Here is a 230,686-nt window from a genome sequence, read left to right on the forward strand (position 1 = left end):
GTAACCGTTACATTTCCAGTATTTTTAACTACCAAATTGTAGTTGATGATGTCTCCTATTTTATTGTGTACTCCAACAACTGCTGTTTTGGTTAAACTCAATGAAGGGGTTTGTTTTATCGGAGTAATGGTTGGATCGTCTCCAACAGTAGTAGTTCCCGATTTATCCTCTACGATATTACCTGCAGGACTACTGGCTTTTACCAATGCACTGTTAGTCACATTTCCTGCATCAGCATCCGCTTGGGTAATGATGTAATTAGCGACATGCTTAATCTCATTGTTAGGCAAAATACTACCTGGAATATTGATTACCGAATTACTGATTAGTGGATCAGTAATATTGATGTTGTTCAAGGTAACATCACCTGTATTTTTGATGGTGAATGTATATTCAATTTTATCGCCCACATTAAAGGCCCCAGGAACTGCCGTACCTGTATTCGTTACTGTTTTAACCAAATTTATTGCAGGGCTTTCATTTACGGATACCGCTATTTCAGGAACTATTGGTTCAGTAGGATCAATCGGATCAATGATCGAAGCTACGTTTTTGATCGAAGTCGTTCCTACAGGAAGATTACCAGAGACAGTCGCTTTAAAGCTCAATGCCAGGGTACCATTCGCTGGAACACTTAAACCTGCCCAGTCTATTTTATTACCGGTTAAAGTTCCACCATTGCTAATCGTATTGATACTTGTCAATGTGGCCGGCACACCATCACTGGCAGTAACACCAGTCTTAAGGGTACCATAGCTATTGGTTAAAGTAATATTGTAAGTCAAAACATCTCCGGGTTTCACCGTAGCAGGGTTACCTACGATCGTTTTAACTGCAGTGATCTTACCTTCGGTTGGTTTCTCAACTTCCGGGGTAACAGGTACTGCAGGATCAATAGGATCTACAATACTCGCTGTATTCTTGATACTTGTCGTTCCAACCGGAAGGTTAGCTATAACGGTCGCGTTAAAGCTTAAAGTTAAACTTCCGTTTGCAGGAACAGTTAAACCTGTCCAGTCGATTTTATTGCCAACCAGTGTTCCAGCATTGCTAATTGCAGTAATTCCTGTTAATGTATTTGGTACATCATCGCTGGCAGTCAATCCTGTCTTAGCCGTACCAAAACTGTTGGTCAGGGTAATGTTGTAAGTCAAAACATCACCAGGCTTCACCGTAGCAGGGTTACCTACGATCGTTTTAACTGCAGTGATCTTACCTTCGGTTGGTTTCTCTACTTCTGGTGTAACAGGTATTGCAGGATCAATAGGATCTACAATACTCGCTGTATTCTTGATACTTGTCGTTCCAACCGGAAGGTTGGCTATAACGGTCGCGTTAAAGCTTAAAGTTAAACTTCCGTTTGCAGGAACAGTTAAACCTGTCCAGTCGATTTTACTGCCAACCAGTGTTCCAGCATTGCTGATCGCAGAAATACTTGTCAATGTATTTGGTACATCATCGCTGGCTGTCAGTCCTGTCTTGGCCGTACCAAAACTGTTGGTCAATACGATGTTGTAGGTCAGCACATCGCCAGATTTTACCGTGGCGGGGTCACCGACAATAGATTTAACTGCTGTGATCTTCCCTTCAGTTGGTTTCTCAACTACTGGGGTAGCCGGTGTAGTCGGATCGATTGGATCAATCACCGATGCGGTGTTTTTGATCGAAATAGTACCTACTGGCAAGTTTGCAACTACCGTTGCTTTGAAACTTAATGTTAAAGTGCCATTCGCCGGAACGGTTAAGTTGGTCCAGTTGATCGTGTTGCCCGTGGCAACACCACCGTTATCAATCGCAGAAATAGCTGTCAACGTTGAAGGAACTGCGTCACTAGCAGTAACCCCTGTTTTTGGAAGAGCATCCGTATTTGTCAAGATAATATTATATATCAAAACGTCACCAGGTTTTACTGTAGCCGGATCACCTACAATAGATTTAACAGCGGTAATTTTATTAATGAGCGTAACAACGTTGTTGTATTTTATATTATTGCAGCTTTCAGTAGCCGTTCCATTTTTGCATTCCAAATGAGGGTCGGTAGGAAGCACATTTGGATCTGGATTGGTTGCATCTGGATCGTTAACGTCATTTGGCCTCATAATAGTGGCTTCAGCAATTATTTTTCCAGAAGGTACCCCAACGGCTTTGGTCACAATTGTATAGGTACCTTTACATCCGTTTGTCAGATTTAATTCAGCGTTATAATGTAATTTATCAGCAGAAATAGTTCCATTGATTTCTGTACCGCAAGCAGATACATAAACAGCAGAAACAATTTCCATTCCCGCGGGAACATTAAAAGAAAAAGGAGCATTGTCTACATCACTATAAGCGGCGGAACCATCACTATTTTGAACCTCTACAGTATAAATGATGTTTCCATTAGCCCCTACTGTCGACACATTTGGAGTGATACTATTTACCTTTAAATCTGCAATCTTAGTGGAGATCACAGTACTTAACGTTTCTTCTGCACCCAAAACAAATGTCCAAGTATCCATAGATCTGTTGTCACCAAATGTTCCCGAAGCCGGACTTGAGTTATTACCCCATTTGTGCCCATTGGCATTACTTGAAGTTCCGGCAGGGACAGCGGATTGGCTGGCATTGATTGGATTTGAAGGTGAATTATTAGCCCCGGAAGTAAGAGTGATATCAGTATCATCCCAATAGACGACATCTGATTCTACAGCATCAAGTCCTGCATTCAATAATTCTAATTTGATCCCATTCGGATTTATTTCCATATCAAAATATGGAAAATGAACTTCAGCCCCCTGCAGCCTGACTGTTAACTTAGCTGGTGAATTTCCAGATGGAAGCGGATTACCTAAGCCATCCTTTCCATCCCAATTGACTGAATTGGATCCAGCACTTGCAAACCCGGTAATGGTTCTGGTTGGGAAATTGGCAGGTGCAACAGCACTGATCTCAATGATATAACGACCTGAAACATTGGCACTAAATTTTATATTGCCACCTTTATTACTTACCTGCCCTTCGGTTCCCTCTACGCCAAATAATTTTAAATCAGAAACCTTGGGAACCAGCCGCGCATTTTTAAGCCAGGTTGTACCAGTACCTCCAGCAACTGCTCCAGATGCACTTTGCGGTAAATCACTGGCTGGAAGCGTATAAAACATTTTATGGGTTACGCTCGTGGTATTATCTGCTGTCCGGGGGTCCTTAATCTGCGATGAAATACCTGTTGATGTATTTAAACTTTTATATACCGGCTCTCCCGCCCCATTAACGAAGCCGTTACTATTTACAAAAAACTCAAAACTGATACCATTGTTTCCATTGTTATCTACCTTATAAATATATCCATCTTTGGTCAGCACATACATTTTCCCATAATAGGTTCTTGTTGCACTAAAATCATTATAGATATCAAGATTAAGTACGTTAGAATAAACACGACCGCTTATCAACGCATTGTTAGAACCATATATAGACACATCCCATGCTGCAATAACGACATCGCTGCTCGTAGGTGCTTTCCAATCGACGCTTGCTAAAACACCACTAGTTTCCCTTCCGTTAGTATTTGTACCAGCTTCTCCCGCTGGTGGAACAAAATCGACACTGTAAATCCCATCTCCTCCAACAGGAACAGCATATAAAATGGGATCATAATAATCTCCTCCGATTACCCCGGGTAATCTCGGACCTGCAACTTCATTAACCCGTTTACTGATCAGGCCCGTTGGTCCCGAATAACTGGTGGTTGTCCCGTCAGGTTTTGTTAGCTTGATCCTTGCACTGCCAAGTCCCATTACACTACTTGCTATAGTAATGGTCTCTCCTGCTTTTGCATAAACATGATGTGTATTTAAACTGGCAAACGGATAAGAAGCAGAAGCAGACGTACTTGATCTCAGTTTAGCTCTTCCGCCATTTCCTCCTGGGTACAAATCTTTCGACCCATCTGCATAACTATACTGCCCAAAGAACAAAAAGCAGATCAATAATGATGCGAAATAATAAAATTTAGTAAAATGTTTCATGCGATAATTTTTCTCCTTAAATGATGTTATGGTCTTAGCAGACCTTTCGGTTGATTATATCAATGTGTCTACGACTTTTTCATATAATAGTTTGTAGATGCCATCAGTGTCCACAGGCTACGATTTTTCAACAACCGGTAATCAGGCAGTTGATTTTTATGCTCCTAAATTTGTCTTAAATAAGATGTCATAGATTCGGATAGGAATTGATGGCACACGCGAGATCGAAATAAAAAATCTGTAGCACATCCAGACATTCCAGATGTGATTTTCAGATGTCCTTCTCCTATTGTGTTCGGTTCATCAAATCATAAAGTGTGACCTTACAGGATAATAGAGCGCAAACAGTAGCCCCTGAGTAATAGGCTTTGCTTCATAATCTAGTTCAATTGGTGTTTTTCATAAATCATGTCGGGCGTTAATACTTTTTAATTTCATAGATTGATTGATTCAATTTTAAGTAAAAAAAGTACTCCATTTTAACAACTGAAATGGATAATGGTCAATACAGCAACATCATGCTATAAGATTTAATCAAATAGCAATAATTTGTTATTTAAGCTGAGGGGGCAACTGGATGAACCAGCTCTATTTAAAATAAGATGAAGAGGTCTGAGTAATTCAAAAAATCTTGCGATTGAATACAGTGTTGATAGAAGGATCAGAATACATCTCTTTCATCAAACAGCTTCGTAACGTCCTTAAGTTCTACTTAAATTCATCATGCATTTGTTTGACAAAAAAATGTTATTATTTAGTTTACACATAGCATTAATTAGCTATAATTTATACCTATACCAGTAATTAAGAGATACCAGGAATAAATCTAATCGCATACTTTTGCTACATTAGTTTAATTTATGGAGAAAACCAATACCATTGCCATTGTCTTTGATGACCACCTTTTATTTGCCGATTCTTTTTCGGCATTCATAGAGCGGTTGGAACTTTTCAGCGCTGTTTACACACTCTCTGACAAAAGAGAATTAACACAATTTCTTATAAAGCATTCAAAGATACGTATCTATCTGTTTCTGGATTATTACTTGAAAAATGAAAATAGCCTTACGCTCATCAACGAAGTCAAACGCTTGAACCGACAGCATATTATCATTGTAATGAGCTCAACCAAGAGCCCTACTGTAGTAACAAATATTCTGGATTATAAGCCCCAGGGCTTTATCTCCAAATCGTCTGGTTTTGATACCGTACTCGAATGTCTGACTACAATAGCCCATGGCAATCAATATATCTGCCCGGTAATCAGTGAAATTGTTAAAAGTACACATAACATTAGTAAAATGGCATTTACGGCCAGGGAATTGGAAATCTTACAGTATTTTGCACAAGGATTATCCATTGCTCATACCGCAGAAAAAGCACATCTTAGCAAACACACGATCGTTGCGCATCGCCGGAAGATGATGTCAAAGGTAAACGTAAATTCCATTACGGAGTTATTGTTATATGCACGTGAACAGGAATTAATCTAAACATAGTCCGAAAAATTCATACAATAAACCCGATGAAAAACAAATTTTGCATGTTTTCAAGCAATCTATCTCTCCTTTTCTTATTTTTTCTGCTAATCAGCAAAACTACTGCCGGACAATCAACAGTCCAGGCAAAAAAGGAATTTGAAAAGCTAGCCAAAGCTTACAATGCAGACCGCATTTCTGCGGACAAATACCTGGACAGCGCCTATTCGTTAACACAAGAATTTGTGAATGAAGGAATCGAATTTAAAACGCAGGAATTGGCTGGTCTTCTTAGTTTGTATAAAGATATTGCCTGGGGGAAAAAGGAGTATGGACGTCCACGTGTAAAGTACTATATGGCATTGGCGGATAATGCAGAAATATTCGGACAAACTGGTGCGGCTATGTATTATAACGAGAAACTATCGGAGGAATTAGCAAAAAACGGCAAAATACGTCCCTTGCTAGGAGACGTTTTTAAAGTCAAGGCTTTCAATGAGCAAAGTTTATACAATAAAGTGATCTCCACTTATAGGGATAAAAAAGAATACATCCAGCGCTTGCCGGAACAGTTGCGGAATAAAAAAACCGAAAATGTTAATGGAATGTTTGCTATAGACATCTTAGCTGTAGCCATCGAAGCCTATATAAAGACCAAAGATACTGCGGCTGTTTATCGAACAGCCCTGCTGGCCGATCAAATTGGCAACATACTCAAAGGCAAATACCCAATAAACAGGCAACACATGCTTTACAATGACTTTTATGCCCTGATCAGACGCCACGACATTGCGCTGTTGGAGAATAACCAAGTCAAAGTGGGGATGCTACTGGATAGCATACAAACACTAAAAACCACGTATAAAGACCAGCCGATGTCTTATATAGAAGTCCCCCTTTTCCAAATGAAGGTGGATCACTTCCTCATTTTAAAAAATCTGGATAGCGCCCGCTTTTATATCAAACAATTGGAATCGCTTCCCAATTTTTTTAAAAGCCAGCAACCCATACTTGATGAATACAAAGCCCAACTACAGGCTGTACAGGGTGATTTTCAGGGAGGCTATACATCGCTAACCAGTGCGCTGGCACACGAGCGAAAAGCGAAAGCGGTACTGATGGCAGAGATGGATACTTTACTATACGCCTATACAGAAGCTGAAAACACGAAGATTGAACTCCGGAAGTCAGAAAAAGTCAAACAGCAACGAACCAATTGGCTGGTACTCATTTCAATTGCGTCATCTATTTTCATACTGGCCATCTACCTGATTATGGTATATCGAAGCAGAAAATCAAGAGCGCAGGTAGAAGCACTCAACAATGTGTCCAATATGCAGATCATTGCCATGGAGGAAGCAAAGCACCAGGCAGTAAGAGAAGAACAACAGCGGCTTGGACAAGACCTTCATGATGGTCTTTCATCATCCATTGCCGCCATTAAGTATCAATTGGAGGTACTATGGATGGATACCAATGATATCGCCCTAAAAAACAAACTGAATACGCTCCGAATGGAAACAGAGAGTGCCTACAAAGCGGCCCGAAACAAAAGCCATGAATGGTTCAGTACTGCTGATGAACAACAAGAACTGTCCTTTGAAAAGCAAATTAAACTACTTACTGACAGCTCCCTGCCTGATAACCGCTACAACAAAACTATTCACATCGACAATAGCTCATTGATAGGGGTTGGTATGGATATACGAATTGCATTGCTCCGGATCATCCAGGAGGCGATTACCAATATTATCAAACATGCCAGGGCCAAAAGTGTAGAAATTTTGATTTATGAAGAAGAAGACATCCTCCTGTTGACTGTTAACGATGATGGAATAGGCTTAAATGAAAAGAAATCCAGCGATGGGAAATCAACTATGGGCTTGCAATCCATTCACCGCCGGGTTCAATCCTTAAACGGTGAAACCAAAATACATTCAGACACTAAAGGAACCGAAATAACGATATCCATTCCATTGGTGTTATCTTAATGCCGGCTAAAGTCTGTTTAATTGGGGCCAACCATCCATTAAGCTAAACGATGATCATTTGTTTGAAATTTATATGATCAAGGATAGGTATCTATGAAATGGAAGAATGTATTGATGTTTTAAATCCATATTAATTCTTTTCGATTCCGTTTTCGATAAGTATACCACTCAAGAATCTGTTTGATTTTATTTACAATGAAAATGACGATGTACAGCACAAACGCACCTACACCTATAATGAGCGGTGCGCCAACAACAACAACAACAACAACAGACAGGAATGCATAAATTCTCCAATCGCTTTCCCCCTTTGTCAATAACCTTAAATTTGCTAACAACACCAATGCTAAATTCCAGCCCAGTAATACCAACAGGTTATGTCGACTCATCACTCAAATATTTATCTTCGGTTTTCACAATTAAACATATCCATAAATGTACAATCCATTGGATAAATTCCGGCAGTTTATTGAAGCGTGGTTTTATTGATAAATGCATGATCGGTTAAAGTCTTCAAAAACAGAATGATCTTTTTCTGCTCTGCAGCCGTTAAAGGAATCCCGGTCTGACCATGCTGCTGCATTAAAGGATCAAGTCCCGGGGCTTTCTTTACACCAGAAGCATAAAACGACAACACCTCTTCCAGCGTATTAAACCGGCCGTCATGAAGGTAAGGACCGCTCACTTCCACATTTCTTAATCCCGGCACTTTAAATTTCTTTACCGGATCATTGGCTGCTGCTGTTCCTATATTCCTAAGTGATTCGTCACTAAACAAATCTGTAGCGTGGCAGGAAGCACATTTTTCTTTAAATAAAAGAAGTCCTTCCTTTTCATCCTGACTAAAAGTATCCTTCTGCTTTACCACCAGCTGATCATAACGGGAGTTCGCAGAAACCAAAGAAAGCAGGTATTGCTCAATTGCTCCGGTCAGGTCTTTCGCCTTAATCGTATCTATGCCAAAAATCGTTTTAAAATGCTGCCTGTAGATCGGGTTCTGGTTTAACTTTTTAACGACGTTATCCATCGTCTCTCCCATCTCTGCAGGGCTCGTAAAGGCATTGATCGCAGTATTCTGCAGCTTTGTTTCCCTGCCATCCCTGAAATAGGAATGTTTCCATTGCAGGTTCATCAGTGCAGGGGTATTTCTCGTGCCTGATATTTTAGGATCTATCCCTTCATTGATCTTAATACCCGCACTGGAATAGGCGTCCGTCTGGTTATGACAGGAAGCACAAGCCAGCTTTCCATTCTTGGACAAGGACACATCATCGAATAGCTTTTGCCCGAGGGTGATCCCTTCCACTGTTAAGGCAGGGTCTTGCTGAAAAGGAACAGGAAAGTTAACAGGTCTCCTCACCGCAACCACCGTTTTTATCGTAGAAAGGCCAAAAGCAAGACCTAAAAGAACCGTAGAGAACGCAATAATCGCAACAACAAAAAGTTTATTTTTCTTCATTTAAAATTAATTATGCCTTGATAAAAATATCATAGGCAAACCTCAGGATGGTCCCGAAAACAACGATCAGGAAAAAGATCCTGATAAATTTATTGCCTTTCAGCAAGGCCAGTTTAGTACCGAGAAAAGATCCTCCGACATTACAGACGGCCATAGGAATCGCAAACTCATACAGGATATGTCCGGTACTTCCAAAATAACATATCGCTGCAATGTTCGTGGCCATATTGATCAGCTTTGCACTCGCACTGGCATGCAGAAAATCATAGCCCAGCAGGGCGATAAAAGCAAGGATAAAAAATGTGCCTGTTCCAGGGCCAATCAGCCCGTCGTAAAAACCGATCACAAAGCCAAAGAAAAGGCCGATGGCCATTTGCTGGAAAATACTGTGGTCTTTATCCTGATGAACGCCAAAACTCTTATTGAAATAAGTATAGACCGCCACAGCGATGAGGATGAAAAACACCACCGGCTTAACCAGCGTATTGTCGATCAGCGTAATGCTATGCGCACCAAGAATGGCCCCGACAAAAGCCAGCATGGCCACATAAATCAGCAATTTCCAGTTTAGCGTTACATTTTGAGCATATTTCCAGGCGGCAAATGCAGTTCCGGAAAGCGAAGGGATTTTGGTGGTTCCGAAAAGGGTAGCCACAGAATACTGTGGCAAAACGATCATGATGGCCGGAGTCTGAAGCAAGCCTCCCCCACCAACAATGGCATCAATAAATCCGGCAAAAAAAGAGACTATACAGAGTATAATCAGATCTGACATCATAGCATTTTTTAATTGCCGCAAAAATAGCGTTTTTTAAAGTGCAAGATGGGCGAAGCAGAGGTTATTTTTTGTGGGTAGGGTGTAAAATTAATGCCCCCAAAGTTCCTTCATCAGGTAATCAATCCGTTCCTGTGGTTCATACATTAATATCTGTTCCTTCATCAGTTCGATAAACGCTGTTTCCGCTTTCAGGTCAACGAGTTGGATAAACATAGGAATGGTATTTTCATCAAGGGTGCGGCTCAATGCCCTAAGAATTGTTTTCCTTGTTATGGTATCTATTTTACGGTGGTAGCAGTCCATCAGCAAAGACTGCGCCTTGATCTTGATTGCTGTTGCGTCTGTCTTTCCAAATTGATCAGACAACACCATCAGCATTTTTTTTGGCTGCTTCTTTTCCAACAGGGAGAAAATGTATTTAAACTTCTCTTCGTTTTCGAAAAACCGGGTCCAGATCAACGTGGCATACAAAATATCTTTATCAGCATGTTCAAATAATTCATACATAGCCTTCTGCACTCCGGAATCTTCGTGATAGCGATTGTAGGCACAGCCCAAAGTCTGAATCATAGAAATCACTACTTTAGGGTTTGGATCTTTTAATGCAGGAATCAAGATCTCAAAGGTTTTTGGATAGGAAAAGAAAAATCCACGAAATATATTGCCTGAGTTACGGGCAAATTTACTAAAGTAAGCAGCCGTCTTCTGCCTGAGTTCCAGATCGGGACTAAACAGATTTTCCAGGTGTTCTTTTTCCTTTTCAAAAGCCTGAAGCTCCTGCTCCATTATATGATCCGTTTTATTGATGCGCTGATCTTCTTCCATATGATGATATAAAAAAAGAGGACCCACACCACTGAGTCCTCTCTAACCTAAACCAAATTTACTAAAAACTATTTTGCTGCTGCTGTAAAGTTTAACACGATATAAGCAGTTGAATTACCATATTCTACCGGTGATTTGATCACCAATGATGTTTTTGTTGAAGAAGAAAGCACCAATCTGTAACCTTCAGTTACGTTTTTAGCTTTATCACCTTCATATAATTTCTTGAACTGGAAAGTTTGATCCGGAACGCTTGCCGACCAGTAAATAGTCTGTGTTTTTGCTGCACATGATGCTCCGCCTGGTAAACTGTAACTTCCGTTACCACTATTTGTTAATCTCCAGGTACTTCCCACAAAGCAGCTAGGTGAAGCTTCACCAAACAATGATTTTACAGATGCCTGAGGAATGCCTTCATAAGTAATGTCGTTTAGCACCCAGTTACCTGTTACATCGCCACGCTTAACAACAGTTTGGGCAGCGCCACCACCTTTTGGTGAACAACTTTGCAAAACCATTAATGAACTGCATAAAATGGCTGCTATCAGGAATATTCTTTTCATATCAATTTGTTTTTCTTCTCTAATACATAAATCTTGCCAAAACTTCCACAGAATAATTTTTACCTTGCGCTTTGTTGTACCACGCCAGTTAATTTACGATTTATCCTCCTGAAAATGAAACCAGAAACCTTAGCAATCCATTCCGGAAATTTGTACGAGAGCAGCACAAAAGACGTGACGCCGCCTATTAATTTGTCCACAACTTTTTTCAGAGATGAAGACGGTGGCTATTCCGGCGGACATATGTACAGCCGTGTAAGCAATCCTAACCGCTCTGCACTGGAGCAAGTGCTGACAGATCTGGAGAAAGGCGCGGATGCCTGTGCTTTTTCTTCGGGAAATACTGCCGGAATGTCTCTTTTTCAAGCCTTAAAACCGGGAAGCCATATCATTGCTCCTGACGACATGTACTGGGGCTTTAAAAAACAACTGCAATCTATTTTCGCGGATACCCTAACCATAGACTTTATTGACCTGACCGATATTGCAAACATCTCCGCTTATATCAGGGAAAACACGGTGATGATCTGGGTAGAGACCCCATCCAACCCTTTACTGAAAATCACAGACCTCCCCGCCATTGCTGCCATTACTAAAAAACACAACCTGATCCTGGCCTGCGACAGCACCTTTGCTTCACCTTGCCTGCAAAATCCGATTGCATTGGGTGCAGACATTGTAATGCACTCTTCTACCAAATACATTGGTGGCCATAGTGACGTACTGGGTGGCGCACTGATCACCGCAGAGAAAACACCTTTTTGGGAAAAGATCAGAAATATCCAGCAGATCGGCGGAGCAGTACCTTCTCCATTCGATTGCTTTTTACTCCTGAGGAGCATCAAAACCCTTCCCTACCGGATGCGTGGGCATTGCGAAAACGGAATGGCCCTGGCTTTGTATTTAGAACAGCACCCAAAAATTGAAGGGGTATTTTATCCCGGACTGCCAGGCCATCCTCAATATGAAATTGCCAGACAGCAAATGAGCGGTTTCGGCGGCATGTTGTCTATCCTGGTACGTGGTGGTGCCGATGAAGCCAGAAAGGTAGTCAACAAAGTAAAGCTCTTTGCACAGGCAACGAGCCTGGGCGGCGTAGAGAGTCTGATTGAACACCGTGCATCGGTGGAAGGTCCGGATACGAAAACGCCACAGAATTTAATTCGGGTCTCTGTCGGACTGGAACACATCGATGATCTTATTGCAGATTTCGATCAGGCTTTGGCTTAAAAAGCCAGGATATCAACAAAAATTAAATCTTAAAACAAGAATTTATATCACTTATTATCAGTTAATTACAAAATAACCAGAATATAATTTTGGTTATTTTGTCACTTAGCTTTACATTTGAATTATTCTTAGCGAAAGCTATTCAAGTCATTACCTCTTAAACTAGGTTTTGATTTATAAAGAAGTGGCGAGAGACAGGCTCTTTGACCCACTGGCAACCCTCCCAAAATGGAGAAGGTGCCAATTCCTGACCGGCTGGCATGGTGCCATCTGGAGAGATAAATTAAGACAATGAGAACAGTTAAAATTACATCAGATTCTTTTAATTATTGTTGCCCGCAGCATACCATTTGTATGTGCTGTTGCATACGATAATCAATAAAATCTTCCTTTTGTATTCTTGATCCATCCGGAAGGCCTCCATTGAGGTACGCTAAACAGCTATATCCCCTTATGCAGTAATACCGCATAGGCAGACACCCTAAATCCTTATTTACCAAACGCTTAAAAGAACAATATATGTCAGCCAATCATAAATTCGAAACCCTTCAAATCCACGCAGGTCAGGAAATTGACCCAACAACAGGTTCAAGAGCCGTTCCACTTTACCAGACCACTTCTTACGGATTCAAGAACTCAGAACATGGGGCCAACCTTTTTGCCTTAAAAGAATTCGGAAATATCTATACCAGGATCATGAATCCTACAACAGATGTTTTTGAGAAACGTGTAGCCGCTTTGGAAGGCGGTGTTGCTGCCCTGGCAGTGAGCTCCGGACAAGCAGCACAATTCATTGCATTAAATAACATTCTGGAAGCCGGAGATAATTTCGTGTCTTCTTCCCATTTATATGGTGGTTCTTACAACCAGTTCAAAGTAGCCTTCAAACGCTTAGGCATTGAAGTTAAATTTGCCAATGGCGATGATGCTTCAGATTTTGAGGCTAAGATCGATGCCAACACCAAAGCACTTTATTTAGAAAGCATAGGAAATCCTTCGTTCAGCATTGCTGATTTTGAAAAGATCTCTTCCATTGCAGGTAAACACAACCTTCCGCTTATCGTAGACAATACTTTCGGCGCTGCCGGATACCTGTTCCGTCCATTGGAACATGGTGCACATGTGGTGGTTCAATCGGCCACCAAGTGGATCGGCGGACATGGAACGAGCATCGGCGGGGTCATCGTTGATGGCGGAAATTACAACTGGGGCAATGGTAAGTTCAAACAATTTACCGAGCCTTCCGAAGGATACAACGGATTGGTATTTAATGATGTCTTTGGCATCGGCGGCCCGTTCGGAAACATCCAGTTCATCATCCGTGCCCGTGTGGAAGGCCTCAGGGATTTCGGCCCTGCCATCTCTCCTTTCAACTCCTTCCTGTTGATCCAGGGACTGGAAACCCTCTCCCTTCGTGTGCAACGCCATGTTGACAATGCACTTGCTTTAGCCAAATGGCTGGAAAACCATGAAGCGGTGAAGAGTGTAAACTACCCTGGCCTGGAAAGCAGTCCATACCATGCAAATGCGAAGAAATACCTGCAGAACGGATTTGGTGCAGTCCTTTCCTTTGAACTTCATGGGGAGAAAAGCCAGGCCACGGCATTGGTAGACAACCTAAAACTGGTGAGCCACCTGGCGAATGTTGGAGATGCAAAAACGCTGATCATTCAGCCGGCAGCTACCACACATCAGCAACTGAGCGAAAGCGAGCAGGCTGCTGCAGGAGTTACACCAAACCTGTTGCGTGTTTCCGTAGGAATCGAACATATTGACGACATCAAAGCTGATTTTGAACAGGCATTTGCTGCAATCAACCTAAACTAAACAATGAGTACAATATCCACATATACCCATAACAAGACTTTCAAGCTGGAAAATGGCAAGAAATTGCGCAAAATAGAGCTTGCTTATCAGACCTATGGAAAACTGAATGCAAAAAAAGACAATGTAATCTGGGCCTGTCATGCTTTGACAGCAAACTCAGATGTGCTGGACTGGTGGAAAGGCCTTTTCGGCAATAACGACCTGTTTAATCCGGAAGAGCATTTTATCATTTGCGCCAATGTATTGGGCTCCCATTATGGCAGTACCAATCCATTAAGCGAGAATCCGGTAACGGGATTACCTTATTACCTGTCTTTCCCGGAATTTACCATCCGTGACCTCGTTTCTGCACACCGTTTACTGGCAGAACACCTGGGCATTAAAGACATCAAAGTCTTAATCGGTGGTTCACTCGGCGGACAGCAGGCACTGGAATGGGCCATTACCGATGGTTCAGCCATAGAAAACCTGATCCTGGTGGCTACCAATGCCGTTCATTCCCCATGGGGAATTGCTTTCAATGAAAGTCAGCGTCTGGCCATCAGTACCGACAGAAGTTTCTATGCACAGAAGCCCGATGGCGGCCTGAAAGGCCTGAAAACAGCCAGAAGCATCGCTTTATTGTCTTATCGCAGCTACGATGCTTATACCGATACCCAGCTGGAAAGCGTAAACGACAAGACAGGTGCTTTCCGCGCTTCTTCTTACCAGAACTACCAGGGAGAAAAACTATGTAAGCGTTTCAATGCTTACAGTTATTGGTACCTGAGCAAAGCGATGGACAGCCATAATGTTGGAAGAGGCAGAAAAAGTGTAGCAGAAGCCTTGTCTGCGGTAAAACCAAATACTTTGGTGATTGGGGTGGAGAACGATGTATTGTTCCCGATCACGGAACAGGAATTCCTGGCCAAACACATTCCGGATGCCGTCTTTCATTCCATCAAATCGGCTTATGGCCATGATGGTTTCCTGATCGAGACAGATATCCTGACGAATGTCATCGGCAACTTCCTGAAAGAAAGTGTCAACAAGAAAATAATTAAATTACATAAAACAGCATAGTACTTAGATGAGCAAGAAACTTAAAATTGGTTTATTTGGATTTGGAGTTGTAGGTCAGGGATTACACGACATCATTCGTGGTCAGGACCTCAACCTGGAGATCATTAAAATCGCCATCAAAAACCCGGATAAGAAACGCAGCTTAGATGCCCACCTTTTCACCACCAATCACGACGAGATTTTAAATAACGAAGAGATCAATACGATTGTCGAGCTGATCGATGATGCAGATGCGGCCTTCAACATCACCAAACGTGCCCTGATCAGTGGCAAGAACGTGGTTTCAGCGAATAAAAAAATGATCGCCAACCACCTGGCAGAACTGGTAGAATTACAGGAAAAACATGGCGCTTCCTTATTGTATGAAGGTGCAGTATGCGGAAGTATTCCCATCATCAGAAACCTGGAAGAATATTACGACAATGAATTGCTGCATGGCATCAGTGGAATCTTTAACGGTTCCTCCAACTATATCCTTTCGAAAATCTTCAATGAAAACCTGGAATATGGTGTTGCTTTAAAGCAGGCACAGGACCTTGGTTTTGCAGAGACTGATCCGATCCTGGACGTGGGTGGTTATGACCCTAAATTCAAACTGGCGATTGCTACAGCACATGCTTATGGTTTGTTCATTAATCCGGATAAAATCCTGAATGTAGGCATTCAGAACCTGAGCGAAAACGACATCAGGTATGCGAGAGAGAAAAACTTCAAAATCAAACTTGTTCCTACAGCGCGTAAAATCAGTACGAAACAAGTGGTTACGTATGTATTGCCGAAATTTGTTAAATCAGACGATTTCCTTTACAACGTAGAGAATGAATACAATGGGGTAACTGTTCAGGCTGCCTTTGCCGATAAGCAATTCTTTTTTGGAAAAGGTGCAGGTGGTCACCCTACAGGTGCCGCAGTGCTTTCAGACATCGCAGCATTGAGATACGATTACCGTTATGAGTATAAAAAATACCACCAGCAGAATGGATTGATCCACACAGATAATGTAAATATCGAAGTTTACCTGCGTTATGTACATGAATATACCGTAGAAAAACTCCAGGTAGAAAATATTGTAGAGCGCTTTAGCCGTCAGGATTACAAATATGTAATCGGAAGTGTAAGCTTAAAAACTTTATTGGCCAACCGTAATTTACTGGAGCAAAAAGATGTGTTTATCGCCCATACCGGAAGATATACCTACACGGAACAACAGATCCAGACGGTGACAGAAGAAGAAGTACTTTTTAATTAATAATAATTCGTTTTGATCGTAAAAAGGCCCCGGATTCCGGGGCCTTTTGCGTATGCTGTATTTTCTTTTAAAAGATTAAATCTCTCTGTTGATGTCCCAGCTTTCCAGATAATCTGCCACCCTGCGGACAAATGATCCACCTAAGGCACCATCTACCACCCTGTGGTCATAAGAAAGGGAAAGGAACATCATGTGACGGATGGCAATGACATCCCCATATTCAGTCTCCAGTACTGCAGGTTTTTTCTTAATCGCACCTACGGCAAGAATTGCGACCTGAGGCTGGTTAATGATCGGCGTTCCCATTACATTTCCAAAAGAACCTACATTGGTCAGGGTAAATGTTCCGCCCTGAGTTTCGTCTGGTTTAAGCTTTGAATTACGGGCGCGGATGGCCAGGTCGTTCACCGATTTCGTTAAACCTACCAGGTTCAGCTGATCTGCATTTTTGATCACCGGAACAATCAGGTTTCCGCTTGGTAAAGCTGCTGCCATACCGATATTGATATCTCTTTTCTTGATGATCTGCGTTCCGTTCACAGAAACATTGATCATTGGGAAATCTTTAATTGCTTTAGTTACCGCTTCGATAAAGATCGGTGTGAAGGTGATCTTTTCATTTTCACGTTTCTCAAAGTTGCGTTTCACTTTTTCGCGCCACATCACCATATTGGTTACATCGGCTTCCACGAAAGAAGTTACGTGCGGAGAATTGTGCTTGCTCATCACCATATGATCGGCAATCAGCTTGCGCATCCTGTCCATCTCAATGATTTCATCCCCACCATTCACACTTACTACCGGTTGTACCGGTTTAGAAGGCGCGGGTTGATTGTTGACTACAGGAACGGCTGTTTGAGCTGCTACTGCTGCTTTGGGAGCAGCACCACCTGTTTTCTGTTGAATATAATTTAAGAGGTCATCTTTTGTTAAACGTCCTTCTGCTCCTGTACCTGTAATGCCATCCAATTCGCTCTGCTCAATATTTTCCTGAGCAGCGATATTTTTCACCAATGGTGAGTAAAAACGATCTGAATTACTTTGCTTAACCGGCTGTGCGGCTGCATCGTTCGAAGGCAATTGTTCTGTACCCGGAATCTCTTCGGTTACAGTCTCCGCTTCCGGCTGAGCTGCTGCTGTTTCAGCAGGTGCTGCAGCGGCATTGGCATCGGTTTCGATAATTGCAATTACTGCACCTACCTGAACCACTTCATCTTCCTTGAATAACTGTTTGATTAACTTACCGGCGATTGGTGATGGAACTTCAGAATCTACCTTATCAGTAGCGATTTCCAAAATTGTATCGTCCAATTCTATCATATCTCCTGGTTGTTTCGCCCATTTGATAATGGTTGCTTCCGCAACGCTCTCCCCCATTTTAGGTAACAATAATTCGTATTGAGCCATTTTTTATTTTATGATTGGTATCAGGTACAAAAGTAAAGTATTTCGGACACTTAATCCTCATGTTGCTGGAGTTCGTTCAAAATCATTGACAAGGCAGCACTGGCAGAACGTTCGATATTCTGTATTCTTTTGTTGCCAAAACTAAATACCTTCGACACCACTCCTTTGGCATGAGCTACTGCTATCCAGACAGTTCCGACAGGTTTATCGGGTAAACCCCCATCAGGTCCGGCAATGCCGCTAACGGCTACCGCATAGTCTGTTTTAAAATATTTTATTGCACCTAAAGCCATCTCTTTGACCGTTTCTTCACTCACAGCACCATATTTGGCCAGCGTTTCCTGCTGAACACCAAGAATGGACATTTTAAGTTCATAAGAATAGGTCACCGCTCCTCCTTCATAAACAGAAGAACATCCCGGATGCTGGGTAATCAGGTGTGCAATGTATCCTCCTGTACAACTCTCCGCAGTGGAAAGCGTCAGTTTTCGCGCTTCCATAAAGTTCAGAATGGCCTTTTCCAAAGCAATATCTTCTTCTGCAACCACGTATTTCTTTATTTTGGCTACGATTTGCTGTGCATAGATTTCTACTTCCTCTTTGAGGACTTCCTCGTCTGTTCCGGAAGTACTTAGCCTTAAGCGGACCTGCCCCAGCCTCGGCAGATAGGCCAGCTTAATGTGTGCAGGTAAGGCATCTTCGATTTCTTCTATTTCTACTGCCAGAAAGGATTCCCCGATATTTGAAGTGAGGATTGTTTTGTGGTAAATGACCGGAAGCTGAAAAGCTTTTTTTATTCTCGGAATGATCTCATCATCCATTAAATACATCATCTCAAAAGGGACACCCGGCATGGAGACAAAGATCTTTCCATGCTCCTCAAACCACATACATGGCGCGGTTCCGTTTTTATTTTTGATGACCGTACAGCCATCAGGAACATCGGCCTGCTTTCTGTTGAGCTCGATCATCGGCCGGTTAAAGCGTTCAAAGATTTCGGTCACATGCTGCAGGGTTTCTTCATCTCTTCTGAAACCCATATTGAAATATTTTGCCAGGGTTACTTTGGTAATGTCGTCCTTTGTAGGCCCTAATCCTCCTGTAATTAAAATGACGTCGGCCCTTTTTTCGGCCTGCTCCAAAGCTTCAATGATATGGCCCGCATCGTCGGAGACCGAGGTGATCTGTTTCACCTTCATTCCAATCAGGTTTAATTGTTTGGCCATCCATGCAGAATTGGTATCTACAATCTGACCAATCAGGATTTCGTCGCCTATGGTTATAATTTCCGCCAGCATATCATTGGGTTTAGTATCTCGTATAGTAGTTCTTTCTCTTGCTCAGTTTCAGGTCCTGCAGCACTGAAGCTTTCACCTTGATGTCTACAGAATAACTCTGATAGGTACCGAAGGGAACCCAGCTGAAACTCATGTCCCAGCAATGCAGGTCACGGTAAATTCCAAATGTGGTCATGGTAAAGTTTTGTGCCTTAAAGTCCCAGCCGGAATTAAAGGTGACTTTCCATTTAGGGGTAATGTTGGCATCCCCGTTAAAAGACAAACTATTGGTATAGCGGCCTTGCTGTCCGGCATCATTGGCATTATAGTTAAAGGAATACCTGAAGGCAAAGTTCCATGGAATTTTAAAATCGACAAAAGCATTTGGATCCCTGCTTACCAGCGCCATCGCCTCTGCCTGCTCCGGGGTCATTCCTTTCTGAATATTTTGTTCGCGCTGATCCTGTTGGTTGATGTTTTTTCTTTTCAGGGCCTCAGGGTTCAGACTATAATCAAATGATAGGTTAAAAGCTGTCATGCGGGGTAAGCGCCATTTTGCCCAGGTGTATCTGTCCTGCACAATTTTGATGGACTGACCGTTAACAGTAGTATCCGTAGTCTGGTACGGATTAAAGGTTGCGCCATAATTCACCTGGAATTTCGGGGTAAAAGGAGTACTTCCTGTAACACCAATCGGGCTTAGTTTAAACCTCGGCGCAAGAAAATTGTAACTCGTACTGATGCTTAAGTTATTAATAATCGGAACTTTCTTTTCTCCTTTTCCAGTGGTATCATTCGGCACCAAAACCTTCGCTTCTACCGTATTTTGCAGCGTAAAAGACAAACTTGCGGATCTGCCTTTAGAAGGCCCGCCATATAACATTCCCTCTTGCCTGGCGTAGGTAAGCGGGCGTACCGGATTTCCATTCGCGTCCTTATCGAAACTGCCATCCGCTCTTCTTGATTCCGGTACAATACTACCGTCTGCATATCTGGCTATTAAATAATTTCCCAGTTTTGGATCTGAAAAGTCAGGTGCATAGTTAAATCCAATATTTGGCGACATGACATGTCGAATCGCTTTCAGATTTCCCAATTTCGTAAACTGCGCGGTGGAGTAGATCTTGGTACCGATTGATCCACCAAGGTTATAGGTTCCATAACGGTTGAATCCTGGAACGGTATCAATCCTGCTCAGATCTGTGGTACCACCAGTAGGCCTCATGAACGTCTTTTTGATCGACTGGAAATGCCAGGTTTCCCTATAGGTTACACTTGTTCCAAAATTGAAATACTTTAATATATTAAAATTCATCTGAATCGGAATGTTGTGCTGTACCCCGTTTCTGAATTTATTCAGGGTCTGGCGCTTAAACAACAAACTATCAGCGGAAGTCACCGCATTGCTGCTGAGCATGCTATATCCAACGGAAATCTTTTCGTACCATCTTGGATCTCCAACCCTGCTTTGAGAGGCAAAAGGAAATATTTGCCTTGACATCGTTAAATTGATATCCGGCAAGGTCAGGTCGACCGTTTTTCTGGAGACATCCTGATTCACCCTTCCAGCAAGAGAGAGGTTAAACAAATCTCCAAAAAGTTGTTTAGAATAATTCACGGAGGAACCCAAAATGCTTTGAGAAAGTGCAATCGGATCGTAGGTATTTCCGGCCGCGGTCAAGCTGTTGTAACTACTGGTCCGGATATTTACCGAGGCACTTAGCGTACTCCCGGGATTCGCGTTTGCATTCTGACTGTGGGACCAGTTGATCGCAAATGGCTTTTGCCTTCCGAAATTCCTGGTACCTTCAGATCCCGTGACAATACTGGAATAACTTAAAGAGATATTTCCATTGTATTTATACCTTTTCGTATAGGTGGAAGTCAGGTTTAAATCATAAGAACCACCTGTATAAATTGATCCGATCAGTTTGGCATCAAAATAATCACTAAAGCCCATGTAATATCCACCGTCTCTTAAAAAGAAACCCCTGGTATAATCTTCACCGGGGCTGGGCAAAATGATCCCGGACGACTTCTTATTTGGCTTTGGAAAAAAGGCAAAGGGCAATCCGATGGGTAAAGGAATATCTTCTATTTTTAAGTAAACAGGTCCGGTAATGATTTGATTTTCGGTAACAATCCCTTTGGTAATGTGAATCCCGAAATGGGGATGCGGTAAATTACAGGTACTATAGGTCTGTCCTTTACTGTGAATTTCATCATCCGGTTGTTTCTTGGCAAGTCCGCCGGAGAAAAAACCGCCCTCCTGTTCGGTAAACACGCCGTAAATCTTTCCGGCAGCAGTCTCGGTATTGTAACGCAATGAATCCGCCAGGGAGCTCCCCTGTCCGGGCATTTTAAAAATCGGGCGGCCTACATATTTACCTTTGGCGTCATGTTTTCCGCTGGCAAAAATCTGATGGCTTTTGGTATTGTAAGTAATGTAATCGGCATCCAGCTCCAATCCCTGATATACCACCCTTGCGCGACCATATAAATAAATGATGCCTTCCTTCTTATCAACTTTTGTGGAATCTTTGGCAGAGTATTCAATCTTATCACTGGATTTTGAAGTATCTGCAGGATTACTTTTTATTCCAGGCTTAATTCCGGGTTTGACACCACTTCTTTTAGTGGTATCTACCTGAGGGATGACCTGTTGTGTCGAGGAAAAACCAGAAGATGCAAGTGCCGGAATACTAACAATTGTTAATAAAACAAGCCGTTTTAAAAAAATGATGTCGCTTAAAAGTTTCAAATTCGTGTGTGAATGTTATTTTTGCATTAATGTTTAATCCAAAACGTTCAAAATTAATGAAAAATATGCCATTGCTCAGACCAAATGCAATTTTGATCGTATTTATTTCTTTGATATTAGCTACGACCACTAGTTATCAAGCATTTACGCAGGAATATAAAATAAAAACCATCGTATTAGACGCTGGTCACGGCGGAAAAGACGGCTCTACCAGAGGGGCTTATTCCACGGAAAAAGATGTTGCCCTGAAAACGGCTTTACGGCTTGGAGCAGCGATTGAAGCCAATATGAAAGACGTTAAAGTGATCTATACCAGGTCTACTGATGTTTTTGTGCCGCTTTACGAACGCATTGCCATTGCAAACAACGCAAAAGCAGACCTTTTTATCTCCATCCACTGTAACGATATGCCGATGATCCGCTCTACGAGTGTGACGGGCTATAGAAAAGGACGTAATGGAAAAAGAATTCCCATTACCGAAAGTTCCTATCGGAAAAGCACTTCGACCCGTGGCGTGGAAACCTTTGTTTCCGGGATGGGAAGAATCAATGAACAGGACGAAGTAATCAAACGAGAGAATGCCGCCATTTTCCTGGAGGATAACTATAAAGAAAATTATGAAGGTTTTGACCCCAATAATGCGGAAAACTATATTATACTATCTTTGATGAAAAATACGTTCAGAACACAAAGTTTAAAATTAGCAAAACTTGTTCAGGACGAATATGTTAATGTAGGAAGGGTAAACCGTGGGGTGCAGGAGAAAAGTCTTGCCGTATTGGCCAGAGCAGGAATGCCGGCCATCTTAACAGAGATCGGATTTATCAGTAACCCTGATGAAGAAGATTATATGAACTCTGAAGCCGGACAAATAGAAATTACCAATTGCCTGTTGAAAGCGATACAAAGCTATCAGCATAAGATAGAAGGATAATAGTTAGATACCGATAAAATAAAAAAGAGTTAAGCCTGATGAGATTGAAAAGAAGTATATTCTTGTTTACCATTTTATTGTTTATAAGTTCAGAATTTGCTTTTTCGCAAGGATATAAGGTTAAAACGATCGTGATCGATGCCGGTCACGGAGGAGGTAAACCTGGTGCCGCAGGCAGTTACTCTGTAGAAAAGAATGTCGCCCTGCAGGTGGCCCTTCGCCTTGGAAAGAAGTTTGAAGAAGAAATGCCGGAAGTCCGCATACTGTATACCAGGAAAACCGATGTAGATGTAGACTTCTATAAAAGGGCTGAAATTGCCAATGATGCCAAAGCAGATATTTTCATTTCTATCCACTGCAACTCTATGCCCGACAGAAGAGTGGTAGACGGATATACCAAAGGAAAAGGTGGTAAAAAGATCCCCAGATATGCCTATGTAAAGAATTCTTCCACCAGTGGAACGGAGACTTTCGTTGCGGGTACACACCGTCTGAACGAGCAGGATGTAGCCATCAGGGAGAATGCCGATATTAAACTCGAAAAAAACTACAAACAAAACTACGACGGTTACGATCCTAACGATCCCGAAACATTTATTATACTATCTTTGTTTAAAAATACATTCAGGGATAAAAGCCTGAAATTGGCCAGATTGATTCAGGACAACTACACCAACGAGAACAAACGCGTAAACAGAGGAGTAAAAGAGCAGGGGATTTTAATTTTACAAAGGGTTGGAATGCCTGCTGTGTTAACGGAAATCGGATTTATATCGAATCCGGCAGAGGAGAATTACATGAATTCTGCAAGCGGACAATCGGAAATTGTACATGCTATTTTTGACGCCGTAAAGAAATATAAAAAACAAACAGAAGTAAATTAAGTAAACATACATACGTGAAAATAGCAAACGAAACCAAAGTAGGCATACTAGCAGCCTTTTCCATAGCCATGTTGATCATTGGCTACAACTTTTTAAAAGGCAATGCCATTTTTTCCAGCGAAACCGTATTGTATGCCAGGTATTCGCATGTAGACGGACTGGGTGTATCCAAACCCGTTTTGATCAATGGTTATCAGATTGGCCGGGTAGATAAACTGACGCTTCAGTCTGACGGAACGATCATCGCGACCTTAAAAATCAAAGGGAAGTATGAAATCCCTAAAAACAGTGTTGCAAAACTGGAAAGCGTTGACCTTTTAGGGGGTAAAGCCATTGTAATGGCGCTGGGAACCGGAAATGTATACGCAAAAGACGGAGATACTTTAAATGCCAATGTAGCTAAAGGCCTGCTGGAAACCGTTCAGCCGGTACAAAAGAAAGCAGAGCTGATCATTGCGAAAATGGACTCTATCTTAACGAGTGTAAACTCTATCCTGAACCCTAATTTCCAGAAGAATGTAGACAAAAGTTTCAACAGCATTGCTTCTACCCTTGCTTCACTGGAAGCCACTTCGAAAAAAGTGGATAACCTGGTAGGTTCTGAAGGAACCCGCATCTCTTCTATTCTTGCGAATGTGGAGGCCATCTCTGCGAACCTGAAGAACAACAACGAAAAGATCAATGGTATTCTGAACAACATCGGCAGCATTACCGATCAGGTGGCTGCAGCAAACTTCAAACAAACGATAGACAATGCCAATAAATCAATGGCAGATTTACAAGCCATTGTGGGTAAGATCAATGAAGGAAAAGGTACTTTAGGCCTGTTGATCAACGATACAAAAATGTATGACAACCTGAACAGTGCTTCTCAGAACCTGGACAAGCTGATCATCGACTTAAAAGAAAATCCTAAACGTTACGTTCACTTCTCTGTGTTCGGTGGCGGTTCGAAAAAAGACAAATAGACCCTTTCAAGGTCATAAAAAAAGCGATCCTGAAATCTCAGGGCCGCTTTTTTTATGGATTACATTAGCTTTTTTATCGGTTACATCAGTCTATTGATTTGCTTTCGCCCATTTTCTAAGGTCAGTAATTGCATCCAGCAATACTCCTGCCTCACCGCGAAAATCACCGGAACCTTTAGGCTCGCCGGTCCTGACTTCGTACCATTCATAGAAACCTTTATACTTAAGCACCCTTTCCAGCATAGGGTCTAATTCCGTATAAGCCTCCTGTATGAAATTATACTTGCAGAGCCCCTGAATAAAACGACCGCCAAACCAGGTCCAGTCTCCCCCATTCTGGTAGACATAAGGCGCCATGTTCGGAAATTCTTTCAATGGATATGGTGGGAAAACCGTCATCCCTATCGTTGCATGTTTCTCCTTTGAAGCTGCATTTACCAGTTGTTTATTGATGACCGCTATCTCCGCAGGGGTATTGAGCCCCGCTAAAATAGCACAGGCGCTCCCTCCTGAATACAGCAGTTCTTCCTCTTTAAAATCTTTACTGAAAGGGCTGCCGTTTAAATAAATATGCGGAAGGTATTTCCCTTTCGAGGGCATCCATAAATGCAGGCGGATATTCTTTTTCAGGGAAGCTGCGATTTTACGCCAGTCCTGTCCCGTTTTAAGTCCTTTGGGCTGAATGGCAAGAAAGTCATTGATCGCCATATAGAACATGGCATTGTCGTAGACATCAATTGCCCATTTCGTGTTCTTATTCAGCAAGACACCATTGCTGCCTGCTTCCGGCTGCACATCTCCCCAATCCATGGTGGTCGCCCCGGTGATCAATCCATATTTAGCCGACCAGCGTTCTTTCATCAGGAAGTTCATCGCCATTTCTATCCGCTCATTTACCGTCTTCCCGGCGATCTTTTCGGCAAGGATGCTGTGGTCGCCCGTGATGTCTACATATTTACGGATGGCCTGGATCAGGGAAGTTTCCTGATCGGTTTCTACCGTATTTTTATGTGCCGCAAAATCGGGCGCCAGATCAGAATAGATAAAGCGCTCCGGATCGTAACTTTTATCCGCCTTTTTCTGCGGGATATAACCATCTACAATGTTCCCGTCCTTGTCCTGGAACTTAAAAAAATACAACAGGATATCCCTGACTTTTTCTTTAGGGTGGATCCTCAGCGATCCGATGATAAAAGTATTGAGGTCACGGATCCAGATTTCACCATAAGAGGTTCCTGCAGCAAAACCGCTAAGCAAACGCAGGGAACGGTTCTCTATGGTATCCAATCTGCTGTCGGCCAGTATTTTCGCCGCCAGTGCTTTGTTTTTTACCGTCTGGGCAGACAAAGCCCCCGACAGGAGCAGTGCTAAAAGAAAGGAATAAAGTTTTATTGGTTTCATATTGTTGTGTGTTGGTTTAGATTTCTTTCCATAAATGCGGTTTCTTCTCATGGATCTGAAGAACCAGTTCCGCAAACAAAGTATTTGCCCATGCGAACCATTTTCTGGTATAATTTGAAGGATCATCTTTATGAAAACTTTCGTGGATAAAGCCGGTTCCTGCATGTGTATCGATCAGCATTTTTACCGCTGCTTTGATTTCCGAATCCTTGCTGCTTGTCAGCGCACGTGTAATGATGCTCAATGGCCAGATCATATCGATCCCTGAATGCGGGCTCCCAATACTTTCTGCACGTGTGGATTTAAAGAAAAAAGGATTGGCATCAGAAAGAATCAGCGCTCTTGTTCGCTGATATACCGGATCATTTGCCTGCACCGCATCCAGGTATGGAAGGGATAATAAACTTGGCGTTCCCGCATCATCCATGATGTTGAAACTTCCAAAGCCATTCACTTCATAAGCATAGACCTCCCCAAAATCAGGATGTTTTACAATTCCATATTTTTGCAGGGCCAGGGCTACTTCATCTGCCAGGGCCAGGCAGTCATTCCCCAATGTGCTATCGTTGTATACCTTAAAAAGGATTTCCGCAGCTTGCCTTAAGCTGACCACCGCAAAGAAGTTTGCCGGAATCAGAAAGGGAAATATCGTTGCATCATCGCTGGCCCGGAAACTGGAGCAGATCAGGCCTACCGGTTTCACCGGATATCCATATCCGCTTAGCGGCACCCCATCTGTGGCCCAGGAAGTTTTCCTTTGAAAAGAGTACGGACCTTTTCCGGTTTTCTTTTGCTGCTCCCTGAAAGTCCGGAGCGTGAGCCGAACCGATTCTTTCCAATCCTTGCCGAAACATTGCACATCAGCAGTAGTTTTCCAATATTTATAGGCCAGTCTGACTGGAAAACAAAGTGAATCAATTTCCCATTTCCGTTCGTGAATTCCGGGCTGCATGGCGGTAATGTCATCCTTCCATTCGCTGATCTTGGTTTCGTCCTTGTAAAAAGCATTGGCATAAGGATCTTTTAGAATACACCTCACCTGCCTGTTGATGACTCCTGCAAGAAGCTGCCTGAGTTTGGGGTCCTTTGCTGCCAGGGGGACATAGGGCCAGACCTGTTCGGTGCTGTCTCTCAGCCACATTGCATCAATATCACCCGTAATCACATAAGTATCCGGAACTCCGTCTTTCATTTCATGGTAGACCGTTGTGTCCAGGGTATTGGGAAAACAATTTTCAAACATCCAGGCCAGTTCCTTATTGGGCAGGGCCTTTTTCATGTTTTTAATCGTTGCTTCTACTGCTTCACTGGTAAAATGTCTGTCAGACAATGCCGGACGCCTGCTGATGAAGTCCGGTTTCCCGATGGTAAATGCATCCAAAGATGGCAACAGCATCCCTGCACCAAGGATACTGCCTGTTTTGATAAAATCTCTTCTTGTGTTCATACGGTTATAGAATGGCTGCTGGTTATCTACAAATATAACGCATATGTCCATATGTATATACATGAAGCCGAAGTATTTTTTATTGCATAGGAAAATCCCTCAATTTGTCAGGCAAAAAGGGCCGGGAATAAAAGAATATTCAGGTTTGGAGCACAGGGATTAACCTGAGCCGGCTCAGATCTGGAAGGTACTTCCTTCCTGAGCCAGCTGAGTATTTTCAAAAGCCGACATGGCTTCCTCCAATAGCTGCTGTAAGGTCTTGTATCTGGAAGAAAAGTGTCCGATGAGCAATTTCCTTGCTCCGGTCGTTATCGCCGTCTCAGCGGCCTGTAAAGCGGTCGTATGGTGTGTTTGATTGGCCCGTTCCAGCATTTCATGTAAGAAGGTTGCTTCATGGTACAGGGTGTTACAATCTTTGATCTCTTCGAAATAGCTGCCATCACAAAGGGTATCCGAACAATAAGCATACTTTCTGGGCTCATCTGAGTCGGTGGTATAGTCCTTGTTCAGGAGTATTGTTCCGTCTGGTAAGGTCAGGTCTACCCCTCTTTTCAGTAAAGGGTAATATTCCAGCGGGATGTTTTCTTCTTCGAGCTTTTCCACGATCACTTTGCGCAACCGTTTCTTTTCTGTGAAGACGAAGCCCGTACAGGGAATCCTGTGATTCAGCACAATCGTAGATACGCTCAGGTCTGAATTTTCAAAGATCAGCCGGGGTTCATCCGCAGTGATGGCTACAAATTCCAAAGGGTACCGGAGGATGGTTTCAGAATGTTTAAACTGAAGGTCCAGAATCTCCATCAAAGCTGCAGGACCAAAGATTTTAATCGGTTTTATTCTTCCATTCAAATGCATGGTAGAAAGCAAACCGATCAATCCGAAATAATGATCTCCGTGAAGGTGGCTGATGAATACAAAATCTATTTTACTTGCTTTAAAACCATACTTGATCAATTGCTGCTGGGTTCCTTCCCCGCAGTCGATCAGGTAAAATTTCTCATTACAGTTTAGAAGCTGGGCACTTGGATTTCTATTGTATACGGGTGTGGCAGAACTGCTGCCTAAAATGGTAACCTCAAACTTCATTAACCTTTATCTACGCTCCCCAACAATTCTTTCTCAATTTCTTCCATAAAAATCAGGTCTTCTGCTTCGTTCAGTTTCGACACGATGGTCAGCGACTGATCCAGGTTAGACATTTCCAGTATTTTAGCAACAACGCCATTTATTCCGGTAAGGATAAACAAGCCATTTGCTTTTTTACATAGACGGTCTCCTACCAGTAAACTGCTCAGGTCCTGAGAATCATTGCATTCTTTTACGGCTGATAAATCCAGAACGATGTTATGGTAACCTTCTGCGTTCAATAAAATGAACTCAGATTTTAACTTAGGGGTATTGTCATTGGTGAACTTAGATTCTCTAAGCTTAAGAACAACATACTTTTCGTGCTTGTCAACTGAAAATTTCATGATATTGATTTATTTATTTGTGTTGCTAAAGTAATTAATTTTATCTGTTTTAGTAAGGATTGACTGAATAATTCCTTCAGAAAGGATGCAATCCGGTTTGGCGGGTTGATATAACGGTCGTCATCCGATGGTTAGGAATGACGACCGCTGATTTTAAAAACAGGTTTTAGTTTGCTAAAAGCCCGTTTAAAGAATTGACTACATTTTCTTCAATTCGCTGCAGCACATCTGCGCTTTCGTTTTTAACGAAGGTATCGCCGGTGATCTGCTCATAAAGCTCAATATAACGCTCTGAGATAGAGTTTACAATTTCCGGAGTCATCACCGGGATGCTTTGTCCGTCTTTACCCTGGAAACCGTTTTCGATTAACCATTTACGGACAAACTCTTTTGACAATTGTTTCTGAGGCTCATCTGCTGCCTGTCTGTCTGCATATCCTTCCGCATAAAAATAACGGGAAGAGTCCGGGGTATGGATTTCATCGATCAGGAAGATCTCTGCACCTACTTTTCCGAATTCATATTTGGTATCTACCAGGATCAGTCCACGTTCTGCGGCCATTTGTGCACCACGCTCATAAAGGGCATAGGTATAGGCTTCCAGCTGTGTATAATCTTCAAGGGATACGATTCCCTGGGCTAAAATATCTGCTCTGGAGATGTCTTCATCATGACCTACCGCCGCTTTTGTAGTTGGGGTGATGATGGGCTGAGGCAGTTTATCATTTTCTTTCAATCCTTCCGGCAAAGCCACTCCGCAAACGCTGCGTCTGCCTGCACTGTATTCTCTCCAGGCATGTCCTGCAAGATAACCTCTCACCACCATTTCCACCTTAAAAGGCTCACAGATCCTTCCAACAGTCACCATTTCATCCGGAACAGCGATTACCCAGTTAGGGACAATATCTTTCGTTGCACTCAGGAATTTTGCGCCGATCTGGTTCAGCACCTGTCCTTTAAAAGGAATCGCTTCCGGCAACACCACATCAAATGCAGAGATCCTGTCGGTTACGACCATGGCCATAAACTCGTTATTGATCGTGTATACGTCACGCACTTTTCCCTTGTAAAAATTGGTTTGCTTTGGAAAGCTAAAATTTGTTTCTTTAATTGCTGTCATGGTATTTGCCAAAGAGCTGTTGTTATTTGTTCTTAAATTATTGGATATCGCCGTAGGCTTTTAAAATTCTTTTTACCAGTTTGTGCCGCACTACATCTTCCCCCGTCAGGTAAATAATTTCAATACCGGGAATATCATCTAAGATCCGCAGGGCATTGTGCAGTCCGGACATTTGTTTCTTAGGCAAATCGATCTGGGTAATGTCGCCCGTTACAATAAACTTGGCAGATGGTCCCATCCGGGTGAGGAACATTTTCAGCTGAAGGTCAGTTGAGTTCTGGGCCTCATCGAGGATCACAAAACAGTTATCCAGGGTTCTTCCACGCATGAAAGCCAGCGGGGCGATCTCTATGGTTCTGTTTTCCAGATAAAGTTTCAGTTTCTCTGCCGGGATCATATCATCCAGTGCATCGTATAACGGACGAAGGTATGGATCTACTTTTTCCTTCAGGTCGCCCGGCAAAAAGCCCAGGCTCTCCCCTGCTTCTACCGCAGGTCTGGTTAAAATGATCCTTTTAATTTCTTTATTTTTCAGTGCTCTTACGGCAAGTGCCACTGCAGTATAGGTTTTTCCTGTTCCGGCAGGGCCGATGGCAAAAAGTACATCATTTTTCACGATGCTGTCTACCATACGTCTCTGGTTGGCTGTTCTGGCTTTCACCATTAAACCATTTGTCCCGAATACGATCACCTCACCACCGCCACCCGCAGAAGCCACAGCAGGCTTTTCGGCCGTGCCATTTTCTGAGGCAGGTGTTGCTTTTTTTGAAACGAGGATAGATTCTACATCACTGGCCGTTAATGTGCTATACTGCTCCAGCTGATTCAGCAACAGCGTATATTTCTGCTCAAAAACTTTAAGCTCTTTCTCATCACCCAATACTTTCACTTCATTGCCCCTGGCCACAACTTTAAGCTTCGGAAAAGCATTCTTAATGATCTCGTAATGCTCATTGTTTGCTCCCCAAAACTGTACCGGATCTACCGATTCTAATGTTAATTTAAGTTCGTTCAAAATATTGTTTTTTAGATAGAGGTGTATATTTTGATATAAAAATTGAATATTTGTACGCGATTTGCCGCTTACGCAAGATTAAGAATAAATATTCAATTTTTAATGGCCATTATTACATTAACGACAGATTTAGGTTCAAAAGATTTTTACCAGGCTGCCCTCAAAGGCAGTATCCTGAGTATCTTACCTACGGCCAATATTGTTGATGTGACACATGAAGTTCCATCTTTCAATATTTCTTATGCGGCATTCGTTTTAAAGAACGTGTATCCTTATTTTCCTAAAGGTACTGTGCACCTGATCGGTATCGATTCTGTGTTCAGTGAAAACACGAGATATATTGCCCTGAAATACAAAGACCATTACTTCGTGGGTGCAGACAACGGCATCTTCTCTTTGCTATTTGAAGAGATGCCCGATGAGATCGTGGAGCTGAACATCATGCAGGACCTGAAGTACCTTCATTTTCCTTTGGTGGATATCTTTGTGAAAGCGGCCATCCACCTTGCCAAAGGCGGCAGGCTGAGGGACATCGGAATGCCGACCGACAGTGTAGAGGAGCGCATGCTGCTAAACCCTGTGATTGAGCGTGATATCATCCGTGGAAGTGTGATTTACATCGACACTTTTTCCAACGTCATCACCAATATCACCAAAGAATTGTTCACGAAGATTCAGCGGAACCGGGACTTCACTTTGTACTTCAGAAAGAGTGAAACGATTACCCAGCTGAGCTGGCATTACAATGAGGTTCCTGAAGGAGAGAAACTCTGTCTTTTTGGCATCAGTAACCACCTGGAAATTGCCATCAACAAGGGAAAAGCCAGCGGTTTACTCGGTTTACACCTGAGCGATATTGTCAGGGTTGAATTTCATCCTTAAAAAATAATTTCATGCTGATCCGTCTGGTAAAAATGCATTTCTCCCCTGCTTTTGTGGCAGAGTTTAAAGAAACCTTCAAAACTGTACAACCCAAAATCGCCGCATTTAAAGGCTGCAGCGCCGTTCAATTGTTGCAGGACACTCTAGACCCCAATGTGTTCTTTACCATCAGCCACTGGGCAGATGAACAGCATCTGGAGGATTACCGCCGGTCGCTCCTCTTCCGGGAAACCTGGGCCCTGGTCAAACCCAACTTCCAGTCTAAAGCTGAGGCATGGAGTTTGCTGAGTCCTTAGAAACACATAGAATGATCAAAAATTTATTGCTTCTCCTGCTACTTGGATTTGGTTTCCGGGCAGCTGCTTTTCAAAGTGACACCAGTGCCTATCAGATTCAGCGTTTAAAGATCAACGGATTGCTCGCAGAGCGCAGCCAGCGTTTTGGGTTATATGACCAGAGTTTAGATGCAAGGACCGGAATTTTCGGCTTTCAGACCAAAGGAGACATTAAGAACTCCAATGAAATCCTGCGTCAGATTGTGCTCAACGACAACAACATCTTCAAGGAGCTTAAAATACTGATGGATTATAAAGATCAGGAGGTGAAAGACGTGATTAGCACCGCCAATACCACCAACAGCAGAATTCAGGCTTACATGCTCTCCATCAAGAAATTACAGGACCAGAATCAGTTCCTTAAAAAGGAAGCACAGCGGGCAGAAAAAGGCAAAACCTTTTATGTTTATGCGATTATATTTTTGGCATTGGCACTTGGCGGAACGGTCTTTGTACTGCTTAAGAAAATGAAGAAGATTTAAGATGAGAACATGGCTTTTCAAAATGCTGGCGAAGGTCAATAAAATGGTCCTTCCCAGCCTGTATAAAAAGGACCCAATGAAGCTCAGTACGCTCCAGAAAGCGATACTCGGTTACCGGTATTGGGTCCTGACCAATTCGCTCCGCTAGTTAAAATAGCTCGTCAGCAGTCCGACCAGGAATTTCGGCTCTACCCAGGTCGATTTCGGAGGCATTACCCCATCTGCTTCTGCAACCGCGATCACCTGTGCGACAGAAGTAGGAAATAAGGTAAAAGCAATGGCGAACAGCCCGTTATCTACTTTATTTTGCAAGGCAAGGACATCTGTTCTTCCCCCCTCAAAAGTGATCCTGGCATCTGTTCTCGGATCTTTAATTCCCAACAGCGGCTCCAGAATAAAATTCTGTAAGATACTGACATCCAACACCGACACCGGATCATTGGCATCATAGATGGAAGGCTTAGGACTTAAAACATACCATTGGCCCTGAAAATACATTCCGATTTTATGCAACGCTCCGGGTTTCACCGGCAGTTCCGATGTTTCGACTTCAAAACAACCGTTCAGCGCCTCCATAAATTGCTCCGCAGTCCATGTTCCCAGATCCCGCACCAGTCTGTTAAATTCCAGTACCTTCACCTCAGTTGTATTCATATAGACTGTCGTGAAGTAGTTGTAGAGTTCTGAGCCATTGTGCTTATCTCCATTCAAAACCTGCTTCTGCAGGCCCATTTTAGCCATAGAGGCTGCTCTGTGGTGACCATCTGCGATGTATACCGAAGGTATGGCCTGAAATGCGGCCACCATTTTCTCCAGATCTTCACTTTCGCTGATTGCCCATATGCGATGCCGGCTCTGGTCTGCAAAAGTAAAATCAAGGTCAGGATTTAGCGCGGTATATTTTGCGGTCAGTTCGTCAATCAGCTGATTAGGATGATAGGTAATCAGGACAGGGTTGGCGTCCAGTCCGGTTTGCTGTAAATAATCAGCCAGCAGTTTTTCCCTGCGTTCAACAGTAGATTCGTGTTTTTTAATCCTTCCTTCCAGGTAATCATGAATGTGTGTCAATGTCCAGATTCCCGTCTGACATAAGCCATCGTGTTCCACCTGGTACACATAAATTGCCGGTTGAGTTTCTTTTACCAGGTATTGATGCTCCAGAAAGCCTTCGAAATTTTCCGCAATCTTCTTAAAGATCAGCTCCTGTCTGGTTCCCCTGAGGTATGGATTGTCCAGTTCCGGATTAATAAGGTGCAGGAAACTGCAGTTATTTTCGGACGCAATTAAGCGGGCTTCACCCGTTCCATAGTTTTCCAACGGACGGGTTACCACCTTTGACTGGAGGTGTACTGCAGGTTTTAATCCGCAGAAAGGCTTTATATTTGGCATAGGATGGATTGGGAAATGAGGCACCCTTTTCGTTCGGGTGCCTCATTAAAAGCTATTTATTAAAATGCTCAATAATTAATGTAGCAAGTTCAACACCGATACGCTCCTGCGCTTCGTTTGTTGCCGCACCGATATGCGGTGTTAAAGAGATCTTTGCATGTTGTAAGATCGCAGTGGAAGGTGTAGGTTCGTTATCGAACACATCTAAACCTGCAAAAGCAACTTTACCACTATCTAAAGCAGCGATCAATGCCGCTTCGTCTATCGTTCCACCTCTTGAACAGTTCACCACACCCACACCGGCTTTCATTTTTTCAAATTCTTCGGCACCTAAGATTGGCTTGTCTGCAAATGGGGTATGTAAGCTGATGAAATCGCTATTGCTGATCACCTCTTCCAGGGAAACTGTTTTCACCGGAATGTCTACTTTAATACCACCCTGAAGGTTTAGCGTCAGGTTTCCTTCAAAAGGGAAAAGATCATAAGCCAGGACATTCATTCCCAGGCCTAAAGCTACTGTAGCTGTTTCTCTTCCGATTCTGCCGAAACCGATGATACCGATCGTTTTACCTCTCAGTTCCACCCCTTTGGCATATGCTTTTTTCAACGCGTTGAATTTAGTATCTCCTTCAACAGGCATTTTTCTGTTGGCATCCTGTAAGAAACGAACACCGGTGAATAAATGTGCAAATACCAGTTCTGCTACAGAAAGTGAAGAAGCTGCCGGCGTATTGATTACTGCCAGGCCTTTGCCTCTTGCATAGTCTACATCAATATTGTCCATTCCTACCCCGCCTCTACCGATCAGTTTCAGGTTTGGACATTGATCGATCAGTTCCTGGCGTACTTTTGTTGCGCTACGTACCGTAATCGCATCGTAATTCTGTAAAGCATCAGCTAATTTATCCTGGGCAACAGTTTCTGTATCTACAACAAAACCTGCCTGCTCTAACATGGATTTACCGATGGGATCTATTCCATCGTTTGCAAGTATCTTAATCATCAATTTATATTTTATTGGTGTTTTTCAGCAAAAATCTGCATTAATTCAATTAAAGTATGTACGCTGGTAATAGGCAGCGCGTTGTACATCGAAGCTCTGAAACCGCCCACACTTCTGTGGCCTTTAATGCCTTCGATGCCATTTTCTTCGGCGAACTTCAGGAAAGGTTTTTCCAGTTCCGGGTTTTCCATCACGAAGCAGATGTTCATTCTTGAACGGTCTTCTACTGCACAGGTACCTTTGAACAATGGATTTCTATCAATCTCCGTATATAAAGCTTTCGCTTTGGCAATGTTTTCTTTTTCAATTTCCGCTACGCCACCTTTAGATTTCAACCATCTCAGGTTCAGCATCGCTACATAAATAGAGAATACCGGCGGGGTATTGTACATAGAACCACCTTCGATATGCACTTTATAATCCAGCATAGAAGGGATTTTTCTACCTGTTTTACCTAAGATCTCGTCTTTCACGATCACTACAGTTAAACCGGCAGGGCCGATATTTTTCTGTGCACCGGCATAGATCAGGTCGTACTGAGCTACATCAATTACACGGCTCATGATGTCTGAGGACATGTCACAAACTACAGGAACTTTTGTTTCAGGCAGGCTGAACATCTCTGTTCCATAAATGGTGTTGTTCGAGGTGCAGTGGAAATAAGCACTATCTTCAGGGATACTATAGTCTTTAGGAATAAAGGTATAGTTCGATGATTTTGAGGAACCTACAATGTTTGCAGTTCCAAAAGTAGCGACTTCTTTAATCGCTTTGTTTGCCCATACTCCTGTCTCCAGGTAACTGGCTGTTTGGCCTTCAGGCAACAGGTTCATAGGAACCATTGCAAATTGCAAACTCGCACCACCTTGTAAAAAGAGAACGGAATAACCGGCAGGAACATTTAACAATTCTTTAACCAACTTCCCGGCCTCTTCAACTACACCTTCAAATTCAGGTGTGCGGTGAGAGATCTCCAGAATAGACAAGCCGTCTTTAAAATCAAGTACTGCTTGTGATGCTTGCTTGAAAACTTCCTGTGGTAGGATACAGGGTCCAGCGCCGAAATTATGTCTCATTTTTATGTTATTTTTATTAGTTGTAAATGTAATATTTTCTATGGTTTATTATTTCGAATTTTTAAACTTAATGATCATTTTCAGGTTGATCCGTCTGCCCGTTAAATAATTAGGTATGGCATACTGAACGTTATTCAGGTCTTTCAGCCAGAGGTAGGAAACGGTATTGTCTATATTCAAAAGATTAAACACTTCTGCATAAACTGCGCATGAACTGAAATATTTATCCAGAAATCCGGCTTTCCTTAAAGCAGCATCATCCAGAAAATCTTTTGAGAAACCAATGTCAATTCTTTTATAAGCAGGGATATGAAAATTGTCCGTATAGCGGTCTGATGAAGGTGCGCCTATGGGCAATTTTGATCCGTAAAGCAGGTTGAGGTGAACTTTATAGGTCGGACTGTTGAGCAGGCGGTCCTGAAAATAGGCAGAGAAATTCACCAGCTGATCAGTTGGACGTTTCAGGAAGCCCCGGGAATCATTTTCGATCTGCTGTCTTGCCTGCATCAGGGACAGCCTGAAATGAGAAACCAGGTCTTTCACGAACTCTCCGCCGATGCTGAAATCTGCCCCATAGGTATACCCTTTTGCCATTTCTTCTGCCAGGTATTTGATCCGCACATTGTCCATCATATAAGGAATCAGCCTGTCCTGGTATTTAAAATAAGCTTCAGTACTAAATTTCAGTCTTGTTCCCAGTCCATCGAAAGCATAGTCCATTCCTGCAGAAGTATTGTAAGACCTCTGGGCTTTTTGATTCAGGTTCAGCTGTCCCTGAAAATCCCTGATGCTCCGGTAATCCGGTGCCTGCTGGTAAATGCCTGCACTCCACCTGAAAATCTTGTTGTTGCCCTTTGGGCGATAAGCCAGCAGTAAGCGCGGACTCAGCAGCAGCTGAGTACTCAGACTGTTGTAATTGGCCCTCAGCCCCAGCTGAAGGTCCGTATGTGGAGAAAGGCTGTAACTGTCCTGCACGTAAGCGCTGTAATACTGAATTTCCAGCTTATTTTTAACGTCAATTGCCGGTCCTCCGTAAAAACGGTTTACACCGGCAGAGTCGATCAGGCTGTACTCGTTGAGTTCATCCCGATAGCTTTTATATTCGAAGCGCAATCCCCAGGAAAAAGTATGGTTGTTAAAAGTTTGATCTCCTTTTAGTTCAGAGCTCAGGCTTTGGGAACGCAGTTTATTGTCGGCAAAGGTAAAGTAGCCTCCGCTGCCTTTATCGGTGGCAGATCCCTCCGTCCCTGGTTTCACAAGACCGGTGTTCAGTTCCCTCAAAAAATACGCGCCCTGGATGTTTATGTTTTCTCTTTCCAGGCTATTGAAATAGCTGTTGATCCATTTGATTACCAGGTTGGGCTTTGGTGTATAGAGGGCGGTCACTGCTCCTCCCAATGTCCGGTAGTCGTCTACCTCCTCACCATTATATCCCACATTCAGGCGGACCGTTCTGCTCAGGGTACCGAACTCCGTTTGGCGGCTTTCGGGAATGAGTTTAAAGGTTCCGCTGTTTAAATTTCCCAGAAAATTAAGGCTGAACTTTGGAGAGAGTTCCTGTTGAAAAATCAGTTGTGCATCGGTGAAATTCGGGCGGTAACTTCCTTTATTGTCCTGAGTTCCCAGGATTCCCGTATTGTTTTTATAGCGCAATCCAGCGAGCAGGAAGCTGCGTTGCCTCAGCAGTTTAGTACTCAGGGAAGCACCGTTCAGCCCTGCCGTTAATACCGTCTGACTGCTATCAGGCCTTCCGTACTTCACATCCAGCACAGAAGAAAGCTTATCCCCATACCTTGCTTCAAAGCCTCCTGCAGAAAAGCGCGCACTGCTCAGCAGATCAGCATTGATGAAGCTCAGTCCCTCCTGCTGTCCGTTTCTGATGAGGATGGGCCGGTTGATTTCTATATCGTTTATATAAACCAGGTTTTCGTCGAAATTCCCTCCTCTGACACTATACTGAGCACTCAGTTCATTGTTTGCAGAAACGCCCGGTAAAGTTTTAAGGATGGCTTCAAAATTCCCCGAGGGGGATGGCATGGCCGGGATTCCGGCAATATTTATGGTGGTACTATTGCTGAGTTGATTTTGTTTATTCGTAATCGTGACCTGTTCCAGTTCATTCCTACTTTCGCTCAGTGTGACCTGCTGAACCAGTCGCCCTGCCTTATCATGGGTGATGGGGATCAGCACGGGTTTATAACCCAACAGGAAATACTTCAGTACAAAGGAAGTACTCGCTGCATATATGGTATAATTTCCTTTTTCATCTGTTAAAGACGATTGATCCTGCCCCAGGATGCGAACCGTTACATCCGGCAAAGGTTGTCGCAGTTCATTCGTCACCGTTCCCGTCACCTTTATTAAAGGTTGCGCCTTCAGCCCTGTAAAACCCAGGAGAAGGATAGAGAGCAACAGGAGGCGTTTCAGCATTTAAACTTTCAGGATGCCTGCATTGAGATTTTTTAATTCTGAAATCATTTCTTTTGGAGATGCTGCTGCGAAAATGGCATTTCCGGCGACAAAAGCGCTGGCTCCTGCCTGGATTAAGTCAGCGATGTTATGGATGCCTACGCCCCCGTCTACTTCGATGATCAGGTCCGGATTTAAGGTAGCCGCCATTGCTTTCAGCTCTCTGAGTTTGTTCAGGGTATTGGGGATAAATTGTTGTCCGCCAAAGCCCGGATTTACAGACATCACCAGGACCAGGTCCAGGTCTGCTAGGATGTCTTTTAACAAGGCTACCGGCGTATGTGGGTTCAGGGCTACCCCAGCTTTGCAACCTGCCGCATGAATCGCCTGCACAGTTCGGTGAAGGTGTGTACAGGCTTCATAATGAACGGTAATTACCGTTGCCCCTGCTGCTGCAAAACGTTCGATGTACTGATCAGGATTTATGATCATCAGGTGTACATCAAGCGGTTTGGTGGCATGTTTCTTTACTGCTTCCATCACTGGAAAACCAAAAGAGATATTGGGCACAAAAACACCATCCATCACATCTACATGGAACCAGTCTGCTTCACTGGAATTGACCATTTCAATGTCACGTTGAAGGTTCGCAAAATCAGCGGCAAGTAAAGATGGAGCAATGAGGTGTTTCATGATAAACAGGTTTTAATGTTAACGAAGTAAATATAAAAAATAAAGCTGTTTATGGCATACAACAGCTCAAGCAATTTATCAGATCAAAGTATAAAAATAAGAATTCCCGGCATGGCCGATGGGAAGAACAAATAATAATTTTAGTTTTACCGGCAGCAAATACATTCATTATGATCTTAAGAAAGGCAAAACAAGCGGAGTTATCCATCATTTGGGAAATCATACAATACGCCATCGAGCAAAGAAGAAAGGATGGCAGTGATCAGTGGCAGGATGGCTATCCGAACGAGCACAGCATACAGGACGATTTAAACAATGGAAATGCTTACGTCCTGACTGAAGACGAGGTGGTACTCGCCTATGCGGCCATTATTTTTGATAAAGAACCTGCCTACGAAGGTATCGAGGGAGCCTGGCTCAGCAATACCGATTATGCGGTTGTACATCGTGTTGCGGCATCAGAACTTGCGAAAGGAAAAAGCATTGCCACAAAGCTCTTTCAAATGATTGAAGGGGTATGTCTTGAACGCGGTGTGCACAGCATCAAAGTAGATACGAATTTCGACAATATCCCCATGCTGAAAATCCTGGAGAAGCTGGGCTATAGTTATTGCGGGGAAGTCTATTTCAGAGGAGGGGCACGAAAAGCCTTTGAGAAGGTATTTTAACCATTATAGAAATTATTCTTATTCCTATAGAAAGCATTCCTGTTCCGGTATCCTGCTCCAGGGTAGGTTAAAAACCGGGTTCGGGTTAAACAAAAAACCCCGCGAATTGCGGGGTTTTAATGTTTGTATTATGCAGGTTTGTTTTCTGCGGCTGCTTCCGGTTTTGGCGGACGAGGCAATAAAGCTTTTCTTGAAAGTTTCATTTTTCCTTGTTTGTCAATATCCAAAAGTTTCACCTGAATCCTGTCACCTTCTTTGAACACACCGTCCATCGTTTCTAAACGGGTCCAGTCGATCTCAGAGATGTGTAATAATCCGTCTTTTCCTGGCATGATCTCTACGAATGCGCCAAATGGCATGATAGATTTCACTTTACCATCATAAGTAGCACCTATGTCTGGTTTAGCAGCAATCGCATTGATGCGACCAACAGCAGCATCAATAGCTGCTTTATTATCAGCAAAGATTTCAACGATACCTTTGTTACCTACTTCTTCGATAGAGATAGATGCGCCGGTTTCGCGTTGCATTTCCTGGATAATTTTACCGCCTGGGCCAATTACAGCACCAATAAATTCTTTGTCAATGCTTAGAGAAACGATACGTGGCGCGTGATCTTTGTAATCTTCACGTGGTGCAGAAATCGTTTTCTTCATTTCGTTTAAGATGTGTAAACGAGCTTCTTTAGCCTGATTTAGTGCGTTAGTTAACACTTCCCATTTCAAACCATTGATTTTTAAATCCATCTGACAAGCAACGATACCTTTTTCAGTACCGGTTACTTTAAAGTCCATATCACCTAAATGATCTTCATCACCTAAGATATCTGAAAGGATCGCATATTTACCGGTTTTCTCATCAGTGATTAATCCCATTGCAATTCCGGATACCGGTGCTTTGATTTTAATACCTGCATCCATTAATGCTAATGTACCAGCACAAACAGTTGCCATTGACGAAGAACCGTTAGATTCCAGGATATCAGAAACGATACGGATGGTATATGGATTTTCTTCCAGTCCAGGTAATACTTTCTTCAATGAACGCATGGCTAAGTTACCATGACCGATTTCACGACGACCAGCACCTCTGTTCGGACGAACCTCACCAGTAGAGAAACCAGGGAAGTTATAGTGTAATAAGAATTTGTTGTATCCATTGATGAAAGCACCATCAATCATTTGCTCATCGTCTTTAGAACCTAAAGTAACGGTAGTTAATGATTGGGTTTCACCACGTGTGAATACTGCTGATCCGTGAGCAGAAGGCAGGTAACCTACTTCACTCCAGATCGGACGTACTGTACGCACATCACGGCCATCTAAACGAATTCCTTCGTCTAATACCAGGTTACGGATGGCATCATATTGTACATCATGGAAATATTTTTTAGCTAAGAAACCGGTTACATCATCAATATCTTCGCCTAAAGTAGCGATGAAATCCATTAAGATGGCACCGAAAGCATCACCACGCTCACCTTTGCTCGTGTTGCTTTTAGCAATTGCATATACTTTATCATAAGTAGCTGCATACACTTGTTCTTTTAATTCAGGATTGCTGTCTTCATGAGAATAAGTACGCTTAACAGTCTTACCTACCAATTCAGCCAATTCTTTTTGCGCCTGAACCTGAACAACGATCGCTTTGTGTGCAAATTCAATTGCTTCCACCATATCCGCTTCAGAGATCTCATCAGCTTCACCTTCCACCATCACGATGTCGTTTTCAGTACCTGCAACCAGGAATTCCATTGTTGCACGCTCAAGATCACTTACATAAGGGTTGATCACGAAGTTACCATCGATTTTAGCTACACGTACTTCAGAGATTGGTCCGTTGAAAGGGATATCTGAAACTGCGATCGCAGCCGACGCCGCTAAACCTGCTAAACAGTCTGGCATTATATTTTTGTCAGAAGAGATCAAAGTGATCATCACCTGAGTGTCTGAGTGATAATCTTCAGGGAACATCGGGCGTAAAGCACGGTCAACCAGACGTGAAATTAAAACTTCATAATCTGATAATCTTGCCTCACGACGTAAGAATCCTCCGGGAATACGGCCTGCGGCAGCATATTTCTCCTGATAATCTACAGATAGTGGTAAAAAGTCAACTCCAGCTTTTGCACCTACAGTAGATACTACAGTAGCCAATAACATGGTATCGCCCATTCTAACAACTACAGAACCATCAGCTTGTTTCGCCAATTTCCCTGTTTCAATTTCGATTGTTCTTCCATCGCCCAAGTCGAACGATTTTTTTATTACATTCATTTAAAGAGTGTTGTGGTGTGTTTTCCTCTTTCTACACACCTGATTTATATATATTTATTTTATTTTTCAAAGTAAAAAAGCCATCCTTTAGAATGGCTTTTCTTGATATTTTAACGCTTATTTGCTATCTCTCGAACCTAAAGGTTTGATGATATCTCTTAGCCCTAAAGCTTTGATGATAGCACGGTAACGACCAATATCTTTTTTGTACAGATAGGCCAAAATACCGCGGCGTTTACCTACTAATTTCTGTAGAGACAACTGAGTAGAGAAATCTTTACGATTTTTCTTTAAATGCTCTGTTAAGTGCGCAATACGGTATGTAAATAACGCTACCTGACCTTCTGCAGAACCCGTGTTAGTTTCTACTTCGCCGTGTGTTTTAAAAATGTCGGCTTTCTTTTCTTTACTTAAATACATTTCTTGAATGATACTAAAGTGTGTATGGATTAATTAATTGGGTGCAAAGATAGTTTAAGTTTTAATGATTCGCAAGTTGTGAGCCCACAATTGTCATCTGCTTTTAATTTACGATGCGGGAGCAAATATAAGTAAAATCTAAACCCTATTTTTGCCCTCAGAACGAAGAAAACATGGAAAAGAACGAATACAGCATATTTGAAAGCGAATTAAAAGTACGTCCGGATGACATAGACATGTTTCAACACGTGCACAACAGCAAATATTTCGATTATGTACTTGCCGCCAGGTATGACCAGATGGAACAATTCTATAAAATGCCCATGGAATCTTTCCTTGAAAGTGGTTTTGGCTGGGTGGTCCGCACTGCCCATGTAGACTTTAAGCGCCCGCTCATCCTTGGAGATGTGATTGCCGTCCGCACCGGAATCCTGACCATTAATGAAAAAGGATGCCGGGTACAATTTGAAATTGAAAATAAGCGTACAAAAAAAATCGCATCCGATGGCTGGTTCGACTATGTGATGATCGATACCAATACCGGAAAAGGCTGCAAAGTGAATGAAGAAATGATTCAGGCTTACAGCATTTAACCCTTCCTCTTAACAGCAACAGATCAGCCTTATCCCTGAGATAGCTTTACACAAAAACGGGAACAAAAAATATTTTCTTTTTTTAAGATTTCATCATAAAAAAACTATATTTGGTACTTAACTAAACCGCAATACGATGATTGTATCTGCAGTCCGTTTAAGGTTCTAAGACCGAGGACTCCCCTCCTTCCACCAATTAAAAGGTTCAGCATTCATGCTGACAACGGTTTATTGTATCCATTTTCCCCTATTTATGTCAAATCAGCAAACGGCTTCAACAGGCAAGCTATCTCAAATTTTAAATCTTTTAAAACAGGCCCTTAAGGGTGAAGACCTTGACTTCACTCAAGGCAGTATCCGAAGGGCAGTGCTCCTTCTCGCCATTCCGATGATGCTGGAAATGGCAATGGAATCGGTATTCGCACTGGTGGACCTTTATTTCGTAGGCCACCTTCACAATAGCAGTCATGCGATACAAACAGTAGGATTAACGGAATCCGTACTAACCATCATTTACTCTCTGGCTATAGGAATGAGTATGGCCGCAACGGCAGTCGTAGCCCGCAGGATTGGGGAGAAAAACCCCGAAGCCGCAGCAAAAGCAGGTGTCCAGGCAATCATCGTCGCAGTAGCCGTTAATGTTGTCATCAGTATTCTAGGTGTCATCTATGCTTCAGACATCCTGCTGCTCATGGGAGCCTCGGCAGAAACAGCCGCACAGGGCACTCCATTCGCCAGAATTATGATGGGCGGAAGTGTGATCATCGTACTCCTTTTCCTGATCAACGGTATTTTTAGAGGTGCAGGAAATGCAGCCATCGCCATGAAGAGCTTATGGATTGCCAATATTGCCAATATCATCTTATGCCCGATCCTCATCAATGGCTTTGGCCCGGTTCCGGCATTTGGATTAACCGGTGCCGCAATCGCGACCACCATCGGCAGGGGCATCGGTGTTTGCTATCAGGTATATCACCTGGTAAGTGGAAAAAGTTTATTAAAGCTTCACCTGTCCTATTTCAAACCTCATTTTGAGCAAATAAAAGCCTTGTTAAAAATTGCCACCCCTGGAATCTTTCAATTTATCATCGCTTCCTGCAGCTGGATCTTTCTGGCGCAACTGGTAGCGACCACGGGAGGAGATCATGGTTCTGCAGGTTATCAGACGGCATTAAGGCTGATGATGTTCTTTATGCTCCCGGCATGGGGAATGAGTAATGCTGCCGCGACTTTGGTGGGACAAAATCTGGGCGCAAAAAGCCTGGATCGTGCAGAGCAGTCGGTCATGAAAACCGCTAAATATATTGTAATCTATATGATTGCAGTAATGGCGTTTACATTTATTGGCGGATATTATTTTATCTCCTTCTTTACCAACGATAAGCTGGTTCAGGAAGTGGCGCTTCATGCGTTGCAGATCATGAGTCTTGGTTATATCTTTTACGGAATAGGCATGGTATTGATCAGCACTTTTAATGGTGCCGGTGATACCTGGACACCAACATGGGTAAACTTCTTCGGATTCTGGCTGTTCCAGATCCCGTTGGCCTTCCTGCTGGCAAAACATTTTGAGATGGGACCAACAGGTGTATTCATCGCTATTCCTGTCGCAGAAACAGGGATCGCAATTGCGGGGTATGTGCTGTTTAAAAAAGGCAGGTGGAAGACGATTAAGGTGTAACCTATTTCTGGTCCTTAATTAAGGTCTGGAAAAAAGAAGCATTACCACTCAAAGGCTGGAATCTTTTGCGCTGAAAAAGCGCAAAATTTCCTAGGCCTTTTCCTGGAACGCATCTTTTTTTGAGAAATTAAGTTCCGGACAATAATGCGTAAACCGTTCCTGGGAGCGGAAAACCGGCGATAGTTTAAGGCGAAATACGAATCGGGAGCACATATTGGTGTGGTTCTGATCTGACTATAAATCTATTTGGTTGTTCTATAGGGTATAATACATACTTTTGGTTGAACAAATCAAAAACAACAATGAGTATGAAGAAAACCTTTACTAAAACTATTTTATCATTTGCCTTTCTGGCGCTCGTTCTTTCAGGGAATGTAAGTTATGGTCAGCAGAACAATGATTCAGAAACCGGGAAACACCTGGTGAAATGGAACGTTGCTGCCCTGGCACTTAAAAATTATTCTTTTCAATACGAGCAGGCAATCGGTAGAAAAACATCTTTAGCTCTTGGACTTAGGTTTATGCCTAAATCATCAATGCCATTCAGCAAGTTGCTTAAAAATGCAATTGATGACGACCAGACCTGGGAAAGTATTAAAGATTTTAAAACAGGAAACTTTTCCATCACTCCTGAGTTCAGGTATTATTTTGGAGAAAGTGTTTTTCAGGGATTTTATGTTGCTCCTTTTGTAAGGTATGCAAGGTATAATGCAGATCTTCCATTTAACTATGAGTACCAACAAAATGGAACCAATATTAAAGGTAAAATGGACTTTAGCGGAGGTGTAGACACTTTCACAGGAGGTGTGTTGATTGGAGCACAATGGAGCTTAAGCAAGTCCATCTCGCTTGACTTATGGCTAATCGGACCAAATTATGGCTTTGCTTCCGGAAATATCGCTGGTAAGAAAGCGTTAAACTCAATGGAACAAGACGAATTGAGAAAGGCACTTAACGACGACCTCGGTGACCTTCCTCTGGTAAAAACCAAGTATACGGTTGACGGTAATGGTGCCAAAGTGGATTTCGATGGCCCATGGGCAGGTTTAAGATCTGGTTTGAGTATCGGATACCGATTCTAATTTCAATAGCTGTTAAAAAAGAAAGCGTGTTGTTAGTTACAACACGCTTTCTTTTTTTTAAGCCCAGGTTAGGCCATAGCGATCATAAACCTGCTAAAACAGGTTTAATTCTTCTCGGAGATCCTGTTTCTCTTTATCGGAAATCCTGATCTTCTTTATCAGAAACGTTGCTCATCTTTCTCCAAAAACCTGTAACTCTTTATCATAAATCCTGCTTAAATAACTAAACATCATACAATTAAACGCGTTTTCAGGTGTCCTTTAATTATTGCAGGATGATTAAAAAACTGAAATCCTCTTTGAAGACATTCGAATATTTGCCCTTCAGCAAAGATTCGGGGATGAAAAGAGCGATTACAGTTTTTACACCACAGTACTTATCCTATGGTCTCTTTTACCAGTTTCGTATAAAAATCATTGAGTTTCATTCCCGCCGCAGCTACCTGCTGAGGAATAAAACTTGTGGCGGTTTGTCCAGGAATTGTATTGATTTCAATAAAGTAAAAATCACCCTCATCTTCCGTCAGGATAAAATCAATACGCACCACGCCACTACAGTTCAGTTTAAGGTAAACCTTTTCTGCGATCTGGGCTACTCTTGATTTTGTTTCGGCTTTTATTGGTGCTGGTGTCGTTTCCGTAGCTACCCCTGGTGTATATTTCGCTTCAAAGTCAAAAAACTCTTTTGCGGTTTCTACTTCAGTGACCGGCAATACCATTATTTTTCCATCCAGTCTGACTACCCCTACTGTAAACTCCCGGCCGGAAATAAACTCTTCGATCAGCAACTGATCATCTTCCTTGAAAGCTTTGTCTATTGCCTTTTGCAGATCGGCACCATGGGTAACTTTACTCATTCCAATGCTGCTTCCTCCATTATTGGGTTTCACAAAGTATGGGAGTTTGAGGTCTTTCTTAATCTGCTCTATGCTATAACCTGTATTTTTAAAAACCTGTACCGATTTGGCGACGTTCAGGTTTTCAATCCCTGTCACAATCGATTTTGTATAACCTTTATTCATAGTAACGGCCGAAGTGAGCGCATTACAAGTCGTATATGGAAGGCCGATCATGTCAAAATAGCCCTGCAATTTTCCATCTTCACCCGGGGAGCCATGGATTGCAATAAATACGCCGTCAAATGTAACTTTTCTACCTTTAATGTTCAGGGAGAAGTCGTTACGGTCAACTTCAATTTTCAGGGAGTCTGCAGGTTCATAAAACCAACCTTGCTGGGTTAGCATAATTTTATAAACATCAAACTTGTCGGCATCCAGATTTTGGGCGATAGTGGCTGCACTTTTAACCGATACGACCCACTCACCTGTGGTACCACCGGTTAGTAATGCTAATGTTTTCTTCATTTTTAAGCGTGTTAAAACCTATTAAAAGTAATAAGTTAAATGTATGCACAAATATAAATTAGTTGGTGCAGATGTTATTTTAATTCCAATAAAATATTTTTTTAGTCTAAATTTGGGCGAAATACAATAAGAACGAAAAAAACACCTATGAGCAAATTCATATCTTACCTAAAGACGAAATCCTTTAGAAACAACTTTATTGCCGCGATTGTAACTGTAGTGGTGATTGTACTGGCTGCTTTCTTTAGTTTAAGATATTACACCAAACATGGCGAGGGATTAAATGTGCCTACATTAAAGGGGCTTGCATTTACACAGGCGGTAAGTAAGCTGGAGTCTCTTGGGCTTCGTTATGAGGTAGACTCTGTTTTTGTGATGGATTCGCCTCCGGGAATTGTGATTGATCAGGATCCCGAGGCCAACACTTTTGTGAAAGGCAACAGAACGATTTACCTGACGGTAAATGTAGCCCTGGCACCTAATGTTAAATTTCCGGATATCGAGTTTAAACCTTTGAGAGAAGCACAGGCGCTGATTGAGAATTACGGGCTTAAACTTGGGGATACCACTTATAGATCTGATGTGAGCAGGGATGTAGTTCTTCAGGCATTATTTGGGGGACAGCCGCTTAAAGCTGGTGAATCTTTACCTAAAGGTTCCAGAATTGATTTTGTGCTGGGTGATGGAAAAGGAAACGAAGAAGTTGACATTCCTTCTTTAATCGGGCTGACTAAAGATGAGGCTGTTTTTGCTTTAAAAAATGGAGCAATGCTGACTTTAGGTACAATAACTTATGAGGGAGAGATCATAGACAGCGCAAATGCCGTTATTATCAGACAAGATCCTTTCCTGACAGACTCTGTTTCGAAAGTTAAAATAGGCACACCGGTAAATATTACCTTATCCAACAAAAAATAATTTACGATCATTTTATGACAAACGAGAAAAGCTTTAAAACAAAAACTAAGGTAATATTAGGGGCATTACTGGTCCTGGTGGTTATTGGAGGTTATTACGGATTACAGTTCTATAAGGTTTACTTTGCACCTAATACAACAGGAAAAGAGAAATTTCTTTATGTAAGAACAGGACATACACTGGATGATTTATTTGAAGAAATTCGCCGCAAAGACATCCTGACGGATATCGGAACGTTTAGTCAGGCTGCAGCAAAGATGGACCTGAAAGGCGCTTTGAAACCGGGACGTTATAAGATTGCCAAAGGAATGACGAACCGCGGTTTGATCAATATGCTGAAGGCAGGAAATCAGGAGCCGGTAAAGCTGAAGTTCCAGAACATCAGAAAGAAAGAGAATTTTGCCGGATACCTGGCTAAAAACCTGGAGTCTGACTCACTTACTTTTATCAATTTGCTGGATTCTGCAGCATTGATTGAAAAATATGGCTTCAATAAAGACAATAGCTATACGATGTTTATTCCGAACACTTACGAGTTGTACTGGAATACCTCCCCTTCTGAGTTCTTTGAGAAAATGCAAAAAGAATATGAGAAGTTCTGGAATGATTCGCGCAAGGCGAAAGCAGCGGCTTTAAATTTAAGCCCTATCCAGGTCTCTATCCTTGCTTCCATTGTAGATGCGGAGGCTTTGTATGATAAAGAAATGCCTATTATTGCAGGCTTATACCTGAACCGCTTAAAAAAGGGAATCCTGCTTCAGGCAGATCCGACAGTCATCTATGCAAATGATGATTTTACGGTAAAAAGAGTAACCAATGCCCTTTTACAGGTTCAGTCCAGATACAATACCTACAAATATGCAGGATTGCCTCCGGGACCAATCATGATGCCTAGTATCAACGCAATTGATGCGGTATTGAACAAAGACAATAACAACTACATTTATATGTGTGCGAAAGAGGATTTTTCTGGTTATCATAATTTTGCAGTTACCGTTCAGGAACATGAGATCAATGCGAAAAAATACAGAGAAGCTTTAAACAAACGCAACATTTACAAATAAGGATGTATACACATAGCACTAAGGTTAGGGTACGCTACGGAGAAACGGACCAGATGGGATACGTATATTATGGCAATTATGCAGAGTATTATGAGGTGGCGCGGGTAGAAATGCTGCGAAGCCTCGGAATGGATTATGCCAGTATGGAAAGCAGCGGAGTGATGATGCCTGTTTTAGAGCTGAATTGTAAATACATCAAACCGGCATTATATGATCAGGAGATTACCATCAAAACGACAATTCATGACCTTCCGGGTGTCCGCATACATTTTGTATATGAATTGTTCAATGAAGCGGAAGAACTGATCAACATCGGAAAAACAACGCTGGTATTCGTAGATATGGCGAAAAATAAACCTTGCTCTCCTCCTGAAAATTTCATGGAAAAGTTAAAGGGATTTTTTAATTAAATTTGATAGATGGAGTGGGTACATAGGCAATTATTAAAAGTCAGGATTTATGCTTTGTTTATCGCCTGGACCAAAGTATGTGTACTTCCTGGTTTCAGCCCGCTCCCGCTTTATACTGTTGCTTCGTTTTTTTTCAAAGAAATTGGGAAGGATTCTTTAGTCAATAAAGCTTCTTCCCTTGCTTATAACTTCATGCTGGCGTTATTTCCTGCCATCATCTTTCTCTTTACCTTAATTCCATTTATTCCAAGGCGTATAGGCTTCCAGAAGCAACTGATGGACTTCATCGTACTTATCCTGCCAGCTGATGCTTACAGGGCCTTTGAGACGACCTTAAATGAGATCGTGAACAAGCCTAACCGCGGATTGTTATCCTTTGGTTTCTTTCTGTCCTTATTCTTCGCTACAAATGGCGTACATAGCCTCATGATGGCTTTTAATAAGTCGTCCCTGATCATAGAGACCAGGACCTGGGTAAAACAACGCCTGATTGCGATATTGTTGACTATAGCCATTGCCCTATCCGTAATCATCTGTATCGTGGCCATGACGATTGGAGAGGTGGCACTAAATTATATCGACGGTGAGCTGAACATCAAAGGGAACTTTATTGCCTACGTGATCCAGCTGACCCGCTGGTCGCTCCTGGGCATCCTCTACTTTGTAACGATTTCCATTTTATACAAATACGGACCGGCACATGCGAAGAAATGGAAATTCTTTAGTGCAGGCTCCTGTCTGGCTACCATTCTCGCATTTTTGACGATCTGGGGTTTCTCTTTTTACATCAACAATTTCAGTTCCTACAATAAAGTATATGGTTCCATCAGCACTTTAATTGTCCTGATGATCTGGCTTTATCTGAATTCTTTGATCTTATTGGTCGGATTTGAGCTCAATGCGAGTGTAGATTTGTCGAAAAGAAGTGTAAAAATCATCAGGCCGAACTTCAATATGTTCAAAAAAACGCCTTCTGACACGGATAATTCAGAAAGATAAAAAATTTTTCTAACTCATCTTTAAGGGCTTATCAAGTTTTCGTTAATTTATCTGATTCATAATTTGCAGAATCAAGCGGTATTTGTACTTTTGTCGCGGAGAGTTGGCAGAGTGGTCGATTGCGGCAGTCTTGAAAACTGTTGACTTGTCAAAGGGTCCGCGGGTTCGAATCCCCCACTCTCCGCCAACATGGTATCAAAACCAACAAAAAGCCTGCAAATCATACGATAGCAGGCTTTTTCGTTTTTATCAGGTATCAAAATTCTCATTAATTCATATAAGATTGGTGAGTGATTCGGTGAGTAAATCTTGAAAAGGAAATGACTCACCAGAAATCAAATATCAAACTGATATTGAACAGGTTACAAGACTAAACATCTTGATTCTCAATTACTGCAAGGCTAAATTTGTTTACTTTTTAATGTTTAACATTATGAAAACCAATTTCAGCTTGCTCTTCTACATGAAGAAGCCAAAGAATTATCAAAAAGGCGTTGCCCCTATCTATTTACGCATTACTGTGAATGGTAACCGATCAGAAGTGACCACCGGACGTAGTTGTGACCCCTCCAGATGGAATGCTCGTGTAGGCAGGGCAAATGGTAACAAAGAAGAAATCAAGACGCTAAACACCTTCTTAGACCATTTACAGATCAAAGTTTATGAAGCCCACGGTCTTTTAATGGAAGCCGATGAAATGATTACTGCCGAAACGCTGCGTAATAAATTCCAGGGCAAAATGGAAAAGTGTATGACTTTGATTGAAGTCTTTAAAGATCATAACCTGAAAATGGAATCATTGATTGGAAGTGAATTTAAGAAAGGAACGGCGGAGCGTTACCGCACTTCATTAAAACACACAATAGATTTCTTAACCTGGAAATACGACCTCATAGATATTGAAATCAAAAAAGTAGACTATACTTTCATTTCTGAGTATGATTATTACCTCCGTTCTGTCCGTAAATGCGCAAACAACTCTGCTGTAAAGTACCTGAAGAACTTTGGCAAGATTATCCGAATTTGCCTTTCCAATGGCTGGTTAAAAATTGATCCGTTCTTAAACTACAAACCTAAAGTCAAAAAAGTAGATCGGGTTTACCTCAATACTGAAGAGATTTTGTTGATGACCAATAAAAAGATGGCAACTGAAAGGCTTACCCATGTAAGAGATATCTTTTTGTTTTGCTGTTATACTGGACTATCATATATAGATGTTAAAAATCTAAGGGGGATAGACATTGTAAATGGCATAGATGGCGAGAAGTGGATTTCCATAAAAAGAGAGAAAACCAACACCCCTGCACGCATCCCTTTACTGCCAATGGCCTCCACCCTATTGAATCGATATCAGGAAAACCGGATCTGCTTAAATACCGGAATGTTGTTTCCTGTTTTAAGCAATCAGAAGATGAACAGTTATCTAAAGGAAATAGCTGACTTCTGCGGTATAGACAAACCCATAACCTTTCATATTGCTCGGCATACATTTGCAACAACCGTTACTCTATTGAATGGGATTCCCATAGAAAGTGTTTCAAAAATGCTCGGACATACAAATATCCAGACTACTCAGCACTATTCAAAAATCCTGGATATTAAGGTTGGTGCTGATATGGCGCTGCTGAAAAAGAAATATGCAGCGATTTAATCTGTTAGGCTACACAATATTTAAGGCTTCTTAACGTCTTTATATATGAGAGCGTTAATTTATAAAGCGGGAATGGTCGGAGATCATTTCCGCTTTGTTATTTTACCTGCATAGATTGTAGGTTTCTATTTTAAGAATGGATGATATTTCAATTGTTCATCATAATCATTCTGGTTGAGAAATGGCCAAATATCAAAATTACCAAGGTTTTGAAATTCCAAGAATGCTTTTTCTTGTTGTTTCCTTATGTCTCGGTAGTACTGACCAAGAGAAAGAATAGTCAAGAGAACTTCCCCCAATGAAAATTTGAATAAGGGACTGTTAGTGTCAAAATATGGCCATTCATATTCTTTATCACCCCGAAGGAACAATATACAACGAGCGATTACTTTCAAGCTCTGTTCTGGTAATTTGTCCGCCCCTCTTAATCTATGATTTCTCGTATCATCGTATAATCCCCAGCAGAGTTCAAGCATAGGTTGAATTATTTTATCGTCAAATTTGGCGTCTTTCGATTTATAGTATTGCTCCGGCAGCCAGCCATTCGTAACGTCATCCATAAGATTATCTTCAAAATCATCATTTGAAATAAGCCCAACGGAGAGATGTCGTAAATGAAGGGCGAGCTTTCTTCTTCTTTCTATGTCAACCATAATAGATTAATTATACAAATGGCTAAGCTAAGGACTGATCAGTAAAAAATCTTTCATGGAGCACCTCAGAATCTCAGCGATCTTGTTTAAATGATTCAGATATAATTTATCAAGTGTTTTATTTAATGCCTTTAACACGTTTATAAAGCCATGAAGCCAAACGCTTGAATGGCTTCTCCATTGTTTCTTGATATTGAAATACAACTTTATTTCTAACAACCATTTTGTATTTGCCAATAGGTTTGTGATCACACTCATCTTCTAACCCCATTTCATAGAGCCGCTTCAAGATTACCTCATCTTTTCCCCCATATCTGATTCCTGAAATACAGGAAACTGACAGGGCATTTATGGCTCTGTCAAGTTCTTCCGGTGTTTGGGGTTGCTTCTTAAAATAGCAATGTCCATACTCAAGCTTTGAATGCTCAATTAAGTCAGGAGCTTCTGCCTCTGGAGCTCCGCATGCAGTACAAACTTGATTCTCAACGTAAAAGTCTCCATCGGAGTTCTCTGGATATTTGTTCAACTGCCCTAAACTACAATTATTCATTACCGAGATCTTCATAATCCTCATTAAAAAACTCACTTAAGGTCACACCGAAGCAATTTAAAATATTGATCAATGTGCCAATAGTTATATTGGCGCTTCCAGCCTCATACTTACCATACTGAGAACGATTCAGGTTATTTTCATAAGAAAACGTATCTGGACTTGTGTAACCTTTGGATTTCCGAAGGCTTTTAAGTCTTAAACCTATTTTCTTTAGCTCTTTTTCACTTGTTAAAAGATTCTTGTTTGCCATGAAATAAAGTAAAGAAAATACTCCATTTTAATACACTCCATAAAAAGAGTATTTTTATTTGGAGTATACAAGCTATATCCTTATCTTAGAGTATTAAATAATTATATATGCGATAATAAACAGTTATTAAGACATTAAGGGTCTTGCGGTTGCATTTCTGAAGCCGTAACGCAAGACAGCAGAATACCAAGCCTATTTACTAATATGCTATATTTGCATATTCCTAAAATAGGTGCGGGACTGCTGTACACTCGTGTTACGTAAGGCTTCAGAAACTTTTATGCAACCACGAGATGCAGTTCCGCACCTATTTCTGCATCTCCAGGGCTCAATTAATTTTAAAAATTATGAGCAACAAAAGAAACCTTCGGTACAATCAGCTTACGCATAAGCAGATCTTAAACCCTCACACCTTCATTGCGGACTTTTGCAGATATGAAATTGATATAGAAGCCTTCCGCACACAAATCCACGACCTGATTCGCTCAGCGTGCAGCACCCTACAACACGGTAAAAGCGAAGAGTATTTTTATAATTACAGATGTTTACTTAAACTTTTAGAAGCCGGACACATCTTCTTTTGTAAAGGTACAAAATTCTCGCTTCATTGTGCTTCTTCCAATGCCTCACCTTGTGCAAAAGACCTCACCCGCTATTACAACGTATTAATAAGTACCCATTTTAAAAGTCTTTCTCAGGAAGAGATTAAAAACACCCATTGCTTTTTTAAAGATTTTTTCAGTTTTCTAAGCCTGAACGAATGGCGGTTAATGTTGAGCCGGATTGTTGAATATGCCTATCGTCAGACGACCATTGATGAAGTTATTGAGGATGGAAGTGCGATGGTGCTTGTAAAAGAATATCTGGAAAAGCTGATAGAGGTTATCTACCTGATTGACATTACGCAAACTGTACTCTATGTAAGCAATACCACCACCGTAAACTAAAGTCATATACACCCTTAAAACTAACGTTATGAACGAACAGATTAGCAAATACAGGATCAATGAATATTTGTACAACCTAAACGTATGGCAATACCGCAAAGCAATACAACTTCTTCCAAAACTATTGGGTGTTTCCTTAAACACATTTCACAATTATAGGAAAATTCTGGTCGATGATGTTCAGGACATTCCCTACGAGAAAGTAGTCATCATGGAACAATTGTTTGACTTTGAGCCGGGAACACTGGCAAGCCAAAATCCGGAAGCCCGTAGTTTAAAAGAACTCCTCCATTGAGTGTTAAGCTTCTTACCGCCTGTTAGAGCAGAGGCTTTTTCCGTAAACACCAGAGCAAAATCCAATTGGGCAATGAGCGCAAGGGATTTTGCAGGCCGAAAATGCGCGTGGGGCAAAACTGCCCTTGTAAAATCCACCACCATTACCGACTAAGCCCTTAGCCTTGGCCCTGATTTCGACCTTTCCGTTTTTTTCTTCTTCTTTTTTCTGCTTCCTCCACCGGGTTTATGTCTAATCCGGGACTGTACACTGGCTCCATCAGAATCTCAAAGAAATCGGAAGCAGTCTTACCTATGCTTTGAAACATATCGGCTGTAGAATGGAAAAGACCTGCTGCCACCTCTTTTGCAAAATCATTCGCGATGGATTTGGAGTGATAATTTCGTTCTGCACCAAATTCCAATGCACACAACTGCTCTTTTTGTTTTAGATCTCCATTCTTATGGATATTGGCATAAGCCATGGTATCTTTTAGTTGTCTGTCGAAATGAAACAATTGATCAAAAACAGTTTCACCGGATTGCTTAAAAGCTACCCGGTGAAATTGTCCTAGTTTTTTGGAATGGCCTTCGTTCTTTCCTTTAGAATTGTTCATAGGACTCAGTTTAATCTTATTGGTCGCATCCTTACGGCTTACTATAATCTGGATGTGCATCTGCTCACCTTCTTTACGTTCTCCACGCTTTTTAACGCCCTCTAAGACTTCTTTATCTTTATAACCATAGTAACGGTAATTTTCTACCTTACCAAACCACATGAGGTCTTTAGCGCTGTCAATTCCCGTACGTTTAAAATTCCTCGCATATTCATCCATTACTTTTTCCGCGTACCGTTTCAATTGATCCTTAACTCCTGCTGCTCCAAACCGCTCTTTCAGAAAGTTTAATTCCTTTTGACTCGGGCTGATATTGATCAGGAAGAATTTAGCATCAGTTTTACAAAGCTTTGCAATATTACCATCAATAGCCCTTCTGACTTCAAAAGGCTCGATATGCTGGCTATTGTGATTAAACCAATACTCAGGTTCTTGTTTATTGTACAACCTGTTTTCCTTTTCCAGATAACTGGTAAGCTCACTACTGCTCCCTTTATTATTTGAGGTTTCACTATCGGTAATATTGATATACATATCACAGCTTAGCAACTTGTTTCCGGGTATTATCAATCAGCACCTCTTTATCTTTGCCGGAAGTCATCAACCCAAAAGATTCCCTTAGTCTGATATAAGTATCCAGGATACTTAGAAACTTTACTTTTAGCTTTTCCTTCTCATCCACTTTATCACTAATCCCTTTTATAAATTCCTGAATTCTGGTAAGGCTTAATACTTGCTGGTTCTGGTTCTTTAACGCGTCATTATTGTATTGCAATACCTGACTGTTGAAACAGCCCATTATTGTCTTTTGAGATTCTACCATTCTGACCACATCCCGTTTAATGGGAATGAGTAATTCTGCTTCCTGGGTTTTAATAAAACCGATGTACTCTTTCTGGCCTTTTAATATGGTGCTTTTCAAAAGCTCATCGTTCAGGTCCTTGGGATCTTTCTTACTTCGATAGAAATAATCAACCATCTGGGTAAAAATCAAACGCTTAGACCTGCCTAGTTTCAAGGCAACCTTTTCAAACTTGATGGCATCTGATACCGAATATTTTACTGTTCTTAAACTCTCCTGCATATCAGTATATCTTTATAGCTATATGATTGTATAGTTGTATAATCAATTATTTAGCCCCCTCTAAGGGGATCGCTTTTCTTTTACTAATGTGCTTTCAGCACACTAAAGAACCCCTGGAGGGTTCTTGAAACACCGTTTGCAAGGTATACGGCAAGCAAGTAGGGCCACTGCCCAACTTCCGCTTGCTCCTTTTCCCAAAAAAGGAAAAGGACATAACCTGCAAGAAGCTTACCCTTCATGATCCACATCAAGATCATTTAACAAAGTGATCTGACTGGCCAAAGTTGGATGATAAGATGGCTGGTAATCTATGTACCCGTTACTAACCAGGTCTTTCATGCATTTGTGGTAGGTAGCAAAAGAATGAATCACTGAGTGCTTCATTAGCTCTCTTCTTGAAACACGGAAAGGATTTTGGCATAAACCTTTAGTATAGCACATGAGTATGGCCGAATAAAGGCTGAAATGTGATTGATGGAAACGATTGTTTTTACTGGCCAGCTTTAAAAAGCATGTGAGTTGTTTTCCTGTATCCATCATGAGTTCCCAATTTCGCCCAACAACTGAACAATATCACTGTAGGCATAATAGAATATACCACCTACCTTTTCATACCGTAGTATTCCCTTAATGCGCAAGTTTTGAAGTGTGCCGGATGAAATCTTTAGCAGATCTCTGACTTCGGAACTGCGAAGCCATTGTTTGGGTTGCACATCCTCTGATTTGATGGCTTGTTTAATTTCCTGAATAAGTTCGGTCTTGAACTTTAACAGTTCTTCCCTTGTTAGAATCTCGATTTGCATATTACCTCCGTATTAAGTTTACGAAGCAAATGTGGGTCATAAAGCCCCCGAAACCATGACCATAGGTTTAACGTGGTCATATGCAAACCCTGAACCGGTTGTTATTTTTTCGTTCCTTTTACAGGTACTATTTCAAAAAGCTTAAGTTCTGATTGAATGGAAGTTCCTTTTACAGGCTCATCACCTTTTCTGCTCACGTAATAATTACGCAATGTTTCAACAGGTATATCATTACCTCCATGAGCGAAATATTTACTGAGCATTCTGGGATAAGCAACCTGATGATCGTATTTTAAAAGATTTCCACCACCGGGCACCTCCAACTTCTCCATTTGTTGGAATAAATCAATCACTGTGGTTAGATAACCTTCTTTAATCCAAATCTTTTGAGAGACTTCATATACCTTAATTTTATTCCATCGAGCTTGAAGTTCTTCAATCTCCTTCTTTTGCTTCTGAATGATCTCTTCTTTTTCAGCAATAACAAGGTGTGCAGGCCTTACATTCCATTCGTCAATACTACTTAGGTAACTCTGAAATTGTTGTAATTTTTCGATCCTAAATAAATATCGGTTGTGATAAGTAGAGAAAGGGTCTTTCTTTTTCAAGTTGTCAATTCTATTCTCAACAAATTCCCATACTTTAAAAAAGAACGTCTCTTCATTACAAACATTGTTTTCTAATGTGTGCGCAAGATGACACATATAAAAACTCTCAAACTTATCTTCCCCGAGCTCGTATATTTTATTTAAAAAATGATTGTCTTCATATTTTTGCCAAGGACCGATTAGATTGCCAACATCATATGGATGTGGTGAAAAATCAAAAACCTTTCGTGGTTTAAAATAACTCTTTCTCATAGATAATAAGATTAATTCATAGACTATAATCTCCTGAAATGCTAACTTTATACGTTATCTCTTCCGCATTTAGTTTTTCAAATATTTAAACTGCCTTCAACTCCAATTAAAAATGGTAAGGTTAAACCATTTTTCTCGAAGATTCATTAGAACTGCTTTCCAAAGCTTCATTTATCTTTCTACTTTAAAATTACTGCAGGTGCTTTACAGGTATGGTATTGTCAATACTTCCAAATATTGAATTCTTTTCAAATAAAAGGTTCTTTCCTCATTTCTTAAGTGGCAATAACCTGTTAAGTAAAGCAGATTACTTTTATCGATAGGATTCTCCTGAAAATACGAACGACTAATTGTTCGTATTGATATTTCATCATTTTTATTCTTGTATTTTATCCTTAGATATAGTTTTTCTAAGTGAGCCACTTTAATTTTGGCAATTAAATCTTCTATAATTCTCTCAATTCCAAGGTAAGACATATCAGCTTTAGGAGAGACAAACTTAATTATGTCATCAATTTTCTTATAAACAGAGTCGTTTAAAATATTTACGTCAATATTTTTCCTCTTAACAACATCATACGACCTCAAAAAATAAAAACCACTCCTAAAAGATATGAGTTTAGGCTGCAGGATAAGTGTCTCGTCTTCTTCTCCTTTCCACAAAATATGGCTCTTATCAGAAATAAATGAATTAATTTCTTTTAAAATGCTTTCAGATAAGGGCTCTAATAATTCCAAAACCTCTATCGGAAATTCAATTTCAGAAATCTTATCGTTATGATTATTGTAATAAAAACATTTAACTTTCTTGTTGCAGTGCCAATAATCCTTGGTAAATGATTTTTTTGAAGTATTCTTTGGTATAAAATCTTTAATAGATATTACATGAAAAACTGGGGGTAAATATGTCAGAAGTGCAGATTGCGTATTTTTGGAGTCAGCATTTGAAAAAGAGCCCTCTTCAACAGAAAAGGTGGATTTTCTTTTTTTTAATTCAAACGTGGTTGATTTCAGTAAAACCATATCCCCTTCATCAATAGTAACCTTTCCATTGCCAAGTGTTTCTTCATTTTTTATAGCTTTTAGATGGACATCTTTGAAGCTACCTTCTTGAAGTGTATTTGATCCGCTTGAAAACCATATACATTTAAATATAAAATGATCAACTGTAGAGTTATTGTTGTTTTTTATTCGATAGATTTCTTTAATCATCATAATTGGTGGTAATGAATTATGATCACCAGTGATAATAATTGAAGTTAGATTTTCAACATAGGCATGTGATTTAAGAGTAACTAAATCACCAATTTTAAGAGCATCATAAGTCATTCCTAAAATTATATATTATAAAGCAAAAAAACATATATTTGTTTAAAGTCTTGCAACTGAAGGATCGATCATTTAGTATGGGTCTTAAAATTTATTAGATTAACTATTATATGAAAAAGAATAATAGGGGAAAGATTGCATCGGTTAAGACACTTTGGACAAATCGCTACTCTATAAGCTCTTCCTACTGCTGTTATAACAGTTAGGATGCTTAGAATTAGCAAAGTACCATGATGAATTACCATGTACTCAGTAAAGATATCGAAGAAAGTTGATAAATGCTTCATAATTGTAAGTATTAATTGAACGGTGAAACCGAATCCTTTATTGGACTAGCTAGCGTGACTCATGTATTTGGGTAATGACCTTTTTTTAAGTATGTTCGAGTTTATCCGTTACGCTGTAGGTATGCAAGACTTTATTTTTACACCAAAAGATGATACATGGCTTAAAAACCGGGGCTATCTTCACCTTACAAAAAAATGGAATACCCAAATAAAACGTAGAGAAATCTATAGTAAAGTCCAGGATTCATCCTTTGTTCAAAAGCATGCTTTTTTTCCTTTGTTACATGCTATAATCAAGGAAAGAAAATACAAAAAGCATCCACAAACGCAAGAGCGCGGTCATGTACACAAGTTAACAGATGAATTCTCGGTTAAACATAAGCAAACCGCAAAAAATAGGCCATTACATTATGCAACGCATATTGATGCATTGATTTTTAGCTTTTACGCTGCATGGCTAATTGACCTTTATGAGAAAAAGCTAAAAGAGAATTGGGAATTATCCCAGTCTATAATTGCTTATAGGAGAATCCCTCAGTCTGAAAAAATACTCAAGGGCAAGAGTACCATTCACTTCGCTAATGAGGCATTTAAAGAAATAAAGAAAAGATCGGTAAATGGATGTGCAGTACTAATGTTCGACATCGAAAGCTTTTTTAGCAGTCTTGATCATACAAGACTAAAAGGCGCATGGGCTAAGTTATTAAACCGACCTATGCCCAGTGGCGAGATCTGGAAAACACTGCCTGCCGATCACTACAATGTGTTTAAAGCATGTACACAATTTAATTATATCCTGAAAGATGACCTACGTTTAAAACGAATTAAACATGGTAGACGAGCGGGATTTGATGAAGAGAAATTAGCTTCTATTAGAAAACAATATGGAATTGAGGCTTTTTTTGCTAATCCTGCACAACTAAGAGCAGCAATAAACACAAAAAGAATCCGAGTCTTTTCCAAACAGTTCGTTGACAAGGATACTGGAAAGCAGGTAGGTATTCCACAGGGTTTACCAATCAGTGCTATATTAGCCAATCTGTACCTGCTAGATTTTGATTTATCTATAATTACAACCTTAGTTAATGAACGTAATTGTTATTACCGCCGTTACTCTGATGATATCCTAATCATATGTAAACCTGAGGAAAAGGAAGAAATAAATAAAATCGTACAGGAGAAAATCTCCCAAGTTAATCTTAAAATAAGCAAGCATAAAACTGAGACATTTGAGTTTCAACAAAGCAAATCTTTAAAAGGAAAACCACTCACCTATTTAGGTTTTGAATACAATGGTTTAGAGATTTTTGTAAAATCTGCAAATTTGGCAAGGTTTTACCGAAGAATGATTTATGCAGTCAAACGAAAAGCTGAAAGAGCTGTAAAAATTTCTGTGGCTTCAGGAACTAAACCAATTATCTTTAAGTCTAGGTTGGTAAAACTATATAAAAGGGTTGATTTAGATTCGGAAAGAGACAAGCCTTTTAAAATAAAGCGACTTGTGAAAGAAGATAATGGGAATTATGTGTACAGGCGACCAGAAGCTGAACCGAAGAACGCCGAACGTAATAAAATGGAGGATAACAAAACTAAAAAATCAAACTACATTTCTTACATGAGGCGGGCTACCAATACAATAGATTCTGAAAAAATCTTCGGTCAAATAAAAAAACGGAAGGTAATATTTCATGAGGCAATGTCCAAACATGTTAAACGTCTGGTAAATAAGTATAAAAACATTTAACCGAAGTATTCCCTAGAAAACTACTATGAGAGAAACGCAAAATTCAAAAAATTATTAATCTTCCATTCTTAAAGTTCTTTTTTATAATCATCGAAAGATATTTCAGATAACACTAGTAGTTTTTCTAAAGTCTCTTTTTGTGTCCCCTCCGGAGTAGCAGTATGCTGTACAAAATGTAGCCGAAATAGCTCATCAAAGCTCATGTGTCCAGCCATCAAATTTGAACTTGTCTGATTTTGGGCGAACATCATTCTATTTTGTTCAAGATAATTGAGATAATCAATCAGCATTTGTTCCATAAAAATCATATCCCTTTGGCCCAAGGCCATATCAAGCAAGACAGAAAGGTTCATCACAGTTACGGGCATGATCTCATAACGCAGATCGTGTACAGGAACTATCTTTTCAAATTGTTCATTCAAATATTCATTTACACCCGGCATACCAAACATAAAATCATGATGTAATATAATAGGATATATCCTGACATTCTCCTCTCCTTCACGAAGAAATGATGCTTGATCAAAATGAAACCCACCACCAATAATGACGTTAATCTGATCTCTTAGCTGGGTAATTCCCTTTTTCTTTTTCTTTGCAGTCAGTACAAATTTTTCATCAATATACTTCTTAAGCTCTGCTACTTCAGGGTAATTGGTTAGCTGCTCATTAAAAATATATGCTTTATACTCAAATAAGAAGATCATTTTACCAATTCGGATGTAACCATCAGGTACGTCTTTACTGTTGTCATCAAAATGAAGCACATTAGCATTTTCATTGACGACCATCGTGAGCAAAGGTTCCAACAAGCTACGCTCCAGTGCTCCTGAAACATCAATACAGTATTGGTTAAATGACAATCTTTGCTTTAAACTTGTCTTGTGATAAAGTTCAAAGAATGGCCCAAAATATTTTTTCCGCAGATAAAAATCAGGATCAATGACCATATACCCTCTTTCCGGTTGAAGATACAATGGAAATTCCTTTATGGAACGCATAGAAAAACTCGTGATACCGTTAACTTTATTTATGGTCTGTGCAATAAGATGCTCCTGTTTGATCCCAACATTTGGCAATAGATAAGTTAATTTTCTTAGCATAGCATCCGGATCATCATTCTGGATTACCTTATTAACTTGATTAAAACTTGTCAGCAGCTGGCTTATACTCACAAATCCATTCTTATTCAGATATGCTTTTAATTCCTGATAATATTCGAGTTTCGCATGTTTTAAAAAGCAAAACAGCTTATAAGTTTCAAAAATGATATGAGGGCGTTCACTAAATTCAAACTGCGGTAAAATAGGTTTCCAGATCAATTCATATTTTGAACTCTGGAATCCATCTTCATGTTTCTGAAATTTGATATTTTCGTTGTCTTTTTCATTTACAATTTGGACCATTAAAAGATAAGCTCTAAAAAAATCGAACTCCATAGCTTTCCCAGAGAGAGAGTCTATTGTACGGAAATGATTCAATTCCCGAAGTATCATTTCCAACAAATAACGTCTGCCAAAAATCAAACCACTAAAATTCTCATTTTTTGTGGCTTTAAAAACAGCAAATGCTTTTTCTATACGATGAAAATCAGACATATCAAATGTTTTAGCAAGAGATTTATAAATCCTATCTTGCAATTTGAATTTATCTTCTGGAGAATTGAGTTCGTTGATCAGTGCAATACAAACAGTTATAATAGTATCTGACGGTATTTCTTGTACAGCCACTTCATAGCTATTTAAATCATCAAATAAATCGGCGTAATTGGGTACAGTATGATTTTGCATATTTTATCCTCTTATAACTTTGTTCATTCTTTTCCTGAATTCTTCAAATGCTCTATCTTATCATGCAACAACTCAATCCGAGATGGCAAAACAAACAGATATTCAATAAGATAATCAAGCAAATCGATCATCAACGTTGTCACTTCCTGATCCGGCTCTCTCTCCAAATCAAAATGTGCCCCTAAATTGCCACCTTTTCTTATTGCATCTGCAATAGTCATAATCGGTTTATTGAAATCTACTTTATCTGGTAAAGCCCTGAGTCTATTAGCCAGATTTTCATTTGGCTTGCTATCTGGGACTAGCGTATGAGCAATCCCCTCAAGAACTTTCCGACATAACGTAGCCGTAGCAGACCACTCTCCTGTATTATATACATTAATAGCTGAAGTATAAGCTCTTTTTAAAGACTCAGGTAAACTATCATTTTGATTCATTCCTTTAATTGGTATTCTAGCAGTTGCCCCAGGAATACTAAAAAGTTGTCCATTTTCTAATTTTTTAGGCTCATCCATATCCCCAAAATAGACAAATCGCACTTTCCCTTTACAGCCAGGACATGATGAAACAGTATAATTTGAAACAGTATTAAAGTTAACCTTCCATGTAAAAGGAAAATGAACATTCCTTTTACAAAATGGACACACTATATTAACTGCTGCAGGAAGCATGTGTAAGCTATCTTGGGTTGTTCCCACATAATTTGTTCTTTCAATTGGTTCCATATAAAGCGTTGATCTAAATTATAAAGATATGCTTTTTGATTTACTCATCCCCCCAAGCTTACTTACTGAAAATGCGATTAAAAGAGATTTGAGTTTTTTTGTTATAAATTAAAGCCTCACTGAAGTTACTATGTACCTTGAGATCTTGAGCTATTAGAATTGATGATATTTAACCATCATCACTAGGAGCTTTACAAGCCGTCGGAGAAATGTGATTAATTATTTTTGTTCCTCAGCTAGATTGTATTCATCTTAGTGCAACTTTATATAAACCGCATCTCAATATGTTATTGACTACTATTTTTGCTGGTCTTGCCAGCTTTTTACCTGAGGCACTTGCCGGATATTTTCTTGGTAAGGGGATGGACAAATTCCTTAATTCAGATACATATTTAAAAGATGAATTGCAGGATGTTATACAGGAGACGATCACTGAATATGCGGAGGCAGACGCACGTAATTATGGCCGGAAGCTTCCATTTTACCATTCTGTAGGTATTCTGGAAGGTCTGCTTAAATTTCGAGTGATGTCTCCCGGCGATTATGATATTAGCTTATTATTACTGGCAATGGAAAATGAACCTGATATTGTACTTCCAACAGCAGTTGAACTGGATACCTTTTATTCCCTTTTTATGAATAAAATCGCTCAGTCCGAATCTTTGCGTAAACTGGAGATCAAAGAAGGATATAGTCAGGAGGTATATAATGTTTCCCAGATGATCAGGGAACTCACGGCGCGTATTGATAACCTTGCTCAATTATATACCGGTGATCTGGAAGTGCAATGGAAGGATCGTGTAGATACCTATGTAAAAACGTTGCAGGACTTTAAACCTGCCACCGCCTTAAAGTTATTAGAGAGCCTGGAGAATAGTTTACAAACCAGTTCTAAACGACCGGAACCGCCATTCATGGCATTTCTGGAGTTTCAGAAAGGACAATGCTTGGGATTTCTGGGACGTACGAATGATATGCACAAAGCAAAACTTAAAGCTTATGGAATGCAGCCCAGTAATATTCTGTATGCGCAGTCCGCTGCTATTTGCCTGTATAGGATGAAAGATACGGCTGAACTTAACAAAGTTATCGCAGAGATTTTTGCACTGGAGGCTTATAATCCGGTAGGTTGGGCTATTAAAACCCTTACTGTTGCAGCTCAGGACTTCAACCGTAGTTTCGAAGCCGTTCCTATATTTGTGCGAAATGACATTACTTTTCGTCGTGTCTTATATAATGAAGCTGATCAGGAACTAGAAGCGACCCTTGAGGACGATAACTTATTGCCTAGCTGTTTGAACTATCAGGAAAAGGAACTGACTATTGATGGATATAATGAGGCGATCTTCTGGATCAATGCTGCACTTAAGGAGATTTTCCGTGTGTATTTTGTCAATTACTATGAAAATAATCAGGTACACCGGGCAGAAATGACTAAGCTAAACGTTATGTTATCACGGCTTCTTGAAAAGGTCTCAGGATCAGAGCTCGCTGGTAACTTTGAGCGTATGGAGTTCTTGCTCATTTTTACACAGTTTAGCTTATCTGGAGATCAGCAGAAGGCAGAAGAGTTAGAAGCTTTCTATCAGCGTATGTCGGATAAACAGGAGATTTTTGCTATTCAGACTGCAAACGCATTGCAACTTAGTAGTTTGGAGGAACGTGCAATAAATGTGCTGGAAAGCAAGCCTGAATTGAGTCCGGAGGCACTGTTGTTATTGCTTTTCACCTATCAAAAGAAAGACGACATGTCTGGCTACTGTGGAGCATCTAAGCGATTTGCTAAATCAATACAGGTTTTTGAGAACAAATATTTAATACTGTATCTCAATTTGATAGTCGAACTCAGTCTACATGGACAGATTGGAAATTTCGTAAAAGAGGACTTTCTAGCAGATAAAACGTTTGGTAATGCGGAAGATGAAAAAATGGTAAATGCGGTGGTTGCACTAATTTTTGGTGATAGAGATCTAAAAGCAAATACCTACCTGGAGCACGTAGCTTTAACATCTGATGATGCTGTATTGGTCGATCTTTTAGGTTCGGTGTTTTTTGCGGCTGAGGTTTATGAATCAGCGCTGAATATCCTGGCAAGAAATCTTGAAGGAAAATCAGCTGGAAGAACCTTGTATCAATACATTCATGCCCATAGTAAAACAGGTAAAGATTATAAGGAACTGTTGTCATTGCTGGAAAACTGGCGGCTCAATTTACCATTTAGCTCTCAATTTTGCAGGCTTGAGGCACAACTAAGACAGGAACTAGTAGAATGGAAGACAGTCGCGGAAATTGGTAGATATTATCTGGAGAATATACCTGAGGATTCTGCAATGCTTGCTTCCTATGTGCACGCCCTGCACTTGCTTAATAATGCGGAATCCATTTTGGAAATTTCTAGGGTACCTGAGCGTGCAAAGCTGGTGGAGTTCCGCAGGCCGGAAGAGTTGATTTCAGTTTGTCAGATCTTATTTCTGCATGGAATGCAGCAGGAGGCGTTTGAATTACTATACCCGCAGGCGCTGTATCCTAACGCCATAAAAGTTCGGGGGGCATATACGAATCTGGTTCTACAACGAAATGATGTTCTGCCTTTTTTTATAGAGTATGATGTGGTGGAGCGGGGCCATTTTGTCAAATATGTCCGGGAGGGAATTACCCATTATACTGAGCTTGATGATCAAGCACTTTCACATCCCGTATATAAATTGTTCCTGGGAAAAGCAAAGGACGAGGCTATAACGGTACCCAGAAAATTAGTGAACATTATAGATACTTTTACTATCAAACGGATCATGAACAAATATCTAGCTTTGTTTGATGAAATTCTCAATCAATCTAAGGAAGACCCCCATGCGGGTCTTCCATTTACGACCTTAGACTTTAATGAATTTGGGCCTGATGGCTTCATTGGCATGATGCAGTCCATGTTCGGTGAGCGGAACCAGATTACTAAACAGACAAGTGATGCTCAGTTTAATGCCTATTATGATGGGAGTTTATCCTTATCCGAATTGGTGTCCATTCAATATGATCAAAACTATGTCCTCGGTTATTACAGCTTGGTCCGGTACCATAAGGGTATCAGTACAGTAAAACAACATGCGTTTAATCAGCATACTTTAAGTGAAGATAACCGAATTGTTATCGATTACAGCAGCTTGTTGATGCTTTACCAGATCTCCTTATTTCATCAGTACGATTTCAAACAGAAGTTTATCTTGTCCAGATATATTGCTGAGCGGATCAAGTTTGAGTTGAGTACGATCCAATATAAAGCAGATCGTTTCGGGGCAGCAGGGCCAGATTTAGGGCGTACTGCAATCAATGATAATTCTTTTGATTTTTTGAAAGACCAGGAAACTTACTTACAGGGACTTATTGCCTGGATCGATCAGCATTGCGAGGTGGAGTTATCGGATAACACTATTGAATTTATTAAGAAAGCCGGAGTAACGGTTGGAGAAAATGAAGTCTTGGATGCAGCGATGAGTACGTTCTTATTGGTTACTGATAATGATAACAGGGTTTTAGTTACTGATGATAGTTTTTCGATTCGCATGAGCCTCTTACCACTTAACCGTTTGGTTAGTATGGAACATTATCTGAAATCGATGCATACTTTAAAAACGACAGTATTGGATGAACTGGTCAGGAACAGGTACATCCGGTATTCACCTACTGCTGGACAGCTTGATGTAGAATATGTAAAAAAAATAGCCGGGCAGTACTCCCATTATTCCCTGATAATTGAAGGTCTTTCTCTAGTGAACTCCCGGATTAATTTAGATACGGCTATCAAGCATATGAAAGATATCGCATTGAAGCCAGTGTTGACCAATGAGCAGGTTGTAGCTGCACTTTCTGTAGTTTTTGTCAACATATTAAAAGAATGCACATCTACCGTTGTCGAGTTGGTCGGTCAGAAGACTTATCTGGATTTTGCTTTATTAGGTGGAAGACAAGATGATGTTGCCTTAGCTTTTGAAGACGCACGTCAGATCATTTTTGGGATTCATAACTACGAGTCCTAAAAAACAGGTATTAGTGTAATATACATCTAGTTTAAAGGTGCGGACGATTTTGATATTGCATAGGCTACAAGATTTAACACGCTAATTATCAAATACATATTCACTGCACCAGTTCAATTTCCCTTTCGTTGGCTGTTCCACAGCAAAACCTGATAGTTCTGTTTTGACCTTGGATTTCATATCAATGGGAACATAATAGAATCTATAAATATATCCTGGCAAGCGCATATTAGTCCGGATACCAGAGAAAGCTGAAGAGTTGGTAAAAATTCAGTATAAAACGGACACAAAATCTTAATTCGGATGGCAAGATTTCCAGTGCTCGGATACATGCTGGTGCAGGCGGCGCAGTAAGAAGCCCAAACCTGCATGTATTAAAAATTAGCATAAGGTACCCAACTCATCAGTTATTTTTCTTTAGTGCAATTGTCAATGTATATTTATGCTCCACCAATGAATGATATTTAAGTTCAACACCAATACTCCCAAGTACCCATTTTCTGGTAAACAGTTCATCTGTATATTCAGTGGTATTGTGATAGTCCAAGGTAAGTTTACCTTCCTGATCTGCACCAAAAAGATCTATTGCCCGTTTAATAAGCTGTGTCTTTTCGCTAAGGCTTGGTTCTGCAAGTGAATTAACAATGGGTCGGAACAAGACAAATTCAGTTCTTTCAGGATAATTGATCTGGAGTACTGCATCAAAAAAATCAAGATAAACACAATTCGCAACTAACCTGAAAATACAGACATCATTGAGTGTTTCAGCAGGCCCCCTTTCTCCAAATTCGATATCATACTTCAACTTATCGAAAAAAGAATCCAAATCATCTGCAGATTCACCATAGATTTCCGAATAATGCTGATTGAATTCAGCTACCGACATCACCTTGGTTTTCTTATCAAATAACTTAAACATTGCTCTTGATTTCTCGAGGGTTGAATTGTCATCAGTAATGAAATAATCACAGTAGGAACCAAAGTAAGCATGAAAACTATCATTCTGAACATTTCCGAAAGTATTCTTTTTCGTGATCTTATCCTTACTGATTCCCAATACATCAAGCATATTATATGCTAGGACAAAGAAATCATAATCCGGGATTTTACTTTTATCTGAATGATACATCGTATCACGGATATATTCTAAATAAGTTTTTTGGAATGGCGTATTCTTGAATGCTTCATTGAAGTCTTCATTAATTGTAATCTTTCCATTGTTTAAGCCCTGATCCACCATCGCTCTTAGTTCCTTATAAAGACCACCGTTGAGATGAAGATTTTGAGAGAAAGCCGTTGCAGCCTTCATCTGATCCAATAACGTTGCTTCCGGTTTATCCTTAGGAAGAAAGGCGGACAACATTTTCATTTGATCTTCAGGAATATTACCAGGAGGCCCATGGTCTGCATCTAAAGAGATAGCAGGTATACTACGGTACAAATACTGTTCGCCAGCAATTTCAGGATCTTCAGAAGGCGTAAAGAAATTCAACAGCTCCTCAAACTCATTTGGATTATCGCCATCAAAAACCATTCTAGGGCTGGCAAGATAAAATGAAGTTTTTTTTATTATTGGGTCATAAGCAATGTAGTTATCTCCTACATAACATTCCATAAATTCAAAATCGAGGTATTTCATATCTGATAAATCTTTTCTTTTATCCCTGATATGAGCTATCGAGAAATAAAAGCTAAGCCTGTTTTTGTGCTCATCAATCAATTTCAACAATACCTGATATTTTAACTGTTCAGCCTTTCTAAGGTTGCTGAATACATTGGTATCAAAATAAATTCTAGGCATAGGTACTTCGTTTACTCCTTTTTAGCCAATTGTTCGTCTTCATCATCCAAACTACCCCATAGATTAACTCCCGGGTGATCCTCTTCAAATTTTTTAAAAAACTCTTCTGATTCCTTTTCTTTACTGGCAATAATATCAAATATTTCCTGATCAGGGTTAATAACCCTATCCAGGTAATCAAATAAATCAGCTAAACCTTTGTTGCTTTTATCATGGTGTATAACCAAAATACTATTAGGGCATTGATTTCTCGCGAGGTTGGATAAAACAAACCACAGATCATCACTGTACGTATTTAAACTAGATTGGAGATGATCCTTTTCCATAGTGAAAACAAAATTCCTGATCAAATCCATATTGTACTTAAAAAGGTCACTACCCGGCTTACTGTTGATTATCAAATAAGGTTCACATGTGGAAATATTCTCAATATCATCTGACAATTTGATCGCCTCAATATCTACATCTTCCCTGATACGGTACAATTGTGCAGTAGTAATAATTATTGGAATGTAATAGAATGAAGTCGTTTTAAAACAAGCATATTTTTGTCTACCGGACTGGCTTTCTATGGCTTCAACAATTTTCCCTGCCATTGCATAGGACAGCTGATTAATTGCCTGAGTAATCGTTTTTGGATTTGGTCCATCCGTGGTTAATTCAATTCCCTTGCTACAAAGTGGCCCAAAACTAACCGGGAACTTAATCTCTGGCTCACAATCTTCCATGAAATGATTGATGAGATGCATAAATGAAGTTTCCTCAATAAAATCCGGGGAATTATAACTATCAGGAAGAAAAATCCATTTGGTACTTTCGTGTCTGTACTTACACTCGATCATTAAATCCATATAATGATTACCGTTGATGTAAGTACTATCAATATCATAAGAAAACTCCGTATCTACGTTATTTTCATTGCTCCTGAGATAAGTATATTCCATTTTGCTAATGCAATGCTTGGAATCCAAAAATTTGCTAACTTCAAACTCAAGCGGAAGACCACTTTTCAACAGATGGTCTTTCCAGGAAGTTTTTTTTGATTTGTCCATACTAACAAATAATGGGGTAAATTTTTAATGATTTAATTAATTTACAAGTTAAAACAAGCCCTATAATTCCAAATTAGTATAGTCACACACGTAATACCTTTCATCATAAATAGCTTCCATTGTTGCGCGATAAACGAACAAATCCTCATTTTCAAAATACTCCTTGACATTCATATCTTTTAAAAAGACTTTTGGTCGCCAGTACACAAGAAATTCTTTAGCCCTATTTTTTAACACCGCTAACCCAGCGGATTCTGATATTTCACTGATATGCTCCTTATTTTTCTTAAAAACTTCAAATTCATCTAGAGAATGGCGCAAATCCACTACTGCCAAGTTCTCGTTAATCTTAAAACTGAAAGCATGAACTAAATTCTTTTCCAATGGCATTTTATCCTGAAGAAACTCTGTCAATATTTTTCTAAAAAATCCTTTGAGACTTAAAAAGGCATCCAACAATCCATGATTTCTTAAATCCTCCAATTGATTTTTATGCTTTTTACAAACCTCCCTAAAGCTATAGTCATCCAATTTCCTAGACAAGCTGATTATTAAACCTCTTTCGGTATTGAACTCTCGTTTTATTTCCTCTAAAACGTCATTAGCTCTTATAGGATCGGATTCTTCCACCACAGCTGTTAGCATATCATACGCTTTAGAGATCTCCAAAAGTGATTCTCTCGCAGCTTCTTTGGTGTTATAAAAGGCTTCAGGGATCGATCCATACCAATTAGGAATGGGTTCTTTAAAATCTGGCATAATATGATCAGGATCTACATTGGCCCCTGGCAAGGACCAAGAGATAAATTTCCGGTTTTTTGCAAAATCTGCAAGTTGTAAATAGTGCTCTATCCTATCTAGGATTAGCTTTTTTACGATGACTCTATATTTTGCTAAACCAATTATTTTGTTTCCTGGTAAGTGATACTTATCTATGCCATCTTTACGCTTCAATTCAAAATCACGGCAAACATCCTGGGCTGTTAAAAAATACATCTCCTCCTGTTCTTCGTTACCTGAATGAAGCAACACAAAAAATTCAGTTCGTGGTTTGCCGTCATCGTCTATGACATATTCTTTATGAATTTTTTGAGTCGTAGCAGGAGAATCAAAAAATTTCACCTGTACCACACCAAGTCTAGGCGCTTTATCATCTAAAAAATTTGAGTTTGTTAACCTTCGTTGAATCAGAAAATCAGCTCCATTAATATCTATCGATCGCTCTAAAATCCAAAACCTATTCATTAGAAAGGCTCTTGCTCTGGCTTCGGCCAGGTTGCCATTTTGCATAGCCTTCATCCAGCTTGGTATTTGTTCTATCTTATTATTCATAAGTATTAAATTGAATTTAAGGCCGCTGCAACCTACTAAATAGCTCATTTTTACCGATATCAATTAGATTCGGCATCAAATATACATGCCAACAATGCAAATTCTTCTGAATGGTGACCCGAATGGATTTCCTCAACACATTTTTCTATATCGATCTGAACACCAGGAGTGAATTCAACCCATTTTTTAGATGGTTCCCAAGTGATTTCCGACCACAGTGGTCTGCCCGCACCATTCATCTTCATCGCTTCACCTTGGTAGGTTTCAGTAGTAATGTTCACGCCATTCTTTTGAAATACCCGTAAAGTGATATCGTCTACGTTCGTAGCGGTCATTATGGCAGCAATAATATTGTTATCTGCAGTCTTACGATATAGCTTGTACCTCTTTTGCATTTTATTCATGATTATACCTTTAAAAGGTTTTAAAATTAGCTAACAGTACCATCGGCGTCAGTTTTACGCCCCCTCTCTAACGTTTCAAAGGCTTTATGAAACATCTTAAAAATTTCGAACAGCACATTGCCATAAAATGGAAAATATTCGAAATACTTTTTTCGGACAATAAATATTTTCTCTCCCATTTTGTATACAATATCTTCGGATTGTATCCCTTGGATAACCGCAAGCAATTTCTGGATAGATTCAGGTAGTTCTTCTTTTTCAGAAGTCATCTCTTCCAGACCAATCCGAACCTTTTCCAGTCCTTGTAATGCTAGCTCTCCCTGCATTACAAAAATCTCACGTTCAGCTAAAAGTGTTCTTCTTTTTGACTCAAATGCAATCAGCTTATCTAAGTCCTTTCGTTGCTGCTGTAATGCCTTGACTTTTTCTTCTGTACTCTTTGCCTGCTCAATTAATTCATCAATTTTAGGTACTTTAGAAAGTTGTTCAATTAGTTCTCCTCTTTTTTGGATGGAAAATAATAACAATTGAAATGCAAATGGTGCCACTATTGTCGTAGTAACTCCAAACCAAATTGTAAAACCAATATGATCGGTGGTGTAATAACCAGCATAGACGATTACTCCAAATAGTAAAAGGCTAAGTAAAAAACAAAAAGAACGTGATAATTTCATTGACAGAGAATGTTATTTAGATTTAAGAACAACCTAAATATATTATAATTATTTCACCTAAAAAGATTTCAGTCATTCTGTTCATAGAATATCTAAAATTTTGAACAAGGATTAACAATAAACGCACGATTAACAGTAAGGTGTTTTGGGAGGCCCCAGGTTCTAATGAAATACATTTAATTTTATTTCATGAACATTCCACCGTTAACACTCCATAAATATATCAAATGGTCAGACAAACCGAGAAATAGAATAAAAGACATCCTCTTCCAAAACCGGTTTTGCTTTGATGACTCCATTACTTTTAACGATCCCTTTGACAGTAAAATTCTCACTATTTTTGAGGAGAAATACAGTACTTCGGAACATGTTCACCTAAATTTCCTTAGAATAGACACCCTTCTTAGCAAAATAAACTATACCGAAGATGAAATGAGGCGGAAAGCGAAAGAGTATCATCTGAATCCAGTGAGAAGCATTTATGATACACGTAAAATGACACAATCCATTCATGAAAGTATCTTTTCTAGGCCCAATCCATTAAAATTTAAGATGGATATTATACCCATCACAAAAATTTAACCAAGCCAGAAACACAAATTCTTCTAACCCATATCGTATTAAATATTACACCACCATCAAATCACTTTTACTGCTTTATTTCAGGTAAATCAAATTCCATAAATTCAATAACCGACCATTTGAGCTTATGTTCGAAATCCATTAAAGACTTACATGGAAGATTATTTAAAAGGTCCATGTCAATTCCAGAATTGCTCGCTACAGTATAAAAATGCCCCATTCTCCTCTCCCGATCCAAATGGAAAACCTGATGCTCTGTCTCGCCCTTTAAGAGTGCCTTATAATCCTCCAAACGCGAATACCTAAGTTCCTTTTCTTCCACCAGTTCTTGTAATCTCCTTAAAGTCGTCTCAGCTAGCTCCTTCTGCTCGCAGAAATCCTCAATCTGATATTTAAGGATTAGACACAAAACCTGCGCTTCAGAAAGTGAAATATTGGCGCAATCACTGTAAAGCTCTTCCAAAGCCCCGGACTTATCAATCAGTTCAGCTATGACTTCTGGGCTAGTAATTTTTGGACTACGGCGTATATTAGAATCCCAATTGTTAAAAAATTGTTTAATATAGGCTGTTTTATATACCCATTCTATATAATCCATAATCACATTGGCCATCGCTGGCACATTGGAAGACCTTGCAGCATAATTCAAAACTATTTTCGATCTAGCCGCATACTTTTCCTGTAACACCGCCCAATGCTGGTATAATTCTGATTGAAGATGTCCACAGTTATACCAGTGCAGGATACTAAGATTTTCTATAAAGTCTTTAGTCAAAAGCCCCATCTCAATGTGTAATATTTTTGAATATGCAGTTACCTTTCCTCCCAGGTTGTCCGGCTCAACAGACACGATATCATTGACGGTTTGATACAGGGTTTGAATTTTATCTGCATATGTACCTTCGCCGTGATAAAATTGTTGAACTGCCTTCTCTATTTCAAGAAAAGAACCCAATTTCTCCCTAGCAAACAGCTCTTTATTCTTTTGGTCGTAAGTTTCCCTATCCATCATTCCTAGCAGATAAGTCGCCTGAAGTAGGATATGGGTTAGGATCGCACGCTGGTCAGGCTGAAATGCAGCGGCTTTACGATCTGCCTTTTTTAAATAATCAAGTGCTTTAAGTAACTCTCCTTTTTGGAAATAAGCCATGCCGCAAACATAATTGAACATCGCCGGTGCTTCTTTTCCACCGAGATAGGTACGTTGTTCTATGTCAATGACCTGCTGAAAAGCATAATCGTTTAATAGCCTAAAACCACACCGCTCAATAAAAGATAAATTTTGCTCGACACTGTACACTTCATTGTCTTCATCGATCATTATGCCTGCACCTCCCGGAGCTTTACCACCTTTGACATTTCTATGGGTATTTAAACGGCGAATCAGCAATCCGCTATCCAGCGTATTTTTATAAATTTCATCGGCCGCCTCCAAATCTAGCCTTTTGCAAAAATTGTAGCTATATTTTGAGGGCAGCGCTGAGGTTTTGTATTTATTGATGAGGGATTTAAAGATTTCATTGGCCAGTGCAAAGTAGAAATGATCGTTACTGTGATCATACAGCACATAATAAGCAGGCATACCGTAGTTCAGTAAATAATTGATATTGCTGACTTCAATGCCATAGGATAATAAAGCATTTTTTTTGAGTTTAGTTGTAGCGGTTGCCTTGAGCTGAACAATGAAACGGAAATTAGTATACCGGCCTTTTTCCTTAATTTCAACAACCAGATCAACCCCTTTGTCGCGTTGTACTTCCTGTCTGACCTCGAATAACGCTGTATCCAGTAAAAGCACAAATTTGTTCCTAGAAATGGTTTCCAGATCTTCATTGGGATTAGATTTGGGTAAAACTGAGCGGTAATCCATAAGTTGTTGATTTGGTATCATCCAAACTTAAAAAAATTAATGGAGAATCTATTCACTGATGGTTTTGCTGGGCAAAACCATCTCAGGGCATAATCGAAGGGTTTATAAAAGTAAACCGGAAATTGTCAAGCGACAAGGCCCTGTTTTAAATTAACGCGCTCCCCCCTTTAAAAACCAGGGCGGTACCCCTGAAAAGACCTGCATAGCTAAACATCGTCAAGCACCTTACCTCACCCAGAATGTTACCATCCCATAGAAACAAATCGCCACCTTTAATCCTTATTTTAACAGAAATAACGTTTTAAAGAACAAGTCAATCTATTTAGAATTTCCATCCTTCGAAGATTATCCGGTTTATGTTCCAATAATCCAGAAGAAATTGAGAATGCCACAACTATTCTCAAATAGCTGAATTTTCTTAATCCCTGTCAAGAAACAATAAAGCTGAAATTGTCAGACAGCAAGCCAAGTTTTTAATTAACATACTCAAAAGCTTTTTATGGAAATAATTAAGAGTTTATCAAATTCAATTTCTTTAGTATCTTGTTTCCAATGCATAAAGACAAACTAGATCAATTGGGAGAAGAATTTAAAGCCCGTAACTATCCATACTTCATCAAGGAAGCAGGCCAGTCCATTAATGTATATGAAAAAGCGGACCAAAAAGAAATAACCATCAGTTCTATAAATAAATTTATGGTGATCCCAACCCAAGGAATGCTCAGCAATCCATTTCTGGTAGCATGCCAGTCAGAAGATGGGATTATTACAGTTACCTGGCCAAACGGGGTGATCTGTCAGACTGACGATTACCATGATGTACTGAATATCTTCTTCAATGACAAAATCTATCTGCACCATATATATGAAGACTCAGAATTTCCTTTTTTTTTCCTTAAGGTAGGTATGCTCTTCAGCCCGGAACTGTACAACACGATTAGAGAAGACCCTAAACTAAACATCTACGATTATACCCTTACCCAACTTAAAAACGACCTGCACAAGCAAAAAATTGGTCTGGCCTCTTCAAGAGCACATGATTATGCGGTAAGGGCAGCGTTTTTAAGAGAGTACCCGCAATCCGATCCAGAAGCAAGGGATAAAATTCTAAAAACATCTGCCCTGGAACTTGAATTTGAAGCCATAAGAAAAGAAAAATACAACTGGTCACCCAGCAGAATATCAGGATTCTATCTAGTATCAGATACCTTCGAGGGACAAACCAGTCTAAAGAATATGTTTTACAAACCGGGGATAAGGGAATCACTAATTGTTAAACTGAAAACAATCGGACTGATGTCGATGATCAAAGTAGACTACAGATGGGTAGAAGCTTATACCGAAACCAATGACCCGGACTACATCATCAACTATTGGGAAAGCAAACCTTTTGTATCAGGCAGTGAGACCTGGGAATATCTTTATGAAGGTGCATTAGAACCGATAGATCCAGAACAAATAGCATACTTTAAAATCCGACCTACCAAGATCTTTTAATCACGACTGTGGAGAATTCGAAACTGCGACCCATTATCTATCCATTAAATCCTTCCAATGAATATCTTAAAAATCAATCTTAAGTATTATGTACCCTCCCTGGTTGAACTGGTGGACAACAAAGATTTTCCAGGGAATAAAATAGGCCGAATGTTTACAAAGAAGCTAAATTAGCGGGTAGACTCAACGGATGGGAAACACTTATTAGTTGAAGATTCAATTTACGACATCATTATTCAAGTCAAAAAAGACAATATCCATATTAATGCTGAAAAGGCAGAAAATGCCCCTATTGCGATAGAGAAATTTTCAACCGGTAAGCTTAGCCGTAAATTGACTCTTTTAAACACCAATCAACTCAGCAAAACAAGATCCAATGCTCTAATAGGAAATGAAAGATAAAAAGCCTTACGAAAGCTTCCTAAATGCTGTTATTGTCTGATAAATAAGAAAGCTTGTAACAACCCGGGATAAATCTAATCAGAAAATTTCTGAAAACGCCAAGCGCTTCGATACAAAATAGTTTATCAATAGTGTTCATCGTCGCATTTATAGGATTTTTTAGGATTTTGTTTTTTAAGTCCATGCCTTGTTCTTCAATTACCATTGGATAGACCTATTCATGAAACGGACTATCCTTTAGCAGCAATTTTAATTGGCCTATCTAACCTTCATTTTCTTATTATAAAGAAGGGTTGTACTCGGAATCAAACAAAATTTTAGCATGTTTAAAATTTATATGTAAATTAGTACCTTAGCATTTGCAGCTACAAAAAGAAACAAGATCGGTGAGTGATTCGGTGAGTCATCAATCACAAACCTCTTCGAAACCATATTAAAGCGGGATTTTAACCGTGGGTACAATTCCCCCACTCTCCGCCAAGGTATCAAAACCTACAAAAAGCCTGGAATCGTAAGATTTCAGGCTTTTTTGTTTTAAATCATTCTATAGTAATAATTAAACATGGTTCTTCCATTAATTATTTTCCAATCCTTGATCTGTGTTTTAACCCTACTTTTTATATAGGTTCGTACCAATTTCATCCAGATTATGGCAACTAAAGATCAAATTACTATTTATCAAACTAAAGACGGGAATACTTCTATTGAAGTTAAACTGGAAAATGATAGTATTTGGCTAAGCCAACAGCAACTTGATGAACTTTTCAAAACAGACAGAACCTCATTAGCTAAACACATAAGAAATATATAAAAAGCTGGAGAATTAGATGAGATATCAGAATGATCAATTAAAATCCTTGAAGAATACTGTAGGATTATTAAGTAATATATTAGAAAACAGGCCACTAAACTCCGACAAAGCCACCGGATTATTGAGAGTCGTAACGGATTACTCCTATGCGCCTGATATTCTTGACAGATATGACCATCAGTAATTAGTTATTGAAGGAACAACAGCTCTAGAACTATTTGTTATAAACTATAACGAAGCAAAACAAGCAATACATGACCTCAAAGATAAGTTCGGAGGCAGTTCGTTATCTGGAAATGAAAAAGATGAATCATTCAAAAGCTCAATTTCCACAATATATCAAACATTTGCTGGTATAGACTTATACCCTAGTGTTGAAGAAAAAGTAAAATTCAGTAGTCAATCCAGCCAATACCCTGTTTTTACTTTTTTCTGTGAACATAGAGTTCAAACAATTTTTCCCGGTAAGCATTTCCGATCATCAGCTGCCGGTCACCGATTTGCACATCATGGTGATCTATACTGGAGACTTTGGAAAAATTGACCACGTACGCCCGGCTTATTCGCACGAAAAATTCCGGCGGCAACATTTCGCATACCGCCTTAATGTTCATTCCGACAGTCAAAGTATGCCCACTCAGGTGCAGGATCGAATAGTCTTTCATGCTTTCGATATACCATATATCCGCATAATTTACCCGGTGGTACCTACGCTGGGACCGTAGAAACACATAATCCTGATCAGCCTTACTCACGTGATCATAGCTTGTTTTCTGGGCATGGACCAGATCGGAATGGTCTTTTGCTTTCTGGACAGCCTGCATAAAACGCGACTCATGAATGGGCTTCACCAAATAGTCTAATGCGTTCACCTGATAACTGTCTATGGCATACTCGGTATAGGCCGTGGTAAACACTATCATTATTTCAGGGGAAACTTTCTTTGCAAACTCGATCCCATTGCAGGCCGACATCTGGATGTCTAAAAAAATCAACTCGACGGTATTGATCGCCAGAAACTCTAATGCAGAAACCGGATTGCCAAAACACCCCAACAGGGTTAAGGAAGTATCCCGGGCGACCATCAGCTTCAGCTTTTCCCGGGCCAGGGGCTCATCATCTACAACTATGCAATTCATACAAAAACAAATTTACGGTATACCTGTTATTTTCGGTGCTGATTTCCAAGCTATGCTGACCAGGATAAAGGATAGACAATCGTCTGGTAATGTTCTTCAAGCCTGTCCCACCCGGCTCACTCGGGCTGACTTTGGAAATGGGATTGCTGCAACTGAAGAATAAGCTGCCGTTTTCTGCTGAAAACCGGATGTTTATATCCGGGTTCAACTGGTAATCGTTGTGCTTAACGGCATTTTCCACAAAAGGCAAAAGTAACAGCGGGTGTATCATCATTTGGCTATAACTGCCATTTTTTTCGATATGGGTTAGCAAATGATCGTGCCTTATTTTTTCCAGGTAAAGATAATCCGTTAGAAAATCTATTTCCTTACTTAACATGATCTTGTGTTCGGTATTCAGGTACAACTGGTAGCGCAGTAAATTGGAAAATTTGTGCACCATGGTCGAAGCTTTGTCCTGATCGAGGTAAATCAGCACGTCAAGGTTATTCAGCGTATTGAAAAAGAAGTGCGGTGTCAATTGTTTTTTCAGGTTTTCCAGTTCCAGCTGCAGGTTCATGTTGTCCACCATGGCTTGCCGGTAAGTGATCTGTACCCATTGCTGGAAAAGTTTGATGGCAGCGGCGGCCAGTAGCAAGACCAGCATAATGGTAAAAAAAGTGATCACATCAGCCCTTGTATCGGGCTGAAAGACCACGTCCGGATTTTGCAGATCCCGAAGCAGCCATTCACTTAGCCTGACCAGTAAATACATGGCCGAGATCAAACTTAAAGCACCTGCGCAAAAGATCAGGTAGCGCCTGAGGAACAGCTGGGGTACCAGCACATATAAAGTTATATAGGGCAGTATCAATAGGTACATTACCGCAGCGATATGGATAAAGGGCTTCCACTGCTCCTGGTAATCATTGGTCTGTACGGCAAGCGCGATCAGCAGCACAGGTAATAGGTGTCTGAGCCACCTGTAAGCGGGGCTACATAAAATTTTCACAAACTGGTTTTCCTGCAGCCATTCTTCAGGACCCGGGCTTTTTTTAAGAGAAAGCATAGCAATTATTTTATGCGTTAAAAATACAACTTTAACCAATCAGCAATCCAGGCGAACCCGCTTAAACCAGCTTTTTCCCCTACCAATAGCGGCAAACCATCTACTAATATATTTTTCAGGCCTAAAGTGTTCATTTTTCACCCTTGCTACAGCGCAGGCTCCCTTTCAGCTACGGCTTGGCCTGATTGCTATAAAATTTAAAATGGGTGATTGGTATCTGCGTTGTTTTGCACAAAAACAATAACACATATGAAAAGAAATCTTTTGAAATTACTTGTGCTGGCCAGTCTGTTCTGCGCCTGCAAAAAAGAAAAAAAACCAGCTGAGCCGGCAAAACCTCTGCCGTTGCAAACCCAGGCGACCGAACAGCAGCTGGAGTGGTTGACTACGGCCACCAATATGAAAGGGGTATCGGTGGCTGTTGTGGATGAAACATCCATACGCTGGCAAAAATCCGCTGGATACGCTGATGTGGAGCGTGGTATTAAATTGACGGACAACCATATGTTCAGTCTGGCCTCTTTGGCCAAGCCGGTCATCGGGGCAATTGTCATTAAATTAGTTAAAGAAGGTAAACTGAATCTGGATAAAGACGTCAACAGTTATTTGCCCTTTAAAATCAAAAATCCCCATCTGCCTGATGATGTGATTACCTTGCGCCGATTGCTCAGTCATTCTTCCGGCATCACGGATACGGTGTATAACGATATTCTTCCTGAAATTGCTGCTGAGGAAATTGATTCCAAAATACCGGTGGCCACATTTTTAAAGGAAATGCTGACCGTAGAAGGCCGTTTTTACCAGGAATACACCTTTGATCGGGAGAAAATTAAATACCATTACTCCAATACCGGTGCGGCATTAGCAGCCTATATTGTGGAAAGGGTAACTGGAAAAGAATTTGACCAATACACCACTGAGACCTTGCTAAATCCGCTTGGCTTGAACAAAATGTGCTGGCACCTGCGGGATTTAAAACTATCGGATATGAGTAAAAACTACGATTCCTTAGGGGCAAAAGGGCCAATATTTACTACACCGGATTACTGTGCCGGGGGATTACTCAGTGATACCAGGGATCTGGCTACTTTATGTCAGCTTTTTCTCAACAACGGTGTGCACCAGGGTAAAAAAATATGGCCTGATGGTGTGGTCAGTGACATGACTAAAATTACCTATCCTAAGGAAATTCCTGACAGAGGCTTTTTTATCGACAAAACATCTTTAAATGGGGCAACGGTTTATGGAAATAACGGTACAAGAGCCGGATATACAGCTTTTATGTACTGGAGTGTGGAATTAAAAAGAGGTGTGGTGATCATCATCAACACCCAAGAAAATCAGCAATCGAAACCTGGTATCAAAAAGTTAATGGAGCTGGCATTTAAAATCTAAAACCATAATGTTTTATCATCGCTTAATTGGGTGATGAAACATCTCGAATCCGGCAGGGATCATTACTTCTCCCTGCTGAATTCCGGAAACCTGCCTGGGATTTTCCAACACTGAAAGATTACAAAATCTGATACCTGGTAGAGAACTCCTAAAATCCTCTCAGGAATCTAAACTCATGCGCCTCCTTTGTACCTTGTACAACTCATCGACGGCTTTAAACGTATAGGCTCATGCCATGGCCGATCGGTCAGGCTGGATTCAAACAGGTCACTGAAGCAGATTACATCAATACCAAACCCGGCAGCTACTGTTATTACCAGCCCGAAAGATAAACCCGCAAGCATCCCAAATGATATTTAAAAAATTAAAAATTATATTCATAGACCTGCGTTAGGATACTTGACGGTTTCAGGAAGGGAGTTATATTTGTAACCATGGTTTTCGAAAATGACTCGAAAGAGTTTCTCAGCCTTACTGAACTTGATACTGAAAATCAGGATAGTATTTTTTGTGCTCAGAAAATGGTTAAGACCTTTATCTGGAATACAGCAGACAATTTAGCAATAACCATTGATAACGTTCCTTACCAACTTTCAAAAAATGAGGTTATCTTTTTAACCGAATTTCACAAAATAGATCATGTAAGACTCCATAGCGCCCGCATGATTCGGTTCAATAAATCTTTTTTTTGTATGATTGATCAGGATAGTCAAGTGGGGAGCAAAGGATTGTTGTTTTATAGCGCAACACACGTTCCAAGGTTGGTTTTAAATGCGAGTGATGCCGAGGATTTTGAGACTTCATGGAAAATTTTCTCTAAAGAAATGCTTAACGAAAATCTCCTGAAGAAAGAAATGTTGGAAACCATGCTTAAGAGAATGCTAATTCTCTCTGTCAGAATTTTAAAGAAATCCGGCGATTTACAAAACCTCGAGAAAAAACAACTGGATATCATCAGGGAATTTAATTATCTGGTCGACTCCTACTTCCTCAAACATCATGACGTTGCTTTTTATGCCTCAAAATTAAATAAGTCACCAAAAACACTGGCCAACTTATTTTCTACTGTACTAAAACGTACTCCGCGTGAAATTATTCATGATAGGATTATGATTCATGCCAGAAGGCAGATTAATTATAGCAACTTCTCAATCAAAGAAATTGCCCATCAATTGGGCTATAACGATATTCAGACATTTAGTCGTTTTTTTCGCAATCGGGAAGGCATATCTCCTGTTCAATATCGTGATAAATTCGCATTGCAACAGAAGTAAGACTTCTTAAATGTCTATAGTGTTTCCATTTATCCGGCGCAGGAAGAATTGCTAACTCTTAAGGAAGATCTGTCTATCAATCGTGCCTTTTTTACCTGCACATTTGTCTCGTCAATAAAAAACGAGAAAAAATTATGGGTAATAAAGAAAAAGTCAGGGTGCGGAGGCTGGGTTGGGCCGGCGTGGAAATTGAGTGTGCAGGTGAAACGCTTTTGATAGATTATGTTCAGGATATTTCGCAGTTACCGATGATACGTAATCCTGATGAGCAATTTCCAGCATCTTCAAAAACAGGCGCAACCTCAGTCGCATTATTAACACATTTACACAATGACCACGCAGACCCTGTGGCATTAAATGTTGCGCTTAGCAAAGATGCGCCAGTTTTCAGGCCGATTATGGCCAAGGGCAACGATGCGGATTTGGCACTGACAAAGTATGCGGAGACCGAATTCAAAAAGTACAAACTCAGGACTGAAATAGTCGGTGAGTGGGAAGAAAGAAAAGTCGGGCCGTTTAGAATTTTTTCGGTACCCGCTGTTGATGGATTCGGAGATCCCCAGCTTAGCTGGGTTGTAGAGTGCGGGGGATTTAAAATCATTCATGCCGGAGACACCTTAAATCATGGTTTATGGTGGAGGATTTTTCACAGGTTTGGCCCCTTGAATGTCGCATTCTTGCCAATAAACGCTCCAATTGTAGATTTTCCACCTCTTCGGCCGATGAGTTCCATAGAGGCTGTAATGACTCCGGAGCAGGCTGCTGTAGCTGCAAACATCCTTAAAGCTGGCTTTGTGGTTCCAATACATTATGATGCCATGCATAAACCACCTATCTATATCGAGACTGCAAATCCAATAGAGCGATTGACTACCAGTTTAAGAGATCTAAACCTGGGCATTATGGTTAAGGAACCTGGTGATTGGTTTGAATTATGGTAATAACTAATAAAATGCCAAGAGAAAAATTTCCTTTTTTATTGCTGTTAGCCTTTACAATGGTTGCTTTTTCGGCGATCATCACAGAACTTCTACCTGCAGGTGTACTGCCTGATATGGCGAATGATCTACAAGTTCGTGAATCAAGCATCGGAAGATTGGTTTCATATTATGCGTTAGGTACAGTATTAACAGCTTTTCCCGCCACCGCATTAACAAGTGGCTTCTCACGTAAGCCTTTATTGATAACTGTTATTTTTGGCTTTTTTTTATCAAATGCCATTACGGCTCTTTCACAAAATTACTTGCTTACTGTGGTAATGCGGGTACTGGCAGGGGGCTTTAGCGGCGTCCTATGGCCGCTTATGACTGGTTATGCGGCGAGATTGGTAAATGAAAAGAATATGGGGAAAGCCATATCAATGGTAATGGCCGGTAGCACCATTGCGCTTTCCGTTGGATTGCCTATAGGAGCTTTTCTAGGTCAGGTCATCGGATGGCGAGGTGCTTTTGCGGGCTTGTCTGCATTGATATTTATGCTCATTGTGTGGATAGCATGGAAAATTCCTGACTTTAAGGCTGATGAAAAGAAAATAAACATACCAGTTAAAATATTCAGGATGCCAGGTGTGCCTTTGGTTATGACCACAACATTTACAGCCTCACTTGCGGTGTATGTAGCCTACACCTATCTTTCACCAATCATGGTCACCAATGGAATTAAAGATAATGCAGGTCTTGCTTTGGGGTTATTCGGCATGGGGGCGGTGCCAGGAATTCTCATTACTGCAAGGTTTATTGATACCCATATGAGATCAATGTTATTATCATCCATACTTCTCGGAGCGAGCGTACTATTCATCATTTCTTTGGCGGGTCATTTTTATTTTGTCTTCTATACATGTATCGTATTCTGGGGCATTTCCTTCGGTGGCCTACCCTCGCTATTGCAAACCGCAACTATCAATGCTACTAATGGGCTTCCTGAAATAGGAAGTTCCATAACTGTCACTGTTTATAATATAGGGGTTTTTTCCGGAGCATTTATCGGCGGGTTGGTTTTGGATTATAAAGGTCCCGATGCAATATCATGGACCAGTTTTCTATTGATGGTTATCGTGATTTTGCTAGTGGTTACAGGGCGCAGATTTGCTTTCCCAAGCCGCTAAATGAGAATTTGGAATTTGATGAAAACGATCTTATAGAAGAGAGATATCCCACTATAAACGATCTATAGATGAAAGAAGAAAATCGAAAAATTTAATGAAAAACAAAATAGCTAATTGATCAGCACTTTTAAAATAATCAAAAAATGAAAACAAAAAATTTAACCATTATATTGGTACATGGGGCTTGGTCGGATGGTTCTAATTGGAGACACATTATTCCGTTGTTGCACAAAGAAGGATATAAAGTCAGGAGTGTCCAAAATCCCTTAACTTCTTTAGAGGACGATATCCAAAAAACAAACGATTTAATTGATGCGCAGGATGGCAAGGTTTTGTTGGTAGGTCATTCGTATGGGGGAGCAGTAATTTCTGGCGCCGGAAATAATGACAAGGTAGCAGGTATGGTTTACGTTGCAGCATTTGCACCTGACAAAGGAGAGAGTTTAGGGAGTATATCCGCAGAAAAGATAGAGCAGCCGTCTGGAAGAACAAGTATCTATCCTGATAGCAAAGGCTTTTTGTGGATTAAATATGATGAACACCACAAAAGTTTTTGTCATGATTTAAATGAAGATGATGTCTTAGTGGCGTCCTTGGCACAAAAACCAATACATAGTAAATGTTTTGCTGGAATCATGGGCGACCCTGCCTGGAAGAATAAACCAACCTGGTATCAGGTGTCTTCAAACGATCAGATGATTTTGCCGGAAACACAGAGAGAAATGGCAGAAAGAATGAAACCTAAAAAAATAATCTATTTAGAAGCCAGCCACTTTTCATTAGCGTCCAAACCTAAAGAGGTAGCTCAGCTGATTCTTGAAGCTGCAAAATCATCCGAATAAATTGATCCTGGGACTATTTCAATAAGTGTGTAAACTTAAAAATCGGGAGATCAAATTAAAATCAAGAGTCTCACTCTTTTATCAAATAATCAACCGAATTTTCTAATTTACACCGTTGCAGTTTTTAGGAAAAGGCCATGATTTCACCGATGAAAACTATCAATTTCTGATTGAATTTATGGCAATGATTTATCTAACCGGACGAGAATTAATCAGGAAGAGCAGCTTGGCCTTAATCGGTATTTCGTTACCTTTCATCATAAAAATAAATCATTCATAGAGATGTCAACCCCCACCAATATGATCAAACCATTTTCAGTTAATGTTCCGCAACAAATTCTGGATGATCTGAAATTAAGGTTAAATCTAACCAGATGGCCAGATCAGATCACAGGATCCGATTGGAATTATGGTACTGATCTTTCTTACTTGAAAGAATTGACAAAGTACTGGCAGAAAACATTTGACTGGCGAAAAGTTGAAACTGAAATCAATTCCTATCCCAATTTCATGGCTGATATTGATGGGAACCAGATTCATTTTATGCATATCAAAGGAAAGGGTAAGCGATCAGTACCATTGATAATTACCCATGGATGGCCAGGCTCATTTCTGGAAATGATGAAACTTATCCCCCTATTGACTGAAGACCCATACTTTTCTTTTGACCTGGTTATCCCGTCTGTTCCGGGATTTGGCTTTTCTGGTAAAATTATTCATCCCGGTTGCAACAGCGAATTTGTTGCCGACATTTGGCATCAGTTAATGATGGAACTTGGGTATCAACGTTATGGAGCACAAGGTGGTGATATAGGTTCGGGAATCAGCACATGGTTGTCTTTAAAATATCCATCTAATATTATTGGTTTGCACCTCAACTATATCTCTGGCTCTTATAAGCCCTATATGGCGGATGGTGAACAGCTTTCTGAAGAAGTATTGGCTTTTCATAAAGCCGGAGCGGAATGGTCTGCCAGGGAAGGTGCATATGCTTATATGCATGCTACGAAACCATTGACAGCTGCATATGGGCTAAATGATTCTCCTGTTGGATTATGTGCATGGATCGTTGAAAAATTCAAGGGCTGGAGTGATAATAACGGAAATATTGAAAATAGTTTTACCAAAGATGAGCTGCTTGCCAATATCACCTTATACTGGATAACACAAACCATACATTCCTCTATGCGGATTTATAACGAAAACAGTAAAAAACCATTGGTATTTAAAAAGAATGAGTATATAACAGTGCCCGTTGGCTTTGCTAAATTTCCAAAAGAATTGCCCACTCCACCCCGGTCATATATTGAAAGCGGTTTTAATATCCAACATTGGACAACAATGCCTGCTGGCGGGCACTTTGCTGCAGTAGAACAGCCAGAATTACTTTCAAAAGATATTACAAATTTCTTCTCAAGATTGGGTTAACCAACATAATAATAAGCGATATTACCAAACAAACAACAATAACAAAGAAATAGTTGTTAACCTCAATACAACTCGATATAAGTATCATCAATAGCTCTTTCGGTTTGGTACCTGATATTCTTTGCCACCAATATTTCTTCCTTCAAATCCTGATCAATTTTATATAAATTGTTGTCCGAACAGAGGTAGTAGTAAAATCCGTTATAATATTTAATCTGCCCGATCGTTTCCCGGTCTGCAAAATGCTTCTGCTTTAAAACCTCACCATTATCCTGGTCAATAACCAGCAAATAATGTGGGGTATTTGCAACAATGACATCATCCATCACCTCCATAGACTGTAAAAGATTATTCTTTCCTTTTTTATCTATCTGGTGGGGCAAAACAATTCGCCAGTTCAACTCACCACCCCTTTTCTTTAATGAAATCATTGCGGTATCACCATAGATTATATCCTTTTCACTAAAATTGAGTTTAGTCTGCTGAAACATCGCGATCTCAGGTTTATGCTTCCAACTCAAATTCAAGTTGGCATCTAAGCAATATACCCCACCATGCTCATCAACCACGTAAAGCAGGTTATCTTTTACAATAGGAGCCAAAAAAGCTGGTGTTTCTAAATCAAAAGTTGCGATCCGCTTACCATCGGTCAGATTTAATGTTCTGATTGAAGAACTGGCATTTATGACTACCTTATTATTGAACATCACCGGAGAACAATAAACAGGCTGATGAATCTGATGTGTCCATTTCACTTTTCGTGTTTTCTGGTCTACCGACTTAAATTCACCCTGGCTACTTCCAAAAATAAAATTACGGCCCTGTATAATTGGGTACTGAGCAAATAACAAATGAGATACACCACTAAAATTATAACCATATTCGGCCTGGTTGGGCGAGACTTCGTCTGTAAAGACCCAATTGATTTTTCCGGTCTGCTTATCAATTTCTACGATACGCTTATCGGAATATGCTCTTAAAATAGTTTGATCCTGTTGTGTAAAATAAGTCAGCTCATCATTATTTCTTTGATCTAATATTTGCCATTGCAATTTACCGGTAGCAAGATTGACATTGTACAGATCGCCATTATTGGTAGCAATTAAAAGATTAGTTTTAATTGGTTCTTGCTTTCTGGTACAGGCAGACAAACCAATACCTAACAGGAAAAATCCGGCATAAAGAAATGACCTCATTTTATCTTTTATTTAGCTTGTAATCGAAAGGAATGGTTTGACTAATGTCGGTAACATACCATGTATCAGGATCACTTTCGAACTTCACAAAATCATATGCTGGTAACAGTGGTTCCTGAATGTTCATCAGATTATCATTCTTACTGTTAAATGCGGTAACCATCATGGTAACCCTTGCGATTTCCTGACCGTTTTTCTCGCTATTTTGTAAAGGCGCATTAAAAGCCTTTCCACCTTTTAGCGTAGCATCATTTTGCTTCAATAAATTAATGGCCTCTTCGCCAAACCTTTGAACGATTGCCTGTTTAATTTCAAGATCGTTTGGTTTGTCAGCAGCAACACTCATTTTAGAAAAATCGGTTTTCCTGATGGCTGCCAACTCTTCCTTTACCCCATCAGGAATATAATCTCCATTTTTTATAGAATTGACCCACATTAAAGTATCCAGCGGAAATTCTGGTGCCCCTGAAGCCACCTCAGTTGTCGTACCTTCGGTCGCAATACTGGCATCCATTGCGGGCTGCTCTTCCTTATTCGTATTACCCGCTATAATTTGCCAAAGTTCTTTTACATGATATGGGATATGCTGAAAACCCAGGTAATAACCCAAGCCTAAAAACAGGGCTACAATTACACCAAAGCTGATTACTGTTTTTTTATATCGTTTAAAGAATGGTGCATTTTTCATTTGATCCGGTTTATTGTTTAGGTTCTCCATTGGTGGTACTGGCATTTTTTTTATTTAAGGTTTTATATAATTACGCTAAAATAGAGATTGCTTTACATTAAAAAACCGAACTTTATTATTCGTTGTATCTGCGTCGTTATTTGTTCCTATTGAATTATTATTCGGGAATAAAACAAATGGGTTAACACATTAAACATTCTGTTTTGAATATCACTGGGCCATACCTTCAATATTGTTTTCCTTGATACAAAGTTGAATAAAGAGGAGTATCAAAAATTAGTCTAAAATGTAAAATGCTTAGTCTAAATTGTATAAATCAATTTGATTGACCGCTATTGGCCATTTCACACAAACCATCGACCTGATAGCAGCTATTTTTTATTCATTTTTATTTTCTTGTGTTTATAAAATAATTCAGCACATCTTTTAGAATAACCAAAATAGGTTTCTTCTTCAAAGTCTTCTAAATTTATTAAACCAAACTTCATTTTAGTTCTTATAGTTGGTATCTTAATTACCTTATCTTTATCCGTATCAAAATAATTCCAATTTCCAATGTAATCTGCAGTTAAAAGATTGACACCAGACTCACCACTTCCGTCGCTAACAGCATTCCCAAACTCGTATTTACTCATCCCAATCAATTGTATTTTCTTTGTTTTAGGATTGTATCTAAATTGATTTTTATAACCAGCGCGCATCCAGTCGTTAAAAAATTCAAAACCATTTTTTGTTTCAACAACACCCGACATTACATTCAAAATCCCGATAGGTTTGCTTGATATTGGATGGTAATTTTTTGAGGATAATTTACAAACGATTGTATGTTTCGCAGAGTCAACATATACCGTATCTGTTATCCCATCATGATCAACATCTTTTAATAATTTGTTTTGTCCAAAAACAACTAACTGAGTGAATAGAAAAATTAATGTTGCTGCTGATTTTTTCATGGATTTTTCTGTTTATCTCCAATTATTGATTCGTTTTTATTCAGGGCTATTTCGCATTTAAATTTGCCTTGAAATACCTGAATTGTAAATTCTCTTCAGTACCGGTCCGTGTTCCATTATACAATTCAAGCGCTATAGTATTTTCGTCAACCCAGGTCAGATTATTAACTGACCAGTCTTTGGTATAATAATTAAGAGCAGGTGTGATTCCTTTTAATCCGGTTCCGGTTGAAACATGGAATAAAAAAATTTCTGCCCTGTGTTCATAATAGTTTCCATAGTCAGGGCCATCATATGACGAACAAACCACCAGTTGATTACAGGATGGGGAAAGTAACATCTTTAATATTCCTGAATCGTAGGTTGAAGGCATTAACATTTTTCTATTTGTACTCCGTTCTGCCAGGTAAGTTTGACAAATTTCTTTACAATCGTGAATCACATACAGATCTGAACCACTGATAAATTGTCCGGAATCCAAAACGCAGCTTGTTTTATATTTCCCTATGTAGGATTGAAACTCATTCTTCGATATTTCAGTAAAATTTAGTTCCAGGTTATTGTATAAAGAGTCATTAGACCGTATCCGCGTATCATTAACTACTTTCCTTTCTATTTTATCATTCCTACTGTTTTTCTTCAATGTATCATAAATAACGGTTGCAGCGATTACTTTTGGGCTATCATTTATCAAATATCCTGCGATAAAAAAAACGAGCCCAATTTGCAATTTCGAAGCCTTCATGTTTTTAATTTTCTTTGACAAACTGATGCCCGTTAAATTTTAAATAGAAAATACTCGGTTCGCTATTGTAGCCTTCAGCTATTAATGCTGTTAATTTTATATTGGCCATTTTATCTTTTGAATAATCTCCCTGACCTTCTACTGCATATTTTAGAGGAGGTGGAACCGAAGGATGTCCCAGCAAACCAGTTAAAACCTGTGTTTTAGTGTCAAATTCAAATTCTCTGTTACATAAATTCAGGTAAGGCCGGTTGACAAAGACTGGATTATTTACGATTAAATAATCACCCTTAATCTCAATAACATATGCTATGCCTTGATAACAATTACCATCACCTGCCTCTACTCCAATTAACAAGTATAAATTACGTGATTGGCTTTTGAGTTGATGGATTTCGAAAAAATCGCAATTAATCTTTGAAGACAAATTGTAAGCAAAGGTTTTGCCGTATTCATTCTTCCATTGAACAACAGGATGTGTAATGAACCTGCGCGTTCCGCCGCAATCATAACCAAAGTTGTAAATTTTAATGGCTGTTTTATCCTTGCCCTCCGCAGATAACTTTAAACCGAGACTTTGATAATAAACAGACGAATAATTATTGCCAGCCATTAACTTCACCGCCTTATTTGCCGTTACCTTGCAAAGGCTATCAATATTGTAATCAGGGTTTTCCGCGTAAACAAAACTTCGGGCGAAGCCGGTGTTCTTTTTTATCTGTGCGGCCAATTTTTTCTGATCATTATTCTTCTGGCCAACACCAATTATCGATAAAGAAAGTAGAAGTGTCAATAAAAAAACTGTTTTCATATTTATTATCTTAATGCTGGCAGATCATCTATTGTCATATATTCCATGGGATTTCCTGTTCTTTCTACAAAGCTTACCACAATTATTTTAGTTCCCCAACAGGTTAACATACTTAAAAATAAGCTAATTATTTAGCAGTTTATCCGACAATTATTATTCGCCCAAAAGCAGCATATATTTGATGATTCCTGACCATCATTCGTAGTGAAATGGAATTATTCCATTATCATGATTAGAATTCTGAACTGCAAATGAAATTGCAATCCTGCTCTAAATTCAGATCAATCAAACAACCTTCATTTATATTTAAATAGTATGTTCTTTTATACCACGACATAAGCACAAAATATTTAAAAAGCCGTTCCCAGTATTTAGGGTCCAATTCAAAAATCAGCTCTGATTCACCAGAAAAAAAACCTAATTTATTTGCTCCTTTTTTTGATGAGAAAAATATGTTCTTCTCTTCTCCTTCATTCTGAATAAAGTCCAAACTCAATAAATCTACAGTACAAGTCTGTGAAACATCAGCGAGGTCAACAAGTGATTCAGCAAACTTTCTAAAGTCGTTTTCATTTCCCAGGAGGCATAGATTTGCTCCCTCAAAGCTGAAAATCATTTCATGAGTAAAATCTACCTTCATATCAAATCATTAATTTCAAATAATATTTACAACACTTCTTGCAAAATGATGAAGTCATAAAAGATGATTCATTAAGTTCAAATATATTCTCAGATAAATATTAATACCGAATATATGCATTAAATAAGTTGAAAGAATTTTAACTAATCTTTTTTCATTAAAGATATCCGGCTACTTCTAAGACTATATTTTATAACTCAGATTTTTCGAATTCCAGGCAAACGGCTTTATACAAAAAGATGAACAAGATGAATAACTGATACTTCTACTGTGCAAGAATGGTTAATTTCAGCCTATACACTAAAACAAGCCGCTTTTTTCGTTGATAGTTATCACTATATAGTTAGAAATTAAAGCACTCCCATTATACTATAAATATATTTTTAAATTATCTTCAAACATTCAATCCCTAAACATAAAATCTAATGCAAACAAAAACAATTAACTTCTCTCCTTTTTTATTAGGTACTTTACTGATGCTTGCTGTATTAGCCAGCTGTAAGAAAGACAATGTCAAACCATCGGAGCCGGAACCACCCGCACTTACTATGAACCATTTGTACCAAAGCGCCATACGCGATGCAATGGTTGCTGATGATTCAGAAGTAATTGATACCTTATGGGCATTAACTCCTGAAAACAAGTCCCTGCAATGGAAAACAATCAAAGGTAAGCCATATGTTTTGATGGCTAGTTTTATGCGTTTTCCATCCAGCTATCCCGTTGGGGATTCAATTACCACTTCATGGGGCGAATCCTGGCTATTCATCCCACAGCAAATGAAAGCACGCATCGGTTCTTCTTTTTCTGCAACAAGCGATACCACAATGCGTATCTGCCAGTTGTTGGGCTTACCTCCTGCTAATGAACGAAGCAATACGCACATCGCCGAGATTTGGGTAAACCCGGAACGCTTGTATAGACCAGCAGGTAGCCGGGTGATCAACACTAAAACAGCCACTGCGGCATTAAGTAACAATAGTCCTGAAAATTTCACCTCCTGGTTTAACAATTACATTGTTTTCGCTTACTACCGGACATTGGCAGCTACTACAGACTACCATTATCCCTGGACACGTTTGGGCTATACCTATGACTGGGCCCCTAAAGCAAAGGAAGTTGGACTGAGTGAATACGTTTTTCAACCCAATTCAGGCGCCTGGGTAGAGAAGGTATCAAAAGTGGGTAACTATTTTAAAAAATAGTCCGATAATTAAAAGTGAGACAGGTTTATCTATCTTTAAACAAAATCCTACGACAAGGCTTATGAAAAACGAGAGAGACCTGAAACTCGCTGTACTGATAGACGCAGACAATGTGCCCTATGCCAATGTAAAAGAGATGTTTGAAGAAATTGCCAAATATGGTACGCCTACCTTCAAAAGAATCTATGCAGACTGGACCAAACCAACGGTTTCCGGATGGAAAAAAGTATTGCTGGAAAATGCCATCACTCCCATTCAGCAGTACAGCTATTCCAGCGGCAAAAATGCGAGCGACAGTGCGCTCATTATCGATGCGATGGACATCCTCTATACAGGAAAAGTGGACGGCTTCTGTATTGTCTCCAGCGACAGTGATTTTACGAGACTGGCTACCAGACTTCGGGAAGCAGGAATGAAAGTCATTGGGATTGGAGAAAAGAAAACCCTTACGCCTTTTATTACCGCTTGTGATAAATTCATCTACATTGAGATCCTGAAACCCAAACGGCAACCTTCTGAAGAGAATAATACCTCCCAAACTGCCACCAGTACCAAAACTCCGGAAACACAGCCGTTGAACAAAGTTGATACCGGAATCATCAGGCTCTTTACCGATAGCATTACCGACCTCGCAGATGAAGACGGATGGGCATACCTTGGAGACCTTGGCAGTTTGATGATGAAGAAAAAACCAGATTTTGATTCCAGGAATTATGGGTTCTCTAAATTGCTGCCTTTAATAAAAAGCACCAACCGCTTTGAAGTCGATGAGAGAGAAAGTGGTAAAGCTAATGTTAAACACATCTATATCAGAAAAATCACGCAAACGGCACCTGTCGCTCCCATACAAAAACCAGTGAACAAAAGAAAACCGGCAAAACGCCAGAACAACAAGCAGATTCCCCCTCCTTAAGGACTATGATAAAACCGATTGAGAACTCCGGACATGATATTGGGACAATAACTGCAAGGGCTGGCGTTTATTAAAGAAATCTAGATATCTTGACATATAGAAACATCTAAAAAAGTGTTTTTATTTCTATGCAACACAATATATTGAGCAACTGAGCGTCTATACATATGAGAGCGTTAATTTAGATAAAGCGGGAATGGTCGGAGATCATTTCCGCTTTTTTTGTGTTGCCCTTCCTGCTATGCCCTCCAGCCCCTCCCCGTAGCAACTGTCCTTCTCTAAAGCAAGTTTTTTTTGTTTCTTTGTGCTATGTTTAAACAAGTATTTTTCGGATTACTAATCCTGCTTTCGGTTAGTGTAAAGGCTCAGGAGCGCCCCGCAGCTTATGCTGTTGATGAAAATTCTAACCTCTGGAACAAAAGAATAAATGATACGGCCCGCGTTTTTGCCGATATCGCCTACATACGTGATTATCCTGGTTTAAAAGGGTTGGTATTGGACTCCTTGACTGCCGGATCCAAAGTGATCATTAAAAGCGAAGCCTATAACAATACATTGATCAAGGATTTTCATGCACCATGGCATAAAGTAACCTATATGGCCGGGAAACAACAACGTTCAGGATTTATTTGGTTAGGACTGCTTGCTCTTGGAAGCAATAATGATAAAGAAGGAAAATTATGGATGTACGGCTTCAACAAATACCTTAACCGCTCAAATGATGAGGAACACCTCTCCCTATGTGAAATCAAGATTCTTGACCCTTCACTCCATATTGTTGGCCGGACCTCTATCCTGGTTACCAGAGGAGAACAAACTTTCACCGAAGGAAAAATACTGAACAACATGGGACTGGCGGGTTTACAAGCGATCTACAGGATTGGTTTCTTTGGTGAAGCCTGTGCGGTCTCTACCGATCATCATTATATTGGATGGACAGGAATGGAGTTCATCAACTTACCTGGCAAGAGCAATGTCAGCGATGCCGGTGTTTCCTACCACGATGAAAAATTATTGTTCCCTTCCGAACATCGTCTTGGCGCCTCGTTAATTATCAAAGACATCACCGATGGAGAGGTTATAGATCCTGACCAGAAAGAACTAAAATATAAGGAAAGCAAAAATCGTGTGAAATATATCTGGAACGGTAAAATTGCCAGCGAAATCGTAGAGATGAACGCCCAATAATGGCAACCAAAGGCTCATTGAAGCCTGAAACCCTATGAATTTCAGGCTTCAAAACCTTAACCTTCTAAAATTTCTTCGAGGGGAGCAACGACATTCCCAATTGTCGATTTTATACTGTACCATAATTTACCAAATGTACTTCTGACTTTCCCACCTCCTTCTGTTTCTGTCATTTCAACTACAGTCATTTCCTGGATATTCAATTCGCTTAATTTAAAATTTCCCATGATACTTCCTGTTAAATGTTTCCTACTCTGTTAAAGGCTTTTCAGATACTGCCTGAGATTTACCAACCTCTTTATTAAAGATAATGATAACTGCAGTATCATCCTTATTCATCTTATTCATTATCAATACCTTGTGATTAAATTCATTTTATGACCTGCAGCAAAGCTGCTTTTTAATCGTTTAACAATTTACTTTTACTGAACGGAATTCCTTTTCTGATCAGATAGGCGTGATAAAAACTCGGGATATCACTTTGCCACTTAGGAAGCAGGAGTATGATTAAGATAACGTCAAATTGAGAAATCAGCCCCCAGTAAACTGCAAGTTTTAAAGGTATTCCTCCATGACCAAAACCAATTAAAGCCGTAAGACAAACCAGCAATGTGAGGCCCCATATCTTGGATAAAAAAGCATGCGTACAGGTTTCTTTTCCGAACTTAATGAAACTTGTCAGATAACAAAGTCCTTCCATTAGGAAAAGCACAACGATGTATATTTTATGCTCAGCTATAATTTCCGGATGAAGCAGGTAAGCACTCAAACCTATCGAAAGCCAAAAAACCAAATCCACCTGACTGTCCAGTCTTCTCAGCTTTACGGAGGAGATGTTCATCTTCCTGGCTATAATTCCATCAAAAATATCAGATAGGATTCCAAGTACCATTAAGAACACGATTAACAGGTTAACGCGTTCACCAAAAAACCAGGCTAAAGCAATAATTACAGGAGAGATCAGAAACCTAAAAAGTATCAATTGCTGAGGTATGGTCATAGGCTAAGTGCTACTGTTTTACGAAGTATGAAAATTCAGTTCCGGATGCCGGAGCGCTCCTATCATTAAATATATAAAAAACAACCGGTCAACTCTGGATTACTGAGACATTAAATCATATTTTTTAGCTTATCTTTGAATGATTTCTAAAGTATTTATCCGCGTACCCACTTAATAAAAGGCTCCATGAACACACTTCGCATCATTGCCACTTCAGCCCTGTTATCCTGCCTGATCTATTCCTGTTCCAGTTCCAGAAATACATCCGGTGAGGAGAAAAAGAAACGTACAAAAATAACGACCCTTAATCCCGGCCTTAAAAACCCCAGCAACTCTGTAATTAATGCGAGTGGTGATGGACTGTCGCAGGGAATCAGTCAGAGCAGAGGAGCCGGGTCTAAAGAAAATGCCACCAATATTGCTTTTAATGCAATTGAAAGGGCCAATGCAATAGCGAAGGCTAAGCTTCAAAACCTGGAAAGCATGTCGGACAAAGACCTGATCAGCACGATTGCAACGATACAGCAGGTAGAGATTACGGTGAGTAACAATACCCGTCAAGTCACAGCGAACGACAAAATTAAAGAATATGCGCTCCTCGTTTTCAACGACCATACGGAAATAAAAAAGGAATTAGACAAGCTTTCCACTCAGAAAAATGTAGCGCTGGCCCCTCAGGCTTCTCTAAAGGGTGCTCCTAAAACAGATCTGGCTTTTGTTAAAATGATGATAGAAAGCAATCGGAACCTCATCGAACTTGTTACCGCAGCCAGTAATGCTAAAGATGCTGACCTGAGGGCATTTAGTCTAAAGCAATTACCGGTTTTGAAAAAACACCTGGAAGCTGCACAGGACCTGACCAAAGAAGTAAAATCAAATTAAGGCTGACCACTTTAGAAACCATAATTAAGAAATTATCCGCAAAAACTCATTGAATTGCGATCAAAAAGCTGCCTGCTTAACTGCTGTCAGCTTTTTGAATGCATCAGGTCTAAAGCAGATTCGTATCCCAGGCCGACCAAATAATTTAATCCATTTTGCCTGTCGGTTTTAGTGATTCCGTTCCAGCCATTTTTTATTCCCTGCAAAATTAATTTCCTTATCAATCCCGGTTGATTGATATTGATGATATCTGTTGAACCGGTCTTTTTGTTTTCCAGAGCGACACCTGATTTTAAAACCTGTCCCATATAATAATGGTCGGAGGTTAAAAAATCTATGGTTAAAGGGCTTTGTTTATACCCTTCTAAAAACACTTTGAGCCTAAGTGTATTTGTTTCGCTTTCCGGGTGGTATTGATCTGTAACGGTATACAGGTATTTCGAATTGTCAATAATGATTTTTCTCAGCTTGTTTTTCATTCCACCATATTATTTTAAACCATGCTTTTCCAACCCGCAAAATCAATGACCCCTGGTTGCTGCATTTTTACTGAGGGATGCGTTCCGTCAGGACATCATTCCCTGCGAGGTCATAATAAATACAGGTCATTTCATTCAGGTTAACGACCCACTTCTCCACTCCTGTTGCTGCGCAATCTTTGCAAAATTCAAAGTAATCTGTTTCTCCATGCTGATGAATTTTCAGGCAATGTTCAAACCGTTCTTTATCGCAAAGGTCAGCTATGGTTAGCTCCTCATACATTGGTGTTGAGCTCGTTCTATACCCTTCAGTTCCGAAATATTCCGTGCAGCTATCCTTCACCCGGGTTTCAAAGGCTGTAACCCCTAATATTTTAATTTCCTGAATATATTCAGGAAAGTCTGCACCGGATTTCACCTTGCTATGCGCCTGTTTAATCTGTTCAACGGTAAACATATTTCATCTGATTTATATGCATACCGCTAAAATAAAGAATCAAACGGGCTTCGCAAAGCTATAAAAACTTCAAAAAAGGATCAGCGTTACGTTTACACCATTTCTTTAAATAATTGCGCAGGACATTCCCTTGCTTTTTACCTGAGGCTTCCACAGCCAGGTTGTTCATTTCACCCGGGTCTTTTTTCAGGTCAAATAACTGCTCTTTTATTTCCCCTTTACTATAAACAATATATTTAAAATCACCGGTAATGACAGCTCTTCCACTGATGCCCAGCAGAACCTCATTGTCGGCGAAATCAGTCTCGATCACCAAAGTATCACGCAGTTGTTTTAGCGGATCAGTTATTTTCAGGCTGAGGTCGATCCCCTTTAAATAAGCAGGTTTTTTGACACCGGTAAATCCACAAATTGTGGGAATCAGGTCGATGCCATTGCAGACCAGCATGCTGTCAGTTCGTCCTTCCCAGGCTCCCATCTTCGCAATAATGAAAGGTACTTTGGAGGCTTCCTCGTACAAAACCTGTTTTTGATTCCAGCGGTGTGCAGCATAACCATCGCCATGATCGGCAGTAAAAATAATAATGGTATTCTTTTCTGCGTCATATTTTTTTAGCGAAGCCAGCACCATGCCAATGTAATTGTCCACCTTCTCCACCAAACGGTTATATGCCCAGCGGTATTGCCTCCATTGATTTCCCGTCCAGTTTACCGTTGGATAGGTGCGAAAGCTGACTTTCTGTTGCTCCCGAAGCACCTCCGGCTCATGCGGAGAAATACTCCAGTTGGCTGGTAATTCAGGACATTCAGCTGCCGGTGGTGCATCCTCCAGCACATCCATCTTTAAGGCATCACCACGTGCCCATTCACAGATGTCGTGAGGATTTAAAAAAGAAGCAACCAGCAAAAAGGGCTGAGTGCTGTTTTCTTTGATAAAACGTGCACAATAAGCTGGTGTCCCTGCATCGTTATAATCTAAGAAATTGGTGTTTTCAATGTAATCAAAACCATGCTGACTGACCTTGGCTACGGGCACAGGTAAATGCCATTTACCTACATATCCGGTTTTATAGCCGCCATTTTGAAATATCCTGCCCATCATCAGCAGACTGTCTGGCCATAATCCGTCCTTTTCAGGTGTATTTCCCGTGAAGCCGGTTTCAAAGGGCATTTTACCACTAAAGATCGCTGTTCGTGATGGCGTACACAGGGGCTGTGCACAATAAGCCCTGGTAAATTTCAGTCCATTTTTTGCCAGCTTGTCCATGGCTGGCGTATGCAGGTCTTTATTGCCTGCATTGCTCATCGCATCCGCCGTTTGCTGATCGGTCATAATGATCAGGATGTTCGGACGGGATGCTGTTTGTGCATGCAGTCTTTGACTTAAAACGAGGAGCAGCAACAAATAGAGAATACGGTAGTTCATGATATTGGTTATTTATTTGAAACAAAATCCGGCGCATCGGGAAGTCTTTACCCTGCAGACAAAGCGCAGTTACTGCAGGCCTGGTTTAATCAAACGAATTTAAAATTCCCCAGGCATAAGGTGCTTCGAAATTGTTCCAAAAACTTCTGATTTTGATGAATCTTCATCACTTCAGGTTTTCAATCTTTTCCAGGTATTCACTTGGCATCACGCCGAAGTAGTTCTTGAATGCGGTAGAAAAATAGGAAGGCGTATTAAAGCCACAGGTATAGGCAATTTGGGCGATGGTATACCTTTTGGACAACAGCAGTTCTACCGCTTTTTTAAACCGGATGCGTTTCATGAAATCATTAACGGATTCTCCCGTAATCGCCTTTAGTTTCAGGTAAAGGTTAGACCTGCTCATACCGATCTCTTTACTGAATTTATCAACCGAAAATTCAGAATCAGAAAGATGAAGTTCGACGATGGAAATGGCTTCTTTCAGAAATTCCTCATCAAGCGTATTGAAGGCAATATTTTCAGGTACGATTTCCTTACTTGCAGAATAGTATTCTTTCAGCCTTTTGCGCGAACGCAGAAGGTTGCTGATTTTTGCCGCCAACAAATTGGTGGAAAAAGGTTTGGTCAGGTAATCATCTGCGCCCATCTCCAGGCCTTTGATCTGCTGATTGGTTTCTGTCTTTGCCGTTAAAAGAATCAAAGGAATGTGGGAAGTATTGATGTTCTGCTTGATGCGTTTACACAAATGCAAACCATCCAGTTCAGGCATCATCACATCACTGATGATCAAATCGAATTGCTGATTTTCCAGCATCGCCAAAGCCATCTTACCATCGTAAGCAAGGGAGACCTGATAAGTCTCGCTAAAAAAGTCCTCCAGATAGGCTAAGATCTCTTTATTGTCGTCCACAATCAACAACCTGATGTCCTTATTTTTTTCCTGCTGATCGCTCAGCAGCAGCTCTTCTGTTTTCCAGTCTGAACGGTCATCTCCTGCACCTTCATCCTCCGGTACAATCGAAAGTTCATACACCCGGCTTTCCGCAAGGAGGTCATCCTTATAAACTTCTTCAGACATGGGGATCCTGATTGTAAAAACGCTTCCTTTTCCGGGCTCGCTTTCTGCGGTGATGCTCCCGTGGTGTAAAGCCACCAAACTTCTGGTGAAGGCCAGACCAACACCAGAGCCCAGGTTCATTTCCCGGCCGTTCACCTGATAGAAACGATCAAAGACCTTTGACAGATCCTGCTCGGCAATCCCCACACCTGTATCCGAAATCCGGATCAGCAGCATCCCCTCTTTTGTCTCCAGCTCTATGCTGATCTGATGGCCTGAACCCGTGTATTTAAATGCATTGGACAAGAGGTTAAACAAGATCTTTTCCATTGCATCTTTATCAAAGTAAAAAGACAATTTTGCCTCCGTCGACCGGTACGTGTAGCGGATATTGTTTCGCTCTGAAAGCGGTTGAAAAGACTCGTAAATCTCATTGATAAAACTTACCATATCGCCCTTGGCCACTTTAAGTTGCCGGGTTCCCATTTCTGTTTTCCTGAACTCAAATAACTGGTCTACTAAATTATAGAGCCTTTTAGCATTGATCAGCATTAGTTCCAGCTTTTTAGCTGAGGACCTGTCCCCGCCTGGTTTTTTAATCAGTTCCTCCAAAGGCGCTAAAATTAAGGTTAAGGGGGTCCTGAGTTCATGAGAAACATTGGTAAAAAAGTCCATCTTTACCTGATTGATGTACCTGACCTTTTCTTTGTCCAGCCGCTCCAGCTTTAACTGGTTCAGGGCTTTTATTCTTTCTGCGATGATCCGGTAACCGATCCAGGCAGATACACTAATGATCACCAGCATTGCCAGGTAAAACCAGGTCGTTTTATACCATGGTGGCAAAATGGAGATTTCCAGGTTCCTCGTCCGGCTCGTTTCGCCATTAGGCCCTACCGCCTTTACCGACAAAAAGTATTTGCCATGGGGCAGATTGCTATAGCTTATTTTCAGTTCATCGGTTTCCTGCCAGCCGGTATCAATGCCTTCCAGCTTATAATAGTAATGGGTACGGTTGGCGGAGATATAATTGAAAGCGTTGAAAAAAATACTGAACTGTTTATCATCCGGTCCCAGCTCCAGCTCATTCGTCTGGTCGATATGGTTGCTCAGGATATTTGTTCCATCCGCTGTACTCACCGTTTTATTAAAAACCTCCAGGGCGGTAAAGCTGAGTTTCAATGGCAGTTGTTTTTGCTTGACTGCAGAAGGATAGAAATAAGAAATCCCTTTGATACCGCCAAAGAGCAACATGCCATCCTTAGCCTTACAAAAAGAGTACTCATTGAACTGATTGTTCTGTAAGCCATCGCTTTCATCAAAAGCCTGTATTGCAAAGCTGTCGGGATTGAATTTGAGCAGGCCGCTGTTTGTGGAAATCCATAAATTACCTTCATCATCCGGCTGGATGCCATAAATGGTCCCGTTCAGAAATTCCCTTTTATTTTTGAAGCTGATAAAAGTACCTTTCGTTTCATCGAATAAACTCAGGCCGTCCCTGGTCCCCATCCAGATCCTCTTCTTTTTGTCTTCCGTAATACAATTGACGATGTCTTCGCTCAATGTACCATCTCCGATATTTCCGAAGAGCAGGTTATCGGGATAAAACTGCGAAACCCCATTGGTGGTTCCGATCCAGATTCTATGCTGACTATCTTCAAACAAGCAGGTGATGTCATCAGAAATCAACCGCTTTCCGGCATTATCTGAAGTCACATGTATAAATTTCTGTGAAGAGGATATAAACTGGTCCAAACCGGAACGTGTACCTATCCAGATTCGACCTTTATGGTCTTTCAAAATACTGTAAACCAGATCACCACTGATGCTGTTCGGATCATTTACATCCGGCAGATAGCGTTTGATCTTACCCGTTGAAGGATTGAGCACGTTTAGTCCGCCTTTATGTGTGCCTACCAGTACATTTCCCGCATCATCAAAATCAATGGCCTTAATGTTATTGGAACTTAAGCCATTTGGACTATTTTCATTCGAAACATAATAACTGATGGTATTTTTCGAAGGATTCCAGTAGTTCAGTCCCTTATTGTTTGTTCCAATCCAGAAATTGCCGGACTGATCTTGTTTGATCGCACTGATCACTTCATCATTGAGCGAAGGTTTACCTGTATTCTGACTGAGCAGGTTAAACTTGATGTCGTCTTTATGGTAATAGCTCAGTCCGCCATAGTAGGTCCCTAACCACATCCCGTTTTGTTTGTCCCGGTAAATCCACCGAACCGAATTCTGGCCTATGGTGAAAGGCTGTGAAAGCTGGTGATAGTAATTATCGAAGGCAGCTGTGGATGGGTTTAAGATCGAAAGCCCTCTGAACGTTCCCAGCCAGATGTTCCCTTCCACATCTTTAACGATAGACCTGATGTTATTGTCGGCGATGCTGTTTGTTCCGGCAGTATGTGTAAAAGACCGGCTTTGTCGGGTTTTAACATTATAACGCAACAAACCATTGCCTTCTGTAGCGATCCAAAAATCAGTATTGTCGATAAAAACATCACTTACATAAGGTTTATCTACACCAAGAGCTATTTTATTTAATGCGGTTCTGTTCTGATTGATTTCAAAAAGACCAACATCGGTACCCAACAGCAGGTTACGTTTCCAGGTTCCTATGTAAGAAATCTTTTTGATTCCATGAGCCAAGGTATTCATGTTGACCGGGACAAATTGTTTGGCAGATGGCTTCAGGCAAAAAATATCTCCCGCGATTGAGACGACCCAAATGTGATGCGAAGCATCTTCTGTCATGGAACAGATGTACCACTCGCCAATGCTGTGTGGCAATTTGTAATTGATAAAGCTGTCGGTCTTAGCGTCGTACCTGCTGATTCCCTGATTCCCCCCGACCCATAAACTGCCACTTTGATCGATAAAAAGACAACGGATATAATACGATTGCAGGCTCGCTGCATCTTCTTTGACAGGCCGGTAAGTCTTAAAACTCTTGCCATCATAACGGTTCAGGCCATCTTGTGTGCCTACCCAGACAAAGCCCAGGGTATCCTGTCTGATCGCAAAAACAGTACTTTGAGACAATCCCTTATCCACAGAAATATTCCGGAATTGTTTACTTCCCTGCTGCGCAAAACCCCTTTGGCAGAGCGCCAACAGAAAAACAACAACTATACCGGAAATTACCTGCAGTAGTCCTTTATTCCCGCCCCCGAAATTCATACATCTTCCTTTAATCCAATACATTTATGATCCCCACAAGATAGCGATTTAAGCTCTTTTAATAATTAGGATTTTGAACGAGGTTTTTATTCAGATCTATTTCTCTCAAGGGAATCGGATACAATTCGTTCTTACCATCTTTGAACATTGTTCCGGCGATATAGGGATAATTATTCCGGTAGCTCTTCAGTGCAGCTTCTGTGGCACGAAGGCTTTCTCCTAAAATATTCCATCGCATCAGGTCGTATTTCCGTAGTCCCTCAAAGCAAAGCTCCCAGGCGCGTTCGTTCTTCAATGCGTTAAAAAAGCTTGTTTTGCTCAATCCTGCCGGCAGATCAACTGCCGGGTCGGCAACATTCAGGACTTTGCCAAAGCCTCTCCTCCTGACCATGTTTATGGCATTGTAAGCTTCCGCATTTGGTCCTTCATTCATTTCGTTTTCTGCTTCTGCCCGCATCAGCAGGACATCTGCATAACGCAAAACCACATAATTGATATCCGTATTGTTCAGGTCTTTTGGTGGCAATACCTGATATTCCCTGCGCCATTTTCCCGGTGCATAATTGTTGTCTTGTGTGGCCGGATATTCGATGACCTGTCCTGTTGCATTAATCTGATAAGTAGCAACCGATACCTCTCTCCTTAAATCCCCCGCAGCAAATGAATTTCTAAACAGCGGCGTGGTTTTTACATAGGAATTCGTGCGTCCGTAATTTGTACCTGCGGCTACTGCCGGTGCATTCCATTGTCCGATCAGGCCAGAGCCAGGTGTTACACCGCTCAGGTTATAAAATGCCACCTCAAACATGCTTTCATTCGGGTCTATCTTCAGCTGGCTCTGGTTTCTAAAAAACTGTTCAAAGCTTGGGTTTAATGCATATACACCGCTTTCCATGATTTCCTTTGTCTCCTTTAGCGCAATGGCATAGAAGTCCTTATAATTTGAAGGGCGTTCCATTTGCCCTTTTTGTCTTAATGAAAACCCTCCGGCAAATAAGGCGACCCTTGCCAGCATGCCTTTTGCCGCCATTTTGCTGATGCGTTCATCAGTTGTTTTTCCATCTGGCAGCAGGCTGATCGCCCCGGTCATGTCTTTGATCACCTGGGCATAAACCTCATCGATGGAAACCTTAGGCAGGCGAAGGTCGTCCCCCGAGCGCGTTGGTGTCAATTTCAAAGGCAGCCCGCCAAACAACCTCGCCAATTCGGCATAATAAAACCCGCGCAAAAATTTTGCTTCGCCAAGATAGCGGTCCAGGGTTTTACGTTGGGCAGCGTTGCCATAAGCGCTCATTTGAGGTATCTTATCGATCACAAGATTGGCCCGGTTAATTCCTTCATAATAGGTTTGCCAGCTTCCCTGTGTGTATATCGATTCTGATGAAATGACATAATGTGCTACCCCACGAAAGTCTGAGGTCACGAGGTCCCTGACCTGCGCAATGTCGTTGTCGTTTTCATAGAGGATAGAGGAATAAAAGCCCAGTGTATTGAGGTTACACATGCTTTGATAAATCCCTAAGGTGGCCAAATCAGCTTCTTCAACGGTATTGAAGAATTTCTCTGCATCAAAAACAGATTTGGGATCCTCCGTAAGTCCTTTTTTGCAGGCGGTAAAATTAGCCATAACGGCGGTCAGCAGTATTAACCTGATGGTATTGTTGATATAGAATTTAAGTGTTGTTCTCATGATCGGAAATGTTTTTATAATGAAATATTCAAACCAGCCACAAAGTATCTGCTGCGGGGATAGCCGCCGAAGTCTACTCCCGGTGTCAGGCCTCCGGCACTGCTTGTGCTCACTTCCGGATCATAACCGGAATACCCATGGAATACATGCAGGTTATAAGCTGTTAAATAGACCCTCAAATTGCTCAGTTTAGCTTTGGAGATCCAGCTTTTTGGCAGGTTGTAACCTAAGCTCACATTGTTGATCCGCAAAAATGATCCATCCTCTACTACCTGGTCAAAGAAACGTGGTGTTGTTCCATAACCATCGTATCTTGGAATCGTTTTCCCTCCGTTTAAGACAGATAAGGCTGTTGGTGTATTGATTTTATTTCCATTGCCATCAATGGTGGTCCACCTGTCCCTGAAGTAATTCAGGGTGTTGGTATAAGCACTGACATTCGTTGCCATCTGAAGTTTATTGGCATTGTACACGTCATTGCCGATGGCCCAATTGATGAAAATACTGAGGTCAAATCCTTTATAAGAAAAAGTATTGTTAAAGCCACCTGTAAACTTCGGGATGCCATTTCCGATCACTGTTCTGTCGGCTGGATTAATCAGTCCGTCTCCATTCAGATCCTGGAGCTTCAGAAAACCCGGTTGTGCCGCATAGTTTACATCAACAGGCAATCCTGGTTTCAGGGTATAATTGTTTGTTGTCGGGTTATAGTTAAAATCACTCACCTGGTATACCCCATCAGATTTGTAGCCATACATCAGGCCAATTGCACTGCCTACTTCCAGCAAATAATCGCTTTGAGCGGACCAGCTGTTGCTAAATCTTCTGTTCTCATCCGTACTTAAAGACAAGACCTTATTTTTATTCCATGCCATGTTCAGCGTACTGTTCCAGATGAAGGCATCAGTTTTGACATTAACCGTGTTCAAACTAAGTTCTATACCTCTGTTGGAAGTAGAACCAATATTGATGACCTGTGAAGCAAAGCCGCTGATATAGGGAACCTGGGCGGACAACAATAAATCTTTTGTACGGTTGTCGTACGCTTCAACCGTAAGACTCAGGCGTTGTTTAAAAAAGCCCAGATCCAGTCCTATATTCAGGGATTTGGTCGTCTCCCATTTTAGATTATTGTTCTCAATATTGTTTGGATAAATCGTCGTGCTGTTGTTGTTGTTTAAAGGATAACTGCCATTGGCCAGCTGACTCAGCATCAGATAATTGGCGATCCGGTTATTTCCGGAAGTACCATAACTTAAACGCAGTTTCGCGTCGGAAAGGAACTTGACATTTTTCAAGAAATGTTCGTTAATGGCCCTCCAGGCGAATGCTGCAGAAGGAAAATACCCCCATTTATTATTGTCGCCGAACTTAGAAGATCCATCCGCCCGTAATGTGGCAGTAAAGATATACCTGTCTTTATAAGTATAATTTGCACGGCTAAAAAAGGAAAACAAATCTTCTGCTTCGGCAGAAGAGGTTGGAATTCCCGGTGTTGTGCCTAAGCCGATATTGTCCAGGCCGAGGTTAACCGTTGGGAATTTACTGTTGCTGGCCGAAAAACTTTCTAAAGTAGCATATTGCTGTTCCTGTCCGAGTAAAAACGAGACTTTATGGGTTTTGTTAAACTCATTGTCGTACGTGATCGTGTTGTTGTAATTAAATCCGTTGTTATCGGTCTGCGTTAAGGATCCAAAAGGCCCTCCGCTCCGCTTCGACACAATGGAACGGGCATCGTTAAACAGCTTTGCTTTTGTTCCCGAGATCTTCGCAGAGACCAAACCACGGTAAGTGAAGTGATTTGCAAAGTTATATTCCAAAGATGTATTCAGGTTCAGCGTCCGGTTTAAAGAAGACCTGAGCTGGGACTCTGCGTTGATCAGCGGATTTTGTAAAGGAATGGTATTCACATCTATTGTAGGGTCATTGTCCAGGTCTAAAAATTCCTGATCTGTAGAATTCCTGTTGCTGATGGGCCGGTACTGAAAAATATTGATCAGGGGATTGAAGCGGTCTCCTCCTTCTCGGGTTCCGAATCCGGTGATATTCTGGTCGCTGTAATTGACGATGGCATTCAGCTTCATCTTTTTACTGATGTTATGCGACAGGCTGAATTTTGCGATATTCTTTACCGAACCTCCCGGCCGGACAAGGCCCTGATCGTCACTTCTGGAGAAGAACAAATTAAAACGTGTTTCGCTCTGTCCGCCTGCAATACTCACTTTATGATATTGCGTATTTGCCCAGTCGCCAAACATTACCTCCTGCCAGTTGATTCCCGTTCTGTTTGCATAAGTGGATTGTAAATCTGAATAATTACCAAAATCGCGCTGTAAATCGGCATACTTCAAAGGGTCCGCCCCAAGTTTTTCGTAGAGTAAGACTGTAAAATCCTGTGGGTTCAGCACGGGGATGAATTTATTCGCTTTTTTTGCCCCGTAATACATATCATAACCGATGCTCAGTTTACCTGGTTTTAACTGTTTAGTCGTTACCAGAATTACGCCGTTAGATCCCCGGGCACCATAAATTGAAGTTGCTGATGCATCCTTTAACACATCGATACTTTCAATATCGGTGGGGTCCAAAAAGTTAAGTCCGTCTGTCTGAGGTACTCCATCTATGACATAAAGCGGTTCGTTGCTTTGGGTGATCGAGCCCCCGCCCCTTAAGGTAATTGAAGGGGTTCCGCCCGGTGTTCCGTCATCAGCTGCGACGCGCAAACCGGAAACACGGCCAACCAATGCGGAAGCCACATTCTGAACCGGAGTCTTCGCCAGCTCCTCTCCTTTCACAGAAGAAACGGCGCCGGTTAAGTCTTTACGCTGCACCTTACCGTAACCAATCACCACCACTTCGTTCAGGTCATTGGCATCATCTAAAAGCTTTACATCAACAGTTGTCCGGCCTTTTACCAGTTGTTCAATCGTTTTAGAACCCAGGTAAGAGAACACCAGTGTGGCATTTGATTTTACTTTAATCTGATAACTGCCCTTCTCATTGGCAACAATGCCATTTTTAGTTCCTTTTTCGAAAACGGTTGCCCCTGGAATGGGTTTATTCTCTCCATCCCTGATCAGCCCTTTTACGGTAATCATATCCTGTGCATAAACCAATGTGCAGATGGATATCAATAAAATTAACAGTACTGTTTTTTTCATGTTGTGTTAAATTTCGTGTCTTAGATGAGCTTGTATCCGGTTTTAATGAACAGGTCATTCGCCGCTTTCCTGGCTGATGCGGTCAGTAGAAATTCGTCGAAGGATTCAGCAGCAGGCGCTACAGTAACTTCTACATTTCCGTTGATGCCAACCAGTGAGATTCCGGCCTGTACCGTTTTGTTTTCATTATTGGCTACCGTACTGTCTTTATCATATATCGCGGCCATTGTGCCTAGTGTAGAATCATTAAAATTGTCTTTCAGCAAATCGCCGTTATCGCTTCTTCGCTGCCCAGGCCATGGCCTTAACTGCTTCAGGTTAACGAGCTGTAATTTATTCACCATCAGGCGGATCTGCGCAGCGTGACGGGCTTCTACAGAATGAATTCTCAGGGCCGCAGACAGTACCGCATTGTTTTCTGTTAATGAAATCAACTGTCCTTTGTAAGCCCTGACGCCAAGGTCCTCAAGCAGCATGGCGGTTCTTAAAAAAGTGGAATAACTGGTATTTACGTTGGTCGCCACTTTTGTATAATCGAAAGCCTCATAAGGCATTGCAGCGCGAACAGTTCCATTTAAGGATTGAATCGTCTGAATCAACAAATTGATATGTGCCTGCTCATGATCGCGAAGCGTAGTAATGACCGGTTTATCCCCCGCAGGTATGAGTGCAGGCGTCAGCGTAAGTGCATTGTTATAGAAATGAAACTCCATATATTCCAGGGCCAGGGCGAAATTCAGGGCCTCCAGCACTACGGTGTTATTGCCCGTTTGCCCATAGGCTTTCTGAAACAGCGTACCCAAAGCCAAAGGCACTGCGGCCACTGAAATTTTCTTACCAAGGTTAAAGAAATCCTTCATTACCCTACGGCGTGGGCTCAGTCGCTCATAGAGCTCCTGATCAACATTTTCAATGTGCTGAAGTATATTTAAGATATTCATGGTTTCAGGTTTACAGGTTAATGACGTTTAGCTTTGTTTTTACATACTTTGCAATCTGTGCCAGGACTTTATCCGGCGATAAGGTGACATCGAGCCCCTTTGCTGCATCTGCACCTAAGGCCGCCAGATCGGCTAAATCGGCAAAAGTATTGACCCCCAGCTGCTCACGCGTCCAGGCCGCATGACGGGCCTCAACAGAAGCCATCTGACTCAAAATAATCAGGGTATAGCTTTCCTTACCCTTTTCTATTGCGCCGTTGTAGGCTGCCAGTACCAGGTCTTCCAAAGTCTTTGCGGCCCCCAGCAGGTTTGTTGCATTGCTAAAATCTATAGAAGAGAAATCAAAGTCCAGGCTGGCGACAGCTGCGGGACCCAAAAATGTTTTAAAAAACTCGCGATGTGCAATTTCATGCAGTTTGATATCATTAAGAAAAACAGACTGAGTAGTGCTGAAACCAGCTGCTAAGTTTTCTGTTGCTTTGGTATAAAATGCAGCTTCCAATTGCTCCAGTACATAAATGTAGTTTAGTAAACCGGTATCGCTTTTAAAATCGATGGTATTGTCTGTATTTACATAGGGACTGGATGGTTCAGGGATTGCTTCCTTACAGCTTAACGCGGTAGCTGCGAGCATAGAGATCCCTGCAAATTGAAAAAATGCTCTCCGCTGTATTTTGCCCTTTAAAAGAATTTCTCTTTGAGCTTCCGTTTCAGAATGACCTCTTGTCATAGGTATTGGTTTTATTATAAGTTCAGGTTATTTGGTCGCTTTCAAAATCACACGAATGTGCGGGTCTTGAAATTAGGGATGAGATCAAATGGATTAAATCAGAAAAGGCAAATTGCTGTTCATAGTTTATAGGTTCAGGATTATTTGGTTGGTTGATAAGAACGAATTTAAAAATCACCAGGGAATCGGAGTTTTAAATTCGTCCTAAATGCTGTTAAATTTGATGAAAGGTCCATTATCCCCCGCAAAGGTCTTCTGAAATCGGCTTCTGACAAAGAAATTTCATCAATTTCAAAATATTTACGGAAAAATTCGAAAGCCTGTTTTCCCGTTCTCTCCTACCTTCACTTCGCTAACCAAATCAACACCATTCCCAAAAACTGAATTATGAATAAAACTTTCGGCATATTTATGGCCGCCTCTTTCATCAGCCTGACTTCTTTTTCGAAGCCCGTACAGGATGATGATTCCTTACAATGGTTTAAAAAAACCACCAGTGTGATTGCTCATCAATTAAATAAAGCCGCCGCCACCTATACCCCTGGCCAGAATCCCCGTTCTGTTAATCCCGATGGTAAAGTAAGGTTCGCAGCTTATAAAGACTGGACTACGGGATTTTTCCCAGGTGCACTCTGGTACGGATATGAACTTACCGGAGACAAAAAACTCGCTGAGCGCGCTAAAAGTTTTACCCTGGCACTGGATTCGGTCCGTTACCTGAAAAACACCCATGATTTGGGTTTTATGCTGTATTGTTCCTATGGAAATGCTTACCGCATCACCGGCGACAAAGCCTATCTGCCTGCATTGGCAGATGGGGCGCAACACCTTTACGCCCGGTTTAGCCCTAAAGTAGGCGTGATCCGTTCCTGGGATTTCGGCCCATGGCACTATCCGGTTATTATTGACAACATGATGAACCTGGAATATTTGTATTGGGCGGCAAAAGAATTTGACAAACCTGCCTATATTTATGCCGCGAGTACACATGCCAATACCACGCTAAAAAACCACTATAGAAAAGATCACAGCTCCTATCATGTCGTGGATTACGACCCTGCAACGGGAAAAGTATTGCGCAAGGCGACCCACCAGGGTGTTACCGACGAATCTGCATGGGCACGCGGGCAAGCCTGGGGCCTCTATGGTTATACCATGTGTTATGCCAATACGAAAAACGCAAACTTTATTGCTCAGGCAGAACGGATTGCCTCCTTCATTATGAACCATCCCCGTATGCCAAAAGATAAAATTCCGGTTTGGGATTTTGATGTGCACAATGCCCTTGATGTAGAGGAACGCGCGCCCAGAGATGCATCGGCAGCTGCCGTTATCGCATCGGCCTTGCTGGAACTGAGTACGCAAGTGAAGGATGGCAGGAAATATCTCAGCTATGCAGAAGAAATCCTCAAATCATTATCTTCTGATGCCTATCTGGCCAAACCAGATGAGAACAGCTTTTTCATTCTGAAACATAGTGTAGGTGCTTTCCTTTACAATTCCGAAATTGACACCCCTTTGGATTATGCAGATTACTATTATCTTGAAGCCCTGAAACGTTATGCCGCCATCAAAAAAACAAACCTTCCTAAAATTTAGAAAATGGCCAACCTCATCCACCTTAAAAGAATTGTTCTGCTCAGCATTTTAATCCTGTGTACCCACAGGATTTATGCACAGGAAGCAGTAATTACACAAAGGAGCTTTGAGCACATCAACCTTAGCTTCCCGGGACTGGAAAAAACAAATCAGCTTTTTCTGGCAGGTAAATATGATGATGCAGCGGCTGAACTTTTGAAATATTACCGGAACCGCAACATCAGACATCCGGACTTTAACATCGGTGACCGGGCGAAATATGCAGGAAAAAAATTGTCCAAAGACATTCTTGAAATGGCAGACAATGCACTGCTCCATAAGCTCAAACCACATAAAGCCTATCCGTATTTTGACTATGGCACCGCGATCAACTGGCAATACGCACCGGTTCCTGATGCCTTGATACGCACCTTTTTACACCGCACCAACTGGTGGCAGCAAATGGGTTTGGCCTATTGGAGTACCGGAGACGAGAAATATGCGAAAGAATGGGTTTTTCAGGTCCGTGACTGGATCAAAAGCAATCAGCCGGGTGCTTATCCGGACGACAAAGAATTTGCCTGGAAAGCCTTTGTGGTGTCCTTCAGGCTGAACAACTGGTCGGGCTATTTCAATATGTTTCTCCAGTCGCCCAATTTTACACCTACCTTTTTAATGGAGTTCCTCAATTCCTATCAGCAGCAGGCAACCTATGTGAAAGCTAACTATACCGATATTGGGAACCACCTCCTGTTCGAAGCCCTGCATATGATGTATGCAGGAGCTACCTTTCCTGAATTAAAAGCCTCAGGTGAGTGGAGAAAAAGCGGCATTGAGGTCTTAAATAAGGAAATCACAAAACAAGTATATCCGGATGGGATGCAGTATGAACTGTCTACCTCCTACCATATCGGTACCATCAATATATTCCGGAATGCACTTGAAATAGCGCAACTAGCTAACCTTGAATCGGAGTTCCCTGCAAGCTACCGGGAGCTGATCGGGAAAATGGTACTCGCGGTCACGAACTTCTCATTTCCTGATTATACTTTTCCATTGTACGGCAATTCTTTCCTGACCAACAAAAATACGATGCTCAAAAACTACAGCAACTGGTCGAAAACCTTTCCTCAAAATAAGGTGATCGAATATTTTGCAAATGATGCGAAAAAAGGAACCATTCCTCCTTATTTGTCAAAATCACTGCCCGATGCAGGATTCTATACTTTCAGGAACGGATGGGACCAGAATGCGACAGTCATGGTGTTAAAGGCAAGTCCGCCTGCCTTTTTCCATGCCCATCCTGACAATGGCACTTTTGAACTTTGGGTTAAAGGCCGCAATTTCAGCCCCGATGCCGGAAGTTATGTTTACAATGATGATGCAAAAACAAACAACAAAAAAGACTGGTACAGGTCAACGAAAGCGCATCAAACCCTGACCATGGACAACAAAAATATGCTGATCACGAAAGCGGTGCCTGAAAAATGGGAAACCGGCAAAGACCTGGATCTGCTGTCCTATAGCAATCCGAGTTATGAAAACTTAAGACATCAGCGTAGTGTATTGTTTATTGATAAAAGCTATTTCGTGATTATAGACAGGGCAATAGGAACAGCTACCGGAAATCCGGCCATCCATTATGCTTTAAAAGAAGATAGCAAGCCTGTTTTTGACTATAAACAAAACAGGATAAATACCAGGTATCCTGATGGCAACAACCTTTTAATTCAATTGCTGGATCAGGATCCTGTTCTTTTGAAAGAGGAACAGAGCTTTGTATCCTATCAGTATCAGCAGGAAATAGCCAGACCCGCTTTTGTTTTTGAAAAGTCTAAACCAGATGGCAATACCCAAAGTTTCATCAGCATTCTATATCCATATCATGGCAATGCCCGGCCGGACATCCGGATGAAAGAAAACAGCGGTCATGATCCCGCCCATGGCAAAATCAATATGACGATCACCATTGATGGAAAAACCAAACTTATTCAACAGGATTTAAACCCATAACCACCATGCAACTGAAAAAAATGATCGTCCTGTATGCCTTGCTGAGCACGAGCCTGTTTAGCAGGGCTCAGGATGCCCCGATCAATAAACAAAGTTTTGACCAGATCAACCTTACTTATCCGGGACTGGAAAAAACAAACGCCTTATTTTTGGCAGGTAAATACGATGAAGCCGCCGTACAATTACTGTCTTATTATCGCGGACGCAAAAACATCAGACACCCTGAGTTCAATCTGTCTGACGAAAGCCGCTTTAAAGGCAAGTCTATCGGTACAAGCAATTTGGAAAAGGCCAATAATGCGCTTGAGCACAAGTTTCAGCCCCATAAAGGTTATGGCTTTTTTGATTATGGGAAAGACATCAACTGGCAATTCTGGCCTGTAAAAGACAACGAAGTACGCTGGCAATTACACCGGGTATACTGGTGGCAACCGATGGGCCTGGCCTACCGCAGCAGTGGCGATGAAAAATACGCCAAAGAATGGGTAGCTCAGTTTCGCGACTGGGCATTAAAAAATCCACTGGGTTTATCAGACGACAACGACCGGTATGCATGGCGACCTTTGGAAGTATCAGAACGCGTTCAAAGTCTGCCGGGGACTTTCAACCTGTTCCTCAAGGCTTCAGATTTCAGTCCGGCTTTTTTACTTGAGTTTCTAAAGAGTTACCATCAACAAGCCAATTATATTCCTTTGCATTATTCGGAGCTGGGCAATCACCTTTTATTCGAGGCACAGCGGCTGCTGTTTGCAGGCTCATTCTTTCCTGAATTTAAAGATGCGGCCTCCTGGAGGAAAAGTGGGATCAGCGTTTTGAATACAGAGATCAAAAAACAGGTATACGCTGATGGGATGCAGTTTGAGTTGTCGCCGACCTATCATGTAGCCGCCATAGACATTTTCTTAAAAGCCTATAATGCTGCGAAAATGGCTGGTGTGGAAAATGAGTTTCCCGAAAGCTATAGCAAAACTGTTGAAAATATGATCATTGCGATAGCCAATCTCTCTTTCCCGGATTACAACAATCCCATGTTTGGTGATTCCTGGCTGGTGGAAAAGAGTGGAAGGGTCAGGCAATTTCAAAGCTGGGCCAAAGCCTTTCCTCAGAACAATACCATCAAATATTTTGCTTCTGAGGGCAAAGAAGGAGCAGCACCAGCCTACTTGTCACATGCTTTATCCGTTGGAGGTTTTTATACTTTCAGAAACGGATGGAACGTGCAATCTACAGTGATGATCCTGAAGGCCAGCCCTCCGGGAGAATTTCATGCGCAACCGGATAACGGCACTTTTGAACTTTGGGTAAAAGGTCGCAATTTTAGTCCGGATGGCGGGGTTTATGTTTATAGCGGCGATGCAGAGATCAACAAACTCAGAGAAGAATACCGTCAAACGAAAGTGCACCAAACTTTAACGCTTGATAATAAGAATATGGTGATCACCAAAGCCCGGCAAAACAAATGGGAAACCGGAAAAAACCTCGACATACTGACCTATACTAATCCCAGTTATCCGGAGCTCGATCATCAGCGCAGTGTGCTTTTTATCAACCAAAAATACTTTTTGATCATCGATAAAGCATTCGGCAAGGCAACCGGAAATCTCGGGGTACACTTCCAGCTCAAAGAAGACAGTAAACCGGTTTTTGACAAAACGAAAAACAGGGTACACACCAGTTATACTGACGGAAATAACCTGTTGATACAATCACTAAATACCGATAAGGTAAGTCTGAATGAGGAAGCAGGTAAAGTCTCTTATGCCTACCGAAAGGAAGTGGCCAGACCCGCATTTGTATTTGAAAAACCTAAAAATGATGGCAACGCCCAAAGATTTATCACCCTCCTGTGTCCTTATGAGGGCGATACCGTACCTGAGGTCAGTATTTCGTTCCTTACAGGCAATGATTTTGAGAAAGGCGAGCTCCGGATCAGCCTGAGCATCGATGGAAAAGCACAAACCATAAAAACAAAATTATGAGCCTGGCTGAATGTATGGCCGTTGCAATACCGCCATACCTAACAGGTTACTGTGAAAACGACCTTACTAAGGGATAAAATGATTTTATTCAAAAGCCTGAAATCTTACGATTTCAGGCTTTTTCCGGTTTAATTAATTATTTATTTAGACGGGTTCGCTCCATCCAGCCGCGCAATCACTTCATTTAAAAGGGCAGCATGCTGATATAAATCATCGAGCGACTGGAGTTCATATTTGGTCTCTTTTTTATGCTCATCGAGTACCGCCAGGTATTTTTTATTGTTCAGGTATAACCGGCAAATGGTCTTCCGGTTATTGTCGTCCAGCAGAATCGCGAAATAGGAAAGTGCATCTCTGTAAGTAATTCTTTTGGAATCTATATTTTCCCTGAGCATCGATTTGACGATAAAAAAACCTTCAATTTCCTCTTCTGTAGTTACAATTCCCGACTCCGGTTCAGCGAGAATGGTTTCTTCGATTTTAATGGCTTCTGAGGTGTCTTTTTCCTTTTCCTGATTTAGCGCAGATTTCAGGCGTTCATTAATTGCATCGCTAATGAGCTGGTTAAAAGAGCGTTTAATAATCGGTGCAAATTGTTCTTTCACCTTGGCGGTAATCACCTTAGGATAGACCTGTTTGGTAAAGAAGCTGATAAAACCGTCGGAGGGCTCAGCTATTTCTTTGTGAAGCAGGCTTTTCAACTCGTTCAGGTACTTTAATTCACTTGCCGTATTCGTAATGTTATCGACATCAAAATAGGATTTGTGGAATTTCTTTAACTCTGCAATTTCGGCATCTTTGATTTCTGTTAACCTGAATTCAAAGAATGGCGTACCGTCCATCTTATTCTTTTCAACGAGGTCGGTGTAAAAACGATAGGCCAGCCCGTTGGTCAACAAGCCGAACTTAGCTTTTGTGGTATGAAAATACCTGAACAACTGAGAATTGTGCGGGTCTAAATTCTCCTGATGGTGTTTACATTCGATTAATATCGTGGGCTCGGCATCTTTCATAATCGCATAATCCACCTTCTCCCCTTTTTTAATCCCCAAATCAGCAATGTATTCGGGGTTCACCTCAAAGGGATTGAAAACATCATATCCCATGATCTGAATAAATGGCATCACCAGGGCATTTTTTGTCGCTTCTTCCGTTTGTATTTGAGGTAACATCTTCTCGACACGAGATGCCAACTGTGCAATCTGATCTTTGAAATCCATTTGAATTTTTATTTAATAATTTGAAATGCTTTAATCTTCAAAGCCACACAAGGTCTTGCCCCTGCTTTTAGCGATCTCAAGCGTTGTTTTTAAAACCTTGTGCTGGCAGTTATTCAGTCCTTTGCAATCTGCAGTGTAATGGTATCTTTTACCTGTACGGCTATCACAGATGTATACTGTATTCACGTCTGTACAAACGACGTTATTCAGGAAAATAAATCCGAGTAGTAAAACGATCTTCATATACAGTTAAGAATTAGTCATTCAACTGCTCAAAAGTAGATCACAACAGTAGGCTTTCCTTACGGGAAACCGTAAAGCACCAGATTGCTTTTCCGGAATTTAATGGGGTATTTCAGGGGTTTAGGACCGGATCAGACATTGTAAACTTATGGCAGTAAAGAGGAGATTGTTCAGTTATATCAGGACCAGGCAACATTGTATGTTTTTTGGATAGGCTTCGATGTTGCTGAGGGGTTGGCGACGGGTTGCCGTAGGGTTGGTAACGGTTGGTAAGGCCATTTACCTCAGCAACCCTACGGCAACCCCTCAGCAACCCCTGTCAAGGGGCGAAGGCTATACAAAGCCACTCAAACGAACGGACAAACCTTCTGCGATAAGTTTACAAAGAGAATGAAGACTGTATTTCAGTACTCATTTAAGGGTTCACTTTCATGCACTTAATCACATTTCCGCCATCCTGAATTGAAACGGCATTTACCGTTCCATCATCATTTTTTGTGAAGAATATTTTTACGTCTAAATCCATAAGGAAAAATTTATCCTCCGCTTCCGGGAGTAAATTTAGAACAGGAATTCCGGCCATTTTTAAAACCAGGCCCCGGTCTTTCAAAGTAACGGTTACCGGCTCTCCGTCTTCCCGCTTGTAATTCCCTGCATAGGTTTTTAAAACACTGTCAGTTAATGAAATCACCGGAAGCACCTCAGTTAACTTAGTACTTTTATAAGCTTTATGTATAATTTCCGGACCTTCGGCTAAAGCGGCCCTGACGATATTGTTGCACATCATCAACCCGTTGTCGGCATTCGTTAAAACGATAATTCCCCGTTTGGATTTTGGAAGCAAGACCATAATTGCGGCTACCCCCTGATCATTTCCTGCGTGTAGAAGTGCATACTCGTGGTTAGGTAAACCGTTAACAACACGCCATCCCAAACCCTGCTGAAGATTGGGGCTAATTACGGCCTGTGTTTTTATGATTTCTTTGTTAAGACCTGCTGAAAGATGTCCGCCTTTTAAAACCTCTATTGCAAATTTGGAAAGGTCTTCTATCGTGGTCGTTACACCTGCAGCAGCACTGGCCCGAATCGAATAATCAGTCTTTGTAATCTGTTTTCCTTCGGTATCATACATTCTGCTATGCCTGGCAAAATCCGTTTTGCCGTCCCATTCATGATGCGTATCTGACAGGTGTAAGGGTTTGAAAAGTACGGAATCCGCAAGTTGAGGTAATGATTTATGGAACTTCTGCTCTATAGCCGATTTAAGGTATTCCATTCCTTCCCCTGAGTAGTTGAATTTTGTACCTGGTTCAAAGTTAAACCTTAATTTACCAGTTGAATTCATCCATCTCCAATTGTCAAAACCAGACTGCTGACTCAACACATGCCGGGTCGTTATCTTTTTCGAATAAGGGTCTGAGGCAACTGCGGTATCAACAAAATAATGGGCAAGCGGTTCATCCAAATCCCATTTCCCCTCTTGTACCAATTTAAGTACCATCGTAGAAAACACGACTTTGCTAATTGATGCAACTTCAAAAATCATATTTTTTGGCGCCGGTTTCCCATCACTTAAATTCCCATATACCTTCGCTTTTACCAGCTTATTATTTTCTATAATACCAATCGCAACGTTCGGAATATTTAAGTCCTTTTGCCATTGAACGATCCTGGCATCTAGTGTATTCGGGCTGGATTGTTCCTGTTTATGCGGACCAGAATTTAACCGCTGACAAAAACCGTCAGTAAGGTTTAAGGTAATAAAGAAAAATAGAATATAGCCGGTTAATAACTTCATGATTGATATAAGCTGTAAGAATTCCGCGAATAAGCAAAAACATAACAGTACAATTATTATGATGAGCATAAACCTAGCAATTTATCTTAAAATCCGGCAGTTATTACGGCGCTAAAATGAGCGCTGTTTAAAATTTCACGATAATTACCTTAAAAATTTCAATTCCAGAGCGCTTGAAATTAAGGCCAATACAATATTGGCCTTAATTCTTCCCGGATTAGAATTTAATCACCACTTTACCAATGGTTGTATTGTTTTCCAGCTGCTGGTGCGCTTTCTTAAAGTTCTCAGCAGAGAGTCCCGAAAGCGTTGTTTTCAAGGTGTTTTTTAATACCCCATCATCCAGCAGACGGGCCACTTCATTCAGAATATGGTGTTGCTCAATCATATCCTCAGTCTGGAAAATAGACCGGGTATACATTAGCTCCCAGGAGAAACTCACGCTTTTGCTTTTTAGTTTATCCAATGCCACAGGAGTTGCGGAACCAGTAATGGAAGCAATATGTCCCTGAGGTTTGATGAGCTCAGTAATGATGTCCCAGTACTGATTGAGATCCACAAAATCGAGGATAAAATCTACAGACTGAAATCCCGCTTCATGCATTTCATTCACCAGATCTTTATGATTGAATACATAGTCTGCTCCCTGTTCCCTGCACCATTCTTCTGTTTCCGGCCGGCTCGCAGTGGCAATGACCACCAGGCCAGCTACCTTTTTTGCCATCTGAATGGCGATAGAACCGACACCGCCGGCACCGCCGATGATCAATATGGTTTTACCCTTGTCTTTTTCATTAATCCGGATGCGGTCAAACAGGATCTCCCAGGCCGTTAAGGCTGTTAATGGCATTGCAGCAGCCTCCTCAATGCTGAGTTTTTTAGGTTTCTTACCTACAATGCGCTCATCAACGAGCTGGTATTCTGCATTACTTCCAGCCCTGTTGAGGTCTCCTGCATAGTAAACCTCATCTCCTGCTTTAAACAGGCTAACCTCATCTCCTACTGCTTCTACTATCCCCACAGCATCCCAACCGATCACCTTTGGTACATCCAATACCTGACCTTTTGCGCTGTTCTGCCGGATCTTAAAATCTACCGGGTTTACAGAAACTGCGGCAACTTTCACCAGCAGGTCCCTTCCTTTCGGGGCTGGTCTTTCCGTTTCAAATTCTATAAAGCTGTCTGCATCACTTATAGGTAATGATGTCTTAAATCCTATTGCTTTCATATATCTATTTTTCTAAGGTGTTCTGAATTATTTCATTTTAAATTTATAAATATAATAGGGCGCTTTGCCACTATCTGCTTTTCCGGTAAAGGCGCTGGTGGTTTCCAGCTGATTGGTAGAGATATACATCCAGCCAGCAGGTGCCAGGTACACATTATCGGACCATAACAATTTCTCTTTATTTTGTATCAAATGACTTAACTTCCCGTTGAGGTCCAGCTTCGTAATAGCGTGCTCCTGAAGGTTGGTGAAGTAGTGATTGCCCAGCGCATCGGTAACCGCACCATCGCTAAAGGGCTTTTCTCCTGCTTTAGTAATTGCATTCCCAATGGTCTTGTCGTCTTTTCCCGACCTAAAGAGCCCGGCCGGCACCTGATACCAGGAGCTTCCATTCATTGCACCAAAGAATAAAGTCTCTCTATCGGCAGAAAGGGTCATAGGATCTATCGCGACGCGGGCAGGTTTACCTCCAAAATGAACCACACTTCCGTTGATCAGCATATCCTTATCTTCTGCCTGTAAAGCCGGATGACCGCTAAATCTTTTCGCCGCTTTGGTTTTCAGGTTTAACGAAATGATCCCCGGATTTGCAATATCGGCAAGGTAGGCCCAGCCATTCTTTTCATCAATAGCAACTTCCTGCGCAAAAGTACCTTTAGGCGCCACGAATGCCGGCAATTCAATTTTCTCCGCCACCTTATTTTTATCAATATCAAAAGCCCATAACCTTGTCTTACCCAGCTCAAGGCCCATATCAATTACCCACAGCTTGTTGTTCTTATCAAAAATCAACCCGAGCATCGCATCAAATTTTGCGTCTGTAGCTTTACCATTGTTCTTCTGATAGGAAGCATTTGGATAAGGTACCGCTTTACCCTTTATGATTTCTACCAGCTGCAGCTGCCGGCTTCCGAGGGGATGAATTGTTGCAAAGACCCTTCCTTCGGCAGATACGGCCACATCACCCGGACGGATGTCTAATGCCGCGACCTCTTCCAGTTCCGGTTGTTCTTTTGCCACATCAGCGAAATAGCTTGCGGTACCATTGATCCAGTCCATCCTCGGAGGGGCAAAAAAATCAATATCCAGTGTTCCGTCTTCCAGACACTCAAACTGGTGCGGGATATTTCCCGGAATGATCAGGACCTCTCCGGCTTTTACGATATAGTCCTTCCCCTGCATGCTGACCTTTACGCTTCCTTTTGTGATGTATGAAGTTTGCTCATTGGGATGTTGGTGTAAGGGAACCCTGGCACCTTTATCCATTTTAAACAACGCCAGCATCCCTTGTTCGCCATATACATATTTACGTTGTAGTTTGTCTGCCATCTGCTCCCATCCCTTTTCATCGAATTTCAGGTGTTGGACCTGTTTCAGGTCTTGTGCGCTTGCAGTATTCATGGTCAGGATCATTGCGATAGCAACAAAACCTGCTAATTTTAGTTTTATCATTTTTATAAGTTTTTGTAATTTGAAGGATGTATTTTCCCTGGTCCTGATTAATAAGAGCTTTTTACCTGCTCTGGTGTAGACCAGGGCCTGTTAAACAGGTCATTGTCAGGAGGCAAAATAACCTGATAGCCGGGTTTTTCATCTATGCTGACTTTAATCTTCGCCCCAGAGAATTCCCCTGAAACAAGATGCCCGCCATAGGACTTATCGTCGGAAATGAAGTGGAAATGGAAAGGAGACAAATCAATTCCCGAAGCATAAGAGGGATGATAAAAGCCGACGACAGTACCGGCAATATTTTGTCTTTTATAAAGCGGCCTGGATTTCATCAGCTCCGCCAGACCGGTGGTATCCTTTTCCGCTAATTTATTGGCACCACCAACGTTCAGTTCCTTAAAAACGGTTTCTATCCGTATCAGGTAAGGTTTGTTTCTGGAAGGGAGCCTGCGCATGATTTCCTGCTGAAGCATTTCTATATTTTTAACGTTATTCAGTTCGAAAACCTGATCAGCTTTAAAAAAAGCTACTGAAGCAAATGGAACTTTCCGCTGGTCTTCAGCCTTGCTTACCAGACCATCAGGCGCTACACGGTAAAAAACACCGTCAAGCGCAACCATTTCTCCATCGAGCTGGTTATAGGTTCCCAAGCCAAAATTACCCTGAGCGGCAAGCGCATCAATCCGAAGTGCCCCGGTATAAACGCCATTTCGCATGGCATCCATTACAGAGTAGTGAAAAATGGGCCTATCCTCAACAACCTGACCATTAACAAGCTGACCAACAGATAGCATTAAAACGCTACAGAAAAATGGAAATGTGAATTTACGTGTCATAGGTTTATTTATTATACTGAGCTTCAGCGTTATCAACAGGCGTGTTTGGGTCGTTCATCACCATTTTAGCGATCTCATCTTTACGCATAAATACGACTCCGGATTTCTCTTTGGCATATTTAATAAAGTCTTCCATTGCTTTGACTACAGCTGGCGTTCCACCAATGCGGTCGTGAAAACTAATGCTCATCATTCGTCTTTTTACAGCTCCTTCTGCATACAGCTGATCAAACTCCATTTTCAATTGAGAAAGAAACATTTCCGGAGTCCAGTGATTGCCTGCAATGTTCACAATGTCATTGTTGCGAAGGGTATAAGGCATCACTACGAAATTCTTACCATTCACCTTGGTAAGAAAAGGTTCGTCCCTGCTGAGGTCATCGATGTGATATAAAAAGCCTAGTTCCTGCAGCACTTTCAAAGTGTTGGGACTACGGCGCAACCAATTGGCATTGTACCCTACTGCTTTTTGCCCGGTAATGGCTGCTACAGCATCTACCCCCTGTTTTACAAATTGTAATTCATCCGCATAATTTTTGTTCCACTGGTTGTCCCAGGACATGCCATGTGCAGCCACCTCATGTCCTCCGGAAGCAATTGCTTTTGCCACTTCAGGATACCTGACTGCTGCTGCCCCGACCATATGTGAAGTCACCTTGATGTCGTACTTTTTCCAAAGATCGAGCATGCGGTAGATGCCTTCGGTGGCACCATAGCGATACCAGCTTTCGGCAGCCAGGTCAGGATTTCCTTTAGGTAATGGATTCCCTGAAAAAGGACTTTCAGCGCCTTCAGGCTGACCACCGGTTTCAAATTGCATAGACACAGATATCACCAGCTGCGCTCCGTTCGGCCAATGGGATTTGATCGTTTCAGGATTTGCAGCGCTTTCATTTTTTTTGGGGAACACGGTCCAGGAGGCCATGATCATGACACCTGTAATCAGGGCTACGAATGTTGTTAATGTTCTTTTCATTTCTTGTCAGTTTTTTTAAATACAATAAATCGGTCTGATCAATGCGCCAATGGTTGTTTCATTTGACAGATGATTATTTCGTACAAAGATATTTTGACAAGCAGGAACAAAATGGTAAAAATTCATTGTATTTTTGTAACAATTAATCAATGAATATGAAACGTTTCAATGGCTATCATTCTTTAAATGTCTTTCGGTTAACACTTGACGAATGGACATTTCCAACGCACAACCATAACTTTTATGAATTCATATCTATAGAAAAAGGTAATGGGAACCATGTTTTAAACGATAAGTCTTACGCCTATACTGCAGGGGATGTTTTCTTGCTGAGGCCTGAAGATGCGCATTATTTTGAGATCGCTGAAAACACCCATTTCATCTTCGTGAAATTTACGGAGCAACTTTTTATAGAGAAACTGGAAGGCGGAAAAACAGCCAAATGGATGGAAGTCATCAAGACTTTATTACAAAATCCGGCATCGGTAAACGGAAGTCTGGTTACTGATCTGCAGGATAAAAAACACCTTTCACACCTATTACAAATTCTGCTGATCGAGTTCGAAAAGACCTGTGCCTATAGCAGGGAAGTTGTCCTCGAACTTTTTGGAGCGATCATGATGATGGTTGCGAGAAGCCATTCTACCGCTCAATATGGACATCAATGCCCAAGTAATACTGAGCTCGACAAGCTAAATCAAATCCTCAGTTACATCAGGCTGCACACCATGGATGCAGAGAAGATGCGCATCGAGAATATTGCAGAAAAGTTTGCCATGTCGCCCAATTACATCAGTATCTATATCAAAAAACACAGCAATGCTTCGATACAGCAGCACATTGTCCAGACCAAACTGAAAGCAGCCGAACAATTGCTCAAGAATGGCCGTCATAACATTAATGAAATTGCGTCCAGATTAGGTTTTACGGATGCAAGTCATTTCAATAAAACCTATAAAAAACACATGGGAATGAGCCCTAAGTTTGCGCGACAAGTGCTTTGATGCGCAACGGTCCCCATTGTTTTTTATAGGTATAATGTTTTAATATGGGTTTGGCATTAGAAGCTAACCCATGGAAAACCGCCATTCACGGTACCTGGAAATTTTGGTAAATCATTGCCCGGAACTCCCTCGAAAACGGGTTGAACTGTTGGATTTGAAGGATAGGTCTTCCCATTAAATTTCATCAGGTGGTTCTTTCCGCCACTGCTCAGGATCAGGTCTTTCCAGCCATTTGTTTTGGTTCCGGCAACAAGTACGGGAAAATCTGTAACTGTAAATTTAGTGATTTGCTGACCTTCATGATCGAGCAACAGAAAAGTACAGCCACCCGAACCACAGAAATATGGTCCGGTTAGTCCCACAAAAATTTCTTTATTACCATCCTCATTCAGGTCATATTCAAAAAGAATAAACTTCCTGCTGGCTTCCGAAACGACATTTTTGGATAAATCGTCACTTAGCATTGTCGTCAGTTTGAGTTTTACAAGTTTAACAGTGTTTTCGTTATAGCTGTTAACTCCCGAAGAATCTTTTGCTGCGGTTGTCGTAGCCAGCGAATCCTTTGTTTCTACGGCTGTGTTATCTTTTGTTGCAGACTGACAGCTAAAAAGGAACATACTGGCGACAGAAAAAGCGATTAAAGGAAACTGTTTCATATAGATAAATTTATTTTTAATGTTAAAAGTGGAAAGAGCTGAAGGTGAGTAGCGGCCCCCTGATGATTTGCATCCATTTTCAGCACTTCAGCAAATGCATTTTTGGCTTCCTCAAAACTTCCAAGACCAAGATACCCCAAACCAATCAGATAACTGCAATGGATGTAATTTTTTAGGTCAAGGTCCTGATCAAACACCAGTAAATCCGGAAGAGAAACCGCAAAGTAATCGATCCTGATTTCATCATTCAGGTGTTGTTTACCGAACTGAATAAAACGTTCGAAGATTTCCTTTGCCTTACCGGCCTCATTGAGCTTTAACCAGGCCAGGCCCTGATAGAAAATCTGATCCGGCTGGGGATCATTATAAAATATGGCCTGTACGGGTTCAGTCGGGCCTTTCGTAGCCATCAAAAACGTCTCTTTTGCCTGAACGCCCAAATTCATCTGTTCATAAATGCAGCCTTGCAGGTAATGAATGTCGTTTTCCTGTGCGCCGTACAGCTTGCCTTCGCCAAGGTTATGCGGATATTGTTCCGTAGCCGAAAGCAGCTCCAGTGCAGCTTGATATTCGCCATCAATCAACGCCTTTTTAGCCAGGCTGGTGTGGCAAAGCAGGTATTGTCCTACCACCTTTCCTTCTCCCCCTTCCCAGGGATGAAACTGCCTTCCTGAAAGAAGCGTTTTTGCTTCTTGAAAACGGCTCAACTGATTACATAAAGTGACTTTTTCCAGGTATAGGTCATCACGGTAATCCACCAGCTCCGGATACTTTTCAAACATTTCCAGGCGGCGTTCCGGCTGATATCCCAGCTTTTTATACAGCTGATCGAGTTCCATAAATACCCTGGCATCCTTTACATCCAGGCTGAAAGCCTTTTCCAATTCCACCAGTGCCCGGTCTGAATCCTTTAGCTGATTCTGATAAGCCAGTGAAAGGTTACGGTGTGCTGTTGGAAAAGCAGGATCTGAGGCAACAGATTTTTCCCAGCAGGCTATTGCTTCAGGGAATTGCTGCCTGCCAAACCAAAAGTTCCCCAGATAATAATGGGCTTTGGCATCATTGGGATTCAATGCAATGGCTGATAACAATACCTGTACATCTTCAATCCGGTGCGGAAAACAGAAATCAGGGATCGCCTGCTGTCCTTCTCCGAGATATCCCTTTGCGCGCTCCTGATCACCCTGTTGCAGGCAACACCAGGCCATATAGTAATACACCATCGGATATACTGCTCCTTGCTCCTCCCTGATGTAAACAGTCAGCAGGGCAATCGCCTCCTCAAATAATCCGGCATGGCTATAGTCCAGTGCACATTCTATATAGTTGTGTACATCCTGCCTCATCTGCTGTACAAAATGGGCTGCAGAACGCTCCGAAGCACTTAGCGCTCCTGCTTCCAGCTGTATGACAGACCTTTCATACAGACATCCGAAATTGAAAGGATCAATCGACAAAGATGCTTCAATAAAAGACAGCGCCTCTTCCGGCCTGTTCATTTTATGGAGGATGGCTGTTTTAAGGTGACGTACCGAATGGGCCTGTCCATTACGTGACAGCGATTTATCCAGCAGGTATAAGGCATCTTCAAAATCTCCTTTTTCTGAGGCGATCCTTGCCAGTGCAAAAAATCCGGCATCCTGCCATGCGGCATTCCAGGTAGATTTATAAATCGCTTCATAAGCCTCATCAGATTTCCCCTGCATCTTTAAAGACCAGCCCAGGTTATAATAAGGCTCCCCATCGTAAGGATTTGGGTTCCTGAGTGTCAAAGTCTTTATCGCCCTGCGGAAAAAGGGCTCGGCTTTGGCAAATTGTCCGCGTCTCATGTACCATAAACCCATTGCATTATTGCAGCGGACATCAGACGGCTCCCGCTTTATGGCTTCCAGATAATAATCTGTCGCCACATAAGTGGCATGGCGATATTGCTCAATATGTAAGCCATTCAGGTATAACTCTTCTATAGAAACGATGTCTGCAGGATCTTTTGCCGCTGTTGCCGCCGGGGGGATTGCTTTGGGAACCGTCTCTTCCTGCTCATAACTGATCAGGAGCTTATGGTCTGCACTTTCCACGCGCACACTGATACTCTCCTGCCTTACGGTTGTATTTAGCGAAATGCTTTTCTCGAATATTGAAGAAGGAGAAAGGTCAAAAACACTGGTATCAGCAAGCACTTCATTTAGAAATAACTTAATTACTGCAGAAGGATATGCCGATGTTGCATAGACTTTTATATCTACAGTGTTTTGATTGATTTCCACGTTCAGCATCGCCTCTTTACTGGCATTTTTAACGGCTCCGACTTTTGCATAAGGCATGAAATACTGTTCAAATGTCTTTTCCTCATTTGGCTGTAACCAGGAGAAATCAGGTTGATTGTCCGTAAATACGCCCGTCATCAGTTCTATGTACGGCCCGTCCTCATCGGTCAGATTTCTATCCCAGGATTGTCCGAAATCACTATTTCCCCAGGTCCATTGTTTCTTTCCCGGTGCAATATGGTGATTCGCTACATGCAGCATTCCTGCTTCGGTATCATGTTCATAGCCACCAATAAAATTATAGTCAGAGCGGATCGCCATGTAAGAAGTAGGGACCGGAATGTTTTTGTAACAGGAGATATCCGTTCCAGGCGCATAATCCTTTTTATAATAAGTCCCTGTGGCGATCGGGAAATCAGAAACATCTCTTTTGCCATGGTCAAAAACCGCATATACATCCGGTGGGAAAACAGACTGATAATGGTCGTTCACCTTTACCGCTGGATTTGCCCACCACAGGAAGGTTTGCGGAAAAGGGGTACGGTTATATATTTTGCCTTTTACCTCCAGATATGCCTTATCGGGATACAAGGTGAAACCAGCCATTCCCTTCGTCCGGGTCATCAGCTCCAGTTCATTTACCCAGATCGTTTTGCTGCCATCAGCATGTTCCTCTATCGTAAAATCTACCCCATCAAAAGTACTTGGGCGATGGTGTTGCGGCCAGTTAAACTCAATACCTCCGGAAATCCATGGTCCGGTTAAGCCAACCAAAGCGGGTTTGATCACCTGGTTATAATAGATAAAATCACGGTTTCGAACTTTATCAAAAGCCCTTTGGATCCTGCCGCCCAGTTCAGGAAGCACCATGATTTTCAGAAATTCATTTTCTATATATACGGCTGTATATTCCTTATCGGTCTTTTCGTCGGAGATCTTTTCGATTACAGGATTTGGATACACCGCTCCTGTACTCCCCTGATAAACCCGCTTATCCAGAAAAATCGGATTCTTCTCGGCTTTACCTGTTTCGTAAGTGGGAATGATGACTTTCTCCATCCATGCTTTTACTTCCATAATATTGCTTCTTGATAGGTACGTTATTGATTAATGAGGTGTAAACACCGATTCCAGTTCTTCCAGTGTCTTTCCTTTGGTCTCCCTGACCTTTGCCCTGATAAAAAGAAAACCCAGCATACAGAGCCCTGAATAGAGGTAAAAGGTATTGTGCATTCCAATCCATTTTGCCAGTACCGGAAAGGTAAAAGTGAGGATAAAATAGGCTGCCCATAAGCACAATACTGCAATGGACGAGGCCGCTCCCCTCACATGATTTGGAAAGATCTCCGAAATCAACACCCAGGTTACCGGACCCAGGGAAATGGCATAAGTTCCGATTGCCGCCAGCAGAAACAGGCCTACCAAAGCAGAATGAACGGCAAGCAACTGCGCGATCACCACATATAATATGGCCAGTGCAGCAGCTCCAAACAACATCAGCGGCCGCCTCCCGATCTTGTCCACCAGAAACATGGCAAGTATGGTAAAAAACAAGTTTACGCCTCCTATGAACACCGTTTGCAGCAACTGGTCGTCTTTTGACGCGCCAATACTCGCAAAAATATTAGATGGGTAATTGAAGACGACATTGATGCCGCAGAACTGTTGAAAAACAGCCAGAACAATCCCAATCATTACTGCCGGAAACACCGCTTTTTCAAATACCGCTTTATAACTGATCTTTTGATTTCCCGTCAAAGAAAGCTTAATCAGTTCCATCGAACTATTTGAAAAATCTTCTCCGCCGATTTTCTTTAAAACATCCAGCCCTTTTTGTTCCTTTCCCGCCTTGAGCAACCATCTCGGGCTTTCCGGCAACCAGATGACGCCCATAATAAATAAGGCAGAGGGAACTGCGCCCAGGCCAAACATCCACCTCCAGGCATCAGGGCCGCTATTTCTGAGGGAATAATTGATCAGATTGGTGATCAGGATTCCAAGTACAATGGTCAGCTGATTGATGCTCACCATTCTTCCGCGGTATTGGGCAGGAGATACTTCTGCGATATACATCGGCGACAACAGGGAGGCCATGCCCACTCCTATTCCAGCCACAAAACGTGCAGTAATGAAAACACCAAGACCAGAAGCAAAAGCCATGGCCAGTGAAGAAATGCCAAAAATAAGGGCTGCAAGAAATAATCCCGGCCTGCGGCCATATTTATCGGCCACCCGGCCTGCAGTTAAGCAGCCGATGATCGCACCCAGGGCCAATGAGCCGGTCGCAAAACCTTCCCAGTATTCGTTCAGACCAAACTGATCACGTAAAAAGGGCAATGCTCCCGAAATAACGGCGAAGTCAAATCCAAAGAGATATCCTCCCAATGCAGAGATGAAAGAGATGGATAACAGGTACGAAGTTTTAAAATGTGGCATTTGTTGGTTTAGGTTAGCGATATCAAATTTGAACTTATATTAATTATTTACTTTCCACAAATACCAGTTCATCGATCATGGCATTGCTTCCTGCAAGAGATTCGATACGAACCTTCACTTTTCCATCATTGGTATCTTCCCTCATGACGAACAGCTTTACCCATTTCCCTTCTTTGTCCAGCTTACCGGTAGTGAATTCCCGGCCTTCAATCCAGATTTTAGCATCCCGGCCTTCATTGTTCCAATCGGCGAAATGAATAAACAATTCCCCGATTACCCCTTGAGGAGGATTGATCTCCAGGTCCATTTTCTTACCATACCAGGCCGCTTTATTATCCCAGGTCCAGATGCCTTCTGTTCCACGCAGTTCATATTTGGTATTACGCTTTAATAACGCCGTAATTTCCGTTGCTTTGGCATACAACAACGCGTCTGCAAAAGCTGCCGGAACAGGGATCTTGCTTTCAGCCTGTTTGATCAGCGGAAAGCTCTTTTTCAGCACTGCGGGATCTACTTCTGTATCTGGATTAAAATCATTTGTTTGGACATAATTCAACAGGCTATACCTGAATTGCTTTGCTACCGGATTTTTAGCCGCCTGAACATCATACCCACAAATCAGCAGTTTTCCTTTTCCAACTTTACATTCCAGCAAGGCGCCCAGCTTTTCATTAAGATGAAAATCACTGATCGGCTGTGCCATAGGCATGATGCCTTCCGGCCATCCGGCCAGCTTAAAGGAGCGGCCTCCTCTACTGATAGATTCCCATTGCCAATCGGTCCAGGAGTCTGTAGGAAAGTCGCGGTATACCGGATGTTTATCGTTGATATAAGCGCCTAATGTGGTGTTTTCCTGACCAGGGAAAAACACATTAGACCAAAATAAAGGGTTAAAAAATACGGGTCTGAAGCTGTCTGTATTGCCCAGCTTTGCAGCATAGAGCACTACTGTTTTTCCATTTTGCAGTGCACCCATTGTTTTTTCATCTAGCACATCAGTTTCTATCACCTGAGCAGAAGAAACTTCGGCAGCATGTTCAGGATAGATCCACAAATCCCATTCATTGCGGTAGCTTGTTCCGGGCAAACTCAGTAACAACCTGGCTTTAGTCGCCTTCTCCACCTTCTCTAAAGCTACATTTATCGTTCCGATTTGCTTTACTTCTCCTCTTTTAACAGCCGCAGATTCGAATATTCCGGTTCCCAGGACCCTGTTGTTTTCCGTTCTGATTTCCCATTTCAGGTTGTTGGTCAGGTCGGCGCTGCCATAATTTGCCAGTTCCAGGGAAGCGTTAAATGTTTCTTTACTTTCCCAAACGAACTTTTTAATCCTCGCCAGGGGAACCACTGCATTGTTATATTGCTTAAAATACTCCGGGGAAGTGGTCCCTTTATCATCATAAAAGACATCCAGCCAACCCACCAGGGCTTCTCCCTGCCCCTGATAATCCTGCATGCTCAACATTTGAAAACCTGCACAGGAAGGTGTACGGTAAAAATTCTCAATTAAACTCTTGTATAAAACCCTTTGCAGGGCGCCACTGGACTTATGAAAAACTTCGTCCTGCTTTTCTAAACCGTTGGCAACAGCCGAGGCCTTACAAACCTCCAGGTTCCGTGCCTTGAGCACTCCGGTATATTTATCAATTTCAGACCATAAAGGATATATTGGAAACTGACCTACTTCATGGGCAAGGATAGGAATATTACTTTTCGAATAATTCTTCTCCAGATCGTAATCTGAGCCTGCGCCCTTCAATCCGTAAGTACCGCCCACATTTGGAATATTATGCGTCGCAGAAAAATCATCTACCGGCATAATTTTTCTCGCCGTGGAAACCGCATACAGCCTTCTGTTGTCTGTTGCTTTCAGCTTTTTGATCCATTCCTGCATCACATCGAAATCAGAATTCCCCAACTCGTTACCAATACAAAGCATGGTAAAAGAAGGATGGTTTCCATAGGCATCCAGCATACGCTGCATTTCGTCCTGCACGAACTTGTCTGCTGAAGGATTTTTACCCAGCCCTTTCGGCAATCCCTGGGTCAGCATATCCGGACGGTCTTTAGGCGGATCTGTCATCCACCAGTCGATCCAGATCGTTTCTGCCTGAATATAAATCCCCAGTTTGTCTGCCGCTTCAAAAGCAGCCTCCGGAGGACACCAGGAATGAAAGCGAACATGGTTGAGGCCATAGGATTTATAGATTTTAAAGATTCTTTCCCATTCATTTACATCACAGGAAGGGTATCCTGTAAGTGGAAAATGAACACAGTCCAGGTTTCCACGCATAAATACCGGGGAATTATTGATCAGGACTTTGGAGGCAGAATGGCTGATGCTGCGAAAGCCAAAGTCGACTTCTGTTTTGTTTTTATTTTGTAGTTCGGTGATTATACGGTAGCGGTTGGGTGAAAACTCATCCCAGAGCTTGAGTGGAAAATTTAGCTGTAAAAGATGCGTTTGGCTTTCTGTAGCAGACAAGGTGAGTGTTTTGCTTAACACCTTTTTGTTCGTCTGCAAATCCAGAATGGTATACAGCACCTTCATCGCTGCAGGATTTTCAATCTTAAGTTTCAATTCCAGCGTTTTCTTCGCCACATCAGGAAAAACCTGCAGGTCTGTTAACTTTGTAGCCGCCTTTGCCCGCAACTCGATCTTCCCCGCCACACCGTTCCAAATACTTTGGGTATATTCTGTATATACATGTCCTTTGTCGCCAATATTATAGATCATTCCGTTGTCAATCCGTAATACTAAAGTATGTTTACCTGGCTTTAATTTACCAAGTGAGTGCAGGTGCGGCACCGCTAGTGCATCCCTGCTGGTTAAAGGCTTCCCATCAACCCATACTTTCGATTCCCACATCACCCTTTCCAGAAACAATTCTACCTCTTTTCCCTTCCAGCTTGCAGGGATATTGATTTCTTTGCTATACCATGCCTTTCCAACATACTTGTAGGCTCTTGATAAAATACCATAGTCGGCCCCTTCGGTTTTGGTTCCCTTTTTACCCTCATCGGTAGAGCCGGGAAGCGCGATATTATCTTTAAGCTGATGCTGATACCAGCGCTCTTTTTCTCCGTTTCCAGCAGGATCGAGCTGAAAATTCCAGGAACCGGCAAGTGAAAGATGTTCCTGCGCCAAGGCTAACTGCCCCAGCAATATGAAAAGAAAAAAGGTGCTGAAAAATCTCATAAATTGTACTTTTAAACTAAAATTAAAACAGATCAATTGATCAAGTACAAACTTAAATGAACTGGAGTGATTAGGAATGGATATTACCTTGGTAATGATGGACTATTTTATGAATCAGCTTATTCTATAATGAGTTGTTTTTCCAGGAAAGACCGGAAGGTTTCCAATGATTGTTCATGGATATCCTCACAGCTGTCTAACAGAAAAACATAGAAGATCTTACCTGGAAATCTATTCTGGCTTTGATTGGCACGGGCATAGGTCATTTGCCCGGTTGCTTTTACCGGTACAACTAAAGGTTGTTCGAGTAATAAACCAGGATCTTCCGGACTGTCTCTCTCGATTCCAACAGTGTAAAGGTGACCGCCACCAAGATGCGGATACAGATTTTTGTCTTTGATTTCGTAAGCGATCATTTGATCGTATTTGTTGGAAAAACTGATTTTTTGCCTCGTAGGATATTTGCCAACCAACTTTTCTACGTAGCCACTGAGCTGCTCGCCCTCTCCTGCAACTTTCCCCATCAGCAACATGGTATAACCAATGTCTTTCCCGTTTTTATTCTTTACCGTTGGGGGTGTGATCACAAATACGCCCTGCCGGTTTTTATAATCAGGGATATCAACTCTCCAGGTACTGTCCAGCAACAATTTAACTCCTAATGGCCGTGAAATGAAACTTACCATATCTCCTTTCAATGCCTTCCAGATTTCTACGTTTTTATACTGCTGATCTGGTAGAACAGTTGTAAAATGTGCGAGTGTTTGCGGACCAAATTCAGCTTCAAATGCTCCCGGTTTGCCGAAAGCAAGCTTTGCCTTTTTCATGGCAAATACCGTTGTGGATGGCATACCTGCTATGGTGGAAATATACGCATAATCATTCCAAAACCCGCCCGCATGAACACCCAATAGCATTTTTTGAGCCAAAGCAAACTGATCAATTGCCTTTGGAATCAGGTTAGAAAGCCCAAAATGGTAACCTAAAAACCAATATCCCCTAACATCCCCAGGGCTGCTTTTAATGGCCAGCTCATAGTTTTTTACTGCCAGTTGAAATGACTCAGACACATCCATATTATACAGGTAATGTGAGATATCACCCAGCAATAACTGCAGTTCTGTATTTTGTTCTGGTATCGCAGAAAATGAGGCATAGGCTTCTTTGAGCCCTGCGATGAGGTTTGTTTTTGGCTGATCATGAGTCCAGTTCTGTGCCCAGCGATCGTAATACCTTTTATGATCTTTAATAAAATTGAAATGCCTGACTTGTGCGGCCTCCGTACTTATTTTATCTATATTGATATGGTCAATATTTGCAAGGCATTGCCCGCAAATGAAAGCGCAGATAAAAAGCGTGATACAAAATTTAACCATGAACGTATAATTTAACCCGCCACGAAGGCATAATTTCCGGTACTTTTCTGTTTTGCATAGTAAGTTAACTGCACAATTTCTGCTTGCTGACCGGGAGCTATAGGCGCGGTAAAAAGAGAGTTATTACTTTCAAGATCGAATTGCAGCGGAACCTGGAGCGCCTCCTCATTTGTCAGAGTAAGTACAGCCCATACCTCAAAATCCTCATGAGGCCAAAAAGACTTAGGTGTTCCCTGCGTAATTTTGCATCCGCACATCATTTCTACAAAGACAGCTAATAATCCAGATTGTGGATCTGGTAAGAGCAGCAGACCAGGTACAGTCAGGGTGAACTCATACAAATCCTGCAAAGGACTAAGCACGATACTCTGGGAAATGGTTAATGTTTGCCCGTCCGGCCTGGGGATAATGGCGGTTAAGTTCGCCGTTTCTTCTCCACTGATCAGGATTGCAGCACTTCCATAAATGGTATTTGCATCTGTCGTTAAATAGTTAACAATCGGTGTGTCGCTGTCATTCATTTGCAGGATAGGCATACAGCTGCTACTTCCTGGCGTAAAGGAAGCGCCAATATTGCCATCGTCCGTATTGCTCCCCAGTTGGTAAGGCAGCTGAACAACTCCTTCCGAATAGCTAAGTGTGATGTCAATATTATCCGTCTGGTAGGCATGAGGTCCGAGAAACTTCCCTCCCAATGCCTGCAGGTAAACATTAATTGTTACTTGGGTACTCATATTTATGCAGGTTTTAATTGTTTTAGTTTAAGATCTTTTCCAAAGCTTCGCTGGCAACACCATCTAGTTCAGCAGCAGAATTGGAAAGCAAAACGATCGCAGTTTTCTTTTTTAACGAAAATAACATTTAAGGTTCATATTTACTAAATAATTATATTTGTTATTAATCACATCATCTTTTGGTGTGTAATTTTGGGCCAGTTTAAACCACGATGCAAGAATTAAAAGAAATTATCGCCCAGTACAGGCTAACAAAAGATGAATGTGCTTTGGAAAACTTCAGGTTTGTTCATAATGGTAAAACCGGTTATTATGAAATTTTTGATTTGAACTACTGGAAGAGAAAAGACCTGATTTTAGCTTTGTATGAAAATTACAGTCCGGTGGATAAGCCTTTAATCAAATGGCTGTTAAGCGAAGAATTAAAAGCCGCTGAAATAAACACACCAGTTTATACCGTAGACCTTTGCGCGTTTATGTTATACAAGCATATGGAAGCAGAAGACATCTATGCGCTTTATGAGGCCAAATTTGGCGCCGGAACAGATCTCCAGGTGTATGTAGACATTGAGCTTTTATTTGGGTCTGACAGGAATGAAACCAAAACCTATCTTAAAAACAAACAGAAAGACAAGCGGAAAAATAAAAAAATCTTAAAGGCGATTGAATATTATGAGCAAAATCCAGATGCTAAATTTAAATCAAGAGCAGCCTATATTGAGCATTTTGAAACCAAAAAAATAAAGGGGATTATCGCCGACCTGGAAGAATTAACAGAAAACAATTGAATGCAGGAAAACAATTGGAATAATAAGGTGTAAATCAAATTAGTTCGTAGCTTTGGAAAGAAAAAAACATCAATATGGCAGTATTACATAGAAAAGAAGAGAAAATTGAAGTTGTGCTAAGTAAGCTTCCAAAAGACTATACAGACAAACAATTCGTTGACACCTTTATTCAGCTCTATTCTCTGGACTGGGGAAAGATAAAAGCCAATTACATTAAGCAATCTCAGGATAAAGAACCAGGAGCAATCATTACGATGCCAAAACCTGAACTTTACTTAAAAAGTATTTTAGAAACCTACCTTGAAAATTTAAAAGAAAGCAAAGGCGGTAAATAATAAAAATTCCGGTACAATTGAGGTTGTACCGGAATAAAATTCTCAGATCTAAGCCTGTTAAAGTGCATCGCTGATCTTATGATAGCAGATGTAGGATACGGCTAAAATTGCCATCACAATTAACGGAAAGAAGCCATTAAAGCCGAAGCCATCTACTGCAAAATGACTTACACTGGCAGCAATAAAGTCAAAGCCAAATCCCGCATAAGCCCACTCCTTTATACGTTTAGGTGTTTTTGGGATGATCAGGGCCAATGAGCCCAGCACTTTAAAGACCACGAGCATCACTCCGAAATACTCAGGATACCCAAGGTGTCTGATTCCTTCTTTCGCAAGTTCTGTTTGAGAAGTTAATGCAGGCATCACTCCTTCGAACAGAAAAATCAGGGTAGTTGTAATCCAATAAATTATTTTATTCTTTTTCATTTTGATTGGTTTGTTTAAGGTTCATTTACCGTTTCAAAATTAGGTTCGAATTCCGGCTTTGGACTAGTGTAAAAACGACATATTCAGGGGGCAAATCAGACAACAAGGTGCTGATGCGTCTATTTGCTTGTTTTGAGGCCATTTAGATAGGCCAGTTTCACAGAAACTGCATCTGAGAATTCAGAAAACATTAAATTAATCGGCTTCCCTCCTTCTAACTCTTTATAAAGCTTCAGAATTGCGCTCTTTCCACCGGTATCAGCAAGATAATTAAGGAAAAACGCTTGTGCTTCTTCTTTTTTTCCAAGACAAAGCATGAAAGCCAGCGGACTCAGGTGTTTATTCGCATAAGGGTTGAACTTCGTTCCGTTAGCCGCTAAAAATGGTATGGCTTTTTGTGTGTTTTCAAACAAGTCAAAAATAGGCAACGCATACGTTTTTATCGTCTCAATGACTTCTGCAACTGCTGTTTCCTGGATATTTCCGGAAACATTCCATGATTTCCATTCCTGAAAATGAGTAATATATCCCAACTGTTCTCCATAAATCATTGCATTCTCATATTCGCCATTGTTTTGTTCCATCAGCCATTTCTTTAATCGCTTTGACGAAATAAGAAGATGTGGTAACAACTTCACGAAACCGGGACTGTTTAAGGAGCTGGACTGGAAATAGATTTCAAAAGTGATGTCTTTATCAGCTGATTTCTTTTTTAAACTCTGGCATTGCTGACTAGCCTTAAATCCAAAATCAGCGAGTTCCTCACTGATCTTACTACATGCAGCTAAAAAAATTTCTCTTGAATTCATGGGGGATTACTTTGCCTTCAAAACTAAACATTTTGGCCTGACCGCCAAAGCAATTCCCAGATCATAAAAGCGGAGAATTGTCAAAAAATCAGACCTGCTATTTGATTATTAAAAACTATAACTACATTTACGTAATTGATTACGTAATTAAGTATACAGATGAACATTTATAATACCGTTGGGAAGATGGCGATTGGAAGTCGCCTCCGCAGATTAAGCGAATTGATGATGGATCAGGCAGGTGAAATTTACGCACTATACGGGATAGAGCTGCAGGCAAAATGGTTTCCTGTTGTTTATGCACTTTCGGGCGGAGCTGAAAAGTCCATCACACAAATCGCACAGGAGATCGGTCACTCCCATCCCTCCGTAAGCACCATTGTCAAAGAAATGGTGAAACAAAAGATAGCAAAAGAAAGTCCGGGTAAAGACGACGCACGTAAAAACTTCGTGAAACTTACGGCCAAAGGACTCGCAATTAAAGAAAGTGCCAAAATCCAGTTTGAGGATGTAAATTCTGCGGTTGAAAATATGCTTGGAGAAAGCCAGTACAACCTCTGGAAGGCCATTGAAGAATGGGAGTTTTTACTCGGTCAGAAGAGCATGTTAAAGAGAGTGGAAGAAGAAAAGAAATTAAGAGAAAGCAAGGCCGTAGAGATCGTACCTTACAATGAGAGTTATCAGCAGGCGTTTAAAAAGCTGAATCAGGATTGGATCACCACCTATTTCAAAATGGAAGAGGCCGATTTTAAGTCGCTGGACCATCCTAAAGAGTATATCCTGGATAAAGGAGGCTTTATCTTCATTGCCCTGTACCAGGGAAACCCTATAGGCACCTGCTCGTTGATCAAAATGGACAACAATACCTTTGAACTGGCCAAGATGGCGGTATCAGATGAGGCAAAAGGAAAAGGAATTGGCTTTATGTTAGGCAATGCCTTAATTCAGAAAGCAAAAGAAGAAGGAGCCAATAGATTATACCTGGAAAGTAATACCATTTTGAAACCGGCAATCAACCTTTATCACAAGCTTGGCTTTAAAAAAATCACAGGAATTCCTTCTCCGTATGAACGATGTAACATCCAAATGGAGCTCAGCTTTTAAAATCAACCTGGAAAATCACTAAAAAGAAGATCATCGCAAAAGAAAAACAGGTTATTTTTTGCCCTTAAAGGCTAAAAAAAGGCGGTTTTACAAAAAATTTGAAAATATTTCAATCTTTATTTGGAAAACCAATTAGGATTTGTACTTTTGCGCCGGAGAGTTGGCAGAGTGGTCGATTGCGGCAGTCTTGAAAACTGTTGACTTGTCAAAGGGTCCGCGGGTTCGAATCCCCCACTCTCCGCCAAGGTATCAAAACCTACAAAAAGCCTGGAATCGTAAGATTTCAGGCTTTTTTGTTTCAATACCAAAGCCACAATTGTCATCAATTTCGATATAGCTGACAAATGATAAAGTAATTATTTGTAGTTGCTTTTAAAGACACCTACAAAATAGAGATTATCCAATTAATGATAAACATATTAGTAATCTATCTTGACTTCTAATAATCAAAATGCTAATTTTACATTCTAAACACCCATTGAGATGTCGGTATTGATATTTGATCAATTGACTGATCCGCGCGAGATAAGTAACAATCCATATCAATTATTTTGTCCTTATTGCAAAAGTAATCTTGAGGCTTTCGAGGTTGTAGGAGATATGTGGCAAATTAGTAATGATGAAATATTGGAAATTCACAAAAAAACCTCTGATAGCTATAAAGAGTTACATAACCTGGAAGACTGCTACCTTAATCTTGATCTAGACTCAAAAGAATTTGAAATTTATGTTAATTATTGCCCTACCTGCGGATGGTGGAGACTAGTAAAAGACATTTGCATTTGTGCAAAAACATGGCAGATTTGGGACATCTTTTTCGGTTATTGTAGTGTTCTTAAAAATCTCAATTTAAAAGATATTGATTTACCTTTAAAAGAAGTTTCAAGTTACCTTGTGGCGAAATATGAGGATAGATTCAAGATCAACCCCAAAGTATTTGAAGATGTAGTTGCAAATGTTTTCAAATCTGTGGGACAAGATGTTCTTGTAACGGGCTATACGCACGACAGCGGAATAGATGTTATACTTGGAGATTCTAATGAAGACTTTATTGGGATACAAGTAAAACGCTATCGAAACAAAATAAAAGTAGAACAAATTCGATCTTTTGCGGGCGCATTGATACTAGCAGGTTATAAAAAAGGAATATTTGTAACTACCTCAGATTTTCAACCGGGTGCTGTTAAAGCAGCTGATCAATATTCCAATATAGCACTCCCGATTGAACTATTAAATGCAGAGAAGTTTTATGATGCCTTAAAATTTAAGCAGCGTGAAAATTTTGATATTGATTTGATTAAAGAACTCATTAGTCAAGATAATTCCGGAAGATTGTTTTATTATGGATGTGAATGTCATAGAAACAGTCTGTAATTATCGTTGCTTGCAAGCCCCCACTTAGATTCATATTTACAATCTGTTATCATAGTTAAGGTTCAAATTTTTACATTTTTTAATAAAACAGAACAATGCAGGGACACAAGTATTCTTAGAAGGATTAGTCCAGCTCGAATGCAACTGTCGAAACAATTGAGTTCTTAAGCAGTCATTAAATAAACCTTTGCCAGCTTTAATTAAGTCAATTACATTAATCCATTACCCTCATCAAACAATTCATGCAACTTTCTTTGCAATATTTTTTTATCTGGCAATTGGGTTTTATATTCAGCGACCATCGTAGGAGAAAGACTTCGGCTTAACGCGTATTCGACTACCTCACTATCTTTATCCTTGCATAGTAAAATGCCTATACTTGGCTTTTCATTTTGTTTTTTCACATCTCTATCAAGTGCTTCCAGATAAAAATTTAACTGGCCTAAATGCTCAGGCTTAAACTTATCCGCTTTTAACTCAAATGCAACCAGACATTGTAATCCTCTATGGAAAAATAATAAATCAATATAAAAATCGCTACTTCCAACCATCACTTTATATTCTTCGTCTATAAAGATAAAATCCTTCCCTAACTCGAGAATAAAAATTTTCATCTGCTGAATCAACCCCCTCTGTAAATCACTTTCATTATGCGGTTCTGGCAAATGTAAAAACTCAAAAACATAACTATCCTTAAAACTGCTAGCCAAATCAACATTAATTTCTCTCACCGCTGGTGAGAGATTTGCTTTACCTATCATCACTCTTTCGTAAAAACTAGTGCTTACTTGCCTTTCTAATTCGCGTTTACCATACCTCTCCTGAATACATAGTTTTAGATAGAATTCTTTTTCTTCTTCAGTTTTAGCTCGGGAAAATATGATAAGATTATTTGTCCAACTAATTTCTCTCACCAGTGGTGAGAGTTTTGGAGATGCCTTATAAACATCATAAAACTGTCTCATTCGCCAAAGATTCTTATTTGAAAAACCTTTTAGATCTGGCTCGCTGCGCTGCAAGTATTCAGCCAGTTGATCCACAACTGACTGGCCCCAATCAGAGTCCTCAATCTTTTTACTAATATACTTTCCAATTTTCCAATAAAGATCAATTAATTCAGTATTAACAGATTTCAATGCATTAAATCGAGACTCCTTGATGAGATCAATCACTTGAGCAAATTGTTTTTCCAACATATTAAGTTTATTAGCAACAAATGGTATTGACCAAAAATACATATAATGCAGCTAAAATCCTGAATATCACATTAAGCATAACAGGACAACAGTCAACGGTTCACAGGATTACCAGGACGTGCCGATATAAAGGACAAATATGTTAGTAAATATCAATTTAAAACATAGATTTTAATAAAAAACACTTAAATTTAAGTATAGCATTTGCAGCTACAAAAGAAACAAGATCGGTGAGTGATTCGGTGAGTCAATAATCACAAACCTCTTCGACACCATATTAAAGCGGGATTTTAACCGTGGGTACAGTTCCCCCACTCTCCGCTAAATGGTGATCAAAGCCATATAAAAAGCCTGCAAATCATACGATAGCAGGCTTTTTGCATTTTAGAGGTACCCAAAACATGCCCCGTTTCCCATCCTGTAGCTGAGCGATTCGGTGAGTAGTTTTGGAAATTGAAATGACTCACCGAATTTCGTATATCTATTTGATATACAACCATCCAAACGATAAGGTATACTAAACATCGCGCATCATGTTTTCAATATCAGACACACTCATAGCTTTTGCATGCAGCGATACGATTACTTTTTCAACCCCGTCAATCATGTTATGTTGTTTGGGAACAATAATTGGGTTGAAAGAACCATCTCGATCCCTGGGGACCTGAATAGCCATGTCACCTTGATCACTGTGAACTTTTTTCTTCGTGTGATTTACCGAGATCATCCAAGTAGTGAATGTTATACACATTTAATTGCTGTTATTATACGCTTCAACAAGGAAGCGCTACGACGGGATCAATTATTTTATTTTCCTAAAAAAGACTCAAGTTCTGCTACAATTCGTTTAGATTGTGTATGATGTAGATAATGAGAACCAGGCAATAAGATTAGTTTTCCCTTATCCACGCTGTTGGCTTGCGCTTGATGCAGTTCTGTCCAGCCTTTGACAGCTGAGTTTTCGTCTGCAAATAATAAAACCGGTAAATCCTTCGGGAAAGATAATTTTTGAGCATCTTTAAAACTATTACTTAATGAAGTTGCTTCTCTGTGCAAAGTATTGTTTCCGGTTACTTTCATCGTAATCATGTGTTCTTGTTCAAAACGGTGTACTTCTGATTCTTCTTTAGGTTTTTCATTTCCAAAAAATTTTAAAAATGCACGCATTACACCTACTTTGGCTAAAAAATCCATAGGTGCCGAATTATAACCCGGCCAAGGTTGTGTTGGCACACTGGTATCAATACCTACAAATGCGATTGCTTTACCTGGATAATTGTTAATGTATGCTAAGCTGTAAAGTCCAGCAATGGAATGCCCCATTAATATAAAACGATTAAGATTTAATTGTTTCACAACTTCATGGATTTCTTCCGACATATTATTCAAACTGCGTTCACGATTTGTTTCACTACTCAATCCATAACCAAAAGGTTCAATCGTGATCACTGTATACTTTTTGTCTAATTCTCTGATTAATGGTTCAAAATCTAATCTTGGGCTTGCCGTTCCAAATCCGGTGAGTAACACAACCGTGTCCGGATCATGGCCATCTATTGTAATATTCATTGTACCGTCAAAAATTTTTATTTTTTGACCATAATCTTCAATTTTATCAGCTTCGATGCTTGAATTGACTTGATGAATCAGGAATGTCGTGATGAGTAGGATAGCGATTATGGCTACAGTTCCTATGATTGTTTTTAAAAATATTTTTGATATTCTCATTATGAGCGAAGGACGGTTTTTATCCATTTTTTTAATTTCGGTATTATTTTGCAAGATTACAGCTTCAATATTTAATCACTTGGGCATTTCGGAATGTTGATGCCAGTGTTTTCGGTCAACCTATGCCAATTATAAGATCATACAAATTTATAAAAAATACTGCGATTACTCCTGCTCTTAGTTCTTGCGCTTTCATTGCTACCACTTAATAAAAATTTCTGTAAATTTGTATTAAGTTAATACTGTGCTTACGACAGATCTCGGCGATAGAATTCTCTGCACGTAGCGCTTGCATCACGATCAAAATTTCTATTCTGCAGTGAAGATTCTTCGGGTACTGCGACGTACATTCTTGATAAAATTTTCGGGGATTGTTTTTTTTGGTCTTCCCATAATGATTAAAGTTATTTTTTTTTAGGAAAACACTTTATTAGTTTTTAATGGATTATGTCCAAAAGACAAACTTTCTGGGCATAAAATTTCTGCGACCTATCATGTTGGAGAAGATTTTTGTTTTAAAATATTTACACCTAAATTTATTATACAGCATTTGCAGCTATAAAAGATACTAAGATCGGTGAGTGATTCGGTGAGTCACCAATCTCTACCCCTAGATACAATACTTTAAAGCGGGATTTTAACCGTGGGTACAGTTCCCCCACTCTCCGCTAAATGGTGATCAAAGCCATACAAAAAGCCTGGAATCATAAGATTTCAGGCTTTTTTGTTTTCATCGAATATTAAAATTTCCATAAAACCAGTAAGTGATTCGGGGGCTACGCTGAAGGCTTTGCACAAAAAAATCCGGTGCAGGTTTGGTTGTATTTGCAGATTATATTTGGGCCTCTACAATTGAAATTTTGTTAAAATTAGATTAACTTGGTATTATAATTTTTAACAAAGTCATGTCTCAAATTAAGCCCTCAATACTGCTTTTTCTTTATTTGGCATCATTATGTGGTTGTAATTATACCCGGGACGACAAACAAAAAACTATCCAATAAACTGTCCAGCAACCAAAAATGATCAAGAAATTAAGTACCGAAGAGTTAATAGAGAAATTACAGGAAACTGGTTATTTCGATTACACACCAGCTCATCAATTAAATCTACTGAAGGATTCCATAAGGATAAATCTGGATAAGGAGGGCTTTCTGACAACGTTTAACCAAAACCCACCCTATCAGTCTTTTGATATGAGGTTTTACAATATTGGAGATGGAGAAGAATTATACGAAGAAAACGGCGTGATTTCATTGATCAATGAAATGCAGCCACTTTTAAAGAAGATAGGACTTCAATTAAATTACGCTGATGACAGTTATGTTGGAAATACCCATACTATTGTTGTTAACGGTCGTCAATATCTTATGGCGCAGGGAAGTCCGCTCATGTGGGGAGAAACGATTGTTCAGTTTGCTGAAATGATCAATGCCGAATTGGAACTCCATAAATCCAAAGAAAAGGTTTATATCCTCGACAAGGGAAGTTACTACCTGGTTTTTCTAACTGAGGAGCAATATGAACTCATAAATAACACAGTACAGCCTAATCAGCGGATTTTAAGAATTAACGACTGGGTTGCAAAAATACTCGAGGAGCTGAAGGGGCTTTTTTAGGATCATATTTAATTTCCTGCACATTTTCATACCTGGCTTTATAACGGATTATTTGCCCTGGACATCCCGGCGCTGTTACCGGTACTTCTCATTTCAAAGGCGTTTATATTCGTCCTCAAGATTGTTTTCGCATGCTTTGCTTCACTTTTTCCCTGTGCTGTTCACCCCAGGCACTTAATTCAGCGATCACGCTTTTTAACGTTCCGCTATACTCAGTCGCCTCATAAAAAATACTAACAGGAGTAGTCGGATATACCTTACGTGTAATAAAGTCATTCAATTCCAAATCTTTCAGTTCTTTAGCCAATACCTTGGAGGATATGCCGGTGACTTCATGCTGAATCTCGTTAAAACGTTTTGATGATTGTACCAGGCAAAGGATCACAGCCAGCTTCCATTTCCCATTAATGACATACAGCGCGTCAAGTACGTTTTTGAGCGAGCCTTCGCATTCCTCAACGCCAGGAAGCTGCTCATTTACAATCATTTTCATAAAGCAAATATAATCACTTACCTGAATGTAACCGCTTTCCTTTGGGTAAGTAAGGACTTTTGATCACCTGGCAACCATACTTTTGCTGTTAATCGATAAGGTTATAAACAAGTAAAATTATTATGAAACACATCCTTCATTTAAAATCAAGCATACAAGGTAAAGAGTCGTACAGCATTAAGCTGGGGCAAGCTATTGTCGAAAAAGTTCAGGACAAGTATCCTGATAGTACATTGGAAGAATTAAACCTGGTCGACATAGACATTCCGCACCTTAACCCTGCTGTGCTTCGTACATTTTTTATTCCCGGAGATCAGCTGACAGCGGAAGAAAAAGAAACTATTCGCCTTTCTGATGAGATGGTTAAACAATTATTGACTGCAGACATCATTGTCATTGGTGCGCCGCTGATCAACTTTACGATTCCCACAGTGTTAAAGGCCTGGATTGATCATATTACCAGGGCCGGAATAACTTTTGGATATGGCGAAAATGGTCCTGTTGGAAAAGTAACTGGAAAAAAAATTTATGTGGCAATGTCGTCCGGTGGTGTTTATTCACAAGGTCCTGGTAAAGCCAACGACTTTGTTGCTCCTTATTTAAAAGCTTTTCTTGGGTTTCTGGGCATGACAGATCTGACTATATTCCGCGCCGAAGGACTCAAAGTACCTGAAGTAAAAGAACATGCAATGGAGAAAGCAATTAATAGCATAAGGGTAGATTAAAATCTGACACGGTCACTCTGGTAACCGTAAAACTCCTGTTTCAGGAAACACAATTGTATTTACGGATCCAGTGATCAGATTTAGTTTTTAGACCACTGACAAAACTTTTGATGGCAAATATTGTGTCTGCACTGAAAGTTTCCTTCGTGGAGCAAGTAAACTATCTCTGAATAACTGGTCCGTTTTTAAATACAAAAAATCAAATATCAGACTGATATTGGGCAGGTATCAGTAAATTGGTTCAAAAATCCAACTAATAAGTAACCCTGGGAAAATCCAGACGTGCTTTAACAAGCTCATTTTCCCATTGGGTTTTCCAGCCAAAAGCAGTTGTAGCCATTACCTTTAAATCGGTCCTGGCAGCGCCACTGGAAAAGTGAATGTATTCACCCCAATTCATCTTTCTTGTATATTTGTTATTGCTGTCCTTAGGGAAATTATCTGCAAGCAATTTAAAGAAATCTACCAGCACCCTTGTTTTTCCATAATTGTTATACCAGGGGAACAACCAGTCTTTAAACCAATAACTATTTGCGGCAGGGAAAGTTTCTTTTCCATTCACTATTTTATCATACCATCTTTGAGCTTCTTCTGGCATCTTTAAGCCAAGATAAACATCATATTGATAGATTTCCGAAAACTTACTATCGCCCCAGATACCATTTGGATAAGCACCAAATCCAGGTGAACCTTTTGTATCAAAAGTAGCAGATTCGACAATATGGAATACCTCATGAGTAGGAACATCTATGTTACCTGCCTGTGTTAACCATGGCCCTGGCCCGCAATCAATTACATTTCTAAAGTCATGTGCCGAGTTAAAATAATAATCGGGATGTCCGCCGCTATATTTATTGGTATGAAACACAGCATACAATCTGGTATCAGGTCCATGCCCCCCATAGGTTTTCTTCGTGTATCGCCACACATCTCCGACATATTTAAAAGGCCAGGTAATGGATTTGTCTACATCTCCATCATAATAAACAGCAAGGTCATCATCATAAAACACTCTGGTAAGGTCTTGAGTATGATCAAACCAATGTTCCTTCCATGTTTTAGGAGGTGCACCTGCGGGATCTGGAACTACCACAGCAGTTGGAGCAGTTGAAGGACCGATATTTTTTCTTGAGCATTGTGTCAGCGCTAATGTCAGGGACAACAAAGCCGGTAAAAGGATTAATCTATTCATCATAAATGATTATTAACTTAATTGTTGTGAGAGAATGACCAGCAGTTGATCCGTAACTGTCGGAAATTTGATCAATAACAAACTGAGGTTGTATGCATACAACCTCAGTTTGTTTAATTACCAGCCAGTGTTCTGAATAACTAAAGGCACTTTCTGCACCTCCCCATTAGGGATTGGCCACAGGTAATGTTTCTTTTCAAATACCCTGGATTCTTGCTGCACTATAGTATAAAATCCGGTTGCTGCATTTCTGCCGATATCCAGTCCGAGGATGGTTCTGTCAGTAGTCTCTGCAATTTTCCATCTTCTGGTGTCAAAATAGCGGTGCGATTCGAAAGCCAGTTCAATCCTTCTTTCTCTTCTGATCGCGTCACGCATATCCGTTGGCACCGGGAGCATACCTGCGGCTGAGCCATATTGAGGAATTCCTGCACGTTCCCTGATCAGGTTCAGATAGATCAATACATCCGGATCGGCAGGATTGGCTTCGTAAGCTGCTTCTGCATAATCCAGGTAAATCTCTGCAAGACGGATCATGATGGCTGTTCTCCCTCCATCACCGCTCAGGCCACGGTTTTTACGCTGTGTATAGCCTGTAGAAGAGTAATCGTTATTACTAATGCCCCCGCGACCGGCATTTCCATTGAATTCAAAGTTAGTAACCAATGTGGTGTTCGGATTGATCCACTTACGATTTGTATAAGTAATGCCTACATAGAAGCGGGGCTCTCTGTTCACATACATATTGTGTACTGATCTTACTGCATTGTCGTCTGGTGCCTGGAAGTTGGTAAAACCAGTTCGGGTGTATCCGGAGGAGTTGTCGTCGGTAGGCTTGCCATTGGCCATGAAATAAGCCTCAACCAATTGATGAGAAGCAGAAAGAAATGAACCTCCTTTATCACTTCCGGATCCATTACTATGGTTTGGTGTCATGTTGTACTGTAAATTTGTGACATCCGCATTTGGTTTCGCTAAGATGACCTCGGTATTCCAGTCTGTCAACATAACGTCCCTGCAGGCTACGAAGGCATTATTAAAGACAGAAGGAGCGGTAGGATGTACTTTTTTGAACAGAATAAAGTTTGGATAAGTGGTTATAAAAGACTTTGCCGCTGCTGCTGCACGTGACCATTTAGCTACGCTATAGGTCTGACTGATCAATTGTTTTCCGTCTTTGTTAACGAGGGTAGCATAATCTGTGTTGCCATTGAATAAGGGACTTGCTGCAGTCAGCAATACCTGAACCTTATAGGCGTGTATAACCGCTTTATTGATGCGGCCATAATCTTCGTTGGCAGAAGGTAATGCAGGAAGACCTTCAGCTGCAGCATCAAGTTCAGTAACGATGTAGTCGACGCACTCATCAAATGAACTTCTTGGAATACTAATAGTTTCAATTGGTGCATCTGCAGGGATTGGATTATTCCCAAGGAGCACTACCGGGCCATATTGACGAAGCAGGTAGTAATAATAAATAGCCCTGAGTGCTCTTGCCTCATTTTTATAACGGTTGATGTAATCTGTTCCGCTAATGTTACAGTCCGTACATTTATCAATGTTTGCGATGAAATTACTGGAAGCCTGGATTCCCCTGTAGTACAATTGCCAGATGGTGTTTACCTGCCCTGTTGTTGCATCCCAGTTACCGCTGTTCAGGTTATTGGAGAAACTACTTGGCAAAGTATAATCAGCTTCATCAGAAGCACCTGTCCATGGTCCGGCAGTGTATCCATTTGCCGGGAAACGCTGTTGCATTTCATCTGGTAATGTAGAGTATACGTTAGCCAGCAACCTGTCTACTGTTGATTTGGTGGCAAAAGATTCATCAAAAGTCAGCCTGTCATCTGGTACCTGGTTCAAAAACTTTTTGCATCCATAATTACCTGAGAGGAATAAGACAGCCAGGATGTATATATATATCTTCTTCATATTGATTAAAAATTAGCGGTTAAACCGAGTGAATAAGTAGATACCAAGGGATACTTTGTCCCATTGTTGGAGGCCAGCTCAGGGTCCCATATTTTGAAATTACTGATGGTAAACACGTTGTAACCAGTAAAATAAATTCTCAGTTTGTTGACGCCAATTGCCTTGACTCCATTTTTTAACGTATAACCAAAATCAAGATTTTTCAAGCGCAGGAAGCTGATATCGCGTTGCCACCAGGTACTTGTCTGGAAGTTGTTATTATTTACGCCATATGAAAGCCGGGGATAAAATGCATCCTGCCGCGGGTTCTCTACTGTCCAGCGGTCAGTAGCAATGGAATGTAAATTCCCAAGTCCTCCAGACGCAGTGAAGGGTTGTAAAGCATCACCACTAAGTGCAATATCTGCATTGTGCTGCCCCTGGAAGAATGCTCCAAAGTCAAAACCTTTATATCTGGCAGAAAAACCAAAGCCATACATAGCCGAAGGCACATCCCCCCTGCCGATGATCGTACGGTCAAAGGCATCGATGATGCCATCGTTGTTGAGGTCTTTGTACTTAATGTCGCCCGGAAGCAGTGTCCCGAATTGTTTAGCACTTGCATTGATCTCTGCCTGACTCTCAAATATTTTTTCGGCAATATATCCTGAACGGGCAAGGATATTACTCCCCCTTAGCTCCTGATAGGCATATTTTGTAGGTGCCTGATCGTTCTCAATAAGCTCATCTTTGTTATAGGTATAATTAGCCCTGAAAGTGACATCAAAGTCCTTTCCGAACTTCGCATTGTATTCCAATGATCCGTCGATGCCCTTATTTTTGGTTTCCCCAAGATTACCCGAAGGGTTGGATACCAGGCCGATATAATTTGGAACACTGCCCCTGCCAAGAAAAATCCCTGTTCTGTGTTCCTTAAACAAATCAACAATCAGGGACAGCTTATTATTGAAGGATTTCAGTTCAAAACCCAAATCCTGCTTACGTGTTTCAGACCAGGTCACATCTACACCATAGGCGGTTACGTTCAAACCATTAATCCCCGTGCGACTTAAACCAAAAGAATACCCGTTGGCATCGCCAACCTTGGTCAGGTAGTAAAAGCGCTCACCCTCAGATCCTGCATAACCGGAAGAACTACCTCCGGAACCTACAATACCATCAGAGTACCTGAATTTAACCAATTGAAATGCAGTTCTCAGGTTTTCAAAGAATTTCTCATTCGATAAGATCCATCCTACCCCAAAAGCAGGAAACAATCCGAAACGTTTATCTGGTGCAAAATTTTCAGAACCATTATAACCCAGATTGACCTCAACAAAGTAGCGGTCGTTATAGGCATAGCTTGCGCGGCCGGCAACTCCCATCATACGGTATGGGATGGATAAAGTAAAGTTGCCTGCAAAGGGCGTAAGGTTATCATTTTGGTTATACAGTATCATACCTGATACCGAATGTTTACCAAAATCCCGTTTATAATTTAATGCCAGTTCAGCATATAATTTTTTATCGCCCCCGTTAGTGAATGCATAACCCAGGAAATTCTGCCCCTGTAAGGTCTGTCCATATTTATAAGAACCATCTGCATTGTACGGATCATTCGGGTTGATGTAATAGGTACTTTCCCGCTTGTTCCTGTTTACAGTGTTACTGTTGGCCACATCAAATGAGAACATTCCGGTAAGGGAAAGTCCGGGTGTAACGAGCTTAAGATCCTGTGTTAAACGCAAATTAGAGAATAAGGAATTGTTGTAAAAAGTACGGTATCCTCTTCTCGTAATGTCTGCATAGGGGTTTCGTTGATCCGACTGTGCACTGATTCCAGGGATATATCCGTTTGGATACATGACTGGGAATGAAGTTGGGTTGATCTGGAAAGCCTGGTTAAAAACGCCCTGGGCATTATCGACACCGGGATTATTTCCTTGTCCCAATACTCCCCTGATGCCCAGGTTCACTTTCGTACCCGAAGTAATATCCCAGTCCAGATTCGTACTTACTGTATACCTCGAGTATTTCTGACTGGAGTTGTAAGATTGGCTGTTATCCGTTTTGAAAAGCCCGGTTTCATCGTAATAACCTAATGAAACATAATAGCGTGCGTTGGTCACTCCTCCTGAAAGATTGGTGGTTACGGTACGGTTTTGTCCAAACCTTTTGAAAATGGCATCCAGCCAATCCACATTCGGATAGAGAATCGGATCTTCTCCTGAGGCGGTTTTCTCTATGGCTGCAGCGCTATATCTGGGGGTATAAGTTCCTGTATTTGCAGTCCTGACGAACTCGGTCAAACCCGCTTCGTTTGCCAGGTTCATATAATCAACGCCGTCAATTAGTTCAGGTTTCTTCGTGAAGCTCGTTAAACCCTGGAAGTAATCCACACCGATAGTAGGTTTGCCTGTTTTACCTTGTTTTGTGACCACCAAAATGACACCATTGGCACCACGGATACCATATACAGCTGTAGCAGCTGCATCCTTAAGAATGGTAAAAGACTCTATATCGTAAGGGCTCAGTCCATTAATGGGACGATTAGGCACACCATCAACTACGATCAGCGGATTGCGGTCTCCTCCAATATTTGTGATACCGCGAATCCAGATATCAGCCTGATCCGAACCGGGTTCGCCATTTCTGTTTACCGCAATCAAACCCGGTAAACGGCCAGCGAGCATAGAGCTTATGTTCGCCACCGGCTGCTTCAGGTCTGAAGCTTTTACGGAAGATTGAGCACCTACAAGACTTTCTTTCTTCTGTGTACCAAAAGCCACAACGGCAATTTCTACCTGGTCCAACGCATTTCCAGAAGGCTTCAATTGAATACTCAATGTAGTTTTTGTACCAACGGTAACTTCCTGGGTCTCGTAGCCAATATAGCTGATGACGAGTATGGCTTTCTCGTCCGGAACCCTGATGCTGAAAGTTCCGTCTACCTCCGCGGAACCGGCCGCAGAACCACCTTTAACGCGTATGCCTGCGCCGGGAAGTGGTAAACCTGCTTCATCTTTAATGACCCCGCGAACGAGAATATCGAGGGGACGTATACCAGCAGATCTTGCCTGAAACTCTTTTTCGATCACCACAATGGTGTTTTCATCTATGTAGTAAGCTAGAGGCTGACCATCAAAACATTTATCCAATACCTTCAGTAAGGATTCATTTTTCACATTTAACGTGATGGCTTTTGCTTTTTGAATGACATCATATCTATATACAAAATCGTAGCCTGTTTGCCTTTTGATTTCTTTGAAAACATCAGCCATAGAAATGCTTTTCCTGCTCAAAGAAACATTTTGTCCATTTGCTGCAATTGAATACTGCATAAAGACAGATATTAATAAGATAATAGTAAGGTTTATCCTCATAAGCCATTTGGTTTGGTTAGGTTGCTTGAGAATGCTAAACCAGCTTTTTGCAAATGGCTGATTTTGGGCATGACGGGTTATGTCATACACTTTTTTGGTGTAAATTTTATACATTTGTTTGGGTTCGTTTAATAAGATTATTGTGTTGACTCAATACTGGAATTATTCAGGATCCTAAATCTGGAGTAGGAGCGCTCTAACGCTCCTATTTCTTTCTTTAGTTATCCATCTCAGCTTAGCTATGGCATAACCAATATCCTCCTTCCTTCAATTTTAAAGTGAACGCCCTTTGTTAATTCAAGGACCCTAAGGACCGCAGTAATATTTTTCGTTCTGGAAATAGAACCTCCGAATTTGAGATCGGCGATTTGCCCTTCATAGCTGACCTCTACATCATACCATCTGCTGATTTGTCGCATGATAGTTCGCAGAGAGGCTCCTTCAAACACAAAATCACCGTTTTTCCAGGCCAAGGCCTGGTCAGTATCCGCCACAGAGACCAATATCCGGGATTCAGTTGTTTCCGCCTGCTCTCCAGGTTTCAATAATTTAACATCTGTATCATTATTAAGCTCAATACTTCCCTCCAGTAACGTTGTTTTCGTATCCGGTTCATCATGGTAAGCATTAATGTTGAAATAAGTACCCAATACTTTAACGTTCTGTTTTTTTGTAATTACAATGAAAGGCTTCGCTTTATCTTTGGACACTTCAAAATAGGCTTCCCCATCCAAATTCACTATTCGCTGGTTAAACGTTGCGAAACTTGCAGGATATTTTAAAGTTGATGCGGCGTTCATCCATACTTTAGTACCATCAGGTAAGCACACCTGGTATTTTCCGCCTTTTGGTGTTTCAAATGTATTATAAACAGCAGCGCCAGTGACATCAGACTCAATTACAGTATAAATAAGCTGACCTTCAGCATTTTTAGTAATGCGAATTCCTGACTGTTTTGCGACTTCACCACTACTCGCATCAGTAAGCGAGATGCGGCGGCCATCAGATAAAGTCAGATAGGCTTTGTTACTCCCTGGTTTAATTCCTTGATTTACCACAGACTCCTCCATATTAAGTATTTGGGCGGATGGTCTGTAAAAATAAAATCCCAGGGCAATCAGCAGAATAACAGATGCTGCTGCAAAACCGGGCCATAGTTTAATACTTTTTTTCCGGTAAGCCTTCTCAAGGTTTAGCAGGATCACATCAAGATCTTTAGAACGGGCCTCCAGATCAAGCTCATCGTCTCCGGGTTCCTGATAAGTCAGATACCAGTTTTCTAATAAAGCTTTTTCCGCTCCGGATGCCTTCCCGTCTTTATATCGTTCTAAAATATTTTTTATTTCTTCTTCTTCCATTTTCAAAAAAGATCAGCATTGTGATCTGATAATGGTAAGACAAACTGAGCATGGGTATAGAGGTATTGAAAAAAATAAAAAAACCGATATTTTTTTACATTTAGCGAATAAGGTCTTTTACGGACGTTCAATAAAGTAAAGAAGATAGATTAAAAGGCCCAGTTTAACCCTTAATACTTTTAGGGTATTGGTCATTTGTTTTTTGATCGTTTGTTCGGAAGTGCCCAGTCGTTCGGCAATCTCTTTATGTGTAAGATGTTCCTTTCGGCTCATTTCAAATACTTCCCGCATTCTTGGAGGAAGTGCAGCTACTTCAGCATCAATAATTTTTTTAAATTGATTTTCACGGGCCAGATAATCTGTTGACAGGTTACTGCTTTGAAAACTCTTAATGGAAGTAATGTATTTAGTCTGCAGGCCGCTACGGGCGATCTGATTAAGGATATGGTTACGCACACTTGTATAAAGATAACCAGCAAGATTAACCTGCAGGCCAAGTGTTTCACGTTTTGCCCATAGCATCGTAAAAACTTCCTGAATTGTATCCTGTGCTTCTTCCCGGTTGCGTGTCTTATTCCAGGCATGATTATGAAGGACAAACTTAAACCTGTGATAGATCTCTGTGTAAGCAGTTCTGTCGCCTGATTTCAATAAAACTGTAAGTTCGTCATCTGAAAGTGTACTGTACTCAATCATTTTCTGCTATACCTGGTATGTACTCAAACACATAATAATCATTATTTTTTCAACTCATTTAACCACCAAAAAGGCAATAAAGATCATTTATCTATCCTTTTTAACCTCATTTTATGATTTGTAATTTAGTAGAACGTTTTGGTTTGTGCAAATAAAAGGTATGGGCAAAACAACTGTCGCATTTCCGCCTTCTATTTGCCGCATACCTACGACAAGCATTATCCCATTATTCCCGATTTTCACCTCGTAACCTGATGGATATTAAACAAACCTTAAAATAACCGACATCAAAGTTTGGGGCAAAAGGTGATGCAATACCGGCAACATTTAGCTTTCAGAAAGTACAGTTGCCCCCGCCCGGGGCTTTAATTATGACCAACTGCCGGCGGGCGGGAAAAGTCAAAACCGCTCAGAAAGCTTTGAATCGTAGATTCCAGACATTTTTGTTTTACATACACAACAAGCAATTTACCAGGTACAAACCCAGGTGTTTTCCGCCTTGTCATTCATGGCCGATGTAAACTGTTCAAATAAAAACTACAAAATCTATAGATTTTATTTGAATACCAAAAAAGAATACTATCTTCGTATCATCAAACCAACTCTTAACAATCTAGAACACAATGAAAACAGACTTGCATTTTATAAAAATGAAAAGAAAAACAGCTGAAGAAGGCACCTCCTTTCTACTAGACTGTAACTGTTGTTGTTGATCTCTTTCAGTCGTCACTGAGCAAAATTAAACACCCGCAAAATCCCTTGCATTTTTTTAAAACTAAAAGGATACTAAAAAAATCCCTATGGCTTTGCTATGCAACTTAGTCTATAAATTAATCACAGAAACAAAACACAGCGCGAGAGGTGTAACCGCGTACCACCACTAACCAATTAACATTAATATGATGAAGAAACATTTACTTATTATCCTTTCATTTATACTGACGGCAAATTTTGCTTTTGCCCAAAGTCCGATAACAGGTATTATAAAAAGTAGTAACGGCAGTCCCGTACCAAATGCAACAGTATCAATCAGAGGCACAAAAATTGTGGTAACTGCTGATGGCGACGGTAAGTTCAGCATTGATTCAAAACAAGACCTTCCATTTTACCTTCGGGTAAGTTCTATTGGTTACAAGTCTCAGGATTTTCAAATTTTAAAGCTTCAGGACACCCCATTTGAATTGGTACTGATTGAAAGTGAACTACTGGACGAGATCGTTGTAACCTCAAGAAGACGTTCAGAAGTGCTTCAGGATGTGCCCATCGCAATTACCGTAATCGGCGGACAAGCCGCAGAAAATGCAGGGGCTTTTAACGTGAACCGCTTAAAAGAACTCGTTCCTTCCGTACAGCTCTACGCCTCAAATGCCAGAAATACAACACTTAACATCAGAGGACTAGGTTCAACATTCGGTTTAACCAATGATGGTATTGATCCGGGAGTGGGCTTTTATGTAGATGGAGTTTACCAGGCACGTCCGGCAGCTACTTCTACAGATTTTCTCGACATTGAACGAATAGAAATATTGCGTGGTCCGCAAGGAACATTGTTTGGAAAAAACACCACTGCAGGAGCATTCAACATCACTACCGCAAAACCAACTCAAACGCCAAGCGCAAAAGTAGAACTGAGCTTTGGAAACTATAATTTTCTACAGGCAAAAACTTCGGTTTCAGGAGCTGTAGCAAAAAATCTGGCAGCAAGATTATCTATTTCAGGAACTCAAAGAGATGGTACAATCTTCAATACTAAAGAAGAACGTAGATATAGTGGTCAGAACAACCTCGGTTTTAAGGGTCAGTTGTATTTTACACCTTCGGAAAAACTACAAATATTGTTAAGTGGAGATGCAAGCATCCAGCATCCTGCAGGTTACCCGCTGGTAATTGCAGGCGTTACACCGACAGAAAGAAGTGCTTACCGTCAGTATGCCAAAATTGTCTCGGATTTAGGCTATCAACAACCGGTAGCTGACCCCGCTTCCAGAACCATCAATACCAATACCCCCTGGAAACATGATCAGTCAATTGGCGGTATCTCCGTGAACCTGGACTATAAGATCGGCAATGGAACCCTTACTTCAACTACTGCCTGGAGGTTCTGGAACTGGAATCCTACAAACGACAGAGATTTCTCTGAATTGTCGGCACTGACCAAGTCTCAGGGAAACTCCCGTCATGACCAATATTCCCAGGAACTGAGATATGCTGGAAATATAGCAGAAAAAGTAAGCGCTGTAATTGGTGTCTTTGCCCTTAGCCAGAATCTGAAAGGACTGGACCAGACGGAAGAAGTGGGTAAAGATCAGTGGAGATTTGTGCAAACAAGTAATACCGGTGCCCAGGCATTGTACTCCACACCAGGATTATTGGACGGTTACGGTATCAGAACCAATTCAACCATCAAATCATTAAGTGCCGCTGTATTTGCACAGGTAGACTGGGAATTCCTGAATAACCTGCATATTTTACCTGGTTTAAGGTATACTTATGATAAAAAGGATGTGGATTATAACAGGGTAACTTATGGAGGACTTCAAACCTCAGACGCGGCTTTACTCGCACTTAAAAGCGCAGTTTATAACAATCAGAAATTCAATACCAGTGTAAACAACAACAACTTGTCTGGTAACGTCACCTTATCATACCGGCCTACAACTAAGCTAAACGCTTATGGAACATTCTCTACGGCCTATAAACCGGTAGGTGTTAACGTAGGAGGTTTGCCAACTACTCCTTCCGGAGAGCCGGACTTATCTGTAGCTGTCGTAAAACCGGAATATGTTCAACATTATGAATTAGGTGTTAAAACCAAACCATTTAAAGGTACGCTGATCAACGTTAGCGCATTCAATACAGACATTAAAGATTACCAGACCAATGTGCAATCACCACAACTGGGTGTAAACAGAGGCTACCTCGCCAATGCAGAAAAAGTGAATGTAAAAGGATTGGAAGTGGATGGAAGTTACCAACTGGGAAGGTTCTTAACCTTAAATGCTGCGGTAGCCTATCTTGATGGCAAATATGTCAAATTTACAAACGCTCCGCTGCCATTGGAAGAAACCGGACATACAGAACAGGTAAATGGCGTTGCTACGCAGGTAGCCTTTAAAGATGCTTCCGGTGGCAGGTTACCTGGTGTATCTAAATGGAATGTTTCCGGTGGTGCAGAGTTCAGCAATCCCGGCAACCTGGCGAGTACAGCAGGCCGGTATTTTATAGCTGCCGATGCCAGTTACCGCTCCGAATATTCTTCAAATCCAACACCTTCACGTGTATTAAATGTAGAAGCGTATTCTTTGCTAAATACCAGATTAGGATTTAAGTCAGACAAATTCTCCGTATTTGGCTGGGTTAGAAACATCGCCAACAAAAACTACTACGAGCAATTGCAGGCTGCAGCGGGTAATTCCGGTTTGTACGCCGGCGTACTTGGTGATCCAAGAACTTATGGAATTACCCTACGTTATTCGCTCTAACAGCGTTTTAAATAGAATGTAAAAAAGGCTGTCTCCTAAGGGACAGCCTTTTTTGTTGGGCATTACAGTTGCTACACCCGCGGGAGAGCTGCACCAACGAAAGGATATTATTAACCTTAGGCCTTATAACCCGGATCAAACTCTACAATCCATTCAATACCATATTTATCCCTGAACATTCCGGCATAGGTACCCCATGGGCTGTCGCCAATGGGCCCTTCCACTTCTCCACCTGCTGATAAATCATTAAATATCTGGTCTGCTTCTTCAGGGCTTTCGGCATTCACGTATATTTTAGAACGGTTTTCATTTTCACTTACCTTTCCCAAAAACCCGGGAACATCATTGGCGATCAACACATTGTTTTTGCCAAGCGGCAGCCCGATGTACATGATTTTATTGGCCTCTTGTTCAGGCACTGGAAAATCGGGGCCCGATAAGTCTTTAAAACGGGTAATTTTTGTAAACTCACCGCCAAAAACTGATTTGTAAAAAGTGAATGCTTCTTCGGCATTGCCGTTGAAGTTGATCCAGGGATTAATTGCTCTCATGATCTTTATCGTTAGTTTATTTTGTTTCTGTTAATTCTTTGATGAAGCAGTGAACGGGAATATTTCCCCTTTGCCGGCAAAATTCTTATCCAGCCCCCCCTATTTAAAAATCACATTTGGTAACCCACCTACCCAGGCATCCGGGAGTTTGTTAATGTTAAAAATTCTTGCCAGTACCAATGAAGTATTCTTATTGCTGTTGAAGTCAGTAACCAGGCCCTTTTTTCGAATCTTAGGTCCGGTAATTGCCCAGGGAATCTGCATCTCGTTCATGGAAACTCCCCCATGACCTTTGTTGATGCCTCCATGGTCTGTGATCAGCAGAAAATGGGTATCTTTATAAAGTCCTTCCGCTTTTAACTTATCCAGCAAAGCACCAATTGCCACATCTGCAGCTTCAATAGCCTTGATATAAGGATCTGACATCCAGCCAAACTCATGACCGGCATGATCTGTATGAACACTGTAGAGAAAAATCAACGCCGGATCTTTCCGGTTTTTCAGGATAAAATCAAAGGCCTTACCATAATTCGTCAGATATTCATCATTCTCCTCAAAAGCAACTTCATCCAGGTATTTCTTATTTATAGGATTGATCAGTTCCTTCCAGTTATAATAGTAGGCTGTTTTTACATTGGGAATCTGATCCTTCAGCACTTTAAAAATCGAAGGGTAATAACCTTCCTCATCAACAGCTATTGCCGGTAATGGATGCTTTTCCAGCGTCCAGTTGTTTGCTGTGACCCCATGTTCTTCAGGACCGGAGCCTGTAAAGTGACTGGTCCAGTTAGGTAAGGTAATAGAAGGCATCACAGGCCTGGTGCTTAAGGAGAGTACGCCTTCAGCCACCAGCTTATCGATATTGGGATGCTTTGCTACCTTATAGCCTTCTGTACTAAATCCATCGAGACCAAGAACCAACACCCTGGCCGGACTTTTTTGTGCCATCGCTGAACACGAGGCAACCGATAAAAACAACAACTTAAATAAAAACTTCTTCATGTCTAAAAATACAATTATCTAATATAATTCAGGTTCTGGTAATGCGGTATTTTATATTTCATCGCCGGGCGACTTACAGATTACCATGAAATACAGAACCGGCTAACTTATAAAGTAAATTTAAACCCAATTAGAAACAAGAATGAAAGTTTGGGGCATACAAAGCTCAGACAAAAGAATGGAGCAACATTGACCTGAAAAACAGTAAATTACAAAGCATATAAAAATTACAATGGATGCAAAAAACAAAGCTTTATTCTTGTAAAAAACCAACAATCAGGGGACACCAATAATGAAAATGCTTAAAAAACTGCTTTGGTATTCAAATCCTGCAGCTTAGGAGAGATGGCTTTTCCAATACCACTGAACAGAATTTTTATCCCCATCACTCTTCCTACTGATTTTTGGTATTTCGCTGTGAGTGCTTTCTTACCGTTTAGCATCACAGTAACTACTTTATTTTTAACGCTGAGTCCAATTTCACCGCCATCCGCGGCATTAAAAGCTAAGTTTCCTAAAAACTTTTCCGAGCCCGCCGTCTTTAATTCGGAAAAGGTATACCTGGACAACGCAACGCAGTTTTCCTTAAACAAGGTCAGCAGATGCCGGTCTTTTTCTCCTAAAATAATAATGGTCGTTTCGATGCATTGGACACCTGGCCTGTTTTGTTCCGCAAAAACCTTAGTAGAGAAAGAAAAATTATCGCCACTGATTTGAGAGGCGTGAATATTGCTAAAACCAATCAAAAAAGGTTTTTTGGTCTCTAATCCGGCAGAATCCAGTTGGGCTGCAGAAACAGCCAGATTTTTTGGATCGAGCGACCTTAAATTGGCAATCGGATATGCCCTTGAAGTATCATTTCCTGAATTGGCTACCCATCCCCTGGTCTGCAAGCAAACCGATACGGTGTCTATCGCTTTATCTTTACGAAATAAGGTGACATAAACCACGCCCGGGTTTTTGAAAAATCTTGTGATCTTATCCCCTCCCCTGATGATCGCAGGAAGTGCTTCCTCCATACAGTCAAGCCTGAATTCCTCTTCCATATCGAAAGTACGGTCGGACTTTAACGCAAAAACCGCAGTATGTGGCACACTTCCAAAAGGGTTCTCACAAACGAGTTTCACACTATTCAATCCCCTTTCTTTATTTAGGTAAAAGAAAAGACCAATCAGGAGCAATACGCCTGTCAGCGCAAAACCAATCATCGTCGGAGATCGAAAAACAGATCTTTTAAGTATCGGCTCCTGTTCAGTCAGCTGAACTTCTTCTTCCTGCTGTACTTCTGCTTTTGGTAAGGCATGTGAACTTCTGTAAACCAACTCAAACTCCTGCCAATCCCGGTAACCTATAAATTGAGCCAATGCGTTTCGGGTAGCAATCTGAGGGTAATAACGTTGAGATGTTTTTAATCTGCCAAAAATACGCTTCAGTGTATTTTCGCTCAGATAAACTTTAGTTTGTTGCCCTAAAAGACTGCTTAAGGTATTGTAGTCTGAAACTCTCCAGTCAGTAATGGGCTTATTCCCCATTTTTTCAATGATTTGTTTACAACAACCATCCAGTGTATCAAAGTACAACTGGCTATTTGAAGGTACAGACTTATCGCTCATTTAACTATATATAACTAATAACTAACAGGTTAACCATACAAACAAATGTATTCGCTTTGTAACTGCAATTCTTTTTAAATAGCCTGCTTCCTGTTAAATTTACAAAACAACTTCCCAGACCCTGCAAACATAATATAATAAGCCACAACTGAAACCAATGATGAGAAAATTTAAATTCCTTCCTTTACTCTTTATCAGCCTTACGATGAACAGTCTTGCTCAAAAAACAATTTCAATTACTACCTTAAGGAATGTCCTGGTGTTAGAGACAGATCAGGACAAAAACGTATTGTCAACTTATTTTGGTAAAAAACTGGAAAGTCCTGCTGAATATCCAAACATTCAACCTTTAGATAAATACAAACCAGGTTCCGACGACCTGACGAACAAACGGGAGGCCTACATTGCATCAGGATCAATAAATCTTTTAGAACCTGGTTTAAGCGTAACGCATAGCGATGGCAATAAATCAACGGTACTTACTTTCAGTGCAGTTGAGGAGCAACAATTAGACGAAAACAGAAAACTTACGATTGTGCATTTAATCGATGTAAAGTATAAATTCAATGTCGATTTACATTACCTGGCCTATTTTAAAGAGGATGTAATTGAACAATGGGCAGAAATCAAACATCAGGAAAAAGGTAATGTTGTATTGAACAAATACGCTTCGGCCAACCTTACCTTAACTGGCCGGAAGTTCTTTTTGAAGAGCCATTATAGTGGCGCGGTACGGGAAATGCGATCAGAAGAACAACAATTGCTGCATGGCATTAAAACTATTGATTCAAAACTTGGTACCAGAACCAATCTATTACACTCTTCATCCTTTATGGTTTCTATCGATCAGCCTGCTACAGAGGAACAGGGCGAAGTCATTGCCGGTTCTTTAGCCTGGGCAGGAAACTTCAGGATTGATTTTGAAACTTTCGACGAATACTACCTGAGAATCACTGCAGGGATCAATAACTTTTCATCAAACTATACTTTAAAAGCGGGAGAAAATTTTGTAACCCCTCGTTTTGTGTATACTTATTCCTCTTCCGGCAAAGGCCTTGCCAGCAGGAACCTACAAAACTGGGCCCGCAATTATCAGTTACTTGATGGAAAAGGCAACCGGTCAACCATTCTAAACAATTGGGAGACGACCTATTTCGATTTTAACGACGAAAAGCTGAATCAACTGACCAAAGACACTAAAAAATTAGGAGTTGATGTTTTTCTGTTAGACGATGGATGGTTTGGCAACAAGTACCCAAGAAATGGATCTTCAGCCGGTCTTGGAGATTGGCAGTACAACAGACAGAAACTGAAAAACGGCATCAGTTCTTTAGGTAAAGAAGCCACTGCAAATCAGGTTAAATTTGGCATTTGGCTGGAACCGGAAATGGTAAATCCAAAAAGCGAATTGTACGAAAATCATCCGGATTGGATCATCAGACAACCGGACAGGAAAGAATTCTACATGCGGAACCAGCTGGTATTGGATCTGACCAACCCAAAAGTTCAGGATTTTATATTTAAAACGGTGGATGATATCTTTAAAGAAGTGCCTGAACTGGCCTTTATCAAATGGGATTGTAATTCATTAATCTATAACGCACACTCCCCTACTTTAAAAAATCAGGACCATTTCTATATCGAATATACTAGGGGACTAACCAATGTATTGGAAAGAATTCGTAAAAAATATCCGAAAACCCCGATGATGTTATGCGCAGGTGGAGGCTCCAGAGTCGATTATGCCTCCTTAAAGTATTTCACTGAATTTTGGCCAAGCGACAATACCAATGCTTACGACCGTATTTTCATCCAATGGGAATATTCCTATTACTTCCCTTCTATCGCGGTAGACAACCACATTACCGATATGGGAAAACAACCGGTCAAATTTAAAACTGATGTCGCCATGATGGGTAAATTAGGCTATGATGTTCGGGTGAATGAGCTGAGTGAGACTGATTTACTTTTTAGCCAAAATGCAGTTCAAACATACAATAGCTTTAAAGACATCGTTTGGCATGGACAACAGTACCGTTTACAGGATCCTTATGAAAACAAAATTGCCTCAATTGCCTATGTAAATGACACGAAAGATCAGGCTATTGTTTTCAATTATCATGTAGCTACGCTGTTCACAAATGGCGTGATATTACCCATTAAACTAAAAGGACTGGATGCGGCTAAAAATTATCAAATAGAAGAAATCAACCTATATCCAGGTACAAAGTCACCGATTGATAGTAGAAAGGTTTATTCCGGAGATTTCTTAATGAAAGTCGGTTTTAACCCGGAAGCCAATGCAAATAGAACGAGTGTCGTTCTGAGGATCAGGTCATTTTCAGCGGGGAAGCCAAATTGATGGCAGAAAATCTCACAGAAATTAGTTAGCTTTCTACCTAATTAAGAATTGAAATGCATCGTATTGCTATCTTATTTTTGTTCATTTTATTTTTCAAACCTGTTTTGGCACAAAATAACATTGAAGTGAAGAATTATCTCAATCAGGCGCTGGATATCATGAAGGCCCAATCGATCAACAAACATAAACTCGACTGGGAAAAGATCTATAATTTTGCCCATGAGCAGGCAAAAGGCATGGACTCCATAAAGCAAACCTATACGGTAATTGATTCCACTTTGAAAATGTTAGCAGATCAGCATTCTCATTTTTATCCTCCTGAAATGGTGGAAGGCATTTTTAAAGGCTACCTGGCAAATGGCGAACAACTCCCCATTGTGAAAACTGCCATTATGGAAAAGTCCTATGCCTACCTTACCGTTCCTCATTTCTATTTCGCCAATGAAGGGGAATGGGAACAATTTATTACGGATGCTTACCACAAGATCAGGGAGCTGGACAAACTTGTCCTGAAGGGTTGGATCATAGATTTACGGGACAATGATGGAGGAATGTTACAGCCAATGATTGGTATGGTGGCTCCTTTTATACACGACGAAGACGCTTTTGGGATCAAAAAACCAGAAGGTATCATCAGCTATTATCGTTACAGAAACAATGCCGCTTACTATGGGGATTCTTTAGTTTACCAGTACAAAACACCTTTAATCCAGTTAAAAAACTTTGATAAGCCCCTTGTGGTCCTCATCAATAAGCGTACGGGGAGTTCCGGAGAATTTATCGCAATGGCCTTTAAGGATAGGAAAAACACACAACTCATAGGTCAGAAAACAACAGGACTGACCTCATCCAATTCGGAATTTAAACTGAGTGATGGTGCCTACCTGGTCTTAACCAACGGCACGCTGACAGACCGTAAGGGAGAGCCCTACGATGAGGTAGGAAAGGGAATAAGCCCGGATCATGTGCTGGAAAAAGAAATCGTGGATCAGGAGGAATGCATTCATCAAGCCATCAGAGTCTTAAAACAAATGTCTCAATAGTAGGTCAACACTACTTTTCCTGACCTGCGTTTATCGGTAAACGCTTTATCAATAAAACTGCCCAGCTCTCTTTCAGAAAAGACGGCATCAATCGCGATATTGATTTTGCCTTCTTTATAGTCTGCAATCGCCTCCACAAGATCTTTTGTAGTGCCCAGACAATTTCCAATCAAACGGATGTTCTTCATGATGAGGTGTGCCAGCAGATAACCCAATGCTGGCTTGTTCACAATTGAACTCTCCTCCAGATCTTTGAATTCTGGTTTTTGTTTATATAGTCCGCAGGTCAGATACCTGGCATCAGCATTTAGATAATCGATTAATTTTTCAAAAAAGACATCGCTAAACGGATCAAATACGACATCAAACCCGGAGCAGTACTTAGTTTTATGCAGGTCCAGCTGAGCGGTCAGATCATTTGTATTTTGATAGAGGATTACCTCCTGCTCTTTACCTAATCTCTCCTGTGTAACCGAATTACTGGTGAGTACAGTAACCCGATGTCCTTTCGCCTTTAGCGCTTCAATCAGAAATAAAGAAGTATTTGAACTGCCTGATGTCACCAGAATCCGGTCCCCTTTTCTGATCTTCGCTTTTCGGATCATGGAATAGGAAGTCTGCAGGCCAATAGACATGCAAGCCGCAACCTCATCGGCAATTGAATCGTCGATTTTCAACAGCTTTTCTGCAGCAAAAAAATCATAAGCTGCAGAAGCCCTGTTCGATGGAATCCCGCGCATAGAAATTCCTCTTTTAGGTTTCATCTCATAATCGCAATTCGGAATAACGCGATCTCCCACTGTCAGGTTTTTTACTTTTCTACCAACAGCAACCACTTCCCCGACAAAGTCAGAACCAAAACAATTATACCCCTCAGGATTATTGCTCAGGCCGTTGTTCAAGGTAAAAAGAATAGAAAGATCTCTGAAATTGATCGAAATGGCTCGTTTTTTTACTAAAACCTGGTAAGCAGCATCAGCATCCGAAGGAAACTCCGGGCATTCAGTTGCCAGAAGACCAAAATGAAAAGGAATGCCATGAATCGCAGCAGAATGCTGAAAACCGGCTTTTTCTCCCGTCCGCAGGGCAGACAATAATACAAGTGACCTCATCATTTACATTAAGAATATTTTCTTCCAGGAAAGCTGTTCTACAGATAGCAAATGGCTTTGAGCCACCAACCTTGCCCCAACAAGTCCTTCAAAATTAAGGGAAGAAGCACCGAGATCGAGGTCATAATTATTCATCATGGATTGAAATAATGAATATTGATTTTTATACAAGGTCTTATACTTCTGATTTCCGCTGATTGCTGCCAGCTTCCCAATCAGCATGATTTTACCCGAAAAACCATGTCTCATTCCGGGATTCTCAGGAATCATTTCATGTGTAAAACGATTGGCCATGATCTCCTCTGTCAGCAGATCTGCCGTATTTCTGATTTGCGCATCATCGAACAAATTCGATAGTGTATAGATAAACAATAAGATGCCAAGATCTCCGTAACTCCAGGACTGATTGGCGCTGAATTCAGGTTTCCCGCTTTGTTTATCCACCTTAATCGGAAAAATGGCGTCCCCCTTGGTTGTTCTTTGCTGCAACTGGTATCCCAGAATATGATGCAACATCTCGCTTACCGGCCCTTGTTGATCTACCCTTGCATCGGCAGCAGCTTTAGCCAATACCAATCCGGTCCCGCTTAATCCGTGTGCAATTCCCAGATTAATATGCGAAAAAAAACGGTTTGGTTCAGGCAGCAACAAACCGGATGTGCTGTTCTTTCTGCCATAATGGATCATCGCCTCAATTAGCTTGTTGATATATACAGTATTCCGTTCATTTGCCTTTTCGTCAAGAAAATAAGACAAGGGGCCGGATGCTCCGAACAAAAAATCAGTATGTCCTTTTTCGAGCTGCAACATTGCGCCTTTAAACATGATCTCCTCAATACCGGTCAACTCTTCCTTCACCGATTCATCCAAAAACCCCTGCTCGCAAAAGTAACTGATCACCGCAGCAAAACCGGTTAGCCCGGTTCCCATGGCTATTCCATCGAGTGAAGATGTACCGGCAGATAAACGCTGAAAAGTCTTTTCAATCTGTTGAAAGGCCCTTTCCGGGTACTGCTCATCGTCCCTGATCTCCGCGAGAGCAGCATGGTATAAGCTATACCCCATACCACCACCCAGCAAAGAATCATCTTCAACTTCTGACTCAGCAATCCGATTGGAAAGAAGTGCATCGTCAAATGATTTTATCATCTCATATTCCATGATTTCCGTTTTAATAAGATAAAAAAACTCCTCAGGAATGGCTACCTGAGGAGAAACACTTGTGGTCTGAGACCCCAAATCTTAAAATATTTTATCCGCAAGAATAATGTACACTTCCGTCTTCAAATGCTTCTTCTTTCGGTTTAGAAGGTTCGATTGTTACTTTTGTGCAGCAGGTAAAAGTAATTCCACCCTGGATGTTTTCTAAATTAGCGTCGTCTAATTTTGAGATTGCTTTTTTATTCAAAGACAGTTTGCTGTCGTTTAATGATTTCTTTTTCATAATGCTAAGTTTTATAGGTTATAAATTATTTACATGAATAGTGTACACTTACATCACCAATTGCTTCTTCTAAAGATGGTTTTTTGATGATTACCTCTGTGCAGCAGGTGAAAGTAACACCACCTTGAATGTTTTCCAGGTTTGCATCATCCAGTTTAGAGATGGCTTTTTTGTTCAGGCTAAGTTTGCTGTCGGTTAATGATTTCTTTTTCATAATGTTTAATTTTAGATTTTGGTTAGGTTTTTAATTTTGTTAGGAACCGCAAGAGTAATGTACGCTGCCAACCTCTGCGAGTTTTTCTTTCTCTTTAGGCTCAATGGTTACTTTTGTGCAGCAGGTGAAAGTTGCACCACCCTGAAGGTTTTCCATATTTGCATCATCCAGTTTAGAGATTGCTTTTTTGTTCAGGCTAAGTTTGCTGTCGGTTAGTGATTTCTTTTTCATCTTGTTTAAGTTTTAGTTTTGGTTATTTTTTGAGTTTGGTTATGCTTTTCCGCAAGAGTAGTGTACGCTCAGGTCGCCACCTGCTTCTGCCTCTTCCAGGCCTTGTTTAATAATGATTTCTGTACAGCAGGTGAAGCTGATTCCACCTTGAATGTTTTCCAGATTTACATCATCCAGTTTAGAGATCGCTTTTTTGTTTAAGCTAAGTTTGTTGTCGGTTAATGATTTCTTTTTCATGATTAAATAGTTTATGAGTTGTTTATTAATTATTTGATTATCGATTTAACATTGGTAAAATTAGATCCTTTAAGGCCCCTGTGGAATAGTGATAAATGATCATTTTTTAGCAGGAAAATAGTTGATGCTGAACCATATATATATAATAGGTTATTATTTATATTGCCTTAGCAAAAAACCTAACCATTCGTTCATCCTATTAACTAAATTCCATGTCACATTTTAAAAACAACTATGCTTTTAACAGGAACTTTGTCGCCAGACTACCGGTACTTCCCTATAAAACCTCTTACCCCCAGGAGGAAGTAAAATCATTGTTTGAAGAACTGGAGATATTCAGGGAAGCTGTATTTCTCGCCTCCCCTGTCCTTTACCGCGAAGCAGAAAAATGGGTAAAGGGAGAGGTTCCCAATAAACAGGAATCAGATAAAATCGCAACCTCCCTTACCAAATACCTGATCCGCATGAGTACCAGATGTACGCCTTTTGGCTTATTTGCCAGTTGCTCGCATGCGGAATGGGGATCGGCAAACGATGTTGAAGTATCTGGAAACCTGCTCCGCCATACCCGACTGGATATGCTTTACCTGTGTGAACTGTCCCGTACACTGGAAAAATTACCCGGCATCAAGTCCTATTTAAAATACTATCCCAATACTTCTATTTACCCTTTGGGTGACGAATTAAGGTATATAGAATATCAGGTCGTCAACGGAAAACGAATGCATCAGATCAGCTCCGTCCAGAAAACCAATGAAGCCGGTGCTATGCTCGAACAAAGTAAAAAAGGAGCTACTGTTGCGGAACTCTCTGCCATTATAGAAGAAATGGGATATAGTCCTGTGGAGGCTACGGAGTTTATCAATAATTGTATTGATGCCCAGTTGCTGATCAGCGAGATTGAACCTGAAGTAACCGGCGATGATGTATTTTCCCAGATCATTACCGTGATGCAGAGAATCAGCAATGAAGGCGCTGAACTGAGCAAAGAGTTAAACCTGCTGCTCCCGCTTAAAGCAGCCATTCAGGAACTCGATCAAAAAGGAAAAAATGATCCTGCAGCTTACCAGCAGGTCATTGAAATGGCCAGATCCTTAAATGTCGCTATCAATGAGAAATACCTGTTCCAGACCGATACCTTCAGGCCGGATGGTAAAACCATTTTAAGTGAGCACCTGCAGGAGGATATTTTGGAAGCAATGGATGTTTTATGCGCACTGAACCCAATCCGCTCCAATGAAAACCTCCAATCATTTGCCAAAAATTTTTATACGCGGTATGAAGAAAGGGAAGTTCCGATTCTGGAGGCCCTGGATACCGAATCCGGTGTAGGCTATCAGGTCAAACAGAAAAATGGCTTCTCCCCTCTTCTTGACGGGCTGGTATTGAATAAAAGATACGCGGATTATTTTGGTATTGACGTTCATAAACAGGAATTATTCCTGCTTTCCAAACTGGAAGAAGCGATGACCCTTGGCCATAAAACGATCCGGCTTTCTACCGAAGAACTCAAATCCTCCGGAAACCTGGCCAGTTACGACGATCTTCCCCTGAGCATGTCCGGAATCCTTTCCTACCTTGGAGACGAGATGATCCACATTGAATCTTTTGCAGGAAGCAGTGCCATCAATGTACTGGGCCGCTTTGGACATGCAGATCAAAACATCAAATCTACCATCCAAAATCTGGTAGATCAGGAATTAGCCCTGGAAACCCAGGCCATTCTTGCAGAAATCGTTCACCTCCCGGAAAGCCGTGTCGGCAATATTTTATTACATCCAAAATATAGAAAATACGAAATTCCATATCTCGCAAAGGCTTCTGTGGATGCCGATCATATCATCGGATTAGACGACATTATGATCTCTGTAAACAGAAACAAAATTGTGCTTCGTTCTAAAAAACTAAATAAAGAAATCCTGCCAAGATTAAGCAATGCCCACAACTACGCACATAACGCACAACCAGTTTATCAGTTTCTATGCGATATGCAACACCAACATGGCAGAAGAGGGCTCAATTTTCAATGGTTTGACCTGGCAAAAAAACATAAATTTCTTCCCCGTGTTACTGTAGGAAATGTCGTCATCTCATTCGCTACCTGGACTTTGGATAAAAAAGAGATCAATGCCTTTCTGGCCGCAGCAAAGGATATGAATGCCATCAAAACCCAACTGCAGAAATTGGATTTACCGGAACTCATTACTGTAGCAGATGGCGACAATACTTTACTGGTAGATTTTAAGGAATCAAACTCCGTCAACCTGTTTATTGACATGATCAAAAACAGAGATACAGTCATCTTAAAAGAACATATATTTTCTGCTCACAATTATCCTTTCCTGGATAAGCAGGGCAATAAATACCTGAACCAACTGATTCTTCCGATCAGCAGGAAACAGGCAACCGCCACCGGTAATACGCTATTGAAAACAGCAAAGCCTGAAGGAACGGTTCAAAGGACATTTACGGTTGGTTCCGAGTGGCTGTATTTCAAACTGTATTGTGGTACACAGATCAGCGAAAGAATTATAGCAGAAAAGCTCCAACCCATGGTACAGGAACTCAAGGAAAAGGAACTGATCAATGGCTGGTTCTTTTTAAGATTTGCAGATCCTGACCAGCACCTCAGAATCCGATTCAGGTTAAAGAACCCGGAGTGTACAGGAGAAGTGATCCTCATCGTCAAAAAACACCTGGATTATTTCATTCAGGAAAAACTGGTTTGGAAAACCATCATTGATACCTACGAAAGAGAGATCGAACGTTATGGAGAAAAAAACATCTCCCTGATGGAAGACATTTTCTATTACGACAGTGAAAGCGTGGTGCAGGTTCTTGAAAATATTGAAGGCCTGGAGGGAGAAACCATCAGATGGCTCTGGGGAATGCGTTCTATCGATGCCCTTCTGGACGACTTCGGCCTCAGTGCTGATGAAAAACTAACCTTTTTAGAACCGATAAAAATGGGTTTTGCGCAGGAATTTAATGCAGACAAAAACACCAATCTTCAGATCAATAAAAAATACAGGGATTTCCGTACGGAGATTTATAAAAGTATGGATAGGGAAAAGGATGCTGAAAATGAATATGCGCCATTATTTGAGTTCATTGAGGAAAGATCCGGCAACATCAGATCTCTGATCATTCCGCAACTGGATCACCTGATGAAAGATCCGGAATCAAAGACACCACTGATGAATATCTTATCCAGCATGACGCATATGCACATGATCCGGTTGTTCCCCTTTCAGCAAAGGGTTCATGAAATGATCATTTATGAATTTCTTTATACCTATTACAAAACGCAAAAAGCGATGAAAAATGGAAAATCAGGGTTGAATAAGGAGTTTAGCCGCAAGGATAAAGTTGCAGAACAATCCTGATCCAAATCAAATTCCTCCAGGTGTATCGTTTTGCAATTAACAGATTGCAAGACGATACACCATAAGAAACACAAAAGCCCGGTCAGGTCAACTGCCGGGCTTTTCGCTTGATTAGGGTAGAGATAGGGATTAAAATATAGTGTTTAGAGAGAGGGACATTTTCTTTTCGATGAGCCTGCCTTGTAATTGTTGCGTTGGGTCGGAAAAACTCAGTTGATCCAGGTCGGAAATCTCATAATATAAAACAGCATGTCCCTGATCACCGGCAGGATAAACGATCTCCTGCAGGATTCCATCAATGGTCATGGTCTTCTGTCCGGCTTTAATTTCTATCCGGATCTTTTGCCCCTCCTTATACTGACTGGCCTGCACATTATCCAGTTTAAATTCTCCGAGAATGGTCTTTTTATGCGTAGATTCCACGACTGCAATGACTTGTCCGGGCCTGATAATGGCATTCGGCTGGTAGTTGTGGTAGGTCTTTAGCCTGCCATATCCCGGCGACCTCAATATGGAAGTCAGTTGTGGGTTTTCCAGGTCATACAACCGGGCAATGGTATCCCCCGACTTCAACAGGCTGCCTTGTTTGCGCAGGATCTCCCTGATCCCGGATACTTTGTCGACACTGACTTTAAGTGCGCCGGGATAAATCTGCATTTTGGTATAAACAACCGGCTTTCGTACCAGTTGACTGACCACCAGAATAATGATCCCTCCTCCGATAAACATAGATAGAATAACGTATAAATTCCATCTTTTTAACCAACGGGGTAAACTACTCAGGATATAATCCACTTCTTCAGAAAACTCGTTTTCTGTCGCATTTTGACTGATTTGATTTGCGGGCATAATTAGGCAGATTTATAGTGTAAATTTTCCAATGGTGCCGGTTCCATGCTCAATTGACTTTTCACCAGCTCATAATAATATCCTCTTTTTTCAATCAGCTCCAGGTGCGTACCGATTTCCTGAACCCGGCCGTCATCCAGAACAACAATCTGATCTGCAGCTTTAACCGTACTTAAACGGTGTGCGATCACGACAACGGTTTTATGCTGGAAGAAGTTATCCAGGTTTTGTACAATTTCTTTTTCGTTCTTACTGTCCAGCGCACTCGTTGCCTCATCAAAGAAAAGTACCTGAGGTTCTTTATAAATAGCTCTTGCAATTAGGAGCCGTTGCTTTTGGCCGCTGCTCAACCCGATTCCCTCCTGTCCGATTTTAGTTTGGAGCCCTAAGGCCAGGGTATTTACCAGGCCCTCAACATTCGCAACCTTCAGCGCATGCTGAAGCCGGTCGTAATCCACAAGCTCAACACCCACAGCAATGTTCTTTTCTATGGTATCAGAGAAAATGAAACCTTCCTGAAGCACCGATCCACATACGTCTCTCCAGAATTCATCGGAAACAGTAGTCAACCGCTTATTGTTGACCAGTATTTCACCAGCTGTAGGTTTATAAAAGTTTAGCAGAATTTTCATCAGTGTGGTCTTTCCGCTTCCACTGGCTCCTACAATAGCAGTTACCTTATTCCTTGGAATGGTAAATGAAACATTCTTAAGAATGATGTTCTCCTGTGGACCGGAATAGGAGAAAGTCAGGTTATTCAATTCAATTTCGACCCCATCCTCTACATCGAAGACTTCTGAGTTTGATTTATTACATTCTTCTTCTTTACCATGAATCTCAGCTATGCGCTCCAGACTAAGTTTTGCATCCTGAAAAGACTGGACGAAGGAAACCAATTGCGTAATCGGCGAGTTCAACTGTCCAATAATATAACTGATAGACAACAACATACCTATTGTCAATTCTCCTTTAATGACCAACTGTGCAGCAATTACCGTAATGACGATGTTCTTGAGCTCATTGATAAATAATGAGCCGATATTTTGAACCTGATCCAGAGCAAGGCTCTGGATATTGGTCCGGAAAAGCTTGGTCTGAAATCTTTCCCATTGCCATCTCTTTTCTTTTTCTGCATTATTTAGCTTGATCTCCTGCATGCCATTGATCAGCTCTATAGTTTTGCTCTGATTGGCACTCATCTGGTTAAAACGTTTGTAGTCCAGATCGCCCCTTCGTTTGATAAAGAAATAGATCCAGATAAAATTCAATACACTCCCGAATAAAAAGATCAGAAAGATCGAGGTATTGTACCTTGCCAGAACAATCCCAAAAAGAAATAAGTTGAAGCAGGAAATCAGGGTACTGATGGAATTAGAAGTAATGGTTTGCTCGATTCTTTTATGGTCATTGATCCGCTGTAATAAGTCGCCGGTCATCTTGACATCAAAAAACGACAAAGGTAATTTCATCAGCTTGATGAAAAAGTTAGACAACATAGAGATATTTAACCGCGCACTGATGTGGACCAGGATCCAGCCCCTGACAATCTCAATGCTGATCTTTCCCAGAAATAGAAACAATTGCGCCGCCAGAATCAAATAGATCAGGTCTACGTTCTTCTCTTTGATCCCTTTATCTACAATAGATTGCGTTAAATAAGGGAAAGCCAGCTGCAAAGCACCTCCAAGCAATAGACCAAACAACAGATGCAGGCCATAACTTTTATATTTTTTCATAAAAGGAAGCAGGAAACCGATGCCGTTATACAAACCGTTTTCTTCCTCTTCCTGTGCATAAAATGCCGGAGTTGGCTCCAGCATCAGGATCACGCCTACTTCTGCTCCGCCAGACCAGCCTTTCATAAATTCGTCAATGCTATAGACCAACAATCCCTTCGCAGGATCAGAAGTATACACTTTAGTCTTCGTGATCTTATACAAAACGGTAAAATGGTTCTGATTCCAATGGACGATACAAGGCAGGTCAATTTCATTTTGAAGCATCTCAATATCCACTTTCGCACCAAAACTATTAAAGCCTAACTTTTCAGCAGCCCTTAATAATCCAAGCATGCTGCTACCCACCCGGGTCGTCTTGCTCAGGTTTCTCAGCGTTTGGAGGTTGAAAAATTTGCCATAATATTTACTGATGATCCGCAAACACGTTGGCCCACAATCCATATGGTCCAGCTGCGTAAAATGAGGGAATTTTTTAAAGCTCGAGTTTATCATAATCTGTAGGCGCTGAAATAGGTTTAGAAATTAATTTACTTAACAGGTGCAGGGTATCCATCCGGCTGAGGTTATTGGTTTGTAGGTCTTTAAAAATGAACTCTTCTATCCCCGTTTGCTCCATCATCTGCGACAAGCGATCGTTAAAATAAGCTGGATTTCCGACGATAAAATTGCTGTTGGGATCATATTCTGTCTGATACAGCTCATAGAACTTCTTTTTTGCTTTACGGTCGTCCTTGTCGCAAATTCCGGCAAAAGCGATGTTGAGCGGAGGCGGTACCTGATGGATTTCTGCAAATTGCGACCGGTGTTCCCATACTTTCTCCGCCTGATGTCCGGGCTGCTCGGCAGTATGGAAAATAGATCTGGAAAAGCCTGTACCCAGCTCCGCTGCCAGTCCCAGCTGCTGATAAGATGCACCGAGCAGCCACATTTCAGGAAGATCTCCCAGGTACGGAGCTATCGCAGCAGGCCCTTCATCTGTTAAAAAGGCATGGGTTTTCCTGACATGCTCCTGAAAATTATGGTAAATATCCGGCGCCAGGCTTTCTGTATTCAGCATATTTCTGCAAGCTTCAGGACTTGGCTTTCCGTTTGCAAAACCCAGATCTATCCTTCCGGGAAACATCGTCCCCAGCAGTTTAAAGCTGGAAGCAACACGATAAGGTGTATGTATTGCAGACAAGATACCGGCGATGCCGATTTTGATCGTTTCCGTATAACAAGCCAGGGTAGGCAACAGCATTTCCGGATTATTCCAGCCCATACTTAATGGATGGTGTTCGGTAAGCCAAAAACGACTAAAACCATTCACATCTGCACATTGTGCATATTCCAAAACAGCTTCAAGCACTTCAGCACCAGAACGCTGCTCTATATTTCCAAATTCAAGAATACCTATTTTCATGCGCTTCTTTTTAAGATGTTATCCCTTAAGCATATTTAATTTTTGATACGGCTTTGCTCTTCTGCAGAAGATTTCCTCTTTGTAGCCGCTCCTTTTACTGTATTTTTTCCAAACTTATAATTGAAGCTCAGGTTAACCCGGGTCCCCTCCCACCGGTATCTGGAGTCCAGATTCAGACTTCCAAGGTTTGCCACAACATTAGACCGGTTGCTGTTAAAAACATCAAAAACACTCAATTTAAGCGACGACCTTTTGTCATTAAGGGTTTTAGCCACTCCGATATTGAAATACAGGTTCGGCTTAACACGGTAAATACCGTAGGCATTGTTATAAAAATAGATCATATCCATTTCTGCGGTATAATTTCCAGGGATACTGAAAGTAGAGGTACTGTTCAGCTGTAAGGCTGAACCTCTGGACCTGATCTGGCCGAGGGTATAGTCGGTGTAATACAGGTTAGCTGCATTATTAATTTCCCAGAACTTGGCTACCGTTACCGGTATATTGGCGCTGATAAAATATCCATAAAATTTATCGAAGTTCTGATACATCTCTTTAACCAGTTTGGTATCCGCCTCCTGTATTGCTACTTTTTCAAACTCATCATTCGTTTGCTGATAGCCTACAGAAATATTATACTGACGGAAAAAAGTATAGTTCAATTCAAAAGAATTGGTAAAACTGGGCCTTAGATAGGGATTTCCCTGATTTGCAGTGTATTGATCTACATAATAGATGAATGGGTTTAAATCCTTATACCCCGGCCTTCCAATCCTGCGACTATAGGAAGCACCCACCTGATGGTTCTTGTTAAAGCTATAAGTACCGTAAAGGCTTGGAAACAATTTAAAGTAGTCCAGCCTAAAGGCAGAATCCAGGGTTTTTGAATTTCCGTCGGATATGGTTTTCTCTCCCCTAAGACCAAATTGCAGCGACAATTTATCATTCAGCCTGGCGTTGAAATTAAGGTATCCGGCATAAATATTTTCATCATATCGGAATACATTACTCCTTTTCACATCATCTACCCTGTTTCCATCAATCAGCTGGTCAAATTTGGTCAGGTTATTTGTGCTCACCCGGCTATATTTAAGGCCGGCCTCCAGACCAAGCTTTTTGAACAAGGCTTTCTCATAATCCAGTTTTACAGAGGCGATATTAATCCCGATACGATTGTTATTAAAAGTTTTATCGTCCGGTGTTGCCGAGTTGATATTCTGGGAGATGTAATTGATATTTCCGTTATTATTGTACCTGGAAAGGTCTGCATCGAGTGAAATGCTCTCCTCTTCTTTAAGCTGGGATTTATAGTTAAAGCTATAGGTCTGACTATTCCATTTGCTCAGGCTCGAACTGAACAGGTTCAGTTGATTGCTATTCTGATTTTGGTTCAGAAAGGTAAGGCTGGTATTAGACAGGTCATTTTCCGCCTGGTTGGCGATGAAGCCCAGGCCAAACGTATTTTTCTTATCGAGGAAAAAATCGAAAGACAATTTCCCCAGTCCCGAGTTGAGGGTTTTCAAACTGGAGCTGCTCTGGGCGAAAGTGGTGTTTTCGAGTACCCGGTTTAATTCCCCGGAAGTAGGACTTTTGTCGTGGTTAAAACCAAGTGTTCCGGAAATTGCAAATTTGGATTCTCTGACATTAAGTACGGTATTTCCATTATATTTTCCATTCTTACCATAACCACCACCGGCAGTTACCGCACCATTGACGCCCATCTTTTTATCTTTTTTAGATACAATATTGATGATCCCACCCACGCCTTCGGCATCGTATTTTGCGGAAGGATTGCTGATGATTTCCATTTTTTCGATCTGATCACCCTGCATACTTTTAAGGTATTGCGCAACCTGATCGCCGGATAAATAAGTCCGTTTATTGTCGACCATCACCAACACATTCTTTCCCCTTAACTTAATCGCGTCAGATTGATCTACGTTCACGCCAGGAGCCCTCCTCAGCAGGTCGAGCGCAGAACTGCTGGCGGCCATCGGGCTTTGAGAAACATTGAACACCAACCGGTCTATTTTCTGTTCTATAAGTGGCTTTTTACTTTTAATCGTGACTTCAGCAAGTGTCCTGGTATCAGCAACCAGCACGAGTTCCGGAATCTGCAGCTCTTTGACCTCTGCACCAAGATCAAATGCTTTGATCCCTGCTGCGTATCCCATAGAGGAAGCGGATATTTTATAGGTTCCGGCTTTTAGCTTTGCACGAAAATGATAAATACCCTGCTCATCAGAAATAGCAAAATTGATGGCCTTTCCGGTGGAGTCGATCAACGACAAGGTAGAATAAATAACGGGCTGCTTTTGCATGTCCCTCAGGCTGCCCTTAATATGAACCTCCGGGCGTTCCTGTGCCTGCGTTAGCCGGGTAAACGCGATGCAGGCGATGAATAATAGGAATAATGTTTTCATAGTTTGATTATTTTAAAATGAAAATGGATGACCACCGGTCAATTTCTGTTTGATAACCGTTCAGTACCAGTGCAACGCCAACGAATCCTTCGATAACTGACAACACTTCTGAGGAAGGCAGCAATTCCGGCGGCTCACGGAGGTAATTGCTTTCCATCATTTCCCAGGTCCGGCCGATCCATAACTCATAAGCTTCGAGGTAGATCGGGTTCCCGGAAATGTTATACAGGCTTTTATAAAGCTGGGCAATGCCCGAGGTACCGTGACAGAAAAAAGGATTGTCAACCACCTCGCAATGAACAGCAGTTTCGGAAAATGAAAACAAACCGATTTCTTCTGCTTTATTATGGTAGGACTGATCTCCCGACAGTCTGCCCAAGTCATAGAGAAACAGACAAACTGCAAGGTCTCCATAGCACCAGGCTACCGGAATGTTATTGAAAATGGCTAATCCTTCATTATTGATGATCGAAGGAAAGAGCGAACGGATCCTTTCGTCATCTCCTGTTTTATAGGAAAGCTTGCAAATCAAATAATCCGCCATAAGCTTTGCTTTTGGAATGAGCCAGGAAAAATCAGGATCCCGGTCGATCAGGTTCAGTAAAATTAGTCCAAGCGACAGATTGCCATGGGCAAGCCCCAGGTTTATAAATTCTTCTTCGCCTTCTTTTTTATGATAAAAAGCATTTTTGATCCTTAAGCCCTGCTCATCAACGATTTCTCTTTTAAAGATCTCCTTTAGCAACCGTTGAAGCAGATCTTTAATAAAAGGGTTCAAATTGCGCTGAGAAAAGTAATGCAGATGGCCAATGGTTCCATAAAGGAAATCGGTATTGTCTTTGGTTAATTCCAGAAATGCCTTTTCTGCAATCAGCAGGTCCAGATCGTAAAACTCCTGATCTACATCTAAATCGATAAAACCTTCTTTAACCAGATAGTTAACAAGCAAGGGCAATCCCACATACCCGTTAGCCAGGGAAAAATCAGTAAAAACCGTTTCTGCAGCGTTCATTTCCCCGAACAACTCCGCCAATAATGCTTCTGCATGGTCCGTAAAGATTTCTCCTTTTATCCTGCCTGCTTCAAAAAAATAAAGAATGGAACCCAGCTTCCCCGAATACAGGGAGTTACCTGCCTGATCATTGTGGGCAAGGATCTGTTCGTCAAACCATTCCAAAGTCGCGTTATCTATCATGATCCTGAAGATTTATGGAGTAAAAATGCGTAACAGGTTAAAAGGTCAATTTTTGCTTTGATATCAAACTGCCCTTCCGAACTAATGGCATTGTAAAGGTTAACTTCTAATTTAGATTGCCAGGCTTTAGAGGCCTCCAGAAACTTCGCATCGCCGGTAAAATCATATAAGGCGTTATAGCCATAAAGCAGGCCGAGTGCGCCATGCTGAAAATCATAGCTATCGATATCATCTTTCAACAGAGAAGGTAAAATCAAGGTATGTAAGCCAACGAGCAAACCGGTACGGTACAAGGTTTTATTATTTTTAAAAATGGAATAGGCGAGAATAATATTGGATTTCTGAAGATCTCCCTCTTTCCAGTTCAGAAGATCCGTAAGTGTGGCATTTTCGGAATGCCTCCCAAAGAAAAGATATTTATATTCTTCAATATTCACATCTTCCCAGAAGGAAAACAGGGCATCGAAGCAAAGGTCAATGACTTGAATCAGGTTTTCTTCCCTTTGCTGGTCATAATGTTCATTGTTGAAATACAAGCCGAACAGGGTGTCAGCGATATGGGACAACTGGTTTTGTGGAGCACGATGAACCTGATATGCTTTCCCTTCAAGGTAAGTCCTGATTCCACTGACAAAATTCAACTTCAGCTCTTCCACCTGCTCAGTTCCGCAGGATTTCAGGTAAAACATCAGTCCTGTTGCACCATTATTAAAATCGTAACGATTGGCTGAAATCAGCCGGGTACTTCTGCTGAAAATGAAATCATTCACTTCCGGGATAATATATTCGGATTGAAAAACTCTTTTTTCTATGAGCGGATCCAGAACAAAGAGAATATTTAATGCATGAACAAACTGTTCGATAAAGGATGATTTTTCGTAAAACCGGCCGGAATTTAACAGTGTTCTATCCTCCATATCAAAAGGCGTCTCCTGGATCAGGGCCAGCAGAAAGCGGATCAGACAACGTTCTTCTGAACTGTCAGACCGGCTCCATTGTTTATCAATTTCGAGCCTTAAAATGTCGGATAAATATGCGGTCTTAATCATGCGATGTTAGTGAGTGTGGTCCTGTACCAAACGGCTATGGACAACAGTTGATTTTTGCCCTTTAAACTCAGCTTCCCGATAATACTGGCCTTATGGTTATTGACTGTTGCCGGGCTGATAAACAAGGCCTCAGCAATACTTCTTGTAGATAGTGTATTGGAAATGGCCAGAAAAATTTCCATCTCTCTTTTTGTCAGCTCTTTGATCTTGCTGAAGCTGCAGCCTAATGCAGGAAGATCATAGGAGCTGATCTGGCTCTGCAGCAATAACCGTTTCACATGACTCGACTTATACCTCCTGGAGTTATAGACCTCCATGATGCAATAATACAAATCGCTCATGCTTTCATGATTGGACAACAGCCCCTTCACTACGCCATCCTGACTTTCCTCAAAGTACCGGAGGACCTCTATTTTATTGCTCAGCAGAATTACCTTCACATCCGTTTTAAGTTTTTTGAGTGCATCTATCGTTTGAAAAACAGTGCTGTCCAACAAGTTGGCGCTGATGATCAGGATAGAAGAATCGCACCTGCCAAGAAAATCAAGGGTTTCTTTCTCAGAACACGCAACTCCTATATTTTCAAAGTTGCGGTGCTGCAGGTAGTCAAAAAGTGCTTCACAAAGGATATTATTGTCGGACGCAATACAGATAGCATCTACAATTTTGGCTGTCGAAAAAGGGATGATCCTGGTCATAATCTTTTAGTTTAGGGTTTTGGTACACTAATCGTATAGGTAATGGTAAGGGTGTTGGTTGTATCTGAAGGATTCTGTGGATCACCACCACCGTTGATGGCTTTCATTTCCTGAATGTTTAAATACTCGATGGTTCTTTTTTTGAACTTAATCTCTTTGGTTTCTTGTTTTGGTTTCATAATCTGATAGTTTGGTTGAACAAATGTGTAGAGAAAGGAGAAGGATCAGAAAAGTATTACACCAACTCAGTCAGGAAAATGCCCAACGTAGTAAATTCATGTACGAACGAATTTTCAGGATTCTGCCGGAACCGGGCTAAGGACAATTGGATTTAGGCCTTTTTCCCTAGCTGAATACCCATACAAGACGATTCTCTCAGGTTTCGGCAGGTATAGAGTCCAGGAGTAAAATTGGATCAACGACAACGAAATCCGGACGAAATGAGGAGGAATGAATACCATTTCTGATCAAAACTTTGTACCTTCCTTTATGACTCCTTTCCATTTCCTTCGATCAAAAATCTTTTATAAGCATTTGGCTTTTTGGATAATTTATTGGTTATATGAAATCTCGCTGGTTTTCATCCTGGAACCCAAGCGTCTTTTCTGGACAGAGACCATTCTCATGGCTTTCCTTAACGTCTCAGTTTTCTATTTCTGCACCTATTGGGCACTGCCACAACATAAACCTAAAATCCCGATCGTCGCATTCCTGATTAAGATATTGGTCCTCATGGTCTGCTATATTTTAATCAAAACCTTGATGTCCTACCTGCTCATCTATTTCGGGCTGTCGGGCAATAAAACACTAACCACCAACCTTACCTTTTATATTGTAGGATCAATCTGGCGTTTAAGCTATTTCATCTTCCTTGGAACGGCTTTTTGGTTCGCAAGAATGTCCATCCTCTCGGAAAAACGGTTAAGGATAAAAGAGAATGAGGAGCAGTCGCTAAAAAACAGCATTCTGAATATGAAGTTATCTTTTCTGAAAGCCCAGATTAACCCGCACTTTCTATTCAATACGCTCAGTTTTCTTTACTCTAAATCTCTTGACCTCTCCAATGAGTTGGCAAAAGGAATAATTACCTTATCTGAAATCATGAGGTACTCTCTTAAAGATGTCGATTACGATGGAAAGTCTCTTTTAAGTGAAGAAACCAAGCACATTAAAAACCTGATTCTCATGAACAATTTCAGGTTTCAAAATCAGTTCAATTTTAATTTCAGGGAGTCCGGAGTCAAAGCAGATCATAAGATTGTACCCCTGATCCTGATTACACTGATAGAAAATGCAATGAAATTCGGTGAGATTACAGACCCGGAAAATCCAGTAGATATTAGCCTCGAAGTAGAAAACAATCAATTGTCTTTTTCGCTTACGAACAAAAAAAAACCGGCGGATTCCCTGATCAACGATGGTCATGGCATCGGCATCAAATACATCCTTTATAAACTGGAAAATTACTACCCGGATAAATTTAGCCTGGACATCAAAAATGAAGAAAAAAGGTACACTTTATCCCTGAAAATCGCACTGTAATTAACTATTAATTTGTCGTTTAATATATTTTTTTTCAATAGACAAACAATAAATTCATTTGTGCTCATTTAAATTCAATTTTATATATATTTAGGTATCAATAATTTAATACATTATGCTCAGATGTCTCATAGTTGATGATGAACCACATGCGATTGAAGTAATTAAAAATTACAGTAAAAAAACTCCTTATTTAGAAATTGTAGCTTCCTTTAATAGCGCGCTCGAAGCATTGCCATATATAGAAAAAGAAGATATTGATCTGATCTTTCTGGATATCAATATGCCCACCTTCACGGGGCTTGACTTTGTCAAATCTTTTGGAAACAAGACCAATATTATTTTAACAACCGCCTATTCCAACTATGCGGTGACAGCTTTTGATAATGATGTGATCGATTATCTGCTCAAACCCTTCCCTTTTGAAAGGTTCCTTGTGGCCACCCAGAAGGCGCTGAACAGACTGTACAAACCAGTTGCAGAAAAAGCTCCGGTAGAAATTAAAGAAACAGAACACCAGATTTTTGTTAAAACTGATAAAGGCAAAATCATTAAGATTGAGTATAATGACATCATCTATATTGAGGGACTGAAAAATTACATTTCCTTTTACCTGACCAATAAAAGAAGGGTGATTTCCTTATTAAATATGAAAACGCTGGAAGACAGGCTCCCAGCACAAAATTTCGTCAGGATACATAAATCCTATCTCATTTCTATCAATAAGATCATCTCCATGGATGGCGGACGGCTTTACCTTGAAGGTGCCGAAGAACCGATCCCCATTGGCAATACATTCAAGGCTTTGTTTATCGAAAGACTAAAAGGAAAATTCCTGAGCTAATTGAATTAAATCACTACATGATTAAATCAGCATCTTTTGGCGCTGATTTAAGTTCCTGGTTAACCTGAGATTTCATAAACGCGATCTGTTCGTTCAACAATGCGTTGTTGTGATGTAGAAGTTTATTGGTAACCTCTTGATTTTTAATAATTGTATCTACTTTCCAATACCACAACACCACTTCCCTTAATGCCAGAAACAGTAAAAAACAAACGACAATTGCAATGATTATACCTACGAAATCTCCCATGATTAGTTTATTAAAATTATTTGTTCAACAATCAAAAGTATACTGCGCCGGACTGCTTTCCTTACGGGAAACCGTAAACTTTAAGATGTTTTTGATGGCCTGATCGAAAATCTGAATAACCGGGCATTACAAGGAGAAATTTTATACAGAAGCAAAATTGAGGGCAGGAATTCCTGCAGAAACTGAAAAAAGTCTGAAATATTATAATTTCAGACCTTTTTCAGTTGGTAAAAATCACTTTTTATTTATGGGTCAGCCTGAAAGGAACAGACCCGATCAGCATAATCGTCCTGGTAGCCTTAGACGAAACAGCAAAGGCATCTCCATTGGCCAAAAACTCCTGAGGTGTTCCATGATGATGTGCCTCAATCAGATGTCCGGGAGCAACCTCCCTTGCGTGTTCAATAAACTCATTACTGGAACCCCATTCTCCGACAAAAGGAATGATATTCGCCCCGTCAGGAACTTCCGTTGGCCCTTTATAATAGGTCCAGCTCAATGAAGTCTCATAACCCGGAGGATAATTAACCAGAAAAGTTTGTCCGTAATTGGGTTTTGCCACCTGGGTTTTAGGAAAATAGATCGTATTATCCTGATCAGGTCCGGGTACAGAAAACTGAATGTAACCATCGGTAGGAATATTCACACACTGCAAGCCTACGATCATTTGTCCGCCATCTGGCGCTCCGATTACCGAGGCTACTCCCTGCAATGTGGGTTGTGAAGCATCGACTTCTACGGTATTTTTCCAGCCTACATTGGGATGAGAAACAATGAATTTTGCCATATCAGAAACACTGCCAATACTGGCAAGATCCGGTGGCGTCAACTGATCCGCACCATTCTCAGCCCAGGCAACAAGACAATAGTGTATGCCTTGTCGGGGAGGCGTCCATCCAAAAGGAGTAATTGTTCCTGCAATTCCATCATTATCCGTATCGGCTGGCGCATCAAATGTTTGCCAGTTCTGCTGATTACCGGCAACAACAATACCTGCCGTCTTCCAGTTCTGAGGCCAAAGCACAATAGAAGTATCTACATAATACAGATAAAGCGTGGTTTTCAACGGGCCGGATTGCGGGTTTAGTCCACGCAAATACACCCAGTTATTGGTTAGTGGCGTCTGTGAATTCGCCTGTGGCAAACCCTGTTTATAATGGTTCACATCCGATACCACCCTGGGATCAGGCAATGGCACCGGCCCGGTACAAATGATGTCCGGAGAATTGGTCCAGTTTGAGGAGTTTGAACCACTAATTGATTCGCCAACATAATCTCTGATAAAAAATCCATTGTAACTCATGCGCTAATTTGTTTAAATTGATAAATATTGAATGATTATTTGATTTGATTGATCATCGCCATATTGCCGCTGAAAAAACCGGCAATGAACAAGCTGGAACCGTCCTGCTGCATGGCAATACCTATTGGATACTGTACATCCTGTTCCCAGGAAAGGGTCTGGATCACACGTAATGTTTTCGTACTCAAGACCCTCAGCCCTGCGATATTTGCATCAGTAATGAAAATCCGCTGACCATCCTGAGCAATCACTGCCTGTTGAAAATTGATCAATGTGGCATACGTAGCCGGGAACCGGTGTTCTTCAGATGTCAGGTCTTTGATGTTAAGGACGACAATAGAAGATTTCATATTTTCCTGCAGCAACACATAAAGCGTATTGTTGTCGGGAGATACCACCATTGTCCGGGCCAGGAGATCCAGGCTGACCGGGTTGGAATTTAAACTGTACAGCCCGTTACTGCTGAGCTGAAGGACCTGTATTTTCTTGTCTGAGCCTGTTCCAACGAAGACATAATTACCATCAGGCGTATACTGCAGGAGGAGGTGATTTGAGGCGGAAGAAGTAAACAAAGTCAAGTCGGTTTTCAGGTTAAAAGTGCCTTTGGCTTCATCGCAGGTATAGGCAAGAAAACAGTGTTTCCCGGTCGCATCCCTGGTAATCACATACAGGTTTAAACAATTTGCAGACATCCCCAGTTCTACCGGAAAACGAGCCACTCCTCCTGGCCCCGCAGGTATCGGAATCGTGGATTTTAGCGTAAAGCGTCCTGTTTCCATAATGCTGATTTCCGCTGCATCCTGCTGTATCACATACATATTATCAGAAGTCCCGGATGGAGAAAAGACACACTTAATGATATCCTGTGTTTCCAGTCGTGTGGAAACAGTTCCAGAATCGGTTTCATAGATAAAAATCCCTTTTGTATAGTTCGGTTTAGTCGTGATGAACAATACATTATGCCAGCTGACTGCAATCTTTCCATCCGCAGAAAGTGCCACATCTGTTGGCTGTTTCCCAACGTTTACAGGGGCATTTATCAATTGATAATTGATCAGATTAAGGATTGTCACACTGTGATCAGCATTTGAAACATAGGCTGCAGTGCCATCGTAGGCCATAGTCAGGGAGAGAGGTTTTGTTCCCGCAGGAATTCCGGTTTCCATGATTTTACAATTTCCAGCTCCTGCATAACAGCTAATCAATGTGGCCGTATTGGCGCTATTGCTGACCACAAAAGCATAGGCTCTGTCGGGGCTTACAGCAATCCTGACCGGTTCCCCACTGATTTCAATCTGTTGCCCAGTCCCATCGGCTGTTGCATTCAGTGCAATCAGCACATTACTGTCCTGACAAACCACCAACAGCGTTTGCCCATGAGGATCTCCCACAGCAATATCTACCGGATGAGCAGGTAAGCCTGCAATACTTCTGTTGTATTTAAATTCCTCGTCGATGCCACTATATCCCATAACGGCAATACTATTATCGCCCGTCATGGCCACATATACGTTCAATCCGCAGGGGTCAATTCCTATTCCGGAAGGATTTTGCGTAAGCACGATATCTTGCTTAGTGCCAAACACATCCACACCTTTATTTTCAATGACAATCAGCTTCCCAGAACTAACCAGATTGGTCGTCACGAAAATGTATTTGTCATCATTTGAAATGGCAATCCGTACCGGCGTTCCTTCAATAGCGATCGTTTGAAGTACAGAGAAACTATAAATCCCGGTGCTGTCTTTCCATTCAATTTTAACAACGGTAACAGAACCTCCGCTGTTTAACACAAACAGGTACTGTCCGTCATAAGAAAAAACCTGATCTACCGGGCCAGTCCCGGTCGGAATTGCAGCCGCATACTCGCTGAAATCAAGTGGGTTCCGCATACTCAGGACATTCGCAGTCTTGTTGAGTACCGCAATAAAAGCCGCCGAAGGAGAAGCGACTGCTGCCAGGGAATTAAAGCCACAATCCTTAGCTTGGGTTTCCATCTTAAATGAACGAATCAATACACTACGGGAAAGCGTATGTGGATTGACACTGTCCTGGGGAATCAATGACCACATTCCAGGCGAGCTGAGGCTGACTGATCTGGTGCCTTTAGCAGGTACAATTTCGCTGTCCTTGCTGTCATCATTTACCAGTAGTACCGTGTCATTCGTTGCTACATCCCAGAAAAACCTGGAGTCATGAGGATAATCATGGTAATACACGTCCGCCGGAGTTACGCCAAAAGCATTGATCACTGGTAATACATCAGCAGTAGCCCTGGAAATGGCCTGATTGGCACTGCTCCCGGAACCTGTTGCCACAAGGGTGATCACTTCCGACTTTTCCAGCGTAGCCGTATAACTACTCAGCTGCGTTACGTCCTCATAAAATGGCATGAGCATCAATGAGCTATAATCCTTAGCCGTCCAGGAGACCTGAACGGATGCAGTTCCATCAACGATGACCGACGGATCTGGCAGAAGCTCCAAAGCATCAATCGATACATGAGGAATTTTGCTTAAAGCAATGCTGTATGCCCCATCATTATATCCTGGTACATTTTGGTATTGAATGTGCATTAAAGTTGCACCAGGTTCAAATGGGGTGATGATGCCGTTCACATCAAAGGAAACCACTTCATCGGTACCTAATATGGGTTTCTGGTTAACTGGTTGTAGGATCCAGGAAGGGTTTTGCGCATCTTGATCAGGCTTAACGGCCCAGACAGATGCATTTTCCTGCTGCTCTACCTTAATGGAATCAAGTGCAGACTGAGGAGTGGTTAAAGCGCCACAGCCCGGTGCTGCCGGCGCATATACAAAACTAATTGTAAAGCTGGTGTTTGCCGCAGCAATTACAGGAACCGGATTTGCGCCGGGTTTAAACGCAAAACTAATGCTGTTCTTTACCTGAGGATACCCCTCTATCGTATTTACAATTAAAGCTGGAGAGGTCAGCACGCAGTCTATCACCTCATGCAGGTCCTTTTTATTATCCGGCACATTCAGTAAGGATACTTTAAAAAAGGTTTCACTGGGAATGTTCAGGTAACTGATGGGGCTGACATGGAAATATTTGACCCAGAGGTTCACAGTATCACCAGATGGCGGATTCGGCAATATCAGTTTGCTGATGCTGATTTCAATAGATGGAGACGAGATATTAATAGTGATCGGCTGCGTATCAGGTGCCATCCCAATAATGCTGTTGTTAAAGTTTTTAAACTGCCAGCCCGGGGCCTGACAAACAATCTGATTAAAATCATTAAAAGGAATCTGTAAAGGACTTAAATCAAGATAAATAAGAGAAGCATTCGTATGGGAAACATCGCCCGGATCAACCAGTGTTCCCGGACTAAAAACAGTTTGGCTAACATTGGTATCTATCGTAAAGGTCAGTTTGTTTACCAATGGGTCTTTGGTAATATAAATCGTATTGTCCTGATCCTGACTGTTTATGGCAAAGGACAATCCCTGAGGCGTTTGTGACGTATTCATCTGCTTGAGTTTTAGAATTGCTTTTTAAAAGCGCCTGATGCGCAACTGTTCATTGTGCTCAGCATGAGATAAACACCTCGGTAACGCCGGGAAGTATACGTACTGTTTGAATTCCAGCGATGAGCTGAATTGGCGAATTTTCGGGTATCCATGAGAGCGGTTAATTTGAAAATCTTTGTATGTTTTTGTTCAGTTGCCAACCATCGGTTGGCTATTGATCATTTCACAGCACAGAAAAGGCCGTTTTATGAGGGGATAAAGCTTATATATTTCTCAGGTTTTCAGGCCATGAAAAACAGGTTTACCTTTCAGAAACCATTTGTCCGGCCGGGATGAAGCAAGACATTGATCAAATATAAATAATGAATCAGGAAGTTGCACACGTAATTATACCCGTTTTTAGGAAGCAGTAGAAGCGCCTGCTCAATTGCCTTTTTTGCAGATTCCGACCACTGCCTGTCAGCCGGAAAAAATAATCTGCATAGGCATTGGCTTCATGATATAGCGGATTGGGCTGATCTGACGCGTCGCTCCAGCCAAAAGTCGATTTAATTCGTCGAAATTACCGGGAAACCGTGTTAAAAAGAAGCGTTCATTTTTATCAATGAACGCTTCTTTAAGCTTTCCGGATCCAGGCTGGTCTGTGCCAGACTACTGCAGGAAATGAACACCACTTTCTACCCTTATTGTTTCTGGAAGAACGCTTCTGCCTCCTTTGATTCTTCCTTTGTCTCTGGTAATTCTACGGAAATTTCAATGTGGTTTTCTTTTCTGCTACTGGCAGGTATAGGAACTCCGCCGCCCAGGCCAATCCCGGTTACAGCGAGCCCAATCAATAGCACAAGGTACAACAGCCTCCATGCTTTTTTGAAGTATTTCATGTTTAATGGGTAAAATGAAGACGATAAACTTTTCAATGCCGGATTAAGGCATCAGGGATAACATTTATCCCATAAAAGAAAAGCCTTCTTCATCCTGGCTCTGAGGAATCGTTTTAGGCCGGTAGAAAGAACCTGCAGCTGCAATAAGAAAAGCCTTTTGCTTCAGCTGAGTAAACCTGATCAGCATCATTTTATGATGAAAGAACAAGACATTTACCAGATTTTTATCGGCCCAGGGAAAATGTAGTTTTTTGGCTACAGCCGCATTATCATAATAATTAATTCCGGCAGTACTAAGCGGCCTGAAGCGGGCCAGAACCTCGGTTTGCGTTTTTTGGGCCGGAACCACAGAAAAACCCACATTCCCGCTGAGCATAAAAAAGCTCAACAGCAAAGTTACTGTCAGCAAAAAGCCCGACGATACTTTCTTTCTATGGGTTAATGTTTCCATTTTCATTCCTTTTCAAAGTTAACACTTTTATGATCAGCTTCCTATAAATACCCGATTCATTTTCGGCAGCACTCCCCGAACTGATGCGCATCAACAGCCGCAAATATTCCGCTGATACGGCCTGATTTTTGATACCCTATAAAAAATTACGTATTTATAGATATGCCAGATACTACCGCTTTATTACAAGCATTCAGACAAAACAACTTCCAGGAAGCGAAACTGCTGCTGGAAAACGATAAAAACCTGACTTCTGACCTCAATGAATATTATCATACACAGATCCTGGACCAGATCATCAGCCATAAAGCCTTTGACCTGATTCCTGTACTCATCTCCCAAAAATTAATCGGAACAGATGTGTATGAGTACGATTCCTTCAGGAAATCCATTTTCGCCAGCATCATTCCCAACCTTAAAGAGGACGAGGAATCCATTCAGTTTCTGGACGACCTGCTCGGACAAATGGAAAACCTCAAAGATGAAGTTGCCGACCAGACTTTACTAGGTTATGCTTTCGAAGAAGGTGCAGAACTATGGCTGATCAAAAAATTCGTTGATGCCGGTCTCGACCTTAACTATAAGAACAATTACGATACGACTTTCCTGCATGCAGTAATTAAAAACGGAAGAATCAAACCGGAAAAATCATTGGCGTATGTCCGCTTCCTTATTGAAGAAGGCCTGGATGTAAATGCAAAAGATATTGTCGACAAAACGCCGCTGATAGAGGCCATAGAATTTAATAAACCGGAATACCTCGACTTACTGCTGCAAAATGGTGCAGATCCCAATCACCAGGACAAATCAGGAGAGTCTGCCTTCTTTTGGGCAATAGTGCATAAGGCGGACCTGAACTGGTACCTTAAACTCCGGGAATATGATCGTCCTGAATTTGACCAGCTCAATAAAGAAGGGGTAACGATGTTCTTCGAATTCATGAGAAGAATTTACCGCTCTGACCGGAATGCTGTTGCTTTCCTGATCAAACTGCTGGAAGACGGAGCGGATCTTTTAGAGCGTTCCACCTGGTATGGTCAGGGGAAAACTCCACTGGAAGTCGCTGCAGAAAAACAATTTGAAATCCTGGAAGCCATCCTGAATATGGACCTGGTAGACATCAATGCACAGGATGAAGATGGAAATACCCTTTTGCATTATGTGTGTGCATTCAATGTCAATTACGATAAAGAAGCAGCAAAAGACACTTATAAGAAGGTGAAACTCCTGATTGAAAAGGGCGCTGATACCAACCTGACCAACCGCAAAGACGAAACAGCAATGGCCCTTGCTTCAAACGACAACCTCAAATCCAAAACAGTAGAAATACTGCTTGCCAACCAAAAATCCTAAAGAATGTCCATGTCATTTATCATTGCCTGCGAGGCGGGCAAAAGAAAGATTGCAGAAATACTGCTTAAAAACAATGAAGTCGATGTCGCTTATACCGACGAGAAAGGAAGAACAGCCTTACATTATGCGGCCTATCAGGGTTACCTGGACATTGCAAAAGCATTGGTTGAAGCCGGAACTGATATCAATTATGAGGATCATAACGGAGAAACACCACTTTTCTTTGCCTGTGTACAGAAACAAAAACAGACCGCCATTTATTTGATAGAACAGGGCGCGAGAGTCGACATCAACGACCTTCAGGGCAATAGCCTCCTTCACCTGACCGCAAAAACCGCTCAGATTGAAGTACTCGATCAACTGATACAAAAAGGACTGGGTGTTGAGCTCCAGAATAACGAAGCAGAAACACCTTTACTCCTCGCTTCGGGCCTTAGAAATAAGGAAATTGTACAAAGATTATTGGATCTGGGCGCTGATCCCAACACCACAGATAAAGCCGGAAATACCCCACTGATTTATGCGGTAAATTCAAAAAACACGGCAATCGTGGAGTTGTTGCTGGACCATTCTGCAGAAATCAACCATGCCAATCACGGAGGAGAAACGCCATTGCTATTGGCCTGCTATCAGGGCAATAACATGCTGATCAAGCTCCTGGTACAGCGTGGCGCAGACCTAAAGGTTTCTACCAAAAACGGGCTTTCTCCGATCTGGTATGCCTGCAGCAATAACCAGAAAGAAATTGTCAGCTTATTTTTGCAGAATGGACTGGATGTTAATTTCAGCAAGCCATTATCCGGCGCAGATGAATCCATGAACACTTACCTTGACTGGATAGAAAGTGCCACCAATATCTCCTTAGACAGCAGTTTCACTTTAGACAACAGCTACAGTTACGGTGGGGAAACCTTACTCCATGTCGCCGTAAAGAAAGGTCACCTCAGTCTCGTTAAGCTGCTGATAGAAAATGGCGCTGCTATTAATATCGCCGATGAGAGTGGAAATACGGCATTACATTATGCGGCTGCCAATGGTAAAAAAGACATCGTTAAACTCCTGCTGGAAAATCATGCTGACCCTTCAATAGTAAATGTGAAAGAGCAGAAAGCGATAGATTACTCCAATATCAAAGGTTATAATGAAATTACAGAAGCACTGTTAAAGTATAGCCCTAAAGATGTAGCCGCCGCGCCGGTTCCTGAAGTACAGGCCACAACAGCAGCAGTAAACGGAGCTGCTCCGGAAAACCAGATGGCCTTAAAGAAACAGGCACTTCTGGACCTTAAAGAATTACTGGATGCAGGTATTCTCAGTCAGGAAGAATTTGATACAGAAAAACAAAAGATACTTAAAGGATAAAAAAAAGAGGTACCGGATTCTCCGGTACCTCTTTTTCATAATATTATCTTTTTTAAACGCCTTCCATTCCGTACTGCTTCAGTACATCTGCAGGCACTCCTTCCCATTTATTGGGAACATTACCTACATAACCGATGTCTTTCACTCCGATTTCGCTGGTAAAGAAGCCTGAAGCTGTAAGGTTTCTCATCAGGTTAAAGAAAGCAACCCCTTGTTCCATTCCTGGCTTGGCCTTTTTAGGATAAGCGATCTGGTCGATCATCTCTATCTTCTGCTCATATGAAGTGTCTTTGAAAGACTTTTCATAACGGTTCAGGCATTGCAGGTCCAGCCACCTCAGTCCACCTCTCATCGGGGTTTGGTGTTCCGGCATGTCTTTCACAATAAACTCTATAAATTCCGGCACTTTCGCATCCGTAGCACTTCCGGATTTATCGTCTTTAGGGATGATGATATCCGCAAGAAGGGCAATACTGGCCATTTCATGTGCCGTAAAGAACTTTTCTGCCTTTAATTTTTTATCTCTTTCAATCTCCCATTCTTCTCTTCCTGCTTCCGGGGTGCCTCCTTCCGGAGTTTCTGCTACTTTTTTATCCTCGCCGGGCTTGCAGGCGTCCAGCAATACCGCAGTACTGATGGTGGTAATTCCGAGGACTTTCAGTGATTCACGTCTGTTCATAATTTCTTTTTTTTAAACAGCTTAAATATTTTGTTTTTTCTTTTGCTCCAGGATGTATTCGGCAGTCCTCATAGAGAGGGCAAGAATCGTCCATGTCGCATTTTTATCTCCTTGTTGTACGAAAGGCGCAGCATCCACTACAAACAGGTTTTTACATTCATGTGCCTGACACCATTTGTTCAGGGCTGACTTCTTAGGATCATCTCCCATTCTGATCGTCCCTACCTCATGGATAATTTTTCCAGGTGCTTCCAGACCATAATTGGTATCCGGACCAGGAATATCTGAAGTAATGATGGCACCCATAGCATGCATCATAGACTGGAAGGTCTCCTGCATGTGTTTCGCCTGTTTTATTTCCTCATCGGCCCATTTATAGTTAAACCTCAATACCGGAATTCCGTATTTGTCAACTACTTTAGGATCGATTTCGCAATAATTGGTTTCTCTGGCGATGGCAGTTCCCCTACCGGCCATTCCTACGGATGTACCATAGAAACGTCTGTAATCGTCTTTTAACGAAGCACCATAACCACCCGCTTCTTTCATTTTACCATCTCTTCCGGGCACCATTCCATTCAGTTTGGCAGTACCACCACCAAATCCATAGGCCGGCATGCCCATTCCACCCCAGTACTCAATATGATAGCCACGAGGGAAATCCAGTTTCTTATTGTCCAGCCACCATGGAGAATAGATATGGACACTGCCCACACCATCTTCATTATAACGCTTGCGATCCATTAATTGCGGCAGGAAGCCACCTAAACTTGCCCCGGTCGAATCGTGTAAATATTTACCAACGATACCACTGCCATTGGCCAGTCCACCTGGATGGGCAGCAGATTTAGAGTTCAGCAAAATCCTTGCAGATTCGCAGGCACTGGCACCAAGGATCACGGTTTTAGCGTTCACCTGGTATTCCATTCCGTCTTTTTTATTGATATAAGATACGCCGGTCGCCAATCCGTTTTTATCGGTCAGCACTTCTCTCACCATGGCATTGGTAATTACCGTCAGGTTTCCTGTTTTCACGGCCGGGATCACCAGGCAGGAAGAAGAAGAGAAATCTCCGTAAACTTTACAGCTACGTCCGCATTGCCCGCAGTAAAAACAAGGAGCACGGTCTTTATTTCCCGGCAATGCTTCTGTTAAAACAGATCCCCTGCCCGGGATTACCTTTACTCCGGTCTTCAATCCGGCCTTCTTAATAAACAGTTCATTGAGCCTAGGTTTTGGCGGAGGAAGAAAGATTCCATCTGGTTCATTTTCGATTCCTTCGACAGTTCCATAAACGCCAATAAGGCGGTCTACCTTGTCATAAAAAGGTTTTAGCTCCTCATACGTAATAGGCCAGTCGTCGGTTAGTCCATCCTTACATTTAAAATCCAAAGGACCCATTCTCAAGGAAATTCTTCCCCAGTGATTGGTTCTTCCACCAAGCATTCTTGACCGGAACCAGGCAAATTCAGTTCCTGATTTCTGGGTATAAGGCTCACCATCTAATTCCCAACCTCCATAAGAGGCATCAAAATCTCCAAAGGGTCTGGTGGTTGATGCGCCGCGTCTGGGAGATTCCCATGGCCATTTTAACTGTTGTGCGTCGATACGTGGGTCGAAATAAGCACCAGCTTCCAGCATCAGCACTTTTTGCCCGGCATTGGCCAATACATATCCGGCCATACCTCCGCCTGCTCCGGATCCTACGATAACGACATCATAGACGGCAGACGATTTCTTGATTTGAAATTCACTCATATATTTGGTTGAATGGTTGATGATCTAATATTAATAAAAATATTACTAAATATGCAAATAGCTAAATCAAGAATGATTCTTAATAAGCAGGTTTGCATTTATGTAAACAAAAAAATACAGATCTCCACTCCCGCTCAACTCATGATTTTCCCGTTTTAGAAAGAGGTTTTGGGGCTTTGGAAACGGTTTTTCCCGTTTTAGCACGAGGTTTTGGGTGCTTCTTAATGGCAGTTCGTTCCGATTTCTCTTCCTGAAGATCGACCGCCGCATCTATAGAATGTGATTTATGAATATCCTGGTCTTCTTCAGAAATGTCTGAGATCTTCTGGTAGTATTTATGAAGCACATCGAGCTCCGATTCGGTCAGATCTTCGATGTCTACCATCCGGTTACTGGCATGTCTGCTCGCCGCAATCAGTTCATTTAGTTTGAGCTGAATCGCTTTGGAATCTTTATTCTGACTTTTCTGGATCAGGAAGACCATTAAAAAGGTGATGATCGTGGTTCCGGTATTGATCACCAGTTGCCAGGTATCAGAATAATGAAAGATTGGTCCGGAAAGCACCCAGGCTAGCACCACAAAAAAAGCGACTCCAAAGGCAACAGGGCTTCCGGTCCAGTTTGTGATCCGGGTAGAAATCTTTTCAAAAAAATTAGCGTTCTTTTTCATCAGTATATATATACGTAGGTTATGATTATTTGTCTGTCAGGATTACTTACCGGTTTCCATATGTCCCGCATCAACTGGTTTGGATTCCGGAGATCCTTTTTGTCTCAGGTATATGGTAAAGAAAACAATGGAAGCCACAGAAAGAAACTCACTCTGCCAGTTTTGAAAGGTTTCAAACCAGAACTCAGGCATGGTCAAAAATGCTGCAACACTGTCCTCCGACTGATGCCGCAATACCTGAGCGACATTGTGATCCTGCCAGCTTCCATACAGGTGAAGTCCCCAGCTCACCAGGAACAACAAACAAAAGCAAATGGCCAGTGAGTTGCTGTATAGTTTCAGTATCCATCCTCCCTTGCGCACAGCCCATGGTGCATCTTTATGTTGCTTTGGTTCACGGTCCACCTCTTCCTCCCCGTCCAGCGACTTCGATTCTGCAGATCCGATCTGCCGCAAACCCACAGTTAAGATCACGTATAAAGACATTTGAAGGAACTCACTCTCGAAGTTTTCAAAAGTGGCAGAGATAAAATGACCGCTCTTCAGATAAGTTGCCAGACTTAAGCTCTTGCCATGGTTTTCAGCAAGGTCCCTGTTGTGCGCTTTCCAGCCGGTTAAAGCCTGTGCAAATAACGTGACCAGAAACAACGACAAAAACACAATGGTTAAGCCGTTGCGGTAGAAAAAAGAATACTTTTTTTGCCCGTTCTTCATTTGTTTTTCGTTTTCCTAATAACACTTGCCCTATTCAAAAGTTTGAACTCCGGATGCTAAACTTTCTCCGATCCCTGAAGCACCCGGGAAAGATCTCCCCTGCCCTGCTTTATGAGAACAAATATTACAACAGAGAAAATAATTTTAAAACATTTCAGTTTCTGATTTGTACTATAGCACAGTTAACAACAAACCCTAAAACCATGAAAACGAAACGCTTAATCACTTTTTTATCATTGGTTGTACTTGCTTTAAGTGCATGCAGGAACACAGACAAGGTCAATTCAGGAGTTACAGATTCCAGCATTGAACAAACCATGACGGATACGACCGCAATTAACAGGGGCGCTGATGCCGATGAATTTATGAAAACCGCAGCAATTGCAGGGCTCATGGAGATCGAACTTGGAAAAATTGCACAAACAAATGCCAGCAGCAGCAGAATCAAGAAATTCGGAGAAAAGATGGTCAATGACCATACCCGGATTGCCAAGGATTTAAAAGACCTGGCCGACAGCAAAAAAGTCACTTTACCCACTTCTCTGCCTGCTGCCGATAGCAATCATGTAGAAGAAATGAAAAAAATGACCGGAGCAGCATTCGACAAGCATTATATGGATATGATGGTAAAAGACCATGTCAAAGCATTGGACCTGTTTAAATCCGCAGCGGTATCCGGAGATGTTAAAATCAGAAACTTCGCCTCAAAAACCCTGCGTACGCTGGAACGTCATTTTAAAGAGGCAGGCGATATCAATGCCGGTGTGAGTTATTAGCCGAGCTGAGATCCTCCACAGGAATCAGGTGGTGATTTTTCATATAGCTATATAATACCATATCGAGTCCATAAACATCTCTCCTCAGCTGTAAACTACCTTTGACATCCGTCCAGGCAGTGAGATAATTGAGGTAAACTGGCACCTTTGCCGGTAAAGAGATGTTTTTGGCCCTTGGATAAGCATTTTCCATTGCCCTTTTTATCTGATCATAAATTTTTCCTTTTCCATATAGGGCCAGTGCAAGTTCCAAAGGTTTTTCTACACGGACACAACCATGGCTGATGGCACGGTTTGACTTTTTAAAAGCAGATTTTGTGGGTGTATCATGTAAATAAACACTGCTGTTATTATTAAAAAGGAATTTAATCTTTCCCAGAGAGTTTTGCTCGCCAGGCCTTTGTTTAAAGGCATAATGGCCTACCTGCTCCCAATCTATCGCTTCCGCCGAAACCAGTTTACCATCTCTGTAAACATCAATATCATTATCGGCCAGATAATCCGGGTCTGCGGCGACATATCTCGCAATTTCCCCTCTGGCGATACTTGCAGGGATATTCCATATGGGGTTTACCTGAACACCATAAATCATGCTGCTCAGCTGAGGGGTTTCCCTGGCGATGGGCTGATCTTTGACCAAACAGGTATCCGGATCCTGACTGAGGAGGTTTTTATAGTCTTTGTTTCGCCCCTCTCCCACGCAAACTTTCATTTGTAGTATGGCTTTTCCCTGATCCATCACCTCAAGGCTAAAATCAGGAATGTTAACCGATACATATTTTAAGGCAAGGGGCTTATTCTTCCACCTCAAACGTTCCAGGTTTACTTTGATCACCAGATCAGCTTCAACTTTGCTCATTGCTTTTGTACCGGCATGCATTTGCAAGGCTCTTTGTAAAGCAAGGTACTGCGGGGATCTGGGCTGAATGCTGTCCAGATAACTTTTGAGGTCGTTAACGGCAAGTACCTTAATGGCCATACTGCTATCGGGTTGCGCAGTAACGATGAAATAATTGGCATAGAGGCTATCCGGCCTGACAGCACCATACTGCAGGATACGGCTATATTTTATTAAGGAAGCGGCAAGCAGCACTTCTAATCTGGCCTTATCCCGGTAAGCATCTTTGGTATCCTCAGATCTCATTTCTTCCATTTTGCGCCATAAACTTCGGATTTCGGTACTATAGAAGATTTCAGGGTTCAGCCCATGAAGCACCGCACTATCCAGATAAGTCATCAGGACTTCCATCTGCTTTCCCTGAAAGTACCGGTCCTGAAGAATCAGTTCATAATCATGCGCTTTATAATAACGTCCCAGCCAATCCGCTTGCGCTGTGTCTTCATTATTTAGTACCAAAGCTTTTTGAAATGCCGCGCTGATCAGATTTTCTTTAAGCCTGATGATTTTTAAGCTTTTGGCTTCCTCGGAAGCGGATACGGAGCCCATAGCATGTCCAGGCACCTCTGGAGGAGCAATTGGTCTTTTGACAGTGCAGGCAGAGAAAAACAGGACTGCTGACGACAGTAAAATACCAGCCAATTTTGTAATCCGACAACAACCAACGGCCTTTAACATAATGGGATAACGATGTTGATACAGCTACAACACCGCAGCATTTTTATTGTTTCATAAGGACGCTGTAAATTGAAGAACAAATACCTGATCAAAAAGCAGTTACAATCTATAAATTCTTAAAACAGGGCGCAAGTTCCGTTTGTTTATAGCATATAGCTGAATTTGTAAAATCAACAGGTATTGTCTTAAAAACCAGCAATCATGAAAACCATATTAGTGGCAACGGATTTTTCAGAAACGGCAAGCCATGCCGCCTATTACGCAGTTTCAGTCGCACTGCAAATTGGATTTCCAAGGATCATCCTTTACCATTCCTACGATGTTCCCTATGCCAGCTCCGACATTCCGCTTCCTGAACCAGACGACATCCTGCAGTTACATGAGAAAAGTCTCGAATTTCTGGAGTACCTGAAAAACGACCTGATGACGGTGGCCGGAAAGCAAATCACCATAGACATCCATACCAATGAAAGCCCGCTTGCACTTGCCATTGAAACTTTTGTAACACAGGAAGACATCAAACTGGTGGTGATGGGAACGACAGGAAAGCGCAAAATCGAAAAAGTATTGCTCGGCAGCAACTGCCTTTCTCTGGCAAAAGAATGTACCGTACCCTTGTTATTGGTTCCTTATGAAGCACCGGTGGAGCGCATCAAACGCATAGTCCTGGCGACAGATTTAAAAGAAGTGGCGGAAATCAGTCCGGTAATGACGATTAAAAATGTAATCCATACTTTACAGGCCAGGTTGTTTATCCTCAATGTCGATCACAATGAAAGCGAGCATTACAGCCCTGATATCATTGCGCAACAAAGTGCCTTACACAAATTATGGGATGCAGAAAATCCTGAATATCACTTTACCAATAACAAAGATTGTGCTGCAGGTATTATGGCTTTTGCAGAAGAAAGAGACATACAGCTGGTGATCGCAATCCCTAAAAAGCATAGCTTCTTTGAAAGCTTATTTCACCGGAGCCTGACGGAGAAACTGGCTTATCACAGCCACATTCCCCTGCTCTTCCTCAAAAAAACGCAGTATATAGATTAAACCAATGCCATTTCCGGATCAGCTATTTAACGGACGCCCGAATAGCGCTCCGGATAATCCGGATGTGTGTAGACGATTTGCCAGAGGTTGTTTTTATGCGCCCGGAAAGAAGCGGCACTGATACATAAGTAATATTCCCACATTCGATAAAACTGATCGTCATAATGTGCCTTGATCTGGTCCCATGAATTTCGGAACCTCTTTAGCCATTCCATCAGGGTCCGGTCGTAATCCAGTCCGAAGTTATGCCAGTCCTGCAGGGCGAAATAAGGTTCTGCAGCATTACTGATTTGTGTTGGGGAAGGCATCATTCCATTTGGAAAAATATAACGATCGATCCAGGGATCAGTATGGATGCCACTTTCATTGCCGCCAATACAATGCAGCAAAAATATCCCATCTTTTCTGAGGCACTGTTTGACCACCTTCATAAAAGTATCATAATTTTTATACCCGACATGCTCAAACATCCCTACAGAGACAATGCGGTCGTAACTTCCTGTCAGCAGCCGGTAGTCTTCCAGTAAAATGCGAACAGGAAGGCCTTCGCAGCGTTTTCTGGCCAATGCCGCCTGTTCCGAAGAAATTGTTACCCCGGTGACCTTCACCTGATACCTTTCGGCCGCAAACTGCGCGAGACCACCCCAACCGCAACCGATATCCAGAATTTCCATTCCGGCTGAAAGCTTTAGTTTCCTGCAGATGAGGTCGAGTTTATCTTCCTGAGCTTCCTCCAGTGTACTGGCCTTGCTCCAATAGGCACAGGAATAGATCATGTATTTATCCAGCATTTTTTCAAACAGGTCATTACCGATATTGTAATGCTTTTTTGCCACTTCCACCGCTCTGGTAATGGATTGGAGGTTGAATATTTTTGCCTTCAGGCTTTGCCACTGCAAATGATGTCTGACGCGTTTCTCCAGGTTAACGGTCAGCAAACGATACAGAAAAGTGTCCAGCGCTTTACAATCCCACCATTCGTTCATATAAGATTCTCCAAGCCCAAGAGATCCATAACGTAGCACATGACGGTAAAAACGATCATCATAGACGTGGATATCAAAATCATCTGTGCCATTCAGGTGTATTCCTGCGGGCGAGATTAACGTTTCAATAGTGGATTGGTACCTGTTCATATCCGATAGAAATCTCTGTAGATTTAAACAATTAAGTTAGCCATCTGGTTTATCTTTTTTATGAACAATCAGAACCAAACGCATTTTGATTTGTTTTGAAAAAAACGTACCTTATATCATGAAAAAATCAATGTTTACCGGCACAATAGGAATGTTTTTTCTATTTACCATTTTACTCAGTTCCTGTAGCCCAAGAACGAGTATTGTTTCTTCCTGGACCAAACCAGATGTAGCTTCGGTACAATATCAGAAGGTGCTGGTGATTGGCTTAATGGGCTCTAAGGACAGGCCCCTGCAGGAAGAAGTCGAGAATTCAATGATGAAAGCCCTGAATGCACATGGAATAAATGCAGGTTCTGCCTATGCAGAATATGGTCCGAAGGCATTTCAAGGCCTCAGCGAACAGGAAGCCCTTAAAAAAATAAGAGATAAAGGATACGACGGCACTTTCACGATTGCCCTGCTGGACAGAAGAAAAGAGAAAAAATACACGCCTCCTTCTGTTGGTTTTGCACCATATCCATATTTCGGATTCTGGGGATATTACAGACACGTTTATGGAAGAATCTACGAACCGGGATATTATACCGTGAGCACCAACTTCATACTGGAAGCTAATTTTTACAGGCTAGGTGCAGATCAGCTCATTTATTCGGCACAGACCAAGACATCGGCACCAGATAGTCCGCAAATTTTGGCAACAGATTTCACCAATACCCTGGTTCAGGACATGCTCAGCAAAGGACTGCTAAAAAAATAGCCGGATCAGGTTGGGGTATAAAGATCATGTGAAGTCTCAAAATCAGGATTAACGGCGATAAGAGCCAGTTCTGCCGTTCCGCAAGGTTCAGGCAGAGCTGGCTTTTTTTCGTCATATCAAGTGATTTTTTCAACAACTAACGAAATGCTTTTCATATCATATTCATATGCGGTCGAATAAAACACAATGTCATTTGATTTTGGAAACATCGTTTAAAGGTCCGCAGGATCAATCAAGGACCTATCAACCTCCTATTGATGATCAACTGACGATCAATAGCAATCGACCGGAAATGCACCGCATTTTAAACGCATGTCAACATCATTTCAGGAATCGGTTCACTTGATATCTTCGGCTTTTGCTGTTGGATAAATAAAACGTCTGCCAATTTCAATTAAACTGGTTTTGGTATTTATTTCATCGGCCAGACATTCTTCCAGTAAAGTGGTTATTTTCTGGTGTTTCGTAGCTGTTGCCAAAGCAACGAGATTACGATAAGTAGCGGTCTTATAATGCTGAATCACCTGAACGAGGTTTAAAACGGCCACGTCCCTCAAGGCGGTACCCGTTTCGGTGTGCCTCATCATCTCAGATGCCTTATCGCTTAAACAAGCAATTAATGCACAGTTTCCCGCACCGGCAACATGTCCCAACCGGTTTAAAATAGCATCCAGGTGGCCGAGGTGTTTTTCTGTAATGCTGGCATGTGAACTGAGAATCGTTTTAAGCTCCTCATTCACTGCCGCTATGCCGAGTGCGGCAGAGCACTTTGTAAATTTTCTTTCTGCGTCGTATATCTCTTCCAGGCCATCAATGAAGAAATCCTGCAGTCCCATCTTTTTAGCTTCGTCTTTCATAGTCAGGAATATCTGTTCAATTCAAGAAAAATTCAGCATAAATTTCGTCAAATAATTCATAAAAAGCAACAAAAATCATTGATTTAAAACAAGTTACATTAAATAAAATCAAAAAAAGGGAACTTAAAAAAAACCGTTTTTTTCCCTATTTGTTTTTTAGTTGTATGAATTAAATTCAAAAAACTATGGCAAAGTATTCAAAAAAAGCCGGAGAAAAAGTTGAAAAAGCCATGCACGAAATGAAAGAAGGCAAACTTAAATCCGGAAGCGGCAAAAAGGTAACCTCTAAAGAACAGGCGGTAGCCATCGGGCTTTCTGAAGCCAGAAAAGAAGGAGCAAAAGTCCCGAAAAAGAAATCCTAACAAGGACATGTTTATCATGAAGCGATTATCATCGCTTCATTCCTGTTAAACCTGATTCAGGAATTCCCAAATGGTTTTCAAACTGAGCGCTCGAGCGCTTGAGATCAATTGAAAATCAATAAATAGCACAGAAAAATTAATAGAAACAAGATTAACCGGGAACGCGTGTCATAAATAGAAATGCTCCGTCTGAGGCTGGAAAATATTTTGTTAAAGTTTTAATTCATTTTCTCAAACAAAACAAACCCCAAGATTGTTATATATGCGACTGACAACTAAAGGTTTACATAAATTGAATAACAATGAAAGAATGGATTTCAACGAACGAGAGATTACCCGAAGACCATGAGTATAAATTGATTACTGTAATCAACCCTGAGCTGGAATATGGATATCAGATCGCCAGATTCAACACCTATTTACAGGAATGGGAATTGCAGGAAGAAGAAAATTTAAGCCCTTGTCTGAAGGTGAGCGGGTGGATGGACCTACCCGAAATGTATTCTGCCTAACGTTTCCGCAAGAAACGGGTTCTGCAGAAAACGTCATCACTCTACTTTTGTCATACCTTACATATCATACTAAAGGCCATGAACAAAATTATAGAGAGACTGAAAGACACCAACTGGGAAAAAGCCACAAATGAACTGCATGATCAGGGGTATACGACATTGAAAAAGATGTTGACCAGGGAAGAATGTGAGCAACTGATTCATGCCTATCAGGCAGACCATACCTATAGAAAGACAATCACGATGGAACGTTATCGTTTCGGACTTGGCGAATACAAGTATTTCCAGTATCCGCTCCCGGACCTGATCACAGAAATCCGGGAAAGCATTTATCCCCTTCTTGCACCTATTGCCAACCAGTGGATGCAGGTACTGCATATCGACAAATCTTTCCCCGCAAGTCATCAGGAGCTTAAAGATACCTGCCATGAAAACGGGCAGACGAAACCCACCGTTTTAATTCTTAAATACGGCCCCGGAGGTTTTAATACCCTTCATCAGGATTTATATGGAGAAATTTATTTCCCAATGCAGCTGGTTCTCTTTTTAAATGAACCTGAGGAAGATTATACTGGAGGTGAATTTGTGCTGACTGAACAAATTCCAAGAGCTCAGTCCAAAGCGAATGTATTGCGGCCAAAAAGAGGCGACATGCTCATATTCAGCACCAATTTCAGGCCTGCAAAAGGAAGCAAGGGTTATTACAGGGTGAATATGAAACATGGCGTAAGTCCTTTGCACAGCGGAAAAAGGCATACCCTGGGCATCATTTTCCATGACGCACTGAGTTAAGTCCTTCGCATTTTTTCTTATATTCAAGGCTGATTTACCCGATGCCTATGTTTACTGAAACCCTTTTTCTTGTACTGGTTCTTCTTTTTGCGGTGTTTATGCTCACCATGCTGGCACAGAAATTAAAAATATCTTATCCTATATTTCTGGTGATCGCTGGATTGGGCATCAGCTTTATTCCGGGGATCCCAAAGGTGGAGGTTGAACCGGAAATGATTTTCCTGATTTTCCTTCCGCCTCTGTTGTATGAATCCGCATGGTATACCTCCTGGAACGACTTTTGGAAATGGAAAAGACCTATCGGAATGCTGGCTTTTGGTCTGGTATTCTTCACCTCGATTCTCGTAGCCTATATTTCCAGCTCAATGATTCCAGGTTTTACCCTGGCAATGGGCTTCTTACTGGGAGGAATCATTTCTCCGCCAGATGCGGTAGCTGCAAATTCCGTATTAAAAAATATTAAAATCCCAAAACGGCTGACGGCAGTTCTGGAAGGAGAAAGCCTCATCAATGATGCCTCCAGTTTAATTGTATTCCGCTTTGCGCTTGCAGCGATACTTTCAGGGCATTTTTCGATGCAGGAGGCAGTCGGACAGTTTTTCCTTGCCGCTGGAATGGGCGTCGTGATCGGACTGGCAATTGCCCATATCGTTTATGTCGTCCATCGTTTTCTACCCACTACCCCGAGCATTGATGCCGCATTGACCCTCATGACTCCATATTTCATGTATATCGGAGCAGAACATTTCCATTTCTCGGGAGTGATGGCAGTAGTGAGTGGCGGATTGTTCCTTTCCTACCGCTCCCATGAAATTTTTGCCCATAGCAATTCCAGAATACAGGCAGTAGGCGTCTGGGCAACCCTTGCATTTGTTTTAAATGGACTCGTCTTTATCCTGATCGGACTGGAGCTACCTGTAATTATAGAAAGTCTGGGTGATTATTCCATCGGACAGGCCATCAATTATGGATTGATCATCAGCGTTGTCATCATCGTGATCCGTTTATTATATGTGATACTCATTGCTTATGTTCCGGCATGGCTGGGCAACCGGAAAAGAGCAGATCCGGTAAACCCACTCTGGAAAGGGCCGGTAATTGTGGGCTGGGCGGGGATGAGAGGCGTGGTATCCCTGGCATCTGCCCTTTCCATTCCCTTATTAATGAACAATGGGCAAGCTTTCCCCCACCGGAGTCTCATCCTGTTCATCACCTTTGTGGTGATTCTGGTTACCCTGGTGTTTCAGGGCCTGACTTTACCTTTAGTGATCAAATGGACCAGGATTAAAGACATTGATGATTTTCCTCCGGAAGGAGAACAGGAAGCGGGAATTCGCCTGCGGCTGATACAGGTCTCGCTCAAAAGGCTGGAAGAAAAGTTTGCAAAGGAAGTCAGGGAAAATGAACTGGTCGGCTTCCTGAAGGAACAGATGGAAAGTGACCGCTCTATTGAGCAACAGCGACTGGACTCTCTGGAATGTGATACGATAAGAAAGGAAGAACTGGAGTTCTACAATTCCATTTTAATGGACCTTTATGCGGTACAACGCAAAGAATTACACCTGTTACGCAAAGAAAACAGTTACAGCGACGAAGAAATCAGGAAACAGGAAAGCCAACTCGATCTGGACGAAGCCAAGATCAATTAGCTTTTCCTTTCCTCAACATATGTACATGTTTTGCAGTTAAAGGAAGCGGTACTTTGTTTCATAAAACAAAAAGAATATGAAACGACTACTGTTTATTTTAACTGCAATTTTCTTTGCAGACGCAGTTTTTGCCGCAAAGGTTGATACACTGAAAGTGTATAGCGAAACGATGAAAAAAGACATCACTTGTCTTTTTATCAGTCCGGAACAGTCTAAACAAACCAAAGAAAAGAAACACTACCCTACAGTGTACCTGTTACATGGTTATACCGGAGACGCCAGACGAACTTTAAAACTGGATATCCCCGATCTGAAAGCTCAGGCAGATGCCCTTCAAATGATCATTGTTCTTGCCGATGGCGGATACAACAGCTGGTATTTCGACAGTCCGCTGAATGAAAAAATCAGATACGAAAGTTTTATCACCAACGAACTTGTTCAATTTACGGACAAGACCTATCCTACCATTGCAGACAGATCAAAAAGGGCCATTTATGGCTGGAGCATGGGCGGACATGGTGCTTTATACCTTGCCATACGCCATAAAGGGCTCTATGGTGCAGCAGGCAGCATTTGTGGAGCGGTAGATTTCAGGGCTGCAACAAAGGGTTATGACATTGAAAAAATCCTCGGCGACTATGCCGGTCATGAGAAAAGCTGGGAAGAGCATACAGTAAACTATAATGTGAGCAGCCTCAAAAACCAGGAATTAAAACTGATCATAGACTGCGGACTGCAAGATCCGCTGCTACCAGTCAACAGGGCCCTGCACCAAAAGCTGAACGACCTGAAAATTGACCATGATTACATTGAGCGCCCCGGTGTGCACGACAATACCTATTGGTCCAAAGCTTCTGCATTTCAACTCCTCTTTATCCATAATTATTTTAGTCAGTCCTGAAACCATCATGAGCCTGTTGTTGCTGCCCAGCAAGTTATAAACATGCTCATGATCGCTTTATGGCTTTAAAAAACAATCCGTTCCAATGAAAAAATTCACCTCAACATTATTTATCCTTACTTTAAGTATCATGGCAACACAAGTTAAATCACAGGAAATCAGCAATCCGAAAGGGCTTTACGACCCTCGTCCGCATGGATATTCACATGTCGCCACTGTTCCGGCCAACAGCACGTTGGTCTTTGTTGCCGGACAGGCAGGAACCGATGCAGAAGGAAAGCTCTCTTCAGATTTCAGAACTCAGGTCAGATATACCCTCAAAAACATCGAAATTGCGCTTAAAAGCAAGGGCTTGACACATAAACATATTGTTAAGTTAACCACACTTGTGGTAGATTACGATTCAGAAAAGCACAAAGTCCTCATCGAAGAAAGTAAAAAAGTATGGCCTGACGGGAAATATCCGGTAAACACGCTCATTCCGGTCTCCAGGCTCGCTCTGGATGGGATGCAGATTGAGATTGACGCAACAGCCGTCCTGATCAACGATTAATTACCCTTCATCCCGGTTTGTTCCGGAAGTATCTATGTCCTGAAATACATTTCTTACTGATTATTTCAGGACATAATGATATTATTCCAGGTTTTATTCCCCAAAATCGAGTAAATTTATTCCAGGTTAAACAAAATGGAATGAAGATCAAATTATTACTCCTGGTTTATTTACTATTTACCCTCAGTTTCTGTCATACTATCTCAGCACAAAATAAGATTGTGGTCTTTCAATCTGATTTTGGATTAAAAGACGGTGCCGTTTCGGCAATGAAGGGCGTGGCCATGGGTGTTTCTACAGATTTAAAACTATACGACCTTACTCATGAGATCCCCGCATACAACATATGGGAGGCCAGTTACCGTTTGCTGCAAACCGTTCCTTATTACCCCAAAGGCACGGTTTTCGTATCCGTAGTCGATCCTGGCGTCGGAACTGAACGAAAATCGATAGTTCTTAAAACAAAAAGCGGACATTATATTGTCAGCCCGGATAATGGAACACTTACGCTGGTTGCGGAATCTTTGGGGATTGAAGCGGTCAGAGAAATCGACGAGGCGGTAAACAGGCGTAAAGATTCCGGAAAATCCTATACCTTTCATGGAAGAGATGTATATGCCTATACCGCGGCACGCCTGGCAGCCGGAACCATTAGTTTTGAACAGGTAGGAAAACAATTGCCAAATCAGGTGGTTCTGATTTCTTATCAGAAAGCCTTATTGGAAAATGACAGGATCAAAGGAAATATCCCTGTTTTAGATGTTCAGTATGGAAACATATGGACAAATATCGGAGCAGAACTGCTCGGACAGCTGGGTATCAAGTATGGAGATCTGGTTCATATTGCGGTTTATCACCTGGCTAAAAAAGTTTATGAGGGAACAATGCCTTATAGTGCTACATTTGGCGCAGTGGATCAGGGAAAGCCTTTGGCTTATCTGAACAGTCTCCTGGAATTGTCGTTTGCGATTAATCAGGGTAGTTTTGCTGCTGAGCATCGGATAGCAAGTGGCAATGAATGGACCGTAGAAGTAAACCTGGTTAACAAAAGATAAAGCAGCTGATATGAAATGGATTCTTGTCTTTGAAATTGTCTATGTACTCTTCATTATCGCGGTATGCCTGCGCATTATCTACGATACCCGATCTGTGAGCAAGACCCTGGCCTACCTGATGCTGGCGGTATTTCTACCGGTAGTGGGTGTGATCATTTACTTTTCTTTTGGGATCAATTACCGGGTAAGGAAAATTTACAACAAAAAGATCATTTCTGATGACATCATCTCTCAAAGGATCAATGCAAGGATCATTTTGAATTCAGAGAAGACCATTGATCAGATGAATCCGGAGCTGCAAAAGTATAAAAAGCTCGCCCAACTGCTATTGAACAGCAATATGAGTGGCCTGTCCGGAAGGAATGAAGTCAAGCTCCTATTAAATGGTGAGCAAAAATTCCCGGAAGTATTACAGGCATTACGGAATGCAAAACACCATATCCACATGGAATATTACATTTTCGAAGATGAGAAGATCGGAAATGAAATCAAAGATATTCTCATTGAAAAAGCAAAACAAGGGGTCCAGGTACGTTTTATCTATGATGACTTTGGGAGTCGCTCGATCAGGAAAAAGTTGGTTCCGGAGCTCAAAGCAGCAGGTGTACAAGCCTTTCCTTTTTATCAGATCATTTTTATTGCCCTGGCCAACCGCCTCAATTACCGAAACCACAGGAAGATCATCATTATAGACGGAAACATTGGATTTACGGGTGGCATCAATATCAGCGACCGCTATATCAATGATGCAAATGATCCCAAATCTTTGTTTTGGAGGGATACCCATGTAAAAATTATGGGCCCTGGCGTACATTACCTTCAGCATCTGTTTATTTCCGACTGGAATTTTTGCTCAGAAGAGACTTTGGAGATCCAGGAAGCATTCTTTAGTACGCATGAAAAGCTAAAGGGAGAGGTAGAAGTACAAATTGCGGCAAGTGGACCGGACTCCGACCATCCCACCATTCTGCTGAACCTCATTCAGGCTATAGGAATGGCAGATCAGGAAATTTTGATTACCAGCCCATATTTTATTCCGGGGATCAGTCTCCTGGATGCCTTATTTGTTGCGGCATTGAGCGGGATCAAAGTAAAGCTTCTCGTTCCTTTTGAGTCGGATTCCATCTGGGTAGCTGCGGCGGCCCGCTCCTATTATCAGGAATTGCTGGATGTGGGTGTAGAGATTTTCCAATACCAGAAAGGTTTTATTCATGCAAAAACAATGGTGATTGATGAACAGCTGTCCTTTATAGGAACTGCAAATATGGACGAACGCAGTTTCGAGCTTAATTTTGAGGTAAATACTGTGATTTATGATAGCGGGATTGCTAAAGAACTGAAAAATGCTTTTGAGGAAGACCTGACTTTCTCAGTTCCAATTGATGCAAAAAGCTGGGCAGCAAGGTCTGCAAGAGTGCAGTTCCCCGAAAAAATTGCCCGTTTGCTTTCTCCGTTATTATAATGTAGCTTATTACATAAAGCAATCTATGTAATCCAGAATCATATGGATTACCAGCCCTATTCCAACTAACCTGGTCTTGGGAAAGAACAACAAAATCACATATACTCCTATTGCGTAATAAGAATGCAACGGATGAAAGCCAATGCTGCACCGGTTAGGATCATATATCGGCACCGCCAGTAGATGATCCAGGTCTACCGCCATGGTAGCCATCATAATCAACCATGCTTTCAGCAGGGTTTTCCTATAAAAAACAACAGCAACAATCGCGGGTACCAGAAAATGTAAGAAGATATGAAACATGGCTCCAAAGATAATGCTATGTAGGGATCAAATAAAACATTAAAAATCATACTTATTTTTAACATAATATTGTTAAAGTAAAATTATTTGCAAATATTAGACATGTAAAAGATTTTATAAGGCCGAATCCTCCTGTTCAAGCCAGTCATATGATAAGATGATCAGAGTGAATCAGCTGAGGGTATTGGTGCAGTTAAGGAATTTAGAAATACCATTTAATCAAGTTATGGAACCAGCAAGCACATTTTTCAAAGAAGAGAAAGATCCTTATTACATCAAAGGCTTTAAAAAAGGGGCGGAAAAGGAAAGAATCAAGGCCTCATCTGAATTTGCAGAAAGGTTAATTCTTGCTACAGACTACACCAATGAGGTCATCGCTGTACTGGCCGGGGTAACCATTGCTTTTGTAAAAACAAAGCGCCGGACTGTGGTCAAAAAAAGCCGACTGAAGAAATGAACAAAAATCACCTGATTCTGCGCAACGAAAATGTTTTCATGATGCAAAATCAGGTAATCTGGAAGGTCAAGCTTACCTTTTTCCGAAAAGTGTGTAACCAAGGCTAACTGAAAAGCCCCGGTTATAAATCTTCCATTGACCTTCATTTCTCTCGGTATGCTCAATTAAAGGAGCAAGCCCCTGAGTATATTTAGCCTGTATGTTAATGCCATTTTTAAACTCGTAACCCAGCCCGGCTAGCAATCCTGCATCCAGTTTTTGCGTATAATTACCAGTCTGTTTTGCATCACCAAAAATGCTTTTATCGGTATAAATCTCCCCTGATTCATTTTTTCGCTGAATGGAGGACGATAATAACACTCCGGCATAAGGACCTAAAAAAAGCTGTAATCCTTCCAGCTGAAAAGTCAGGCTGAAAGGGGCAATATCAAGGTATGCGTTTTTATATTTGCTGTCGAAAGCCGGATAACCTTCTTCCTCCCTCTTTAGCACGGCACCTTTTTGAAGGATGGAAAGCTCATGTTTAAAACCCCAATGCCGGCTTAATTTTGTGCACAGTTCCAACCCCAGATAATACCCGGCCAAAGAGCTGGGCTGCTCTCCGCCTGAAAACTCCTTTACTCCTGCCCCGGCAATTGTAAAACGGGAATACCCGGCTTTCAGGCCAAAACTTAATTTGCCCGGTTCTGTTGACTCTTTATTTTCTGTCAGGACTTCGAGGTCTGACTCTGCTCGCCTTAATGCTGTCTGAGCGATTCCTGCATTGGCCAGGAACAAGCCCAGCAATACCACCATACTTATCTTTTTCATTTCTTATTTTTTTACCGTTAATCCCATTTAAAATTCGATATCCCAAATCCCTGCGGCCCTTTCCAGTTCCAGCAATGTATTTCCACAGGCGTTCCATGTCTCCAGATAACTCTGCTGAACCTCATTAAATGTTCGCTGGGCATTGAGCACTTCCAGAAGTGAAGTTTCTCCCCGTTTATAGCTGTACACCTTGCCATCCAATACTTTCTGTGCATCCTCCAGCATTCCTCCTGAAAACTGTTCGACCTGCTTTCGGCTCGCCAGGTAATTATAATAAGCCTGTGTCACCTCTGTCTGAATCTGCAGTTCGGTTTGCTGGTATAAGACTTCGTTCTGCTGAACGCCATACTTGGCAGCCCTCAATGCCCCGGGATTCTGGTTGGAAAACTTCAAAGGAATGCTGAACCCTATCGTGACATTTGTTGAAGAAGGTGTTGGTGCCACGGCATTGGCCACCACTGAATTTGAAGCGACACCAAGAGACAAGCCCAAATCAAGCGTTCTGCTGGCTTTAGCCAGTTTAAGTGCCCATTTAGACACCTCAGTGCTTTTTAATGCAGCCAGCAGGTCCGTACGGCGATTCTGAGCATTCAGGATCAGCTCTTGCAGGTTGAAAATCCTTTCGAGCTTTTTCAGGTCAACATCAGGTGCGTAAAAGGTATCCTGTTGTTTTGATCCGCTCCACATGTTCAGGCTCGCCAAAGCTGCTTTCCAATCTGCCTCCTGCTGAAAAACTTCGTTCAGCTGTGATGCGGCCTCCAGTCTGGATTGCCTGGCATCAACCCCTGATATCGCGCCCAGTTTTAATCGAATGCTGTCCGAGCTGCTCAGTTTTTTCATCATGGCATAAGAATTCATTTTTAGCCGCAGCAATGCCTTTTCCTTTACCGCATTCAGGTAAGCCAGGGTTGCGTCAGCCCTTAGGTTTCGGAAATAATCGTCTAGTAAAAGCTGAGCCAGCTCCGCTTCCCTGTTGGCCAGGTTAATCCTGGCCTTTCGTTTACCACCCATTTCCAGCGTATAGCTCAGGCCAGAACTGATTTCGTATCCCATTTTCATACGCCGTTGCCCATGATCTCCTGCTCCAAAGCTCAACTCAGGATCAGGAAAAACCCTTGCACTCAAGGCATCCGCCTCCGCAATGCTCACTTTAAATTTTTCGGCAGCATAACCCAGGTTATTCTGCCCAACCATTTTCAAATAAGCCGGAAAAGAGAGTTTAAGCTGATAAAAACCGGTATCCACCTGAGCATGGACACTGTGGCCAAAAATTAGCAGCAACAGGATTAAAAAACCTTTTTTATATTCATTAAGTAAGTTCATCGGTGTTGGAATTAGTAGTTAATAATTGGATTTTACCAGTTGCAGCATCCGCTTCAGCCCTACGCTCCAACAGGTAATAAAGTGCTGGAAGGGCATACAAAGTAATGGCCGTAGAGAAAAGTAAACCATAAACGATGACGGTAGCCAGGGGCCGTTGTACATCTGAACCGATCCCTGTAGCCAATGAGGCTGGCAACAAGCCAAGAACGGCTACCGTAGCCGTCATCAATACCGGCCGGAAACGATGTTTTGCACCTTCAATTACCGCGTTTTTCAACGCCATCCCCTGCTTTCGCAAGCTATTGATATGCGAAAGCATGATGACCCCATTCTGTATCGCCACGCCAAAAAGCGCAATAAAGCCAACGGCAGAAGAGACATTGAGCGTCATCCCCCTGAGGTTTAAAGCCAGCATTCCGCCAAACAAAGCGAGAGGAACAATGGTCAGGATCAGTGCCGCCTGATTAAACTTGCCGAAGGCGACATAAAGCAGTAAAAACATGATCGCCAGCGCCAGGGGAACAATTACCAGCAACCTGGAATAGGCACGATTCTGGTTTTCAAACTGTCCGCCCCACTGGATGCTGTACTTCTGATGGCCGTACGTAATGTTCTTTTCAATTTTCGCTTTAGCCTCTTTAAGTAAAGAAGATAGGTCCGTACCCCTCATGTTAAGCTTTACCGTGAGATGCCTCCGGTTCGTCTCTCTCGTGATCGTACTCTCTCCGGTACTCAGCCCGATGTCTGCGACCTGCGACAAAGGGATTTTAGCCCCCTCATTGTTTGTCAGCATGAGGTTCCCGATTTTCTCAGGACTATCCCTGCTGTCTTCTTTATAGCGGCAGGTCAGCTCATACACCTTATTGCCCATGAATACCTGAGAAATTGCTTTTCCACCTATTGCAACCTCGATCAGGTTTCCTACATCGGCTACATTTAAACCATACTGAGCGATTTTCTCCCGGTCTGCCCGAATCTGCAATTGCGGCAATGGTGGTTCCTGGTCAATCGCAATGTCTACCGCTCCTTTAACGGTTTTCAGCGTTCGCCGGATGTCCTCTGCGATTCTCCTGCTTTCCTTAAAGTCATCACCATAAACCTTTACGACCAGCTCACTATGTGCCCCTGAAATCTTATCCATCACCCCATCAATCATCGGCTGTGCAAAACCCACAGTATAGCCGGGCATGCTTTCATATTCTTTCGACAATTCAGCGATCAGGTCTGCTTTGGTTTTCCCCCGCGGCCATTGGCTATAAGGCAAAATTCCGATGGAGCATTCAAAGTGGGCCGCGGTAAAAGGATCGGTTCCATCGTCGTTTCTCCCGGCCTGAATCATCATATAGGTCACCTCCTTATGTTTCATCGTCCGATGACGAAGCGTATCGCTCATCTCCCTGGATTTCTCCACCGTGATCCCCGGAGGAAGCTGAACCTGCAACCATATAGACCCCTCATCAAGAGGAGGCAAGAAATCTTTTCCTACAGTAACACTTAAAACAAGACCCGATACAAGCACAAATGCCAAAGGCAGAAAAACCCTGCCCGGCCGCGCCATGATTTTGCTGGTCCTGCTGTAATAAGCAAGGCTCAGTTTCTCCAGCCATTTGTTGTGATACAACTTTTTAGGCTTGCGGTAAGTCAGGTATGCGAGGCCCGGAATCAACAACAATGCAACGGCCAGCGCACCAAATAAAGCATAGCCAACTGTAAACGCCATTGGTGTAAACAGCTTCTTTTCTACCCGTTCAAAAGCAAATAAAGGCAGGTAGGCGGTGATGATAATCAAGGTGGCAAAGAAGATCGGTTTTGCAACGCTAAAAGCACGATTGGCAATAGACTGCTCTTCCAGCACCTCCTCCGGATGATCCTCTCTTTTCTTGAGAATTGTTTCCATCATCACGATGGCTCCATCCACGATGATTCCAAAATCTATCGCCCCCAGAGAAAGCAAATTCGCTGGAATATTGGTCAGTTTCATCAGGATAAAAGCAATGAGCAATGAAATGGGAATGGTAATTGCCACCAGTAATGCACCTCTCCAGCTGCCCAGAAAGACGATCAGAACAATGATCACCAGTGCCATTCCTTCGATCAGGGTATGGGATACTGTCTTTAGCGTTGTGTCTACCAGATCTGTACGGTCCAGAAAGGTATGGATCTTTACGCCTTCAGGAAGCAGGCCATTGTTGAGTTCATCTACGGATTTATTGATTCCTGCAAGAACATCTGAAGGATTTTCTCCTTTCAGAAGCAATACGATCCCCTGGATACTTTCACTATAATCACGACTGCGATCGGTATAGCCCAGGACACCTTTACGTTCCAGTTTTCCATATTTCAATTCCCCGAGATCGCTCAGCAGAATGGGAACTCCCTTTTGGGACCTGACCACAATGCGGCCAATGTCTTCCAGGTTCCTCAGCAGCCCGATTCCACGAACCACGTAACCCTGCTCGCCTCTGTTCAGGATGCTTCCCCCCACATTTGCATTGTTTTTGGCAATCGTTTCTTCAACATCGCTAATATTCAACTGGTATTGCTCCAGCTTTGCAGGATCGAGTTCGATCTGATACTGAGTGGTAATGCCCCCAAAATTGGTCACATCGGCTACGCCCGAAACCTGCTTGATCCTGGGGATGATCAGCCAGTTTTGAAGGTCAGTCAGTTCCCGGAGGTCATGCCCCTTGCTTTCAATCACATAGCGGTAAATTTCGCCCGTTGGCGAAGTCAGCGGGTCCAGACCAGGCGCTGCACCATAGGGAAGCTGCACCTCCGTAAGCCGTTCCTGAATGCGCGTACGCGCAAAATAATCGTCTGTGCCGTCGTTAAACACAATGGTGATGATAGACAGTCCAAAAGTACTTTTGCTTCGCATCACGTGCATCCCAGGCATTCCGTTCAACGCTCTTTCCACAGGAATGGTGATTTGTTGTTCTACCTCTTCCGCGGCCAGACCGGGAACCTGGGTAACAACCTGGGAGGTCACATCGGCAATATCAGGATAAGCTTCCACTGCAAGCTTTGTCCATGAATAATAACCAAAGACCCCCAGGAGGAGGAATAGGGCCAGCATCAGCCAGCGCTTTTGTATGGCGGTAAGTACAATATTTTTCATCAGAATATATTTGTTTTTCAATGGTAATGAAGCGATCATGATCTTAATATTCATTTCGTTATGTGATCTGTAAGATCATGATGGTTTCATCAGAATATATTTGTCGCTTAATGGTTATGACTTGTATTAATTCGGCTTTTACTTTGCTTCAAGCAGGTAAAAACCACCTTCAGTGACGATTGTTTCTCCCGGTTTAAGCCCGGACGTGATCATCATTTCCCCCTGATCAACAGCGGCTGTTTCGACTTTCCGGCGCACAAATTTCCCCGGAGCAGTCTGCAGGAACACAAAACTGTTATCGTTCATCTGGAAAACAGACGAAACAGGCACCGCAGCCGTATTTTGAGGACTATCCTTGAAACTGACTGTTACGTACATCCCCGGTTTAAGGGCATAATCCTTATTTTCACATTCGATCAGCACCTTCACGCTCCTTGTCTCTTCGTCGATTAAATCTTCGACACGATAGACCCTGCCCTTGATTTTGCGTCCCGGATAAGCCGCTACCGCGATCGTCGTTTCGTCGCCCTGATGTATAAAGCGGATGTCCTTTTCTTTCACCTGTCCGGCAATCCAGACTTTGTTCAGTTCTGCGATTTTTGCATGAGGAGCCTCGTCGCTTTTCAGGTAATGTCCCGTCACCAGGTCATTTTGAATGACCTCTCCTTTGATGGGAGAACGAATGATCAATGGCTGTCCCAGAACCAGTTTATCCGGGTCAGTCTGGTAGATCCTGAGGGCAGCCCTAACATTTTCATACTCCTTTAAAATCAGCTCATAAGAAGCTTCTGCCTCTTCCAGATCTTTAACTGAACCCACTTCATTTTTTTTGAGGTCCCGCTGACGTTTTAAATTCAACAATGCCTTCTTTAATTCGGACTTTGCAGCGAAATAATTCTTCTGGGTTTCTATAAATTCAGCGGATACCATTTCAAAAAGCGGAGTTCCGGGATCGACCTTCATTCCAAGTTTCAGAAACACTTTGACCACCCTTCCGGAGAACGGTGCTGCGATGTCTGCAAAGAAGTTTGGAATGGCCTTTACTGTTCCTGCACTACTGAGTGTCATACGGTAGGCAGTTTCTGCAACCGTATCCAGTTTTAGTTTATGCTGCAGGTTTGAGTTCGCTGCGATGAGCACCGTATCGCCTGAGAGCTGATAATTTACAGCTTGTTCTTTGTCTTTTTTTTGGGCACAGGAAGCCATGAGCAGTAAGAAACTGCCGGTCAGTAAAATCTGTTTCATTGGTGTTGTTTTTTACGTTTGAAAGAGAGAATTTCCAGCGCAAAATCTCATAGTCCGATGTTTACAAGGACTAAACTCTCTATTTTTACAATTTTTAAATGATTTTTATTCAAATACTTACAGCCATTGACTAAACTTTTTAATGAACAAAGATTTCACATATTGAGTTAGCAAACAATAGCCAGTCAGGATGCCGATGAGCCATGGAAAATAGGTAAGCGGCAAGGCTTGGAGCTTCAATATTCCGGCAAAAGGACTAAAAGGAATTGCGATTCCGACCAGCATAATTAAGGTCGTTAATGCGACTACCGGAGTTGTTGCCCAGCTTTGAATAAAAGGAATTTTCCTGGTCCGGATCATGTGCACAATCAGCGTTTGCGACAACAGTCCTTCCACAAACCAGCCGGTCTGGAACAGCGTCTGGTGTTCCGGGGCATTGGCTTTAAAAACAAAGAACAGCACTGCAAATGTGGCATAGTCGAAGATGGAGCTGATCGGCCCGATATACATCATAAACCGGCTGATCCCCGCTGCATCCCATTTTTGAGGTTTTTCTAGAAAGTCTTCATCCATTCTGTCCCAGGGGATAGAAATCTGTGAGATGTCATACAGCAGGTTCTGAATTAACAGGTGGATTGGCAACATGGGTAAAAAGGGAAGAAATGCACTGGCCCCCAGCATACTGAACATGTTTCCAAAATTGCTGCTGGCAGTCATTTTGATGTATTTGATGATGTTTCCAAAGGTTCTGCGCCCATAGATCACCCCTTTACGGAGTACCATCAGGTCCTTTTCCAGCAAAATGATATCGGCACTTTCCTTGGCAATATCCACAGCCGTATCGACTGAAATGCCCACATCTGCATCTCTTAGCGCAGCAGCATCATTGATCCCATCCCCCATAAAGCCAACGGTATGACCTTTCAACTGCAGCAATTTCACAATTCTTGATTTCTGAATGGGGCTGAGCTTGGCAAAAATACTGGTCTCCGCAAGCCGGGCAGAAAGTTCCTCATCACTCATCTGTTCCAGTTCATTGCCCAGTAAGACCTGCTGAAAGGGAATTCCTACATCCCTGCAGATTTTCCTCGTTACAATATCATTATCACCGGTCAGGACTTTTACGCTGACGCCCAGTTTCTGTAACCCTTCAATTGCAGGTTTAGCAGAGGGCTTTGCAGGATCAAGAAAGCCGATAAACCCGGTTAGGATCATCTTTTGCTCATCCCCTACCGTATAGTTCGCCGGGCGTCCTTCATGTTCCTTTATCGCAACCAGCAGTACCCTCAGTCCATCTGCATTGAGTTTACGGGAAATGCGGAGCACAGTATTCCTCATGGTTTCATCCATAGGAACAATGCCATCTTTTTCGATGTGAAGCCGGCGGTCTTCTCCCGGATCGAAAGCATGCGAACAGAGGTCCAGCATTTCTTCCACCGCTCCTTTACAGATCAGCAGCTGTTTTCCGTTTTTCTGTTCCAGGATCACGCTCATACGTCTCCGCTGAAAGTCAAACGGAATCTCGTCCACCTTCACATAATCCTCTTCCACCTTCAGGTAGTCATGAAGCTCTACATGCTCCAAAACAGCCAGATCAAGCAGGTTTTTCAATCCGGTTTGATGGAAACTATTGAAATAGGCCCATTTCAGTACCTCATCATCTTCTTCACCAAATACGTTCAAGTGCCTTTCCAGGATGATCTTATCCATCGTCAGCGTTCCTGTTTTATCCGTACAGAGCACATCCATCGCCCCGATATTCTGAATGGCATTCAGCCGTTTCACAATAACTTTGCGTTTGCTCATGTTCTTGGCCCCTTTGGCCAGATTTGCCGTCACAATCATAGGCAGCATTTCCGGGGTGAGGCCTACAGCAACAGCAATTCCAAACAATAGGGCCTCAAACCAGTCGCCCTTGGTTAATCCGTTCAGGAGAAAAATAAGCGGCACCATCACCAGCATAAATCGGATCAGCAGCCAGCTCACTTTGTTGACCCCTTTATCAAAGCTTGTTTCCGCACGTTTTCCGGTAATTGCTTTTCCGATAGAACCGAAATAGGTCAGATTGCCGGTTGTCACGACGATAGCCGTTGCCGTTCCACTCAGCACATTGGTTCCCATAAAGCAGATGTTATCCAATTCCAAAGGAGATTTATGATCGGCATCCGGGATCAGTTCCCCGTTCTTTTCCAGAGGAAGAGATTCCCCGGTCAGCATCGCCTGACTCACAAAAAGGTCTTTTGACGTGATGATGCGGATATCCGCCGGGATCATATCCCCTGCACTTAAAAAGATCACATCTCCCGGAACGATATTTTTGATATCGATCTCCTTCCTGCCCCCTATTTTACGGAGTACATTGACCGTGGTTTTCACCATACTTTTCAATTGTTCTGCCGCGCGGTTACTGCTGTATTCCTGCCAGAAACGCAATAATGAACTTAGCACCACCATCAGGCCTACCACTATCACCGTTTTATAATCCCGCTCAGGCGTTTTAACCAACCATACATCCATTATAAATGAAATGACAGCCAAGATCATCAACACGGCAATAAAAGGGTTTAGAAAGGCTTGAAATAACTGAACATACCAGGCCGGTGCTTTTTCATGCTGAATTTCATTTAATCCAAACATTTTTCTCTTTTCTGCAATCTGGGATGGTCCCAGTCCTTCTTTATTGCTGCTCAGCATGGCATAAAAGAAGTCCTGGTCTCCCCTTGAAGCATTTCTCAATTTGGTTACTGCTACATCATCGAAGCCTGAGACCGCTTTCTGATGGTTCGTTTTTAGTGTTTTCATAACTCTGATTGTTGTCCTGTTAATTCCCAGCTCACCCTCATCACCTCGCTCTCGATCGTCAGCCTGCTCACCATTTTCTCCATCAGCTCGTCCTGATTGCCGGCCGCAATGATCTCAGCAGTGATGATCGCATTTGCGGGATCTCCATTATCGCTGCTGGTCAATGCCCTCAGCATTAATTTATCATGGTTCCCCAGGTGTTGCAGCAAGAGGACACGAATGTGATTTTCTACCGTTTCTTTGCACTTGATTGAGATCAGGTATTCCGTATCCGACGATTCGCTTTTATGAAAAATGGAGATTTTACCCAGCTTCAGACCCAACGGGCGTAACATCAGATGTGCCATCACGATAAAAGCGGCACCGATGGCTGCTTCCGAAATAAAGCCCATTCCACACAATGCGCCGATTGCTGCAGAACACCAGAGTGTAGCCGCGGTATTGAGTCCGCGGACATTTGTCCCATCTTTCATGATGACACCGGCACCCAGAAACCCGATGCCGCTAACGATATAAGAAGCAACCCGGCCACTGGCATCGCCTCCGATTTTTACGGCAAGCGTAATGAAGATTGCAGCACCCAGAGACACCAGCGTATTGGTCCGTAAACCTGCGATACGCTGACGCCATTGGCGTTCTATGCCGATTCCGGCGCCCAAAGTAAGCGCCAGTAAAAGGCGCGTTGTGAAGTCTAATGTAGTTAACATGGCTTTTGTTGTTGCCCCAACTCAGGGACAGCAACAAAGCACTATTCTGAGGAGGGAAGGTGAAAAAATAATGGCTTATGACACGGAGGCTTATCCATATGGTTTGTTTTTTTATTGTGATGCAAAAGTAAGGCAGGCCCTGCCGGATCGCCGTTAGGGGACCATTAGAAAGACATTAGAAAGTCATTAGAAAAGGGCAGGATTTTACTAAACGTGGTTTAGGATCAGGATAAAAGTAGTTCCTTCATGCTCTTTGGAGGTCAGCAGAATTTCTCCGTTATGGAGGTCAACAATCTTTTTGGTCAGGGCAAGGCCGATGCCATTCCCTTCCGCATACTCTTTGTTATTCCCTCTGTAAAAGGGTTTAAAGAGGTTTTGTATGTCTTTTTCGGCAATACCGATCCCCTGGTCCGAAAAACGCAGGATCGTTTTTTCTTTGTAGTAGGAAATAGAGACCACAGATTCCTGGTTTTCAGAAAACTTGCAATTGTTCTCCATCAGGTTGATAAAGGCAAGCTTTAACAGGTGCTCATTCCCCTGAATCGAGATAAAATCATCGTCTTCCGCTTCCTGATCAAAGATGATGTTCACCTGGTATCCCGCCTGGTTGTGCATCACTTCCGTTCTTGCATCCAGCAGCACTTCATCCAGACGGATTTCCTTAAAGCTGATCTCTGCCTGGTCATAGCTCGCATTCGCCAGATTCAGCAAACTTGTACTTAAGCGGGCCAGTTTACGGGCATCCGTTAAGGCCAGTTCAATCGCTTTTTGGTATTCAACTGTACTTCGTTCTTTATTCTGAGAGATTTCCAGTTCTGCAATTACGGTGGCCAATGGTGTTCTCAGTTCATGAGAGATATGGGAGACAAATTCTTTCTGGGCATCAAAGGAGTTCTCAATTCTGTCGAGCATCCGGTTAAAGGTGATGGCCAGCTCTCCGACTTCGTCTTTACTGTTCTCAACTTTGAGCCTCAGGTCAAGGTTTTTAGCCGTAATCTCCTCCACTTCATCGACCATGTCCGCTACGGGCTTCAGGGCATGTTTGGCAAAAAAGTAGCCCGCAAAAACCGTTAGAACGATGCTTCCAATCGCCGATAAAATCAGGATAAAACGAAGGTTCCCCAGCTTTATCAACCCATATTCGTCTTTTGCAGCAGCAGTGATGACATAATCCGCTCCTTTATACCGATATAAAAAACCGACTGCCTGAAGTTCTCCCTGGTTAAACTGAATCTCTCCCTTGCTGACAATCTCGGCAATCATCGCCCTGGTTTCTTTGATCTTGTCAATATTTACCGCATCATGGTACAACAGCTGAAAATCTGTATCATAAACCGCCACTTCCTCCTGGAACAAAGAGCCCGGAGAATTTTTATAGATCGTTTGTAAAACACCCGGCTCTACTTTAGCGTCCAGCAAAAGATTGGTTTTAGTAACCGCCAGTTGTCTCAGGCGCTTATAGTATTCCTCCTCCCTGTTCTCTGCCGAGGAGAAATAGATAAAAAAGGCAAATCCGGAGATGATCACCGCAAAAAGCAGGGTAAATAAAAGGCTGAGTTTGTAGCGGATTTTCAAGGCTTTGTATTTTTCAGGATCAGCTTTCTTTGAAAATAAAGCCCATTCCGGTTTTGGTATGAATTAGTTTATGATCAAAGTTCTTATCAATTTTCTTTCTAAGATAGTTCATATAAACGTCTATGAAATTGGTTCCCGTATCAAAATGGGTATCCCATACTTTGTCTGCGATCTCTGCGCGTGTCAGAATCCGCTCTTTATTCCGCAACATGTACTCCAGGAGCTTAAATTCTTTAGGAGTAAGGCTGATTTCCATTCCCATCCTGCTCACCACGTTGGTTTGCAGGTTCATTTCCAGGTCTGCATATTTTAATACCTTCGCTACCGGAGCATGTGAAGTACTTAAGGAACGGTTCAGCAGGGCTTTTATCCTTGCGTGAAGCTCCCGAAAGTCGAAAGGTTTCACCAGATAGTCATCTGCACCAGCATCAAAACCATCAATCTTGTCATCTGTAGTACCGAGGGCAGTGAGCATGATGACCGGAATTTCCGGCCAGATCATTCTGATTTCTTTACACAGCTCAATTCCATTCATCCGGGGAAGTACAATATCCGTAATGATCAGATCGTAACGGTTGGAGGTCATTAATTTCTTTCCCATCAATCCATCGTAAGCCAGTGTAACCAGGTAGCCCTGCTCCTCCAGCCCTCTTTTAACGAGTTCTGAAACACGAAGATCATCTTCAACTAATAACAGCTCCATATTGATAAATTAAAAGGCTTGCTCCGGCAAATATCCAGAATTATTTCGGATTCCGGCATCCGAAGTACAGATAAGCCCCGGAATAGCATGGGCACAAAAAAGCCCCGGTTCCGGATCCTAAAATTAAGATCGGGAACCGGGGCCCCTATTTAACAGGATATATTAATAGCTCATTGCTACGATTTTCTCTACGTCTGAAGGAGAAAGCGTTTTATGCTCACCCAATCCCAACCAGCCTCTTTCGGTGAAGCGTTTGGAAATTTTCTCTGCCGTTCCTTCATAATCATCCGTATACTCTCCAAGTGTTGTTTTGATTTCCATCGCATGGAAAAAATCTTCAGTTTTTGCGATGGCAATTGTTGCAATCTCCTCTACAGTACCTTCCTGAATCCCCCATACACGCTGTCCATACTGTGCCAGCTTCTCTTTCTTCGCTTCGAAGTTATAACGGTAATGGCTTGGCGCAATGATCGCCAGTGTTCTCGCATGGTCGATGCCAAATAAAGCAGTCAACTCATGTCCCATGGCATGCACTGCCCAGTCCGTAGGCACTCCTTTTTGGATCAAACCATTCAGCGCCATTGTGCAGCTCCACATAAAATTCGCAGCAGCTTCATAGTCGGCAGGGTTTTCTATTACTTTAGGGCCTACTTCTATCAGCGTCTGCAGGATACTTTCTGAAAAACGATCCTGCAAATGTGCTCCTGCAGGATAAGTCATATATTGTTCCAATACATGGGTAAAAGCATCGGTAACACCATTTACCAGTTGACGTTTCGGAATGGATTTTACCACCTCAGGATCAAGGATAGAGAACTCAGGGAATAAACCAGGTCCGCCCATGGCCAGCTTTTCCTGTGTTTCTGCACGGGTAATTACGGCACCGGAATTCATTTCTGAACCTGTTGCAGGCAAGGTCAGTACCGAACCGAAAGGCAATCCAACTTCAGTTCTGATGCTTTTTGTTAAGATATCCCATGGATGTGCTCCCTGGTATACAGCCGCAGCAGAAAGGAATTTTACCCCATCTATTACAGATCCACCACCAACAGCCAGCATATAGGTAATCTTTTCTTCCTTAATCACTTTTAAGGCCTGCATCAATACCTCATATTCCGGATTCGCCGGAATTCCGGCAAACTCAACAACCTCAAAGGCTTTTAATGCGTGGATCACCTGATCATATACACCGTTGGTTTTAATACTCCCACCTCCATAAAGCATCATTACTTTAGCTCCGGTTGGAATCTCTCTGCTTATCTTTTCTATTTCACCTTTTCCAAAAATGATTTTGGTTGGGTTTTTAAATTCAAAATTTAACATTTCTATAGGATTTGTAATGAAGCAAAATTATCACCCATAGCTTGTAATCCCAAGGAGTTTGGCGCATTTATTACCTTTGGAATGTCATTTTACGGCCCCTTTCCAGACTGCCCTTTCCTGAACCACGGCATGGCGATCCTGTTTCCGGAGCCTCCTGCCCTGCTCATCAGTACAATTTAAAGCAATAAAGGTGTTTCTTTGATCGTATCCATCACGAAAATGCTTTTGGTCTGCGCAATTCCCGAGATTTCACTCAATTTATTTACAGAGAAATAGTGGAAGCTCCCCATGCTTTCGACCACAATTTTGAGCATAAAATCAAAATCTCCGGAAATGTTATAACACTCGGTAACTTCTTTAAAATCCAGTACCGCATCAATAAATTCCTGAGCAGCCCTTTTATTGTGTTCTTTCAGAGAGATCTGTACAATAACGGTAATTCCCTTATTGATTTTCCGGTTATCGAGCAATGCGACATATTTTCTGATTACTCCTTCCCTTTCGAGTCGTTTGATCCGTTCATGCGTTGGTGTTGGGCTCAGATGCACTTTTGAGGCAATTTCACGAATGGTTAACTTGGAATTTTCCTGGAGCAGCCTGAGGATTTCATAATCTTTATCGTCTAATACAATAGGTGCTTGTCCGACTTGTTCTGTTTGCAGTGTCATATTTAAGATCAAAAATTACGTTTGTTCTGTGAAAATAACAAATAATGATCATTTGTTCTAAATAATCAGAACTTATTTTTACTCTGTTTCACTGGGCTTACCTTTGCAAGAAAATTATACTATATGATTCAAAGAAAGAACCTCATCCTCGCCATTGCCTCTGTTGGTATATTTGTAGAAGCCCTTGACATTGCGATTGTCAACCTGGCGATTCCATCTATACAATCGGATTATGGCTTAAGCAGCGATAAGGTACAATGGTTACAAACGCTCTATGTACTATTATATGGAGGTTTTCTAATCATTGGAGGAAAACTTTCTGACCTTATCGGCAAAAAGAACATCTTTATTGCCGGCTCGGTATTATTTATGCTCACTTCTTTAGGGGCGGGGTTATCTCCCTCTTTTGAGCTGCTGGCCTTTTTCCGGGCCGCCCAGGGAATCGGTGCGGCTTTAATCATGCCTTCCGCATTTTCTATCGTTACCCATACTTTTACCGAACCCCGTGAACGCGCAAAAGCCATCGGAATATTCAGTTCATTTGCGGCCATTGGATCAGGAAGCGGGCTCGCGCTCGGCGGAATTATCACTACTTTTTGGGGATGGCACTGGATATTTTTCATTAACGTGCCCGTTTTAACTGCCATCATCATCCTCGCCTGGTATTATTTGTCGGCTGATCCGGCAAAGGAATCCAAATCAAAACCCGACCTTATTTCCGGTTTCTTATTGGTGATTGTGTTATTAATGCTGAGCTATGGTGTTCATGAGCTTGGTGCAATCCGTGAGCATTACGGGATGCTGATTGCGCTGGCTATAGCCGTAATTGTCGGCACAAAGATTATCCTGCACCGCTTAAAAGTACAAAAAGAACCTTTAATAGACATGTCTCTTTTCCGCTCTAAAGCTACGGTTACCGGCATTGGTGTATTCCTGCTTCTTGGCGCTTACTTTACAGGATATATGTTCATCCTGTCGTTATTGATACAAAAAGACATGCATTTTACCGCAGCCAAAGCCGGGGTGACACTCGTTCCATTTAGCCTCTTATCTGCACTCTTTGCCAAATTTGCTTTACCATCAGTGATGAAAAGGTTAAATGTATGGCAAACGGGAGTTTTTGGAATGACGCTGATGGTGGGTGGAGCAGGCTTCCTCCTTGGTTCCGTATTGATGAACCATAACCTGATTTTACTATTGTGCTCTGCGGCCTGCGTTTCGGGACTTGGGATGACCATTTGTTATACCAGTTTATCGGTAATTTCGGTACAGGGAATTCCGGCAAAGCATTATGGTCTGGCTTCCAGTCTGGCCTCTACCTCTTATTTTCTGGGTGGGGGAATCGGATTGTCCATCCTTTCTTTATTCATCATTGCCAAAGGACCTGGAAATTCGGTCAGCAATTCGTCAATCATTGTACTTTGTGTTTATGCACTTGCCGCCTTGATCTGGCTGGCTTCCTACACCAGGAAGCACGTTTCTGTTCAAAGTCCATCGCTGGCCGGAGAATAAACTACTTGTTATTGAGCCAGTCTTCGGCAAAACTGATATCTGTAAAAAACTGTGTAACGACATTCCCTACGGCAATGTCTACACTTTTTTTGGCAGAAAGCTGACTAAATACACTCGGCGAATAGATCCATGCAAAATATTCAAGTCCTGCTTTTTCAATCATAGGAAACCAGACTTCGCCCGCCCATTCGGAAGCTTCAGACCAGGTACCTAAAACATTCCGGTTATCATTCAGGATCTTATTGCATTGATTTTCCCTCAACATTTCCAACAGCAGCATTCCTCCCCGCTGCACGGATTCAAAACTCTGAAAACCAGTCCAGTCTACATCCAGCCGGCGATGTTGTTTGTTATAGGAAACCGTTATGCTGTCGTCCTTATAAAAAAGGTGTTTTTCAATAATCGGCTGTAAGGATGATGTATTGGAGAGCGGAAGTCTGAAATAAAAGGTGGAACCCTCTCCCGGTTTACTCTCGAGCCAAAAACTGCCTTGATGTCCTTTCAGGATCTCTGAAGAAATAAACAGCCCCAGACCAAGCCCCTCAAACCTTAAAGCAGAATTATCTACCCTATAGTACCGCTCAAATAATCGCTGAAGGTCATTGCTCGCAATCCCGATTCCAAAATCCTGCACAGAAACAATGATATTGTCCAATTGAACTTTGCTCTTGATCAGTACCTTCCCTCCTCCCGGAGAATATTTAACAGCATTGGTCAGGAAATTATTCAGGACCTGCTCAATTCTGAAGCGATCACCGTTATAAATCACATTTTCTGTTTCCGCTAATATCAATTCATGATTCGGGGAGGTATACTGTACGCTTTCCACACTTTCCTGCAGCATTTGTCCGAAGTCAAATTCTTTTATCGTATAGCTCATTTTACCGGCATTGATTTTGGTCACGTCCAGCAGGTCGCTAATGAGTTTTTCCAGGCGGAAGATGTTACTGGCAGACTTTTCAACGAAACCATGTAATTTATCGATGTCGTTGGTCCGCTTCATGAGCTGGTTAAATGCCTTAATGGTAGTTAGAGGCGTTTTAAGTTCATGACTGGCAATAGACAGAAACTCATCTTTTTTCTGTTCATTGCTTTTTTGATGGTCAATATTGGTATTGGTCCCCATCCACAACCTCAGTTTCCCTTCTTCGATCAGCGGGATGGCTTTCCCCAGAAACCATTTATATTGGCCGTCCCACATCAGCAACCGGAATTCCACCATATATTCCAGCTGGGTCTGTAATGCTTTTTTCCAGGCATTCAAACAGCCTGGAAGGTCTTCCGGATGCACAAAGCTTTCCCATCCAAGTGTTTTAAGCTCTTCCGCATTTTTACCAAAATCGAAACAACAGACCTGATTCACGTAATTGATCACCCCATCCGCTGTGGCTGTCCAAACCTGTTGAGGCATGGCATTCAAAAGAAAACCAAGGTGTGTTTCACTTGCCCAGCGCTCTTTTTCGCGTTGCTCCACTCCTTTTTTCGCCTGAACCAGATCTGTGACATCAAAGCAATGCTGAACAATATATTGAACTTCTCCTTCCTCATTAAGGAAAGGGGTATGGGTCACATCCCAATACCGTTGTTTCATATGGGTTTTATTTCCCTGATCGGGTAATTCCTGTCGTATTAGCGGCAACTGATGCGGTTTCCCTGTACTGAGCACTTCCTGAAAGGAGCCTGCGAAGCCCAATTCATAGGGAATTGCAGGATCAGGTGGAAAAACGTCAAAGACGAATTGTCCGGTAATTTCGGCCCTGCTCAAGCCCCTTGCTTTTAAATAAGCGTCACTGGCCGTCAGGATCATGAGCCGTTCTGAAAGAACGAGAAACATTCCAGGTACGGTCTCGTATGCGCTTAAGTGTTCAACTAAGGGTACATTTTTTTCTTCCATATCTTCTGGGCTTCATGGTACAAGACTCATACCATTTATATCAGATGAGTGTTCATTTCTCCATCATTAACTCTTAGCTGAATTCTTTTCTACAATACTTTCCGTATTTTTACGCCATGCTACCAACAGAAGGCACCCCTCCTTTCCTTATCCTTTTAAAAAGAGCGATCTACTTTCTCATTGGCGCCCCGGGACAATTCAAACTGGAGAATCAGGTCTTCAATTCGATCTGTGTCATCGCCATTATCATCGTCGGCTATAACGTTCCTTTCAGCTATTATACCGGGTTAAAAGTAGCAGCAGCGATATTTACCCTCTTATTCCTTAGTTTCTGTATCACTTATTACCTGGCCCGTTTCAGGAAGCAGCTCAAATTCAGTGTTATCATTTCTTCGGTCATGGTATTGTTGATGTTGGGCACCAATTATTTCTTCAATGCCGGAGTCAGGGGGCCTTCACTGCTATCTTTCACCCTGGCCTTTTTCATGATTATGATCATTTCTCCCAGGAAACAATATTGGTTATGGTCTGTCCTTTCTTTAGGTACCGGTCTTGGATTGCTCTTTTTTGAATATAAAAACCCACAGGATATCCAGAGTACCTATACAAATGATGCCGCCATGTTTATTGACATGGCCTCTACCTATATCATCAACATCATGGTCATATTTGTGGGCCTTTATTATCTGAAGACCGCTTATTACAAGGAAAAAAGATCCGCTGAAGCAAAAGCACAGATGCTGGAAAGGATGAACCATGAAAAAACAAAATTCTTCTCGATCATTTCACATGACCTGCGTTCTCCATTGGCTTCTATTCAAAGCTATATGGAATTGTTCAGAATGGATGTCCTTTCTGAAGAAGAAAAAGAAATGATGGAAAAGAAGCTGACCAATGCGGTAAGCAGCACTCAGGAAATGCTGGACAATATGCTTTCCTGGTCTAAGGCTCAGCTCAACGACGGAAAGGTAAACCTGGAAATCAATAACTTAAGCGAAGTGCTTGCACCGGTAATCAGCATTCAGAAAGCAGCATCAAAAGAGAAGAAAATCAAGCTGACTCACCAGATTGACCCTTTGCTGGCCGTCATGTCAGACGTCCACATGCTTCAGCTGATTGTCCGGAACATTATCGGAAATGCGATTAAATTCACACCCGAAGAGGGGCTCATTCAACTTAGTGTCAGCAAATCAGACCAGCATTGCCTGATTAAAGTTCAGGACAACGGGAATGGGATTGCCAAAGAAAACAAAGCGGAAATTTTCTCTCTTAAAGCCCAGTCTACTTATGGCACTGCCAATGAAAAAGGCATCGGACTTGGACTCTTCCTATGTAAGGAATATACCCATGCCCAGGGCGGAAAGATCTGGTTTGAAAGCCAGCTGGGCATCGGAACCACTTTTTATGTCGCACTCCCGCTGGACCACGAAGGCCTTTAAGCCCTAAGAGATCCTGAGCTCCTGATCCTCACCGGTTCCGATATTGAAAACAATTTTAGTGGGGAATGATTTGGCTTTCTTTTCCGTAGGAAACCAATTTCTATCGGCATTTACAATGATTAACAAGCCCTCTTCATCTCCCAATGCGGTAAAATTATCCTGAGCAGGTTGTTTTGAATAAACCTCCAACCCATATTTGCTCATCAGGGTTTCCGCTAAAAAAGGAACATCGTCAGAAACCAAACCAATTTCACTGACATATAGAATGGAAGAACCATCAAAAATAAGATCAGAATCATTGTCAAGGTCATAGCGACAAATCAGTTCCAGAAGATTTCCGTTATTGTCATAAAAATAAAATGACTTTGCATTCCATAGCTGGAAGTCCGAAA

The 230,686-nt window shown here is 41.5% G+C and carries 196 protein-coding genes, 2 tRNA genes and 1 riboswitch (1 of these 199 only partly in view); of the genes, 73 read left to right on the forward strand and 125 right to left on the reverse strand.

Features of this window, described 5'->3' with window-relative positions:
* A partial coding sequence (locus tag DBR43_RS16645; protein ID WP_158622521.1) for a DUF11 domain-containing protein occupies positions 1-4,010 on the reverse strand: 4,010 nt, incomplete at its 3' end.
* 860 nt (positions 4,011-4,870) lie between these two features.
* Between DBR43_RS16645 and DBR43_RS16650 the strand changes: the two genes are divergently transcribed.
* Positions 4,871-5,503, forward strand: coding sequence for a response regulator transcription factor (locus tag DBR43_RS16650; protein ID WP_124582779.1), 633 nt, complete (start codon positions 4,871-4,873; stop codon positions 5,501-5,503).
* A gap of 50 nt (positions 5,504-5,553) precedes the next feature.
* The gene (locus tag DBR43_RS16655) at positions 5,554-7,479 is read left to right on the forward strand and encodes a sensor histidine kinase (RefSeq protein WP_158622522.1); all 1,926 of its coding nucleotides are present in this window, start codon (positions 5,554-5,556) and stop codon (positions 7,477-7,479) included.
* Positions 7,480-7,598: 119 nt separating this feature from the next.
* Here DBR43_RS16655 and DBR43_RS16660 read toward each other — a convergent pair whose 3' ends face one another.
* The 5 genes from DBR43_RS16660 to DBR43_RS16680 all read right to left on the reverse strand — a co-directional run bounded on the left by DBR43_RS16660 (position 7,599) and on the right by DBR43_RS16680 (position 11,104).
* Positions 7,599-7,868 (reverse strand): hypothetical protein, encoded by a 270-nt coding sequence (locus DBR43_RS16660; RefSeq protein WP_124582782.1) that lies wholly within the window; start codon positions 7,866-7,868, stop codon positions 7,599-7,601.
* Positions 7,869-7,945: 77 nt separating this feature from the next.
* Complete coding sequence (locus DBR43_RS16665) at positions 7,946-8,938, reverse strand: cytochrome-c peroxidase (protein WP_124582784.1); 993 nt, start codon at positions 8,936-8,938, stop codon at positions 7,946-7,948.
* 10 nt (positions 8,939-8,948) lie between these two features.
* Positions 8,949-9,716 (reverse strand): sulfite exporter TauE/SafE family protein, encoded by a 768-nt coding sequence (locus tag DBR43_RS16670; RefSeq protein ID WP_124582786.1) that lies wholly within the window; start codon positions 9,714-9,716, stop codon positions 8,949-8,951.
* 87 nt (positions 9,717-9,803) lie between these two features.
* Positions 9,804-10,541, reverse strand: a complete 738-nt coding sequence (locus DBR43_RS16675) for a hypothetical protein (protein ID WP_124582788.1) — start codon at positions 10,539-10,541, stop codon at positions 9,804-9,806.
* 68 nt (positions 10,542-10,609) lie between these two features.
* Positions 10,610-11,104, reverse strand: coding sequence for a lipocalin family protein (locus tag DBR43_RS16680; protein WP_124582790.1), 495 nt, complete (start codon positions 11,102-11,104; stop codon positions 10,610-10,612).
* A 114-nt stretch (positions 11,105-11,218) separates the two neighbouring features.
* On the opposite strand from DBR43_RS16680, the gene DBR43_RS16685 reads away from it, so the two are divergent.
* The 4 genes from DBR43_RS16685 to DBR43_RS16700 all read left to right on the forward strand — a co-directional run bounded on the left by DBR43_RS16685 (position 11,219) and on the right by DBR43_RS16700 (position 16,472).
* On the forward strand, positions 11,219-12,334 hold the full coding sequence (locus tag DBR43_RS16685) for a trans-sulfuration enzyme family protein (protein ID WP_124582792.1): 1,116 nt from the start codon (positions 11,219-11,221) through the stop codon (positions 12,332-12,334).
* Between the two features lie 171 nt (positions 12,335-12,505).
* A riboswitch (SAM riboswitch) is annotated at positions 12,506-12,619 on the forward strand.
* 234 nt (positions 12,620-12,853) lie between these two features.
* Positions 12,854-14,161 carry an O-acetylhomoserine aminocarboxypropyltransferase/cysteine synthase family protein gene (locus tag DBR43_RS16690; RefSeq protein ID WP_124582794.1) on the forward strand — a complete coding sequence of 436 codons (1,308 nt, stop codon included), beginning with the start codon at positions 12,854-12,856 and terminating at the stop codon, positions 14,159-14,161.
* A gap of 3 nt (positions 14,162-14,164) precedes the next feature.
* Positions 14,165-15,223: a homoserine O-acetyltransferase family protein gene (gene metX, locus DBR43_RS16695; protein ID WP_124582796.1), complete on the forward strand. Its 1,059-nt coding sequence runs from the start codon at positions 14,165-14,167 to the stop codon at positions 15,221-15,223.
* A 7-nt stretch (positions 15,224-15,230) separates the two neighbouring features.
* Positions 15,231-16,472, forward strand: a complete 1,242-nt coding sequence (locus tag DBR43_RS16700; protein ID WP_124582798.1) for a homoserine dehydrogenase — start codon at positions 15,231-15,233, stop codon at positions 16,470-16,472.
* Positions 16,473-16,547: 75 nt separating this feature from the next.
* Here DBR43_RS16700 and DBR43_RS16705 read toward each other — a convergent pair whose 3' ends face one another.
* Genes DBR43_RS16705 through DBR43_RS16715 form a run of 3 tightly spaced genes read right to left on the reverse strand, consistent with a single transcriptional unit; the run spans position 16,548 to position 21,917 of the window.
* Complete coding sequence (locus DBR43_RS16705) at positions 16,548-17,879, reverse strand: dihydrolipoamide acetyltransferase family protein (RefSeq protein ID WP_124582800.1); 1,332 nt, start codon at positions 17,877-17,879, stop codon at positions 16,548-16,550.
* 50 nt (positions 17,880-17,929) lie between these two features.
* The gene (locus DBR43_RS16710) at positions 17,930-19,177 is read right to left on the reverse strand and encodes a competence/damage-inducible protein A (RefSeq protein WP_124582802.1); all 1,248 of its coding nucleotides are present in this window, start codon (positions 19,175-19,177) and stop codon (positions 17,930-17,932) included.
* 10 nt (positions 19,178-19,187) lie between these two features.
* Positions 19,188-21,917: a putative LPS assembly protein LptD gene (locus tag DBR43_RS16715; protein ID WP_124582804.1), complete on the reverse strand. Its 2,730-nt coding sequence runs from the start codon at positions 21,915-21,917 to the stop codon at positions 19,188-19,190.
* A 56-nt stretch (positions 21,918-21,973) separates the two neighbouring features.
* Between DBR43_RS16715 and DBR43_RS16720 the strand changes: the two genes are divergently transcribed.
* From DBR43_RS16720 to DBR43_RS16730, 3 genes are read left to right on the forward strand one after another with little or no spacing between them, the layout of a single operon-like run.
* A complete protein-coding gene (locus DBR43_RS16720) occupies positions 21,974-22,852 on the forward strand; it encodes an N-acetylmuramoyl-L-alanine amidase (protein WP_233603017.1) in 879 nt (292 codons plus the stop codon).
* Between the two features lie 38 nt (positions 22,853-22,890).
* Positions 22,891-23,736 (forward strand): N-acetylmuramoyl-L-alanine amidase, encoded by an 846-nt coding sequence (locus DBR43_RS16725; protein WP_124582808.1) that lies wholly within the window; start codon positions 22,891-22,893, stop codon positions 23,734-23,736.
* 14 nt (positions 23,737-23,750) lie between these two features.
* Positions 23,751-24,704, forward strand: coding sequence for an MlaD family protein (locus tag DBR43_RS16730; RefSeq protein WP_124582810.1), 954 nt, complete (start codon positions 23,751-23,753; stop codon positions 24,702-24,704).
* A 90-nt stretch (positions 24,705-24,794) separates the two neighbouring features.
* Here DBR43_RS16730 and DBR43_RS16735 read toward each other — a convergent pair whose 3' ends face one another.
* The 6 genes from DBR43_RS16735 to DBR43_RS16760 form a co-directional block, all read right to left on the reverse strand.
* Positions 24,795-26,105, reverse strand: a complete 1,311-nt coding sequence (locus DBR43_RS16735; RefSeq protein ID WP_124582812.1) for a GH36-type glycosyl hydrolase domain-containing protein — start codon at positions 26,103-26,105, stop codon at positions 24,795-24,797.
* A gap of 16 nt (positions 26,106-26,121) precedes the next feature.
* Positions 26,122-27,552, reverse strand: a complete 1,431-nt coding sequence (locus tag DBR43_RS16740) for a glycoside hydrolase family 125 protein (RefSeq protein ID WP_124582814.1) — start codon at positions 27,550-27,552, stop codon at positions 26,122-26,124.
* 174 nt (positions 27,553-27,726) lie between these two features.
* Positions 27,727-28,638 (reverse strand): ribonuclease Z, encoded by a 912-nt coding sequence (locus DBR43_RS16745; protein ID WP_124582816.1) that lies wholly within the window; start codon positions 28,636-28,638, stop codon positions 27,727-27,729.
* Positions 28,638-29,024: an STAS domain-containing protein gene (locus DBR43_RS16750; protein WP_124582818.1), complete on the reverse strand. Its 387-nt coding sequence runs from the start codon at positions 29,022-29,024 to the stop codon at positions 28,638-28,640. The genes DBR43_RS16745 and DBR43_RS16750 overlap by 1 nt, the downstream gene beginning before the upstream one ends.
* Positions 29,025-29,190: 166 nt before the next feature.
* Entirely contained in the window at positions 29,191-30,144 is a 954-nt protein-coding gene (locus tag DBR43_RS16755) for a phosphoribosylaminoimidazolesuccinocarboxamide synthase (RefSeq protein WP_124582820.1), read from the reverse strand.
* Positions 30,145-30,181: 37 nt separating this feature from the next.
* On the reverse strand, positions 30,182-31,159 hold the full coding sequence (locus DBR43_RS16760) for a PhoH family protein (RefSeq protein WP_124582822.1): 978 nt from the start codon (positions 31,157-31,159) through the stop codon (positions 30,182-30,184).
* 102 nt (positions 31,160-31,261) lie between these two features.
* On the opposite strand from DBR43_RS16760, the gene DBR43_RS16765 reads away from it, so the two are divergent.
* Genes DBR43_RS16765 through DBR43_RS33215 form a run of 4 tightly spaced genes read left to right on the forward strand, consistent with a single transcriptional unit; the run spans position 31,262 to position 33,006 of the window.
* Positions 31,262-32,041 (forward strand): S-adenosyl-l-methionine hydroxide adenosyltransferase family protein, encoded by a 780-nt coding sequence (locus tag DBR43_RS16765; protein WP_124582824.1) that lies wholly within the window; start codon positions 31,262-31,264, stop codon positions 32,039-32,041.
* Between the two features lie 11 nt (positions 32,042-32,052).
* Entirely contained in the window at positions 32,053-32,337 is a 285-nt protein-coding gene (locus DBR43_RS16770) for a putative quinol monooxygenase (protein ID WP_124582826.1), read from the forward strand.
* Positions 32,338-32,348: 11 nt separating this feature from the next.
* Entirely contained in the window at positions 32,349-32,858 is a 510-nt protein-coding gene (locus DBR43_RS16775) for a hypothetical protein (RefSeq protein WP_124582828.1), read from the forward strand.
* 1 nt (position 32,859) lies between these two features.
* Positions 32,860-33,006: a hypothetical protein gene (locus tag DBR43_RS33215; RefSeq protein ID WP_199757070.1), complete on the forward strand. Its 147-nt coding sequence runs from the start codon at positions 32,860-32,862 to the stop codon at positions 33,004-33,006.
* Here the strand turns inward: DBR43_RS33215 and DBR43_RS16780 are convergent.
* Genes DBR43_RS16780 through rpe form a run of 5 tightly spaced genes read right to left on the reverse strand, consistent with a single transcriptional unit; the run spans position 33,003 to position 39,428 of the window.
* A complete protein-coding gene (locus tag DBR43_RS16780; protein WP_124582830.1) occupies positions 33,003-34,247 on the reverse strand; it encodes a DUF1015 domain-containing protein in 1,245 nt (414 codons plus the stop codon). The genes DBR43_RS33215 and DBR43_RS16780 overlap by 4 nt on opposite strands.
* Before the next feature lie 52 nt (positions 34,248-34,299).
* On the reverse strand, positions 34,300-35,250 hold the full coding sequence (locus DBR43_RS16785) for a D-2-hydroxyacid dehydrogenase (protein WP_199757071.1): 951 nt from the start codon (positions 35,248-35,250) through the stop codon (positions 34,300-34,302).
* A gap of 11 nt (positions 35,251-35,261) precedes the next feature.
* Entirely contained in the window at positions 35,262-36,326 is a 1,065-nt protein-coding gene (gene serC / locus DBR43_RS16790; protein WP_124582832.1) for a 3-phosphoserine/phosphohydroxythreonine transaminase, read from the reverse strand.
* A 48-nt stretch (positions 36,327-36,374) separates the two neighbouring features.
* Positions 36,375-38,756: a TonB-dependent receptor gene (locus tag DBR43_RS16795; RefSeq protein WP_124582834.1), complete on the reverse strand. Its 2,382-nt coding sequence runs from the start codon at positions 38,754-38,756 to the stop codon at positions 36,375-36,377.
* Entirely contained in the window at positions 38,757-39,428 is a 672-nt protein-coding gene (gene rpe, locus DBR43_RS16800; RefSeq protein WP_124582836.1) for a ribulose-phosphate 3-epimerase, read from the reverse strand.
* Between the two features lie 170 nt (positions 39,429-39,598).
* On the opposite strand from rpe, the gene DBR43_RS16805 reads away from it, so the two are divergent.
* Entirely contained in the window at positions 39,599-40,096 is a 498-nt protein-coding gene (locus tag DBR43_RS16805; RefSeq protein ID WP_124582837.1) for a GNAT family N-acetyltransferase, read from the forward strand.
* Positions 40,097-40,224: 128 nt separating this feature from the next.
* On the opposite strand, the gene pnp is transcribed toward DBR43_RS16805, so the two are convergent.
* Positions 40,225-42,372: a polyribonucleotide nucleotidyltransferase gene (gene pnp, locus DBR43_RS16810; protein ID WP_124582839.1), complete on the reverse strand. Its 2,148-nt coding sequence runs from the start codon at positions 42,370-42,372 to the stop codon at positions 40,225-40,227.
* 117 nt (positions 42,373-42,489) lie between these two features.
* Complete coding sequence (gene rpsO, locus DBR43_RS16815; protein ID WP_124582841.1) at positions 42,490-42,792, reverse strand: 30S ribosomal protein S15; 303 nt, start codon at positions 42,790-42,792, stop codon at positions 42,490-42,492.
* Positions 42,793-42,965: 173 nt separating this feature from the next.
* Between rpsO and DBR43_RS16820 the strand changes: the two genes are divergently transcribed.
* The 3 genes from DBR43_RS16820 to DBR43_RS16830 all read left to right on the forward strand — a co-directional run bounded on the left by DBR43_RS16820 (position 42,966) and on the right by DBR43_RS16830 (position 46,148).
* The gene (locus tag DBR43_RS16820) at positions 42,966-43,385 is read left to right on the forward strand and encodes an acyl-CoA thioesterase (protein WP_124582843.1); all 420 of its coding nucleotides are present in this window, start codon (positions 42,966-42,968) and stop codon (positions 43,383-43,385) included.
* Positions 43,386-43,638: 253 nt separating this feature from the next.
* Positions 43,639-45,066, forward strand: a complete 1,428-nt coding sequence (locus tag DBR43_RS16825; RefSeq protein ID WP_124582845.1) for an MATE family efflux transporter — start codon at positions 43,639-43,641, stop codon at positions 45,064-45,066.
* A 308-nt stretch (positions 45,067-45,374) separates the two neighbouring features.
* Positions 45,375-46,148 (forward strand): DUF3575 domain-containing protein, encoded by a 774-nt coding sequence (locus tag DBR43_RS16830; RefSeq protein WP_124582847.1) that lies wholly within the window; start codon positions 45,375-45,377, stop codon positions 46,146-46,148.
* Positions 46,149-46,525: 377 nt separating this feature from the next.
* Here DBR43_RS16830 and DBR43_RS16835 read toward each other — a convergent pair whose 3' ends face one another.
* On the reverse strand, positions 46,526-47,512 hold the full coding sequence (locus DBR43_RS16835) for a D-alanine--D-alanine ligase (protein WP_124582849.1): 987 nt from the start codon (positions 47,510-47,512) through the stop codon (positions 46,526-46,528).
* Positions 47,513-47,659: 147 nt separating this feature from the next.
* Here DBR43_RS16835 and DBR43_RS16840 point away from each other — a divergent pair, with 147 nt between their 5' ends.
* The 6 genes from DBR43_RS16840 (at position 47,660) to DBR43_RS16865 (ending at position 52,554) form a co-directional block, all read left to right on the forward strand.
* Positions 47,660-48,430, forward strand: coding sequence for a PASTA domain-containing protein (locus DBR43_RS16840; RefSeq protein WP_124582851.1), 771 nt, complete (start codon positions 47,660-47,662; stop codon positions 48,428-48,430).
* 14 nt (positions 48,431-48,444) lie between these two features.
* Complete coding sequence (mltG, locus tag DBR43_RS16845; RefSeq protein WP_124582853.1) at positions 48,445-49,494, forward strand: endolytic transglycosylase MltG; 1,050 nt, start codon at positions 48,445-48,447, stop codon at positions 49,492-49,494.
* A gap of 2 nt (positions 49,495-49,496) precedes the next feature.
* A complete protein-coding gene (locus tag DBR43_RS16850) occupies positions 49,497-49,904 on the forward strand; it encodes an acyl-CoA thioesterase (RefSeq protein ID WP_124582855.1) in 408 nt (135 codons plus the stop codon).
* A gap of 9 nt (positions 49,905-49,913) precedes the next feature.
* A complete protein-coding gene (locus DBR43_RS16855; RefSeq protein WP_124582857.1) occupies positions 49,914-50,903 on the forward strand; it encodes a YihY/virulence factor BrkB family protein in 990 nt (329 codons plus the stop codon).
* A 97-nt stretch (positions 50,904-51,000) separates the two neighbouring features.
* A tRNA-Ser gene (locus DBR43_RS16860) sits at positions 51,001-51,090 on the forward strand.
* A gap of 246 nt (positions 51,091-51,336) precedes the next feature.
* Positions 51,337-52,554, forward strand: a complete 1,218-nt coding sequence (locus DBR43_RS16865) for a site-specific integrase (protein WP_124582859.1) — start codon at positions 51,337-51,339, stop codon at positions 52,552-52,554.
* Between the two features lie 125 nt (positions 52,555-52,679).
* Here the strand turns inward: DBR43_RS16865 and DBR43_RS16870 are convergent, their stop codons facing one another.
* Genes DBR43_RS16870 through DBR43_RS16880 form a run of 4 tightly spaced genes read right to left on the reverse strand, consistent with a single transcriptional unit; the run spans position 52,680 to position 54,010 of the window.
* Complete coding sequence (locus tag DBR43_RS16870) at positions 52,680-53,207, reverse strand: hypothetical protein (RefSeq protein ID WP_124582861.1); 528 nt, start codon at positions 53,205-53,207, stop codon at positions 52,680-52,682.
* 27 nt (positions 53,208-53,234) lie between these two features.
* Positions 53,235-53,345: a helix-turn-helix domain-containing protein gene (locus DBR43_RS33525; protein ID WP_410522654.1), complete on the reverse strand. Its 111-nt coding sequence runs from the start codon at positions 53,343-53,345 to the stop codon at positions 53,235-53,237.
* Positions 53,326-53,772, reverse strand: coding sequence for a ferredoxin (locus DBR43_RS16875; RefSeq protein ID WP_124582863.1), 447 nt, complete (start codon positions 53,770-53,772; stop codon positions 53,326-53,328). Before DBR43_RS16875 ends, DBR43_RS33525 begins: the two co-directional genes overlap by 20 nt.
* Entirely contained in the window at positions 53,750-54,010 is a 261-nt protein-coding gene (locus DBR43_RS16880) for a helix-turn-helix domain-containing protein (protein ID WP_068892279.1), read from the reverse strand. Before DBR43_RS16880 ends, DBR43_RS16875 begins: the two co-directional genes overlap by 23 nt.
* A gap of 347 nt (positions 54,011-54,357) precedes the next feature.
* Here DBR43_RS16880 and DBR43_RS16885 point away from each other — a divergent pair, with 347 nt between their 5' ends.
* Together DBR43_RS16885 and DBR43_RS16890 are read left to right on the forward strand one after the other, a co-directional pair.
* Complete coding sequence (locus DBR43_RS16885; protein WP_124582865.1) at positions 54,358-54,957, forward strand: hypothetical protein; 600 nt, start codon at positions 54,358-54,360, stop codon at positions 54,955-54,957.
* Positions 54,958-54,985: 28 nt separating this feature from the next.
* Positions 54,986-55,252, forward strand: a complete 267-nt coding sequence (locus DBR43_RS16890) for a hypothetical protein (protein WP_124582867.1) — start codon at positions 54,986-54,988, stop codon at positions 55,250-55,252.
* 157 nt (positions 55,253-55,409) lie between these two features.
* Here the strand turns inward: DBR43_RS16890 and DBR43_RS16895 are convergent, their stop codons facing one another.
* The 6 genes from DBR43_RS16895 to DBR43_RS16920 all read right to left on the reverse strand — a co-directional run bounded on the left by DBR43_RS16895 (position 55,410) and on the right by DBR43_RS16920 (position 59,923).
* Positions 55,410-56,381: a DUF5712 family protein gene (locus DBR43_RS16895; RefSeq protein ID WP_124582869.1), complete on the reverse strand. Its 972-nt coding sequence runs from the start codon at positions 56,379-56,381 to the stop codon at positions 55,410-55,412.
* Position 56,382: 1 nt separating this feature from the next.
* Entirely contained in the window at positions 56,383-56,931 is a 549-nt protein-coding gene (locus DBR43_RS16900) for a BfmA/BtgA family mobilization protein (RefSeq protein ID WP_124582871.1), read from the reverse strand.
* A 228-nt stretch (positions 56,932-57,159) separates the two neighbouring features.
* A complete protein-coding gene (locus DBR43_RS33220) occupies positions 57,160-57,315 on the reverse strand; it encodes a hypothetical protein (RefSeq protein WP_199757072.1) in 156 nt (51 codons plus the stop codon).
* Positions 57,316-57,467: 152 nt separating this feature from the next.
* On the reverse strand, positions 57,468-57,734 hold the full coding sequence (locus tag DBR43_RS16910; protein ID WP_124582873.1) for a helix-turn-helix domain-containing protein: 267 nt from the start codon (positions 57,732-57,734) through the stop codon (positions 57,468-57,470).
* Positions 57,735-57,835: 101 nt separating this feature from the next.
* A complete protein-coding gene (locus DBR43_RS16915) occupies positions 57,836-58,594 on the reverse strand; it encodes a hypothetical protein (RefSeq protein WP_124582875.1) in 759 nt (252 codons plus the stop codon).
* A gap of 204 nt (positions 58,595-58,798) precedes the next feature.
* Positions 58,799-59,923 (reverse strand): WYL domain-containing protein, encoded by a 1,125-nt coding sequence (locus DBR43_RS16920; protein WP_124582877.1) that lies wholly within the window; start codon positions 59,921-59,923, stop codon positions 58,799-58,801.
* Between the two features lie 378 nt (positions 59,924-60,301).
* On the opposite strand from DBR43_RS16920, the gene DBR43_RS16925 reads away from it, so the two are divergent.
* Positions 60,302-61,954 (forward strand): reverse transcriptase domain-containing protein, encoded by a 1,653-nt coding sequence (locus DBR43_RS16925; protein ID WP_158622523.1) that lies wholly within the window; start codon positions 60,302-60,304, stop codon positions 61,952-61,954.
* A 68-nt stretch (positions 61,955-62,022) separates the two neighbouring features.
* On the opposite strand, the gene DBR43_RS16930 is transcribed toward DBR43_RS16925, so the two are convergent.
* Both DBR43_RS16930 and DBR43_RS16935 read right to left on the reverse strand, forming a co-directional pair.
* The gene (locus DBR43_RS16930) at positions 62,023-63,744 is read right to left on the reverse strand and encodes a hypothetical protein (protein ID WP_124582881.1); all 1,722 of its coding nucleotides are present in this window, start codon (positions 63,742-63,744) and stop codon (positions 62,023-62,025) included.
* A gap of 23 nt (positions 63,745-63,767) precedes the next feature.
* A complete protein-coding gene (locus tag DBR43_RS16935; protein WP_124582883.1) occupies positions 63,768-64,469 on the reverse strand; it encodes a DUF4145 domain-containing protein in 702 nt (233 codons plus the stop codon).
* A 284-nt stretch (positions 64,470-64,753) separates the two neighbouring features.
* Here DBR43_RS16935 and DBR43_RS16940 point away from each other — a divergent pair, with 284 nt between their 5' ends.
* Positions 64,754-68,500: a PIN domain-containing protein gene (locus tag DBR43_RS16940; protein WP_124582885.1), complete on the forward strand. Its 3,747-nt coding sequence runs from the start codon at positions 64,754-64,756 to the stop codon at positions 68,498-68,500.
* A 403-nt stretch (positions 68,501-68,903) separates the two neighbouring features.
* Here the strand turns inward: DBR43_RS16940 and DBR43_RS16945 are convergent, their stop codons facing one another.
* From DBR43_RS16945 to DBR43_RS16970, 6 genes are all read right to left on the reverse strand, one after another.
* Complete coding sequence (locus DBR43_RS16945; RefSeq protein WP_124582887.1) at positions 68,904-70,226, reverse strand: hypothetical protein; 1,323 nt, start codon at positions 70,224-70,226, stop codon at positions 68,904-68,906.
* An 86-nt stretch (positions 70,227-70,312) separates the two neighbouring features.
* Complete coding sequence (locus DBR43_RS16950) at positions 70,313-71,353, reverse strand: hypothetical protein (protein WP_124582889.1); 1,041 nt, start codon at positions 71,351-71,353, stop codon at positions 70,313-70,315.
* Positions 71,354-71,413: 60 nt separating this feature from the next.
* Positions 71,414-72,685: a hypothetical protein gene (locus DBR43_RS16955; RefSeq protein ID WP_124582891.1), complete on the reverse strand. Its 1,272-nt coding sequence runs from the start codon at positions 72,683-72,685 to the stop codon at positions 71,414-71,416.
* Between the two features lie 59 nt (positions 72,686-72,744).
* Positions 72,745-73,089, reverse strand: coding sequence for a hypothetical protein (locus DBR43_RS16960; RefSeq protein ID WP_124582892.1), 345 nt, complete (start codon positions 73,087-73,089; stop codon positions 72,745-72,747).
* Between the two features lie 26 nt (positions 73,090-73,115).
* On the reverse strand, positions 73,116-73,763 hold the full coding sequence (locus tag DBR43_RS16965; protein WP_124582896.1) for a hypothetical protein: 648 nt from the start codon (positions 73,761-73,763) through the stop codon (positions 73,116-73,118).
* 649 nt (positions 73,764-74,412) lie between these two features.
* Complete coding sequence (locus tag DBR43_RS16970) at positions 74,413-76,215, reverse strand: DUF4365 domain-containing protein (RefSeq protein ID WP_158622524.1); 1,803 nt, start codon at positions 76,213-76,215, stop codon at positions 74,413-74,415.
* Positions 76,216-76,767: 552 nt separating this feature from the next.
* Between DBR43_RS16970 and DBR43_RS16975 the strand changes: the two genes are divergently transcribed.
* The 3 genes from DBR43_RS16975 (at position 76,768) to DBR43_RS33340 (ending at position 79,109) form a co-directional block, all read left to right on the forward strand.
* Entirely contained in the window at positions 76,768-77,712 is a 945-nt protein-coding gene (locus DBR43_RS16975; RefSeq protein WP_124582900.1) for a hypothetical protein, read from the forward strand.
* 1,051 nt (positions 77,713-78,763) lie between these two features.
* Positions 78,764-78,925, forward strand: a complete 162-nt coding sequence (locus DBR43_RS32970; protein ID WP_158622525.1) for a hypothetical protein — start codon at positions 78,764-78,766, stop codon at positions 78,923-78,925.
* Positions 78,926-78,941: 16 nt separating this feature from the next.
* Positions 78,942-79,109 (forward strand): hypothetical protein, encoded by a 168-nt coding sequence (locus DBR43_RS33340; RefSeq protein WP_233603020.1) that lies wholly within the window; start codon positions 78,942-78,944, stop codon positions 79,107-79,109.
* A 238-nt stretch (positions 79,110-79,347) separates the two neighbouring features.
* Here the strand turns inward: DBR43_RS33340 and DBR43_RS16980 are convergent, their stop codons facing one another.
* The gene (locus DBR43_RS16980; RefSeq protein ID WP_124582902.1) at positions 79,348-80,064 is read right to left on the reverse strand and encodes a LytR/AlgR family response regulator transcription factor; all 717 of its coding nucleotides are present in this window, start codon (positions 80,062-80,064) and stop codon (positions 79,348-79,350) included.
* Positions 80,042-81,112 (reverse strand): sensor histidine kinase, encoded by a 1,071-nt coding sequence (locus tag DBR43_RS16985; protein ID WP_124582904.1) that lies wholly within the window; start codon positions 81,110-81,112, stop codon positions 80,042-80,044. The genes DBR43_RS16980 and DBR43_RS16985 overlap by 23 nt, the downstream gene beginning before the upstream one ends.
* A 249-nt stretch (positions 81,113-81,361) precedes the next feature.
* On the opposite strand from DBR43_RS16985, the gene DBR43_RS16990 reads away from it, so the two are divergent.
* The 6 genes from DBR43_RS16990 (at position 81,362) to DBR43_RS17015 (ending at position 88,158) form a co-directional block, all read left to right on the forward strand.
* A complete protein-coding gene (locus tag DBR43_RS16990) occupies positions 81,362-82,507 on the forward strand; it encodes a serine hydrolase domain-containing protein (protein WP_124582906.1) in 1,146 nt (381 codons plus the stop codon).
* Positions 82,508-82,941: 434 nt separating this feature from the next.
* Positions 82,942-83,781, forward strand: a complete 840-nt coding sequence (locus DBR43_RS16995; protein WP_124582908.1) for a helix-turn-helix domain-containing protein — start codon at positions 82,942-82,944, stop codon at positions 83,779-83,781.
* 134 nt (positions 83,782-83,915) lie between these two features.
* Positions 83,916-84,722 (forward strand): MBL fold metallo-hydrolase, encoded by an 807-nt coding sequence (locus tag DBR43_RS17000; RefSeq protein WP_124582910.1) that lies wholly within the window; start codon positions 83,916-83,918, stop codon positions 84,720-84,722.
* 11 nt (positions 84,723-84,733) lie between these two features.
* Complete coding sequence (locus DBR43_RS17005; RefSeq protein WP_158622526.1) at positions 84,734-85,888, forward strand: MFS transporter; 1,155 nt, start codon at positions 84,734-84,736, stop codon at positions 85,886-85,888.
* A gap of 143 nt (positions 85,889-86,031) precedes the next feature.
* Entirely contained in the window at positions 86,032-86,730 is a 699-nt protein-coding gene (locus tag DBR43_RS17010; RefSeq protein WP_124582914.1) for an alpha/beta fold hydrolase, read from the forward strand.
* A 300-nt stretch (positions 86,731-87,030) separates the two neighbouring features.
* Positions 87,031-88,158 carry an epoxide hydrolase family protein gene (locus DBR43_RS17015; RefSeq protein ID WP_124582916.1) on the forward strand — a complete coding sequence of 376 codons (1,128 nt, stop codon included), beginning with the start codon at positions 87,031-87,033 and terminating at the stop codon, positions 88,156-88,158.
* Positions 88,159-88,220: 62 nt separating this feature from the next.
* Here DBR43_RS17015 and DBR43_RS17020 read toward each other — a convergent pair whose 3' ends face one another.
* The 6 genes from DBR43_RS17020 to DBR43_RS17045 form a co-directional block, all read right to left on the reverse strand.
* Positions 88,221-89,354, reverse strand: coding sequence for a PQQ-binding-like beta-propeller repeat protein (locus DBR43_RS17020; RefSeq protein WP_124582918.1), 1,134 nt, complete (start codon positions 89,352-89,354; stop codon positions 88,221-88,223).
* 1 nt (position 89,355) lies between these two features.
* Positions 89,356-90,042 (reverse strand): hypothetical protein, encoded by a 687-nt coding sequence (locus DBR43_RS17025; RefSeq protein ID WP_148090766.1) that lies wholly within the window; start codon positions 90,040-90,042, stop codon positions 89,356-89,358.
* Positions 90,043-90,413: 371 nt separating this feature from the next.
* A complete protein-coding gene (locus tag DBR43_RS17030) occupies positions 90,414-90,995 on the reverse strand; it encodes a hypothetical protein (protein ID WP_124582922.1) in 582 nt (193 codons plus the stop codon).
* Positions 90,996-91,041: 46 nt separating this feature from the next.
* The gene (locus DBR43_RS17035; RefSeq protein ID WP_124582924.1) at positions 91,042-91,740 is read right to left on the reverse strand and encodes a hypothetical protein; all 699 of its coding nucleotides are present in this window, start codon (positions 91,738-91,740) and stop codon (positions 91,042-91,044) included.
* A 4-nt stretch (positions 91,741-91,744) separates the two neighbouring features.
* Complete coding sequence (locus DBR43_RS17040) at positions 91,745-92,551, reverse strand: hypothetical protein (RefSeq protein WP_124582926.1); 807 nt, start codon at positions 92,549-92,551, stop codon at positions 91,745-91,747.
* A gap of 232 nt (positions 92,552-92,783) precedes the next feature.
* Positions 92,784-93,191, reverse strand: a complete 408-nt coding sequence (locus DBR43_RS17045; protein ID WP_124582928.1) for a hypothetical protein — start codon at positions 93,189-93,191, stop codon at positions 92,784-92,786.
* A 425-nt stretch (positions 93,192-93,616) separates the two neighbouring features.
* Here DBR43_RS17045 and DBR43_RS17050 point away from each other — a divergent pair, with 425 nt between their 5' ends.
* The 3 genes from DBR43_RS17050 (at position 93,617) to DBR43_RS17060 (ending at position 96,497) form a co-directional block, all read left to right on the forward strand.
* Positions 93,617-94,396: a hypothetical protein gene (locus DBR43_RS17050; protein ID WP_124582930.1), complete on the forward strand. Its 780-nt coding sequence runs from the start codon at positions 93,617-93,619 to the stop codon at positions 94,394-94,396.
* 61 nt (positions 94,397-94,457) lie between these two features.
* Positions 94,458-95,309, forward strand: coding sequence for an NYN domain-containing protein (locus tag DBR43_RS17055; RefSeq protein WP_124582932.1), 852 nt, complete (start codon positions 94,458-94,460; stop codon positions 95,307-95,309).
* A 309-nt stretch (positions 95,310-95,618) separates the two neighbouring features.
* Positions 95,619-96,497, forward strand: coding sequence for a hypothetical protein (locus tag DBR43_RS17060; RefSeq protein WP_124582934.1), 879 nt, complete (start codon positions 95,619-95,621; stop codon positions 96,495-96,497).
* Positions 96,498-96,553: 56 nt separating this feature from the next.
* Here DBR43_RS17060 and DBR43_RS32975 read toward each other — a convergent pair whose 3' ends face one another.
* Complete coding sequence (locus DBR43_RS32975; protein WP_158622527.1) at positions 96,554-96,724, reverse strand: hypothetical protein; 171 nt, start codon at positions 96,722-96,724, stop codon at positions 96,554-96,556.
* Between the two features lie 173 nt (positions 96,725-96,897).
* The gene (locus DBR43_RS17065; protein ID WP_124582935.1) at positions 96,898-97,497 is read right to left on the reverse strand and encodes a CDP-alcohol phosphatidyltransferase family protein; all 600 of its coding nucleotides are present in this window, start codon (positions 97,495-97,497) and stop codon (positions 96,898-96,900) included.
* A 186-nt stretch (positions 97,498-97,683) separates the two neighbouring features.
* Here DBR43_RS17065 and DBR43_RS17070 point away from each other — a divergent pair, with 186 nt between their 5' ends.
* Complete coding sequence (locus tag DBR43_RS17070) at positions 97,684-98,379, forward strand: DUF4142 domain-containing protein (protein WP_124582937.1); 696 nt, start codon at positions 97,684-97,686, stop codon at positions 98,377-98,379.
* Between the two features lie 86 nt (positions 98,380-98,465).
* Here DBR43_RS17070 and DBR43_RS17075 read toward each other — a convergent pair whose 3' ends face one another.
* The 8 genes from DBR43_RS17075 to DBR43_RS17110 all read right to left on the reverse strand — a co-directional run bounded on the left by DBR43_RS17075 (position 98,466) and on the right by DBR43_RS17110 (position 111,512).
* Positions 98,466-98,858: a hypothetical protein gene (locus tag DBR43_RS17075; RefSeq protein WP_124582939.1), complete on the reverse strand. Its 393-nt coding sequence runs from the start codon at positions 98,856-98,858 to the stop codon at positions 98,466-98,468.
* A 67-nt stretch (positions 98,859-98,925) separates the two neighbouring features.
* Positions 98,926-99,315 (reverse strand): DUF1398 domain-containing protein, encoded by a 390-nt coding sequence (locus DBR43_RS17080; protein ID WP_124582941.1) that lies wholly within the window; start codon positions 99,313-99,315, stop codon positions 98,926-98,928.
* A gap of 58 nt (positions 99,316-99,373) precedes the next feature.
* Entirely contained in the window at positions 99,374-100,741 is a 1,368-nt protein-coding gene (locus DBR43_RS17085; protein WP_124582943.1) for a sulfatase, read from the reverse strand.
* Between the two features lie 166 nt (positions 100,742-100,907).
* Positions 100,908-104,990 carry a two-component regulator propeller domain-containing protein gene (locus DBR43_RS17090; RefSeq protein WP_124582945.1) on the reverse strand — a complete coding sequence of 1,361 codons (4,083 nt, stop codon included), beginning with the start codon at positions 104,988-104,990 and terminating at the stop codon, positions 100,908-100,910.
* Between the two features lie 58 nt (positions 104,991-105,048).
* Positions 105,049-106,680: a RagB/SusD family nutrient uptake outer membrane protein gene (locus DBR43_RS17095; protein WP_124582947.1), complete on the reverse strand. Its 1,632-nt coding sequence runs from the start codon at positions 106,678-106,680 to the stop codon at positions 105,049-105,051.
* Positions 106,681-106,694: 14 nt separating this feature from the next.
* Positions 106,695-109,841 (reverse strand): SusC/RagA family TonB-linked outer membrane protein, encoded by a 3,147-nt coding sequence (locus DBR43_RS17100; protein WP_124582949.1) that lies wholly within the window; start codon positions 109,839-109,841, stop codon positions 106,695-106,697.
* 20 nt (positions 109,842-109,861) lie between these two features.
* Positions 109,862-110,782 (reverse strand): ferritin-like domain-containing protein, encoded by a 921-nt coding sequence (locus DBR43_RS17105; protein WP_124582951.1) that lies wholly within the window; start codon positions 110,780-110,782, stop codon positions 109,862-109,864.
* 10 nt (positions 110,783-110,792) lie between these two features.
* On the reverse strand, positions 110,793-111,512 hold the full coding sequence (locus DBR43_RS17110) for a ferritin-like domain-containing protein (protein WP_124582953.1): 720 nt from the start codon (positions 111,510-111,512) through the stop codon (positions 110,793-110,795).
* A gap of 387 nt (positions 111,513-111,899) precedes the next feature.
* Here DBR43_RS17110 and DBR43_RS17115 point away from each other — a divergent pair, with 387 nt between their 5' ends.
* The 3 genes from DBR43_RS17115 to hepC (DBR43_RS17125) are packed head-to-tail and all read left to right on the forward strand — an operon-like array spanning position 111,900 to position 117,082.
* A complete protein-coding gene (locus DBR43_RS17115) occupies positions 111,900-113,111 on the forward strand; it encodes a glycoside hydrolase family 88 protein (protein WP_124582955.1) in 1,212 nt (403 codons plus the stop codon).
* Between the two features lie 3 nt (positions 113,112-113,114).
* Positions 113,115-115,103: a heparin-sulfate lyase HepC gene (gene hepC / locus DBR43_RS17120; RefSeq protein WP_124582957.1), complete on the forward strand. Its 1,989-nt coding sequence runs from the start codon at positions 113,115-113,117 to the stop codon at positions 115,101-115,103.
* Between the two features lie 5 nt (positions 115,104-115,108).
* Positions 115,109-117,082, forward strand: coding sequence for a heparin-sulfate lyase HepC (hepC, locus tag DBR43_RS17125; protein ID WP_124582959.1), 1,974 nt, complete (start codon positions 115,109-115,111; stop codon positions 117,080-117,082).
* Between the two features lie 140 nt (positions 117,083-117,222).
* Here the strand turns inward: hepC (DBR43_RS17125) and DBR43_RS17130 are convergent, their stop codons facing one another.
* The 7 genes from DBR43_RS17130 to DBR43_RS17160 all read right to left on the reverse strand — a co-directional run bounded on the left by DBR43_RS17130 (position 117,223) and on the right by DBR43_RS17160 (position 124,832).
* Positions 117,223-118,302 (reverse strand): type I restriction endonuclease, encoded by a 1,080-nt coding sequence (locus tag DBR43_RS17130; protein ID WP_124582961.1) that lies wholly within the window; start codon positions 118,300-118,302, stop codon positions 117,223-117,225.
* 30 nt (positions 118,303-118,332) lie between these two features.
* Entirely contained in the window at positions 118,333-118,545 is a 213-nt protein-coding gene (locus DBR43_RS17135; RefSeq protein ID WP_124582963.1) for a hypothetical protein, read from the reverse strand.
* A gap of 415 nt (positions 118,546-118,960) precedes the next feature.
* Positions 118,961-120,343 carry a serine hydrolase gene (locus DBR43_RS17140; protein ID WP_158622528.1) on the reverse strand — a complete coding sequence of 461 codons (1,383 nt, stop codon included), beginning with the start codon at positions 120,341-120,343 and terminating at the stop codon, positions 118,961-118,963.
* Positions 120,344-120,560: 217 nt separating this feature from the next.
* Entirely contained in the window at positions 120,561-121,571 is a 1,011-nt protein-coding gene (locus DBR43_RS17145) for a zinc-binding alcohol dehydrogenase family protein (RefSeq protein WP_124582968.1), read from the reverse strand.
* Positions 121,572-121,598: 27 nt separating this feature from the next.
* Positions 121,599-123,023 carry an L-dopachrome tautomerase-related protein gene (locus DBR43_RS17150; protein ID WP_124582970.1) on the reverse strand — a complete coding sequence of 475 codons (1,425 nt, stop codon included), beginning with the start codon at positions 123,021-123,023 and terminating at the stop codon, positions 121,599-121,601.
* A 47-nt stretch (positions 123,024-123,070) separates the two neighbouring features.
* The gene (gene budA, locus DBR43_RS17155) at positions 123,071-123,856 is read right to left on the reverse strand and encodes an acetolactate decarboxylase (protein ID WP_199757073.1); all 786 of its coding nucleotides are present in this window, start codon (positions 123,854-123,856) and stop codon (positions 123,071-123,073) included.
* A gap of 4 nt (positions 123,857-123,860) precedes the next feature.
* A complete protein-coding gene (locus DBR43_RS17160; protein WP_199757074.1) occupies positions 123,861-124,832 on the reverse strand; it encodes a polysaccharide deacetylase family protein in 972 nt (323 codons plus the stop codon).
* Between the two features lie 155 nt (positions 124,833-124,987).
* Between DBR43_RS17160 and DBR43_RS17165 the strand changes: the two genes are divergently transcribed.
* On the forward strand, positions 124,988-125,836 hold the full coding sequence (locus DBR43_RS17165; RefSeq protein ID WP_158622529.1) for a helix-turn-helix domain-containing protein: 849 nt from the start codon (positions 124,988-124,990) through the stop codon (positions 125,834-125,836).
* Positions 125,837-125,892: 56 nt separating this feature from the next.
* Here the strand turns inward: DBR43_RS17165 and DBR43_RS17170 are convergent, their stop codons facing one another.
* The 6 genes from DBR43_RS17170 to DBR43_RS17195 all read right to left on the reverse strand — a co-directional run bounded on the left by DBR43_RS17170 (position 125,893) and on the right by DBR43_RS17195 (position 136,504).
* On the reverse strand, positions 125,893-126,492 hold the full coding sequence (locus DBR43_RS17170) for a hypothetical protein (RefSeq protein ID WP_124582974.1): 600 nt from the start codon (positions 126,490-126,492) through the stop codon (positions 125,893-125,895).
* The gene (locus tag DBR43_RS17175) at positions 126,489-129,836 is read right to left on the reverse strand and encodes a DUF5107 domain-containing protein (protein WP_124582976.1); all 3,348 of its coding nucleotides are present in this window, start codon (positions 129,834-129,836) and stop codon (positions 126,489-126,491) included. Before DBR43_RS17175 ends, DBR43_RS17170 begins: the two co-directional genes overlap by 4 nt.
* A gap of 30 nt (positions 129,837-129,866) precedes the next feature.
* Positions 129,867-131,195 (reverse strand): sugar porter family MFS transporter, encoded by a 1,329-nt coding sequence (locus DBR43_RS17180; protein ID WP_124582978.1) that lies wholly within the window; start codon positions 131,193-131,195, stop codon positions 129,867-129,869.
* A 43-nt stretch (positions 131,196-131,238) separates the two neighbouring features.
* Positions 131,239-134,394, reverse strand: coding sequence for a sugar-binding domain-containing protein (locus DBR43_RS17185; RefSeq protein WP_124582980.1), 3,156 nt, complete (start codon positions 134,392-134,394; stop codon positions 131,239-131,241).
* 119 nt (positions 134,395-134,513) lie between these two features.
* Positions 134,514-135,770 carry a hypothetical protein gene (locus tag DBR43_RS17190; protein WP_124582982.1) on the reverse strand — a complete coding sequence of 419 codons (1,257 nt, stop codon included), beginning with the start codon at positions 135,768-135,770 and terminating at the stop codon, positions 134,514-134,516.
* A gap of 11 nt (positions 135,771-135,781) precedes the next feature.
* Positions 135,782-136,504: a hypothetical protein gene (locus DBR43_RS17195; protein ID WP_124582984.1), complete on the reverse strand. Its 723-nt coding sequence runs from the start codon at positions 136,502-136,504 to the stop codon at positions 135,782-135,784.
* 212 nt (positions 136,505-136,716) lie between these two features.
* On the opposite strand from DBR43_RS17195, the gene DBR43_RS17200 reads away from it, so the two are divergent.
* A complete protein-coding gene (locus tag DBR43_RS17200; protein ID WP_124582986.1) occupies positions 136,717-137,292 on the forward strand; it encodes a hypothetical protein in 576 nt (191 codons plus the stop codon).
* Positions 137,293-137,366: 74 nt separating this feature from the next.
* Positions 137,367-137,627 carry a hypothetical protein gene (locus DBR43_RS17205; RefSeq protein WP_124582987.1) on the forward strand — a complete coding sequence of 87 codons (261 nt, stop codon included), beginning with the start codon at positions 137,367-137,369 and terminating at the stop codon, positions 137,625-137,627.
* A gap of 57 nt (positions 137,628-137,684) precedes the next feature.
* Here the strand turns inward: DBR43_RS17205 and DBR43_RS17210 are convergent, their stop codons facing one another.
* Together DBR43_RS17210 and DBR43_RS17215 are read right to left on the reverse strand one after the other, a co-directional pair.
* Positions 137,685-138,053: a DoxX family protein gene (locus tag DBR43_RS17210; protein ID WP_124582990.1), complete on the reverse strand. Its 369-nt coding sequence runs from the start codon at positions 138,051-138,053 to the stop codon at positions 137,685-137,687.
* Positions 138,054-138,172: 119 nt separating this feature from the next.
* On the reverse strand, positions 138,173-138,862 hold the full coding sequence (locus DBR43_RS17215; protein WP_124582992.1) for a hypothetical protein: 690 nt from the start codon (positions 138,860-138,862) through the stop codon (positions 138,173-138,175).
* Between the two features lie 159 nt (positions 138,863-139,021).
* Here DBR43_RS17215 and DBR43_RS17220 point away from each other — a divergent pair, with 159 nt between their 5' ends.
* The 3 genes from DBR43_RS17220 (at position 139,022) to DBR43_RS17230 (ending at position 141,340) form a co-directional block, all read left to right on the forward strand.
* Entirely contained in the window at positions 139,022-139,966 is a 945-nt protein-coding gene (locus DBR43_RS17220; RefSeq protein ID WP_124582994.1) for a bifunctional helix-turn-helix transcriptional regulator/GNAT family N-acetyltransferase, read from the forward strand.
* Positions 139,967-140,120: 154 nt separating this feature from the next.
* Positions 140,121-140,210: transfer RNA gene (locus DBR43_RS17225), tRNA-Ser, on the forward strand.
* A gap of 239 nt (positions 140,211-140,449) precedes the next feature.
* Entirely contained in the window at positions 140,450-141,340 is an 891-nt protein-coding gene (locus DBR43_RS17230) for a restriction endonuclease (protein WP_124582996.1), read from the forward strand.
* Positions 141,341-141,549: 209 nt separating this feature from the next.
* On the opposite strand, the gene DBR43_RS17235 is transcribed toward DBR43_RS17230, so the two are convergent.
* From DBR43_RS17235 to DBR43_RS17245, 3 genes are all read right to left on the reverse strand, one after another.
* Complete coding sequence (locus DBR43_RS17235; protein ID WP_199757075.1) at positions 141,550-142,536, reverse strand: YhcG family protein; 987 nt, start codon at positions 142,534-142,536, stop codon at positions 141,550-141,552.
* A gap of 517 nt (positions 142,537-143,053) precedes the next feature.
* A complete protein-coding gene (locus DBR43_RS17240) occupies positions 143,054-143,263 on the reverse strand; it encodes a transposase (protein ID WP_233603021.1) in 210 nt (69 codons plus the stop codon).
* Positions 143,264-143,343: 80 nt separating this feature from the next.
* Positions 143,344-144,291, reverse strand: coding sequence for an alpha/beta fold hydrolase (locus DBR43_RS17245; protein ID WP_233603022.1), 948 nt, complete (start codon positions 144,289-144,291; stop codon positions 143,344-143,346).
* Positions 144,292-145,286: 995 nt separating this feature from the next.
* On the opposite strand from DBR43_RS17245, the gene DBR43_RS17250 reads away from it, so the two are divergent.
* A complete protein-coding gene (locus DBR43_RS17250; RefSeq protein WP_124583000.1) occupies positions 145,287-145,883 on the forward strand; it encodes a hypothetical protein in 597 nt (198 codons plus the stop codon).
* A 115-nt stretch (positions 145,884-145,998) separates the two neighbouring features.
* Here DBR43_RS17250 and DBR43_RS17255 read toward each other — a convergent pair whose 3' ends face one another.
* Positions 145,999-146,376, reverse strand: a complete 378-nt coding sequence (locus tag DBR43_RS17255; protein WP_233603023.1) for a winged helix-turn-helix transcriptional regulator — start codon at positions 146,374-146,376, stop codon at positions 145,999-146,001.
* A gap of 122 nt (positions 146,377-146,498) precedes the next feature.
* Between DBR43_RS17255 and DBR43_RS17260 the strand changes: the two genes are divergently transcribed.
* Positions 146,499-147,101, forward strand: coding sequence for an FMN-dependent NADH-azoreductase (locus DBR43_RS17260; protein WP_124583002.1), 603 nt, complete (start codon positions 146,499-146,501; stop codon positions 147,099-147,101).
* Between the two features lie 253 nt (positions 147,102-147,354).
* On the opposite strand, the gene DBR43_RS17265 is transcribed toward DBR43_RS17260, so the two are convergent.
* The 5 genes from DBR43_RS17265 to DBR43_RS17285 all read right to left on the reverse strand — a co-directional run bounded on the left by DBR43_RS17265 (position 147,355) and on the right by DBR43_RS17285 (position 155,641).
* Positions 147,355-148,296, reverse strand: a complete 942-nt coding sequence (locus DBR43_RS17265) for a hypothetical protein (RefSeq protein WP_124583004.1) — start codon at positions 148,294-148,296, stop codon at positions 147,355-147,357.
* Between the two features lie 114 nt (positions 148,297-148,410).
* Positions 148,411-150,225, reverse strand: a complete 1,815-nt coding sequence (locus tag DBR43_RS17270; RefSeq protein WP_124583006.1) for a RagB/SusD family nutrient uptake outer membrane protein — start codon at positions 150,223-150,225, stop codon at positions 148,411-148,413.
* A 5-nt stretch (positions 150,226-150,230) separates the two neighbouring features.
* Positions 150,231-153,545 carry a TonB-dependent receptor gene (locus DBR43_RS17275; protein ID WP_233603024.1) on the reverse strand — a complete coding sequence of 1,105 codons (3,315 nt, stop codon included), beginning with the start codon at positions 153,543-153,545 and terminating at the stop codon, positions 150,231-150,233.
* Positions 153,546-153,826: 281 nt separating this feature from the next.
* Positions 153,827-154,945 carry a FecR family protein gene (locus DBR43_RS17280; RefSeq protein ID WP_124583011.1) on the reverse strand — a complete coding sequence of 373 codons (1,119 nt, stop codon included), beginning with the start codon at positions 154,943-154,945 and terminating at the stop codon, positions 153,827-153,829.
* Between the two features lie 117 nt (positions 154,946-155,062).
* The gene (locus DBR43_RS17285; protein ID WP_124583013.1) at positions 155,063-155,641 is read right to left on the reverse strand and encodes a sigma-70 family RNA polymerase sigma factor; all 579 of its coding nucleotides are present in this window, start codon (positions 155,639-155,641) and stop codon (positions 155,063-155,065) included.
* Positions 155,642-156,540: 899 nt separating this feature from the next.
* Here DBR43_RS17285 and DBR43_RS17290 point away from each other — a divergent pair.
* On the forward strand, positions 156,541-159,123 hold the full coding sequence (locus DBR43_RS17290) for a TonB-dependent receptor (protein WP_233603025.1): 2,583 nt from the start codon (positions 156,541-156,543) through the stop codon (positions 159,121-159,123).
* Positions 159,124-159,239: 116 nt separating this feature from the next.
* On the opposite strand, the gene DBR43_RS17295 is transcribed toward DBR43_RS17290, so the two are convergent.
* From DBR43_RS17295 to DBR43_RS17305, 3 genes are all read right to left on the reverse strand, one after another.
* Positions 159,240-159,674: a VOC family protein gene (locus DBR43_RS17295; RefSeq protein ID WP_124583015.1), complete on the reverse strand. Its 435-nt coding sequence runs from the start codon at positions 159,672-159,674 to the stop codon at positions 159,240-159,242.
* Between the two features lie 99 nt (positions 159,675-159,773).
* The gene (locus tag DBR43_RS17300; protein WP_124583018.1) at positions 159,774-160,676 is read right to left on the reverse strand and encodes an alkaline phosphatase family protein; all 903 of its coding nucleotides are present in this window, start codon (positions 160,674-160,676) and stop codon (positions 159,774-159,776) included.
* Between the two features lie 302 nt (positions 160,677-160,978).
* Positions 160,979-162,289: a hypothetical protein gene (locus DBR43_RS17305; RefSeq protein WP_124583020.1), complete on the reverse strand. Its 1,311-nt coding sequence runs from the start codon at positions 162,287-162,289 to the stop codon at positions 160,979-160,981.
* Between the two features lie 157 nt (positions 162,290-162,446).
* Here DBR43_RS17305 and DBR43_RS17310 point away from each other — a divergent pair, with 157 nt between their 5' ends.
* Positions 162,447-164,651: an alpha-galactosidase gene (locus DBR43_RS17310; protein ID WP_199757077.1), complete on the forward strand. Its 2,205-nt coding sequence runs from the start codon at positions 162,447-162,449 to the stop codon at positions 164,649-164,651.
* A 125-nt stretch (positions 164,652-164,776) separates the two neighbouring features.
* Positions 164,777-165,694, forward strand: coding sequence for a S41 family peptidase (locus DBR43_RS17315; protein WP_158622530.1), 918 nt, complete (start codon positions 164,777-164,779; stop codon positions 165,692-165,694).
* On the opposite strand, the gene DBR43_RS17320 is transcribed toward DBR43_RS17315, so the two are convergent.
* From DBR43_RS17320 to DBR43_RS17345, 6 genes are read right to left on the reverse strand one after another with little or no spacing between them, the layout of a single operon-like run.
* The gene (locus DBR43_RS17320) at positions 165,688-166,809 is read right to left on the reverse strand and encodes a zinc-binding alcohol dehydrogenase family protein (protein WP_124583024.1); all 1,122 of its coding nucleotides are present in this window, start codon (positions 166,807-166,809) and stop codon (positions 165,688-165,690) included. The genes DBR43_RS17315 and DBR43_RS17320 overlap by 7 nt on opposite strands.
* Complete coding sequence (locus DBR43_RS17325) at positions 166,810-168,045, reverse strand: lanthionine synthetase LanC family protein (RefSeq protein WP_124583026.1); 1,236 nt, start codon at positions 168,043-168,045, stop codon at positions 166,810-166,812.
* 13 nt (positions 168,046-168,058) lie between these two features.
* Positions 168,059-168,250 carry a class I lanthipeptide gene (locus DBR43_RS17330; protein ID WP_074604111.1) on the reverse strand — a complete coding sequence of 64 codons (192 nt, stop codon included), beginning with the start codon at positions 168,248-168,250 and terminating at the stop codon, positions 168,059-168,061.
* A 25-nt stretch (positions 168,251-168,275) separates the two neighbouring features.
* Positions 168,276-168,464: a class I lanthipeptide gene (locus tag DBR43_RS17335; protein WP_074604109.1), complete on the reverse strand. Its 189-nt coding sequence runs from the start codon at positions 168,462-168,464 to the stop codon at positions 168,276-168,278.
* A 39-nt stretch (positions 168,465-168,503) separates the two neighbouring features.
* On the reverse strand, positions 168,504-168,695 hold the full coding sequence (locus tag DBR43_RS17340) for a class I lanthipeptide (protein ID WP_124583028.1): 192 nt from the start codon (positions 168,693-168,695) through the stop codon (positions 168,504-168,506).
* Positions 168,696-168,734: 39 nt separating this feature from the next.
* On the reverse strand, positions 168,735-168,932 hold the full coding sequence (locus tag DBR43_RS17345) for a class I lanthipeptide (RefSeq protein ID WP_124583030.1): 198 nt from the start codon (positions 168,930-168,932) through the stop codon (positions 168,735-168,737).
* Positions 168,933-169,144: 212 nt separating this feature from the next.
* On the opposite strand from DBR43_RS17345, the gene DBR43_RS17350 reads away from it, so the two are divergent.
* Positions 169,145-172,318, forward strand: a complete 3,174-nt coding sequence (locus DBR43_RS17350) for a lantibiotic dehydratase (protein ID WP_124583032.1) — start codon at positions 169,145-169,147, stop codon at positions 172,316-172,318.
* Positions 172,319-172,447: 129 nt separating this feature from the next.
* Here DBR43_RS17350 and DBR43_RS17355 read toward each other — a convergent pair whose 3' ends face one another.
* The 8 genes from DBR43_RS17355 to DBR43_RS32980 are packed head-to-tail and all read right to left on the reverse strand — an operon-like array spanning position 172,448 to position 181,852.
* On the reverse strand, positions 172,448-173,167 hold the full coding sequence (locus DBR43_RS17355) for an HlyD family efflux transporter periplasmic adaptor subunit (RefSeq protein ID WP_124583034.1): 720 nt from the start codon (positions 173,165-173,167) through the stop codon (positions 172,448-172,450).
* Positions 173,168-173,169: 2 nt separating this feature from the next.
* Complete coding sequence (locus DBR43_RS17360; RefSeq protein ID WP_124583036.1) at positions 173,170-175,398, reverse strand: peptidase domain-containing ABC transporter; 2,229 nt, start codon at positions 175,396-175,398, stop codon at positions 173,170-173,172.
* Positions 175,379-176,308 (reverse strand): LLM class flavin-dependent oxidoreductase, encoded by a 930-nt coding sequence (locus DBR43_RS17365; protein ID WP_124583038.1) that lies wholly within the window; start codon positions 176,306-176,308, stop codon positions 175,379-175,381. Before DBR43_RS17365 ends, DBR43_RS17360 begins: the two co-directional genes overlap by 20 nt.
* 35 nt (positions 176,309-176,343) lie before the next feature.
* The gene (locus tag DBR43_RS17370) at positions 176,344-178,731 is read right to left on the reverse strand and encodes an outer membrane beta-barrel family protein (RefSeq protein ID WP_124583040.1); all 2,388 of its coding nucleotides are present in this window, start codon (positions 178,729-178,731) and stop codon (positions 176,344-176,346) included.
* 7 nt (positions 178,732-178,738) lie between these two features.
* Entirely contained in the window at positions 178,739-179,926 is a 1,188-nt protein-coding gene (locus DBR43_RS17375) for a lanthionine synthetase LanC family protein (protein ID WP_124583042.1), read from the reverse strand.
* Positions 179,923-180,975, reverse strand: coding sequence for a hypothetical protein (locus tag DBR43_RS17380; RefSeq protein ID WP_124583044.1), 1,053 nt, complete (start codon positions 180,973-180,975; stop codon positions 179,923-179,925). The genes DBR43_RS17375 and DBR43_RS17380 overlap by 4 nt, the downstream gene beginning before the upstream one ends.
* Positions 180,972-181,673, reverse strand: a complete 702-nt coding sequence (locus tag DBR43_RS17385) for a response regulator transcription factor (RefSeq protein ID WP_124583046.1) — start codon at positions 181,671-181,673, stop codon at positions 180,972-180,974. Before DBR43_RS17385 ends, DBR43_RS17380 begins: the two co-directional genes overlap by 4 nt.
* A gap of 11 nt (positions 181,674-181,684) precedes the next feature.
* Complete coding sequence (locus DBR43_RS32980; RefSeq protein WP_158622531.1) at positions 181,685-181,852, reverse strand: hypothetical protein; 168 nt, start codon at positions 181,850-181,852, stop codon at positions 181,685-181,687.
* A gap of 355 nt (positions 181,853-182,207) precedes the next feature.
* On the opposite strand from DBR43_RS32980, the gene DBR43_RS17390 reads away from it, so the two are divergent.
* Positions 182,208-183,215, forward strand: coding sequence for a sensor histidine kinase (locus DBR43_RS17390; RefSeq protein ID WP_158622532.1), 1,008 nt, complete (start codon positions 182,208-182,210; stop codon positions 183,213-183,215).
* A gap of 115 nt (positions 183,216-183,330) precedes the next feature.
* Positions 183,331-184,059 carry a LytR/AlgR family response regulator transcription factor gene (locus DBR43_RS17395; RefSeq protein WP_124583050.1) on the forward strand — a complete coding sequence of 243 codons (729 nt, stop codon included), beginning with the start codon at positions 183,331-183,333 and terminating at the stop codon, positions 184,057-184,059.
* A gap of 13 nt (positions 184,060-184,072) precedes the next feature.
* Here the strand turns inward: DBR43_RS17395 and DBR43_RS17400 are convergent, their stop codons facing one another.
* From DBR43_RS17400 to DBR43_RS17420, 5 genes are all read right to left on the reverse strand, one after another.
* Positions 184,073-184,309, reverse strand: coding sequence for a hypothetical protein (locus DBR43_RS17400; RefSeq protein ID WP_124583052.1), 237 nt, complete (start codon positions 184,307-184,309; stop codon positions 184,073-184,075).
* A gap of 241 nt (positions 184,310-184,550) precedes the next feature.
* Positions 184,551-185,612, reverse strand: a complete 1,062-nt coding sequence (locus DBR43_RS17405; protein WP_124583054.1) for a hypothetical protein — start codon at positions 185,610-185,612, stop codon at positions 184,551-184,553.
* A gap of 35 nt (positions 185,613-185,647) precedes the next feature.
* Complete coding sequence (locus DBR43_RS17410; protein WP_124583056.1) at positions 185,648-189,106, reverse strand: beta-propeller fold lactonase family protein; 3,459 nt, start codon at positions 189,104-189,106, stop codon at positions 185,648-185,650.
* Between the two features lie 683 nt (positions 189,107-189,789).
* Positions 189,790-189,987 carry a hypothetical protein gene (locus DBR43_RS17415; protein WP_124583058.1) on the reverse strand — a complete coding sequence of 66 codons (198 nt, stop codon included), beginning with the start codon at positions 189,985-189,987 and terminating at the stop codon, positions 189,790-189,792.
* A 64-nt stretch (positions 189,988-190,051) separates the two neighbouring features.
* On the reverse strand, positions 190,052-190,438 hold the full coding sequence (locus tag DBR43_RS17420; RefSeq protein ID WP_124583060.1) for a hypothetical protein: 387 nt from the start codon (positions 190,436-190,438) through the stop codon (positions 190,052-190,054).
* 162 nt (positions 190,439-190,600) lie between these two features.
* Here DBR43_RS17420 and DBR43_RS17425 point away from each other — a divergent pair, with 162 nt between their 5' ends.
* Both DBR43_RS17425 and DBR43_RS17430 read left to right on the forward strand, forming a co-directional pair.
* The gene (locus DBR43_RS17425; RefSeq protein ID WP_124583062.1) at positions 190,601-191,791 is read left to right on the forward strand and encodes an ankyrin repeat domain-containing protein; all 1,191 of its coding nucleotides are present in this window, start codon (positions 190,601-190,603) and stop codon (positions 191,789-191,791) included.
* Positions 191,792-191,794: 3 nt separating this feature from the next.
* The gene (locus DBR43_RS17430) at positions 191,795-193,153 is read left to right on the forward strand and encodes an ankyrin repeat domain-containing protein (RefSeq protein WP_124583064.1); all 1,359 of its coding nucleotides are present in this window, start codon (positions 191,795-191,797) and stop codon (positions 193,151-193,153) included.
* Positions 193,154-193,205: 52 nt separating this feature from the next.
* Here DBR43_RS17430 and DBR43_RS17435 read toward each other — a convergent pair whose 3' ends face one another.
* From DBR43_RS17435 to DBR43_RS17450, 4 genes are all read right to left on the reverse strand, one after another.
* Positions 193,206-193,832: a gluconate 2-dehydrogenase subunit 3 family protein gene (locus tag DBR43_RS17435; RefSeq protein ID WP_124583066.1), complete on the reverse strand. Its 627-nt coding sequence runs from the start codon at positions 193,830-193,832 to the stop codon at positions 193,206-193,208.
* 21 nt (positions 193,833-193,853) lie between these two features.
* Positions 193,854-195,590 carry a GMC family oxidoreductase gene (locus DBR43_RS17440; protein ID WP_124583068.1) on the reverse strand — a complete coding sequence of 579 codons (1,737 nt, stop codon included), beginning with the start codon at positions 195,588-195,590 and terminating at the stop codon, positions 193,854-193,856.
* Between the two features lie 139 nt (positions 195,591-195,729).
* Positions 195,730-196,260, reverse strand: coding sequence for a low affinity iron permease family protein (locus DBR43_RS17445; protein WP_124583071.1), 531 nt, complete (start codon positions 196,258-196,260; stop codon positions 195,730-195,732).
* Positions 196,261-196,302: 42 nt separating this feature from the next.
* Positions 196,303-196,974 (reverse strand): DUF6766 family protein, encoded by a 672-nt coding sequence (locus tag DBR43_RS17450; RefSeq protein WP_124583073.1) that lies wholly within the window; start codon positions 196,972-196,974, stop codon positions 196,303-196,305.
* Positions 196,975-197,177: 203 nt separating this feature from the next.
* Here DBR43_RS17450 and DBR43_RS17455 point away from each other — a divergent pair, with 203 nt between their 5' ends.
* On the forward strand, positions 197,178-197,750 hold the full coding sequence (locus tag DBR43_RS17455; RefSeq protein ID WP_158622533.1) for a DUF4142 domain-containing protein: 573 nt from the start codon (positions 197,178-197,180) through the stop codon (positions 197,748-197,750).
* On the opposite strand, the gene DBR43_RS17460 is transcribed toward DBR43_RS17455, so the two are convergent.
* Entirely contained in the window at positions 197,728-199,290 is a 1,563-nt protein-coding gene (locus DBR43_RS17460) for a L,D-transpeptidase family protein (protein ID WP_158622534.1), read from the reverse strand. The genes DBR43_RS17455 and DBR43_RS17460 overlap by 23 nt on opposite strands.
* 237 nt (positions 199,291-199,527) lie before the next feature.
* On the opposite strand from DBR43_RS17460, the gene DBR43_RS17465 reads away from it, so the two are divergent.
* Entirely contained in the window at positions 199,528-200,376 is an 849-nt protein-coding gene (locus DBR43_RS17465) for a universal stress protein (RefSeq protein ID WP_124583079.1), read from the forward strand.
* A gap of 26 nt (positions 200,377-200,402) precedes the next feature.
* Here the strand turns inward: DBR43_RS17465 and cfa are convergent, their stop codons facing one another.
* The gene (gene cfa / locus DBR43_RS17470) at positions 200,403-201,512 is read right to left on the reverse strand and encodes a cyclopropane fatty acyl phospholipid synthase (RefSeq protein ID WP_124583081.1); all 1,110 of its coding nucleotides are present in this window, start codon (positions 201,510-201,512) and stop codon (positions 200,403-200,405) included.
* A gap of 118 nt (positions 201,513-201,630) precedes the next feature.
* On the opposite strand from cfa, the gene DBR43_RS17475 reads away from it, so the two are divergent.
* On the forward strand, positions 201,631-202,272 hold the full coding sequence (locus DBR43_RS17475; RefSeq protein WP_124583083.1) for a hypothetical protein: 642 nt from the start codon (positions 201,631-201,633) through the stop codon (positions 202,270-202,272).
* 338 nt (positions 202,273-202,610) lie between these two features.
* Here DBR43_RS17475 and DBR43_RS17480 read toward each other — a convergent pair whose 3' ends face one another.
* Complete coding sequence (locus DBR43_RS17480) at positions 202,611-203,129, reverse strand: DUF892 family protein (protein WP_124583085.1); 519 nt, start codon at positions 203,127-203,129, stop codon at positions 202,611-202,613.
* A gap of 185 nt (positions 203,130-203,314) precedes the next feature.
* On the opposite strand from DBR43_RS17480, the gene DBR43_RS33225 reads away from it, so the two are divergent.
* From DBR43_RS33225 to cls, 8 genes are all read left to right on the forward strand, one after another.
* A complete protein-coding gene (locus tag DBR43_RS33225) occupies positions 203,315-203,491 on the forward strand; it encodes a DUF6496 domain-containing protein (RefSeq protein ID WP_199757078.1) in 177 nt (58 codons plus the stop codon).
* Positions 203,492-203,793: 302 nt separating this feature from the next.
* On the forward strand, positions 203,794-204,003 hold the full coding sequence (locus DBR43_RS17485; RefSeq protein ID WP_124583087.1) for a DUF551 domain-containing protein: 210 nt from the start codon (positions 203,794-203,796) through the stop codon (positions 204,001-204,003).
* A 78-nt stretch (positions 204,004-204,081) separates the two neighbouring features.
* Positions 204,082-204,795 carry a 2OG-Fe(II) oxygenase gene (locus tag DBR43_RS17490; RefSeq protein ID WP_199757079.1) on the forward strand — a complete coding sequence of 238 codons (714 nt, stop codon included), beginning with the start codon at positions 204,082-204,084 and terminating at the stop codon, positions 204,793-204,795.
* A 47-nt stretch (positions 204,796-204,842) separates the two neighbouring features.
* Positions 204,843-206,444 (forward strand): Na+/H+ antiporter, encoded by a 1,602-nt coding sequence (locus tag DBR43_RS17495; protein WP_124583089.1) that lies wholly within the window; start codon positions 204,843-204,845, stop codon positions 206,442-206,444.
* A 76-nt stretch (positions 206,445-206,520) separates the two neighbouring features.
* Entirely contained in the window at positions 206,521-207,345 is an 825-nt protein-coding gene (locus DBR43_RS17500) for an alpha/beta hydrolase (RefSeq protein WP_124583091.1), read from the forward strand.
* An 85-nt stretch (positions 207,346-207,430) separates the two neighbouring features.
* Entirely contained in the window at positions 207,431-207,898 is a 468-nt protein-coding gene (locus DBR43_RS17505; RefSeq protein ID WP_199757080.1) for a RidA family protein, read from the forward strand.
* A 140-nt stretch (positions 207,899-208,038) separates the two neighbouring features.
* Complete coding sequence (locus tag DBR43_RS17510; RefSeq protein ID WP_124583092.1) at positions 208,039-208,953, forward strand: S-adenosyl-l-methionine hydroxide adenosyltransferase family protein; 915 nt, start codon at positions 208,039-208,041, stop codon at positions 208,951-208,953.
* A 10-nt stretch (positions 208,954-208,963) separates the two neighbouring features.
* A complete protein-coding gene (gene cls, locus DBR43_RS17515; RefSeq protein WP_124583094.1) occupies positions 208,964-210,415 on the forward strand; it encodes a cardiolipin synthase in 1,452 nt (483 codons plus the stop codon).
* Between the two features lie 9 nt (positions 210,416-210,424).
* On the opposite strand, the gene DBR43_RS17520 is transcribed toward cls, so the two are convergent.
* Positions 210,425-210,718, reverse strand: coding sequence for a DUF6122 family protein (locus DBR43_RS17520; protein ID WP_124583096.1), 294 nt, complete (start codon positions 210,716-210,718; stop codon positions 210,425-210,427).
* A gap of 226 nt (positions 210,719-210,944) precedes the next feature.
* On the opposite strand from DBR43_RS17520, the gene DBR43_RS17525 reads away from it, so the two are divergent.
* Positions 210,945-211,175 (forward strand): hypothetical protein, encoded by a 231-nt coding sequence (locus DBR43_RS17525; protein ID WP_124583098.1) that lies wholly within the window; start codon positions 210,945-210,947, stop codon positions 211,173-211,175.
* 72 nt (positions 211,176-211,247) lie between these two features.
* On the opposite strand, the gene DBR43_RS17530 is transcribed toward DBR43_RS17525, so the two are convergent.
* The 10 genes from DBR43_RS17530 to DBR43_RS17575 all read right to left on the reverse strand — a co-directional run bounded on the left by DBR43_RS17530 (position 211,248) and on the right by DBR43_RS17575 (position 225,449).
* Positions 211,248-211,985, reverse strand: coding sequence for a porin family protein (locus tag DBR43_RS17530; RefSeq protein ID WP_124583100.1), 738 nt, complete (start codon positions 211,983-211,985; stop codon positions 211,248-211,250).
* 27 nt (positions 211,986-212,012) lie between these two features.
* Positions 212,013-213,308, reverse strand: coding sequence for a TolC family protein (locus DBR43_RS17535; RefSeq protein ID WP_124583102.1), 1,296 nt, complete (start codon positions 213,306-213,308; stop codon positions 212,013-212,015).
* On the reverse strand, positions 213,295-216,480 hold the full coding sequence (locus DBR43_RS17540) for an efflux RND transporter permease subunit (RefSeq protein ID WP_233603027.1): 3,186 nt from the start codon (positions 216,478-216,480) through the stop codon (positions 213,295-213,297). The genes DBR43_RS17535 and DBR43_RS17540 overlap by 14 nt, the downstream gene beginning before the upstream one ends.
* A gap of 84 nt (positions 216,481-216,564) precedes the next feature.
* Positions 216,565-217,671, reverse strand: coding sequence for an efflux RND transporter periplasmic adaptor subunit (locus DBR43_RS17545; protein ID WP_124583104.1), 1,107 nt, complete (start codon positions 217,669-217,671; stop codon positions 216,565-216,567).
* Between the two features lie 117 nt (positions 217,672-217,788).
* On the reverse strand, positions 217,789-220,473 hold the full coding sequence (gene mgtA, locus DBR43_RS17550) for a magnesium-translocating P-type ATPase (RefSeq protein ID WP_124583106.1): 2,685 nt from the start codon (positions 220,471-220,473) through the stop codon (positions 217,789-217,791).
* Entirely contained in the window at positions 220,470-221,180 is a 711-nt protein-coding gene (locus DBR43_RS17555) for an MgtC/SapB family protein (protein ID WP_124583109.1), read from the reverse strand. The genes mgtA and DBR43_RS17555 overlap by 4 nt, the downstream gene beginning before the upstream one ends.
* A gap of 207 nt (positions 221,181-221,387) precedes the next feature.
* Positions 221,388-222,755 carry an ATP-binding protein gene (locus tag DBR43_RS17560; RefSeq protein WP_124583111.1) on the reverse strand — a complete coding sequence of 456 codons (1,368 nt, stop codon included), beginning with the start codon at positions 222,753-222,755 and terminating at the stop codon, positions 221,388-221,390.
* Between the two features lie 19 nt (positions 222,756-222,774).
* Positions 222,775-223,458 (reverse strand): response regulator transcription factor, encoded by a 684-nt coding sequence (locus tag DBR43_RS17565; RefSeq protein WP_124583113.1) that lies wholly within the window; start codon positions 223,456-223,458, stop codon positions 222,775-222,777.
* Between the two features lie 162 nt (positions 223,459-223,620).
* Positions 223,621-224,781, reverse strand: coding sequence for an iron-containing alcohol dehydrogenase (locus DBR43_RS17570; protein ID WP_124583115.1), 1,161 nt, complete (start codon positions 224,779-224,781; stop codon positions 223,621-223,623).
* Positions 224,782-224,957: 176 nt separating this feature from the next.
* Positions 224,958-225,449 (reverse strand): Lrp/AsnC family transcriptional regulator, encoded by a 492-nt coding sequence (locus DBR43_RS17575; RefSeq protein WP_124583117.1) that lies wholly within the window; start codon positions 225,447-225,449, stop codon positions 224,958-224,960.
* Positions 225,450-225,572: 123 nt separating this feature from the next.
* Here DBR43_RS17575 and DBR43_RS17580 point away from each other — a divergent pair, with 123 nt between their 5' ends.
* Positions 225,573-226,961, forward strand: a complete 1,389-nt coding sequence (locus tag DBR43_RS17580) for an MFS transporter (RefSeq protein ID WP_124583119.1) — start codon at positions 225,573-225,575, stop codon at positions 226,959-226,961.
* Between the two features lies 1 nt (position 226,962).
* Here the strand turns inward: DBR43_RS17580 and DBR43_RS17585 are convergent, their stop codons facing one another.
* Positions 226,963-228,855, reverse strand: a complete 1,893-nt coding sequence (locus tag DBR43_RS17585; RefSeq protein ID WP_124583121.1) for a PAS domain-containing sensor histidine kinase — start codon at positions 228,853-228,855, stop codon at positions 226,963-226,965.
* Positions 228,856-228,971: 116 nt separating this feature from the next.
* On the opposite strand from DBR43_RS17585, the gene DBR43_RS17590 reads away from it, so the two are divergent.
* Positions 228,972-230,294, forward strand: coding sequence for a sensor histidine kinase (locus DBR43_RS17590; protein ID WP_124583123.1), 1,323 nt, complete (start codon positions 228,972-228,974; stop codon positions 230,292-230,294).
* Positions 230,295-230,297: 3 nt separating this feature from the next.
* On the opposite strand, the gene DBR43_RS17595 is transcribed toward DBR43_RS17590, so the two are convergent.
* On the reverse strand, positions 230,298-230,686 hold the 3' portion of the coding sequence (locus DBR43_RS17595; protein ID WP_124583125.1) for a VOC family protein. 268 nt of this gene lie beyond the right edge of the window; the window shows 389 of its 657 coding nt (coding positions 269-657); its start codon lies beyond the right edge, outside the window — the gene reads right to left on this strand; the stop codon is at positions 230,298-230,300.

Origin of the sequence: Pedobacter sp. KBW06 (genome assembly GCF_003852525.1) — a bacterium.
GTDB lineage: Bacteria > Bacteroidota > Bacteroidia > Sphingobacteriales > Sphingobacteriaceae > Pedobacter.

Coding starts and splice junctions, on each gene's coding strand:
- DBR43_RS17575 (WP_124583117.1), bottom strand. CDS start 225,449: ATGACACTGCAAACAGAACAAGTCGGACAAGCACCTATTGTATTAGAC.
- DBR43_RS17445 (WP_124583071.1), bottom strand. CDS start 196,260: ATGAAAAAGAACGCTAATTTTTTTGAAAAGATTTCTACCCGGATCACA.
- DBR43_RS17040 (WP_124582926.1), bottom strand. CDS start 92,551: ATGAAAACAGTTTTTTTATTGACACTTCTACTTTCTTTATCGATAATT.
- DBR43_RS16705 (WP_124582800.1), bottom strand. CDS start 17,879: ATGGCTCAATACGAATTATTGTTACCTAAAATGGGGGAGAGCGTTGCG.
- DBR43_RS16670 (WP_124582786.1), bottom strand. CDS start 9,716: ATGATGTCAGATCTGATTATACTCTGTATAGTCTCTTTTTTTGCCGGA.
- DBR43_RS17360 (WP_124583036.1), bottom strand. CDS start 175,398: ATGATAAACTCGAGCTTTAAAAAATTCCCTCATTTTACGCAGCTGGAC.
- DBR43_RS17090 (WP_124582945.1), bottom strand. CDS start 104,990: ATGAATTTCGGGGGCGGGAATAAAGGACTACTGCAGGTAATTTCCGGT.
- DBR43_RS17260 (WP_124583002.1), top strand. CDS start 146,499: ATGAAACACATCCTTCATTTAAAATCAAGCATACAAGGTAAAGAGTCG.
- DBR43_RS17075 (WP_124582939.1), bottom strand. CDS start 98,858: ATGAAAAACAAGCTGAGAAAAATCATTATTGACAATTCGAAATACCTG.
- DBR43_RS17590 (WP_124583123.1), top strand. CDS start 228,972: ATGCTACCAACAGAAGGCACCCCTCCTTTCCTTATCCTTTTAAAAAGA.
- DBR43_RS17230 (WP_124582996.1), top strand. CDS start 140,450: ATGTCGGTATTGATATTTGATCAATTGACTGATCCGCGCGAGATAAGT.
- DBR43_RS17140 (WP_158622528.1), bottom strand. CDS start 120,343: ATGAAGTTATTAACCGGCTATATTCTATTTTTCTTTATTACCTTAAAC.
- DBR43_RS17130 (WP_124582961.1), bottom strand. CDS start 118,302: ATGGATTTCAAAGATCAGATTGCACAGTTGGCATCTCGTGTCGAGAAG.
- hepC (WP_124582959.1), top strand. CDS start 115,109: ATGCAACTGAAAAAAATGATCGTCCTGTATGCCTTGCTGAGCACGAGC.
- serC (WP_124582832.1), bottom strand. CDS start 36,326: ATGAGACATAATTTCGGCGCTGGACCCTGTATCCTACCACAGGAAGTT.
- DBR43_RS17065 (WP_124582935.1), bottom strand. CDS start 97,497: ATGACCATACCTCAGCAATTGATACTTTTTAGGTTTCTGATCTCTCCT.
- DBR43_RS17020 (WP_124582918.1), bottom strand. CDS start 89,354: ATGAGGTCATTTCTTTATGCCGGATTTTTCCTGTTAGGTATTGGTTTG.
- DBR43_RS17250 (WP_124583000.1), top strand. CDS start 145,287: ATGATCAAGAAATTAAGTACCGAAGAGTTAATAGAGAAATTACAGGAA.
- DBR43_RS17110 (WP_124582953.1), bottom strand. CDS start 111,512: ATGACAAGAGGTCATTCTGAAACGGAAGCTCAAAGAGAAATTCTTTTA.
- DBR43_RS17185 (WP_124582980.1), bottom strand. CDS start 134,394: ATGAGATTTTTCAGCACCTTTTTTCTTTTCATATTGCTGGGGCAGTTA.
- DBR43_RS16910 (WP_124582873.1), bottom strand. CDS start 57,734: ATGCAAATCGAGATTCTAACAAGGGAAGAACTGTTAAAGTTCAAGACC.
- DBR43_RS17545 (WP_124583104.1), bottom strand. CDS start 217,671: ATGAAACAGATTTTACTGACCGGCAGTTTCTTACTGCTCATGGCTTCC.
- DBR43_RS17380 (WP_124583044.1), bottom strand. CDS start 180,975: ATGATTAAGACCGCATATTTATCCGACATTTTAAGGCTCGAAATTGAT.
- metX (WP_124582796.1), top strand. CDS start 14,165: ATGAGTACAATATCCACATATACCCATAACAAGACTTTCAAGCTGGAA.
- DBR43_RS17005 (WP_158622526.1), top strand. CDS start 84,734: ATGCCAAGAGAAAAATTTCCTTTTTTATTGCTGTTAGCCTTTACAATG.
- DBR43_RS16880 (WP_068892279.1), bottom strand. CDS start 54,010: ATGGCAAACAAGAATCTTTTAACAAGTGAAAAAGAGCTAAAGAAAATA.
- DBR43_RS16700 (WP_124582798.1), top strand. CDS start 15,231: ATGAGCAAGAAACTTAAAATTGGTTTATTTGGATTTGGAGTTGTAGGT.
- DBR43_RS17450 (WP_124583073.1), bottom strand. CDS start 196,974: ATGAAGAACGGGCAAAAAAAGTATTCTTTTTTCTACCGCAACGGCTTA.
- DBR43_RS17530 (WP_124583100.1), bottom strand. CDS start 211,985: ATGAAAAAGATAAGTATGGTGGTATTGCTGGGCTTGTTCCTGGCCAAT.
- DBR43_RS17405 (WP_124583054.1), bottom strand. CDS start 185,612: ATGAGTTACAATGGATTTTTTATCAGAGATTATGTTGGCGAATCAATT.
- DBR43_RS17255 (WP_233603023.1), bottom strand. CDS start 146,376: ATGAAAATGATTGTAAATGAGCAGCTTCCTGGCGTTGAGGAATGCGAA.
- DBR43_RS16780 (WP_124582830.1), bottom strand. CDS start 34,247: ATGCCAAATATAAAGCCTTTCTGCGGATTAAAACCTGCAGTACACCTC.
- DBR43_RS16865 (WP_124582859.1), top strand. CDS start 51,337: ATGAAAACCAATTTCAGCTTGCTCTTCTACATGAAGAAGCCAAAGAAT.
- DBR43_RS17540 (WP_233603027.1), bottom strand. CDS start 216,480: ATGAATATTAAGATCATGATCGCTTCATTACCATTGAAAAACAAATAT.
- DBR43_RS32975 (WP_158622527.1), bottom strand. CDS start 96,724: ATGGGAAATTTTAAATTAAGCGAATTGAATATCCAGGAAATGACTGTA.
- DBR43_RS17145 (WP_124582968.1), bottom strand. CDS start 121,571: ATGAAAGCAATAGGATTTAAGACATCATTACCTATAAGTGATGCAGAC.
- DBR43_RS17585 (WP_124583121.1), bottom strand. CDS start 228,855: ATGGAAGAAAAAAATGTACCCTTAGTTGAACACTTAAGCGCATACGAG.
- DBR43_RS17010 (WP_124582914.1), top strand. CDS start 86,032: ATGAAAACAAAAAATTTAACCATTATATTGGTACATGGGGCTTGGTCG.
- DBR43_RS17330 (WP_074604111.1), bottom strand. CDS start 168,250: ATGAAAAAGAAATCATTAAACGACAGCAAACTGTCTTTGAATAAAAAA.
- DBR43_RS16955 (WP_124582891.1), bottom strand. CDS start 72,685: ATGAATAATAAGATAGAACAAATACCAAGCTGGATGAAGGCTATGCAA.
- DBR43_RS17045 (WP_124582928.1), bottom strand. CDS start 93,191: ATGAAGGTAGATTTTACTCATGAAATGATTTTCAGCTTTGAGGGAGCA.
- DBR43_RS17085 (WP_124582943.1), bottom strand. CDS start 100,741: ATGAACTACCGTATTCTCTATTTGTTGCTGCTCCTCGTTTTAAGTCAA.
- DBR43_RS16900 (WP_124582871.1), bottom strand. CDS start 56,931: ATGCAGGAGAGTTTAAGAACAGTAAAATATTCGGTATCAGATGCCATC.
- DBR43_RS17385 (WP_124583046.1), bottom strand. CDS start 181,673: ATGACCAGGATCATCCCTTTTTCGACAGCCAAAATTGTAGATGCTATC.
- DBR43_RS17305 (WP_124583020.1), bottom strand. CDS start 162,289: ATGAGCGATAAGTCTGTACCTTCAAATAGCCAGTTGTACTTTGATACA.
- DBR43_RS17345 (WP_124583030.1), bottom strand. CDS start 168,932: ATGAAAAAGAAATCATTAACCGACAACAAACTTAGCTTAAACAAAAAA.
- DBR43_RS17160 (WP_199757074.1), bottom strand. CDS start 124,832: ATGAAAAGAACATTAACAACATTCGTAGCCCTGATTACAGGTGTCATG.
- DBR43_RS17415 (WP_124583058.1), bottom strand. CDS start 189,987: ATGAAATACTTCAAAAAAGCATGGAGGCTGTTGTACCTTGTGCTATTG.
- DBR43_RS16725 (WP_124582808.1), top strand. CDS start 22,891: ATGAGATTGAAAAGAAGTATATTCTTGTTTACCATTTTATTGTTTATA.
- DBR43_RS16885 (WP_124582865.1), top strand. CDS start 54,358: ATGAGCAACAAAAGAAACCTTCGGTACAATCAGCTTACGCATAAGCAG.
- DBR43_RS17370 (WP_124583040.1), bottom strand. CDS start 178,731: ATGAAAACATTATTCCTATTATTCATCGCCTGCATCGCGTTTACCCGG.
- DBR43_RS17285 (WP_124583013.1), bottom strand. CDS start 155,641: ATGATTGAGTACAGTACACTTTCAGATGACGAACTTACAGTTTTATTG.
- DBR43_RS17375 (WP_124583042.1), bottom strand. CDS start 179,926: ATGATAGATAACGCGACTTTGGAATGGTTTGACGAACAGATCCTTGCC.
- DBR43_RS33340 (WP_233603020.1), top strand. CDS start 78,942: ATGAGATATCAGAATGATCAATTAAAATCCTTGAAGAATACTGTAGGA.
- DBR43_RS17335 (WP_074604109.1), bottom strand. CDS start 168,464: ATGAAAAAGAAATCATTAACCGACAGCAAACTTAGCCTGAACAAAAAA.
- DBR43_RS17340 (WP_124583028.1), bottom strand. CDS start 168,695: ATGAAAAAGAAATCACTAACCGACAGCAAACTTAGCCTGAACAAAAAA.
- DBR43_RS16890 (WP_124582867.1), top strand. CDS start 54,986: ATGAACGAACAGATTAGCAAATACAGGATCAATGAATATTTGTACAAC.
- DBR43_RS16735 (WP_124582812.1), bottom strand. CDS start 26,105: ATGAAACCAATAAAACTTTATTCCTTTCTTTTAGCACTGCTCCTGTCG.
- DBR43_RS16990 (WP_124582906.1), top strand. CDS start 81,362: ATGAAAAGAAATCTTTTGAAATTACTTGTGCTGGCCAGTCTGTTCTGC.
- DBR43_RS17015 (WP_124582916.1), top strand. CDS start 87,031: ATGATCAAACCATTTTCAGTTAATGTTCCGCAACAAATTCTGGATGAT.
- cfa (WP_124583081.1), bottom strand. CDS start 201,512: ATGAACAGGTACCAATCCACTATTGAAACGTTAATCTCGCCCGCAGGA.
- DBR43_RS17080 (WP_124582941.1), bottom strand. CDS start 99,315: ATGTTTACCGTTGAACAGATTAAACAGGCGCATAGCAAGGTGAAATCC.
- DBR43_RS16855 (WP_124582857.1), top strand. CDS start 49,914: ATGGAGTGGGTACATAGGCAATTATTAAAAGTCAGGATTTATGCTTTG.
- DBR43_RS17200 (WP_124582986.1), top strand. CDS start 136,717: ATGCAAGAATTAAAAGAAATTATCGCCCAGTACAGGCTAACAAAAGAT.
- DBR43_RS16795 (WP_124582834.1), bottom strand. CDS start 38,756: ATGCTGAAACGCCTCCTGTTGCTCTCTATCCTTCTCCTGGGTTTTACA.
- DBR43_RS17115 (WP_124582955.1), top strand. CDS start 111,900: ATGAATAAAACTTTCGGCATATTTATGGCCGCCTCTTTCATCAGCCTG.
- DBR43_RS17220 (WP_124582994.1), top strand. CDS start 139,022: ATGAACATTTATAATACCGTTGGGAAGATGGCGATTGGAAGTCGCCTC.
- DBR43_RS17395 (WP_124583050.1), top strand. CDS start 183,331: ATGCTCAGATGTCTCATAGTTGATGATGAACCACATGCGATTGAAGTA.
- DBR43_RS16720 (WP_233603017.1), top strand. CDS start 21,974: ATGAAAAATATGCCATTGCTCAGACCAAATGCAATTTTGATCGTATTT.
- DBR43_RS16935 (WP_124582883.1), bottom strand. CDS start 64,469: ATGGAACCAATTGAAAGAACAAATTATGTGGGAACAACCCAAGATAGC.
- DBR43_RS16960 (WP_124582892.1), bottom strand. CDS start 73,089: ATGAATAAAATGCAAAAGAGGTACAAGCTATATCGTAAGACTGCAGAT.
- DBR43_RS16870 (WP_124582861.1), bottom strand. CDS start 53,207: ATGGTTGACATAGAAAGAAGAAGAAAGCTCGCCCTTCATTTACGACAT.
- DBR43_RS16835 (WP_124582849.1), bottom strand. CDS start 47,512: ATGAAGAAAACATTAGCATTACTAACCGGTGGTACCACAGGTGAGTGG.
- DBR43_RS17210 (WP_124582990.1), bottom strand. CDS start 138,053: ATGAAAAAGAATAAAATAATTTATTGGATTACAACTACCCTGATTTTT.
- DBR43_RS17055 (WP_124582932.1), top strand. CDS start 94,458: ATGAAAAACGAGAGAGACCTGAAACTCGCTGTACTGATAGACGCAGAC.
- budA (WP_199757073.1), bottom strand. CDS start 123,856: ATGACACGTAAATTCACATTTCCATTTTTCTGTAGCGTTTTAATGCTA.
- DBR43_RS17510 (WP_124583092.1), top strand. CDS start 208,039: ATGAAGATCAAATTATTACTCCTGGTTTATTTACTATTTACCCTCAGT.
- DBR43_RS16655 (WP_158622522.1), top strand. CDS start 5,554: ATGTTTTCAAGCAATCTATCTCTCCTTTTCTTATTTTTTCTGCTAATC.
- DBR43_RS16925 (WP_158622523.1), top strand. CDS start 60,302: ATGTTCGAGTTTATCCGTTACGCTGTAGGTATGCAAGACTTTATTTTT.
- DBR43_RS16660 (WP_124582782.1), bottom strand. CDS start 7,868: ATGAGTCGACATAACCTGTTGGTATTACTGGGCTGGAATTTAGCATTG.
- DBR43_RS17060 (WP_124582934.1), top strand. CDS start 95,619: ATGTTTAAACAAGTATTTTTCGGATTACTAATCCTGCTTTCGGTTAGT.
- mgtA (WP_124583106.1), bottom strand. CDS start 220,473: ATGAAAACACTAAAAACGAACCATCAGAAAGCGGTCTCAGGCTTCGAT.
- DBR43_RS33220 (WP_199757072.1), bottom strand. CDS start 57,315: ATGAAGCACTCAGTGATTCATTCTTTTGCTACCTACCACAAATGCATG.
- DBR43_RS17175 (WP_124582976.1), bottom strand. CDS start 129,836: ATGGAAGTAAAAGCATGGATGGAGAAAGTCATCATTCCCACTTACGAA.
- DBR43_RS16930 (WP_124582881.1), bottom strand. CDS start 63,744: ATGCAAAATCATACTGTACCCAATTACGCCGATTTATTTGATGATTTA.
- DBR43_RS17265 (WP_124583004.1), bottom strand. CDS start 148,296: ATGATGAATAGATTAATCCTTTTACCGGCTTTGTTGTCCCTGACATTA.
- DBR43_RS17500 (WP_124583091.1), top strand. CDS start 206,521: ATGAAACGACTACTGTTTATTTTAACTGCAATTTTCTTTGCAGACGCA.
- DBR43_RS32970 (WP_158622525.1), top strand. CDS start 78,764: ATGGCAACTAAAGATCAAATTACTATTTATCAAACTAAAGACGGGAAT.
- DBR43_RS17555 (WP_124583109.1), bottom strand. CDS start 221,180: ATGTTAACTACATTAGACTTCACAACGCGCCTTTTACTGGCGCTTACT.
- rpe (WP_124582836.1), bottom strand. CDS start 39,428: ATGAAACACCTCATTGCTCCATCTTTACTTGCCGCTGATTTTGCGAAC.
- DBR43_RS16680 (WP_124582790.1), bottom strand. CDS start 11,104: ATGAAAAGAATATTCCTGATAGCAGCCATTTTATGCAGTTCATTAATG.
- rpsO (WP_124582841.1), bottom strand. CDS start 42,792: ATGTATTTAAGTAAAGAAAAGAAAGCCGACATTTTTAAAACACACGGC.
- DBR43_RS17280 (WP_124583011.1), bottom strand. CDS start 154,945: ATGGAAGAAGAAGAAATAAAAAATATTTTAGAACGATATAAAGACGGG.
- DBR43_RS16665 (WP_124582784.1), bottom strand. CDS start 8,938: ATGAAGAAAAATAAACTTTTTGTTGTTGCGATTATTGCGTTCTCTACG.
- DBR43_RS17465 (WP_124583079.1), top strand. CDS start 199,528: ATGAAAACCATATTAGTGGCAACGGATTTTTCAGAAACGGCAAGCCAT.
- DBR43_RS17195 (WP_124582984.1), bottom strand. CDS start 136,504: ATGAGTACCCAAGTAACAATTAATGTTTACCTGCAGGCATTGGGAGGG.
- DBR43_RS17455 (WP_158622533.1), top strand. CDS start 197,178: ATGAAAACGAAACGCTTAATCACTTTTTTATCATTGGTTGTACTTGCT.
- DBR43_RS16740 (WP_124582814.1), bottom strand. CDS start 27,552: ATGAACACAAGAAGAGATTTTATCAAAACAGGCAGTATCCTTGGTGCA.
- DBR43_RS17290 (WP_233603025.1), top strand. CDS start 156,541: ATGATGAAGAAACATTTACTTATTATCCTTTCATTTATACTGACGGCA.
- DBR43_RS16690 (WP_124582794.1), top strand. CDS start 12,854: ATGTCAGCCAATCATAAATTCGAAACCCTTCAAATCCACGCAGGTCAG.
- DBR43_RS16950 (WP_124582889.1), bottom strand. CDS start 71,353: ATGGACAAATCAAAAAAAACTTCCTGGAAAGACCATCTGTTGAAAAGT.
- DBR43_RS16995 (WP_124582908.1), top strand. CDS start 82,942: ATGGTTTTCGAAAATGACTCGAAAGAGTTTCTCAGCCTTACTGAACTT.
- DBR43_RS17440 (WP_124583068.1), bottom strand. CDS start 195,590: ATGAGTGAATTTCAAATCAAGAAATCGTCTGCCGTCTATGATGTCGTT.
- DBR43_RS17180 (WP_124582978.1), bottom strand. CDS start 131,195: ATGCCACATTTTAAAACTTCGTACCTGTTATCCATCTCTTTCATCTCT.
- DBR43_RS17035 (WP_124582924.1), bottom strand. CDS start 91,740: ATGAAGGCTTCGAAATTGCAAATTGGGCTCGTTTTTTTTATCGCAGGA.
- DBR43_RS17270 (WP_124583006.1), bottom strand. CDS start 150,225: ATGAAGAAGATATATATATACATCCTGGCTGTCTTATTCCTCTCAGGT.
- DBR43_RS16830 (WP_124582847.1), top strand. CDS start 45,375: ATGAAGAAAACCTTTACTAAAACTATTTTATCATTTGCCTTTCTGGCG.
- DBR43_RS17300 (WP_124583018.1), bottom strand. CDS start 160,676: ATGAAGAAGTTTTTATTTAAGTTGTTGTTTTTATCGGTTGCCTCGTGT.
- DBR43_RS17485 (WP_124583087.1), top strand. CDS start 203,794: ATGAAAGAATGGATTTCAACGAACGAGAGATTACCCGAAGACCATGAG.
- DBR43_RS17275 (WP_233603024.1), bottom strand. CDS start 153,545: ATGCAGTATTCAATTGCAGCAAATGGACAAAATGTTTCTTTGAGCAGG.
- DBR43_RS17535 (WP_124583102.1), bottom strand. CDS start 213,308: ATGAACTTACTTAATGAATATAAAAAAGGTTTTTTAATCCTGTTGCTG.
- DBR43_RS17565 (WP_124583113.1), bottom strand. CDS start 223,458: ATGGAGCTGTTATTAGTTGAAGATGATCTTCGTGTTTCAGAACTCGTT.
- DBR43_RS16940 (WP_124582885.1), top strand. CDS start 64,754: ATGTTATTGACTACTATTTTTGCTGGTCTTGCCAGCTTTTTACCTGAG.
- DBR43_RS17095 (WP_124582947.1), bottom strand. CDS start 106,680: ATGAGAACAACACTTAAATTCTATATCAACAATACCATCAGGTTAATA.
- DBR43_RS17520 (WP_124583096.1), bottom strand. CDS start 210,718: ATGTTTCATATCTTCTTACATTTTCTGGTACCCGCGATTGTTGCTGTT.
- DBR43_RS16965 (WP_124582896.1), bottom strand. CDS start 73,763: ATGAAATTATCACGTTCTTTTTGTTTTTTACTTAGCCTTTTACTATTT.
- DBR43_RS16820 (WP_124582843.1), top strand. CDS start 42,966: ATGGAAAAGAACGAATACAGCATATTTGAAAGCGAATTAAAAGTACGT.
- DBR43_RS17320 (WP_124583024.1), bottom strand. CDS start 166,809: ATGATGAGGTCACTTGTATTATTGTCTGCCCTGCGGACGGGAGAAAAA.
- DBR43_RS16785 (WP_199757071.1), bottom strand. CDS start 35,250: ATGATTAAGATACTTGCAAACGATGGAATAGATCCCATCGGTAAATCC.
- DBR43_RS16875 (WP_124582863.1), bottom strand. CDS start 53,772: ATGAAGATCTCGGTAATGAATAATTGTAGTTTAGGGCAGTTGAACAAA.
- DBR43_RS16915 (WP_124582875.1), bottom strand. CDS start 58,594: ATGAGAAAGAGTTATTTTAAACCACGAAAGGTTTTTGATTTTTCACCA.
- DBR43_RS17425 (WP_124583062.1), top strand. CDS start 190,601: ATGCCAGATACTACCGCTTTATTACAAGCATTCAGACAAAACAACTTC.
- DBR43_RS17505 (WP_199757080.1), top strand. CDS start 207,431: ATGAAAAAATTCACCTCAACATTATTTATCCTTACTTTAAGTATCATG.
- DBR43_RS17000 (WP_124582910.1), top strand. CDS start 83,916: ATGGGTAATAAAGAAAAAGTCAGGGTGCGGAGGCTGGGTTGGGCCGGC.
- DBR43_RS17350 (WP_124583032.1), top strand. CDS start 169,145: ATGTCACATTTTAAAAACAACTATGCTTTTAACAGGAACTTTGTCGCC.
- mltG (WP_124582853.1), top strand. CDS start 48,445: ATGACAAACGAGAAAAGCTTTAAAACAAAAACTAAGGTAATATTAGGG.
- DBR43_RS16745 (WP_124582816.1), bottom strand. CDS start 28,638: ATGAAGTTTGAGGTTACCATTTTAGGCAGCAGTTCTGCCACACCCGTA.
- DBR43_RS17245 (WP_233603022.1), bottom strand. CDS start 144,291: ATGGATAAAAACCGTCCTTCGCTCATAATGAGAATATCAAAAATATTT.
- DBR43_RS17170 (WP_124582974.1), bottom strand. CDS start 126,492: ATGAAACAGTTTCCTTTAATCGCTTTTTCTGTCGCCAGTATGTTCCTT.
- DBR43_RS17435 (WP_124583066.1), bottom strand. CDS start 193,832: ATGAACAGACGTGAATCACTGAAAGTCCTCGGAATTACCACCATCAGT.
- DBR43_RS17100 (WP_124582949.1), bottom strand. CDS start 109,841: ATGAAAAAAACAGTACTGTTAATTTTATTGATATCCATCTGCACATTG.
- DBR43_RS17580 (WP_124583119.1), top strand. CDS start 225,573: ATGATTCAAAGAAAGAACCTCATCCTCGCCATTGCCTCTGTTGGTATA.
- DBR43_RS17235 (WP_199757075.1), bottom strand. CDS start 142,536: ATGTTGGAAAAACAATTTGCTCAAGTGATTGATCTCATCAAGGAGTCT.
- DBR43_RS16710 (WP_124582802.1), bottom strand. CDS start 19,177: ATGCTGGCGGAAATTATAACCATAGGCGACGAAATCCTGATTGGTCAG.
- DBR43_RS17475 (WP_124583083.1), top strand. CDS start 201,631: ATGAAAAAATCAATGTTTACCGGCACAATAGGAATGTTTTTTCTATTT.
- DBR43_RS17215 (WP_124582992.1), bottom strand. CDS start 138,862: ATGAATTCAAGAGAAATTTTTTTAGCTGCATGTAGTAAGATCAGTGAG.
- DBR43_RS17495 (WP_124583089.1), top strand. CDS start 204,843: ATGTTTACTGAAACCCTTTTTCTTGTACTGGTTCTTCTTTTTGCGGTG.
- DBR43_RS17205 (WP_124582987.1), top strand. CDS start 137,367: ATGGCAGTATTACATAGAAAAGAAGAGAAAATTGAAGTTGTGCTAAGT.
- DBR43_RS17355 (WP_124583034.1), bottom strand. CDS start 173,167: ATGCCCGCAAATCAAATCAGTCAAAATGCGACAGAAAACGAGTTTTCT.
- DBR43_RS17400 (WP_124583052.1), bottom strand. CDS start 184,309: ATGGGAGATTTCGTAGGTATAATCATTGCAATTGTCGTTTGTTTTTTA.
- DBR43_RS16850 (WP_124582855.1), top strand. CDS start 49,497: ATGTATACACATAGCACTAAGGTTAGGGTACGCTACGGAGAAACGGAC.
- DBR43_RS17365 (WP_124583038.1), bottom strand. CDS start 176,308: ATGAAAATAGGTATTCTTGAATTTGGAAATATAGAGCAGCGTTCTGGT.
- DBR43_RS16920 (WP_124582877.1), bottom strand. CDS start 59,923: ATGACTTATGATGCTCTTAAAATTGGTGATTTAGTTACTCTTAAATCA.
- DBR43_RS16975 (WP_124582900.1), top strand. CDS start 76,768: ATGCATAAAGACAAACTAGATCAATTGGGAGAAGAATTTAAAGCCCGT.
- DBR43_RS16895 (WP_124582869.1), bottom strand. CDS start 56,381: ATGTATATCAATATTACCGATAGTGAAACCTCAAATAATAAAGGGAGC.
- DBR43_RS17150 (WP_124582970.1), bottom strand. CDS start 123,023: ATGATAAAACTAAAATTAGCAGGTTTTGTTGCTATCGCAATGATCCTG.
- DBR43_RS16805 (WP_124582837.1), top strand. CDS start 39,599: ATGATCTTAAGAAAGGCAAAACAAGCGGAGTTATCCATCATTTGGGAA.
- DBR43_RS17310 (WP_199757077.1), top strand. CDS start 162,447: ATGATGAGAAAATTTAAATTCCTTCCTTTACTCTTTATCAGCCTTACG.
- DBR43_RS17430 (WP_124583064.1), top strand. CDS start 191,795: ATGTCCATGTCATTTATCATTGCCTGCGAGGCGGGCAAAAGAAAGATT.
- DBR43_RS17105 (WP_124582951.1), bottom strand. CDS start 110,782: ATGAATATCTTAAATATACTTCAGCACATTGAAAATGTTGATCAGGAG.
- DBR43_RS17420 (WP_124583060.1), bottom strand. CDS start 190,438: ATGGAAACATTAACCCATAGAAAGAAAGTATCGTCGGGCTTTTTGCTG.
- DBR43_RS16825 (WP_124582845.1), top strand. CDS start 43,639: ATGTCAAATCAGCAAACGGCTTCAACAGGCAAGCTATCTCAAATTTTA.
- DBR43_RS33215 (WP_199757070.1), top strand. CDS start 32,860: ATGAGAACATGGCTTTTCAAAATGCTGGCGAAGGTCAATAAAATGGTC.
- DBR43_RS17070 (WP_124582937.1), top strand. CDS start 97,684: ATGAACACACTTCGCATCATTGCCACTTCAGCCCTGTTATCCTGCCTG.
- DBR43_RS17240 (WP_233603021.1), bottom strand. CDS start 143,263: ATGATCTCGGTAAATCACACGAAGAAAAAAGTTCACAGTGATCAAGGT.
- DBR43_RS17570 (WP_124583115.1), bottom strand. CDS start 224,781: ATGTTAAATTTTGAATTTAAAAACCCAACCAAAATCATTTTTGGAAAA.
- DBR43_RS16770 (WP_124582826.1), top strand. CDS start 32,053: ATGCTGATCCGTCTGGTAAAAATGCATTTCTCCCCTGCTTTTGTGGCA.
- DBR43_RS17410 (WP_124583056.1), bottom strand. CDS start 189,106: ATGAATACGTCACAAACGCCTCAGGGATTGTCCTTTGCCATAAACAGT.
- hepC (WP_124582957.1), top strand. CDS start 113,115: ATGGCCAACCTCATCCACCTTAAAAGAATTGTTCTGCTCAGCATTTTA.
- DBR43_RS16765 (WP_124582824.1), top strand. CDS start 31,262: ATGGCCATTATTACATTAACGACAGATTTAGGTTCAAAAGATTTTTAC.
- DBR43_RS32980 (WP_158622531.1), bottom strand. CDS start 181,852: ATGAAACCAAAACAAGAAACCAAAGAGATTAAGTTCAAAAAAAGAACC.
- DBR43_RS17165 (WP_158622529.1), top strand. CDS start 124,988: ATGAAACGTTTCAATGGCTATCATTCTTTAAATGTCTTTCGGTTAACA.
- DBR43_RS17030 (WP_124582922.1), bottom strand. CDS start 90,995: ATGAAAAAATCAGCAGCAACATTAATTTTTCTATTCACTCAGTTAGTT.
- DBR43_RS16685 (WP_124582792.1), top strand. CDS start 11,219: ATGAAACCAGAAACCTTAGCAATCCATTCCGGAAATTTGTACGAGAGC.
- cls (WP_124583094.1), top strand. CDS start 208,964: ATGAAATGGATTCTTGTCTTTGAAATTGTCTATGTACTCTTCATTATC.
- DBR43_RS16775 (WP_124582828.1), top strand. CDS start 32,349: ATGATCAAAAATTTATTGCTTCTCCTGCTACTTGGATTTGGTTTCCGG.
- DBR43_RS16985 (WP_124582904.1), bottom strand. CDS start 81,112: ATGCTTTCTCTTAAAAAAAGCCCGGGTCCTGAAGAATGGCTGCAGGAA.
- DBR43_RS17135 (WP_124582963.1), bottom strand. CDS start 118,545: ATGAAGATCGTTTTACTACTCGGATTTATTTTCCTGAATAACGTCGTT.
- DBR43_RS33225 (WP_199757078.1), top strand. CDS start 203,315: ATGGCAAAGTATTCAAAAAAAGCCGGAGAAAAAGTTGAAAAAGCCATG.
- DBR43_RS16650 (WP_124582779.1), top strand. CDS start 4,871: ATGGAGAAAACCAATACCATTGCCATTGTCTTTGATGACCACCTTTTA.
- DBR43_RS16980 (WP_124582902.1), bottom strand. CDS start 80,064: ATGAATTGCATAGTTGTAGATGATGAGCCCCTGGCCCGGGAAAAGCTG.
- DBR43_RS17480 (WP_124583085.1), bottom strand. CDS start 203,129: ATGAAAGACGAAGCTAAAAAGATGGGACTGCAGGATTTCTTCATTGAT.
- DBR43_RS16750 (WP_124582818.1), bottom strand. CDS start 29,024: ATGAAATTTTCAGTTGACAAGCACGAAAAGTATGTTGTTCTTAAGCTT.
- DBR43_RS17050 (WP_124582930.1), top strand. CDS start 93,617: ATGCAAACAAAAACAATTAACTTCTCTCCTTTTTTATTAGGTACTTTA.
- DBR43_RS16675 (WP_124582788.1), bottom strand. CDS start 10,541: ATGGAAGAAGATCAGCGCATCAATAAAACGGATCATATAATGGAGCAG.
- DBR43_RS17025 (WP_148090766.1), bottom strand. CDS start 90,042: ATGAAAAATGCACCATTCTTTAAACGATATAAAAAAACAGTAATCAGC.
- DBR43_RS17490 (WP_199757079.1), top strand. CDS start 204,082: ATGAACAAAATTATAGAGAGACTGAAAGACACCAACTGGGAAAAAGCC.
- DBR43_RS16970 (WP_158622524.1), bottom strand. CDS start 76,215: ATGGATTACCGCTCAGTTTTACCCAAATCTAATCCCAATGAAGATCTG.
- DBR43_RS16755 (WP_124582820.1), bottom strand. CDS start 30,144: ATGACAGCAATTAAAGAAACAAATTTTAGCTTTCCAAAGCAAACCAAT.
- DBR43_RS17190 (WP_124582982.1), bottom strand. CDS start 135,770: ATGGTTAAATTTTGTATCACGCTTTTTATCTGCGCTTTCATTTGCGGG.
- DBR43_RS17295 (WP_124583015.1), bottom strand. CDS start 159,674: ATGAGAGCAATTAATCCCTGGATCAACTTCAACGGCAATGCCGAAGAA.
- DBR43_RS16840 (WP_124582851.1), top strand. CDS start 47,660: ATGAGCAAATTCATATCTTACCTAAAGACGAAATCCTTTAGAAACAAC.
- pnp (WP_124582839.1), bottom strand. CDS start 42,372: ATGAATGTAATAAAAAAATCGTTCGACTTGGGCGATGGAAGAACAATC.
- DBR43_RS17525 (WP_124583098.1), top strand. CDS start 210,945: ATGGAACCAGCAAGCACATTTTTCAAAGAAGAGAAAGATCCTTATTAC.